At 61.1% G+C, this 230,686-nt stretch carries 205 protein-coding genes, 13 pseudogenes and 1 riboswitch (1 of these 219 cut by a window edge); of the genes and pseudogenes, 97 read left to right on the top strand and 121 right to left on the bottom strand.

All coding sequences use genetic code 11. From position 1 onward, the window contains the following. From LB558_RS06455 to LB558_RS06475, 5 genes are all read right to left on the bottom strand, one after another. On the bottom strand, positions 1 to 983 hold a 983-nt coding region (locus LB558_RS06455), incomplete at its 3' end, for a dihydrolipoyl dehydrogenase family protein (protein ID WP_224696764.1). A gap of 4 nt (positions 984 to 987) precedes the next feature. Beyond that, positions 988 to 2,319 (bottom strand): dihydrolipoamide acetyltransferase family protein, encoded by a 1,332-nt coding sequence (locus tag LB558_RS06460; RefSeq protein ID WP_224696765.1) that lies wholly within the window; start codon positions 2,317 to 2,319, stop codon positions 988 to 990. Between the two features lies 1 nt (position 2,320). After that, the gene (locus LB558_RS06465; protein ID WP_224696766.1) at positions 2,321 to 3,334 is read right to left on the bottom strand and encodes an alpha-ketoacid dehydrogenase subunit beta; all 1,014 of its coding nucleotides are present in this window, start codon (positions 3,332 to 3,334) and stop codon (positions 2,321 to 2,323) included. A 3-nt stretch (positions 3,335 to 3,337) separates the two neighbouring features. Continuing rightward, on the bottom strand, positions 3,338 to 4,573 hold the full coding sequence (locus LB558_RS06470; RefSeq protein WP_224696767.1) for a 3-methyl-2-oxobutanoate dehydrogenase (2-methylpropanoyl-transferring) subunit alpha: 1,236 nt from the start codon (positions 4,571 to 4,573) through the stop codon (positions 3,338 to 3,340). Between the two features lie 65 nt (positions 4,574 to 4,638). Then, entirely contained in the window at positions 4,639 to 4,878 is a 240-nt protein-coding gene (locus tag LB558_RS06475) for a hypothetical protein (protein WP_224696768.1), read from the bottom strand. A gap of 131 nt (positions 4,879 to 5,009) precedes the next feature. Between LB558_RS06475 and LB558_RS06480 the strand changes: the two genes are divergently transcribed. The 3 genes from LB558_RS06480 (at position 5,010) to LB558_RS06490 (ending at position 8,264) form a co-directional block, all read left to right on the top strand. Next, positions 5,010 to 5,477, top strand: coding sequence for an Lrp/AsnC family transcriptional regulator (locus LB558_RS06480; protein WP_224696769.1), 468 nt, complete (start codon positions 5,010 to 5,012; stop codon positions 5,475 to 5,477). Between the two features lie 549 nt (positions 5,478 to 6,026). Next, positions 6,027 to 6,731: an antitoxin Xre/MbcA/ParS toxin-binding domain-containing protein gene (locus tag LB558_RS06485; protein WP_224696770.1), complete on the top strand. Its 705-nt coding sequence runs from the start codon at positions 6,027 to 6,029 to the stop codon at positions 6,729 to 6,731. 417 nt (positions 6,732 to 7,148) lie between these two features. Further along, the gene (locus LB558_RS06490) at positions 7,149 to 8,264 is read left to right on the top strand and encodes a porin (protein WP_224696771.1); all 1,116 of its coding nucleotides are present in this window, start codon (positions 7,149 to 7,151) and stop codon (positions 8,262 to 8,264) included. Positions 8,265 to 8,858: 594 nt separating this feature from the next. Here the strand turns inward: LB558_RS06490 and LB558_RS06495 are convergent. Beyond that, positions 8,859 to 9,797, bottom strand: coding sequence for a LysR family transcriptional regulator (locus tag LB558_RS06495; protein WP_224696772.1), 939 nt, complete (start codon positions 9,795 to 9,797; stop codon positions 8,859 to 8,861). Positions 9,798 to 9,852: 55 nt separating this feature from the next. Between LB558_RS06495 and LB558_RS06500 the strand changes: the two genes are divergently transcribed. The 4 genes from LB558_RS06500 to LB558_RS06515 are packed head-to-tail and all read left to right on the top strand — an operon-like array spanning position 9,853 to position 13,757. Further along, positions 9,853 to 10,995: an isobutyryl-CoA dehydrogenase gene (locus LB558_RS06500; RefSeq protein WP_224696773.1), complete on the top strand. Its 1,143-nt coding sequence runs from the start codon at positions 9,853 to 9,855 to the stop codon at positions 10,993 to 10,995. 13 nt (positions 10,996 to 11,008) lie between these two features. After that, positions 11,009 to 12,079 (top strand): enoyl-CoA hydratase/isomerase family protein, encoded by a 1,071-nt coding sequence (locus LB558_RS06505; protein ID WP_224696774.1) that lies wholly within the window; start codon positions 11,009 to 11,011, stop codon positions 12,077 to 12,079. 53 nt (positions 12,080 to 12,132) lie between these two features. Further along, positions 12,133 to 12,984: a 3-hydroxyisobutyrate dehydrogenase gene (mmsB, locus tag LB558_RS06510; protein ID WP_412033447.1), complete on the top strand. Its 852-nt coding sequence runs from the start codon at positions 12,133 to 12,135 to the stop codon at positions 12,982 to 12,984. Further along, positions 12,984 to 13,757 carry an enoyl-CoA hydratase gene (locus LB558_RS06515; protein ID WP_224696776.1) on the top strand — a complete coding sequence of 258 codons (774 nt, stop codon included), beginning with the start codon at positions 12,984 to 12,986 and terminating at the stop codon, positions 13,755 to 13,757. Before mmsB ends, LB558_RS06515 begins: the two co-directional genes overlap by 1 nt. A 10-nt stretch (positions 13,758 to 13,767) precedes the next feature. On the opposite strand, the pseudogene LB558_RS06520 reads toward LB558_RS06515, so the two are convergent. The 8 genes and pseudogenes from LB558_RS06520 to LB558_RS06555 form a co-directional block, all read right to left on the bottom strand. Next, a pseudogene (locus LB558_RS06520) lies at positions 13,768 to 14,156 on the bottom strand (transposase); the annotation flags it as partial. A gap of 37 nt (positions 14,157 to 14,193) precedes the next feature. Continuing rightward, the gene (locus LB558_RS06525; RefSeq protein ID WP_224696777.1) at positions 14,194 to 15,408 is read right to left on the bottom strand and encodes an NAD(P)/FAD-dependent oxidoreductase; all 1,215 of its coding nucleotides are present in this window, start codon (positions 15,406 to 15,408) and stop codon (positions 14,194 to 14,196) included. Positions 15,409 to 15,479: 71 nt separating this feature from the next. Then, entirely contained in the window at positions 15,480 to 16,436 is a 957-nt protein-coding gene (locus tag LB558_RS06530; RefSeq protein ID WP_224696778.1) for a CobW family GTP-binding protein, read from the bottom strand. Next, positions 16,429 to 17,979: an amidohydrolase family protein gene (locus LB558_RS06535; protein WP_224696779.1), complete on the bottom strand. Its 1,551-nt coding sequence runs from the start codon at positions 17,977 to 17,979 to the stop codon at positions 16,429 to 16,431. The genes LB558_RS06530 and LB558_RS06535 overlap by 8 nt, the downstream gene beginning before the upstream one ends. 167 nt (positions 17,980 to 18,146) lie before the next feature. Further along, positions 18,147 to 19,640, bottom strand: coding sequence for an aldehyde dehydrogenase family protein (locus LB558_RS06540; protein ID WP_224696780.1), 1,494 nt, complete (start codon positions 19,638 to 19,640; stop codon positions 18,147 to 18,149). 562 nt (positions 19,641 to 20,202) lie between these two features. Continuing rightward, complete coding sequence (locus LB558_RS06545; RefSeq protein ID WP_224696781.1) at positions 20,203 to 21,003, bottom strand: HpcH/HpaI aldolase family protein; 801 nt, start codon at positions 21,001 to 21,003, stop codon at positions 20,203 to 20,205. A 416-nt stretch (positions 21,004 to 21,419) separates the two neighbouring features. Next, positions 21,420 to 22,106 carry an RraA family protein gene (locus LB558_RS06550; RefSeq protein WP_224696782.1) on the bottom strand — a complete coding sequence of 229 codons (687 nt, stop codon included), beginning with the start codon at positions 22,104 to 22,106 and terminating at the stop codon, positions 21,420 to 21,422. A 105-nt stretch (positions 22,107 to 22,211) separates the two neighbouring features. Continuing rightward, positions 22,212 to 23,519, bottom strand: coding sequence for an MFS transporter (locus LB558_RS06555; RefSeq protein ID WP_224696783.1), 1,308 nt, complete (start codon positions 23,517 to 23,519; stop codon positions 22,212 to 22,214). A 679-nt stretch (positions 23,520 to 24,198) separates the two neighbouring features. On the opposite strand from LB558_RS06555, the gene LB558_RS33030 reads away from it, so the two are divergent. Together LB558_RS33030 and LB558_RS33110 are read left to right on the top strand one after the other, a co-directional pair. Then, entirely contained in the window at positions 24,199 to 24,966 is a 768-nt protein-coding gene (locus LB558_RS33030) for a helix-turn-helix domain-containing protein (RefSeq protein ID WP_224696784.1), read from the top strand. 320 nt (positions 24,967 to 25,286) lie between these two features. Beyond that, positions 25,287 to 25,541 (top strand): annotated as a pseudogene (locus LB558_RS33110) (helix-turn-helix domain-containing protein); the annotation flags it as partial. Positions 25,542 to 25,690: 149 nt separating this feature from the next. Here LB558_RS33110 and LB558_RS06565 read toward each other — a convergent pair. The 5 genes from LB558_RS06565 to LB558_RS06585 form a co-directional block, all read right to left on the bottom strand. Continuing rightward, positions 25,691 to 26,971, bottom strand: coding sequence for an aspartate aminotransferase family protein (locus tag LB558_RS06565; protein ID WP_224696785.1), 1,281 nt, complete (start codon positions 26,969 to 26,971; stop codon positions 25,691 to 25,693). 4 nt (positions 26,972 to 26,975) lie between these two features. Next, positions 26,976 to 28,658, bottom strand: coding sequence for a N,N-dimethylformamidase beta subunit family domain-containing protein (locus LB558_RS06570; protein ID WP_224696786.1), 1,683 nt, complete (start codon positions 28,656 to 28,658; stop codon positions 26,976 to 26,978). Positions 28,659 to 28,778: 120 nt separating this feature from the next. Continuing rightward, the gene (locus LB558_RS06575) at positions 28,779 to 29,717 is read right to left on the bottom strand and encodes a LysR substrate-binding domain-containing protein (RefSeq protein ID WP_318011616.1); all 939 of its coding nucleotides are present in this window, start codon (positions 29,715 to 29,717) and stop codon (positions 28,779 to 28,781) included. 18 nt (positions 29,718 to 29,735) lie between these two features. Beyond that, a complete protein-coding gene (locus LB558_RS06580) occupies positions 29,736 to 30,110 on the bottom strand; it encodes a hypothetical protein (protein WP_224696787.1) in 375 nt (124 codons plus the stop codon). After that, complete coding sequence (locus LB558_RS06585; protein WP_318011617.1) at positions 30,107 to 30,562, bottom strand: GntR family transcriptional regulator; 456 nt, start codon at positions 30,560 to 30,562, stop codon at positions 30,107 to 30,109. The genes LB558_RS06580 and LB558_RS06585 overlap by 4 nt, the downstream gene beginning before the upstream one ends. A 193-nt stretch (positions 30,563 to 30,755) precedes the next feature. Here LB558_RS06585 and LB558_RS06590 point away from each other — a divergent pair, with 193 nt between their 5' ends. The 7 genes from LB558_RS06590 to LB558_RS06620 all read left to right on the top strand — a co-directional run bounded on the left by LB558_RS06590 (position 30,756) and on the right by LB558_RS06620 (position 38,875). Next, complete coding sequence (locus LB558_RS06590) at positions 30,756 to 31,772, top strand: ABC transporter substrate-binding protein (protein ID WP_224696789.1); 1,017 nt, start codon at positions 30,756 to 30,758, stop codon at positions 31,770 to 31,772. 395 nt (positions 31,773 to 32,167) lie between these two features. Then, positions 32,168 to 33,364 carry a M24 family metallopeptidase gene (locus tag LB558_RS06595; protein WP_224696790.1) on the top strand — a complete coding sequence of 399 codons (1,197 nt, stop codon included), beginning with the start codon at positions 32,168 to 32,170 and terminating at the stop codon, positions 33,362 to 33,364. Positions 33,365 to 33,907: 543 nt separating this feature from the next. After that, positions 33,908 to 35,041: an ABC transporter ATP-binding protein gene (locus LB558_RS06600; protein ID WP_224696791.1), complete on the top strand. Its 1,134-nt coding sequence runs from the start codon at positions 33,908 to 33,910 to the stop codon at positions 35,039 to 35,041. A gap of 139 nt (positions 35,042 to 35,180) precedes the next feature. Continuing rightward, complete coding sequence (locus LB558_RS06605) at positions 35,181 to 36,224, top strand: ABC transporter substrate-binding protein (RefSeq protein WP_224696792.1); 1,044 nt, start codon at positions 35,181 to 35,183, stop codon at positions 36,222 to 36,224. Further along, complete coding sequence (locus tag LB558_RS06610) at positions 36,224 to 37,516, top strand: ABC transporter permease (protein WP_224696793.1); 1,293 nt, start codon at positions 36,224 to 36,226, stop codon at positions 37,514 to 37,516. The genes LB558_RS06605 and LB558_RS06610 overlap by 1 nt, the downstream gene beginning before the upstream one ends. Beyond that, positions 37,513 to 38,340: an ABC transporter permease gene (locus tag LB558_RS06615; protein ID WP_224696794.1), complete on the top strand. Its 828-nt coding sequence runs from the start codon at positions 37,513 to 37,515 to the stop codon at positions 38,338 to 38,340. Before LB558_RS06610 ends, LB558_RS06615 begins: the two co-directional genes overlap by 4 nt. A 154-nt stretch (positions 38,341 to 38,494) precedes the next feature. Next, complete coding sequence (locus tag LB558_RS06620; RefSeq protein WP_224696795.1) at positions 38,495 to 38,875, top strand: gamma carbonic anhydrase family protein; 381 nt, start codon at positions 38,495 to 38,497, stop codon at positions 38,873 to 38,875. Here LB558_RS06620 and LB558_RS06625 read toward each other — a convergent pair. The 10 genes and pseudogenes from LB558_RS06625 to LB558_RS06665 all read right to left on the bottom strand — a co-directional run bounded on the left by LB558_RS06625 (position 38,872) and on the right by LB558_RS06665 (position 47,976). Next, entirely contained in the window at positions 38,872 to 39,873 is a 1,002-nt protein-coding gene (locus tag LB558_RS06625; protein ID WP_224696796.1) for a branched-chain amino acid ABC transporter permease, read from the bottom strand. The genes LB558_RS06620 and LB558_RS06625 overlap by 4 nt on opposite strands. Then, the gene (locus tag LB558_RS06630) at positions 39,873 to 40,757 is read right to left on the bottom strand and encodes a branched-chain amino acid ABC transporter permease (RefSeq protein ID WP_224696797.1); all 885 of its coding nucleotides are present in this window, start codon (positions 40,755 to 40,757) and stop codon (positions 39,873 to 39,875) included. The genes LB558_RS06625 and LB558_RS06630 overlap by 1 nt, the downstream gene beginning before the upstream one ends. Further along, complete coding sequence (locus LB558_RS06635) at positions 40,754 to 41,479, bottom strand: ABC transporter ATP-binding protein (RefSeq protein WP_224696798.1); 726 nt, start codon at positions 41,477 to 41,479, stop codon at positions 40,754 to 40,756. The genes LB558_RS06630 and LB558_RS06635 overlap by 4 nt, the downstream gene beginning before the upstream one ends. Beyond that, positions 41,476 to 42,204, bottom strand: a complete 729-nt coding sequence (locus LB558_RS06640; protein ID WP_224696799.1) for an ABC transporter ATP-binding protein — start codon at positions 42,202 to 42,204, stop codon at positions 41,476 to 41,478. The genes LB558_RS06635 and LB558_RS06640 overlap by 4 nt, the downstream gene beginning before the upstream one ends. Before the next feature lie 27 nt (positions 42,205 to 42,231). After that, on the bottom strand, positions 42,232 to 43,095 hold the full coding sequence (locus LB558_RS32860; protein WP_318011618.1) for an ABC transporter substrate-binding protein: 864 nt from the start codon (positions 43,093 to 43,095) through the stop codon (positions 42,232 to 42,234). Beyond that, positions 43,037 to 43,414 (bottom strand): annotated as a pseudogene (locus tag LB558_RS33115) (ABC transporter substrate-binding protein); the annotation flags it as partial. The gene LB558_RS32860 and the pseudogene LB558_RS33115, both read right to left, overlap by 59 nt. A 42-nt stretch (positions 43,415 to 43,456) precedes the next feature. Next, the gene (locus tag LB558_RS06650; RefSeq protein WP_224696800.1) at positions 43,457 to 45,244 is read right to left on the bottom strand and encodes a hydantoinase B/oxoprolinase family protein; all 1,788 of its coding nucleotides are present in this window, start codon (positions 45,242 to 45,244) and stop codon (positions 43,457 to 43,459) included. Further along, positions 45,244 to 45,756, bottom strand: coding sequence for a hypothetical protein (locus LB558_RS06655; RefSeq protein WP_224696801.1), 513 nt, complete (start codon positions 45,754 to 45,756; stop codon positions 45,244 to 45,246). The genes LB558_RS06650 and LB558_RS06655 overlap by 1 nt, the downstream gene beginning before the upstream one ends. Continuing rightward, positions 45,704 to 46,708, bottom strand: a complete 1,005-nt coding sequence (locus LB558_RS06660) for a hydantoinase/oxoprolinase family protein (protein ID WP_224696802.1) — start codon at positions 46,706 to 46,708, stop codon at positions 45,704 to 45,706. The genes LB558_RS06655 and LB558_RS06660 overlap by 53 nt, the downstream gene beginning before the upstream one ends. 248 nt (positions 46,709 to 46,956) lie before the next feature. After that, positions 46,957 to 47,976, bottom strand: a complete 1,020-nt coding sequence (locus LB558_RS06665) for an IS110 family transposase (RefSeq protein ID WP_224696803.1) — start codon at positions 47,974 to 47,976, stop codon at positions 46,957 to 46,959. A 150-nt stretch (positions 47,977 to 48,126) separates the two neighbouring features. Between LB558_RS06665 and LB558_RS06670 the strand changes: the two genes are divergently transcribed. Next, complete coding sequence (locus tag LB558_RS06670) at positions 48,127 to 49,044, top strand: IS481 family transposase (protein ID WP_412033448.1); 918 nt, start codon at positions 48,127 to 48,129, stop codon at positions 49,042 to 49,044. Here LB558_RS06670 and LB558_RS06675 read toward each other — a convergent pair. The 4 genes from LB558_RS06675 to LB558_RS06690 form a co-directional block, all read right to left on the bottom strand. Next, complete coding sequence (locus LB558_RS06675) at positions 49,033 to 49,716, bottom strand: hydantoinase/oxoprolinase N-terminal domain-containing protein (RefSeq protein ID WP_224696804.1); 684 nt, start codon at positions 49,714 to 49,716, stop codon at positions 49,033 to 49,035. The genes LB558_RS06670 and LB558_RS06675 overlap by 12 nt on opposite strands. A 162-nt stretch (positions 49,717 to 49,878) precedes the next feature. Next, positions 49,879 to 50,808 (bottom strand): 3-keto-5-aminohexanoate cleavage protein, encoded by a 930-nt coding sequence (locus LB558_RS06680; RefSeq protein WP_224696805.1) that lies wholly within the window; start codon positions 50,806 to 50,808, stop codon positions 49,879 to 49,881. Continuing rightward, positions 50,805 to 51,758, bottom strand: coding sequence for a 3-hydroxyacyl-CoA dehydrogenase (locus LB558_RS06685; protein ID WP_224696806.1), 954 nt, complete (start codon positions 51,756 to 51,758; stop codon positions 50,805 to 50,807). Before LB558_RS06685 ends, LB558_RS06680 begins: the two co-directional genes overlap by 4 nt. Beyond that, on the bottom strand, positions 51,759 to 52,508 hold the full coding sequence (locus LB558_RS06690; protein WP_224696807.1) for an SDR family oxidoreductase: 750 nt from the start codon (positions 52,506 to 52,508) through the stop codon (positions 51,759 to 51,761). Positions 52,509 to 52,656: 148 nt separating this feature from the next. Between LB558_RS06690 and LB558_RS06695 the strand changes: the two genes are divergently transcribed. The 3 genes from LB558_RS06695 to LB558_RS06705 all read left to right on the top strand — a co-directional run bounded on the left by LB558_RS06695 (position 52,657) and on the right by LB558_RS06705 (position 55,605). Then, positions 52,657 to 53,502, top strand: coding sequence for a GntR family transcriptional regulator (locus tag LB558_RS06695; protein WP_224696808.1), 846 nt, complete (start codon positions 52,657 to 52,659; stop codon positions 53,500 to 53,502). A 23-nt stretch (positions 53,503 to 53,525) separates the two neighbouring features. Continuing rightward, positions 53,526 to 54,296, top strand: coding sequence for an aspartate/glutamate racemase family protein (locus tag LB558_RS06700; RefSeq protein WP_224696809.1), 771 nt, complete (start codon positions 53,526 to 53,528; stop codon positions 54,294 to 54,296). A 265-nt stretch (positions 54,297 to 54,561) separates the two neighbouring features. Beyond that, positions 54,562 to 55,605, top strand: coding sequence for a Glu/Leu/Phe/Val family dehydrogenase (locus LB558_RS06705; RefSeq protein ID WP_224696810.1), 1,044 nt, complete (start codon positions 54,562 to 54,564; stop codon positions 55,603 to 55,605). Between the two features lie 53 nt (positions 55,606 to 55,658). Here the strand turns inward: LB558_RS06705 and LB558_RS06710 are convergent, their stop codons facing one another. The 9 genes and pseudogenes from LB558_RS06710 to LB558_RS33130 all read right to left on the bottom strand — a co-directional run. Further along, complete coding sequence (locus LB558_RS06710) at positions 55,659 to 56,825, bottom strand: pyridoxal phosphate-dependent aminotransferase (RefSeq protein ID WP_224696811.1); 1,167 nt, start codon at positions 56,823 to 56,825, stop codon at positions 55,659 to 55,661. Between the two features lie 431 nt (positions 56,826 to 57,256). Next, on the bottom strand, positions 57,257 to 57,658 hold the full coding sequence (locus tag LB558_RS33120; protein WP_224696812.1) for a TRAP transporter large permease subunit: 402 nt from the start codon (positions 57,656 to 57,658) through the stop codon (positions 57,257 to 57,259). Then, complete coding sequence (locus LB558_RS06720) at positions 57,588 to 58,280, bottom strand: ABC transporter ATP-binding protein (RefSeq protein WP_224696813.1); 693 nt, start codon at positions 58,278 to 58,280, stop codon at positions 57,588 to 57,590. Before LB558_RS06720 ends, LB558_RS33120 begins: the two co-directional genes overlap by 71 nt. A 2-nt stretch (positions 58,281 to 58,282) precedes the next feature. Continuing rightward, positions 58,283 to 59,056 carry an ABC transporter ATP-binding protein gene (locus tag LB558_RS06725; RefSeq protein WP_224696814.1) on the bottom strand — a complete coding sequence of 258 codons (774 nt, stop codon included), beginning with the start codon at positions 59,054 to 59,056 and terminating at the stop codon, positions 58,283 to 58,285. Then, positions 59,049 to 60,041: a branched-chain amino acid ABC transporter permease gene (locus tag LB558_RS06730; RefSeq protein ID WP_224696815.1), complete on the bottom strand. Its 993-nt coding sequence runs from the start codon at positions 60,039 to 60,041 to the stop codon at positions 59,049 to 59,051. Before LB558_RS06730 ends, LB558_RS06725 begins: the two co-directional genes overlap by 8 nt. Positions 60,042 to 60,047: 6 nt before the next feature. Further along, a complete protein-coding gene (locus LB558_RS06735; RefSeq protein ID WP_224696816.1) occupies positions 60,048 to 60,914 on the bottom strand; it encodes a branched-chain amino acid ABC transporter permease in 867 nt (288 codons plus the stop codon). A 131-nt stretch (positions 60,915 to 61,045) separates the two neighbouring features. Next, positions 61,046 to 62,233 (bottom strand): ABC transporter substrate-binding protein, encoded by a 1,188-nt coding sequence (locus LB558_RS06740; RefSeq protein ID WP_224696817.1) that lies wholly within the window; start codon positions 62,231 to 62,233, stop codon positions 61,046 to 61,048. Between the two features lie 584 nt (positions 62,234 to 62,817). After that, a complete protein-coding gene (locus LB558_RS33125; RefSeq protein WP_412033449.1) occupies positions 62,818 to 63,408 on the bottom strand; it encodes a N,N-dimethylformamidase beta subunit family domain-containing protein in 591 nt (196 codons plus the stop codon). Between the two features lie 89 nt (positions 63,409 to 63,497). Then, positions 63,498 to 64,673: pseudogene (locus LB558_RS33130) on the bottom strand (N,N-dimethylformamidase beta subunit family domain-containing protein); the annotation flags it as partial. Between the two features lie 946 nt (positions 64,674 to 65,619). Between LB558_RS33130 and LB558_RS06750 the strand changes: the two are divergent. Then, positions 65,620 to 66,561, top strand: a complete 942-nt coding sequence (locus tag LB558_RS06750) for a phosphotransferase family protein (protein WP_224696819.1) — start codon at positions 65,620 to 65,622, stop codon at positions 66,559 to 66,561. Positions 66,562 to 66,603: 42 nt separating this feature from the next. Next, positions 66,604 to 67,401 (top strand): SDR family NAD(P)-dependent oxidoreductase, encoded by a 798-nt coding sequence (locus tag LB558_RS06755; protein WP_224696820.1) that lies wholly within the window; start codon positions 66,604 to 66,606, stop codon positions 67,399 to 67,401. 68 nt (positions 67,402 to 67,469) lie between these two features. Here the strand turns inward: LB558_RS06755 and LB558_RS06760 are convergent, their stop codons facing one another. Next, complete coding sequence (locus tag LB558_RS06760) at positions 67,470 to 68,471, bottom strand: NAD(P)H-quinone oxidoreductase (RefSeq protein WP_224696821.1); 1,002 nt, start codon at positions 68,469 to 68,471, stop codon at positions 67,470 to 67,472. 80 nt (positions 68,472 to 68,551) lie between these two features. Then, positions 68,552 to 68,929, bottom strand: coding sequence for an ABC transporter permease (locus LB558_RS06765; protein WP_224696822.1), 378 nt, complete (start codon positions 68,927 to 68,929; stop codon positions 68,552 to 68,554). 246 nt (positions 68,930 to 69,175) lie between these two features. Here LB558_RS06765 and LB558_RS06770 point away from each other — a divergent pair, with 246 nt between their 5' ends. The 4 genes from LB558_RS06770 to LB558_RS06785 all read left to right on the top strand — a co-directional run bounded on the left by LB558_RS06770 (position 69,176) and on the right by LB558_RS06785 (position 73,618). Continuing rightward, entirely contained in the window at positions 69,176 to 69,880 is a 705-nt protein-coding gene (locus LB558_RS06770) for an amidohydrolase family protein (RefSeq protein WP_224696823.1), read from the top strand. A gap of 58 nt (positions 69,881 to 69,938) precedes the next feature. Then, entirely contained in the window at positions 69,939 to 71,192 is a 1,254-nt protein-coding gene (locus LB558_RS06775; protein WP_224696824.1) for an acyl-CoA dehydrogenase family protein, read from the top strand. 48 nt (positions 71,193 to 71,240) lie between these two features. Continuing rightward, a complete protein-coding gene (locus tag LB558_RS06780) occupies positions 71,241 to 72,821 on the top strand; it encodes a class I adenylate-forming enzyme family protein (protein ID WP_224696825.1) in 1,581 nt (526 codons plus the stop codon). A gap of 128 nt (positions 72,822 to 72,949) precedes the next feature. Continuing rightward, positions 72,950 to 73,618 (top strand): GntR family transcriptional regulator, encoded by a 669-nt coding sequence (locus LB558_RS06785; protein WP_224696826.1) that lies wholly within the window; start codon positions 72,950 to 72,952, stop codon positions 73,616 to 73,618. Positions 73,619 to 73,642: 24 nt separating this feature from the next. Here the strand turns inward: LB558_RS06785 and argE are convergent, their stop codons facing one another. Then, on the bottom strand, positions 73,643 to 74,794 hold the full coding sequence (gene argE / locus LB558_RS06790) for an acetylornithine deacetylase (RefSeq protein ID WP_224696827.1): 1,152 nt from the start codon (positions 74,792 to 74,794) through the stop codon (positions 73,643 to 73,645). A gap of 225 nt (positions 74,795 to 75,019) precedes the next feature. On the opposite strand from argE, the gene LB558_RS06795 reads away from it, so the two are divergent. Next, positions 75,020 to 75,871 (top strand): LuxR C-terminal-related transcriptional regulator, encoded by an 852-nt coding sequence (locus LB558_RS06795; protein WP_224696828.1) that lies wholly within the window; start codon positions 75,020 to 75,022, stop codon positions 75,869 to 75,871. Between the two features lie 138 nt (positions 75,872 to 76,009). Here LB558_RS06795 and LB558_RS06800 read toward each other — a convergent pair whose 3' ends face one another. Beyond that, complete coding sequence (locus tag LB558_RS06800; protein WP_224697202.1) at positions 76,010 to 76,786, bottom strand: transporter substrate-binding domain-containing protein; 777 nt, start codon at positions 76,784 to 76,786, stop codon at positions 76,010 to 76,012. Positions 76,787 to 77,071: 285 nt separating this feature from the next. On the opposite strand from LB558_RS06800, the gene LB558_RS06805 reads away from it, so the two are divergent. Then, positions 77,072 to 78,454 (top strand): FAD-binding oxidoreductase, encoded by a 1,383-nt coding sequence (locus LB558_RS06805; protein ID WP_224696829.1) that lies wholly within the window; start codon positions 77,072 to 77,074, stop codon positions 78,452 to 78,454. A gap of 64 nt (positions 78,455 to 78,518) precedes the next feature. Here the strand turns inward: LB558_RS06805 and LB558_RS06810 are convergent, their stop codons facing one another. The 6 genes from LB558_RS06810 to LB558_RS06835 form a co-directional block, all read right to left on the bottom strand. After that, complete coding sequence (locus tag LB558_RS06810) at positions 78,519 to 79,307, bottom strand: ABC transporter permease (protein WP_224696830.1); 789 nt, start codon at positions 79,305 to 79,307, stop codon at positions 78,519 to 78,521. Continuing rightward, positions 79,304 to 80,059, bottom strand: a complete 756-nt coding sequence (locus LB558_RS06815) for an ABC transporter permease (protein ID WP_224696831.1) — start codon at positions 80,057 to 80,059, stop codon at positions 79,304 to 79,306. The genes LB558_RS06810 and LB558_RS06815 overlap by 4 nt, the downstream gene beginning before the upstream one ends. 9 nt (positions 80,060 to 80,068) lie before the next feature. Then, a complete protein-coding gene (locus tag LB558_RS06820; RefSeq protein WP_224696832.1) occupies positions 80,069 to 80,836 on the bottom strand; it encodes a transporter substrate-binding domain-containing protein in 768 nt (255 codons plus the stop codon). Positions 80,837 to 80,864: 28 nt separating this feature from the next. Next, entirely contained in the window at positions 80,865 to 81,668 is an 804-nt protein-coding gene (locus LB558_RS06825) for an ABC transporter ATP-binding protein (RefSeq protein WP_224696833.1), read from the bottom strand. Between the two features lie 319 nt (positions 81,669 to 81,987). After that, positions 81,988 to 82,377 carry a RidA family protein gene (locus LB558_RS06830; RefSeq protein ID WP_224696834.1) on the bottom strand — a complete coding sequence of 130 codons (390 nt, stop codon included), beginning with the start codon at positions 82,375 to 82,377 and terminating at the stop codon, positions 81,988 to 81,990. 32 nt (positions 82,378 to 82,409) lie between these two features. Then, a complete protein-coding gene (locus tag LB558_RS06835) occupies positions 82,410 to 83,273 on the bottom strand; it encodes an alpha/beta hydrolase (RefSeq protein WP_224696835.1) in 864 nt (287 codons plus the stop codon). 354 nt (positions 83,274 to 83,627) lie between these two features. Here LB558_RS06835 and LB558_RS06840 point away from each other — a divergent pair, with 354 nt between their 5' ends. Continuing rightward, entirely contained in the window at positions 83,628 to 84,755 is a 1,128-nt protein-coding gene (locus tag LB558_RS06840; protein ID WP_224696836.1) for a GMC family oxidoreductase, read from the top strand. After that, entirely contained in the window at positions 84,674 to 84,922 is a 249-nt protein-coding gene (locus tag LB558_RS33135; protein ID WP_224696837.1) for an amidase family protein, read from the top strand. The genes LB558_RS06840 and LB558_RS33135 overlap by 82 nt, the downstream gene beginning before the upstream one ends. 319 nt (positions 84,923 to 85,241) lie before the next feature. On the opposite strand, the gene LB558_RS06850 is transcribed toward LB558_RS33135, so the two are convergent. Together LB558_RS06850 and LB558_RS06855 are read right to left on the bottom strand one after the other, a co-directional pair. Further along, positions 85,242 to 86,873, bottom strand: coding sequence for a GMC family oxidoreductase (locus LB558_RS06850; protein ID WP_224696838.1), 1,632 nt, complete (start codon positions 86,871 to 86,873; stop codon positions 85,242 to 85,244). Continuing rightward, positions 86,870 to 87,406 carry a gluconate 2-dehydrogenase subunit 3 family protein gene (locus LB558_RS06855; RefSeq protein WP_224696839.1) on the bottom strand — a complete coding sequence of 179 codons (537 nt, stop codon included), beginning with the start codon at positions 87,404 to 87,406 and terminating at the stop codon, positions 86,870 to 86,872. Before LB558_RS06855 ends, LB558_RS06850 begins: the two co-directional genes overlap by 4 nt. A 358-nt stretch (positions 87,407 to 87,764) precedes the next feature. Between LB558_RS06855 and LB558_RS06860 the strand changes: the two genes are divergently transcribed. Beyond that, the gene (locus tag LB558_RS06860) at positions 87,765 to 88,553 is read left to right on the top strand and encodes an HpcH/HpaI aldolase family protein (protein WP_224696840.1); all 789 of its coding nucleotides are present in this window, start codon (positions 87,765 to 87,767) and stop codon (positions 88,551 to 88,553) included. Between the two features lie 34 nt (positions 88,554 to 88,587). Then, complete coding sequence (locus LB558_RS06865) at positions 88,588 to 88,983, top strand: YybH family protein (protein ID WP_224696841.1); 396 nt, start codon at positions 88,588 to 88,590, stop codon at positions 88,981 to 88,983. 60 nt (positions 88,984 to 89,043) lie between these two features. On the opposite strand, the gene LB558_RS06870 is transcribed toward LB558_RS06865, so the two are convergent. Further along, complete coding sequence (locus LB558_RS06870; protein ID WP_224696842.1) at positions 89,044 to 89,484, bottom strand: MarR family winged helix-turn-helix transcriptional regulator; 441 nt, start codon at positions 89,482 to 89,484, stop codon at positions 89,044 to 89,046. A gap of 169 nt (positions 89,485 to 89,653) precedes the next feature. Next, positions 89,654 to 90,709, bottom strand: a complete 1,056-nt coding sequence (locus LB558_RS06875; protein ID WP_224696843.1) for an ABC transporter substrate-binding protein — start codon at positions 90,707 to 90,709, stop codon at positions 89,654 to 89,656. A gap of 294 nt (positions 90,710 to 91,003) precedes the next feature. On the opposite strand from LB558_RS06875, the gene LB558_RS06880 reads away from it, so the two are divergent. Then, entirely contained in the window at positions 91,004 to 91,681 is a 678-nt protein-coding gene (locus LB558_RS06880; RefSeq protein WP_224696844.1) for a DJ-1/PfpI family protein, read from the top strand. A 232-nt stretch (positions 91,682 to 91,913) separates the two neighbouring features. On the opposite strand, the gene LB558_RS06885 is transcribed toward LB558_RS06880, so the two are convergent. The 7 genes from LB558_RS06885 to LB558_RS06915 all read right to left on the bottom strand — a co-directional run bounded on the left by LB558_RS06885 (position 91,914) and on the right by LB558_RS06915 (position 99,463). After that, complete coding sequence (locus tag LB558_RS06885) at positions 91,914 to 92,912, bottom strand: hypothetical protein (protein ID WP_224696845.1); 999 nt, start codon at positions 92,910 to 92,912, stop codon at positions 91,914 to 91,916. Positions 92,913 to 94,042: 1,130 nt separating this feature from the next. Beyond that, entirely contained in the window at positions 94,043 to 94,426 is a 384-nt protein-coding gene (locus tag LB558_RS06890; RefSeq protein ID WP_224696846.1) for a hypothetical protein, read from the bottom strand. Positions 94,427 to 94,497: 71 nt separating this feature from the next. After that, a complete protein-coding gene (locus tag LB558_RS06895) occupies positions 94,498 to 95,847 on the bottom strand; it encodes a hypothetical protein (RefSeq protein WP_224696847.1) in 1,350 nt (449 codons plus the stop codon). A 70-nt stretch (positions 95,848 to 95,917) separates the two neighbouring features. Continuing rightward, entirely contained in the window at positions 95,918 to 97,600 is a 1,683-nt protein-coding gene (locus tag LB558_RS06900) for a M4 family metallopeptidase (protein ID WP_224696848.1), read from the bottom strand. A 60-nt stretch (positions 97,601 to 97,660) separates the two neighbouring features. Further along, positions 97,661 to 97,963, bottom strand: coding sequence for a hypothetical protein (locus tag LB558_RS06905; RefSeq protein WP_224696849.1), 303 nt, complete (start codon positions 97,961 to 97,963; stop codon positions 97,661 to 97,663). A 25-nt stretch (positions 97,964 to 97,988) separates the two neighbouring features. Further along, positions 97,989 to 98,657: an acyl-homoserine-lactone synthase gene (locus LB558_RS06910; RefSeq protein WP_224696850.1), complete on the bottom strand. Its 669-nt coding sequence runs from the start codon at positions 98,655 to 98,657 to the stop codon at positions 97,989 to 97,991. Between the two features lie 83 nt (positions 98,658 to 98,740). Continuing rightward, complete coding sequence (locus LB558_RS06915; protein WP_224696851.1) at positions 98,741 to 99,463, bottom strand: LuxR family transcriptional regulator; 723 nt, start codon at positions 99,461 to 99,463, stop codon at positions 98,741 to 98,743. 399 nt (positions 99,464 to 99,862) lie between these two features. On the opposite strand from LB558_RS06915, the gene LB558_RS06920 reads away from it, so the two are divergent. Together LB558_RS06920 and LB558_RS06925 are read left to right on the top strand one after the other, a co-directional pair. Further along, on the top strand, positions 99,863 to 100,603 hold the full coding sequence (locus LB558_RS06920) for a GntR family transcriptional regulator (RefSeq protein ID WP_224697203.1): 741 nt from the start codon (positions 99,863 to 99,865) through the stop codon (positions 100,601 to 100,603). 28 nt (positions 100,604 to 100,631) lie between these two features. Beyond that, positions 100,632 to 101,066 carry an acyl-CoA thioesterase gene (locus LB558_RS06925; RefSeq protein ID WP_224696852.1) on the top strand — a complete coding sequence of 145 codons (435 nt, stop codon included), beginning with the start codon at positions 100,632 to 100,634 and terminating at the stop codon, positions 101,064 to 101,066. 36 nt (positions 101,067 to 101,102) lie between these two features. Here LB558_RS06925 and LB558_RS06930 read toward each other — a convergent pair. Next, positions 101,103 to 101,734, bottom strand: a pseudogene (locus tag LB558_RS06930) (enoyl-CoA hydratase-related protein). Between LB558_RS06930 and LB558_RS06935 the strand changes: the two are divergent. Then, complete coding sequence (locus tag LB558_RS06935; RefSeq protein WP_224697227.1) at positions 101,636 to 102,004, top strand: hypothetical protein; 369 nt, start codon at positions 101,636 to 101,638, stop codon at positions 102,002 to 102,004. The pseudogene LB558_RS06930 and the gene LB558_RS06935 overlap by 99 nt on opposite strands. A 195-nt stretch (positions 102,005 to 102,199) precedes the next feature. Here the strand turns inward: LB558_RS06935 and LB558_RS06940 are convergent, their stop codons facing one another. Next, positions 102,200 to 103,360 carry an MFS transporter gene (locus tag LB558_RS06940; protein ID WP_224696853.1) on the bottom strand — a complete coding sequence of 387 codons (1,161 nt, stop codon included), beginning with the start codon at positions 103,358 to 103,360 and terminating at the stop codon, positions 102,200 to 102,202. Between the two features lie 247 nt (positions 103,361 to 103,607). Here LB558_RS06940 and LB558_RS06945 point away from each other — a divergent pair, with 247 nt between their 5' ends. The 12 genes and pseudogenes from LB558_RS06945 to LB558_RS07000 all read left to right on the top strand — a co-directional run bounded on the left by LB558_RS06945 (position 103,608) and on the right by LB558_RS07000 (position 112,521). Then, on the top strand, positions 103,608 to 103,769 hold the full coding sequence (locus tag LB558_RS06945) for a hypothetical protein (RefSeq protein WP_224696854.1): 162 nt from the start codon (positions 103,608 to 103,610) through the stop codon (positions 103,767 to 103,769). 25 nt (positions 103,770 to 103,794) lie between these two features. After that, on the top strand, positions 103,795 to 104,286 hold the full coding sequence (locus LB558_RS06950; protein ID WP_224696855.1) for a cupin domain-containing protein: 492 nt from the start codon (positions 103,795 to 103,797) through the stop codon (positions 104,284 to 104,286). 323 nt (positions 104,287 to 104,609) lie between these two features. Beyond that, positions 104,610 to 104,930 carry a winged helix-turn-helix transcriptional regulator gene (locus LB558_RS06955; RefSeq protein WP_224696856.1) on the top strand — a complete coding sequence of 107 codons (321 nt, stop codon included), beginning with the start codon at positions 104,610 to 104,612 and terminating at the stop codon, positions 104,928 to 104,930. A 148-nt stretch (positions 104,931 to 105,078) separates the two neighbouring features. Beyond that, entirely contained in the window at positions 105,079 to 105,177 is a 99-nt protein-coding gene (locus LB558_RS06960; protein WP_224697204.1) for a DUF2274 domain-containing protein, read from the top strand. Positions 105,178 to 105,531: 354 nt separating this feature from the next. Then, on the top strand, positions 105,532 to 105,702 hold the full coding sequence (locus LB558_RS06965) for a hypothetical protein (protein WP_224696857.1): 171 nt from the start codon (positions 105,532 to 105,534) through the stop codon (positions 105,700 to 105,702). Between the two features lie 359 nt (positions 105,703 to 106,061). Next, positions 106,062 to 106,850: a hypothetical protein gene (locus LB558_RS06970; RefSeq protein ID WP_224696858.1), complete on the top strand. Its 789-nt coding sequence runs from the start codon at positions 106,062 to 106,064 to the stop codon at positions 106,848 to 106,850. Between the two features lie 119 nt (positions 106,851 to 106,969). After that, a pseudogene (locus LB558_RS33140) lies at positions 106,970 to 107,080 on the top strand (helix-turn-helix domain-containing protein); the annotation flags it as partial. Positions 107,081 to 107,316: 236 nt separating this feature from the next. Then, complete coding sequence (locus LB558_RS06980; protein WP_224696859.1) at positions 107,317 to 108,198, top strand: GHMP kinase; 882 nt, start codon at positions 107,317 to 107,319, stop codon at positions 108,196 to 108,198. 18 nt (positions 108,199 to 108,216) lie between these two features. After that, entirely contained in the window at positions 108,217 to 109,257 is a 1,041-nt protein-coding gene (locus LB558_RS06985) for a cysteine synthase family protein (RefSeq protein WP_224696860.1), read from the top strand. Positions 109,258 to 109,351: 94 nt separating this feature from the next. Next, positions 109,352 to 110,635, top strand: coding sequence for an MFS transporter (locus tag LB558_RS06990; RefSeq protein WP_224696861.1), 1,284 nt, complete (start codon positions 109,352 to 109,354; stop codon positions 110,633 to 110,635). Then, the gene (locus tag LB558_RS06995; protein ID WP_224696862.1) at positions 110,635 to 111,114 is read left to right on the top strand and encodes a GNAT family N-acetyltransferase; all 480 of its coding nucleotides are present in this window, start codon (positions 110,635 to 110,637) and stop codon (positions 111,112 to 111,114) included. The genes LB558_RS06990 and LB558_RS06995 overlap by 1 nt, the downstream gene beginning before the upstream one ends. An 84-nt stretch (positions 111,115 to 111,198) precedes the next feature. Next, the gene (locus LB558_RS07000; protein ID WP_263494805.1) at positions 111,199 to 112,521 is read left to right on the top strand and encodes an MmgE/PrpD family protein; all 1,323 of its coding nucleotides are present in this window, start codon (positions 111,199 to 111,201) and stop codon (positions 112,519 to 112,521) included. Positions 112,522 to 112,696: 175 nt separating this feature from the next. On the opposite strand, the gene LB558_RS07005 is transcribed toward LB558_RS07000, so the two are convergent. The 6 genes from LB558_RS07005 to ehuB all read right to left on the bottom strand — a co-directional run bounded on the left by LB558_RS07005 (position 112,697) and on the right by ehuB (position 117,984). Then, positions 112,697 to 113,860, bottom strand: a complete 1,164-nt coding sequence (locus LB558_RS07005) for a pyridoxal-phosphate dependent enzyme (RefSeq protein ID WP_224696864.1) — start codon at positions 113,858 to 113,860, stop codon at positions 112,697 to 112,699. Continuing rightward, positions 113,853 to 114,767 carry a succinylglutamate desuccinylase/aspartoacylase family protein gene (locus tag LB558_RS07010; RefSeq protein ID WP_224696865.1) on the bottom strand — a complete coding sequence of 305 codons (915 nt, stop codon included), beginning with the start codon at positions 114,765 to 114,767 and terminating at the stop codon, positions 113,853 to 113,855. The genes LB558_RS07005 and LB558_RS07010 overlap by 8 nt, the downstream gene beginning before the upstream one ends. Positions 114,768 to 114,904: 137 nt before the next feature. Further along, positions 114,905 to 115,702, bottom strand: a complete 798-nt coding sequence (locus LB558_RS07015; protein WP_224696866.1) for an amino acid ABC transporter ATP-binding protein — start codon at positions 115,700 to 115,702, stop codon at positions 114,905 to 114,907. 10 nt (positions 115,703 to 115,712) lie between these two features. Continuing rightward, entirely contained in the window at positions 115,713 to 116,372 is a 660-nt protein-coding gene (locus tag LB558_RS07020) for an amino acid ABC transporter permease (protein ID WP_224696867.1), read from the bottom strand. Beyond that, a complete protein-coding gene (locus tag LB558_RS07025; RefSeq protein WP_224696868.1) occupies positions 116,362 to 117,021 on the bottom strand; it encodes an amino acid ABC transporter permease in 660 nt (219 codons plus the stop codon). The genes LB558_RS07020 and LB558_RS07025 overlap by 11 nt, the downstream gene beginning before the upstream one ends. A gap of 87 nt (positions 117,022 to 117,108) precedes the next feature. Further along, complete coding sequence (gene ehuB, locus LB558_RS07030) at positions 117,109 to 117,984, bottom strand: ectoine/hydroxyectoine ABC transporter substrate-binding protein EhuB (protein ID WP_224696869.1); 876 nt, start codon at positions 117,982 to 117,984, stop codon at positions 117,109 to 117,111. Positions 117,985 to 118,143: 159 nt separating this feature from the next. Between ehuB and LB558_RS07035 the strand changes: the two genes are divergently transcribed. From LB558_RS07035 to LB558_RS07045, 3 genes are all read left to right on the top strand, one after another. Then, the gene (locus tag LB558_RS07035; RefSeq protein WP_224696870.1) at positions 118,144 to 118,863 is read left to right on the top strand and encodes a GntR family transcriptional regulator; all 720 of its coding nucleotides are present in this window, start codon (positions 118,144 to 118,146) and stop codon (positions 118,861 to 118,863) included. Between the two features lie 56 nt (positions 118,864 to 118,919). Beyond that, positions 118,920 to 120,089 (top strand): M24 family metallopeptidase, encoded by a 1,170-nt coding sequence (locus LB558_RS07040; RefSeq protein WP_224696871.1) that lies wholly within the window; start codon positions 118,920 to 118,922, stop codon positions 120,087 to 120,089. Positions 120,090 to 120,230: 141 nt separating this feature from the next. After that, positions 120,231 to 120,959 carry a response regulator transcription factor gene (locus tag LB558_RS07045; RefSeq protein ID WP_224696872.1) on the top strand — a complete coding sequence of 243 codons (729 nt, stop codon included), beginning with the start codon at positions 120,231 to 120,233 and terminating at the stop codon, positions 120,957 to 120,959. A 98-nt stretch (positions 120,960 to 121,057) separates the two neighbouring features. Here LB558_RS07045 and LB558_RS07050 read toward each other — a convergent pair whose 3' ends face one another. Next, complete coding sequence (locus LB558_RS07050) at positions 121,058 to 123,445, bottom strand: transketolase-like TK C-terminal-containing protein (protein WP_224696873.1); 2,388 nt, start codon at positions 123,443 to 123,445, stop codon at positions 121,058 to 121,060. A gap of 132 nt (positions 123,446 to 123,577) precedes the next feature. On the opposite strand from LB558_RS07050, the gene LB558_RS07055 reads away from it, so the two are divergent. From LB558_RS07055 to repC, 4 genes are all read left to right on the top strand, one after another. Further along, positions 123,578 to 124,048, top strand: coding sequence for an Lrp/AsnC family transcriptional regulator (locus tag LB558_RS07055; RefSeq protein ID WP_224696874.1), 471 nt, complete (start codon positions 123,578 to 123,580; stop codon positions 124,046 to 124,048). 1,923 nt (positions 124,049 to 125,971) lie between these two features. Next, complete coding sequence (gene repA, locus LB558_RS07060) at positions 125,972 to 127,177, top strand: plasmid partitioning protein RepA (RefSeq protein WP_224696875.1); 1,206 nt, start codon at positions 125,972 to 125,974, stop codon at positions 127,175 to 127,177. A 2-nt stretch (positions 127,178 to 127,179) separates the two neighbouring features. After that, positions 127,180 to 128,181: a plasmid partitioning protein RepB gene (gene repB / locus LB558_RS07065; RefSeq protein ID WP_224696876.1), complete on the top strand. Its 1,002-nt coding sequence runs from the start codon at positions 127,180 to 127,182 to the stop codon at positions 128,179 to 128,181. Between the two features lie 173 nt (positions 128,182 to 128,354). Then, entirely contained in the window at positions 128,355 to 129,686 is a 1,332-nt protein-coding gene (gene repC, locus LB558_RS07070; RefSeq protein WP_224696877.1) for a plasmid replication protein RepC, read from the top strand. A 35-nt stretch (positions 129,687 to 129,721) separates the two neighbouring features. On the opposite strand, the pseudogene LB558_RS07075 reads toward repC, so the two are convergent. Together LB558_RS07075 and LB558_RS07080 are read right to left on the bottom strand one after the other, a co-directional pair. Continuing rightward, positions 129,722 to 129,823: pseudogene (locus LB558_RS07075) on the bottom strand (integrase); the annotation flags it as partial. 129 nt (positions 129,824 to 129,952) lie between these two features. After that, the gene (locus LB558_RS07080) at positions 129,953 to 131,197 is read right to left on the bottom strand and encodes a site-specific integrase (protein ID WP_224696878.1); all 1,245 of its coding nucleotides are present in this window, start codon (positions 131,195 to 131,197) and stop codon (positions 129,953 to 129,955) included. A gap of 125 nt (positions 131,198 to 131,322) precedes the next feature. Here LB558_RS07080 and LB558_RS07085 point away from each other — a divergent pair, with 125 nt between their 5' ends. The 6 genes from LB558_RS07085 (at position 131,323) to LB558_RS07105 (ending at position 134,528) form a co-directional block, all read left to right on the top strand. Continuing rightward, positions 131,323 to 132,276 (top strand): DUF1403 family protein, encoded by a 954-nt coding sequence (locus LB558_RS07085; protein ID WP_224696879.1) that lies wholly within the window; start codon positions 131,323 to 131,325, stop codon positions 132,274 to 132,276. Between the two features lie 2 nt (positions 132,277 to 132,278). Continuing rightward, a complete protein-coding gene (gene scpB, locus LB558_RS07090; protein ID WP_224696880.1) occupies positions 132,279 to 132,962 on the top strand; it encodes an SMC-Scp complex subunit ScpB in 684 nt (227 codons plus the stop codon). A 180-nt stretch (positions 132,963 to 133,142) separates the two neighbouring features. Then, the gene (locus tag LB558_RS32865) at positions 133,143 to 133,379 is read left to right on the top strand and encodes a DUF1016 N-terminal domain-containing protein (RefSeq protein ID WP_263494812.1); all 237 of its coding nucleotides are present in this window, start codon (positions 133,143 to 133,145) and stop codon (positions 133,377 to 133,379) included. Continuing rightward, the gene (locus LB558_RS32870; RefSeq protein WP_263494813.1) at positions 133,376 to 133,576 is read left to right on the top strand and encodes a DUF1016 N-terminal domain-containing protein; all 201 of its coding nucleotides are present in this window, start codon (positions 133,376 to 133,378) and stop codon (positions 133,574 to 133,576) included. The genes LB558_RS32865 and LB558_RS32870 overlap by 4 nt, the downstream gene beginning before the upstream one ends. A gap of 43 nt (positions 133,577 to 133,619) precedes the next feature. Beyond that, positions 133,620 to 134,231: a GIY-YIG nuclease family protein gene (locus LB558_RS07100; protein ID WP_224696881.1), complete on the top strand. Its 612-nt coding sequence runs from the start codon at positions 133,620 to 133,622 to the stop codon at positions 134,229 to 134,231. Positions 134,232 to 134,273: 42 nt separating this feature from the next. Then, a complete protein-coding gene (locus LB558_RS07105; RefSeq protein WP_224696882.1) occupies positions 134,274 to 134,528 on the top strand; it encodes a hypothetical protein in 255 nt (84 codons plus the stop codon). A gap of 59 nt (positions 134,529 to 134,587) precedes the next feature. Here LB558_RS07105 and LB558_RS07110 read toward each other — a convergent pair whose 3' ends face one another. Further along, the gene (locus LB558_RS07110) at positions 134,588 to 141,025 is read right to left on the bottom strand and encodes an NACHT domain-containing protein (RefSeq protein ID WP_224696883.1); all 6,438 of its coding nucleotides are present in this window, start codon (positions 141,023 to 141,025) and stop codon (positions 134,588 to 134,590) included. A gap of 267 nt (positions 141,026 to 141,292) precedes the next feature. On the opposite strand from LB558_RS07110, the gene LB558_RS07115 reads away from it, so the two are divergent. The 9 genes and pseudogenes from LB558_RS07115 to LB558_RS07155 all read left to right on the top strand — a co-directional run bounded on the left by LB558_RS07115 (position 141,293) and on the right by LB558_RS07155 (position 147,241). Next, entirely contained in the window at positions 141,293 to 142,177 is an 885-nt protein-coding gene (locus LB558_RS07115) for a hypothetical protein (RefSeq protein WP_224696884.1), read from the top strand. Positions 142,178 to 142,375: 198 nt separating this feature from the next. Then, the gene (locus LB558_RS07120; RefSeq protein ID WP_224696885.1) at positions 142,376 to 143,929 is read left to right on the top strand and encodes a hypothetical protein; all 1,554 of its coding nucleotides are present in this window, start codon (positions 142,376 to 142,378) and stop codon (positions 143,927 to 143,929) included. 405 nt (positions 143,930 to 144,334) lie between these two features. Further along, positions 144,335 to 144,610 carry a helix-turn-helix domain-containing protein gene (locus tag LB558_RS07125; protein ID WP_224696886.1) on the top strand — a complete coding sequence of 92 codons (276 nt, stop codon included), beginning with the start codon at positions 144,335 to 144,337 and terminating at the stop codon, positions 144,608 to 144,610. A gap of 3 nt (positions 144,611 to 144,613) precedes the next feature. Continuing rightward, positions 144,614 to 144,892 carry a hypothetical protein gene (locus LB558_RS07130; protein ID WP_224696887.1) on the top strand — a complete coding sequence of 93 codons (279 nt, stop codon included), beginning with the start codon at positions 144,614 to 144,616 and terminating at the stop codon, positions 144,890 to 144,892. Between the two features lie 108 nt (positions 144,893 to 145,000). Then, positions 145,001 to 145,111, top strand: a pseudogene (locus LB558_RS33145) (hypothetical protein); the annotation flags it as partial. A 175-nt stretch (positions 145,112 to 145,286) separates the two neighbouring features. Next, entirely contained in the window at positions 145,287 to 145,778 is a 492-nt protein-coding gene (locus LB558_RS07140; protein ID WP_224697228.1) for a hypothetical protein, read from the top strand. Between the two features lie 31 nt (positions 145,779 to 145,809). After that, complete coding sequence (locus LB558_RS07145) at positions 145,810 to 146,058, top strand: hypothetical protein (protein WP_224696888.1); 249 nt, start codon at positions 145,810 to 145,812, stop codon at positions 146,056 to 146,058. A gap of 14 nt (positions 146,059 to 146,072) precedes the next feature. Beyond that, positions 146,073 to 146,489, top strand: coding sequence for a hypothetical protein (locus LB558_RS07150; RefSeq protein ID WP_224696889.1), 417 nt, complete (start codon positions 146,073 to 146,075; stop codon positions 146,487 to 146,489). Positions 146,490 to 146,602: 113 nt separating this feature from the next. After that, a complete protein-coding gene (locus tag LB558_RS07155) occupies positions 146,603 to 147,241 on the top strand; it encodes a hypothetical protein (RefSeq protein WP_224696890.1) in 639 nt (212 codons plus the stop codon). 390 nt (positions 147,242 to 147,631) lie between these two features. Here the strand turns inward: LB558_RS07155 and LB558_RS07160 are convergent, their stop codons facing one another. From LB558_RS07160 to LB558_RS07190, 7 genes and pseudogenes are all read right to left on the bottom strand, one after another. Beyond that, a complete protein-coding gene (locus LB558_RS07160) occupies positions 147,632 to 149,605 on the bottom strand; it encodes a PD-(D/E)XK nuclease family protein (protein ID WP_224696891.1) in 1,974 nt (657 codons plus the stop codon). 234 nt (positions 149,606 to 149,839) lie between these two features. Continuing rightward, on the bottom strand, positions 149,840 to 151,135 hold the full coding sequence (locus LB558_RS07165; protein WP_224696892.1) for a hypothetical protein: 1,296 nt from the start codon (positions 151,133 to 151,135) through the stop codon (positions 149,840 to 149,842). Positions 151,136 to 151,248: 113 nt separating this feature from the next. Next, positions 151,249 to 152,187, bottom strand: coding sequence for a hypothetical protein (locus tag LB558_RS07170; RefSeq protein WP_224696893.1), 939 nt, complete (start codon positions 152,185 to 152,187; stop codon positions 151,249 to 151,251). A 2-nt stretch (positions 152,188 to 152,189) separates the two neighbouring features. Further along, positions 152,190 to 154,505 carry an AAA family ATPase gene (locus tag LB558_RS07175; protein ID WP_224696894.1) on the bottom strand — a complete coding sequence of 772 codons (2,316 nt, stop codon included), beginning with the start codon at positions 154,503 to 154,505 and terminating at the stop codon, positions 152,190 to 152,192. Further along, positions 154,492 to 158,247: a hypothetical protein gene (locus LB558_RS07180; RefSeq protein WP_224696895.1), complete on the bottom strand. Its 3,756-nt coding sequence runs from the start codon at positions 158,245 to 158,247 to the stop codon at positions 154,492 to 154,494. The genes LB558_RS07175 and LB558_RS07180 overlap by 14 nt, the downstream gene beginning before the upstream one ends. 572 nt (positions 158,248 to 158,819) lie before the next feature. Further along, positions 158,820 to 159,745, bottom strand: a pseudogene (locus LB558_RS07185) (nucleotidyltransferase and HEPN domain-containing protein). Positions 159,746 to 159,764: 19 nt separating this feature from the next. After that, positions 159,765 to 160,136, bottom strand: a complete 372-nt coding sequence (locus tag LB558_RS07190; protein ID WP_224696896.1) for a hypothetical protein — start codon at positions 160,134 to 160,136, stop codon at positions 159,765 to 159,767. 349 nt (positions 160,137 to 160,485) lie between these two features. Here LB558_RS07190 and LB558_RS33150 point away from each other — a divergent pair, with 349 nt between their 5' ends. After that, positions 160,486 to 160,950 (top strand): bile acid:sodium symporter, encoded by a 465-nt coding sequence (locus LB558_RS33150; RefSeq protein ID WP_224696897.1) that lies wholly within the window; start codon positions 160,486 to 160,488, stop codon positions 160,948 to 160,950. Here LB558_RS33150 and LB558_RS07200 read toward each other — a convergent pair. The 3 genes from LB558_RS07200 to LB558_RS07210 are packed head-to-tail and all read right to left on the bottom strand — an operon-like array spanning position 160,832 to position 164,165. Beyond that, positions 160,832 to 162,364: an acyl--CoA ligase gene (locus LB558_RS07200; RefSeq protein ID WP_224696898.1), complete on the bottom strand. Its 1,533-nt coding sequence runs from the start codon at positions 162,362 to 162,364 to the stop codon at positions 160,832 to 160,834. The genes LB558_RS33150 and LB558_RS07200 overlap by 119 nt on opposite strands. A gap of 11 nt (positions 162,365 to 162,375) precedes the next feature. After that, positions 162,376 to 163,380, bottom strand: a complete 1,005-nt coding sequence (locus LB558_RS07205) for a 2-dehydropantoate 2-reductase (RefSeq protein WP_224696899.1) — start codon at positions 163,378 to 163,380, stop codon at positions 162,376 to 162,378. After that, complete coding sequence (locus LB558_RS07210) at positions 163,377 to 164,165, bottom strand: fumarylacetoacetate hydrolase family protein (RefSeq protein ID WP_224696900.1); 789 nt, start codon at positions 164,163 to 164,165, stop codon at positions 163,377 to 163,379. The genes LB558_RS07205 and LB558_RS07210 overlap by 4 nt, the downstream gene beginning before the upstream one ends. Positions 164,166 to 164,653: 488 nt before the next feature. Here LB558_RS07210 and LB558_RS07220 point away from each other — a divergent pair. The 6 genes and pseudogenes from LB558_RS07220 to LB558_RS07245 all read left to right on the top strand — a co-directional run. After that, positions 164,654 to 164,902, top strand: a pseudogene (locus tag LB558_RS07220) (IS66 family transposase zinc-finger binding domain-containing protein); the annotation flags it as partial. Between the two features lie 455 nt (positions 164,903 to 165,357). After that, a pseudogene (locus tag LB558_RS07225) lies at positions 165,358 to 165,612 on the top strand (SDR family NAD(P)-dependent oxidoreductase); the annotation flags it as partial. Between the two features lie 744 nt (positions 165,613 to 166,356). After that, positions 166,357 to 166,947 (top strand): helix-turn-helix domain-containing protein, encoded by a 591-nt coding sequence (locus tag LB558_RS07230; RefSeq protein ID WP_224696901.1) that lies wholly within the window; start codon positions 166,357 to 166,359, stop codon positions 166,945 to 166,947. After that, the gene (locus LB558_RS07235; RefSeq protein ID WP_224696902.1) at positions 166,940 to 168,166 is read left to right on the top strand and encodes a type II toxin-antitoxin system HipA family toxin; all 1,227 of its coding nucleotides are present in this window, start codon (positions 166,940 to 166,942) and stop codon (positions 168,164 to 168,166) included. The genes LB558_RS07230 and LB558_RS07235 overlap by 8 nt, the downstream gene beginning before the upstream one ends. A 206-nt stretch (positions 168,167 to 168,372) precedes the next feature. Further along, the gene (locus LB558_RS07240; RefSeq protein WP_224696903.1) at positions 168,373 to 169,110 is read left to right on the top strand and encodes an XRE family transcriptional regulator; all 738 of its coding nucleotides are present in this window, start codon (positions 168,373 to 168,375) and stop codon (positions 169,108 to 169,110) included. Beyond that, positions 169,111 to 169,719, top strand: a complete 609-nt coding sequence (locus tag LB558_RS07245) for an RES family NAD+ phosphorylase (protein ID WP_224696904.1) — start codon at positions 169,111 to 169,113, stop codon at positions 169,717 to 169,719. 139 nt (positions 169,720 to 169,858) lie between these two features. Here the strand turns inward: LB558_RS07245 and LB558_RS07250 are convergent, their stop codons facing one another. The 6 genes from LB558_RS07250 to LB558_RS07275 all read right to left on the bottom strand — a co-directional run bounded on the left by LB558_RS07250 (position 169,859) and on the right by LB558_RS07275 (position 178,710). Beyond that, positions 169,859 to 170,677 carry a hypothetical protein gene (locus LB558_RS07250; protein ID WP_224696905.1) on the bottom strand — a complete coding sequence of 273 codons (819 nt, stop codon included), beginning with the start codon at positions 170,675 to 170,677 and terminating at the stop codon, positions 169,859 to 169,861. After that, entirely contained in the window at positions 170,667 to 171,059 is a 393-nt protein-coding gene (locus tag LB558_RS07255) for a hypothetical protein (protein ID WP_224696906.1), read from the bottom strand. Before LB558_RS07255 ends, LB558_RS07250 begins: the two co-directional genes overlap by 11 nt. 150 nt (positions 171,060 to 171,209) lie before the next feature. Further along, positions 171,210 to 171,503 (bottom strand): hypothetical protein, encoded by a 294-nt coding sequence (locus LB558_RS07260; RefSeq protein WP_224696907.1) that lies wholly within the window; start codon positions 171,501 to 171,503, stop codon positions 171,210 to 171,212. Then, on the bottom strand, positions 171,500 to 172,315 hold the full coding sequence (locus tag LB558_RS07265; RefSeq protein WP_224696908.1) for a hypothetical protein: 816 nt from the start codon (positions 172,313 to 172,315) through the stop codon (positions 171,500 to 171,502). The genes LB558_RS07260 and LB558_RS07265 overlap by 4 nt, the downstream gene beginning before the upstream one ends. A 438-nt stretch (positions 172,316 to 172,753) precedes the next feature. Next, positions 172,754 to 176,062: a UvrD-helicase domain-containing protein gene (locus LB558_RS07270; protein WP_224696909.1), complete on the bottom strand. Its 3,309-nt coding sequence runs from the start codon at positions 176,060 to 176,062 to the stop codon at positions 172,754 to 172,756. Beyond that, positions 176,059 to 178,710: a PD-(D/E)XK nuclease family protein gene (locus tag LB558_RS07275; protein ID WP_224696910.1), complete on the bottom strand. Its 2,652-nt coding sequence runs from the start codon at positions 178,708 to 178,710 to the stop codon at positions 176,059 to 176,061. Before LB558_RS07275 ends, LB558_RS07270 begins: the two co-directional genes overlap by 4 nt. A gap of 31 nt (positions 178,711 to 178,741) precedes the next feature. On the opposite strand from LB558_RS07275, the gene LB558_RS07280 reads away from it, so the two are divergent. Beyond that, complete coding sequence (locus LB558_RS07280) at positions 178,742 to 179,191, top strand: hypothetical protein (protein WP_224696911.1); 450 nt, start codon at positions 178,742 to 178,744, stop codon at positions 179,189 to 179,191. Between the two features lie 34 nt (positions 179,192 to 179,225). Here LB558_RS07280 and LB558_RS07285 read toward each other — a convergent pair whose 3' ends face one another. The 3 genes from LB558_RS07285 to LB558_RS07295 form a co-directional block, all read right to left on the bottom strand. Next, on the bottom strand, positions 179,226 to 179,906 hold the full coding sequence (locus tag LB558_RS07285) for a hypothetical protein (protein WP_224696912.1): 681 nt from the start codon (positions 179,904 to 179,906) through the stop codon (positions 179,226 to 179,228). Then, complete coding sequence (locus LB558_RS07290) at positions 179,903 to 180,469, bottom strand: hypothetical protein (RefSeq protein ID WP_224697205.1); 567 nt, start codon at positions 180,467 to 180,469, stop codon at positions 179,903 to 179,905. The genes LB558_RS07285 and LB558_RS07290 overlap by 4 nt, the downstream gene beginning before the upstream one ends. 498 nt (positions 180,470 to 180,967) lie before the next feature. Beyond that, on the bottom strand, positions 180,968 to 181,432 hold the full coding sequence (locus tag LB558_RS07295; RefSeq protein ID WP_224696913.1) for a MucR family transcriptional regulator: 465 nt from the start codon (positions 181,430 to 181,432) through the stop codon (positions 180,968 to 180,970). 600 nt (positions 181,433 to 182,032) lie between these two features. On the opposite strand from LB558_RS07295, the gene LB558_RS07300 reads away from it, so the two are divergent. From LB558_RS07300 to LB558_RS07340, 9 genes are all read left to right on the top strand, one after another. Continuing rightward, the gene (locus LB558_RS07300) at positions 182,033 to 182,989 is read left to right on the top strand and encodes a DUF3991 and TOPRIM domain-containing protein (RefSeq protein WP_224696914.1); all 957 of its coding nucleotides are present in this window, start codon (positions 182,033 to 182,035) and stop codon (positions 182,987 to 182,989) included. Between the two features lie 141 nt (positions 182,990 to 183,130). Further along, positions 183,131 to 183,733: a DUF1419 domain-containing protein gene (locus LB558_RS07305; protein WP_224696915.1), complete on the top strand. Its 603-nt coding sequence runs from the start codon at positions 183,131 to 183,133 to the stop codon at positions 183,731 to 183,733. Between the two features lie 10 nt (positions 183,734 to 183,743). After that, on the top strand, positions 183,744 to 184,142 hold the full coding sequence (locus LB558_RS07310) for a DUF3085 domain-containing protein (RefSeq protein ID WP_224696916.1): 399 nt from the start codon (positions 183,744 to 183,746) through the stop codon (positions 184,140 to 184,142). A gap of 90 nt (positions 184,143 to 184,232) precedes the next feature. Next, the gene (locus LB558_RS07315) at positions 184,233 to 189,338 is read left to right on the top strand and encodes an N-6 DNA methylase (RefSeq protein WP_224696917.1); all 5,106 of its coding nucleotides are present in this window, start codon (positions 184,233 to 184,235) and stop codon (positions 189,336 to 189,338) included. Between the two features lie 619 nt (positions 189,339 to 189,957). Next, the gene (locus LB558_RS07320; RefSeq protein WP_224696918.1) at positions 189,958 to 191,643 is read left to right on the top strand and encodes a ParB N-terminal domain-containing protein; all 1,686 of its coding nucleotides are present in this window, start codon (positions 189,958 to 189,960) and stop codon (positions 191,641 to 191,643) included. An 82-nt stretch (positions 191,644 to 191,725) separates the two neighbouring features. Next, the gene (locus tag LB558_RS07325; RefSeq protein ID WP_224696919.1) at positions 191,726 to 192,202 is read left to right on the top strand and encodes a hypothetical protein; all 477 of its coding nucleotides are present in this window, start codon (positions 191,726 to 191,728) and stop codon (positions 192,200 to 192,202) included. A 316-nt stretch (positions 192,203 to 192,518) separates the two neighbouring features. Further along, on the top strand, positions 192,519 to 193,079 hold the full coding sequence (locus LB558_RS33155; protein ID WP_412033441.1) for a DUF7007 domain-containing protein: 561 nt from the start codon (positions 192,519 to 192,521) through the stop codon (positions 193,077 to 193,079). Then, positions 193,076 to 193,411, top strand: a complete 336-nt coding sequence (locus tag LB558_RS07335) for a hypothetical protein (protein ID WP_224696920.1) — start codon at positions 193,076 to 193,078, stop codon at positions 193,409 to 193,411. The genes LB558_RS33155 and LB558_RS07335 overlap by 4 nt, the downstream gene beginning before the upstream one ends. Before the next feature lie 464 nt (positions 193,412 to 193,875). Further along, complete coding sequence (locus tag LB558_RS07340) at positions 193,876 to 194,463, top strand: hypothetical protein (protein ID WP_224696921.1); 588 nt, start codon at positions 193,876 to 193,878, stop codon at positions 194,461 to 194,463. Between the two features lie 81 nt (positions 194,464 to 194,544). Here the strand turns inward: LB558_RS07340 and LB558_RS07345 are convergent, their stop codons facing one another. Next, the gene (locus tag LB558_RS07345; RefSeq protein WP_224696922.1) at positions 194,545 to 195,210 is read right to left on the bottom strand and encodes a hypothetical protein; all 666 of its coding nucleotides are present in this window, start codon (positions 195,208 to 195,210) and stop codon (positions 194,545 to 194,547) included. Between the two features lie 361 nt (positions 195,211 to 195,571). On the opposite strand from LB558_RS07345, the gene LB558_RS07350 reads away from it, so the two are divergent. The 3 genes from LB558_RS07350 (at position 195,572) to LB558_RS07360 (ending at position 197,888) form a co-directional block, all read left to right on the top strand. Continuing rightward, the gene (locus LB558_RS07350) at positions 195,572 to 195,757 is read left to right on the top strand and encodes a hypothetical protein (RefSeq protein ID WP_224696923.1); all 186 of its coding nucleotides are present in this window, start codon (positions 195,572 to 195,574) and stop codon (positions 195,755 to 195,757) included. Positions 195,758 to 195,996: 239 nt separating this feature from the next. After that, positions 195,997 to 197,004 (top strand): ArdC family protein, encoded by a 1,008-nt coding sequence (locus LB558_RS07355; RefSeq protein WP_224696924.1) that lies wholly within the window; start codon positions 195,997 to 195,999, stop codon positions 197,002 to 197,004. Between the two features lie 572 nt (positions 197,005 to 197,576). Beyond that, entirely contained in the window at positions 197,577 to 197,888 is a 312-nt protein-coding gene (locus tag LB558_RS07360; protein WP_224696925.1) for a DUF736 domain-containing protein, read from the top strand. On the opposite strand, the gene LB558_RS07365 is transcribed toward LB558_RS07360, so the two are convergent. The 4 genes from LB558_RS07365 to LB558_RS07380 form a co-directional block, all read right to left on the bottom strand. Then, a complete protein-coding gene (locus LB558_RS07365) occupies positions 197,875 to 198,198 on the bottom strand; it encodes a WGR domain-containing protein (protein ID WP_318011620.1) in 324 nt (107 codons plus the stop codon). The two genes, LB558_RS07360 and LB558_RS07365, sit on opposite strands and share 14 nt — an antisense overlap. A 310-nt stretch (positions 198,199 to 198,508) precedes the next feature. Further along, positions 198,509 to 199,081: a helix-turn-helix domain-containing protein gene (locus LB558_RS07370; protein WP_224696926.1), complete on the bottom strand. Its 573-nt coding sequence runs from the start codon at positions 199,079 to 199,081 to the stop codon at positions 198,509 to 198,511. Between the two features lie 72 nt (positions 199,082 to 199,153). Beyond that, positions 199,154 to 199,486, bottom strand: coding sequence for a hypothetical protein (locus LB558_RS07375; RefSeq protein WP_224696927.1), 333 nt, complete (start codon positions 199,484 to 199,486; stop codon positions 199,154 to 199,156). Next, positions 199,483 to 200,178, bottom strand: a complete 696-nt coding sequence (locus tag LB558_RS07380; protein WP_224696928.1) for a ParA family protein — start codon at positions 200,176 to 200,178, stop codon at positions 199,483 to 199,485. The genes LB558_RS07375 and LB558_RS07380 overlap by 4 nt, the downstream gene beginning before the upstream one ends. Positions 200,179 to 200,442: 264 nt before the next feature. On the opposite strand from LB558_RS07380, the gene LB558_RS07385 reads away from it, so the two are divergent. Beyond that, positions 200,443 to 200,847 (top strand): plasmid mobilization protein, encoded by a 405-nt coding sequence (locus LB558_RS07385; RefSeq protein ID WP_224696929.1) that lies wholly within the window; start codon positions 200,443 to 200,445, stop codon positions 200,845 to 200,847. Further along, entirely contained in the window at positions 200,847 to 203,309 is a 2,463-nt protein-coding gene (locus LB558_RS07390; RefSeq protein WP_224696930.1) for a relaxase/mobilization nuclease domain-containing protein, read from the top strand. Before LB558_RS07385 ends, LB558_RS07390 begins: the two co-directional genes overlap by 1 nt. 105 nt (positions 203,310 to 203,414) lie before the next feature. On the opposite strand, the gene LB558_RS07395 is transcribed toward LB558_RS07390, so the two are convergent. Both LB558_RS07395 and LB558_RS07400 read right to left on the bottom strand, forming a co-directional pair. Further along, complete coding sequence (locus tag LB558_RS07395; RefSeq protein WP_224696931.1) at positions 203,415 to 204,101, bottom strand: hypothetical protein; 687 nt, start codon at positions 204,099 to 204,101, stop codon at positions 203,415 to 203,417. Between the two features lie 556 nt (positions 204,102 to 204,657). Further along, on the bottom strand, positions 204,658 to 205,176 hold the full coding sequence (locus LB558_RS07400; RefSeq protein ID WP_224696932.1) for a class I SAM-dependent methyltransferase: 519 nt from the start codon (positions 205,174 to 205,176) through the stop codon (positions 204,658 to 204,660). A 436-nt stretch (positions 205,177 to 205,612) separates the two neighbouring features. Here LB558_RS07400 and LB558_RS07405 point away from each other — a divergent pair. Continuing rightward, positions 205,613 to 207,016 (top strand): annotated as a pseudogene (locus tag LB558_RS07405) (ISNCY family transposase). A 61-nt stretch (positions 207,017 to 207,077) separates the two neighbouring features. Here the strand turns inward: LB558_RS07405 and LB558_RS07410 are convergent. From LB558_RS07410 to LB558_RS07450, 9 genes and pseudogenes are all read right to left on the bottom strand, one after another. Beyond that, positions 207,078 to 207,950, bottom strand: a complete 873-nt coding sequence (locus LB558_RS07410) for a methyltransferase domain-containing protein (RefSeq protein ID WP_224697207.1) — start codon at positions 207,948 to 207,950, stop codon at positions 207,078 to 207,080. Positions 207,951 to 208,480: 530 nt separating this feature from the next. After that, a complete protein-coding gene (locus tag LB558_RS07415) occupies positions 208,481 to 208,777 on the bottom strand; it encodes a hypothetical protein (protein ID WP_224696933.1) in 297 nt (98 codons plus the stop codon). Between the two features lie 216 nt (positions 208,778 to 208,993). Then, positions 208,994 to 209,239 carry a methyltransferase domain-containing protein gene (locus tag LB558_RS33160; protein WP_224696934.1) on the bottom strand — a complete coding sequence of 82 codons (246 nt, stop codon included), beginning with the start codon at positions 209,237 to 209,239 and terminating at the stop codon, positions 208,994 to 208,996. Positions 209,240 to 209,527: 288 nt separating this feature from the next. After that, a complete protein-coding gene (locus tag LB558_RS07425) occupies positions 209,528 to 210,205 on the bottom strand; it encodes an energy-coupling factor ABC transporter permease (RefSeq protein WP_224696935.1) in 678 nt (225 codons plus the stop codon). Between the two features lie 35 nt (positions 210,206 to 210,240). Next, positions 210,241 to 210,447: riboswitch (cobalamin riboswitch) on the bottom strand. A 60-nt stretch (positions 210,448 to 210,507) separates the two neighbouring features. Then, a complete protein-coding gene (locus LB558_RS07430) occupies positions 210,508 to 211,908 on the bottom strand; it encodes a PepSY-associated TM helix domain-containing protein (protein WP_224696936.1) in 1,401 nt (466 codons plus the stop codon). An 84-nt stretch (positions 211,909 to 211,992) separates the two neighbouring features. Beyond that, a complete protein-coding gene (locus tag LB558_RS07435; protein WP_224696937.1) occupies positions 211,993 to 212,184 on the bottom strand; it encodes a hypothetical protein in 192 nt (63 codons plus the stop codon). Positions 212,185 to 212,228: 44 nt separating this feature from the next. Beyond that, the gene (locus tag LB558_RS07440) at positions 212,229 to 212,849 is read right to left on the bottom strand and encodes an SCO family protein (RefSeq protein WP_224696938.1); all 621 of its coding nucleotides are present in this window, start codon (positions 212,847 to 212,849) and stop codon (positions 212,229 to 212,231) included. Continuing rightward, a complete protein-coding gene (locus tag LB558_RS07445; RefSeq protein ID WP_224696939.1) occupies positions 212,830 to 213,381 on the bottom strand; it encodes a copper chaperone PCu(A)C in 552 nt (183 codons plus the stop codon). The genes LB558_RS07440 and LB558_RS07445 overlap by 20 nt, the downstream gene beginning before the upstream one ends. Positions 213,382 to 214,334: 953 nt before the next feature. Further along, positions 214,335 to 214,465 (bottom strand): annotated as a pseudogene (locus LB558_RS07450) (elongation factor P); the annotation flags it as partial. A 164-nt stretch (positions 214,466 to 214,629) separates the two neighbouring features. Here LB558_RS07450 and LB558_RS07455 point away from each other — a divergent pair. The 3 genes from LB558_RS07455 to LB558_RS07465 are packed head-to-tail and all read left to right on the top strand — an operon-like array spanning position 214,630 to position 218,345. After that, the gene (locus tag LB558_RS07455) at positions 214,630 to 215,775 is read left to right on the top strand and encodes a sugar ABC transporter substrate-binding protein (protein WP_224696940.1); all 1,146 of its coding nucleotides are present in this window, start codon (positions 214,630 to 214,632) and stop codon (positions 215,773 to 215,775) included. 60 nt (positions 215,776 to 215,835) lie between these two features. Beyond that, on the top strand, positions 215,836 to 217,338 hold the full coding sequence (locus LB558_RS07460; RefSeq protein ID WP_224696941.1) for a sugar ABC transporter ATP-binding protein: 1,503 nt from the start codon (positions 215,836 to 215,838) through the stop codon (positions 217,336 to 217,338). Between the two features lie 20 nt (positions 217,339 to 217,358). Beyond that, complete coding sequence (locus tag LB558_RS07465) at positions 217,359 to 218,345, top strand: ABC transporter permease (RefSeq protein ID WP_224696942.1); 987 nt, start codon at positions 217,359 to 217,361, stop codon at positions 218,343 to 218,345. A 325-nt stretch (positions 218,346 to 218,670) separates the two neighbouring features. Here LB558_RS07465 and LB558_RS33165 read toward each other — a convergent pair whose 3' ends face one another. The 6 genes from LB558_RS33165 to LB558_RS07495 all read right to left on the bottom strand — a co-directional run bounded on the left by LB558_RS33165 (position 218,671) and on the right by LB558_RS07495 (position 224,617). Next, positions 218,671 to 218,826, bottom strand: a complete 156-nt coding sequence (locus LB558_RS33165) for an HPP family protein (protein WP_412033450.1) — start codon at positions 218,824 to 218,826, stop codon at positions 218,671 to 218,673. 143 nt (positions 218,827 to 218,969) lie between these two features. After that, a complete protein-coding gene (locus LB558_RS07475) occupies positions 218,970 to 219,569 on the bottom strand; it encodes a flavin reductase family protein (protein WP_224696944.1) in 600 nt (199 codons plus the stop codon). Positions 219,570 to 219,635: 66 nt separating this feature from the next. Continuing rightward, positions 219,636 to 220,523 carry an ABC transporter permease gene (locus tag LB558_RS07480; RefSeq protein WP_224696945.1) on the bottom strand — a complete coding sequence of 296 codons (888 nt, stop codon included), beginning with the start codon at positions 220,521 to 220,523 and terminating at the stop codon, positions 219,636 to 219,638. Next, positions 220,523 to 221,479 carry an ABC transporter permease gene (locus LB558_RS07485; protein WP_224696946.1) on the bottom strand — a complete coding sequence of 319 codons (957 nt, stop codon included), beginning with the start codon at positions 221,477 to 221,479 and terminating at the stop codon, positions 220,523 to 220,525. Before LB558_RS07485 ends, LB558_RS07480 begins: the two co-directional genes overlap by 1 nt. An 8-nt stretch (positions 221,480 to 221,487) precedes the next feature. Further along, a complete protein-coding gene (locus LB558_RS07490; protein WP_224696947.1) occupies positions 221,488 to 223,125 on the bottom strand; it encodes an ABC transporter substrate-binding protein in 1,638 nt (545 codons plus the stop codon). 139 nt (positions 223,126 to 223,264) lie between these two features. Beyond that, entirely contained in the window at positions 223,265 to 224,617 is a 1,353-nt protein-coding gene (locus tag LB558_RS07495) for an LLM class flavin-dependent oxidoreductase (RefSeq protein WP_224696948.1), read from the bottom strand. Positions 224,618 to 224,809: 192 nt separating this feature from the next. Between LB558_RS07495 and LB558_RS07500 the strand changes: the two genes are divergently transcribed. Then, complete coding sequence (locus LB558_RS07500) at positions 224,810 to 226,624, top strand: ABC transporter ATP-binding protein (protein WP_224696949.1); 1,815 nt, start codon at positions 224,810 to 224,812, stop codon at positions 226,622 to 226,624. Between the two features lie 115 nt (positions 226,625 to 226,739). Here LB558_RS07500 and LB558_RS07505 read toward each other — a convergent pair whose 3' ends face one another. The 5 genes from LB558_RS07505 to LB558_RS07525 all read right to left on the bottom strand — a co-directional run. Then, on the bottom strand, positions 226,740 to 227,222 hold the full coding sequence (locus LB558_RS07505; RefSeq protein WP_224696950.1) for a hypothetical protein: 483 nt from the start codon (positions 227,220 to 227,222) through the stop codon (positions 226,740 to 226,742). 223 nt (positions 227,223 to 227,445) lie between these two features. Next, the gene (locus tag LB558_RS07510; RefSeq protein ID WP_224696951.1) at positions 227,446 to 228,645 is read right to left on the bottom strand and encodes an MFS transporter; all 1,200 of its coding nucleotides are present in this window, start codon (positions 228,643 to 228,645) and stop codon (positions 227,446 to 227,448) included. Further along, positions 228,626 to 229,270 (bottom strand): maleylacetoacetate isomerase, encoded by a 645-nt coding sequence (gene maiA, locus LB558_RS07515; RefSeq protein ID WP_224696952.1) that lies wholly within the window; start codon positions 229,268 to 229,270, stop codon positions 228,626 to 228,628. Before maiA ends, LB558_RS07510 begins: the two co-directional genes overlap by 20 nt. 10 nt (positions 229,271 to 229,280) lie before the next feature. Then, a complete protein-coding gene (locus LB558_RS07520; RefSeq protein ID WP_224696953.1) occupies positions 229,281 to 230,231 on the bottom strand; it encodes an MBL fold metallo-hydrolase in 951 nt (316 codons plus the stop codon). A gap of 172 nt (positions 230,232 to 230,403) precedes the next feature. After that, positions 230,404 to 230,686, bottom strand: partial view of an ABC transporter permease gene (locus LB558_RS07525; protein WP_224696954.1) — the end only. Its footprint extends 719 nt past the window's final position; 283 of the gene's 1,002 nt are visible here — the last part of the coding sequence; the start codon falls outside the window, past its right edge — the gene reads right to left on this strand; the stop codon is at positions 230,404 to 230,406.

The following is a 230,686-nucleotide window of genomic DNA, read 5'->3' on the forward strand; positions in this document are numbered from 1 at the left end:
TCGCCCTGCGCCATCGCCCGGTGCGCCAGCATCGGCTCGCCGGTGACGTCGCCGATGGCGAAGATGCCGCGCATCGAAGTGCGGCACTGGTCGTCGATGCGGAGGAATTTGCCCGCCATATCGAGCGAAAGCTCTTCAAGTCCCCAGCCCTCGGTGAGCGGCTTGCGGCCGACCGTCACCAGCACCTTGTCGGCCGGCAGGTGCATCTCCGCACCGTCGGCAGTTTCGAATAGCAAGGCATCGGCTTTGGTATCGAGGCCCTTTGCCTTCGCGCTGGTGAAGACCTCGACGCCGAGCGCCTTGAGTTTTCTGGCGACCGGCTTCGACAATTCTTCGTCGTATAGCGGCAAGATGCGGGGCAACGCCTCTACCACCGCCACCTTGGAGCCCAGTTTGGCAAAGGCGATGCCGAGTTCCAGCCCGATATAGCCACCTCCGACGACGGCGAACTGCCGCGGCACCTGGTCGAGCGAAAGCGCCTCGGTGGAGGATATGATAGAGCCGCCAAACGGCAGAAACGGAAGCTCGACCGGCACGGAGCCGGTGGCGATAACGATCGTCTCAGCGCGAATGACCTGCGGGCCAGTTTCAGTCTCGACCTCGACGGTCTTGCCGTTGCGAAACTTGGCCCGGCCCTGAACGGTCTTGACGCCCGCCTTCTTCAGGAGGCCAGCAACGCCGCTGGTGAGCCTGTCGACGATGCTGTCCTTCCACTTCACGGTGCGTTGGAGATCGAGCTTCGGTTCCGACACGGTAATGCCGAGCGGCGCTCCGCCGGCGGCGAAATGGCTGACTTTCTCGAATTCCTCTGCGGCATGGATGAAGGCCTTGGAGGGAATGCAGCCGACGGTAAGGCAGGTGCCTCCGGGCTTGCTCGCCTCGACGATAACGGTGTCGATACCGAGCTGCCCGGCGCGGATGGCGCAGACATAGCCGCCTGGGCCGGCACCGATGATGAGCAGTTTGCAGGAGATTTCCTTCATCGCATCAAGACTCCAACAAGATCAGCGCCGGCGTTTCGAGCAGCGCCTTTATCCGCTGCACGAACACCGCCGCGTCCCAGCCGTCGATGACGCGATGGTCGAAGCCCGACGACAGGTTCATCATCTTGCGCGGGATGAACTGGGTGCCGTCCCACACCGGCCGCACCATCATCTTGTTGACGCCGATGATCGCCACTTCCGGATGGTTGATGACCGGTGTCGTCGCCACGCCGCCCATGGCGCCGAGCGAGGTGATGGTGATGGTCGAGCCGGACAGTTCGTCGCGCGTCGCCGTGCCGGACTTGGCCGCTTCGGCCAGCCTGATGATTTCGGCGCCGCACTCCCAGATGTCGCGCGCCTCGGCATGCTTGACGACAGGTACCACCAGCCCCGACGGCGTCTGCGCGGCGATGCCGATATGGATGCCGCCATGCTGGTGGATGATGCCGGCCTCGTCGTCGAACAGCGAATTGAGATTGGGCTGGTCCGCTATCGCCTTGACCATCGCTCGCATCAGGAACGGCAGCAGCGTCAGCTTCGGCCGCTCCACGCCCGGCCGCTTTTCCTTGTTGAGCGCGGCGCGCAATTCCTCCAGCGCGGTGACGTCGATCTCCTCGACATAGGTGATGTGCGGGATGCGCGATTTGGACAGCGTCATCTTCTCGGCGATCTTGCGCCGCAACCCGACCACCTTGATGTCCTCAATCGTATCGTTGCGGGCCAGGCCGGATGTCCGGGCCGCCTGCGGTCCGCGTGCCAGGAACGCCTCGATATCCTCATGGCCGATGCGGCCGGCCGGACCGGTTCCCGCAACTTGCCTCAGATCGATACCAGCCTCCTTGGCCCGCAGCCGGACCGCCGGCGAGGCCAGCGGCTTTTCACCTTCGGGGCGTGGCGCGCCGGAGACGGACGGCCGTGCCGTGCCTTTCGAAACGACGGATGTTGGCGCCGGCTTCGCCTTCGGCTCGTCAGCCTTTGGTGGCGGCTTCGGCGCCGGCGGCGCGGCGGTCTCGGGCTTTGGCGTCGGGAGCTTTGCCGGAGGCTCGGTGGCCGCCGCTTCCGTCTCGCCGCCCTGCGGCTTTGCATTGCCCTCGCCCACCACCTTCAGCCGTACGATGGGCGAACCGATCGCCACCGTGTCGCCGATCTCGGCGCCCAGCCACAGGATTTCGCCGTCGACGGGCGACGGGATTTCAACCGTCGCCTTGTCGGTCATCACGGCGGCGAGCACGGTGTCCTCGCGCACGATGTCGCCGATCTTGACGTGCCACTCGACCAGCTCGGCCTCGGCGACGCCTTCGCCGACATCGGGCAGCTTGATGACGTGTTCGCCCATCTCAGGCTCCCATTGTTTCGAGCAGGGCCTGGCCGACGCGAGCGGGGCCGGGAAAATAGTCCCACTCCTGCGCATGCGGGTAGGGCGTGTCCCATCCCGCGACGCGGGCGACCGGAGCCTCGAGATGGTAGAAGCAGTGCTGCTGAACCAGCGCTGCCAGTTCCGCGCCGAAGCCGGAGGTGAGAGTCGCCTCATGCACCACCACGCAGCGCCCGGTCTTCTTCACCGATTCCATGATGGCGTCGAGGTCGAGCGGCAATAGCGTGCGCAGATCGATCACTTCAGCGTCGACACCGGTCTCCTCGGCGGCGGCCTGCGCGACATGAACCATCGTGCCGTAGGTTAGGATCGTAACCGCGCCGCCGGACCTGCGCACAACGGCCTTGCCGAGCGGCGCCGTGTAATGGCCGTCGGCGACCTCCCCGAGTTCATGCTTCGACCACGGCGTCACCGGCCGGTCGTGATGGCCGTCGAAGGGGCCGTTATATAGGCGCTTCGGCTCAAGGAAGATCACCGGATCGGGATCCTCGATGGCAGCAATCAGCAATCCCTTGGCGTCGTGCGGATTGGAGGGAACGACGACCTTGAGGCCTGAAACGTGGGTGAACAGCGCTTCCGGGCTCTGGCTATGCGTCTGAGCACCGAAAATTCCGCCACCGGTCGGCATCCGGACGACGATCGGGCAAGTGAACTCGCCAGCGGAGCGATAGCGCAGCCGCGCGGCCTCCGAGACGATCTGGTCGAAGGCGGGGTACATATAGTCGGCGAACTGGATTTCGAGACAAGGCTTCAGCCCATAGGCGGCCATGCCGATGCCGGCGCCCACGATGCCGAGCTCGCTGATCGGCGCATCGAAGCAGCGCGCTTTGCCATATTTCGCCTGGAGCCCTTGGGTGCAGCGGAAGACGCCGCCGAAATAGCCGACGTCCTGGCCGAAGACGACAACGGTTTTGTCGCGCTCCATCATGACATCCATGGCGCTGCGGATTGCCTCGATCATCGTCATGCGCGGCATGGTCTAGACCCCTGCCTGCTGCCGCTGCCGCCGCAGGTGGGGCGGCATAACAGCATAGACGTCTTCGAATATATCCCGGACCGACGGGCGCCGGCCGGTGTGGAGAGTGCCGATGGCCTCGGCTTCCTTTTGCGCGGCGATCACTTCCTCAAGAAACTCGGCCTCAGCCTGTACGTGCCGTTCCTCGGACCACGCTCCGAGGCGCACCAGATGTGTTTTCAGCCGCATGACGGGGTCGCCGAGGGGCCAGGCGCTGCCTTCGTCGCGGGGACGGTATGCGGACGGATCATCCGAGGTGCTGTGGCCGCCCGACCTGTAGGTGACGTATTCGACGAGTGTCGGACCGAGGTTCCTTCGGGCCCGTTCCGCAGCCCAATCCGCAGCGGCGCGAACAGCCAAATAGTCGTTGCCGTCGACCCGAAGCGACGGGATGTTGAAGCCGAGGCCGCGCGCGGCGAGCGTCTGCGCGTCGCCGCGCGCTATGCCCTGGAAGGTGGAGATCGCCCACTGGTTGTTGACTATGTTGAGCACCACCGGCGCTTTATAGGTCGATGCGAACACCAGCGCCGCGTGGAAGTCGCTTTCCGCGGTCGACCCATCGCCGATCCAGGCGGCAGCAATTTGCGTATCGCCGCTGATCGCCGAGGCCATAGCCCATCCCACCGCCTGGATATACTGAGTGGCGAGGTTGCCGGAGATCGAGAAGAAACCGTGTTCCTTCGACGAGTAGAACACCGGCAATTGCCTGCCACGGGCGCTGTCGCCGTCGTTTGAGTAGACTTGGCACATCATCGACACCATCGGATAGCCGCTGGCGATGAGCAGTCCTGCCTGCCGGTAGGTCGGGAAGTTCATGTCGCCAGGCAGCAAGGCGCCGCGAAAGGCGCAGCTTATCGCCTCCTCGCCCAAATGCTGCATATAGAACGAGGTCTTGCCCTGGCGTTGCGCGATCAACATGCGGGCATCGTACACGCGCAGTTTCATCATGTGGCGTAGGCCTGCCTGCAACTCCGCGACGGACAAGTCAGGCGTCCAAGGTCCCGTCGCGTCACCGGTATCGTCGAGGACGCGAACGATGGTGAATGCGAGATCGCGCATGTTCTCCGGGCGCTCGTCGACAGGCGGCCTCCGCACCGATCCCGCCTCCGGAACCTGCATCCCCGAAAAATCAGGCATATCACCCGGCCGGACGGAAGGTTCGGGAACGGTGAGTGAAAGATGCGTCGTTTGCGCGGCCATGGACCCCTCGGAATTCCGCCAAGACTCCGCACCGCCGGCGCCTTGCCTTGGTATTGGTTTCGTCATCAGATTTGGATCTGACCCTGCTGGAAAGCATGAACGCCCCGCAACTGGGCGATCCGGTCAGCGAAGGTGTCCGGCGAGAGAAGCCCAGCTGGCTCGAAAACCACCCTGATTTCCGACAGCCCGCGATTGCTGGGTTGCACGGACATGGACTCGAGTGAAAAGCCCATCCGTTCCAACTGACCCAGCATACGCGCTACGTGATCGAACGGGTCGCTCGATTGAAATTGGGCAAAAAGCATCCCTCACCTCTCCCTTAGAAGGATATGCCCACGTCAGCGAAATGTGCTTTCTAATTTTTCTTCGTCTGGGCTGGACTGCAGACGATCCTTTCGGCATTAAGGCTTTCAACGCGACACACTTTTGGACCCGCATGAAACCCCTCGACGCCATCGATCGCAAGATCCTAAAACTGCTGCTGAAAAACGCCCGCCTGTCCAATAACCAGATTGCGGAAAGCGTCGGTCTTTCGCCCAGTCCGTGTTGGCAACGGATCAGGCGGCTCGAAAGCGACGGCTTCATTACCCAATATGTCGCGATTCTCGACCAGCGCCTTCTGGGTGCGGCGGAAACTGTCATCATAGAGGTGACCCTAGATCGCCACGACGACGAAATACTCGAAAAATTCGGCCAGGCAATGGCATCGATGCCGGAAATTCTGGAGGTCTATCTCACCACGGGCGAGTACGACTATCTGCTGAAAGTGGCCGTCGACGGGACAGCGGGCTATGAAGAGTTTCTGCGCAAGAAGCTTTACAAGGTTCCGGGCATCCGCCATTCGCGGTCGAGTTTCACGCTGCGCTGCCTGAAGCGCGTTCATTCGATCCTTCCTGGAGAATAGAATATTGATAGAGTCGTGACCTTCCGCACTGTGGTCAATGTCCTTCGACAGGATGCGCGGGTCATCGCCAGTAGTGGAGAGCTCTTCGATGGCGCGCCATCGCTGACGCGCTTCGTCGGCCACGTGTTCGCGCAACCCCCGGATATCAGATCGCCGTTCGCACCCCTGATACGGTCCACATCCGCTTTGCCAACAAAAACCTCTACAGAACAATCGCTCGACCAACGACGAGACCAAGAAAGATCCTGCTGGTTTTACACGGAAAAGGCCCAAAGATAAAAAGCCAATTTCGAAGCTCCAAGCATACCATCACAACGACGTGAAAAGGATCACTGATGGTCAGTGCTTGGCGATGGCCAGGAGGACAATCGGTGCGCCCCTAGCACCCGAAATGTGGGTCAGCGTTTGGTCGACCGCGATGTGGCGCTCGCACCGCCCATCGTTTTAGCCACCAAGCCCCGCGTCTCTCGTGTCCAGACATGGCGTGGATTGTAGTTCGATCGCACAAGGAAATCAAAACGGGCTTATGCGCGGCAGGGGGTGCCACACATGACTAAATCATTCAGTTTTGGAAATGACGCGCGCCAAGATGAGCTCTCGAATCTGGTTGCCAAGGAAGTCGGGCGCATTCTCAGCCAGTGCGATGAGATCATTAAAGCACACAGTTCAGCCCCCTCGCGCATGGCGACCTGCAATCTTGTGGCCGCTGATCTGCCCTTGGCTACGCGCCAGCAGGCGATCCATTACGACTTGTCGGAACTGGCCTCCGAATTTGTCCATCGGCTCGCAACCCGGACCCGCCAGTTCGATGCCGGCTCGTCCGCCGCGGCTCTTTCTGTGGCGCAAGCGGAGTACGAACACCGGTGCACGGTTCCAAAAGCGCAGGATCAGCAACTCGGTTCCGTGCGAATCGAGGACTGGGCGGGGCAGGTTGCGGGGCCGACATATCTGGAAAGACACTTCGGCATACCGCGATCGACCCTACATTGGTGGCAACGGCACAATGACGTGATCGCCTTGCGGAAAGGCGCACGCAAGCATGTGTTCCCGCTCGACCAGTTCATCGACGGCAGACCGGCGCCGGGAATACGTCAGGTGCTTTCTTTCATCCCCAACCCAAGATTGGCCTGGGACTGGCTGACCCGCCCTTCGGCTCTGCTCGGCGGCCGTGTTCCCGTGGAGATGCTCCGGCATGATCTGACTGAAGACGTCATCTTGGCCGCACTAGATTTCTCCTCGATCAAGCCGAACTGACAAGATCGACCGCAAATCCATGCACCCGCTTAGGGCGGGCGGCAGCACCAATTTGTCGGATACCAACAAGCTGTCTTCGCATAGCTCGGCGGGGCTATGTAGAAACGATGCCGTTTCCCTAAACGTTTGTGCAAATTGTACGGTTTGTATAGTGTGTATAATTTGCGCTGTTAGTCCAACTTATGTTTGACCTTTTGTGACATTATCGCAACTTACATTCCATATGGTGAGAAAGATCGAGAGTTTTACGCTCGATACAGAAGTCATTATCTTGAACAATTTTGAATTGCGGGTAGCAGTAAAGCTACGAGAGAGCAGCGCGACGCGCGTCTTTTTCGTATGTGGGGACTGGGGGGATGCTGTCTTTCAGCCAGGATAAACCTGACCCTCTTTTTTATCTTTTGAGTGGAGATCAAAATGAACATCAAGAGCCTTCTTGTCGGCTCCGCTGCGGCTCTCGTCGCAGTTTCCGGTGCACGCGCTGCCGACGCCGGCGTCGTCGCCGAGCCGGAACCCGCCGAATACGTCAAGATCTGCGACGTCTACGGCGCCGGCTACTTCTACATTCCCGGCACCGAAACCTGCCTGCGCATCGGGGGCTATGTCCGCTACGACATCGGCGTCGGCGACCGCGAAGGCGTCCTGAATGCTCCGGATCATCTGAACCCCGGCGACCGTAACGACACCTTTTGGAAGCGCGCCCGCTTTAACCTGAAGACTTGGACCGGCCAGGAGACCGAGCTCGGCACTCTCAAGACCTACACCGAGACTCGCTTCAACTTCGGCAACGCGAAAGGCGACTATGCCGTTGCGGCCAATCCGGACGGCTGGCAGGCTGTCAACTCGGCCGTCACGCTGAACTTCGCCTGGATCCAGCTCGGTGGCCTGCGCGTCGGAAGGGACGATTCGACGTTCTCAAGCTTCCTAGGCTATGCCGCCAACGTCATCGACGACACCATCGTGCCTTACGGCGCGCTCGACACGAACCTGATCAGCTATTATTTCGACGCCGGCAATGGTCTCTCGGCCGTCGTCTCGTTCGAAGAAGGTGCTGGCGCCAACACCATCGACAGCTACGTTCCACACGTCGCCGGTGGCCTGAAGTATGCCCAGTCCTGGGGTTCGATCAGCGGCGTCGTCGGCTACGACAGCAACTACGAAGCCTTCACCGGCAAGGCCCGTATCGACGTTAAGGCATCCGATGCCCTATCGCTGTTCCTGATGGCCGGCTATGGCAACAAGGCCGACTTCTCCGACCCGAACAAAGGCGTCAACTTTTACAAGAACTGGCAGGGCAGCTGGGCGGTCTGGGGTGGTGGCACCTACACGCTGTCGCCGAAGACATCGCTCAACGCCCAGCTGTCTTATGACGCTGGCAAGACGTTCGCTGTCGCGGCAAACGTCTCCTATGAAATCGTCAAAGGCTTCAAGGTCATTGCCGAAGCCGATTATTTCAACAAGGCGTCCAGCAATTGGCACGCGGCTGCTACCGATGGCATCGGTGGCGTGCTGCGCTTCCAGCGCTCGTTCTAAGCAACCGGCTCACAGCGCCCGTGGTTCGCTGCGGGCGCTGACATATCCCCCGGAGCCAGCATTGGCCGGCGGGATATCCGGCGATCAATCGACGGTTCCTCCGGAGTGCTTTGGTCCGTACTCCCCGGACCGGACGATGCGAAGGGCGCCCTTGAGCAAAGGGCGCCCTTCATGGCATGCGCATGGGTGCAAGTCTCCCCGCTGCGATCCTGCGGCAACGGTTCGAGGGAGGGTTGAATCAGGAGCCGGCCGCCAGCACAGGCGAGCGCCGTCCAGCGGCCCTGAGCGGCCTGCATGTAATCCCTCCCGGCGCGATCTTTCTATCGAAGCCACTATCTGCTGATATGCGTTTGACGGCATCGCGCCAACGCCAATGCATGCGCGAGCAAAAGCGTGCAGCGATTCCGGCCAAGGCAAAGCATCACCAAAAAGCCGAAGCGCGACCCATGAATCGTGTTTGACGCGACGTGCCTGGCGAGGCGAACTGCTCGAACCCCGTCCGCGCGGGGAAGATAAGAGCATTGTCGCGAAACAGGACGGAATCTCCGCATCGGCAAACTGCCTGGATTGGCGCGGCTGTATCACGGACCAGGGTTACCCAGACGGCAGGAACAGATTTCTGACGCGATGCACGCGTTCGGCGATGAATTCCATCGTCGCCCTTATCCTGGCCAGATCGCGCATGTCGGAATGCACGATCATCCAGAAGGTGCGGGTGAGCCGTACGTCGTCAGGCAGCAGACGGATGAGCCGGCTGTCCAGGTGGGCTAGGAAACAGGGCAGCACGGCAATACAGGCGCCGGCTGCCGCGGCCTCCAGTTGCGCGATCAGGCTAGAACTGCGCAGACGTGGCGCAATGGCTTTGGAGATCGACGGGATATAATCCAGTTCGGGGGCAAAGATCAGGTCGTCGATATAGCTGATGAAAGGGTGGCGAGAAAGGTCCTCGACCTTTCCGACATCCGCGCGGATGGTGCCGATATCGCGGGCGGTGTAGATGCCGAGTTCGTAATCGGTCAGCTTGCGGGCGTAGAGCCGCCCATAGGACGGCTGGGAGAGGCCGATCGCGATGTCGGCCTCTCGCTTCGACAAACTGAAGCTTCTCGGCATCGCCACCAGCTCGATATCGAGGTTCGGGTGCAGGCCCGCCAACTCGCCGATGCGGGGCGCCAGGAACGATGTACCGAAGCCGTCGGGCGAGCCGATCCGCACCACCCCGGACACCTGCGTGTTCTCAGGCGCAACATCGTTCTGGATGCCAACGACGCTGCTCTCCATCTCCTCGGTCCGGGCGAGCAGCTTCTCTCCCTGCAGGGTAAGCGTATAGCCCGAAAGCTGCCGGTTGAAGAGTTTTGTGTCGAGCGACGCCTCGAGCGCGGAAATGCGCCGGCTAAGCGTCGAGTGGTCTATCTTCAGCCTGCGCGCGGCCGCGGTCAGCTTACCGGCTCGCGCGACGGCCAGGAAAGACCGCAGCAAATCCCAGTCAAACGCGTCCTCCATGTGAATTCCTGCACAACGATCGCGGAAAACCACCCGTATCGTGGTGCGTGATTTCGTGCAACCCTGGCCCTTGCCCGTGGGAGGATTCATGGATTTCAGTCTGAGCGATGAGCAGGAAGCCATCGTTGATATGGCGCGGACCTTTGCCGCCGATGAAATTGCCCCGCTGGCGATCGAGTGGGATCGCAACAAGCACTTTCCTGTCGACGTATTGCGCAAGGCCGGCACGCTCGGCATGGGCGGCATCTATGTGCGCGACGATGTCGGCGGCACAGGCCTCGGCCGCATCGAGTCGGTGCTGACGATCGAGGCGCTGGCCACGGGCTGTCCGTCCATCGCCGCCTATGTGTCGATCCACAACATGTGCGCCTGGATGATAGACCGCTTCGGCAATGACGAGCAGCGGCAGCAATGGCTGCCAGACATGGTCTCTATGGAGACGCTTGGCAGTTATTGCCTGACCGAGCCTGGCTCTGGCTCCGACGCCGCGGTGTTGAAGATGCGCGCGGTGCGCGACGGCGACCACTATGTCGTGACCGGAGCGAAACAGTTCATTTCGGGAGCGGGCGCGGCCGGCTTTTACATCGTCATGGTGCGCACGGGCGAAGACGGCCCCAAAGGCATTTCCACGCTGGTGATCCCGGCCGACACACCCGGCATGTCGTTCGGCGCCAACGAGTACAAGATGGGCTGGAACGCGCAGCCGACGCGGGCGCTCATCCTCGATGGCGCGCGCGTACCAGTGGCGAACCGGCTGGGCGCCGAGGGTGACGGTTTCAGGATCGCCATGGCCGGGCTCGACGGTGGCCGGCTGAACATTGCGGCAGCCTCGCTCGGCGGCGCGCAGGCGGCGTTCGACAAGGCACTGTCCTACATGCGGGAGCGGCGCGCCTTCGGCCGGGCACTCACCGATTTCCAAGCGCTGCAGTTCCGGCTCGCCGACATGGCCACCGATCTGGAGGCCGCGCGCACGTTCCTGTGGCGCGCCGCCTCGGCGCTGGAGGCAAAGACCGCCGATGCAACCAAACTTTGCGCCATGGCCAAGCGGTTGGTCACCGACCGTTGCTTCGAAGTCGCCAACCAGGCGCTGCAACTGCATGGCGGCTACGGCTACCTCGCCGAATACGGCGTTGAGAAGATCGTCCGCGACCTGCGGGTTCACCAGATCCTCGAAGGCACCAACGAGGTCATGCGGTTGATCATAGCCCGTTCGGTCATCGGCAAGAATTGACGGTGGAGCAGTAATGGGTACGTCAGAAATCGCGGCGGTAGAGCCGCAATTGATCGTCGAACGCGTCGGCTCGATCGGCCGGCTGCGGCTGAACCGGCCGAAGGCGTTGAACAGCCTGACGCTGGACATGGTGCGCCGCATGCGGAAGGCGCTGGACAACTTCGCGCAAGATCCGGCCGTGGCCGCAGTGCTGGTCAGCGGCGAAGGCGACCGTGGCCTGTGCGCCGGCGGCGATATCCGCGCCATCTACGAAAGCGGCCGCGCCGGCACCGATCTTGCCGTGACGTTCTGGCGGGAGGAGTTCGTTCTCAACGCCACCATCAGCCGTTTCCCAAAACCCTACATCGCCATCATCGACGGCATCGTCATGGGTGGAGGAGTCGGCGTTTCCGCGCATGGCAGCCATCGCATCGTGACGGAGCGAACGCGCCTCGCCCTACCCGAAACCGGGATCGGATATTTTCCGGACATCGGCGCAACGTGGCTGCTGTCGCGAGGGCCGGGCGACTTCGGAACCTATCTCGGCTTGACCGGAGAGCAGATCGGAGCAGCGGACGCGATCGAGGCCGGGCTTGCGGATGTCTTCGTGCCGAGCGCCGAACTTGCCGCTCTCGTCGACGCGCTCTCGGCCTTGCCGAGCGGCAGCGGGCAGGAAGAGATCGATACGGCATTGCAACGCTTCTCGCAGCCGTCGCCGCCTGCCGCCTCGAACCGCGCTGCAATCGACCGCCTGTTCGCTCATGACAGCCTCGAAGCGATCGTTGCCGCGCTGGACGCCGAAGACAGCGCGTTTGCGCATGGAACCCGCAGCGTGCTGCTTACCAAGTCGCCGCTCAGTCTCAAGCTCACCTTGCGTTTGCTGAGGCTCGGCCGCACCAGTTCCACGCTCAAAGCCTGCCTTGAGCGCGAGTTTGCCGCCGCCGGGAAAATCCTGTCCACGAGGGATTTCTACGAAGGCATAAGAGCAGCTGTCATCGACAAGGACCGCTCCCCGAACTGGTCGCCGGACAGCCTTGCCGCTGTCACCGATGACATGGTCGACGCGTATCTGGAACCATCCTTAACGCCGCTCTTTGCCGCATAGCACTCAGGGAGGAATATGTGACGGACACTATCGCATTCATCGGTTTGGGCAATATGGGCAGCCCGATGGCAGCCAATCTTGTCAAGGCCGGATACAATGTCCAGGGCTTCGACCTCGCAGCCGCATCGCGTGACACGGCCAGCGGTAACGGCGTGGCGGTCAGGAAGACGGTGGCCGACGCCCTCACCGGCGCCAGCGCCGTGGTCACCATGCTACCGGCCGGCAAGCACGTCATATCGGTCTGGACCGAGATCACCGGCCTGGTCGAAGCCGGCACGCTGCTGATCGACTGCTCGACCATCGATGTCGAAAGCGCACGCCGGGCGCATGCACTCGCCGCCAAGGCCGGCTCGATATCGCTCGACGCGCCGGTGTCCGGTGGTACGGGCGGCGCGGCTGCCGGCACGCTGACCTTCATGGCCGGCGGCGCGAAGGAGGCTTTCGACCGCGGCGAGGCGATCCTTCAGAAGATGGGCAAGCGCATCGTCCATTGCGGCGATGGCGGCTCCGGACAGGCCGCCAAGATCTGCAACAACATGATCCTCGGCATCACCATGGCGGGCGTCGGTGAAGCCTTCGTGCTGGCCGAGAAACTCGGCCTGTCGCATCAGGCGCTGTTCGACGTCGCGTCGACCTCGTCCGGCCAGTGCTGGTCGCTCACGACATACTGCCCCGTGCCGGGACCGGTGCCGACCTCGCCGGCCAACAACGATTACAAACCGGGCTTCGCCGCCGCACTGATGCTGAAGGATTTGAGGCTCGCGCAGGAAGCCGCCCTTGCCGCAGGCGCGACCACGCCGCTCGGCGCGCAGGCAGCCCAACTCTACGGCCTATTCGACAAGCTCGGCCATGGCGACGACGATTTCTCTGCCATCATCAAGTTCTTCCGGGAGGCGCAGGGCTGATGACGTACACGACGATCCTGGTCGAGACGCGAGGCAAGGTCGGGCTGATCACCCTGAACCGTCCGCAGGTGCTCAACGCGCTGAACTCCGAGGTTCTGACCGAACTGCTTTCGGCCGTGAAGGCATTCGATGCCGACACGGCCGTCGCCGCCATAGTCCTTACCGGCTCGCAAAAGGCTTTCGCCGCCGGCGCCGACATCAAGGAGATGCAGTGCAAATCGTACATGGACGTCTATCTCGGCGATCTTTTTTCGGGCTGGGATGACTTCGCCTGCACCCGCAAGCCGATTTTGGCGGCCGTTTCGGGCTACGCATTGGGCGGCGGTTGCGAACTGGCGATGATGTGCGACTTCATCATCGCCGCCGATAGCGCCAAATTCGGACAGCCGGAGATCACGCTCGGCGTGATGCCCGGCATGGGCGGATCGCAGCGGCTGACCCGGTTTGTCGGCAAATCCAAGGCGATGGACATGATTCTGACCGGCCGGATGATGGATGCGGCGGAAGCCGAGCGCTGCGGTCTCGTCTCGCGGGTGGTGCCGGCCGCCGACCTTCTGGAGGAGGCGCTGAAGGCGGCTGCGAGGATCGCGGATTTCTCGCTGCCTGCTGTCATGATGGCCAAAGAAGCCGTCAACCGCGCCTATGAGACGACGCTCACCGAAGGATTGCGCTTCGAGCGGCGTTTGTTCCACTCCATGTTCGCGCTGGACGATCAAAAGGCAGGGATGGCTGCCTTCCTGGAAAAGAAAAAACCCGATTTCAAGAACACTTAGCATCGCGTCACTCGATCGCCTCTCGAGCACCCGCCGCCGTCTTATGAACAGGCAAAATGTCTATGACGACGACGTCGCTCGGCGACAAAGTCGGGACCAGAACTTGTTCGACATAGGTGCGAAACACGTTGCCGGTCATGGCGCCGTCGTAGACGAAGGGCGCAGTCATGCCGGTCAGTCGCAACGCGCCAGTGAAGGTGGTGGTCTTCCAGTGGCCGTGAGGCACACCGGCTCGGCAGCGTTCGCCCGTAGCGCCCTTCCACGCAGGCGAGACATCTTGGTCGACAGCCCCGTCTCATCGATGAAGACGAGCATCGCCGGGTTGAGGTCGAGTTCACCGTCGAACCGGTCGCGCCACCGCTTCAAGATATCGGAACGGTGCTGCTCCAATGCCTGTGCGGGAACGTTCGTCGGATCAGCGTCAAATCCACTAGCGTCAACGGACCCCGCGATCGAGACCTTCGACGGCAATCGTGTCACCGCTGATCGCCCGAGCCAGCCTGTCGGCAGTTACCGGGCCTAGTGTGAAGCCCTGGTGTCCGTGACCGAAGTGAAGCCATAGGCCTGGATGACGGTCGGCTTGCCGCACCAGCGGCAGCATGCAAGGTAGAAACGGCCGCGTTCCCGACCATGGCGCCGCCTCTACGGGTTCGCCCAAATGCAACAATGACCTTGCCACGGTCTCGCCCCGCGCCAACTGGGGTGGATTGGCCTGAGGCGCGCCTGCGGACAAGTCTGCCGCCGTTGCGATTCGCAGACCGGCGAGCATCGGCGACAACACCACCGAATGATCGGCCAGCAGCATCGGGCGGCTAAGGCCATGATCGCCTGTATAATGGCGATGATATCCACGTTTGCGTACCATCGGTACGTGGTAGCCGAAGGTCTTGAGCAAATCGGGCGACCACGGTCCGAGAGCGACGACAACGAGTTCAGCGCTTTCGCCAGCGACTTGCCACCCTTTCCCTGCCTGTTTGAGCGAGAATGCGTCGCCGGTCACGAACCTGCCGCCCCTCTTTTCGAACAGCTTGGCGTAGGTGGCCACAAGTTCTCCGGGAGCGAGGCACGTCCATGGCGCGGTCCAGTGTATTGCTCCCGCCAGCGTGGCTCGAAGACCGGGTTCGGCGCGCGCGAGGGCCCGGGAATCGGCGACTTCGAATTCAACTCCGTATTGTCGTTTTCGCCGTTCCGCATCGTTTATTGCAACACTCAGTCCGGCTTCGGTGGTGTGAACCTCCCAATAGCCGTCCCGGCGGATCAGGTTTCCTGCTCCTGAGGCCTCGATCAAGGCGCTGTGACGCGGCACAGCCTCCAGAACAAGTTGGTGCCAGAGGGGGGTGACTCTTCGCAGGAAAGCCGGTGATGAGGAGCGCCAGTAGGAATAAAGTTCCGGACTCTGGCTTGCCAGCGAAGTCCAGCGCAGATCGACCGCGTTTCTCCAGCCCAATGCCATGCGCAGCAATGTCAGGGGGTTCGTGGGCAGCGAATAGGGTTCGACCGCCTCGGCCTGGATGATCCCAGCATTGCCGTAGCTGGTTTCGGAGCCCGGGGGCGACCAGTCGACGACTATGCACTCGTGTCCATGCTCCTGCAGTGCCAGAGCTGTACAGACGCCAACCATGCCTGCCCCAAGGACGACAATCTGCGCCATGCGCGCTCCTAACAATCGTGCTGTGTTGATGGTCCGAATGTGACCGGCGGCTGATTGATTTCAATGCCGGGTCATCCGACTTCCGCAGAAAAATCGTCGCCGCTTTCTAGCCGAGTGAGGACGGACTTCGCTTGTTGTATGTCAAAGAGTTCCGTTGGACCAATCAGGACAAGTTGCGTGCCGATGAAAGGCTTGGCGGCTGGCACCATACTGGCACGCTGTCCGACGAGCTGGAATAAATATCCTTGCCCCTGCTTTCCTTCGACGGACAGAAAGCCTTTCGCGCGCGCCAATTGCGGCGCGAGGACCTGTATCGCAGATTGGAAGCGCGGCAGTGAAACAGGAGTTAAACAGGACCACTCCAAACGGACGAACCGCTCATCTGCGACATGCGGCGCTGATATGCGATCGAGGCTTCTCTCACGGGCGAAGCCGCCACCGAAGAAAAGATCGATTGGCAAAGCGCGATCCCCCGTCGAGTCGAAGACCAGGTTTTTGTGCAACGCCGACAGAACTGCACGAAGCGACGCCACGTCGCGCGATTCTACAGTGGCCGTCTTGGACAAGACGACGAAGTCGGCGGCGCGAAGCTGTGCTTTCCAGAGGTCGTCAGCCGGGTCGTATTCTTCGGCATCAACGACTGCCACCACCGCATCGAGCCTAACGGCTTCGCACAACACCGGATCGAAAAGCGCTTCGATGATCCCGCTGGGAAAGGAGATACCACTGGCTTCAATCACGATTCCGTCGGGCGGATTATGGAGCGAAAGTATCGATCGCAGCGTACGCAGCAAATCTCCTTGGAGAGAACAGCAGATGCAACCGTTCGTCAAACCGTAGATCGGCTGGCCGGTCGCAGACAGAATAGCGGCATCAATATCGACGGAGCCGAAATCATTGACCACCGCAGCCAGAACACGGCCGTGATCGGCTTGCAGGATACTGTTGATCAGCGTGGTTTTGCCGGCGCCCAAGACGCCGGTGACGAGCAGGACCGGGACCGGATTGTGTTGCCGTCCTTCATCCATCGAACCTTCCTCCGCATCTCAAGGCGCGGCCGGGTCTTGCCTGCATGTCGAGATTGCCGCCAAGGATGACCGGCGTGCCTGCCACGATTACTGCCTCCATCCCAATGGCATGCGCGGTCATATCGGAGAAACTTGCCCGGCTCGCCACGATGTCTGGATCGAATACCAGCACATCGGCGTCGCATCCCTCTGCGAGGCGCGCTTTGCGGGCCATCTGCGGCAGGCATTTTTCGAGTATGCGGCTGGGCAGGATCGTGGACTTCGCGATAGCCTCCATCAAACCGATTTTCTCGCGCAGTCTCTGATACTCGCCGATAAACTTTGTAAAAGTTCCAGCGGACCTCGGATGCGACGATAGTCTCCTCGGTAGAGGCCATTCCTCGCCGCGATAAATGGTTCCGTCAGGTTCGACCCACGGCATTGCATCGGAAGCGATCGAACCGCCGGGATACAAGACCGACAGGTCGAGCAGTTCCTGATGGCTCTCGTTTCCCTCAGGGTCAAGAAAGTGCCAGACTACCAAGGCTGCCGGATCGACCTGAATGGACGAAAGCAGATCTGCGCGGTTCTTCATATGATGCCGGTTATGGATCAATTCGATACTGTCGTAGGTCGAGCCGGTTCTCTCGCTGAAGTCAGGGGCCGAAAAAAAGGAAGCGGAGAGGACCGTAGAGCCGGTGCCGTAGGGATAGGCTTCGACGGTAATCGGCAGGCCAGCGGCCTGGGCATTTTGAAGGAGCTCGCGGCAGCGCCTGATGTCGTGCAACGACGTGGAATTCAGATGACAGATATGCATGTGAGCTCTGGTCGCAGCCGCATAGCCGATAATGCGGATATACGCCTCTTCAGAACTCTGCGGGTCTGTGTTCGACATGAACGGAATGTGCGTAAAGGTCGGCGTTCCGGCTCTTGCCGCCATCTCGCAGAGCCGTGTCATTTCCTTGACGCCCGCGCCCGGCGCATAACCATGCGGGATGCCAATACCTATGGCGCCTTCCTGCAACCCCTTTTCGACGATGGAAAGGATTTCAGACAGGTCATCCGGCGTTGCTATGTCGCTCGACCATCCGCCGCGATTGTCTGATCCTTCTCCCATCATCTCCATGGAGTGCTTATGCGCGTCCGGAATGATGCCGGCCATGACCTGTTTACGGGCAAATATCCACCCGGCAGAAGCGCCGAAATTCAAGACGCGCCCTGTTTTTTCCTGCAGGTCGTACCATGGTGCGACCGGCAGAATCCCGACCTCAAGTTCAAGCGAAGTTGTAACGCCGTCAAAAGCCTGCATCCGGTCCGCTGCCACGGATTGACCATGTGCGTGAATATCTATGAAACCCGGGCAGACCACTTTACCGGAGGCGTCGATCACCTTGCCTTTTGGAGGGTTGGCAAAGGCACCTATTTTCGTGATAACGCCCGAGGCGATACCGATATCGGTGACTTCGTCCCGTCCGCTCTCGGGATCCAATATCCTTCCGTTTCTAATCACCAGATCGAATCGGCCGTCCGACAATTGTCCAAGCTCCGCAAATGATTTGTACATCTGAAGCCGTACGGCCCGGGCCGGGCCCTTATCTGTTACGACCGGCTCACTGGCGAGGTCGGATAGGGTGCGGTACGCGACCGTCCGACGCCACTCGCCAATGCAAGGCCCAGGATGGAGCCGGCCAATCGAACGATCGCTATGGACTGGCCGGCTTTCTATGCGGCTCAAGCCTTGCCATAGAGGGGGACAGGGATCGAGATCGACTTGATTTCGGTCATCGCCTCAATGGCGTATTTCCCGCCGATGCGCCCCAGCCCGCTTTTGGTTCCGGAGCTTCCGCCGAAGGGCATGTGGGTTTCCCAGAACGGTGTCATCTCGTTGATGTTGATGAAACCGGCTTTCAGCTCGCCCGCCATCGCCATGGCCCGCTCGATGTCGCGCGAAAACACCGTCATGGAAAGTCCGTACTCGGTGTCGGCGGCGACCTTCATCAGTTCGTCGTCGCCGTCGAGTGCGATTACCGGAACCACGGGTCCGAACGTTTCCTCGCGGGCTATCCGCATCTGCGGCGTCACATTGGTCAGCACCGTTGGCGCATAGAACAGGTCGCTGCCCAGTTCCGGCAACGCCTGCCCGCCCGTCAGGCATTTCGCACCAGCTGCGATCGCTTCGTCTACATGTTCGCGCACTTTCTGTGCGACTCCTGCATTGTTCAGCGGGCCCATGGTCGATCCTTGATGCAGTGGGTCGCCGGGATTGTGACTCTTCGCGATCACAGCGATCCTTTCCGCCAGTTCGTCGGCAACCGCCGCATCCGCCAGCACCCGGCCGGTCGCCGCGCAGATCTGACCGCTGTTGGAGAACGCTCCGATCGCGGCCGAGAGCGCCGCCTTCTCAAGGTCGGCGTCGCGGCGTACGATGAAGGGACCGTTGCCGCCCAATTCGAGAACCATCGGCTTGCCGGCACCGCGCTCCGCGATCGACCGGCCCGTTCGCGTCGACCCCGTGAAGCCGATCGCATGCGTGCCGGGATTCGAGACGATCTCATCGCCGATTGTGGCCCCTTCGCCCAGCACCAGATTGATGACACCGTCGGGAAGACCCGCATCCGCCAAGACCCGCATCAGAGCGACCGCAACCAGTGCTGTCGAGGGGGCCGGAACCCACACGACCGTGTTGCCCGTCGCAATGCCAGGAGCCAGATATTCCGTTGGGATGTTCACCGGATAGTTCCATGGCGTGATTACCGCATACACCCCGCGCGGCACCCGCACCGATAAAATCTGGCGGCCCGGCGTCGCGCCGGTCAGAATCTCGCCTGTCATGTAGCGCACTTGCTCGCCCGCCATGTGAAAGCCGTGCGCGGCAATGCCGACTTCGAACTGTGCTTCTGCAAGAGGCTTGCCTTGTTCCATCGACAAAAGCCGCGCAAGGCTGTCCTTGTTGGCCTCGACCGCGTCGCCAAGCTTCGCACAGATTGCCGCACGCTCCCACGCCGACATGCGCGCCCAGTCGCGCTGCGCGGCCGTGGCCGCTGCTATTGCGCGCTGCGCTGTAGCGCGGCTGCTCTTAGGAAGCTCGGCCAAGACCTGACCATTGGCCGGATTCCTCGAAATGAAACTCTCGGTCTCACCGTTTTCCCAGCTACCGCCAATATAATTCCCGACACTTTGAGCAATCAGTGGAAGATCCGATATCCCATTCGCCAATACAGTCATAATTCGTTCCCTTTGTTTGCAACCAGCCTTCAATCGAAGGTCCAACGCCGACTTTGCACTCGGCTTTGGGAATGAACTGTTGAGCCGTTTCGGACGACCTTCCGGCAAGCCCGCTGCAGTCCATTATCTTCGTCGATGGATTTTTCCAGCGGCCGATAGATCCAACCGCGACAGCGATATGGCTGGCATCGAGTTGAACTAGTTAATTTGCTCGCAGGTTGTATGAGTGCGCCATCCTCCCCGAGTAGGATGCGCGCGATGTCTCCGCTGACGGGAGCGTGAGCCCGGACTACGATGGTGGCTAAACCGCAAAAACGGATAGCATAGGATTTTTGAGCATCGATGATGCAAAGCCTAAGCTAGCTGTCAGACGCCAGGCGGCCATGCGGCGTTTCACGTCGGACCGCTTTTTCGCGATGCCGATGATATCTTCGGAACAGCTGTCCTAGCTCCGTTGGTGGCGTCACCCGGCGACCGGGAGAGAATGCGACTGCGGATCAAGGGCATTCGACCCTGCCAATCAGCCAGCTCTTCGTATTCGTTTGGCGGAAGAAACTGGCTTTTAGCCAAGCGCGGCCTTTGCGATATCGATCATCCGTTGGCATCCTTGGTTGAGGAACATGACGTCCGTGCCGAGGATGATCATGTCGACGCCGGTTTTCATGAGCCTTGCTACAGCCTCGCCATCCGGAGGGACGCAGGGCGCCATGACCTTGATGCCCCGGGCATGGCACTTTTGGACGAGTTCTTCGAGCCGATTGACGATCTCTGGATTCGTCATCGGAGACGCTGTGGAAATCTGTCTGGACAAAGCATAATCGAGGGGACCGAAACTGACGATATCGATCCCTTCGACAGCCAGAATCTCATCGATATTGTCGAAGAATTCGTAGCTTTCTGCCATTGGAATGATCAGAGCTTCCGAATTGGATTTCTCAATATAGCTCGACCAATCGAAGCCAGGGCCTCCATAGCCCGCCGCACGAACCGAGCCATCGGCGCCGCGGCGGCCCAACGGCGGGAAACGGCCCGCCTGGACGATAGCCTGCATCTGACTGGCAGTGTGGACCTGGGGAATCATGACGCCGGCCGCGCCGAACTCGAGCGATTTGCGGATCTCCCACCCGATAGTCCCACGCACGCGTACGATAGGCGCGATTCCGCCGATGAGACTTGCCATGACAAGCTTTTCAACGTGCTGATCGATATTTGAGGTTGTATGTTCGGAATCTATGAAGGCAAAGTCGAGCCCCCAGTTGCCTGCTATTTCGATCGCCGCGACTGAGCCCAAATATAGGGCGATACCAAATATGGGCGTGTCGGATTGCAGCTTGTCTTTCAGCGATGTGGTTTTGTCAGTCATTTACTAGTGGTCCTTCGCAGGCTAGGTAGCATCCAGCGCCGGGTGGCGGCGAAGGCCAGCGCGTCGACGCCACGGGTATCGGGTCGAAGAATTGCCGCGACCGAACAACCGAATCGCCTCGGCGTTACGCTTGGCCAGCGAATTCGGCTGCTGGCGCGAACCTCCACACAATCTCTGCAAACATTCTGGTCCTGAAAGTGCGCCGACTCCAACGTCGAAGCAACGCTGCACCAATAGCGATGGCGGAAATTTTGCGAATGGAAGGCATACTTTCTTCCAAGAATGTAAGCCGAAGCGGTGCACAAAAAATTTGAACGTGATCTCCAGTAGGCATTTGAGATTCTGATCTGAAACTAAGACCTCCTCGAGGAAGTGAAAGCCTGTACCCAAGGCGGACGCACGTAAGCATTGGTCTTTCAGGGGCGGTTCGCCGTCGACTGGGTCGCCACGATTTCGCGCATCAACCCGCTTGTACCCTCAAAGTCCGGCAACCGAATGCCCTTAGCCAAAGCTTCGAGAAGCGGCACTTCCAGCTCCTGCATCGCGATTGCTCGCTCTGCAGAGTCTCGGACTTGAGATGGTCCAAGCACGACGATTCCATTCTCGTCGGCGAGGATGGCGTCTCCAGGAGATATCGATATGCCACCGCACACGACGGGAACGCAGAATTCTCCGTTTTGAAGCAAGCGTTTGGTGGTCAAAGATGACAGGCCTCGCCCCCAAATTGGCATCTGGTAATCGCGTATTTCTGAAATATCAGTTGCGGTTCCATCGATAATGATACCTGCGACACCCAGTTTGCGCGCAGCGAAAGCAACGCTTCCGCCTATCAATGCAGCTCGGTGGTCCCCTACACGATCAATCACCAGTACATCACCCGCCCGAATTTGGCCGAGCGCGTATCGAATGATCGTGCCGTCCAGCCCCGAGCAACGGCAAGTTACTGCTGTGCCCGCAATCCTCGGGACTTGCCAAAGAGCCCGCACTCCTGGATCCACGAACCCAAATTCAAGGAAATGTCCCAGAGTAGCCGGCTGTGCCTGAGCGAGCAATTCAATCAGATCTGGTTCGATTTGCGGCGGCAATGGGTTCAGGACGAACATCGGCATTCTCTGAAAGTTTTGATTGTCGCTCGGCGTGCAAAACCTCACAACAAGGAAAGCATAAGCGCTCCGCCAAACAAACAGGCGGAGCGCAAAGGGAAGAAATTATGACCGCGCTGTCGCAACCGACATAGGCTTAGCCAGCAGGACGCCGCCCAGTCCAAGCAGCGTGCAGAAGACAAGAACCGTACATAGCATCCAAGGACTGCCGCCATTTGCAGCCACTAGTGCGGTCGCGATCGCAGGGGTGAGACCGCCGATTATTGCGGCAGTTTCACGCCCCGCCGCAACACCGCTATAACGGAGCCGCGCTGGAAATAGCGGAGGAACGAACTTCGCCTGAGGGGCATCAATCATGCCCACGAGCGTGACGATAGCTATGACAGTCGCGATAGTGATGTAGGTTGGATTTCCAGTATTGAACATCAGGTAGTACGGAAATATCCAAGCGAGTTGGAAGAACTGCCCAATGATCATCATTGGACGACCGCCGACGATGTCGGTTAGCGCACCAACCAAGAAACCGAAGACGACCGCCAGCAAAGCGCCGAGCGTAACGGCGTTGAGGACCACGGACCGCTCGATGCCGTGGGTGACGCCGTAGGTCAACGCGAAGATGCTGACGACGTAGTAATACGTATTTTCGCTGATGCGGATCGCCATTACCGCCAGGATGTTTCGTGGCGAGCTTACGACCTCCGCCAAAGGATTGGCCGAGATATCTCCCGACTTCTTCACGGCCTCGAATTCCTCGCTTTCAGGAACGCGCATACGGATATATACGCCGATGATAATGGTCAGGAAGCTCAGCAGAAATGGGACCCGCCAGCCCCAAGACAGGAAATCGGCATCGTCGAGCAAGTAGTTCATGAATGCGAGGATCGCCGCACCGGAAACGAACGCAGCTTGGGTGGTGGCACTCAGCAAACCGCCAAACATGCCGCGACGACTGTCCGGCACGGCTTCCGCTACCATTACGAGCGCTCCGCTCCATTCGCCTCCCGATGCAAAGCCTTGGATCAACCTGAGCACGACGAGAATGATCGCACCCCAAGCGCCGATCATTGCATATGTAGGCACGAGGCCCATGAGGAATGTTGCCATGCCCATCACGACCATGGTGGCCATCAAGGTATTCTTGCGGCCAAATCGGTCACCGAAATATCCGCAGACATACCCGCCGATCGGGCGCGCGAGAAAACCACTGGCAAATGTCAACAGACTCAGAATCGTTCCAACGAACGAATCGAATTGCGGAAAAAACAGCTTATTGAAAACGAGGGCGGAAGACGCGCCGTATAGGTAAAAATCGTACCACTCGACGTATGTGCCGATCGTAGTCGCCGCAATCACACTTCTAGATTTTTTGCGCGATGAAATATCCGACATTGCGGAGTATGGTTCAGCGGTCATCGAAAGCTCCTAGACATGTTGATTACCAAGATGGATCGCAGGTCGGGAATTTGCGGTAGCGCCATCTCGTCGGCCGACAGATCTAAGGGTAAAGGCATGCTATTCTCCCAGGCGATAAGCCGAAAAGGCGTCGTCATTATTTTTGCAAGTGGTTCCCGACGACCATTAAAAGCTTTACCTGGACGCAAGACATCCCCCCCGAGGAGGAGGGCACACGGCCTTCAAGTGGCCAGGGGCCAGCCAGCTCGCATTCTGCAGGTTGGCAGGTACAGGTGCCAATTGTTCTCCAACGGCACGGCTTCACAGTCACATCGTCAGTCACACATGAGATCGGTCGCGCTGTGCGTAGCGCCTCCGCGCAATTTCTTGATGAACATCCTCAACTGATAAGCCGGATTCGCGAAGCGAGGCTGCGGGGCACTCAAGGTTCTGCTAAACTACCCGGATAGTCAGACCGCTGACTTTTTCACCGTCTGAAGCGCCTGGAGCTTCGGCCGGCCACTAGCAAGCATTCAACAGAGGATGACCATTACGTCAGCAGGGCTGCCGCTTCTGTTTGTGTAACTGGCTAAGAGGCGATAAGATAGTTTCAATTGGGAGGAAACGCATGAGTTGCACGGCAGCGTATGGAAAGGTGCCTGGACCACTGGCTCTTCCGGCGTCATGGGCCGATTCGTGTGTGAACATCATTGAGATGCTCGATGATTCCAACTTGCCTCTAAGCTTGGCAAATTCACTTTCCACCCTTATTTCGTTCGAGGAATGCCGGCAGATCGTTTACTCTGGCGATGCGCCACCGCTCGTGGTGTTCGACAGCCTACAGGAAAACACATATCAATCAGGAATGGCTAACTACCTCAGCAGCAGTTACGCAATCAATCCCACCTATCGAATGTATCGCGCGGGCAAGTTGTCGGGTGTCCACCGGCTAAGGGATATCGCACACTTCAAAGCGCCTGAAATTGATCTCAACAAATATCGGGTATCGGCGGTTGCCACGGAGGAAATTGGCTATCTTACAGAAGGCATGCCAGCTGGAAACGAAGAGCTTTGCGTCGGGCTGAATCTACCCGGCGGCGTATGCGCCATGATCTACCTAACTCGGCAGCGCAGCATGCAGGGATTCTCGTCGGACGAGGTCTGTCGGATCAGCGCGGTGGCAGCATTCCTGACCTCAGCCTTTAGGCGTTACTGGCAGAAGTCTAGGCAACGCGAGACGATATACCCATCCGAATTCGGGTTGCTTAGTCCGCGCGAACGTGAAATTGCGCAACTCCTGATCAAGGGACACTCAACGCTTTCCATCAGTCTGCGCCTGAACATTTCAGTAACCACGGTTAAAACTCATCGGAAGAATCTATATTTCAAATTAAACATCTCCACCCAATGCGAGCTCTTCAGCCTCTATGCCAATTCACTACAAAACGAATTGGTATCCTTGCGATAGGGTCCGGGCAGGACGATTCGAACGGCGGCGGGGTCGATGAGATTGGAGCGCGCGATTCCCGAAATTGTGGCGATTGCGCTCACCGGGAACCGTCCTCGGCAATTGTTCCAGGACACCAAGGGCAAGCTGTGTTTATTTGGGCGAGCGACCTCGTTCGGTTCCTTGAGGATCTCGTTTCCATGGTCTTCCGGCACTGTGTTCGGCGTGGAATAAGGACCCTGTTTCAGGGGTGATCGGCATCCAAAACGACCCTTGTAACGCAGGGGCTTCAGACTGCCTGCGGTTTCATTTGGCATTTGTTTTGGATGTTGGTTGTGGAGACGCTTGATTGCGTGGCGGAGGCTGCCGGACTGACCCGGCGAACCTTCACCAGGCGGTTCCAGAAATCCGTCGGCACTAGTTTCGGCGACTGGCTCGTCGCGCAACGCATCGAGCTAATGCAGCGACTGCTGGAACAACGGACCTCTCGCTCGAGGGGATCGCCTACCAGGCAGGCTTTGGTTCCGCCACGTCCATGCGTCAGCACTTCGCCGCATCTTCGGACGTCGCCAAGCCAGTATCGCCGACCGTTCGCGCCGCAGATCGGCGCTTCCTTGCCATCGCCCGCGTCTTCATTGCTCAGCGGAATAATGGGAGGCCCCTGCCATTGGCTGCGGTCGGCAATGTCCGGCAGGGGCCGCGTCGACGTGCTTGGGAGGGCGTCAACGCGTATCTGGGATCCTTCCTAATTCGTCTCCTCATAGCGAGGCAGGATGTCCTTGAGGGACAGTTCCATCTGCTCGCAAATCCGGGCCACGATCTCCGGTGTCATCGCGGTTGAAACCGTCATTGCTCCACGCGGAATGGCGAACAGGCCGCGATTGAGCAAAGCCAGATGATAAAGGTGCAGGATATCCACGTCGGGCCGTTGGCCGCCCAGCACCGCGCCATCCCCCGGATTATGGAAGAACCAGCTCAGCAGCGAACCGACGCGCCGGATCCACAAGCGGATGCCCAGACGCTTGGCGCTCTCACCGAAACGCGTTTCGATCTCCTCCGCCACGCTTCCGATGTGGTCGATGGCCGATTGGGTAAGATGGTTCACCGCCACGTAGCCAGCGGTCGTGGCAATCGGGTTGCCGGTAAAGGTGCCGGAAATGAAGACCTTCGGGTTTACGGGATCCGCAAGGGACAGCAGCCGCGAGTCTCCACCGACCGCCCCGATCGGGAAACCGCCTCCGATGACTTTCCCCAGCATCGTCAGATCGGGTTTGACCCGCATCGACGCCTGGGCGCCGCCCTCGGACAACCGGAAGCTGACAACCTCATCGAAAACCAACACGACGCCGTGCCGGGTGCATGCGTCCCGGACCCTCCGGAGAAAGTCGTCGGACGCCGCGGCCAGCCCGCCCGCGCCAAGCACGGGTTCGATGAAGACCGCGCACAGCGCGTCCGCATTCTCCGCAATTGTCCTCTCGAAGGACTCGGCGTCGTTGTAGACACCCACGAGATGACTGGGCCCGGCGATGCCCTTCGAGCCCAGCGACGCTTCATAGAGCGTCCCATGATAGCCGCCCGCCGCCATCATGAACTTGCTCTTGCCGGTGGCGGCCCGCGCAATGTTCCACGCAAGGGAAAACGCCTCGGTGCCGGAATTCTGGAATGCGATCTTTTCAAGCGACGGCATGCGCTGCCGAAGCAGATCGGCGAGCGTCACCAGCGACCGGTTGTTCGCGGACCACGCTGAGCCCTGGTGCAACTGCCGGATCACCGCCTCCGTGATCGGCGCATAGGCATTTCCATGCACGAACACATACATGTTGGAGGACAGGTCGACATACTCATTGCCATCGGCGTCCCACAGGAAAGCGCCCTGCGCCCGCTCCACAAGCAGGGGATAGGGCGGATGGAACGCGATGCCGCGTGAACTGACGATCGGAAGTGCCTCGCGGCCACTGCTTTCGAAGGATGCGGAGGCCTTCGTCTTCTGCTCGTATTGGGCTTCGACGGGAAGTGGCGAACCCATGGTCTCAGCCCTCGGCCTTGATTTCGCTCGACCCCAGAAAGCGATCGAGAATGTTCTGGGTGACGCGAACGGTGTAGAAATCCTCAAGAGCGAGCCCCCTCACCCACTCGCAGGAGCCGGCACATACAACCGTCCCGGCACCCATCTCGAACGAAACCATCACGCCACAACCGCGGCCGCGCCGGGCCACCGCATCCTTGGTGTCCGCCCCATCCAGCGTCGCAGCCGCGAAGCGCGCGTCGCCATCGGCCATGAAATATGAATAGGCGTGCTCGGGCAGGCCCTTCTCGATCTGCGTGGCCCAGTTCATCGCGATGATCTCGAGCCCTTCCGGAGCCCCGTCCTTGCCCGTCGGCTCCGGCAAGCCGTCGCGGAACGTGTACTCCAGGCCGTCGACCTCGAAGCCGAAGATTCCCGCTTCGTCGCCGAACGTGTCGGAGTATCCGAGGCCGGTGCCCTCGAAGGCCCAATGGTCGGGACGGAACACCTGGAAGCCACGCCCGGCACGCGGCGCCATCCCGCCGAACCCAGCATACTGGCCGCGCATCGCATTGACGCCGAACGTCCTGGCGCCGGGCAAGCCGACCTGCACGTCTTCCCACGCGCCGGTCATCAGTTCTTTCTGCCCGGCGCCGATGGGGTCGAGGTCGCGGGCGGTAAACTTGTAGCAGACCTGGGTCTGATCGTCTTCGAACCGGATCTGCCACATGTAGTTCCCGGCGAAGCGCGCCACATGGCCGCCTCCTTCCACGAATCGGTGGACGGTCTCGCGCATCGGTCGCGACCAGTATTCGTCATGCCCGACGATGACCGCGCACTGGTAGCCGTCGAGGCAGTCCGGATGCCGATGCAGGTCGTCCTGCGCGATCACATGCACTGTGTAGCCGGCGCTTTCCGCCCACTTCAGGAACGGCAGTTCGTAGCTGGGCCATCCGGCCGCAGCGTAATACCGCGTATAGCCGTTGGCGGACGCCCAATCGAGACTCGGATATTTCGCGGGCTCCGGCCGTGTCGGGCGGTCCACGGCCGTGAACCGCGGCACGCCGGGGGGAATGAAGACCTGCCCCCGTGCCCAGGGTCGGCGGATCGCCAGCCGGGGCGACGCACCCTGCGGATATTCGTCGTTCACACCCCTATAGTGGCTGGAGCCGCCCCAGTCGTTATAGGCCGTCCACGTCGACGTGGTGGCGATGAGCACGATTGCCGAGGGGTCGGCCTGGCGTGCCCTCACGAAAAAGATGTGGTGGGCGAGAGGGATCTGCTCCGCGGCGCTCACGCCGGCGCGGGTGATCTCAACGATGTAGGCACCGGGAAGGAAGGCATCGGAGAGCGGAAACGCAACCGTCTCGCTCCAGCTGCATCCCACTTCGAACACGCGTGGCGGGATCGACTGGAAGGCGACATTCAGCGCCTTCCACTGCATCACGGTCACGGGATTGGCGCCGTCACGGTAGATGCGCACATCGACCTTCGCCACAGTTGCGGAAATGCACAGGCAGACCGTCTCGCCATCGGCATAGCTGCGTTCGTCGGAATAGACCCAGGCGGCCGGCGGACCATCCGGGTCCGGGATTTCCACCCATGTGCTCTTCGCCGCGGAGAAGGCGCCTGATATCCGGGCGGGAGTCCTGGCCTCATGGACGCGCACGCCAAGCGCTTTCTTCGGCGTACCTTCTTCCTCGGCCATGTCCCTCTCCTGTTCGAAAGGAAACTACCAACCGGGGCTTTTAGCGGAAGGTCCAACTCTCGACCACGGTGGAAATTACTTGTTTCCACCGGAGCGGCTCCCGAACTGCTCTTCGTGCGGTCAGAAATCCTGCAGGGTCGACTTCAACCAGCGCTGAAATGCCCTGATGGCAGGGTCGTCGATGCGATCACGATGCACGACCATGACGTAGGGTCGAAGCCGTGGCGCTTCGGGCACGGCCGGCCGCAAATTGCCGCGCAATATGTGCTCGTCGATGAACGGTTCGGGGAACAGCCCCGGCCCTTGGTCCCGGCGCACGGCCTCCAGAACGGCTGGAAGCACACCCACGCGCGGACCGCTCAGCGTCCCAACCGGGACGCCGGCCTGTTCGAACCAGAACCGCCAGTCGTCGTGCAGCCGCTCGTGCACCAGCGGCACCTTGGCGAGATCGGCAGCGGTTTGAACCTCGGGATGGGCCGCGATCCAGTTCGCGGACGCGAGCACTTGGACGCGCGGCCGGACGATCTCGATGCTGATCAGGTTTTCGTCGGCGCGCGGACCGTAGCGGACTTCGACGTCCGCCTCGCCCTTGCCGAAGGAAGGCGTCTGTTCCGTCGGCAGCAGCGAGATCGCGACGCGCGGCATCTCTCTCTGCAACTGGCTGAGCCGGGGCAAAATCCAGAAGGTCGCGAAGCCGGGCGCCGCCCATATCCGTAGTTCGCTGGACTGCCCGGGCGGACGGATTTCTGCCGTCGCCTGCGCAATGAGTTCGAAACCCTGCTGCGTCAGGTCATGCAGGCGTCGCCCCTGCGCGTTCAGCACCGTCCCGCCAGGCGTTGTTTCGACGAGCTTGGTGCCGAACCACGACTCCAGTTCCCGCATATGACGCACCACGGCCGTATGGGTAACGTTGAGTTCGGCGGCAGCGCGCCGCATGCTGGTGCACTTTCCAACCTCGTGAAACACGCGGAGCGCGGAAAGCGGTGGAAGTCTCATTGTGGGCAAAGCATTCTCCCGATGCATCCTCACGCCGCCGCCCATAGGACCAGAGCGTTTCATGGTTAGATTGAAACAGTTCTATCTGCTCGATGGCGTGATGATCTTAGAGGGCGGCGCAGTCCTGATGTAGTTTATCGAGCAAGCCGCCCGACGCAGCGGGCGCCCGCCGGCGGAAAACCACTCGTTGGCTTGCGGAGCAAAACCAACAATTCTTCGGCAGAATCTAACCACGACGCTCTGGCCATTGGGAAGGTTGGCGACGATCCGGTTCGCGGCATTGTTCGGTTCGTTCCGGACCGCAGTTGCTGGAGCGTCCTCGTCATTGCGCTCCAGCGCATCGATATTCGCCGCGTGTTTGCGTGTCTCGGTGCTGTTGTAGTCATGCGGGTGGCAGTTGGGAACGGGGCCGATCCGTACACACAGGTTCTCGATGATCGGCCACAGCGTCTTCATCTCCGCCTCGCGATATGTCGTGAAATGAAAGCGGTAGTTTTCCGCCAGACAGTCCTGCAGGTCGTCGTGCCAATTTCATCCTTGGTGATCTCGCGATATTCGGATGCGGTCATGCCGCCCAGGGAAAAGCTGCTCTGGGGCCTGCCATCCAGGATACCGTCAGCATCGAGCCGCTTCAGCGCATCGCGGACCGGCCGGACGCTCACACGCAGCCGCAGGGCAGGCGAACGGCCAGAGAGGGCCCTGCCCGGCGCGATCAGGCCGCTCATCAGTCCGTGCCGGATGCTCCGATAGACCTGCCGCTCGACCGGTTCTGATAGACGGCTGTCGACCGCCGACAGTTTCGGCGCCAGCGACTTTGGTCTGCCCCTTTGTCGTTTTTCCGCAATGGTGTTGTCCATGCCCGTCCCGCCCTCGTCATGGCCCAAATAGCAGATTGACACCGAACCCATGATATATGATCAATATTGATATAGCACAAATAAGCCAGCGAACATGGCGTCCAGAAGGGAAATTCGAAGGTCAGGATCGAACGGCTGATTTTTAGCGCAGAGATGTCGACCGTACTACGGACCCACGGCACGACAGCAGACCAGGGTCCGCGGGGTGAGGAGAATGGATATGTATCGGAAAATAGTTCTGCCCTTGGCGGCGGCAACGCTCGTGGCATTCAGCGCGGCCGCGTCCGGAGATGAATTGCGGATCGCAAGCTGGGGCGGAGTCGTGAACGAGGCGAACCGCGCTGCCTATTGGGACCCCTACGAAAAGGCCACCGGCACGAAGATCGTCGACGACACGTTCAACGGCGAGATCGCCAAGGCGCGCGCGCAGGTGGAGTCGGGTTCCTACCAGTGGGACATCGCCGAGATGGAAGATGCCGAAACCCTCACCGGTTGCGAGGAGGGTTTGTACGAGAAGCTGGATATGTCGCGTCTTCCAGTCGCTAACCTCCTGCCCCACACCTACAATGATTGTGGCGTGGTCTCCCTGGGCGCCGGAATCGGACTCGCCTACAACAAGGCCAAGGTCGAAAACGGCCCGAAGACATGGGCTGAATTTTTCGACCTGCAGAAATTCCCGGGCAAGCGCGGAATGCGTAAGTCGGCGACTTTTACGCTTGAACTCGCTCTGCTGGGTGCCGGCGTGCCGAAGGAGGATGTCTACAAAACCCTCGCAACCAAGGAGGGACAGGAAAAGGCGTTCGCCAAGCTCGACGAGATCAAGGACCAGATCGTGTGGTGGTCATCGGGAACCGAACAGATCCAGGGCTTCCTGGCTGGTGAATATGATATCGGCGTTGCCTATAACGCACGCGTCGCGGCCGCCAACAAGACCCAGGGCCAGAAGCTTGAATTCGTGTGGGACGCCGGCTACCTGCTTGGGAACAACTTCTGGGTGATCCTCAAAGGTTCGCCAAACGCAAAGGCGGCGATGGACTTCATCGCCTGGGCGACCGCTCCGAAGCCGCAGGCCGAATTCATGCGCCATATCGACTATGCTTCGGCCAACAAGGAAGCCTTTGCTTTGCTTGAGCCCCAATATCTCACCTACATGCCCAACACGCCGGAACGCGCTGAACACGGCATTCCGACCGACGTCGCAGTCTGGCGCGACAACCTCGACACGCTCACCGAGCGCTTCAACTCCTGGGCTAGCCGGTAAGAACCGCGAGCGGACGTCACCCTCACCGGTTCGAGGGTGGCGTTTGTCTCTCCGGAGAGCGGATCTCTCCCAATCTCGGTCTTTCCAGCGGTGCAGATGTCGCCGAGAGCGCCGTTTTCCGCTATCCTCCTTCGGGGGGAGTGTGGCCAGAAGCCTCTGCTGGTAGCTGATCCCTCAACAATATCGCTGGTGATCACGGCGATGCCGGATCCCGAGGGTCTGCCTGTCCGCTCCGGCGCGACAGTCATCGGTGGGCATGACTGATTGTCACTGAACGGGATCCTCGGAAGGTTTGTTGGAACCCGGCACTGGCCGCCGACGCGTTGATGACATGTGCTGCGCTCTCGAACGGATCGAGACCCGAGCGCCAGCCTGATCCGGAGAGGAGTTCGAAGATGAAGACCATCCTGGGTGCGGGCGAGCGCTGGAATGCGCCGGACTTCAGCGACGAGGAGTACGCGACACGTCACCGCCGGGTTCGCGCGGCGATGACGAAGAGCGGGATCGACGTTTTGATCGTGATTGATCCCCGTTCGATCCACTACCTGACCGGATATCGCGGCAAGGCCTACCAGGAATTCCAGTGCGTCTTCTTCAGCCTGGACGACAAGGCCCTGCCAGCGATCTGCCGCGTGGCCGAGGTCATCGAGTACGAACAGCAGCCGCTTATTGGAGAAGTCCACGGCTTCTCCGGAAACCTCCCCGTGGAGCAGATGGAGGTATTCGCCAATGTGCTCGCCTCGCTGAAACTCGACGGCGCGCGGCTCGGCTGCGAGTATCCGGCCAGCTTCCTTACCTACCGGGACTACGGCGAACTGCAGCGCATCTTCGCCGGCCGTCATGTTGTCGACGCGACGAAGCTCATCCCCGAGATCAAGAAGGTCAAATCGCCGGCCGAGATCGCCATGATGCGCACAGCCACCAAATGGCTGGATGCCGGCATGTATGCTTGCGTGGAAGCGGCAGTCCCCGGAAATACCGAGCATCAGGTCGCGGCGGCGGTCTATCACACGATGCTGTCGCTGGGCAGCGACGTGCCGCCCAGCCCGATCAACATCGGCACCGGCGATCGCACCGCCCTCCCGCATCCGTTGCCGACGGAGCGCGTTCTGCGCGCCGGGGATTTCATGCATGTCGAATTCGCCGCGGCATACCACCGCTACACGGTCTCGATGGGGCGCAATCTCTGCCTCGGCAAGCCGACGGCCAAGATGCGGGAAATCCATGACAAGACGCTGGAGGCCTGCGACGCTGCGATCGCCGCCGTGCGGCCGGGCGTCTCCAGCGCGGTCCCCCATCAGGCAGCGCGCAAGGTGATGCTCGACTCGGGCTGGGAATATGGGCGGCTCCACGCATCAGGCTATGGGCTCGGCGTCGGATTTCCACCCAACTTCGCCGAATACGGCTTTGTCTTTGATCAGTATCCGTATGAACCGGTCGATCTCGAGGCCGGCATGCTCATCACGATCGAGCCTCCGATTTTCGCAGCCGATCTTTGCCTGGGCGCCCGCCACATCGACAACGTCTTAGTGACCGCTACCGGCGCGGAAATCCTGTCCAGCGTGCCGCGCGAGCTGCTGATCGCCGGCTAGCGGCAGCGCTCCCGAGGTTGTGCCGTAAACGCGCGGCACAACCGGCCAAAGCACAAAAGCGCCGCTTCCTCCTCTGGGAGGAGAGCGCAAGCGGAAAAAAGTGGTATTTTTGTCTGAAAAAATAAGGCCTTTCGGCTTTTGGCAAGAGTCAGGATTATTTCTGATCGCTCTCGCATCGAAGAGCGCAACGAGCTAATTGCAAATCGAAAGCCAACTATACAATGGGGTCCACAATGTATGAACAGTTTTCGCCGGCAATCGTCTTCCCGTAGTTGGAACACGGTGGCGGCATGTCGCTCCTCTATCAGCGACACCCCGACACCTGCGCGACCCTGAAGAAATGGATTCTATTTACTGATATAGCAAAAACAGGCTAGCAAGGCGCATCGGGAACGTGGACATCAAAATGCAAAAAAATGCCCATCTGTCTGCAGCCGGAAGCGTCGCCGGCGTCGCTGCCACTTCAACCACACGATCGACCCTGCCGATACGCCCGCGCCGTGCGGCTTCGACCGGCTCGAGCCTCCCTGCGGGAGGTGGATCATGATCGTGATCAGGGACGTTTCCGCCTATCAGGAAACGCAGAAGCCCAGCCCGGATCTGGTCCGCTTCGACAATGTCACCAAGACGTATGACGGACATACCGCGGTCGTCGACAAGCTCGACCTTTTCGTCCGCGAGGGCGAGTTCCTCAGCCTGCTTGGCCCATCCGGCTCAGGCAAGACCACGACCCTGATGATGCTGGCCGGCTTCGAGGAGCCGACTTCCGGTGAAATCACCCTTGCCGGCCAGTCGCTCACCCGCGTACCGCCGCATCGCCGCGACATCGGCATGGTGTTCCAGGACTACGCGCTGTTCCCGCACATGAGCGTCGCGGAAAACCTCGCCTATCCCCTCCGCCTGCGCCGCAGGAGCCGCGCCGAGATCAAGACGCAGGTGGAGCAGGCGCTCGACATGGTCAACCTGAAAGGCTTCGGCCAGCGGCGTCCGACCGCGCTGTCCGGCGGCCAGAAGCAGCGCGTGGCCGTCGCGCGCGCGCTGATCTTCCAGCCGCGCCTCATCCTGATGGATGAACCGCTGGGCGCCCTCGACCGCCAGCTTCGCGAACAGCTCCAGGTCGAGATCAAGCAGCTCCACAGGCGACTGGGCGTCACCATCATCTACGTCACGCACGATCAGGGAGAGGCGCTGACCCTCTCCGACCGGGTGGCGCTCTTCCATCAGGGACGCATCGAGCAGCTCGGCTCGCCGCGCGACCTCTATGAGCGCCCCGACACGGCGTTCGTCGCCGGCTTCCTCGGCGACAACAATCTTATCCCCGCGACCGTTCTCACGACGGATGCCGAGACGTGCCAGCTCCGGCTGGGGTCGGGGCAGGTCTTCTCCGGCCGTCCGGCCGCTGCGCTGAAGGCGGGCGATCCGGCGCATGTCGCCATACGGCCGGAGGCAATCCGCGCCTGCTCTCCAGATGAGCCTGGCGCTGCCCCGGCCGAGGTGCTCGAGGCATTCTACACGGGTGATCAGTTACGCATCCGGTGCAGCGCATTCGGCGTCGACACCGTTCTGGTGAAGGTGTCCTCCGGTTCCGACCGGCCACATTTCCACATCGGACAGAAGATCGGTTTGGCCATCGGCGTCGACGCGGTGCGCGCGTTGCCTGGCCAGGCCGGGAAATAGCGACAGCGCAAGGCCGCGGCCGCAAGCGCGTGGAAATGGAAATGACGGCGCACATGCCAGTCGACCACATGACCTTCCGCCCTCCGTGTGACGGACCATGGAAGCGGCCTGGAACCGAACGTCCGTGGAGGTGAAGAGAATGCGTATATACGGTAAAAAACTTCTGCCTGTGTTGGGCGCGTTGGTGCTCGGCACCGCCGCCGCGTCCGCGGAGGAACTCCGGGTCGCAAGCTGGGGCGGCGTGCTCAGCGAAGCCAACCGAGCCGCCTATTGGGATCCTTACGAGAAGGCGACCGGCATCAAGATCATCGACGATACCTTCAACGGCGAGATCGCGAAGATCCGCGCACAGGTCGAGGCAAAGTCCCATCAGTGGGAAATCGCCGAGGTGGAGGATGCCGAAGCGTTCGCTGGCTGCGAGGAAGGACTGTACGAGAAGCTGGACCTGACGCGCATTCCGGTCGCCGACCTGGCGCCTGGCACCTATGGCGATTGCAGCGTAGCCTCGGAGATCGGCACGATCGGGCTGACCTACAACGGCGCCAAGATGGCCAACGGTCCCAAGACGTGGGCTGAATTCTTCGACGTGAAGAAATTCCCGGGCAAGCGCGGAATGCGCAAGTCGGCGACCTTCACCCTTGAGATCGCGCTGCTCGGCGCCGGCGTGCCGAAGGAAGAGGTCTACAAGGTTCTCGCGACCAAGGAAGGCCAGGACAAGGCGTTCGCCAAGCTCGACGAGATCAAGGACCAGCTCGTCTGGTGGTCGTCGGGAACCGAGCTGGTTCAGGATCTGATCGCGGGCGAGTTCGACATCGCGGCCGCCTATAACGGCCGCGTCGCCGACGCCAACAAGACCCAGGGCCAGAAGCTCGAATTCATCTGGGATGCCGGCTATGTGCTCGGCAACACCAATTGGGTGATCCTGAAGGGGTCGCCGAAAGCCAAGCAGGCGATGGACTTCATCGCCTGGGCGACGACGCCGGAGCCGCAGGCCGAGTTCATGCGCCACGTCGACTACGCCTCGGCGAACACCAAGGCGTTCGCGCTGCTCGAGCCGAAGTACCTCACCTACATGCCGAACACGCCGGACCGCGTTGCGTATAGCCTCGCCAGCGATCCCGCGTTCTGGCGCGACAACCTCGACACGCTCACGGAACGCTTCAACGCCTGGGCCAGCAAGTAATGGCAGCTCACCTGACAATCGCCGTCGACACGAAGGATTCCGCGCGCATCGCGCGGGATCCGGACCCTCCCGGTTCGCGGCAGGATGATCTGGGGCGCCACCTGCGCCGGCAGGAGCGCATCCGGGAATTCAAGGCGTTGTGCCTCACGGCGCCGGCTCTGGTTTTCCTTTTCGTGGCCTTCATCGGGCCGCTGCTGTTCTTCATGTACCGGGCGGTCGACAATTCCGATCTCGTCGACAACATCCCGCGGACAACCCAGGCGATGAACGTCTGGAGCGGTGCCGAAGCGATGCCGCCGGACGCGGTTCAGCAGGCGCTGGTCGACGACCTGACCGCCCTGCGCGGCACGCCCGCGCTGGCGATCCTGGCGCGGACTCTCAACTATCATCAGGCGGGATACCGCTCGCTCGTCCAGAAGACCGCCAACGGTCTTGCCGCCCATCCCGAGGGCACGGCGGCGCAAAGGCTGGCGACCATCGACGAACGGTGGGCCGAGCCGGTCATCTGGCAGATTCTGCGGCAGGAATCCTCCCGCTGGACTCCGCTTTTCGTTCTTTCCGCCATCGACCTGCAGCGCAAGCCGGATGGCTCGATCGGCCGGGTGGACGAAGACACCGCGATTTACCAGCGCGTCTTCCTGAGGACATTCCTCGCCAGCATCGGCGTTACAGCCGCCTGCGTCGTTCTTGGCTACGTCACCGCCTATAGCCTTGTCCGGATCCGGCCTCGCCTTGGGCGCGCGGCCCTGTTCATCGTGCTGATTTCCCTGTGGACGTCCCTTCTGGTGCGCACGCTCGCCTGGATCCTCATCCTGCAGAAAAACGGCGTGCTCAACGCGGCGCTTACCGGCTCCGGCATCGTGGACGAACCCCTGCAGTTCATCCGCACCTGGTTCGCCGTCGGGCTGGCGATGGTGCACCTGCTCCTGCCTCTGATGATCTTGCCGATCGCCAGCGTCATGCAATCCATTCCGCCCTCATACGTGCGGGCCTCCCGCTCGCTGGGTGCGTCTCCGTGGCGTGCGTTCTGGTCGGTCTATCTGCCGCTGACATTTCCCGGCATCGGCGCCGGTATCGTCCTGGTGTCCACGTTGTCCCTCGGCTTCTTCATCACGCCGGAGCTGCTTGGCGGACCCGAGCACCAGATGGTCAGCTACTTCGTGGCATTCTTCACCAACATGAGCGTCAACTGGGGCCTCGCCTCGGCCCTGGGCGCCTGGCTCTTCATCATGACAATTGCGCTGTTCGCCGTGATCTACCGGGTGTTCGGCATTACGAGGGTTGCGGCATGACCCCACGCTTCAACGCGGCCAGGCCGACGGATTGGCTGTTCAACACCATCCTCGTGCTCATGCTGGGCTTTCTGCTCCTGCCGATCCTCTTGGTCGTGCCGCTGTCGTTCAGCAGCGGCGACTTCTTCGTCTATCCGCTGCCCGGCGTATCTATGCGCTGGTACGCGGAGTTCTTCAACAATCCGGTGTGGATGGGGTCCTTCCGCAACAGCCTCGTCGTGGCGCTGTGCACTATGGTTTTCGCCACCACCCTCGGCACGCTCGCGGCGGTCGGGCTGTGGCGCTCGAAAAGCTGGATCGGCACGACGGCGACGGCGCTCCTGATCTCGCCGCTGATCATCCCGGTCGTCATCGTAGCCATCGCGCTGTTCTTCCTCTATGCCCGGCTAGGCTTCGCCGGCAGCATGTGGGCCCTCGTGATGGGCCACACCGCCATCTCGCTGCCGCTTGTCGTGCTGACCGTCGGCGCCACGCTCCAGGGCTTCAATCCTAACATGACGCGCGCGGCGCTCAGCCTCGGCGCGACGCCGGTTCAGGCGTTCTTCGGCGTCATGCTGCCGCTGATCGCGCCGGGCGTGGCAACGGGGGCCCTATTCGCGTTTGCGACATCCTTCGACGAAGCGGTGTTGTCCCTGTTCCTCGGCAGCCCCGAGCAGCGAACCTTGCCGCGCCAGATCTTCTCGGGCCTGCGCGAAAGCATCACGCCCGTCGTCGCGGTCGCGGCGACGCTCATCATCGTGCTGGCGACGAGCCTGCTGCTTCTCGCGCAATATCTGAGAAGCCGTGCGGAGCGACTGCGCGAGGGACGAGATGCCGGTCTGTAGAACAAACCAGCAGCGCGGATGGACACATCCCGCAATGATGTCCGGGTGACAGCCACCCGCAAGGCAACGGCACTCTGCTTCTGCAGCTGCCGAGCCGTCGATTGCCCCCTCGACATTCCTCGCGCCGACGGTAGTCGGCCATGTCGAAATCTGCATGGGTTCTACCATCTGGTTCAATGCGGTCCTGCGCGGCAACTTTGGTCCGATCTCGATCGACCGAAACACCAACATCCAAGACGCGGTCATCATCCGAAGTGACGAGGGCAAATCCGTCACCATCGGCGCTACCGTGCTCGATGGCGCCGTCATTGGACCCGAAAAGATGGTCGAAGCAGGCACGATGTGGGTCGGCTCCCCGGCCAAGAAGGTTCGCCATCTCAGCCCCGGCGAGGTGCGCTCATTGCAGGGCCGGCACGGCGCACTACCGGGTCAGGGCATCCTACCGGTCGGACCACGTCGGCTCCGGAAAGACTACTTCCCCTCACGAATAACGCGGCGTCAAGGCGCGGCGTTCTTCGACAGCGCGCCTGCTTAAAATCTGATAGACCGCAGCGAGATTTCGTGTCCTCCGGTGAGGCCGCGCGGGCGGATGAGAAGAACGGCCAGCATGATCAGGGCCAGCACGATCTCGCGCAATCCCGTTGCCGCTGGCACCACGATACCGCCGACGCTGAACCCGCCAGCGAGAAAGCGCAGGATTTCCGCGGCAACCGCCAGCACGATGGTGCCGACCACCGCGCCGGACAGGCTGCGCATACCGCCCATCACCAGCATCGCGAGTGTCAGGAACGTGAACTCCAGGTAGAACTGGCTGACCGTGAGGATGCCGAGGAAATGTCCTTGCAGTATGCCGCCCAGCGCCACCAGGGCGGCCGACAGCACGAAGGCCATCAGCCGCAGCGGACGGACTGCGATGCCGGAGGCGCGCGCCGCGACCTCGTCTTCGCGTGAGGCCTGCAGCATCAGGCCATAGCGCGAAAACTTGAAGACATAGGCGACGGTCAGCGCGAGAAGCGCAGAGGCCGTGGCCGTTCCGATGCCGGTCGCCAGCGGCAATCCGACCAGCGAACTGGTTCCTTTGGTCAGGGAGTCGGCGTTGGAACAGACGGTGTTGACAATCGCCAGCCATGCGAGCGTGGCGATGCTGGCGCCAATGCCCGAAAGCTGCATGATGACCACGCCGATGACGAGCGCGGCGAGCGCCGCAAGCACGACGCCGACGGCCGCGCCCCCCGGCAGCGGGAGCTGCGTTGCCAGGACGAAGGCCGGAAGATGCGGCAGGAAGATTTTCTTGGCGGCCAGCGGCAGGGTGAACCACGCCGCGCCATAGGCGCCGATCGCCGCGAAACTCGCATGGCCAAATGACAGGATGCCCGAATTACCGATGAAGACGGAAAGGCCGATCACGACCACCAGTTTGATGAGCGTGTCGACGGCGACGCGCTCCACCACCGACGAGCCGGTCAGGCCGACGGCAGCGACCGCGATGACGACGAGAGCCAGGAGAAGCAGCGTCGAGAGGTGGGCTCGCATCAGACACGCTCCCGCGCGAGAGCGCTTCGAAAGAGCCCCTGCGGCCTGAACACCAGGACGGCGATGACCGCGGCATAGACGAACGCTTCGCGGAAGACGCGCAGGTCGGGCGGCAGCACCGCCTGCAGGATCACGGTGGCGAAGCCGACCGCCATGCCGCCAAGCACAGCGCCGACCAGGCTTCCCATTCCGCCGATGACCGTCGCCACGAAGCCGACGAGCGCCAGCTGCAGGCCCATGCCGGGCGAGACCGTTCCGGTCTGCGCAACGAACAGGATCGCCACGACCGCCGCCAGACCGCCGCTTAGCGCGAACGCGACGGCGACGACGCGGTTTGCGCGAACGCCCAGGAGTCGCGCCATACGGAAGTCCACGGCAGCGGCCCGCATCTCGATCCCGGTCCTGGTCCGGCGCAGGAAGAAGGCAACTCCCGCAAGCAGCACGGCCGTGACCACGATGGTGACGACGTTCAGCCGCGCAACGCGCACGTCGCCGATCAGGAAGGGTTGGCCGAGCTCGGGCAGGAGATCGAAGCCGATCGGACGCGCTCCGAAGACGAGGACCAGCGTGTATTGCAGCAAATAGCTGACCGCGAAGCTGGTGATCAGCAGCGTCGCCGGATCGGCGTCGCGGACGGGCCGGAACGCCAGCCTTTCGACCAGCAGGGCCAGCACGATGACCGCCAAGATCGCGGCAACCGCGGCGACGGGGAACCAGACGCCGGCGGTCATCATCAGCACATAGACGCCGATCGTGACAAACTCGCTCTGGGCGAAGTTGATCAGGCGCATGATGCCGAATAGCAGGCCGATCCCCAGGGCTGACAGGGCGTAGAGCGCACCAACGCTGATCGCGTCGATCAATGTTTGCAGGACAAAGATCATGCCCCCTTCACCCCCTTCCCCAGATAGGCGGCCCCGAGCCGCTCGTCGTGCAGGACTTCCGAGGCAGGACCGCTGAGCTGCACGATGCCGTTGGCAAGCACCATGACCCTGTCGGCGACCTGGCCGATGCGGTCGGGGTTCTGCTCGACCAGGAGCAGGGTCACCCCCTGCCGCTTCAAATCCTTCAGGGTCTCATAGACCTTATCGACCATCACCGGAGCCAGACCGAGAGACGGTTCGTCCAGGATCAGGAGCTTCGGTTGCGACAGCAGGGCTCGGGCAATCGCGAGCTGCTGCTGCTCGCCACCCGACAGGCGCGTCGCCATGCCGGAGCGCCGCTCCTTGAGGATCGGGAACATGGCGAAGACGCTCTCGAAAGCCTCCACCGGCGAGACCTTTCCAGCCTGCACGGTAAGGCCGAGAAGGAGGTTCTCCTCCACCGTGAGACCCTCGAAAATATGCCTCCCTTCGGGCACCAGGGCGATTCCCTGCCGCGCGATGGTCTCGGGGACATGGCCGGCGAGCGACCTGCCCTGGAAGGCGACGGTGCCGGCGCCCGGACGCAGCACGCCGGCGATCGTCAGCGTCAGCGTCGACTTGCCCGCGCCGTTCGCCCCGACGACGGCCAGCGTCTCGCCTTCGGCGAGCTCGAAGGCGATATCGCGCAGCGCCGGGATCGGCCCGTAGCTCACCGACAGTCCCGCGACTGACAGCATGATCATGTCGCGGCCTCCAGGCTGCCGAGGAATGCACGTCGCACCACGGGATTGGTCCTGACCTCCTGTGGGGCGCCGCGGGCGATGACCCGCCCGCCGTCGAGGACGACCAACCGCTCGCACACGGCCATCACCAGCGCCATGTTGTGCTCGACCAGGAGCAGCCCCAACCCCGTCTGGTTGCGCAGCGACACCAGCGTGGCGTCGAGGTCTGCGACCTCTTCGGGCGTCATGCCGGCCGCCGGCTCGTCCAGGAGCAGGAATTTCGGTCTGAGTGCCAGCGCACGCGCAATGGCGAGCCGGCGCTGATGCGCGTACGACAGCGACCCGGCGGGCCGGGCCGCCTGATCGAACAGCCCGAGCAGATGGAGCAGATCGCGCGCTGGCGGGGCGGCGGAGCCCAGCACGGCGGCCGATGCCACCACATTGTCGACGACGCTTAGGTTTGGAAAGAGACGCACCGACTGGAAGGTGCGCACGATTCCCGACCTGGCGATCCGGTGCGGCGCCAGCCGGTTGAGCGGCAGGTCGCCATAGGCGACCCGTCCCTCCGTCGCCCGCTGAAAGCCGGAGAGTACGTTGATCAGTGTGCTCTTGCCGGCACCGTTCGAGCCGATCAGCCCAACGATCTCCCCCTCGCCCAGGTCGAGGTCGACATCGGACAGGGCAGCCAGACCGCCGAAGCGAACGCCGATCTTCTCGGCGATGAGCCTTGGTGTCCCGCTGCCCATGTCTCAAATCCTACAAGCGTCCGAGCGTCAGAACTTCACCTCAGGGATCTTCTCCGACACGAAGCGTCCGATCGGCTCGTGCTTCCCGTTGACGATCTTCTGGAAAAGCATCGGACGATTGATGTTGATGTGCAAGTCGGGGGTAAAGGTGGTCTCGCCGATGAGGAGGATCTCCTTGTTCATCTTGTCGAGTTCGGCGCGAACCGCGTCCGCTTCGAAGGACTTTGCCCTTTCGACCGCCAGCGCCCAGGCTTCTATGACCGAATAGCCGGTCAACGCGTGCGCCGTGCCAGGAGGCTGGCCGAACTTCGCCGCATAGCGCTTGGCGAAGTCGTTGACCTTCGGGTCGGGATCGTTGCCGAACATGGAGCCGTAGGTCGCGAGGTAGAAGTTCGAGAGGTTAGGCACGGAGCCGAGCCAATAGTCGCCGTCCATGGATTCGCTGGCGACCAGCGGAAGGTCGATGCCGGCGGCACGGATCTGGCGGATCGCCGATGCGCCGTTGATAGCGCCGCAGAACATCACGAAATCGGGCTGCTTGGCGTTGGCCTTGAGCCGGGAGACCTGGCCGGCTATCGACGTATCGTTGACGCCGTGGAAGGTGTCGCGGCCGACAATCGCGTCCGTGCCTGCCAATTCGGTGAACCTCGCCTCGAACGAGCCGCAGAGCGACCGCGTGTATTCCACCATCGTATCCATGAAGAGGTAGGCGGTCCTGTAGCCTGCCTCCTTGAAGGTCCAGTCGGCGATCGTAGCGCCCTGCGAGACCGTGGCGGTCGACATCGTGTATGCGTTCGGGCCGATGCCCTTGGACGCCGAATTTGGGGTCGGCCGCGCACGACGAGAAGGCGATGACGTTCTGCGCCTGCGCCACGAGGGCGGCCGGAGCACCGAAGTCGAAGTCGCAGGTCACCATGATCAGCTTGGCGCCCTGGCTCAGCACGTCGGTCGCAGCGGTCGCGCCCTGGCCGGGATCGGACTTGATATCGGATTCGACGGTGGTGATCTTCTTGCCAAGGAGGCCACCCTTGGCGTTGATCTCGTCGATCGCCAGGAGGGCCGCCTTGCGCGGGCCGTCGTCATACGGCGCGATGAAGCCCGAGAGCGCGACCGGAAACCCGACGACGACCGTGTCGTCCTGCGCGTGCGCCGCAACCGACAGAGGAGATATAAGAGCGGTCACAGCCGCCAATCGGAAAATGCGTTTCATGATCTTCTCCCAATTTATCCCTGGATGAGCCGTTTTCGTTGTTCAGGAATTCCCATCTGCCCGCAGTGCTCGAGTAGCCTCGCGATCCGGCGAGCCGTCCGCCGCGAGTTTTGTCCGGTAGACTGCTTCCGCCCGCTCGGGCGTTATCCAGCCTTCGGCGACATCGAACGCGACCATGTCCATGTCGCGTTCGGAGGGTGACCCATAACCGCCACCGCCGCACGAAATCGAAAGCAGGCGCTCGCCGTCGCGCATCCTCACCTGCGCACAGGATTCGAGCTGTTCGCGCCGTCCGTCGGGAAGCAGGCGGAACTGGTTGGCGCCGCCGCCAACCCCGCCTCCACGCACACCCTGCGCGGCGTTCACCATGCCGTCGCTCACATAGCCGACATCGATGTCACAACCGACCGGGCCGAACTCGACGGCGATCGACGGCGCGCCGCGGAATTTTCCCGCCCCTTCCGTGTTCGGCAGCAGCTTGCGCGAATAGACGTGTATCGGCTGCCGCAACTCGTCGAGTTCGACGCTGTCGAGATTGCAGAGTCCGGCGTTGCCGACGTGCCCGATGGTCATCCACGCATCGGCGCGGGGCGAACCCGCGCCGCCTGTCATGCCGAGGAAGATCTGGTTGACGAACGGTTCGCGCGACTTCGGGTCCATGCCGGAAATGACGCCGACAGCCGGCGGAATGATCGCGCCGCATTCCGCCATGCCCGCGCCCTCGGCGATTTCGGCGATGGACGCCTGCACCGCGTTCGCCACACGGTCCGCGACGTTCGTCGTCGCGACCGAGGTCGAGGTCGGATGACGCGGAATGCCGACGACGCAATTTTCGCGCAGCTTCAGGTCGATCCGGCGCAGCGATCCCGCATTCTTCGGCACGGAGTGCTCGATCGAATTGAAGATGCCGACCATGGCCGAAGTGCGGGAGCAGGATTCCGAAAGGTTTAGCCCGCACGGCAGGCAGTCGATATTGTCGGTAAGGTCGACGCCGATGCGCGCACCGGCAGGGTCGATCTCGACCGCCACATTGACGACAATCCCCTCTTCCGGCGTGCCCGGGAAAGGATCGTGCGTGCTGGACCGCCGTGCCGTGCCGGCCGGCAATGCGCGGATCGCCTCCACCATGCGCCGCTCGGAATAGTCGAGCCAGTTGGCGGCGAAGCTGGTGAGCGTGTCCCAGCCGACTTCGCGCGCCATCGCCATGATCTCCTGTTCGCCGATGCGCGCCGCCCCTACCATGGCGAGGAAATCGCCCCACCACTGGTCGGGCACGCGAATGCGCATCCGGCACATGCGCACGAAGTCCTGGTCGGTCTCGAAATTCTCCTGAACCTTGACCGACGGAAAGATCAGGGCTCCTTCCTCGTAAACATCCTTCGCCGAGCCGTGATAGGTGGTCGGGATGGAGTTGCCGATGTCGGCCTGGTGCGCCTTGGCGAGCACGGTGAAGCGGTGGCGTCCGTCATCGTCGATCACCGGTACAAGTATGGTGTGGTCGGCGGCATGGCTGCAGCCGTGGTAGGGCGAGTTGTTGAGGAACGCGTCGCCTCGCTTCAAGACCGGGGAAAACGCGACCATCGTGCGGGCCATGATGTCCGGCCCCGACAGGACGTGGATCGGCAACCCCTCATTCGTCACCAGCAGATCGGCATCGGCGGTCAGGATGCAGCACGAGAAATCGCGGGCGATGTTGAGCACGCCAGACCGGCCGGTGCGCAGCAGCGTGTTCGCCATCTTGCGGGCGACGCCCTCGAAACGGCGGTTGAACAGCGCGAGGCTGACGCTGTCGACCTGTGGCAATCCGCTGTTCTCGCTTGCTGCGGTCATCAGGCGGATCCTATTTCTATGACAAGGCTTCCCGAGGCACGGCGCGTGGCGACCGCGCCGGGATCGACGACGACGGTGGTGAAGGAGTTTTCGACGATCGCGGGGCCCATTAGCGTCTCGCCCGTCGCGAGCGCCGCGAATTGCCGCACCGGAACCTCGGTCCAGCCGGTCCGGACGAAATAGGCCTGCCGCGACGGGCGTTCCGTCGCGGTGCGCTCGATCGCCAACCGCAGCCCTGCCGTCTTGTTGAAGCGGCACGACACTTCCGCCGACCAGCCGATGATGACGACGGGAGACGCCGGATCGGAGAAGGCGAAGAGTTCTTCATGAGCCCTGTGGAAATCGGCCACGAAAGCCGCGACGTCCGCGGCGCTGGTCAGTTCCCCATTGCGGACCGGCACCTCGATTTCCCAGACCTGGGTCGAATAGCGGGCATCCACCTTCAGGCTGATCGTGCTTTCAACAGCGCCCGCGCCCGGACCGGCGATGAAGGCGCGGCACCGGGCCTTCAACGCTTCGATCGTGCGCGCCGCGCCGGCGAAATCGAAGGCGGCGGTCGAGACGAAGAAGGCGGCGGAGTATTCGGCCTTCAAGATCGGACATCATCGCCCCCGCGGCCGACAGCGCCGCGCCTATCTCCGGCATGATCAGCGTCCCGCAGCCGAGCCGCCGTGCGATCCGCACCGAGTTGAGACCGGCCGCGCCGCCGCCGCCCACGAGTACGGCCTCGCGCGGATCGATGCCCTGATTCACGGTGATGTCCACGATCGCCTGCACCATGTTCTCGGTGGCGATCGTCACGATCGCGTCGGCCGCCGCCGCCACATCGAGGCCAAGCGGTCCCGCGATCTTCTCCCGGATCGCCGTCTCGGCGAGGCCGCGGTCGAGTTTCATCGAGCCGCCAAGGAAGTAGTCCGGGTCGAGGTGTCCGAGCGCGAGCGAGGCATCGGTGACCGTCGGCTCCACGCCTCCCCGGCCGTACGCCGCGGGACCAGGAACCGCGCCCGCGCTCTTCGGGCCGACATGCAGCAGCCCGCCGGCATCGATCCAGGCGATCGAACCGCCGCCGGCGCCGACGCTTTTCACGTCGACCCAAGGGAAGCCGATCATGGTGCCGCGATGCGGCTGTCCGATCCACGTCTCACGCGATGTCGGGATATGGCCGCGGCGCACAAGGCTGACGTCGTAAGTGGTTCCGCCCGTATCGGCCACGATGGCGCTCGGAAATTCCTGTTCGAGCCTGGCGAAGTACCGCCCTGCAAGCGGTGCCATGGACGGGCCGGAATTGACGATGTGGATGGGCGCCTCCGCCGCATCGACCGCATCGATGACGCCGGCTTGCGATGTGACGACGAGGGTGCGTCCGTTGAAGCCCGCGTCCTTCACCCGACGCTCTAGATGTTTGATCCCAGGGTTTGATGGTGCATTATTTTCCAAGCAATGGAAGGATGCGCTATGGGACATGTATGGATGGCCTCCGCGTGGCAAGGGCTTTTTCGGCGTTTCTGACGAGTTGGTCGGGTGCAGGCATGTATACGGCCTCTGATTGCGGCGCGTTGATGCCGCGGGCCCTGATGAAGTCCGCGGATCGGGTTCCTTTCAGGTTCGCGAGCTGTTGGCGCATGGCCCATAACGGATTGTCCCGACCCCGGCTCGACCGTTCGTCATCACACCATCAGCACCTCACCAATCTGTAATCGCCGGCGGTTCTTCTACTTGGCAGCAGGGTCGAATTTCTTTCCGGTTGTCATCACCGCCCAGGCGATCCTGGCCATCTTGTTTGCGAGCGCGACTGCAACGACATTGTAGGGCTTCTTCGCGAGCATGCCGGCCGCCCATTGCGTCGACGTCGCTTTTGCCTTCTGACTGTAGCGAAGAACGGCGTGCGCTCCGATGATGAGAAGCCGACGGATGTAAGGATCGCCTTGCTTGCTGATCCGCCCAAGACGCTCCTTGCCGCCTGATGAGTTCTGCCGCGGGACAAGGCCGAGCCAGGCTGCAAGCTGTCTGCCGGATTTGAACAGCGACACGTCAGTGATGGTCGTAGCGATCGCGCTCGCGGTGATCGGGCCAATTCCAGGAATGGTCTCCAGTCGCCGGCTCAGTTCGTTCGAGCGGTGCCAGCGGTGGATCTGGCGATCCAGCCCAGCTACCTTCTCGTCAACCTCTCGCAACTGTTCGATGAGAGGGAGAAGAGCTACTCGAGCAAGTGCCGGCAGGAGATCGTGATCTTCCTCAACCAGCGCAATCAGCGTGCCGACACCGGCGATACCCTGGCGCGTGACGATCCCAAACTCAGCCAGGTGGCCTCGCAAGGCGTTTACCAGCATGGTCCGCTGACGGATCAAAAGTTCGCGCACCCGGTGCAGCATCAGCAAACTCTGCTGTTGCTCGCTCTTTACCGGAACGAAACGCATCGTGGGCCGCGTCACCGCTTCGCAGATCGCCTCTGCGTCCGTCACATCGTTCTTCTGCCGCTTAACATAAGGCTTCACGTAAGAAGCGGGCATCAGTCGAACCTCATGGCCGAGCCTGACTAGGACCCGCGCCCAATGATGTCCGCTCGCGCAAGCCTCGATACCGACGAGGCACGGCGGCAATCTTTTGAAAAAGGACACGATATCGTCGCGGCGCAGCTTCCGGCGGATGACAACTGCACCTTCCGCGTCAACACCGTGCACCTGAAAGACGTGCTTGGCGATATCCAGACCGATTGTGCTAACCTTCTTCATGGACGGCTCTCCCTCATGTGGACTTTCGACAGCCACACTTTGGCACATTGCGATGCCGGGAGCGGAGGCCGTCCACCACATCAGGTTCTTCACGGCAGCGCCACAACGACAGAGGCGATCCGTCGAGCAATACAAAATAGTCAAGCGAGCCTGAGGGCGCTCTCAAAGCGCTACGGGATCAATCCCAAGACTGTGGCCAAATGGAAGAAGCGGGGCTCCGTCGCCGATCTCAAGACCGGGCCATCGGAGCCGAAGTCCACGTCCTTGTCGCCTGAGGACGAGGCAATCATCGTCGCCTTTCGCAAGCACACGCTGCTGCCCCTCGACGACTGTCTCTATGCCCTGCAGGCCACGATCCCGCATCTGACCCGCTCATCACTTCATCGCTGTCTTCAGCGCCACGGCATCTCGCGGCTGCCGGACGTGGAGGACGGCAAAGGCATCAAACGCAAATTCAAGGCCTACCCAATCGGCTACTTCCATATCGACATCGCCGAAGTCCGCACCGCGGAAGGCAAGCTCTATCTCCTCGTGGCGATCGATCGAACCTCGAAGTTCGCCTATACCGAATTGCACGTGCGCGTTCCAACCCGCGTTGCAGCCGAGTTCCTGCGGAATCTCATCAAAACTGTCCCCTACAAGATCCACACTGTTCTTACGGACAACGGCATCCACTTCACCGACCCAAGCGGTGAGAGTTGGACCGCAGCCGACATCAAGGAGAAGATCGAGCGGAAGGAACCCTTCTGGGCCCATGCCTTCGTCGCGGCCTGCGCTCGCAACAACATCGATCACCGCCTCACCAAGCCTAGGCATCCTTGGACCAATGGGCAGGTCGAGCGCATGAACCGCACCATCAAAGATGCGACCGTCAAGCGCTTCCACTACGAGAGCCACAACGAGCTGCGCAGCCATCTCACCGATTTCGTCACCGCCTACAACTTCGCTAAGCGGCTCAAAACCCTCAAAGGCCTCACACCCTACGAGTTCATCTGTAGGGCCTGGACAAAAGAGCCCGAACGATTCACCCTCAATCCGCTCCAGCAAATGCCGGGACTAAACATCTAGATTGCGCATGTAGTCGCCCATCATCGGCTTCAGCGACGCATCAATGGCGGCGGATGAGGCCCTGCGGAACTCGCGGATCGAGGGATTGAGGCGATGCGACAGGGTGAACGGGATGCCCGGCAAATGCTGGGCGAGAAGCGCGCCGACCCGCTCTTCATGCGCCGGATTGACGATCGACCATAGCAGGCACACCGCCACGGCCTCGACCAACTGCGCCTTGAGCGTCTCGATCACCGCGATCACCGCGGCTTCGTCGAGCGGTTCGAGGACGAAGCCGTCGTGGCGAATGCGCTCCGGCACCTCGAAGGTCAGCCGCCGTGGCACGTAAGGCTGCGGATAAGGCTCGGTGAAGTTGAACGGGTCGGTGCGACCACCTTCGCGCAGCACCAGCACATCGCCATGCCCGGCCGTCGTGATCAACGCCGTGCGGGCCGTACGTCCGGTGATGATCGCGTTGATCGCATGAGTCGTGCCATGAACCAGCACTTGGCCCCTGGACAGGAGTTCGGCCTGCGAAATGCCGAACCCCTCGGCGGCGGCGGCGAGCGCATCGAGCACGCCGGCAATCGGATCGGCCGGCGTCGTCCTCGCCTTGAACAGATGACATTCGCCGCCGTCGTCCTCGACGACCAGGTCGGTGAACGTGCCGCCAGTATCAATCGCAAACCGCATCGTGATCGCCAGTCCTGTACGTCATGAGGCAAGGGGCCGGGTGGGTCGAGGAAATGCGGCCCGCGCCTGAGGGATCGCGATATGGCGGCGGCGCATCGATCCGCGGCTTCAGTGTCGACGATGTGCCCGTGCGGTCTTCCATGTCGCCATTTCCTTCATCTGCTAGAACGCTACGCGGTCGCCACCTTTCAGGCCGAGGATTTGGCGTGCCTCTTCGGGCGTGGCGATTTCCTTCCCAAGTTCCTCGAGGATGCGGCGGATCTTGCTGACCTGCTCGGCGTTCGACGAGGCAAGTTTGCGGCGGCCTATGAACAGCGAATCCTCCAGGCCGACACGAACGTTGCCGCCCAGGAGCGCCGCCATGGTAAGGAAGGACATCTGCGCGCGGCCAATGCCAAACGCCGAAAGCTTGTAGTCCGACCCGAACAACTGGTCGGCTTTCTGCTTGAAGTACATCAGATTGTCGAGATCTGCGCCGATGCCGCCCGAAATCCCGAAGATGCCCTGGATGAAGAAGGGCGGCTTCACTAATCGGCGATCCACGAACTGCTTCAGATTGTAGAGATGGCCGATATCGTAGCACTCGAACTCAAAGCGCGTGTCATAGGCCTGACCGACGTCGATCATCACCCGCTCGATCATCTCGAAAGTATTGGGATAGATCGATTTCCACGAATTTTCGAGGTACGGTTTCTCCCAATCAAACTTCCAGGTCTCCTGCTTCTCGGCGAGTTGCGCGACCGAGAAATTCATCGAACCCATGTTGAGGCTGGTGACTTCCGGCTGCGCGCGATGCGCCGGAGCCAGGCGTTCCACCAGCGTCATGCCCAAACCACCCCCTGTGGTGAGATTGAGCACCGCATTGGTCGACTGCTTGATGCGCGGCAGGAACTCCATGAACAGGTCTGGATTCTGCGTCGGCTTGCCGGTCTCGGGGTCGCGTGCATGCAGATGAATGATCGCGGCGCCCGCCTCTGCTGCCTCGATCGCTGATGCGGCGATTTCGCTGGGCGTGATCGGCAGATGCGGCGACATCGTCGGCGTGTGGATGCCGCCCGTGACCGCGCAGGTGATGATGACCTTGTTGTTCACGCAGACTGTCTCCGATTGTCCGTTTCCAGGGTTGTCTTCAGTTCTAGGATTTGCATCAGCGCACGGTCGCGCCACTGTGTCCGGGCGCCGAGTTCGTCTTGCGGAACTTCGGCGCGACGCACCCGCTCAATGCGGTCCAGGATGGCGCTTTGCCATGGCTCGGCGACGGTTAGATCTTCACCCATTTGCCGGAACACCTCGCCATAGCGCGTCGCGTAGTCGAGAAAGCCGTTAGGCGCGTTGAGGTCCATGGTCTCGAATGGTCCCATAATCGCCCAGCGCATGCCGATGCTATGCTTCATGATCGCGTCGATGCCGGCAGGATCGACGACGCCGCGCTGGACCAGTGCGATCGCCTCGTTGATGACGGCGGTCTGCAGCCGGTTCATCACGAAGCCGACGATCTCCTGATGAACCACGACCGGAACCTGTCCGATCGAACTGACGAGGTCGGAAATCGCGTGGACTGTCGCGGCATCGTGCCAGGGCGAAGGGACAATCTCGACCACCCGCATGAGATGCGGCGGGTTGGCGGGGTGAACGACCATGCAGCGGGCTTTCCCCGGCACATCCGCAAGGAAATGGCTGCCCGCGATGCTGCTGGTTGAAGAACCGATCAGCGTATGCGGCTCGGCGACCGCGTCCATGGCCAGGAACATGTCGTGTTTGATGGCAACGCGTTCCGGGACATTTTCCTGAGCATAGTCGGCACCTTTGAACGCTTCCGCGAGCGTGGCGGCGACCTTTACCCTTGCAATCGCATCATCGGGCTCGCTGAGCAGGCCCGCCGCCGCGAGGTCCCTGATGGAAGCGGCTACGGCGTTTGCAGCAAGGTGCGCCGCCTTCTCGTCCTGGTCCCAGAGCGCGACTTCCCAGCCGCCCCGCGTAAAGGCCGTCGCCCAGCCGCGCCCGATCAACCCCGTTCCGACAATCGCTACTTTGCGTGCCATTTATTCTTCCCACTCGATGTTGCCGTCGACGCCGATGGATTGCCCGCTGATGCGGCTGCCGGCCGGCGACGCCAGGAAGCTGATCATCGCCGCGACATCCTCGGGGTCGACCATGGTGCGCATGGAGATGTAGCGGAGCAGCGAGCGCTCGTAGTCGGCCGGATCGATCCCCAGCGCCTCGGCCTTCGCCTTGATGACGCGGTCGACGCGCGCGCCCTTGATGGCGCCCGGCAGGATGGCGTTGACGCGAATGCCGAAGGGGCCGAGCTCGCGCGCGAGGTTCATGCTCATCGACAGGACGGCGCCTTTAGTGACGACGTAAGGCAGGCGGAGCGGCAGGCCGACCTTGGCGCTGCCCGAGGAGATGTTGACGATCAGGCCGCTGCCCTGCGCCTTCATCGCGGGAATGACGGCGCGGGCAAACAGGAAATGACTGGTCAGGTTGACCCTGAGCGACTCGTTCCACTGGTCGAGCGTCACATCCTCCGCCGCGGCGGTCGGGCCGGCAATGCCGACATTGTTCACCAGAACGTCCACGCCGCCCATATGGCCGACGGCAGCATCAAAAGCCCGTTGCACGGACGCCTCATCGCCAGCATCGGCCACAATACCGAGCAAGCCAGGGCACTCGGCCTCAAGCGAGCGAATCCCGGCGGTATCCACGTCGCACGCCAATACTTTTGCGCCGGCTGCGTGGAAGTGCGTGGCGATCCCCCGCCCTGCCCCGCCGCCACCCGCGGTGACGAGCACGCGCGATGCTGCCGATCGATTGTCTGTTCCCATTCCCTGTTCCAACTCGCGGTTATCCGCTTTTTCTGATATAGCAATAATAGCCATGACAGGGTCGGGCGTGTCAATCTGATATTGCAGAAATTCGTAGCTCTGGGATAAGGTCTGGATGAATAGTCAATCTTCCGCCAAAGGTCGCCGTGGCCGCAACCGGGCGTTCGCACCCGTGCTGGGAGCCGTCGACCTCGCGGCGCCCGACCCCGTGGAGCGGCAGGTTTACCGGCTCATGCGGCAGGGGCTGATGAGCGGTATGGTCGAACCCGGAACCACGCTGACCAGCCGGTCGCTGGCGCAGCAGTTCGGCACGAGTGTGCAGCCGGTGCGCGATGCGCTGAAGCGGCTGGAAGCCGACGGCGTCTTCGAGGGACGTCCGCAGAGCGGATTTCATCTGCGCGTGCCGACGGCATCGGAGTTTCGCGAGTTGCTGGAGATCAGGCAGCGCCTCGAAGGTCTGGCCGGTCGGCACGCCGCGACGAACGTGTCGGCGGAGACGATCCGGACCCTGAGGGCAAGCAATCGCCAGATGGGCAGGTTAGGCCGCACGCATGACTATCTGGAGGAAAACTATCACTTCCATTTCACCATCTATGCCGAGGCGGAACGGCCTGCCCTGCTAGCTATGATCGAAAACCTCTGGGTCCGGACCGGGCCGGCGCTGCACCACAATCCGACCATCCGAGACCGCGCCTCGGCTCTGGCCACGCACGATGCGGTCATCGAAGGCCTGGTCCGCCGCGACGGCAACGCAACCGAGGCCGCGATTGTCCGTGACCTCGAAATGGCGGCGGAGGCAATGATTTGTCGTGAAGGATCACATTCCGCACCGGAATCGGTTCCCATATCGGGTGCGTCGCATTGCGGGTTGGCATTGACAGCACGAACCGCCCGTCCTTATTCTGATACAACAGAATATGCGCCAGCGTGGACGGCACGCCGCGCGGATCGACGCCATTGATGTCGACAGCAGGATGAACTGACATGAAGTCGGATGGTTACCTCTATGGCTCTCATCAACTGGACGAGGATCATGGCGTGCCCAAAGGGCGCGCGATCGGCGGCTTTTCCGTCGGCGTGCTCTGCATCGATTCGCACTATCCGATGCTGCCCGGCAACGTCGTCAACGGCATGACCTATGGTTTCCCAGTCCTGCCGGAGGTGGTCGAGGGCGTGACCTTCAAGATGCTGGCGGCGGCCAATCCCGAAGTGATGCCGAGCATTGCAAAGGCAGGTCAGAAACTTGTTCGTCTCGGCGTGCGGGCCATTGTCGGCGCATGCGGCTCCTTCGCGAACTATCAGAAGGAAGCAGCCGCCGCGTTTGGCGTACCGACATTCATGTCGATCATGATGCACGTCCCCCTTCTGGCCGCCTCGATCGGACCTAACCGGAAGGTTGGAGTGATCTGTGCGGTGAGGTCTGCCATCACAGACCGGGTGCTCGATCAGGTCTCCATTGCCGATCCCGATAGGATGGTTCTGTGCGAAGCGCGGGATCTGCCCGAATTCCGGAACATCGTTGAAGGCACCGGCCACTTCAACAGCCGCAGACTGGAGCAGGAACTCGTCGGCCTGGCGCAAAACTTTGTCAGGGAGCATCCGGAGATCGGCGTGATCCTCCTGCAATGCAGTGACCTGCCTCCCTACGCGGCGTCGATCCAGCAGGCGACGGGCCGGCCGGTGTTCGATATGACGACGCTCGTGCACTGGGTCCACAAGTCCGTCGTTCGGCACCCGTTCGACGGCTACTGCTGACGCAATTATCAGGGCAGCCGCCCGGCGGTGGGATGCGCGACTGTCGCCTGGCTGATCGTTGCTACCTCTCCCGCAATCCATTTTTCAGCTTATTACAAATGGGGAACAATCATCTGTAAAATCGAACAATCACCAAAGATTCGACTGAAATCGGCAGAAAACACTCAAAAATAAAAAGCCAATTCTGGGGCTTCAAGGGCTAGATTGGAACAGTCCACCGAGCATTCGTAGCCAATTCAAGGCCCAATAGGGGAACCTCAGCTCCATGTTCCAGAATCCCGGTTTCGACGGTCACGAACGCGTCGTTAGCGTCTTCCATAAGCAGTCGGGGCTGCGTGCTTTCATCGCGATCCATTCCACTGCGCTCGGACCGGCGGCGGGCGGATGCAGGCTCTGGAGCTACGATGCGCCCGAGCGGGCGCTTTCGGATGCCCTCCGGCTCTCGAGGGGAATGTCCTACAAGAACGCGGTCGCGGGCCTGCCAATGGGCGGCGGCAAAGCCGTCATCTTGGGGCCGGTTCCCGAGAGCCGGCGCAAGGCGGTGTTTCAGGCATTCGGCGAAGCGGTCGAATCGCTTGGAGGAACCTACATCACCGCCGAGGATGTCGGCGTGAGCGAAGCCGACATGGCTGTCGTCGCCGAGAACACCAGCTACGCCTCGGGCTTCGAGATGCTGGGCGGCGTCGGCGGCGACCCCTCGCCCTTTACAGCGCACGGCGTGCGCGTCGGAATTGAAAGCGCTGCCGGGCATGGTCTCGGGCGCACGGACATCGAAAATCTGCACGTCGCGGTGCAGGGTCTCGGCGGAGTCGGCTTCAATCTTTGCCGGGAGCTCCGGGCGCTCGGCGCCAGGCTCACGGTCGCGGACATCGCCGCCGACCGTGTGGAGGCGGCATGCGATCTTTTCGGCGCGGAGCGCGCGTCGGTGGACGATATCCTGCTAGTCGACGCCGACGTGCTGGCGCCCTGCGCGCTCGGCGGCGCGATCACCGAGGACATCGCGGCGGGTATGCGCGCGCGGATCGTAGCGGGCGGAGCCAACAACCAGATCGCTAACGACGACGCCGGCCAGATTCTGTTCGAACGCGGCATCACCTATGCCCCAGACTATGTGATCAATGCCGGCGGCATCATCGTGGTCACGGCGGAATATTTCGGCGGCAGCGCTTTGGAGGACGTGGAACGCGCTATCGACCGCATCGGCGACCGCACGCGGGAAGTCCTGGAGCGGTCGCGGAAAGAGATGCGCCCGAGCCATCTCGTCGCGGATCAGATCGCTCGGGAAATTATTGAGAAAGTGCAGGCGTGAGGCCCTCTCGCACTCCCCATCTTGCCACGCTCGCGCCTGCATCGACCATCTCGTCAACGAGCGCGGGCCCAATCTGCAACCCGATTGGCTGCCTCTTCGACCTGCTTCAGATCGCGCAGGAAACAGATACGGAGATATCCGTTACCGGCCCGGCCGAACGCGGAGCCGGGAGCGACACCGACGTTGGCCTTGTCTACGAGCTCGAAGGCAGCCTCCTTCGAGTCTTTCAGGCCGTCGATCGAAAAGAACAGGTAAAACGCGCCCTGCGGCACGGAAAACCGTATCCCCTCGGCCCAGCTCAGAATCTTGCATAGCGCATCCCGTGCGGTTTTTGCGGTGGAAATCTGCTCGGCGAGAAAACCATCTCCTTCATCGAGTGCGGCAATCGCGCCGCGCTGCAGGAACTGCGGCACACCGGACGTGGAGCACTGAACGAGGTTCTCAAATATTTTTGAAAGTGACGGATGGACATTCAACCAGCCGACTCGCCACCCCGTCATCGCCCAGTTCTTCGAAAACGTGTTGACGAAGACGACTCGATCCTCCGCATCCATCACATCATAGAAGGATGGAGCGCGCCGACCTTCGAAGGAAAACAGCGAGTAGATTTCGTCGGCGATGATCCATAGTCCGTGACGCCGCGCCAATTCCAAAATCTGCCGCAAATCATCATGACTGGCGACCCAGCCCGTCGGGTTCGAAGGCGTGTTGAGGAACAGCGCCGTGGTCCGCGGCGTGACCGCGGCCTCGATCGCATCGATGTCGCAGATCCAGCCATTGCTGCCCTCGCGCAGCGGAACCGGAACCGGAATCGCGCCGGCGACCGCCGCGGCGGCAGGCAGATTCGGCCATGCGGGCGACAGGTAAAGCACCTCATCGCCCTTACCGGCCGTGGCCTGCAGGGCCAGCATGATCGCGTGCATGCCGCCGGCCGTGACGATGAATTCATCCGAAGAGAAGGTGCGGTCGAAGTTGCGCGTGTGATAGCGCGCCAGCGCCTCGCGAAGGTCAGGTATGCCGGCCTGGTACGTATAGAACGTCTCGCCGTTGGTCAGACCCTGTACGGCCGCATCGCGAATGAAGGATGGCGTCACAAGATGGCCTTCACCGGCCCAAAGCGGGATCAGGCCCGCCTTGCCCCGGCCATAGTCGATGACTGGATAGATGCCGCTAGGGGGGGCTTCGCGTGCTTCAAGCCGCAAGTTTTTCACGAGCGTCATACGCCCTCCAATTCATTCATTTCGAACAGCGAGGAAAAGACATAAGGCGCCTCCGGAAACTCCGAAGCTCCACAGCCCTAGGCTCACGTAAACAGTCCGGCAGCCAGGATGCCATCGGCAACTGCCTACAGATTAAGCACCGGCCTTACGGCAAACCATCCTCCCAGAGAGGGATAGTTCCCAAACACCAAGCAAGGCGGGAAACACCGGTGGCGCTTCAAAGCGCTGCATGGCGCAGCGTTGGCCTTCATATATCAGCGGCGCAATTCCGCACTCTTACAGGTGCATTCTCAATTGACGAGGCCGAACTGACACGGGAGGAAGAGTGTGATTTCGTGGACGTAGACGAGGATTACGAGGCAGATGACAATCGCGACTGATGTCCCGCATCGGCACGCCCGAGACACTGCCCACCACCCGAGCGGAATGCCCTAGGGCGGTGATACCATCCCGATGATCATGTTAACGGTGACGACCAGTCCGAAGTGAACCAGGTCGATGCCGAGCAGACGCGCCGCGGGCACAAGGGCAGGAACGAGAACGAGCAGCATCACAGTGGTATCGAGCGGACCGCTCGCGAACAACGCGGCAATGTGGTTGGGGATCTGCTGAACGCTAGCGTGTAGTTCACCAGATAAGCACCCATGACGAAGCGCAGTAGCTGAGGAGATTGCTGGGCCTCGGCCGCTGGCGCCAGGACAAGCGCCGGCGGGCCGATCGCCCGTGCGACCCAGCCGCGTGAAAAAGAGCGCACGTTTCGACCTACAGATACTCTTCCGCCAGGGCGGAGTCGCGGATTTCGGCAACGGTCCCGCTACGGCGAACGAGGCCATTGCGCATGATGTATGCGCGGTCGACGAGTTTCAGCGCCGGACGCGCCATTTGTTCCGTCATCAGGATCGTGGTGCCGCGACGCTGGAGTTCGCGGATGGTTTCGCTGACGCGCCCGATCCAGACTGGCGCCAGACCTAGGAAAGGCTCGTCCAGCAGAAGCAGCTTCGGCATCCTGCTCACCGCACGCGCAATCGCCACGATCTGCTGTTCGCCGCCGCTCAACTGGTTGGCGGGTTGGTTGGCGCGCTCTGCGAGAAGCGGAAAGGTTTTCTCGATCCATGCCAGGTTTTCCCGGGCCGTGGATATCGGAATTCCTTGCGTGCTGGAGAGGATGTTCTCCCTGACGGTCAGCGAACTGAACACGCGCCGGCCTTCGGGCGAGTAGCCGATGCCGAGCTGCGCGCGGGCCGAACAGGACACCGCCGAAATATCCTTTCCGTTGAGGACGATCCGGCCGGAAGCGCTCGGAACCAGGCCGATGACCGTGTTGATAAGGCTGGATTTGCCGGCTCCGTTCGAGCCGACAAGCAGCACGGTCTCGCCCTTTTTCACCTCGATCGAGACCTCCTGCAGCGCCAGGATGCCGCTGTAACGAACGGTCAGATTGTCGACGACGAGCATCCCTACTCCTCGCTGGTGCCAAGATAGGCGTCGATCACGTCGCGCCGGGAGAGAACATCGGCCGGCGGTCCCTCGGCCAGCAGGCGGCCCGACTCCAGCACGAGGCAGTGCGGACACAGCCGCCGTACCAGGTCCATGTCATGTTCGACGATGAGGATGCCGCATCCGAGAAGAGTGCGGGCATGCTCGACGAAACGGTCGACCTGGGTGCGTTCGCGGCGCTCCAGCCCGGCGGCCGGCTCGTCGAGGAGCAGGAAGCGCGGGCGTGCCATCAGCACCATGATCAGGCCCAGCATCTTCTGGAGGCCATAGGGCAGCTTGTCGCTGGCTTCCTTCAGATGACGCGCAAGGCCGAACTCCTCGACCAGTCTGTCGAGCCGAAGGGCGGAGCCCTTGTCGCCGCTGAAGCGCTGCGCCCGGAACAGGTTCTCCTCGACCGTGGCGCTGCGAAACGTGTTCGTCTGCTGGAAGCTGCGCACCACGCCCAGGCTGCTGACGGTGTGGAACGGCTGCCCGCTCAGTTCCCGGTCGCCCAGCAAGATGCGTCCGGAGGAGGCCGTTAGCATGCCGCAGATGACGTTGATCAGGGTGGTCTTTCCGGCGCCGTTCGGCCCGATGACGCCGACAATGCCGCCCGGGGGCACCTCGAAGGAAATGTCGTGGAAGACCTTCAGCCCACCGAACTGCTTGCTGACGCCGTCGATTCGCAAGCTGCCTCCACCCTGTGCCCGGCCGCCGGTGCTGCCTGCGGAATGTTCTGTCGCGAGATCAGACACCGGGCTGCACCTCCGAGACCGGAATGCGGCGGTCACGCGCCCGCCGCACGTCGTACAGCCGCACGACGGTGCCGACCAGTCCGCCCGGCGCTGCCATCATCACCGTCAGCAGAAGGGCACCGAACAGTGCGGTCGACAGGTGCGCATAGCCGCTGAAGAAGTTGGTCATCGTCACCAGCAGCAGGCTGCCGACGACGACGCCCAGCATGGTGTTGCGTCCGCCGACAAACACATAGGCAATGTAGCTGTTCACCGACCATGAGGCGAACGAGCTCGGATGCGCGGTGTAGAGCATGTTGACCAGCGCAAACCCGGCCAGGCCTGACACGCCGGCCGAGGCCACAAAGCCGATCGTGCGGTATTTCCATGCCGCGACGCCAAGGCTCTCCGCGAGCGTCTCATTCTCCTCGATCGAGCTGAATTCGGGACGGAAGCGCTGCACCACGCAAAGGGTGATCAGAGCGGCGATTAGGGAAATCGCGACGGTCACCAGCACCTGCTGCGCAGGGGATCCCAGCACTATTCCGAACAGCGTCGGCGGCGGCACGCCGACGATGCCATCAGACCCGCCGGTGAGTGTCGGCGTCTCGAAGATCACCAGTTGGAGAATCTCGTTGAAGACGAACGTCACGAAGATGAAGTAGACGCCGCGAAGGCGCAGCACCAACATGCCGAGCGGCAGCGCAGCGATGGCCGGAACCGCGAAGGCGACGATCAGCAGCGGCACAAGTTCCGTCGTCCCTGCCTTGGCGACCATCGCGGCGGCGTAGCCGCCGATCGCCATGAAGGCCGGAACTGTGAACGACAGCAGCCCCATGCGCAGCATGATGTAGACGGCTAGCGCCGCACTGGCTCCAATCGCTGACTGGTAGGTCAGAGAACTGAGCAGCGGGCTCGTCGTGACCAGCGGCACGAGCGGAAGCAGGAACAGAAGCGCGACGCCCAGGCGGTCCAGCGTGAAGTCGCGGTGACGGTTGGATGTCATCGTGGGTCAGGCCTTCCTTGCAACTGTGCCGAACAGGCCCTGGGGGCGGAACATCAGGATGAGCACGACGAGGACGAACAGGACGAGCGCCCCCCTTGAGCCGCCGAGGTAAACGCTGGAATAGGTCTCGACCATCGCAACGATGAAGGCCGCGACGGTGGCGCCAGTCACGCTACCGAGGCCGCCCAGGATGACGATGATGAACGCCTTGGTGAGAATGGCCTCGCCGCCATGCGGCTCGAGCGACAGCATTGGCGTGACCAGCGCCCCAGTCATTCCCGACAACGCGGTGGCGATCGCGAACGCCATCGGGAACATCTTGGCCGGCTGGATGCCTTGCGCCCGAGCGACGCGGCTGTCGTCGGCCATGGCGCGCAAGGCCATGCCATAGCGCGTCTTGAAGACCAGGAAGTAGACGGCAGTGATGGCGACTGTACAGACACCGAAAACGATCAGGTTGGCATAGGGTATATAGAAGTGCGGACCGCGCAGAGACCCGGACACCGGAAAGCTGAACTCGGCAGGCTCGGGCCCGAAGACGGTAATCACGCCTGCCGTCATGATCAGATAGATACCGAGCGTGATCAGCATCGTGGCCAGGTGGTCGGCCACGTATTTCTCGACGAACAATGCTTCGATGATGTAGCCGATGACCCCTGTGGCGGCCATCGCGACGACAACCGAGACGACGTAGGGCAGGCCGAGGAAATGCCCCAGCGCATAGGCCAGGTAGCCTCCCAATATGTAGAAGCCACCATGGGCGAAGTTGACGACGCCCGTGATGCCGAAGACGAGCGTGAAGCCGATGCTGATCAGCGCATATTGCGCTGCCATACTGAGACCGATCAACCCGGAGGAAATGATACTATCCAACGCTGGTCACCTTCTTCATGCGTGGGTCCGAAGTGGATTGAACGGCGGCCGACGTCGCCCGCAGCCGGCGTCGGAGACCGGGTCCCGGCGGAGGCTTCGGCCTTCTTCGGGACGTGCGGGAGCCCGCTTGCTTACTCCGCGGGAATTTCCACGGTTTTGACGGCGCCCTTCTTGCCGTCGATCACCATGCCGAGGCCGACCGGAAAGGTCAGCTCCTGGTTGATCCCGTAGAGCGTCTTGCCGCGCCACCCGGCCTTGCCCATGTAGCGGGATTCCGGGGCGAGCTTGCGCAGCGCCTCGGCGATCTTTTCAGGATCCTGATCGGTGGCGGCGTCGGAGACGCCCTTCAGCGCGACCTCGGCTGCAAGCGCGAACACCGGGAAAACTGGGCTCTCGGGAGCCGGCGTCTTCATCACGGCCGCGAAGTCCTCCTTCAACTTGATGATGCCCGGGTGGTCCACCGGGCTGGTCTCCAGCCAGTAGAAGCCCTTCAGCTTCTCGGGCCCGCCGGCGCCCTGCAGCACCGGCGTGGAACCGGCTCCGCCCAGCACGCCGAGCACGCCCTGATATCCAGCCTCCAGGAGTTGGCGCGTGAGGTTCGTCGCGTCGCCGGGAGGCATGGTGGACATTTCCACCGCATCGGGGTTGGCGATCATGATGCGTGTCGCCAGCGGGCCGAAATTCGTCGTCGCGCGCTGGTAGTATTCGGAATTGGCCTCCACGCCGGACTTGCTGTAGATGCCGGCGAGCTGCTTTCCGGCATCCGTGCCGCCCTGGTCGTTCGGGGCGATGACGATGATCGACTTGAATTTGAACTGCTCCTGGGCCGCCTTCACGAGTTCGGGACCCCAGGTCTGCGGCGCTTGCAGCGCGTGGAATTCCAGCGGATTGTCCGGCCCGATCGCGCCCACCATGTAGGACGAGTTGAAGCTCACCTGGCCGTTGCGCGTACCGCCCGGACGGAAGCCAGTCACTTCAGGCGACCCAACCGGACCCATGGTGATGCGCACGCCCTCGCTCGCGAGATAGTTGGAGCCGGCCGCGCCGCCCGGAGCAGTGTACTGGGAATCGAAGGAATAGATTTTGACCTGGCACTTGCGGTCGCCCATGGAGAGACCGCCATCCTTGTTGACCATCGCGGCCGCAAATTCGGCGCCGGCCTTGGCGGCCAGGCCCCAAGCGGCGGCGCTGCCCGACATCGGGCCGACGACGCCCAGTTTTACTTCGCATTCCTGCGCCGCGGCCACGCCGGTCATCCCAGCAGCTGACAGCAACACGGCGAGAAGATGCATTGTGGCCTTCACGCTTAGTCTCTTCATGGATTCACCTCTGGTTGCGTAATGCTGCCGGAGGAGACACCGTCGGCGCGAAATCGATGAAGCCGCTCGGGGCGTCTCATCGGGTCGGGCCGTCGTTCATCGCAGTGCGATGCCGGCGAAAAAACGGGAGCGCCCTCCACAGGGCACAGAAAGCCGACACCCCGAGCCAAAATGCCCGAGACCTGCACCTCCCACTCGACGCCGGATCCCCTTTTTCTTGTTATCCGTCGATGCCCGTTCGTCCGCCCTCCAACAGGACAAACCTCACGGGCAGGCGAACGGTAAATCTAGACGTGGAAAGGGGAATGACCTAAATTTCGACCGCTGTGGACACATGTTGTATCCACCCTTTATTTCGCGCTTTTCCCATAAGGCAAAATAAAATTCCGTGCACGATGGAATTCACATGAGAGATTGCCTCCGAGAGGAGAAAACGGCGGAAATCTCTGATCCGCCGACGCAATGCCAACACGTCGCGTGGACAACAGTTGACGGCAGGGCAGCTTTGGCGCCATCGAGAGTGGCGCGGGTTAGCAGGCTTGAGGCCGGCAGACCGCACAAGCGTTCCCGTATCTCAATCGCGGCTAGAGCACCCGGCGCATGACGTTGTCCAGCAAGCGCGAGATGTTGTTATTATAGTTGTTGTGGGGCAGGCTGCCACAGAACGTGATCGATCCGACGGAGAACACGAAACGTCCGTCAGGTTTCGGGATGAGGCAGAGGTCGGCTCTGATCTGTGACCGCTGATAGGCCTGCGTCTGCGCCTCCTGGTCGGAGATTTTCTCTGGCACGCAGATATAATGGTCGAACGGGTGATCCCCGGACGACGCCAGAACGACCGTCGTTTCCGGCGTTCCGAGTCTGACGTCGATGCAGTCCAGCTCGAAGCCGGCAGCTCCCCCTCCCGACAGGCCGAAATCCCCGAGAACGGTATCGTCGATGCCCTCGAACACCCAAGCGGCGCTCTCCGGGATGTCGGCCTTCCGCGTATAATACGAGCCGGTGAAATCGCCCTGAGCCGCCATTCCCACGCCGAAGGTCTTCTGCGGAGGCCGGCCGTTGCGAAGCCAGAGGCCGCCATAGCTGCCGTCGAGCGCGTTGTAGTATTCGCCGGTCTCCGATTCCCAGGTGCGGGTCCCCGCCTCCGCCCGCCTGATCTCATAGACGTCGGGAATGTCGTCGCTGCGGGCGACGCGCCAGTAGAACCCGTTGCCGCCGAGATAGGCGAAGCTGCCAAGGTCGGCGCAATAGGTTCGATCGAATCGAGCGTGTGCTTCGTCTGGTACTCCGGATGCGTGGTCGTCACGACCAGCCGGTAAGGCGCGAGAAGCTCGACGCCCTCCCGGTCGAGATCGTGATCCGTCAGCACATCGAACGGTATGCCCTTTTCGACAAGCCAACTCACCAGATGCATGTCCGCTGGCAGATGGCGGAGGCCGGACCCGTGGGGGTCGATATAGGCGAGATAGCCGGGACGCATGGTAATGAACGGCCGACGCGAAGAGGCGTGGACCACGCCGCTGCCATCGGGGTGGCGGTCGTATGTCGAGGGGCCGAGATGCTCGTTCTCGGCGGGATGGTTGGCATAGGCGCCCCACGCCTCGCGGCGCTGCCGGTATGCATCATCGAAGTTCGACCGCCGGAAATTGGCATAGACCTGATAGGTGATCGTCGGGAAGAGAACCGCGATCCTGTTTTCCTCCCCTCGCTGCGGCAGCACGAAGATCGGAACGATGTCCTCGCTGCCATCCACCCGAAGCCTCACGCCGTAGACACCGCTGGCGAGCGTTGGAGGAACGACGAAGTCGAAATCGATCTCCCAGAGGCAGTCGTACAGGTCGTCCTCATGGAAATGGATGGCGGCATAGTCGCGCGGCGCGTGCCGCCAGCACATCTCGTCGCCGGACCAGAACGAACCCCGGACGCCGCGGGTCGGCAGGTTGAACAGACGCCCATCCATCCCGAGAGGGCCGCGATCCCTGATGACCGTAGTGCGAATATCGAGCCCGAAATCCCACCAGGCGATCAGCCGAGGATCGGCTTCAGAGAGGTGGATGGGAGCTGTCACCACGCCTTTCAGGATGGCAGGATCTTCGAGCCGCCCGTTGAAGAAACCGCCATATGCCGTTCCGGACAGCTCCGCCGCAAGCAGGACGGTATGCAGCTCGGTCAGCGGTCCCGGGAGCGGCAACTCCACGCTGCCAATGTTCGCGCCACGCCGTCCGAGTTCCGTCGCGGACAGGGAGAGCCGGTCCGGCGTGATGGCAAGGATAAGTTCGTACCACTCATGCCTGGCAACGGAGCCCGGAAAGTTTGCGATCCGCCCGCCGAACTCCAACGCGAGGCCCCCTTCGCCCACTGTGACGGCAGCGGATTTCCCCGCTCCGAAGTCCAGCCACACGGCGACCTGCCGGCGACCGTCCAGAAGCCGAGGCTGCATGCGCAGCGAGATGGTCGCCTCGGCAGGCAGCGCAATCGGCGCGGCCGGCTGAATGATCCCGCAGGAACCGGGCCGGGAGGGCTGGAAACGCGACGGATAGGATCCGGCGAAGTCGCAGTCCACCTCGTCGAGCCGGATACCGGGGCCATCGGGATTAGGGTCCGCCGAGATGATCCGCACGAGGTCTGCCCGGTAGCTCGACCTCGCCTCGCTCGAGACCTTCAGCGCAACTACTTCACCAGGTCGAACCGAATTCCGGTCCGCATATCCGACGATGATCGCCAAAATCCACTCCGGTCTAATCGTAGAATATTGCTGGCCCGATCAGTCGGCTTTCGCCCTATTTCTGGTAGGCAATTATAGCCGTCGCGAGTTGGCTGCTGTCAATCTGATATCTCAGTAGTCTGATATCTCGGGCCGATGGCCCGCCTCCGAGTCGCCGCCGCCCCGGAGCTGCGCCGATCATCGTCAGACGGGAGCCACCCTGCGTAGCTGCGCTCGGCTCCCGCGACCTGGTGTTGAGGTCGGTTTGGATCGAACCTTCGGCAACCGTCCGCCAACCGCTTCGAGCGCAGGTCTAACACTTGCTCTGACAGTCGTTAGCACCTTGTCCGGCGTATGTAAGAGGTCGCCCGAAAAAAGGCGGCACAGGAGCTTGACTGTCCGAGCGCTCGTTTCTCCTGAAAGTTGCGCCGCAACCCCGAGCGCAAATCCATTCCACCAGGTATTCCACCGCCGCTGCTTCTCCAACCTTTTTTTGGAATGTCAGACAATAATAGAGGACATTTTTATTGACATAGGCGGGCCAACCTTGGACGTTGCCTGGCGATAGCATCCGTCGGGTACCATCGGACTCGCAATGCATGAACGTCCCGAGACAATGAGGAAGGTTCCCTCCGCTTTGGCCCGATGGCTGGCGCGGCACGTCGATGGTATGGTGGAACCAATGTCTATTGTCCGCCTGCGAGGGGGCCAGTCCAATCCAACATTTCTGGTTGAATCGGGGGCGGGGCGGCTGGTGCTGCGGAGCAGACCGCGCGGGCTATTGCTTCCGAGTGCGCACGCGGTACACCGCGAGTTTCTTGCTCAATCGGCCTTGGCTGGAACGAGTGTTCCCGTTCCAACGATGCTCGCATATTGCCACGACCCTACGGTTTTCGGCAGTGAGTTCTACGTAATGGATTTCGTGGCAGGCCGCACATTCGTCGACCCGCTTCTAAACGAGCTCAGTCGAACGGAACGCACCTCCATCTTTCATTCCATGAACACTACCATCGCAGCCATCCATTCAGTCGACGTTGATGCCATTGGGCTTGGCGAATTCGGGCGCCGTGAAGGATATATCACCCGGCAGATCGCGCGATGGTCGAAACAGTATGAGCGGTCCAAGACATCGGACAACTCGGCTTGGGAGAGGTTGGTTGCGTGGCTGTTGGAGCATGCCCCCGCTGATAGCGCGTCGCGACTCGTCCACGGCGATTTTCGGCTGGACAACGTGCTAGTTCATCCTGTGAAGCCCGAAGTCGTAAGCGTCATTGACTGGGAACTTTCGACGCTTGGTGATCCAATTGCGGACTTTGCCTACCATGTAATGATTTGGCGTTTGTCTCCCACACTCTTCCGGGGACTTGCAGGTGTTCAATTGGAACAACAAGGCGTGCCTGATGAGGCAAGGTACGTGGCGGATTACTTCGAGAAGACTCGCTTTGAGAGTCCGGCAAAATGGGAATACTACTTGGTGCTGGCGATGTTTCGATTGGCGGCAATTCTGCAAGGAATTGCAAAGCGGTGGGTGGACGGGACGGCTTCCGACCCGGAAGCCGCCGAACTGGGTGCCAAGTCTCTACCGGTGTCAGAACTTGCTTGGAGCATCGCACGTGGTCTCTAGGATGAATGGCGGTCTTGGACGAGCGCAATCAGCAGGTATCCGATGAGCGCCTCAAATGACAATGACGATCGCAACCCACTCTTTAGCCTATCTGGAAGGGTGGCTGTCATTACCGGTTCTTCTCGGGGCATAGGACGTGCGATAGCCGAACGCATGGCGCAGGCAGGCGCAAATGTGGTGATCTCATCGCGAAATGCAGAAGCATGCGAGGGAGTTGCGGCAAACCAGGAGCACGGAAAGGGCCGGGCTGTAGCGATCGCGGCCAATATCTCGGATCGCATCTCAACAAAGGCGCTGCTGTCGGCGACGGAGAGGCAGTGGGGTCGGCTCGACATACTGGTTTGCAATGCGGCGAGCAATCCATATTACGGTTCCTTGTCGGACATAACAGACGACACGTTTCTCAAGACCCTCGACAACAACATAGTCGCGAACAATCGTCTTATCTCTTTCTCCCTTTCAATGTTGCGCAGGAGCGGGACCGGATCGGTGATCATCATCTCCTCAATCGGCGGGTTTTTCGGATCAAGGGTCATTGGCGCATACAACGTATCAAAGGCAGGCGACATGCAATTAGCCAGGAACCTGGCGATGGAATTCGGGCCTGAAAACATTCGCGTCAATTGCATCGCTCCGGGCCTCATCAAGACGGATTTCTCCAAGGCTCTGTGGAGCGATCCAGAGAAATCGGCTCATTTTGAGCGGATAACCCCGCTTGGCCGGGTGGGTACCGTCGATGAAATAGCCGGTACCGCCGTGTTTCTCGCTTCGCCGGCCGCGAGCTATATCACAGGACAGACCATCGTGGTCGATGGCGGGGCGACCATCTTCGGTGCCTAGAGAGCGGATCCTGATGCGATCCCGAGACAGCGACCGCAGTGCCTGTTTGATAGATTTCTTGTATGAATTTAGCGCGGGTCCAGCATGATCTTGCCAACGTGGCCGTCATGCTCCAAAGCGCGGTGGGCATACGCAGCCTGCCGGAGTGGAAAAACCGAATCGATTATCGGCCAGCACTGGCCCGCAGCGAGGATCGGCCAAACGTTAAGTCTAAGGTCAGCGGCGATGCGCGCCTTCTCCTCGTCGGTCCTTGCCCTCAGCGTGCTCCCGGTGATGACGAGCCGCTTCGCCATGATGCTCATGAGGTCGACATTGCTGACGACCCGCCCTCCCATGAGCCCAAGCAGGATCAGCTTGCCGTCGCGCGCCAGCGCGCCGAGGTTCTCGTCGAAATAGGACGCGCCCACGATGTCGACGATGATGTCGACGCCCCGCTCCCCGGTGGGCTTCAGGACCGCCTCTCGGAACGATTGCGAGCGGTAGTTGATGGCAATCGCGCCGAGCTGCCGTAGCGCCTCGCATTTCGCGTCGCTTCCGGCGGTCGCAAAGGCCGTGATGCCGAACCTGCGGCAGAGCATCAGCGTCGTCGTGCCGATGCCGCTCGTTCCCCCGTGCACCAGCACGACCGCGCCCAGGTCTGGCTTCCGGGGCGTGAAAAGGTTGGCCCAGACCGTGAAAAAGGTCTCGGGCAGCGCTGCGGCATGCAGAAGATCCATTGTGTCTGGGACGGGCAGGACCTGTCCGGCCGGCACCACGCAGTATTCCGCATAGCCACCGCCGTTGGTCAGGCCGCAGACGGCGTCGCCGACGGTGATCCCGGAGACATCCGCCCCGGTCGCGACGACATGCCCCGCGACCTCGAGGCCGGGGATGGTGGAGGCGCCGGGCGGGATCGGATATTGCCCCAGCCGTTGCAGCACGTCGGGACGATTGACGCCGGCCGCCGCCACCTTGACCAGCACCTCTGATTTTCCAGGCTTCGGCGTCCCGGTCTCGCGGGCAACGAGCACGTCCGGCCCTCCGGATCGCTCGATCTCGATGTGGGTCATTCGGGCAGGTATGTCGGGCATTGGGCAGGTCCTGGTGAGAAGCTCGTCTCGGCTTTTCGTCTCGGGCGGGCGCGGTCCTGGGAGCGAGGAAGCGCGTTCGTTCAGGTGGCACCGCGATGCCGCGTCGCCAGGCGCCCAAGCCGGACCATCGCGTAGTTGATCACCAGCGCGAAGATCAGGACAACGACGATCCCGGCATAGACGTCCGGCGTGTCGAAGGTCGTCCGGTGGCGTGAAATCCAGTTGCCGATGCCGTAGACTGAAACGATCATTTCACCGACGATGACCGCCACGATCGACATGCCCGTGCCGATCCGCAACGCACCGATGACCCCGGGCAGCGCCAGCGGCAGCAGCACGCGCAGGTGACGAAGTGAGTGTCGTGCCGATCCATTGCTATTGTCAATCGAAATTGTCAGACGATCTCGTCTATGTAAAAAGCAATCGGTCTGAATATCCGGCGCTTCCGCGTTTCGCACGTCCGCTGCAAATCCGTTCTGCTGGCAGGTTCTTGTGCACAAAATTGTCTGGCAATAAAAACAGACACCCCTTCCCAAGCCGACTCGAAAAGGAGAGGATCGGGATATCTGGGCCGGCGACTCCGTCGCCAGTATCTCCGCTCGAGGCCACCAGGAAGGTCTGCGAAACGTGAAGTATGTCAGCCGCGTCGATCACCCATTCTCGATCTTCGACATGAAGCCGACATTGCCGGTCGTATCGCCTTCATGGACTTCTGGGGTATCGAGCATGCTTTGCTGCTGCCCGCATCCGGATACTCCCGCCAGCGGGGGATCGACGACACGAAGCGCGTCAACGACGCGCTCGCCACCTATCGCGACCGCAATCCGAGCCGCTTCGTCGCCGCCGCCGGCGTCGTCTCCCCCAAGGAAGGCGACCTTGGCGTGGACGAGACGCGGCGATGCATCGTGGACCTCGGCATGAAGGCGATGGTCTGGCACCATCGCTTCGACGGCTCCGTGATCAACCACATCGGCATGCATCCCATCCTTGAGGAGATGGCGCGCCATGAGGTGCCGGCCATGGTGCATATCATCTGCGATTCCAAGCTGGAGTCGCCGTGGAGGCTGGAAGATCTCGCGGGCCAGCATCCCGGCGTCACCTTCATCGCGCTCGATGCGTTCTGTTCCCCAGATCACTCCAGTTGGATGCAGCTCATCGCGCGGCGCAACCGGAATATCATCTTCGATACGGGCCAGCTCACCTCGGCCGGGCACAACCTGCCCGAATTCATCGAGGCGATCGGCGCGGATCGCCTGATCTTCGGCACGAACTTCTATTCGTCCGAGCCGCGCGTGTTCGACGTCCCCTACCCTCTGCAGGAGGTTCTGGCACTCGACATCCCAGATGACCAGAAAGCATCCATCCTCGGCGGTCGGTCGCGGGAGCTGTTCAAGATTTCCGCCAGCTAGCATCCTGGCTTTGAAGGCTGGCCGTGGGCTTGCTGTGGACTGAAAGTGGACGTGCCGGATGATCCCGCAGAAATCAGATATCGTGACCGAGTTGGAAGGCCGACTGCTTCGGTTCATGGATGAGCATATCTACCCGAACGAAGAGCGTTTTTATCGCGAGACCGACGAGGTCGGGCCCTTCGGCGTCCAGCCCATTGTCGAGGAGCTGAAGCCCTTCGCCAGGAAGAAAGGCCTGTGGAATCTCTTTTATCCCGATGGCGAATACCGTTTGTCGAACCTCGACTACGCGCCGCTCTGCGAGATCATGGGCCGGTCCCACCTCGCGCCCGAGGTTTTCAACTGCTCCGCGCCCGATACCGGCAACATGGAGGTGCTGCACAAATACGGCACGGAGGCGCAGAAGGAAGAATGGCTGAAGCCCCTGCTCGACGGCAAGATCCGGTCGAGCTTTGCAATGACCGAGCCGGACGTCGCTTCGAGCGACGCCACCAATATCCGCAGCTCGATCGCGGCGGACGGCGACCATTACGTCATCAACGGGCACAAGTGGTACACCACCGGCGCCACCGACCCGCGCTGCAAGATCATCATTTTCATGGGCAAGTCGCGCCCCGAGGCGACCGACCGCCACCGGCAGCAGTCAATGATCCTGGTGCCCAAGGATGCGCCCGGCGTCACGGTTGTCCGGGCAATGCCCGTCTTTGGCTACTGGGGCGTTCCCGACCGCGTGTCGGAGGTCAAGTTTCAGAACGTTCGGGTTGCGTGCGGCAACATGATCCTGGCCGAAGGGCGCGGGTTCGAGATCGCCCAGGGGCGGCTCGGCCCCGGCCGCATTCACCATTGCATGCGGCTGATCGGCCTTGCCGAGCGCACGCTGGAAAGGATGTGCAGGCGCGTCGACAGCCGGATAGCCTTCGGCAAGCGGATCTCCGAGCAATCGGTCACGCGCGAGCGGATCGCCGAGGCGCGGATCGCCATCGAACAGGCGCGTCTGCTGACGCTGCGCACGGCGAGCATCATCGATGCCGTCGGCAACAAGGCGGCGCGGCGCGAGATCGCGATGATCAAGGTCGCGGTTCCGAACATGGCCTGCAGGGTAATCGACTGGGCGATCCAGGCGTTCGGCGGCGGCGGCACCAGCAATGATTTCGGATTGGCGATGGCCTACGCATCGGCCCGGCTCCTCCGGCTTGCGGACGGCCCAGACGAGGTACACCGGGATCAAATCGCGCGGATGGAATTACAGCGTCATGTCGACACGCCGCCAAGCGCTGCGGTCGACCGGACAGGATCGGGCGGCGTAGCGGCGTGAGCACACCCACCGGCATTCCCGGATCAGCGGTCACGATCGGAGATCAGCATGCAGCAGCCCCCGACCCGGATGGAAGTTCATTTCGGCAACCGTCTTGTCCGGTGCTACGCCGGCCGTCCGGGCTCCGTCCGGGATTTCCTTGGTGCGGCGCTGCAAAACGCTGCCGACCAGCCGGCCATCACCGATGGCGATGAAACGCTGAGCTACCGGGCGCTCGACGAAGCGGCCGCCCGCGTTGCCCGAGCCTTGCGGCATCTCTCGGTCGACCGCCGCGACCGCGTCGCCATGATCGTCGCCAACCGCAAGGAATTCGCCATCGTCGCGCTGGCCTGCGCGAAGCTGGCGGCGATCTTGGTTCCGATGGGTCTGCGCCTGCGGTCGCCCGAGATCACCTACATCTGCCAGGACTCGGCCGCGAAGGTGCTCTTTCACGAAGCCTCCCTGGCGGACGTTCTGCCCGATCCCGCGTCGACGCCCGATCTGGCTCATCGTGTTTCCGTGGCTGGCGCCTCCCCCGGCTCGACCGGCTTCGACGCGCTTCTCGGGCATGAGCCGCTAACAGACGAGCCTGACCTGCACGAGGACGATCCCTACTGCATCTTCTACACCTCCGGAACCACGGGAAAGCCAAAGGGCGGGGTGATAACCCACCTCGGCACGGTCCATTCCAGCCTGCACTGGAAATTCCACCTCGACCTGCCGGAGAGGCCCAAGGCCGTTCTAGCTATTCCCGCCAGCCATATTGCGGGCTTTGCCGGCGTGTTGATGCCGATCCTGCATCTGCAGGGGCACCTCACCCTAGTGCCCGATTTCAAAGCCGCGGCCTTTCTGGATCTTGTTGAGGAGAAGCGGATCGAGCACGCGCTACTGGTGCCGGCCATGTACAATCTCTGCCTGCTCACGCCCGACATTGGCACGCGCGACCTGTCCTCCTGGCGGTGGGCCATCTACGGCGGCGCGCCGATGCCGGAAGCGACGATCCGCAAATTCCAGGATCTCCTTCCCGGCCTGATGATGGCCAATGCCTATGGCGCTACCGAGACCACCTCGCCCGCGACGATCATGATGCCCAAGCGGACGCTGGAGAAGCCGGCCAGCATCGGTGTGTCGGTGGCGTGCGGCGACATCCGCATCATGGGAGAGGACGGGAAGGAGGTGGCGGCTGGCGAAACCGGTGAACTGTTCATCTCCGGCCCGATGGTCATCCCGCACTACTGGAACAATCCCGAGGCGACCGACGCGAGTTTCATCAACGGCTACTGGCGGTCGGGCGATCTCGGCTCCATCGATGGCGAGGGGTTCGTCAACCTCTTCGACCGGAAGAAGGACATGATCATCCGCGGCGGCTACAAGGTTTTCTCGGCGGAGGTCGAAAATGCCCTGGCCGACCACGGCGATATCATCGATGCGGCCGTCATCGGGATGCCCGATGACATCCTTGGCGAACGCGTCGCGGCCTTTATCCAGTGCGCGCGCGACTCGCTGTCGGCCGACGAGGTCAGGGCGTTCTGCGCGAGCCGCATCGCGGACTACAAGGTGCCGGAAAGACTGGAAATATCGACGGACCCGCTGCCTCGAAACGCCAATGGAAAACTCCAGAAGGATGTTCTCAGGGCGCGGCTGCGATGATAGCGTCTCGTCCAGATCGACCGAACCGTCCTGCATTCTGCGTCTCGTCGCAGCGATCGGCGCAGGTTGACATGCCTCAGCTGCCCGATCATCAGCAGCCAGTCCCGATGTTTTGAGAGTTTGATCCGTTGCCGCGCAGCCGCAAGACAGAAGACGAGAGCGTCAAGGAAGACGACAGCGAATTCAGCTCCTCGGACCTGCTCGCCCGGTCGATCGTTCGCGGCATCTACGAGGTCACCTACGTGCCGGGCCAGCGCCTCGTCGAGCAGGATCTTATGGAGGAGTACAAGGTCAGCCGCAGCACGGCGCGTGAAGCCATCAAGATTCTCAAGGCGGATGGAGTCGTTACGACCAACCCGTACAAGGGCGCGCAAATCCGGAAACTGACCCGGGAGGACGCGATAAACATCCTCGCAGTGACCGAAGTCGTCATCGGGCTGGCGGCGCGCCAAGCGGCCGAGCATATCGAGAAGCCCGGCGCGAGGAAGAGCTTGCGGGCCGCGCTGGATAAACTCATCAAGCCGGACAACTCCGAGACCAATTACGACTTCGTCCGGCATCGCAACCAGTTCTACGGCACGCTGACCGCAATCAGCGGCAACCATGAGCTGGCCCGGATCATGCAGAAACTGCAGATCCACCTGATCCGCAACAGGCTCGTCGTCCGCCGCGAGGAGCGCATCAACGGCTATCGGGAGATCGCCGAACTGATCGACAAGGGCGACGCCAAAGGGGCCGAACAGCGCGCCCGCCGCTACGCCCGCCGCACTGCGGAACTGATCCTGCCGCTGTTCTGAGGCGGCGCTAAGGCTTGCAAGGCCTTAAGTAAGCGTTCCGGCGACCTTGACGAGGAAATCGACGCAGGAATCCAGGTCCGACTGCGCTATGAATTCCTCGGGCTGATGCGCCTGCGCGATATCGCCCGGACCGCAGATGATGGCCGGAACGCCGGCCGCCTGGAAGATCCCCGCCTCGGACCCGTAGGACACGGCCTTGGGAGCAGACTGTCCGAGCAGCTCCATCAGGTGACGCTCGAGATCGGCATTGGCGTTCGGGCGCAGCGCCGGCACATGCGCCTCGATGATGAACTCGATGCCGCAGGCGTTGTCGATCGCCTTCATCGCCGGTTCGAGTTCGCGCGCCGCGAAGGCCTTCACTGCCTCGACCATGGCCAGGTCGTCCTGCCCCGGAATGAAGCGTGCTTCCCATGAGAACTCGCAATGTTCCGCCACGATGTTCTGCGCCGTCCCGCCGTGCACCATATTGACCTGCGTCGTGCTGTAGGCCGGATCAAGGCCTGAAAAGACAGGTCCGGCGCGCAGCTCCCGTTGAACCGCTTCGATGTGGGCGATGAGCTGCGCGGCGACCATGACCGCGTTCACATGGCGATCGGGCTGCGAGGAATGGCCGGGTTTGCCCTTGATGCGAACCCGGTTGAGCAGACCACCCTTGTGGGCGGTGACGACCTGCATGGAGGACGGCTCACCGATGATCGCCAGGGCAGGATCGAGCCCCGATCGGCCGAGCCAGTCGGCCATCGGCTGAACGCCGTCGGAACTGACCTCCTCGTCGTAGGAGAGAGCCAGGTGCAACGGGCGCTTCAATGACAGCCGCGAGACGTGCGGGACCACCGCCAGGCAGCAGGCAATGAAGCCTTTCATGTCAGTCGCGCCGCGGCCGATGAGCCGGCCGTGGTCACGGCGCATCGTGAAAGGATCGGCGTGCCAAGCCTGCCCCTCCGTCGGCACCACGTCGGTGTGGGCCGACAGTACGATGCCCCCCAGCGCGTCAGGCCCCAGACTGACAAAGAGGCAGGTCTTGTCGCCGGCATTATTGGGGAAGCGGCGGACGCGCGCTGAGTACTGCCGGCAAAATACCTCGATCCAGTCGATCAGCGCGGTATTCGAGCGGGAGCTGACCGTGTTAAACGCAATCAGCCGGTCCAGATGGTCGACGGCGCTCAGCTTGTGCATGTCTTGGTCGTCTCCGTTGACACCCCAGCGTGACGGATGCCCTTCTTTGGCGAGTTTGCCCGGGCGGTCGCTATCCTCCTGAAGGAGGGTGCCCTACGATCGCCAAAATGGCGGCCGGACATACGGCGATCAAGCAAGGTCGAGGACCAAGGTCTGCAAGGCTTTGATTTTTATTTGTGCGTCCGGCTAACAAGAGATACTCTGTGCCAGCTCGGGAGAGAGCCAATGAGTTTTGTGAGCACGCGCAACTTGACATCATTGCCGGCCGCGCTGCCGGTGCAGCTTCCCGTGGCATGGGCGGAAGCATCTGCGGCCATCATCGAGACGCTCGACGATCCGGAATTGCCGTGCAGCGTGGCGAAATCCCTGTCCACCCTTCTGACATTCGACGAATGCCGGCAGATTCTCTATGCCGGTGAGTCACGCCCTACGGTCGTGTTCGACAGCCTTCAGGAACATACGCATCGCTCGGGAATAGCAAACTATGTGAGCAACAGCTACATCATCAATCCCACCTACCGCATGTACAGGTCGGGGAAGCTCACCGGTCCATACCGGATGCGCGATATCGCCTGCTTCAACGAAAACGATGTCGATCTGGAAAAGTACCGGATCATCGTGCTGCCGACCGAGGAAATCGGTTTTGTCACCGAGGGCATGCCGGCGGGAAACGAAGAGCTATGCGTAGGACTGGCGATGCCCGATGGCACCTGCGCCATGATCTCCCTGTCGCGGAAGCGCAGTTCCAAGGGCTACATGCCGGAGGAAGTCGGCCGGATAGGCAGCGTCGTGCCGTTCCTGACCGCGGCCTTTCGGCGGTACTGGCAAAAGACCCGGGTCGCATCTTCTCCCGAACCTAAGGGATTCAAGCTGCTTAGCCCGCGTGAACGGGAAATCGTCGATCTGTTGATGAAGGGGCATTCGACCCTTTCCATCAGCCTGCGCCTGAACATCTCGACCACCACGGTCAAGACGCACCGCAAGAACCTCTATGCGAAGCTGAGCATTTCCACGCAGTACGAGCTGTTCAGCCTCTGCACCAACGCGCTGCATCACCGACCCGCGTTTCAGGCGTAGAGAAATTTCAATTTAAGGTGCGCAGCTGCTTGCTGCTGCCATGAGGCATGGCGCCCGCATTTCCTGACCTGCTCAAAAAACATCCGCCGGGGAAACCCCGGCGGATGCCTGCGCCGCATCTCCTGGGAGGATTAGACGTCACTCATAGATATCGAAGTCAAAATACTTATTGCTGATCTCGCCGTATTTCCCGTTTTCTCGGATATTCTTGATCGCCTTGTTGACCATTTCCTTGAGGTCCGGATCGGTCTTGCGCACACCAACGCCGGAGCCCGGGCCGAATATCTCGAGATCGTCAGACCGCGAAATCCTGCCCTTGACCTCGCAGCACTCGGCGCCCGCTCCCTTCAGGAAGTTCAGCAGGAACACTTCGTCGGATTGCGTCACGTCGATGCGGCCGGCGATCAGATCCTGATTGGCTTCATCCTGCGCGGGGTAGGATTTTACGGTCGCCTTGGGGAAATACTTCTTTACATAGCGCTCGTCGGTCGAGGCTTGCAGAACGCCAATGGTCTTTCCGGCAAGCCCTTCCGGTGTGACTTCCACGGCGACGCCTTTCTGGCCCACGACCGACCGCTTCGTCGCGGCGTACTTGTCCGAGAAATCGATGACTTCCAGGCGCTTGTCGGTGATTGACATGGCCGACATGATCAGGTCGATCTTGCCGCCGGTCAGCTCCGGGATCAGCGCGCTGAACGTCGTCGGAACTAGCTCGCACTCGAGCTTTTGATCCTGGCAGATCGCTTCGAGAATTTCGATTTCCCAGCCGGTGAACTTACCGGAAGCATCCGGCGCCTGGTACGGCGGAATCGGCGTGGCGGCGATGCCCACCTTGACGGATCTGGCCATCGCGCTCGACCCAATGCCCAATGCGGCAACCGCGGCGGCGGCAAACATCAACAATTTGAATTTCATACGATTTCCCCCTGGATTCAGAATTGCTTCGCGAGGCCCGTTCGTGAAATGCCTCAGGACGTCTGCAAAAGCCCCTGACAGACAGTAAGGCACGACGTGGTTCTATGCCCCCATAGTTCATGCCTGCCGGAAGGTTTAACATCCACGACGTTGGGTCGCCCTCCTCCTGCAGGAGGATGTCGGTCGTTAGAAATGCTGCAAGGAATAAGCTCGCACCTGCACTGCGTGGGCATGATATTTCCAAGTCCATTCAAATTTCTTCCCGATATTGGAAAAAGCTAAACGATGACTGCTGACGTTATTTCCGCTCTCGCTGCCGAACTGGGCAATGAAATCCTCTTCGGCGACGATATCCCCGCGCGCAACAAACGCGACTGGAACAGCCCCGACCCGGTCTGCCCGATTGCTGTCGCAAGGCCCGCGATGCCCGAAGGCGTGGCCGCCGTGCAGCGCATCTGCGCTACGCACGGCGTTGCCGTCGTCCCACAGGGCGGCCTGACCGGACTGTGCGGCGGCGCGCAGCCGGTGGCCGGCTGCGTCGCACTCTCGCTTGAGCGGCTGGTTGGAATCGAGGAGATCGATCCCGTCTCCAGTACCATGACGGTGCGAGCCGGAACCACGCTGGAGGCGGTACAGAAGGCCGCCGCGGAAGCTGGATTGTTCTGCGCTCTCGATCTCGGCGCGCGCGGCTCGTGCAGCGTTGGCGGCAACCTGTCGACCAATGCCGGCGGCAACCGGGTCATCCGCTATGGCATGGCGCGGGAAATGGTGCTCGGCATCGAGGTGGCGCTGCCGGACGGGACGCTGATGACCTCGCTCAACAAGATGCTGAAAAATAACGCCGGCTATGACCTGAAGCAGCTTTTCATAGGCAGCGAGGGCACGCTGGGCGTCATCACCCGCATCGTGCTGCGCCTGTTTCCGCAGCCGGCGGCGACAATGACCGCCGTCTGCGGCTTGGCCGATTACGACGCGGTGCTGCGCATGCTGGCGGGAGCGCGCCAGACGCTTGGCCCCCTGCTCTCGGCGTTCGAGGTCATGTGGCCGGACTATTTCGACACGGCGACCCGACGGCTGCCCAGCATCCGCCGCCCACTCGCGGGCGATCACGGCATCTATGTGCTGCTTGAAGCCCAGGGCAACGATCCGGTTTCGGACCCGCGGCATTTCGAGGCCTGGCTCGGCGGATTGCTGGAGGCAGGGGTGGTCGAGGACGCGGCCATTGCACAATCCGTCGCCGATGCGACGTCGTTCTGGGATGTCCGGGACGCCGGCGCAGAGTTCAAGGCGCTGATTGGCGCGTTCGGGTCGTTCGATATCGGTTTGCCGGTCGACCGGATGAACGACTTCGTGCGCATCTGCCAGTCGACGCTCAGCGCCGAGCTTCCCGGCTGCGCCAGCTTCTTCTTCGGCCATATCGCCGACGGCAATATGCATATCATGGTGGGCATGCCGGGTGTCGCGACACCGCCGCTGAAAGCGATCGATGAAGTCGTCTACCGACTCGTGCGCCAGCATGGCGGCACGATCTCGTCTGAGCATGGCATCGGCGTGAAGAAGAAGGCCTACCTGCCCTATTCTCGCACGCCCGAAGAGATCGCGCTGATGAAGACGCTCAAGGCCGCGCTCGACCCGAAGGGTATCCTCAATCCCGGTAAGGTCGTGTGACCGGCTCTGAGGGAAACGGTCTGGAGGAGGGGCTGGAGCCTCTTGGCGAAGGCTCCGCGGATATCTACGCGACCCTGTTCGGCACGAGCCTCTCAATGTAGCGGAAGAGCAGCACGAGGATGCCCGTCAGCACCATATAGGCGGCCGCGAGCAGCAGCAACGGCTCGTAGATGATGAAGGTGTCGGATCGGACCTGGTCCGCGACCGCGAAAATATCGATCACGGTCACGGTGGCGACGAGCGCGGTGCCCTTCATCAGCAGCACCGATTCATTACCCACCGTCGGCAGGGCTCGCTGGAACGCCTGGGGGAACCAGATGCGCCGGAGCGCGGTGAGGCGCGGCATTCCGAAGGCACGGGCTGCTTCGAGCTGCCCCTTCGGGACGCCGAGGAAAGCGCCGCGCATGACCTCGCCCTCATAACCGGCGAAGGACAGGGTCAGCGCCAGCACGGCGAACGGCCAAGCCTCCCGCAGGTAGGGCCACAGGAACGAACTGCGCAGCCAGGGAAACTGGGGGAAGAACGATCCCAGCCCGTAATAGAGCGCCCAGAGCTGGAGCAGCAGCGGCGTGCCGCGGATGACCGAGCAGTACGCTTTGGCCGGCACGGCGAGATACCAGGGTCCAGCCGCCTGGGCGAGACCCAGCCAGATGGCGAGGAAGAGCCCGACGCTCCACGCGACGGCCCAGATCCACAGCGTGTTCTTCAGGCCCTCGAGGATCATGCCCGAATCCCAGTATTCCTGGATCCAGTCCCATCGCAGGCTGACGACGCACCAGTAAATAAGCGCCACGCCGAGGATGATCATCAAAACCCGATGCGGCCGCGCCAGCGCGCGGAGGGAGAGCATCATATTCCCGATCCCCTGATCGGAGCCAGGCCGCGTCGGGCCCAGCGTTCCATGCGGGCGAAGACGCGGCCCGATAAGATCGAGATGATCAGGTACAGCACGCCCGCCGCCGCGAAGAAGGTGAAGTGCGCCTTGGTGGCGCCGGCCGCCTGTTTGGTCGACAGCGTCAGTTCGCCAAAGCCTATGACGGCGAGAAGCGCGGTGTCCTTGGTCGCGATCAGCCAGAGATTGGCCATGCCCGGGATCGCATTCGCCATCATCTGCGGAAACGTGATGCGCCAGGCGGTCTGGATCGGCGACATGCCGAATGCCTTGGCCGCGTCGAGCTGGCCGAACGGAACCGACTGGATCGCGCCGCGCAGGATCTCGGTCATGTAGGCGCCGATCACCATTCCGAGCACGATGGTGCCGACCAAAAGCGGCGGCAGCACCATCCGCTCGTAGCCCGAGGCCACAAGCACTTTGTTCACCGCCTGCGGCACCGCGTAGTAGAGGATCAGGATCAGCACCAGTTCGGGCACGGCGCGCACCACGGTGGTGTACACCTGCAGGAAATCGCGCGGCAGCGCGCCCCCGTAGAGCTTGCCGTAAGCGCCAAGGAAGCCGATCACCAGCGCCACCAGATAGGCGCCGGCGGCCACCTCGAGCGACCGCGCCAGGCCCATCAGCAGGTTCCCCCCCCAGCCCGGAGGGGAAAGTGCCAGAAGCTCAAGCGATCCTCCAGGAGCGAACAGGTTCATGAAAGGCTCGAGCATCGGCAGTCCTCAGTCTCCGTAGATCGACGACTTGAAGTACTTGGTGCTGATCTTGTCGTAGGTGCCGTTGGCACGGATATTCTTGATGCCCTGGTTGACCTTGTCCTTGAGTGCCGTCTCGCCCTTGCGGAACCCGGCGCCCACGCCGGGGCCGAAGATCTCGACGTCCGGCTTGACCGCGCCCTTGACGTCGCAGCAGGCGGCGCCCGCCTCTTCGACGAACTTCTCGATATAGGGCGATTCCGCCATCGTCGCGTCGATGCGGCCGGCCACCAGATCCTGAAGGACCTCGTCGAACGATTTGTAGGACTTCACCGTCGAATGGGTGAAGTACTTCTTGGCGTAGGCTTCCTGGATGGTGGCGGTCTGCAAGCCAATGGTCTTCCCGGCCAGTCCCTCGGGCGTCGCATCGAACTTGGCATCCTTGGCGCCCACGACGAAGATCGGCGAATTGTAATACTTGTCGGAGAAGTCGATGACTTCCTGCCGCTTGGGTGTGATGGACATAGACGACATGATCATGTCGATCTGGCCAGACGTCAGCGCCGGGATCAGGCCGTCCCAGGACACTCCCATAATTGTGCAGTCGAGTTGCTGGTCGGCACAGATGGCGGCGAGGATCTCTGGTTCCCAGCCCGTAAACTTGCCCGCCGCGTCGGGCGCGAAAAACGGCGGCGCGGGAAACGCGCCCATGCCCACCTTTACCTGTTCCGCCATGGCGCCCGACCCGAAGGCGAGCACCGAGGCAAACGCGAGTGCAACCAGCTTGATTTTCATAGTTCCCTCCCTGTGGAATTCGGAATTGTCAGAGGACCGATTTCAAGAACTGCTTCAGCCGCTCCGACTTCGGTGTACCGAACAGTTGCTCGGGTGGACCTTCCTCCTCGATCAGCCCGTTGTGCAGGTAGACGACGTGGTCGGCGACCTCGCGCGCGAATTTCATCTCGTGCGTCACCAGCACCATCGTGCGTCCTTCGGCCGCAAGGCCACGGATGACGCTCAGCACCTCGCCGACGAGTTCGGGGTCGAGCGCCGAGGTCGGTTCGTCGAACAGCATGGCGCGCGGCTCGATCGCCAGCGCCCGCGCGATTGCCGCGCGCTGCTGCTGACCGCCAGACAGGAAAGCCGGATACGTCCCCGCCTTCTCTGGCAGGCCGACGCGCGCCAGCAGCTTCTCAGCGCGCGCGATCACATTCGCTTTCGGCATGCCGAGGACATGGATCGGAACCTCGATCAGGTTCTCCATCACCGTCTTGTGGCTCCACAGGTTGAACGACTGAAACACCATGCCGAGCCGCTGCCGGACCTGTTCGATCTGCCGGCGGTTGACGGGCGTGCCATCAGGACCGAGGAGGATTTCCTCCTCGCCGATCACGATCTTGCCACTCGTCGGCGTCTCAAGGAAATTGATGCAGCGCAGGAGCGTCGACTTGCCCGAACCCGAGCCGCCGATGATCGCCACCACGTCGCCTTCGCGCGCCGTCAGCGAGACGCCTTTCAGCACCTCCAGGGCGCCGAATGATTTGCGAAGGTTCTGGACACGGATGGCATAGGGCTTCTGCTCCGAAGCAAAACCCTCCGCCTCATTCTTCGCGGCGATCGCCAGCATAAATTGATATACCCCTCGCAGACTGCCCGAACGGATTAGAGTGTCTCTGGCCGATGGGTTGCGAAATCGATCGCGCGCCGACGGGCAGGTTCATCGGTCGACTTCCGGGGTTCCCTGCATTTGCCGCACACATGTGCCAGCAATCAGGCATTCGGGAAAATATTGGCTCCCGATGTTGCCGGCCCGAAAGAAGATGTTGCTGGTGGATAACATTCCGTGCCCTGGGCCACCCTCCTCCCAGAGGAGGATGATGGAGCCGTTCGTCATTTATTGTTCCTGCGGCATCGCCTTTCACGTAGGCGCGCCGACGAGAGCGCCGCTATTGGGCGAAGGCGACAGCATCCACCTCGATGAGCCATTCCGGCTTCAGCAGCGCCTTGACCACGATCAGCGTCGAGGCGGGCCGCGTATCGCCCAAATACTTTACCCGCACGGGATTGAGTTCGCCCACTTGGGACGCGTCCGTGACATAGGTGACGACCTTGATGAGGTTGGACGCGCTCATCCCGACCTCCTCGAGAATCGCGCAGATGTTGCGCCAGATCGCATCGGCCTGTGAGGCGAAGTCCCGTGGGGTGCTGCCGTCCAGACGCATCCCGATCTGGCCAGCGATGTGGAGGAAGCGGCCCGCGCCCGATGTGAGAACGGCCTGGCTGTGCAGGCCGAGCGGCGGGGGCACGGTCGCGGGGTTGATGTTTCGTGTTGGCAAGGTCTTTCTCCGAACTAACGGCAGGCGCCGCCTCACGATCCGACGAGTTTCAGGGCCTTTTCGAACAGGACAGTGGATTCATCCGCCAGTTCGTCGGCAACGGTGAGATGGTCGCGGCCTGGAACCGTGTAGCGTTCCATCCGGCGCGCCGGCGTTGTAAAGATATGGGCGTAGCGGTCGGACTGACGATGGAATTCCGCGCTCTCGTCCGCGCCGCAGACTACGAGCTGCGGCGCGTCGGTTGCGGGCGGAACGTTGATCGGGCTTTGCGACGCAGCTTCGGAGGCGTCCATACCGAGACCCTTGTTGATGGAGGTATGGCGCAGCGGTTCGAGTTCGAACAGGCCGGAGATCGGGATGCCGCCCTTGACCAGGTCTGCAGGCAGGCCGCCGCCGGCCTCTTCCCTCCAGTGGGTGGCCATGACCATGGCCGTGATGTGCCCGCCCGCCGAATTTCCGGAGACGAACACGCGCTCGCGCGAGAACCCGAGTTCGGCCGCGTTACGCCAGATCCAGCCCACGGCGCGCCGCGTCTGCGGCGGAATATCCGACATGCGGACGGACGGACAGAGATCATAGTTGACGACGGCGACGGAGACGCCGTTCTGTACGAATGGCGCAGCGATGAAGCTGAAGACCGATTTGTCGAAACGCTGCCAGTACCCGCCGTGAAAGAAGACAAGCACGGGGTCGTTGTCGCCGGCCGGAAAGAAGTCTAGCCGCTCCCGCGGCCGCTCGCCATACGCCAGGTCGATACTCCCCTTGGCACGAGCGCGAAACTCGGCGCTGCGACGCGTCCAGTCGGGGATAACGGCGCTGTCGAGGTCCGGCCTTGCGAGGCGGATATTGTACTGCTTTTCCAGTTCATCCGCGCTGTAGCCGGGAAGCACCATCATTCTAATGTCGTCCGTTCTTAGGGCGACAGCGCCACAGTTCGCAGCCGCTTGCTGAAATCTGATATTTCAGAAATAGAGCGTAGAGCCGCGATGCCGATTGTCAATCAAAATGTCAGGCGATCGGGGCTCCGCCTTGACCTGAAAGCGACGCGACCACGATCGGGCCGGAACGATCCATAGCTCATCCCGAGGGCGCTGTCGGCAGTCACCACCAAACGCCTCGTGCAGAATGGCGATTTCTGCGTTCCGGTCGCCTGCGGCGGCGGGGTCTCCATATCGCGGCACAGGTTTTGACATCCGGTAGGACCACTGTATTCTGATATCTCAGAATTGCATAGGTGTGGCGGGAAGACCATGGCTGACTACATCATCATCGGTGCCGGCGCTGCCGGCGCTGTTCTCGCCAATCGTTTAACCGTGGACCCGCGCATTCGCGTGACTCTCATCGAGGCGGGCGGGTGGGACAACAGTCCGTTTATTCATATGCCCGCAGGCTACTACCGCCTGATGCAGACATTGCAGTTGGATTGGGGCTACCACACAGTTCCGCAGCCGCATGTGAATGGGCGGGTAATGTTCATCCCCCGCGCGAAAAGCGTCGGAGGATCCACCACCGTGAACGGCATGATCTATGTCCGAGGCAATCGAGCCGATTATGACGGGTGGGCGAAGCTCGGCAACCGAGGCTGGAATTACGACAGCGTCCTCCCTCATTTCAGAAAGGCCGAAAGCTGGGGCGGCGGAGGCGTCCCGTCGACTACGCGAGCAGGAATTTCCAGTCCCATATCCAAAGCATGGATGGAGGCAGCCCAGCAGGCCGGCTATTCCTATAACGACGACCTGAACGCGGGCAATCAGGAAGGTGTCGGCCCATGCGATGCCACGATTGCGGACGGTGTCCGATCGAGCGTGTCCCGCTGTTACCTTAAGCCGATCAGGCATCGCAGCAATCTGACCGTTATCACCAAGGCGGTGGCGTCGAAAATTTTGCTGAGGAACGGTTGCGCTGTCGGAGTGGAATATCTGCAAGGTCGAAGCGCCAGGACCATCCATGCCGATGTCGAAGTGATCGTGTCGGGCGGCGCGTTCAATTCGCCGCATCTCCTTCTTCAGATCTCGGGCATCGGAGACTCCGAACATTTGCGCAGGATCGGCGTCAAGGTCGAACATGAGTTGCCAGGCGTGGGGCGGAACCTGCAAGACCATGTCGGCTGCGGGCTGAAGGTGCGCATCTCCAAGCCGCTGTCGGCATTGAAGTACCTGAAGCTCCATCGGCAGCTCCTCAGCATCGGGCAGTATTTCCTCACCCGGCCGTTCACGCCGAGACATTTCCGGCCATGGCCGATGAATATGGCTATCGGATTACAAAGGGTCTTCAGTCCGGCCGCAGCCTGGACCCGGTGGCGTATGCGCGCACCTCGATCGAGCGCAATCGGTTCGCTGGATCGCTGCGGCTCGTCTTCCAGCATGTCGATGCGCTGATTGTGCCGGTTTACAATTTTCAGTCGCCGACATGGTCTGAGCTGGAGCAGATCCTTGATACGGATGTCCTGCGGCTGTGCCGCTTCACAATGCCTTTCAATGCCAGCGGCAGTCCCTCCGTCACGTTTCCGGTAGGCTTCAGTGAGGTCGATCGTCCAGTAGCGTAAACATCCGCCGGTTCATCGACATGGACAGTCTCCCATTTTCAATAAGCTCCGAAGTCATTGTGATCCCCTGTTCTGCTTTTCTGTGGAAGTTAATTTTCTCGACTTTCGAGAGTTCTATTGTACGATTCTAGTCTAATACCTCCGGTATTGTTATTTATCGATACCCCAGTACCAGGAATTATATCGCCGATCTGGCAGAAGGTTTTTTCGTACGAGCGGTGAGGTGACAGATGATCTTTCTGCTAAGCACCTCTCTGACCAAACATAATCCGAGTTTTCTCCGCCGAGTCCGGCTCCTCCGGACGAAGTGCAATCCCGGCTAGGTCACGGCACTCCGCGTCGTACGGCTTAGTTCGAGATAGTTGTCCCGCACATATTCCGCTGCGCGCAGCGCCAGCGCCGATACCGTCGGCGTCGGATTGACGACGCCGCCGGTTGCCAGAGTCGAACCGTCCACGATGAACAGGTTGGGGACGTCCCACGCCTGGTTCCATCGATTGACCACCGACATCTCCGGGTCATCTCCCATCCGGCACGTTCCGAGAAGATGCCATGCAGGCGTCCGGTAGACCCCTTGCGTATCCCGGTAATCGTTGAGTTCGATGGTGATGGCGTTAGCCGCCCGGCCAATGTCCACAAGCCGGTCCAGCCCGAAATTCATCATCCGGCGGTCGTTCTCGCCAGGCGCATAGTTGACGCGCGTGACCGGAATGCCGTCCGCATCGGTAACCGCATCATCGAGATAGACGCGGTTTTCGGGGTTCGGCAGATCGTCGCCCATGGCGAGCAGCGTGATGCTGTGGCCGAAGTTCTTCTCGAACCATTGGTGGTGGCCCTTGCCCCAGGGAGCGGCCGAGCCGCCCAGCCAGCCATTGCTCAGTTCCGCGGCAGACGGGCTCGATGTCAGGCAGTTGAAGTTGAAGCCGTTGACGAATCCACGTGACAGATCGGTCTCGGCAAACTCCCTCGAGATCAGCGACGCAATGTGGCCGACATGACCGTCCACTTGTTCCTCGACCTGGATCTGCGCCGAGACGAGGGTGTGGTGGAGCAGGTTCCGACCAACCATTCCCGAACTGTTCGCGAGATTGTCGGAGGTCAGCAGCAGGCGGGGCGTGCCTACGCCGTTCGCGCCAAGGAGAATGACGTTCGCCCGCGTCCGCTCTTCGCGGCCGCTGATGCGATCCTTCCAGACCACGCCCGTGGCCCGGCCGTCCCGGCCGATCTCGATCCGGAGGACGCGCGCATTGGTCTGCAGCCGGGCGCCCGCCCTAAGGGCTTTCGGCCAAACCGATTGCGAAAACAGCGACATCGAACCGCGTGAGCAGCCGAAGCACAAGCCGCAACTGTTGCAGCCGGGCCGGCCGTCATAGTCCTCCGAGATCACCGCGGCTTCGGCCGGCCACCAATGCCAGCCGAGCCTGTCGAAAGCCTTCGACAGTTTTTGCGCCGACCTGGAGAATGGTAGCGGCTTGGTGGGGAACTGTTCGCGCGGGGGCATCGCCGGATCGCCTGCAAGTCCGCTGACGCCCAGGAGCCGATCCACCCGCTCGTAGAACGGGGCGAGGTCCTCGTAAGAGATCGGCCAGTTGGGCTGCAGCCCATGCTCATCGCCCTTGCGAAAGTCGGAGGGACGATAGCGCGGCCAGATGGCGCCGTAGACATTCGTGGAGCCGCCGACGCCGTTCCACATCAGGACATGGCTGGCGTTCGTATCGACCCGATAGTCGTCCGTGTTGCTACGGCTGTTGACGTCTGGATTCCAGGTGTCCTGGCGTTGCCACGCCCAGTCGGGCCGCTCGTGGGCGCGTTCCTTCGTGTCGACCCAATTTCCCTGCTCGAGACACAGGACGTCAAGGCCGGCCTGCGCCAATACCAGTGCCGACAGCGAACCCGAGGCGCCAGAACCGATGATCAGCACATCGCAGGCACTGTCCATCGTCGCGCTCATCGCCGTAATCCCCAACGCTCGGTGGTTTTCTGTTCTAGCTCAAGGTGCGACGCATCCACGGGCGTAATGTCGTCCGTCGTGAGAAAGCGTCCCCGGTGATGTTTTGGCGTCTGCGACGCCTCGAAGGCCGGAATAAAGTAGCCGTCGCGGTGCGGCGTCAGCCGGTAGGGAATGCCGCGCGCGTCGATGGCCGCGACCACGGCCGGGCTCTCGTAGTAGGCATAGTTCGTCATGCCCTTCAGCAATGCGAAAACCGCCGGCTGATCGGCCTCCAACGCCGCGACGGCGTTGATCCGTTGATCGGCGGACAACCCTTCATATGGAGCCTTATGGGCCATCAGGATTTCGGCGATGGAAACCAGCATTGCTTCGCCCTGCTTGCTGAACAAGCGCATCAGGACGGCGTGCTGTGCACCCACCTGGCTGGCCGACGGCCACCTGTCGCCGCCGGGCAGGAGAACGTCGACAAAGGCCGCGAGCAACGTCGCCAGTTGCTCGATCCTCAGAGAGTTCGATGTGTTCTGCAGTGCCATCGGACTCCTCCCCGATCGGTCCGCCTGTATCGACCGTATTCACACAGTGAAAATGGAACCGTATATAATGTCAAATGAAAATATTGCATATGATACTATTTGGACGCTGAGAGTTGCGTTGCTGGCGCGCTTCGCTCTTGAGAAGACAGCGAGGCCGGCTCCAATCGTCCGCGCCAAAGCCCACGAGTGCGAACTTCGGCCGGCTGTGTTCCCGGCTATATTGGCAATCGTCGCCGGGTTGGAGGTATCCTCCCGAGGGGGGATACCAAGCGCCGGCGACATGACTGCTTAGTCCGGCAAAGGGTGCGATAGCCTCACCCAAAGACGATCCGAGCAACTTAGGAAGGAACTCGCGCCGATGGCCGACGACACCCCATTCGTTCAGAAAATCAAATCCCGTCAGGCGGTGTTCGGTAGCTGGCTTCAAATTCCGCATCCCATCGTCGCGGAAACCATGGCGCAGTCTGGAATGGATTTCCTGCTCGTCGATGGGGAGCATGCGCCGATCCCGACCAGCGCGCTGATCGATATCCTTCCCGGCGTCGACAGGCATGGCACGGCCGTCGTCTACCGGGTGCCGTGGAATCGGCCGGAATATATCAAAGCGGCACTGGATGCCGGCGTGAAAGGCATCATGGTGCCGATGGTCAATTCCGCGGAAGAAGCAGCCGCCGCAGCGTCAACGGCAAAATATCCCCCTGACGGGACACGTGGCGCCGGCGCCTGGCGTGCGTCAAACTACTATCAGGATGACGCCGCCTATCGGGCCAAGGCGAACGAGAGCACCGTCGTGATCGTCCAGATCGAGACCAAGGAAGCGGTCGACGCGGTCGACGCGATCGCCGCCACCTCCGGCGTCGATGTAGTCTTCATCGGACCCGGCGATCTCGCCCTGTCACTGGGTATCGAGCCCGGCGTGCCGCATCCCAAGCTTCGGGCGGCATGTGAGGCGGTCGTTGCGGCGGCAAAGAAAAATGGGATCGTCGCGGGCATCGCCCTGACCTCCCTCGATACCATTCCAGAGTTTGCGCGCATGGGATTCGGCTTTTTCACCTACGGCATCGATATCCTCTATCTTCTAAACAACGGACGCCAGACGGCTCGGGACGTTCGCGCGAAATTCGGCTCCGCCGTGCCGGCGACTTGATCGAAACAGGTCCACTCAGCGACGAAGAGAAAACATGACCGCTCAAACGGCGTTTGATGAAGCTGCCATCCGAGCCTTGCGGGCAAAGTCGAACGAGGCGATCGCTCGCCACGACTTCGACACCGTTGCCTCCGTGTTTCGCGGGGATGCCAGAATTCTCGCAAGCTCGGGGGAACTGATGGATGGCGGTGACGCCATCCACAGTTACTTCAAACGCACCTTCTCGGATCCGGCCTTCGTGACCGCCGCCCGAAACCCCCAGACGATCCATGTCGGCGGAACGACGGCGGCGGAGGAAGGCTCATGGGAAGCGACCTGGAAGCCCAACGTGATCCGCGGCAAGTACCTGGCACGGTGGGAGCGAGGTTCTGAAGGCTGGAGTACCGTGGCTGAATTCTACGTTCCGCTCATATCGCAGCCGGCCGAGTAAGCGTCGACATGTAGCAACCGACAATCGGCGGCAGCGGCAAAACTTTCGCCCGCAAGTCCGCTAGCCAGCGTCTTTCTGGCCTGGCTGCCGCTGGCAAAGCTGCTCGAGGATCGTCATCAGCGTGTTTGCGTCGCCGGTCTCCTGCGTGCGCTCGAGGATCTGCTGCAGCTCCGCTTCCTGCCGCTCACGGAACGGCCGCAACTGTTCGAAGACGGCAAACCCCTTCGGCGTCAGCAGCACCCTCACCCGCCGCCGGTCGTTCGGATCGGCGGCGCGCTGGACCAATCCCTCGGAAATCATGCGGTCCACAACCTTGGTGAGGGTGGAGGGGTCGACGACGGATAGCCGCGCCAAAGCCGACATTTCCAAGCCTTTGTTGTAGGACGGCGCCGCCAGGGCTTCGACGACGCGAATCTGCTCCCCCGGTATTCTCGTCGGGCGCAGCTGCTCTTCCATCTCCTTCTGAAGCTGTTTGTTCAGGCTGGCGATCAGAAGTGCCACCTTCGAAGGTATGGAAGTGCCGGGCATGCATGTGTCCTTCAAGTTTCTGCAAATGCGTCGTCGGACCCGGCTAAACTATCTACTGAAATCATGTCATCTGCAACAAAGGGCTACCGCCGCCATCGCTTTTTGCAAATGTTCCGCGTGGATGCCGCCGATGTTCATCCCGCTAATAGCGTGCAACGATGTCGAAGGACAGGCCGTTGGCCTCGGCGACATAGACGGGAGGGAGGCGGGTCAGATTTGTCAGGCTGGTTTCAAATCTGGCCGACCGGAATTCGATCGAGCTGGCCGGGGTGGCCAGCGTCGCCTTTCCCTGCGTCGACCCCGCCGCCCTCATGAGAGCAACGGAATAGCTGACGCCTTCGTAGAACGACTGACCATAGGTGTTCGGCACCGCTGCCGTATCGCCGAAGGCGTTCCAGTAATGCTCCTTGAAGCGCGAATTGGAATCGGAGCTCAGTGACGCGAAGTAGTGCGCGCCGGCGAAAAGGCCTTCGGTCTGGTCTGCGCCCAGGCCGAGCAATATGGTCTCATCCGTGGCGATGGCGAAACGCGGAATCTTCGCGGCTAGCCCCGCGTGTGAGAACGCGCGGTAGAACGGGATGCTTTGATCTCCCACCAGAAAAACCAGCAGGATGTCGGGTTTCAATCTTTTCAACTCTTCGGCCATCTGGTTGTCCCAGGCGTCAGGCGCATCGATCGGCCGCGCGCGGATGCCGAGAACGCTGTTGCCCCACTCGGAAATCATCCGCGCATAACGCGGCATGGTTTCGCGCGGCCACCGATAGTCGCTGCCTATCAGGAAGAAGCGTCGCGCCTGGAACCGCTCCTCGATCCAGCCGAGGAGCGGACGCATCAGCACGTCGTCGGTAGCGCTCAGCGAAATTACGTTGCTCCGTCTGGAGTTCCGTTCATAGGTGGGCGTATAGACGAACGGGACCTTGTTGCCGATCGCTGCCGAGACCTGGTCTCGCGAATTCGATCCGATGAGCCCGACGATGACGGAAGCGCCGTCGACCTCAACCATATCGAGTGCGGCGTCCACGGTCGTCGACGCATCCCAGCCGGCGTCGCGCACGACGAGGTCGATCTCCGCCCCGAGCACGCCGCCGGCGACATTCGCTTCCGCCGCGCCGATGATCGCGGCATTGACGCAGGATGGCGCCCAGATGGCGAGCGGTCCTGTCTTGCCGATCAGTAGCCCGATCTTCGCACTTGCCATAAGGACCCGATTACCCTTCCAGCGAAAGAACAGGAGAGGCAGCCCGGCAGCAGATGTGTCTTTGAAGGCGTTCTGATTGAGATGGCTTCAGGCTGGTCTCATCCTTCGGGAGTATGGGCGCAAGACGCAAAATCATGCAAGTAGACAAATCAAGGTTGCAAAGCTCGACCATCGGCCGGGCATGCGATGGCACGCCTGCCACTATTGGCGGGGGCTGAAAAGGTAGGCTTTACGTCGTTGTGGAGGCGTGAGGTGCCGTGCGGATTGTTTGCTGGCTTTATTGGAGACTATATTATGTCATTGCCGCTTCAGGTTGGTTTTCTCTGCTATCCGGCGCTCACTCAACTTGATTTGATGGGACCGGCCCACACATTCGCCAGCATCTCCGACGTCCATTTGGTCTGGAAGAAAATCGAACCGATTGTCAGCGACACGAAGCTCATCCTCACGCCGACGACGACCTTTGCGGATTGCCCGCAACTCGACGTGATTTGCATTCCTGGCGGTTATGGCTCGGACAAGATGGTGCTCGACGACGAAGTTCTGGACTTCGTGCGCAAACAGGCAAGTGGCGCGAAATACGTCACCTCCGTCTGCACAGGCTCGCTCATTCTCGGCGCGGCAGGCCTTCTAAGGGGCTACCGCGCGACCAGCCATTGGGTCGCACGGGACATCCTAGAAATGTTCGGCGCCATACCGTCGAAGGAGCGCGTGTGTGTCGACCGCAATCGCGTGACCGGCGGCGGCGTGACCGCTGGCATCGATTTTGGCCTGACGCTGGCGTCAATGCTATTCGACCGTGCTACGGCGGAGGGCATCCAGTTGCGCATGGAGTACGATCCCGCCCCACCCTTCGACGCCGGCTCGCCGGAGAAGGCGTCGGCGGCCGTGCTGGCCGCGGCGCGGGAGCGGTTCGCTCCGTCCCAAGCCACGCGCATCGAATCCGCGAAGCTGGCGGCGGCCCGGCTGTAATCAACGCCTTCGAGGCTTACCGCACCTCCGATGGAAAACTCCCACGACGACGCCGCATGCGAGGCCGGAAGTCCGGAAAGCTTCCAGGAAGCCCAGCCCACCCGGATACCGTTCGACACCTCGCGTCCTCGAGAGGATTTGTGCGGGGCGACGTTTATTCGGACGGTCGCCGGTAGGAAAACACCGCCTCCGCGCCGCGCGATTTTGAGCCTTTTAACGACTGCCAACGTAGCTAGGAACGCATGCCGGCCGGCTGTTCGCCTGTTGCTGTATTTCCGGGTGAAGCGCCTTCTTCTTGATCCTCGTCTTGCGACTCGCCGAACTTCCGAGCGTCCTTGCTATCGACCTCGGACTCGGTCGGCCGGCGCGTACTAAGCAGTTCGATGCCCGCGGAACTCAATCTTTCCATGGCGCCGTCGGCGAGCAAGCCGGACAAGACACCCAAGAGGCCTAGGGCAAATACATTTAGCTCACTAGGGCTGCCGGCGCCCGGGCCGACGCCCGACCCAACTGACAATTGGCCCGCCTTCACAAGCAGAAATATAGCAAGCGCGGCTGCCATTCCCTGCAGGGGCCGGAACAAATGCCACGATACGGAGCTTTCGTACGGGCTCACGCTTCCGCGGGGAGAAAGGTGGAGTTGCAGCATGAACAGTAAACTTCCGAGCGCTCCCATCGACACCGTCACTATGAGAACAAGCATCGGATGAGGAAGCGACGCTAGCGGAAGCGCCTCAGGCATCCAAGGGAAAACAAGTTTCCCGAAGCTAATATAACTATCAAGATCTTTCGATGCGCTATATGATGGTGACGATTCGTATTTATCAACAGCCAACTGGTAGGCACCTATACTCTTTAATATCTCGTCACGCTTGGTATTCATTGGCACAACGCCAGAAGCTTCTCGGTATATTTTTACAAACTCGGTACACGTATCCTTAGAAGCCGATTGCGCACTCATTGCGTCGCAGCGTTTTTCTATCTCCTCAGCGATTTGCGGAGCGGCAGGAGGAGGGTCTACCTTGGAGAATAAAACAGGGGTCAACAAGGCCGACAGATCCCTCAGCCTAGCAAAATCAACTGGCCCCTTACCCCCGTCCGAACCGACATCCTCGTCCTGGGAGCTCTTCAATTTCTCCAGGATGGCAACGTTATTGGCATAGTGGCGGCCCTCGAGTTGTATCGTGGCGATCGACACTGTCTTGCTGGCGGTGCTAAGCGCCCCGATCACCTGCTCCTGAAATTGAATTGCGCTAAAAGAATTGAATTGCGCTAAAAGATATCAGAATCATACCCAAAGAAAGGTAGAGCCAAAGCGCGATCCAAACGAAGATGAATATGGATTTGGCGTTATTTTTAGTCATTGCACCGGCCACCCACCGCGCTTGTCGCTCACCGTGTTCAGGCTGCATATCCGCTACGAGTTATCGTCACTGGACCTGATCGTATGAGCACGTTGCCGCTTTCGCCACTTCGCATGCCGCTCTCTTTGCAGTAGCAGAGGCTCTGCACGCTTCGTATGCCTCAGTGTCGTTCTGTTGGGCCGCCTGACACTTTGCACGTTCCACGGAGTATAGCTGGTTCTGCACAGCCCTTTGTGCCTCGCACACGGGATCGTTTCCACGTTGCATGCATTGGCCGAAAGCCATTAGTAGACAAACATTGCAATCGCGGGTGTCACGGTTTTCGAGGCATTCTTTTTGTGGAGCTTTCAACGATTCGCAGTCGTCTATGGTCGGGCAACTCGGAGCGGCAGAGTAACAGGAGTCCGGCGAGGCATCTGCCGTCGCGATGGGTTGAGACTTAGTCCCCGAAGTCTTGCGCTGTCCAAGTTCGTAAAATGTTTCCCCCCCCGCCTACTGCCGTGAGCATAAGAAGAATCCCGATCGCGACTCCTCGAAGCATTTTCAGATTTCCCGTACGCGCACACCGCGCGGAGCCTTGCCAGGCTAGTTATAACGCTAATATTAGTTGACACTAATACTAAATTCGTAGCGGGTCAAAGCACTTGTGAAGAAATCATTTGGCAACTGAGAACTCACGGCCGGCCCCTCCCCTTCACCCGCACGCTTCTACCAGCGGCAGGCAATTGACTTGAGTCGATAAGGGAATGAGCATGTGCAAGCCGCAGCGGGCATGCTGTGTACTTGGTGAGCAGTCCCCGTTCGGCTCTGACTATACAATATTAGACACAGCGGTCCTGCAACTTGCACCAGGAGCGCGCATCCAGTGAACTCCCCCTGACCGTGCCTAGCGACGCTTCGCGCGTACCACAGCAAAGTTGGTCCTACTGCTGTTGCCAACTCTGTACATTCCGACGCATCCGCGCCGTGACAAAACCTCCCTTGCTTCGGCTGTAAGCTAGCTCAACTTATCCTCCGACCGCTCGGGAGCCTTTGCTGCCAACCACTCATGAATATCACGCAGAATTTGTGTGCCGGTGACCAGCGAACCGTCGCTCAGTTTGATTGAGTACCCGGGTTGCGTCACCTTCCGCCCAAAAGCCGGCATCTGGGGCTTGTCACAAAATCCATCGGCGCTTTCAAGGATCGTCAGAAAAGCCGATGCTTCGAAATCCGCAGTGTTGACGATTGGGATCTGAGCCCCTTCACAATCAACTCCGGGAACGTTGCCCGAGACGAAGTCTTGATAACTTCCGTTCCAGAACTTCCCATGGGGGGCGTTGCCCGCGGTGGGGCCAATTTTGTTCAGATATTCCTGTAGCCTGGTAAACGAGATTGGCACCGACTTGCCCTTTCTTTCAACCTTTTCAGTTCATTGGGCGGCAACCACCGCCCTGACGCTTCCTCTCTTTTTCACCAGATGCACCGGCCGGGTGGCGATGACGCCTCGGCCTGAGCCCGTTGCGGGATCGAATAGAGAAAGTCGCTCGGCAGGTATGCGAGATTATTTGACTTGTCGTAATACCACTCCGGCAGCGGTGCGCCGCGCTCTGTGACGAGCTCATCTTTGTTTGGAACGAAATATCTATCGCCAATCAATTTGCGACATGCTTTGTAGTCGAGCCCAACATCGGGACTATCTGGGGTCAATAAACATATCGCCTTTTGCTGCCCATTTTCTATTGACCCTGCCGTTGCAGAAATGGTGGCCGTCGCATGGCACGTTATGCAGGACGAACGGACGAATCCCTTCTCCACAACCGCGTCTGAGAGTTGCGTCGGCACGCCGAGAGAGGTTTCGAATTCGATCTGCGTGCCACCAAGGACGTAGTTCTGCCAGACGGTGCCATCCAGTATTTTCGGCCGACCAAACGTATCTTCGGTCTCAGCGCCAGGCTTAATCGGATCGTCGGCGGACCCAATTGACAGCTGATCTTTGTGGTGAAAGCTAGCCCAGAACCAATTCGGAATATCTTTTGTAAGTACGTGCAACGTCTCAAGTCCGAACTTTCGACCATTGTATTCGGCGACATAGTACGTGTCCCACCTGTCTTTCGGAACATTTTGCGCTTCGAAATCTATCCAAGCCGCTTTTACCTCGATCGAGTCTGGAGGAAACTCAATCTTTAGTTTCTTTCCTTCGAGAAAGGCCTTGGCATAGCGCTGGAGTCCGTTGGCGCTCCACAGGCAATTCTTCCTTATGAATTCATACGTGGCTCGATTCATGCGAGTCTCCCCGAATGCACCGTGTCCCTCGAAGACCCCGTCTCCTGGCGAGAATTGGGGATGCTTCCTGTCAATGATTGCTAGGTCATGGAACGACACACCCGCCGCACTTGAGGCGAATGCCTCCATGTTTCCCAGTACACTTATCGCGTCCACTGCCGCCGCTGGCACAGAGCCGGGTTTTTCGTCTTTTAACGAATTGTCATTCCAATCGGGCGGCTCAACGCCATCCTTCAAGAACACTTCGCCAGGAACACCATTCTTGCCTGCGTTGCGCCAACTTTCCCAAACAGCAGTGCTGCCGGGCAGGCCAATGGGCTTTGTGCAGTCGGGCTGCCCTCTTGCAATTGCTCGGTCGAGGGCCGGATGGTTAAGCATGAGGAAGAGATCCCAGGCGTGCTTACTCGGAAAATCCACGGCGTCAGAACGCAACGGAGAGGATTGGCAATAGTTGTGCGCCGGCGCAGCCACCGCCGCGCCGTGAAGCAGGGCCGACGATAGCAACAGAGGCGCCGCTAGATGAAAGACTTTTAGCATTCCCTCCTCCCAAGAATGATGTCGACGTTCGTTCCAATCGGCCGCGGTTTTGCCTGCCTGCCTTGGGCAGTCACGGGATCCCAACAGCGTCGAACGCAGCCTCGATTGCGGATACGCGGCGCGCCAATTGGTCAGCAGGCAGATTCCTGAATAATGTGCGTGCTGCGCTAAGCACACTCCTTCGACTGTCGGTAAATTGTGAGGTACGTGAGAGCTGTTGGGTAACGGCGATGTAGAAAATACCGGCGACTTGGTTCACCTCGAAGACGAAACCGGCATCGTCTGCTGCAGTCATTATACGATGCGCCGCCTTGTTATGTATTCCACTGTTTGTGTGAACACCGCCCCAGTCGCCCTTTTGCGTATTCGGCGATACTCTAAAGTCATTCATATGCGCCGGCTGACCAAGAGAAGCTGGATCTGACATGTCGCGGAATGCTCTTCCTCCGCTGGCAAAACCTTGACCGAGCTTCCAGTCCCATTGGCGTCGGTCCGGCTGGCCTCGGTTGGCAATGAGAATGCCGAATATGTCGGAATATGATTCGTTCAGCGCCCCTGACTGCCCTGCGTATTCGAGACGCGAGGTGTTGTCCGTTACGCCATGAAACATCTCATGGCCCACAATGTCCAAAGCGGCGGCCAAGGTGAGGAGGTGGCCGCCGGTCATAACCTGACCGTAGACCATTTGCTGGCCGTTCCAATAGGCGTTGAACCATTGCCTTCCGTCACGGCTCTCGCTCGCAACCACGCAATTCACGCTTGCGTTCATAGGGCCGCCTTGATTGTCGATGTTGTTTCGCATCAATACCGTGCGAAGAAAGTCCGCTACTGCCTCGGCGTTTGCATGGGCACTCACCGCACCAGGAGGCCAAACCGGCGACACCTCCTGACCAGGCAGAGCTGCTTCATGCAAGGTTGGATCGTCAAACCGGAAGTCAAAGGTCTCGATGTTATTCGTCGTGTCTTTGAGCACGCTTCGATTGCCGATTGTTTCGACCCGGATGCTGCGCTGAATTTGTCGGGCATCGATCGCATTCTGGACCTCCGACGCCATACTGGGCGTGCGCGGAAGCTCAGCAATCACCCGGCCCGTTTTCGCATCGACGACGTAGTCGAAGTAGCGCGGGGCGATCCGTTCCGTCTTCTTAGGACCTCGCTCCGATAGGGCGACTGGCACGTCTTCAAAGATGAATGCGAGGTGCCACTTGGCCCGTGAAGCGACGTAATAGTAATTAAGTCGCGGAGCAATGCCTGTAAGGTCTTTCTTGAAGGGCGGCTTATTCACGACCGCCTTAGCCGCCTCCGCAGGTGAAATTTTCGCTAATGCCTGCACACCTGTTGGCTCGCCCAACGCAGAGTTAATGCTGACCAATCGATTGCTTTCATCGAGTTCGACTGTGACCAGCGACCCGTAAACCGGGATATCGTGGAAGGCTTGTCGGAACTTTACCGTTCGCGTGCCGGTGAGGGGCACGGTATCGGTTCCGATCGTTTTGAATTGGCTTTCCGCGTCCTCCGTTGTCGGGGCAACAAAGGTGGGCGTCAGCTTGCTCTCTAGTGCCTGGTTCAGATAGCGCCTCGCTGCTGTTTCAGGGTCAACAGATTCTGTAGCTGCAGCCGGGAAGGCAAAGGTTGGATGCGCTGCTTGCTCCTTTTCGAGCGCAGTGAATGTAGCGTGGGATTGCTCGTCCTGCGCGTGGATGGAGAATGACTTGAGACCGTTTCCACTACGGTCGTCACCTGCGGGCGCCATGGATAACTCTTTCGATTCACCACTCTGTTTTGGGTACCGATATCCCGCTCGTGCGTAGCCCTATTGGCTATCGCATTTCTTCTCGGGGTCGGGCTTCCATTCCGCGGCTTTGAGCAAGGTCCCCTGCTGGCAGGTATCCGCATCACCGCTGACAGTGCCCGTCACGGTGCCATAGGTGCCAGGAACTGGCTTCGGGCTGGCATGTGTAATGTTGTAGAGTTTGTCCTTATCTTTCAGCACGACACAGCCGCTTTCAACGCCCTTCTCTGCGCATCCTGAGACATTCACCTGCTGCGCTGCAGAGCCAAATGTAAGCGCCGCCAACGCCGTGGTTGTGAAGATAGCTAGAGCAAGCTTTTTCATCTCATCCTCCTAAGGTCAGTTTTTGCTAGGCACATGCGCGCCGTCTGCCTTCAAGTGCCGGCATTCCTTCGATGAACGGTAGCTGCGTTCCGCGCCGAACCAGTAGCGAATAATCGATACCAAGGATCTTGCGGACGCTGGCTAGCGCGGCCTCGTTCACCTCGATGTAGGCAACGATGTACCATTCGCCGTTTTGTTCCCTGGCCATGCCCAGGGGCTCGGCTCGCCACTTCAGCGCGCCGTGGTGAGGCATGAAGTAGGTTTCCTGGACGCCACCGACGGCGCTCAGGCCCTCGTCGAGCGCGTAGTCCATCACCGCGCAGCACAGCTGGGTCAGCGTCCCCCTCAAGCCGGTCGAGCGCTTCTCAGGGACGACGAAGGTGCGCGTCCACTCGGCCCAATCTGGACGTCGGGGAACACCCGACCTTTCACACATGTGAGGAAAGACCTCCGAGACCATATGCGGCTCGCTCGTTGGGATCAATCGAGCCGAGGTCACCACACGACCATCTTCGAGACCCAGCAGGTACGTCGCCGCGTCCGTGTCGAACTGGTCCAGCTCGCGACCGTCTGGGCTTGGAGGGCGCCAGCGCTTCTGATGCACGAAGAAGTCGTGCCGGCGGCGCAAAAACTCGTCAAACTCGTTTTCGTAGAGGTGTTTATTCAGCGCATTGACGACATGAACAGCTATCATCACGCGACCCCCTATCCTTCGTCAGAAGAATAGTTGCAGCCACGCTAAAATACGTCACCTGTCCGTTCGGACAGTTGACAGGGCTAGGGGTGGATTAGCCGCCTGCGCACCGCCTCAACGACCGCTTGCGTGGTCGTGCCGACGCCAAAGGCCTCACGTGCTTGCATTGCATGCCATTTAACCGTGCGCTCGGTCATGCCGAGGATTTGGGACGTCTCCGACATGGTCTTGCCGGCCGCTGCCCACAGGAGCACTTCCTTCTCCCGCTCTGTCAGCACGCTATCAAACTCGCTATCGACGTGCGCCAAGGCCTGGATTGACATGCCGGCGTAGACCGCCATCGTTACCAGTTGCACCTGTTGGCGGGGCGACAGACTGCACGCCTTTTGCGAAGAGGCGAAGGACAGCACTGATTGCCAATGATGGACGCTAAGCATCGGCACAGCGAAGCCGCTCAAGATGCCGAACTCCGTCGCCTCGCCTGCAACTCGCCGGGAAGCCTCTGTGTCAGACCATTTTGCCGGCACTTCGGCCCAGAGGAATGGCTTCAAAGTTTTTGCCGAATAGATGCAGACGCCGTCGACAGCGGCATGCTCGGCCTCGACATAACGCTCGAACCAGCCTGCGGGCCAGCCGTTCAGTTCAACCATTGGGGCCAACTTTTGACCGCCGAGGGGAACACCGCTCAGGATCAGGTGCTCGAACCCCAGGTTTCTCACCGTATCGAGAAGATCGCTCAATAGCGGCCCGGTTGCGATGTGCTTCCGGCAGCGTTCGACAAAGTCGAATACATCTGAATCGATCATCGGATAGACGCCCCAACTCGTACGCCCGATGCAATTATGCGCCAAATTTGGCCGCTTGAAGTATCTTATTAAAAACGCCGTCTTTTCGCCAGTGGTTACCGGCGTTCGAAATCGTTTTTCTGATTTCGCGATCTTACCAATAAAAAGACGTGATGAAGCATCCTTGCTGTCTTCCTAAACCCTCGGCTACGATCTCCGTGGCCGATGGGTAATGCTGGAGGCGATAACATGGCCGACGCCGCCACCATTGGACCGAAATTTCGACGGCTTTCGAGTGCCTGCAGACGCTACGATGGCGCACCCTGAGATCTGCTATGGCAATTAACGGCTATGGCTGTGCGCCTCTCAATCTGATATCTCACAATTCATGGAATCGGCGAAAGAATAATGCAGATCGAAATGAACACCCGCAGGCGAGGCAGGCCTCAGTCACTCGCACCAAACCTCGCCCCGGCTGACACCAGTCTGAGCGAACCAATAGAACGCCAAGTCTACCGCAGCATCAGGCGCGGTTTAATGAGCGGGCTGATTGCACCGGGCACGGTGCTGACCGGCCGTTCATTGGCGACACAACTCGCGGTCAGCGTCCAACCCGTGCGCGATGCGCTAAAGCGGCTGGAGGCCGACGGGGTTCTCGTCAGCCGGCCGCAGAGTGGCTTCTTCCTCCGCGACCTGACGGTCGCAGAGTACCGCGAGATCACCGAGATCAGGCAGCGGCTGGAGGGGATGGCGGCCCGGCACGCGGCAATAGACGTCGCCCCGAAGACGATCGCGCGCCTGCGCAAGCTAAACTCCGCGATGGCGAAGCTGCCCAAGCCTCATCCGAAACTTGAGCAGAACGTCGACTACCTGGCGCAGAACTTCCTGTTCCACTTCACTATCTACGAGGAGGCGCGGTTGCCAGCGCTGCTGGCGATGATCGAAAATCTCTGGATGCGAATCGGGCCGGCGCTGCACCACCACCCGCATGCCTTCAACCGCACCGACACGATGCGCAAGCATGAAGCGATCATCGAGGCCTTGGAGCGCCACGACCCAGAAGGCGCGGAGGCGGCAGTCGCCTACGATCTAAGCAGTGCTGCCGACTTCATCGTTCAGCACCTTCCAGACGAACGCGGCGTCATGGGGACTGCGGCTTAGGCCCCGAACGGATCCTCTGGAGACATAGATGACACTGCTGTTGAGATCGATCGTGCATCCATGGCTGTGCGACATAATGGGCCACCTCACGACGCGGCACTACATGGGGATGTTCGATGATGCGAACCTTTTGCTCTTGCACGAAGCAACCGGGTGGCAAGCCGGCGGTGAGGGATGGGCCGACATGGGTTGGGCCGATGTACGCAACGAGCTCGAATACAAGGATGAACTCCCTGCCGGTACCTTCATCGAGATCACGGGCGGTTTGAAACGCATCGGCACATCGTCGCTAGAAATCTTCCTTGAGATGCGCAGGATGGACCGTAAGTCGCTGGCCGCGACCATGCTTGCGAAAATCGTCTTCTTCGACCTGTCGCGAAGGAAGTCTCGGCCGCTCTCCGAGGAGATGCGCGATCGAGCCGCCAAATTCCTGCTCGCGGCCGATGAGACGAGCGGGGGGTAAGCCGCGCGGGCGGCGGGAACCGCCGAAGCTTTTGTCTCAGCGGCCCTTCCATTGCGGCTTGCGTTTTTTCCGCGAAGGCCTTCGGCCCCTCGATGTGATCCTGGACACCAGCATTCTGGCATCGACCGGGAACCGCCGTTCGTGGATCGCGTCGAAGGCTTCGCTCATGGTCATGCCGTCCATTCCCGGCAGGCATCCCTTGATGGCGCGCACCGAAGGCGGCGCGCCGTCTGCAATCGTCTGGGCAAGGGCGCGCGCCTTCTCCATGACTTCGCCGGGCTGGACGACGGCGTTGACGAGGCCCAAGCGCGCGGCCTCCGCCATGCCGGTGGGCAGCATCTCGGCGGCGATGTTGACCGGTATCTTGCGCGGCAGGCGTTGCAGGCCGCTGGCGTCGGCGGCCACGCGGACATGCGTTTCGGGCAGCGAAAAGGTGGCGCTCTCGACGGCTACAACGAGGTCGCAGGCAAGTGTGAGCTCGGCCCTCCCGCCGACGGTGAGCCATTAAGGGCGGCGATGACGGGCTTGTCGAGGTCCCACATTTCGCTCAATCCGGCACCCCCCGGGCCGTGATCGGCGTCTTCGGCCTCACCCCCTGCGGCGGCCTTAAGGTTCCAGCCGGCAGAGAAAATCTTGTCGCCGCCGCCGGTGACGATGGCGCACCGCAGAGCGGCGTGCGGATCGAGCCGGTGGTGGAAGTCGCCGGCCTCTCCACCGGAACCTCCCATCCCGCCGTGACATTCGTGAAAGCCCTCGTTCAGCGTAACGACCATGCGCGGGTGGATTACTGTACGGAGGCCGGCCTTTTCAGCACGCGCGGCGGAATCGTCTCCGTGGTCTGCGGGCCAAGATCGATGCAGCAGGGCCACAAGCCGGACGAATTCTTATCGCTGCCGCAGATCGAAAAAATGCTGGCAAATGGTCGACAGCCTCACTGACGAACTGGAAGTCTCAAGCTTGCCCTGGTGAGAACGCATCACAGACTTGGAGTGACCTTACGCGAGATTCAAGCAAGAGGCCAACGCCCATACCTCCCGACGCCGCGGTAGGACGACAGGATGTTGACGCGATTTCCACGCGGTACAAGCAGTCGCCATCGAAGGTGCGGTTCCAACCTCGCGGGCTAATCCAGGCTACCGGTTCCCCGACCGCACTGACACAACCATCGCGAAAATCGAGAGCAGCGATCCAACCACCCCTAACCCCATCCATGCGGCGTGGGAGACGGCAAACGATCCCGCAGCGGCTCCCACCGCACCCCCCAGGAAATATGAGGCCATGAAGACGGTATTGACCCGTGCTCGCGCCTCACCCGCCGTGTCTTGCGAACGAGCCTGGTTGGCAACCAATGAAACCCGATTGGCGAGATCGAGGCATCCCAGACAGGCAATAAGCGGGAACAGGCTCGTTCCAAACATTGCCAATCCACAAACTGCGAAGAGAGAAACTGCCGAGGCGGAGATCAACAGATGCCTGCTGCCGGCCTTGTCAACCCAAGAGCCGGTGACTGGCGCAGACACGATGCTGACTATCCCGATTAAGCCGAACAGCCCGATGATCGAGACTGGAAAATTGTAGGGAGGCCGAGCGAGAAGCGATGCGAGACTGGCCCAGACCGCGCTGAACACTCCGAACATGGTGGCTCCGCAGAAGCACGCCTCCCGAAGCGGTCTGCTCTGCCGCAGCAGTTGGACCAACGACCGCATCAGTGCAGACCAACTCAGATCGCTGGTCGAGGTTGTGGTGGGGAGCGCCCACAGAATGCAAGTCAACAGCAGGGTGTCCAACGTCGCCGCCAGAAAAAAAACTTCGCGCCAGCTCGTTGATGAAGCGACCAAGCCGCTCACGATCCGGGCGAGAAGTGGTCCTGCGGCCATCCCGCTCAGGAGCGCTCCGATAACCCTTCCACGTCGCGGCGCTGGTGTCAGACCCGAAACCGTTGGAATGATGATCTGCGCGGTGACCGCCGAAGCACCCAGAAAGAAGCTCGCGGCGAGTAGGACAAGGAAAGAACTCGCGACTGCGCACGCAAGCGCGCTCAGCAGGTTGAAGAAAACCAGGAACTTGATCAGTTTGCGCCGCGCGATACGATCTGCCAAGGGCACCAGGAAAAGCAAACCGGTGGCATATCCGACTTGGGTTAGAGTGATAATCAGCCCGACCGCCGAAGCATCCTGGCCGAACGAGATCCCGATTAACGGCAGGACCGGTTGGCTAACATAGGTGACCGAGACAGCGAGGGCACAACTCGATGCAAGCGGAAATATCCGAAGCTTTTCAGCACCACCATTCATGCCAGCTAACCACTGCGGCCGCTACGTGGGGTCTGCGGGGTATGCGGCCTTGAACGCCGGGAGCGCATCGCAGGCCGCCGTGACTGAGTGGACCCTAGACAGGTCGGATGTCTTCACGCCCCACCGATCGGCGTTATACATCTGAGGCACCAGGCAGATGTCAGCCATCGTGGGTGTAGGCCCGTAACAGAACGTGCCCACCGGAAGTCGGTTCAGCATTTCCTCGACCGCTACCAAGCCGTCCCGAATGAACCGCCGCATCCAGGCAATCTTCACGTTGGCGTCAACGCCCATAGACCAGTCTGGCATTATCCGGTTCGCCGATATCAGGCCCGACTGGCTTGCACGAACCGAACCGGCCGATATCGTCGCGGCCGTTCGCGAAATCACCAGCCGCGCCGCAGCATGACTGACAGAAAGCACGAGACAAAATCTTGACACATGATCACAGCCACGATGACAACCACAGCCACGTACCGGTCGACTGGCGCGAGAATGGCGTAAAGGTCATTCCCGGAGATTCGCTCGACCCAAACACGGCGCAGACGCCTGGCATGAACCGGGCAGCCGCCATCAGCAAGGCACGTGCAGGCGCTGAAAAGATCTGGGCCGGCACGGTGACGATCCACGCCAATGCCAAGACTGGCGCGCATCATCACGGCGACCTGGAAAGCATCATCTATGTGGTGAAGGGCAAGGCGCGCATGCGATGGGGCGAGAGCCTGGAATTTGTGGCGGAGGCCGGCCCTGGCGACTTCATCTACGTGCCGCCGTACGTCCCGCATCAGGAGATCAACGCCAGCCGCGACGAGACGCTGGAATGCGTCCTGGTGCGGTCGGGTCAGGAGCCGGTGGTGGTCAATCTCGATATCGAACCCGTGGAAGCGCCAGAGGAGGTGCTCTGGAAGGATCCCATTCACCGGTAAGATGTCGCGCTTCGTCGAACGTTGGGGCAGGCTCCTATTGCGAACGGCCGTTGGTCGCCGATAGTGCGCAGGCTGTTGTCCAATAAAAGTTCTGGCCGGCTCGCAGAAGTCCAGATTGCCCTTATGCGACTATTTCAGCACGAAACGCGCACGCACGATGAAGCGTCGAACGGCTGACATTGGGGCCGTTTCCGGACCGTCAGGTCTTAGCTCCAGCTGTGCAGATAGCTCGACCTTGCCGCCGGTGGAAATGTCATCCCCCCACCCAAACCTGCACCCCGACGCTTCACGGCTTCACTTGCGGTCTCGACGCGACGCTGCGGGTGATCGCCGGCAAGTGGAAGCCGTTGATCCTGTACTTCGTCGCCCAAGACGGCCCGACGCGCTACGGGCAGTTGCGGCGAGCCGTGCGCGACGTCAGCGACAAGATGCTGATCCAGCAACTGAAGGAGTTGGAGGCTGACGGCCTTGTGAAGCGGACTGACTACAAGGAGATCCCGCCGCGGGTGGACTACAGCCTTACTCCGTTAGGCCGCAGCCTGGCCGAGGCTCTCGTGCCGCTCTGCTCCTGGGGCACGGAAAACATGGCCGAGGTCACCCGCGTCTTCGCCCTGCGCGGGGCTTTGAACAGCAAAGGATTGTAGGCGCACGACCTGTGCTTTCAAATCTGGTGAAAGGACCGCAGGCGCAGCACCCTGGTTCGTCGCTACCAATCCAGTAAATGTCACCGTTTCGAGGTGGCTGCGGCGCCCCACCGCCGCTCTCGCTTTTGCGCCAATTCGTTCGGCCGCGATTAAGCCAGTGAGACTGATTGTACCGATGCTTGATCGCTTCGTTGCCATCGATCGAAGCTTCGCGACGGTACGCCGCTCGCCCCTAAAAATTGAATGACGTTAAACGGTGGTCGACGGTCCCGCATCCAGCGCTACGATCGGCCGCCGAGCCCGGCAAGTAGGTGACGCGGGGATGATGCGCTCAACGATGAATTCGCCACCAGCGCGCCGCCCTGCTTCCGTCGCGCCGCCCGCCGCAGTGACTTCGCAGCGCGACCGATCCATCCACGCCGCTCCACATTCCGGTCGATGCGGACGCCGCGGCGCCGCACGAGATCTCAAAACGGTCTGACTTAGGACATCAGCAGATGACTCAGTACGATCCTGCCAATTCCAGGACGCCCGGTCATGCTGCATGAGCTAGTTCGTACGGTCGACAATCGGGTCGTGAACCGCTTCCAGCCAACCGCCCATGGGAATGATCGCCATCCACCCGCATCTCACCCGTGCGTCGAAACTGGTCGATCGTGGCGCGATATTCCGGATCGACACTGCGCAGACTGTTCAGCGTCTGCGCTGCCGCGACCGTGATCTCAATCGTGATATCGCCCCGCTCGCCAGGACGAACGCCAACCCTGAATGACGGTGGCCATTAACGGATGCCTTGAACTGCACCCTCGGACAGTTCGATACCGCCCACGTAGCGCTCGACAAACGAGACATTCAGGCCTGCCGGCAGCCCGGACCGCGCCGCCGCCTCCCTCATCAATGCGCACGCTCAGCGCATGGAACTGCTGCTGTCGTTTCGGTGATCTCCAACAAGTTCGCGCAGAATCGTCTTTGCTCTTGGGCAGGCCCTTTTCCCATGCCAGCCGGACGCCCGACTGTTCCGGCATAAACGGCCTGCCAACAGGCATCCGATCAGCACACAGGAGAATCGTCACACATCCGAGTGACACGGGCGAGAAACTTGTTACGCTGAGATTAGTGGAGGAGACACTAATGCCGATCGATGACTACTTCGGGCTTGAGCCGGAGCGTGAGCCCGACCTACTAACTTCCCTTGGGCCAATGCTATCTGTCATCGCTCTGGTGTCCTTGTTGGCAGGATTTAGTTTCGGACAGCTTATTCAATCTCAGTTCGCAGACATTGGCACTCGAAACTACATGCTCGCGCGGGCGGTCGATCAGTTCGATGAGGCCGTTACCTCGGCCGATGACCTGGCTGCTAGCGCCCAGCAAAATATTAGAGCCGTGTTTGGCGCCAATGGTGTTTCGCCTGAGGTGCCGAAGCCGCCAGAGAAGAAAGCCGAAGGTGACATCGACAAGGCAAAGGGTACGACAGACACACCTCAGCCTGCTCCTACTACACCTCCGTTCCCGCCAAAGCTGGAGATCAAAGGCCTCGACCAATTACGCGCAGCAAATGATGATGTAACCAGGATACGGGACAGACTGAATTTTGAAGTTACGGTTCCAGACGACACAGTCACAAACTTCAGCTTCTTCGGCGAGGCAAACGCTAGGCGAAATACTCATAAAGTTCCTGTTTCATCGCCTAAGCCGGCCGCCCGCATATCGCTCAGCACCACCATTCTGGTGGGGCTTGTACTATTTCTGGCCTGGCTGACAGTCTATTCCCTGCGCATGTACGCTCGTGCGCCAACCGCGGCATCCCGAAAGCTTTATGAGCGCTTATCGATCTTGCTGGTGACTTTTTTTGTTCTTGCCACCGTTGGGATGTTTGGAACGTACCTTGGGGTGAAGATTGTTTTGCCCAGCACTGGCTGATGCGCCACCACGTGTGAGGCGCTTCGGGCGATACTCACCTGACCCGATGTCGATATCTCATGTCGCGCGTTAGAAGCGAAATCCCCCCTGTGAAGCATCCAGTCGCCTTCTACTCGCAGGTTGACGTTCACATCAGTCAACTTCGCAAACTCCTGAAACGCCACTCTCGCAAAACCACAATTCGCACCGTCAGGCTTGCCGGATACGCGCTGCGTCAGAGGGCCCGTTGATTGAGCGCCTGACCTGGGACGGAACCGCTATTTACGAAAGCGCTGTTTAAGCAGATCCTTATTGTTAAAGCATCGATTCGCTTGTTAAGTGGTATATGTATGATAATACAATCATCACTAATGTGCAATAAATACTTCAATATTATAGTATAAAATTCACGAAACTTTTCTTGCCGTAAGTAGCGTTGGCTGACAACTTCGCCGCATCGAAATGATACGCTGCGAAGGGAGAGGCAATGTTTACAGCCACGGGGCGTGCTGAGGCCATGGGCCATCATGGCGAACTGGTCCAGGGCCTGTTTGAAGACACGGGCGGGTCCCTCAAACGCGCTTTGGTGTCGCTGCCTTGTCCCGATTTGAGGGCCAGGGCGTCGTTCCAGCCTGACGAAGGCAACCGCATTATCTCTTTTCCACCAGATCGGCAAAAAGCGCTTCGTGCGGCCGAGCTCACCGCAGCGGCCTTCGGCCCGAAGGGGATGGGTGGCGCCCTGTCCCTCGAAAGCAACATCCCGATCGGCCGTGGCATGGGATCTTCCACCGCTGATGTGCTCGCCAGCATTTTGGCCGTCGCCGACTGCTTGCAGATCAAGGTTTCTGCCGAGCAGGTGATGCATATTGCGGTATGCGCCGAGACGGCCTGCGACTCCACTTTGTTTCAACACCAGGCGGTTCTTTTCGCGCACCGCGAAGGCCTCGTGGTGGAATCCTTCCGAAAAGCCCTGCCGCCGATCGAAGTCATCAGCATCGATACGATGCCGGGTTCGACTGTCGACACGCTTGAATTCGAACCTGCCCGTTACGATCCGGTCGAGATCGAGGCGTTCCGGCCCATTCGCAGTCTGCTGCGCGCGGCCATCAACGCGGCCGATGCAAGATTGCTCGGCAAGGCCGCGACGGCCAGCGCGCACATCAACGAGCGCTTTCTTCCCAAGCCACGCTTGGACGAAATCGAAGCTATCGGCGCCCGCTTCGGAGCTGTCGGCGTGCAGGTCGCCCATAGTGGCACCGTGGTTGGACTGATGTTCGACAAGCGCGATGTCGATGTTTCGCGCAACATCGGGCGAGCCTTCGACATACTGAAGCGATCGGCATTCGAACCGACCATCTTTCACAACTGACCACCGGATCAGAGTGCCATGCCCAAGAGCGAGCAGATGCGTAAACTCGAGGATTTCGAGAATCCCCGGATCGTGCCGCTGGGCGGTACCTTGTTTGCCGCGAGTTTCTTTCTGATGAAGCTCCTGCCGGCGCGCTTCATGTTGGAGCGCGCAACCGAGCGGGGCGACCTGAAACCGGGCGCCACCATCTGCGAGTCCTCATCCGGGACCTTCGGCCTTGCCTTGGCCATGCTTGCGCTCCAGTACCGCCATCCGCTCGTCCTTGTGAGCGACTGGGCGCTTGATCGTCATCTCCATCGCCGGCTGATCGAGCTCGGCGCCAAGATCGCGATCGTCGAGGAACCGGCCGCCTCGGGTGGCCTTCAACGCGCCAGACTTCAACGCCTGGCCGCTTACCTTGACGAATTGCCAGGCAGCTATTGGCCCTGCCAGTACGACAATCCCGACAATCCGCTCTCTTACGGAAAAGTCGCCGCGCTGCTGATCGACCGTGTGGGCCCGGTTGACTGTCTGGTCGGCCCGGTTGGATCGGGCGGTTCGATGTGTGGGATCGCCAGAACTCTACGCTCCCTTTTCCCTGAATTACACACGGTGGGCGTGGACACGCCAAACAGCGTTCTGTTCGGCCAGCCCAGCGGCAGGATCAATCTCAGCGGCCTTGGAGGCAATATCCTGCCGGCCAATGTCGACCATACTCAATTCGATGAAATTCATTGGCTCACGCCCGCCGAAGCTTACGCCGCCACACACGATCTACATCGCACGCATGGCCTCTTCATGGGGCCGACGAGTGGCGCCGCCTACAGGGTCGCGCGATGGTGGGCGGACCGCAATCCGGGAAAAACGGTGATAACGTTGATGCCGGACGAGGGACATCGATATGTCGAGACCGTTTATGACCCGCAATGGCTGGCATCGGTCCCGGGTTGGCCAAGCTCGGTACGGAACGCACCGGTAACCGTCTCTACGCCGGCTGGACCGATGCCCGGCTGGTCACGCCTTGAGTGGAACCGCAGAACGCTCGAGGCTGTCGTGGGGCCGGGCGATGCCTCAATCTGATCAGAACCACTCAGCGAAACGATCAGCCGTGCGCCTCCGCTCGCCTGCAAGCGAGCCGCTCGCTTCTGATGAACCTCATTGAGTGGGGATCGCCGTGGCAACTGAAAGCAGTTCCAAGAGTCTGACCGTGGGTCGGCCCGGCCGCCCTGTGCTTTACGCAATGCTGCTCTTCATGCAGTGCGCACGCAGCATGTTCATTGTCCTGATCTCCTGGTTCACGCTCCAGATCACCGGAAAAACCACGGCGGTGGGCGGGGTTCTGATCTGCTGGCAGGTGCTGGCTCTCACCATTGGTCCGTTGGTCGGACCACATCTCGACCGCTTCCAACGTCGCCTCTTGTTCGGACTCGGCGAAACCACGCACGCCGCAGCCGTCCTGCTTCTGGCGGTCGCTGCGCGGACCATGGTGCCAGAGAGTGTTCCGCTGCTCATTCTTTACGGCTGCGCCTGCCTGGCCTCGTTCGGATCCCTGCTTTCCTATCCAAGCAGCCAGGCATTGCTCCAGCGTGTCGGGGCAAACCGTTTGACCAGGACCGTGGCCTTCAGCATCTTCTACGCGCAGGTGGGAAACATAGCTGGTGCCGCTCTCGCGGGACTGTGTCTGCCGATCGTGGGCATCGCGGGCGGGTTTTCGCTTTGCGCGATGTCATCCTTGATCGCTATCCTGTTCACCTTGATCTTGGCGGTCGATGAGGAGGGCATCAGACGGACGCGCCAGGGGCGCCACGCGAAGGCCGTTATCGTTGGCCTTGCACGGATAGTCAGAGACCCCCGGCTCAGGATTGCGGCTTGCGCGCTGATGCTTGCCTACGCATCGGCCCATGCCTCCAACGCGCTCCTTGCCGGTTTCGCGCGTTACGATCTGAAGCTGCCGGCCAACCTCTATGGCTGGCTTGCCGCCATGTACTCGGGCGGCGGCCTGCTTGGAAGTTTCGCTTTTGCGGGCTGGTTCAGCAAAATCGAAGCGAGGATCGTCATTTCGGTTGGCCTCGTCGCGATATCGCTGGCAACGGCAATGCTATCCACCGCCCAATCGCTGCTCAGTGCCGTGGTTTGGCAAGGTCTTATCGGACTGTCATTCATGATGGTGCGGGCGGCCGGCGACGTCATGGTACTGCGCGGCCTCTCCAACCGTATGGTGGGGCGGGTGCGCAGCAATATCGAGGCGGGCATCGGCCTGGTCGCGATCATCGTCTACCTGATCGCAAGTCTTAGCGAGGCGGCTCCGAGACAGACTTTCCTCGCCATCGGCTGTCTGTTCGGCTTGGCGACTTGCGGAATCTTGTGGATGCAGCGCAGGCAGACTTACTCCGCGGGCCGATGCACGATCATGCCTCGCAAGCTTGCGGGAAAAGAAGGTCCCGGAGGGCTGCGTTAGTGCCGAGCCTGCGTCGCGTCCTGCTTTCCGACAGAGCGGCGATCAAGAGCCTTTCGCTGGATCCCGACCAGGAGCAGTTTGCTGGCACGATCGACACCGTATTCGATGACCTGCAAAAGAGCGCATTTCCGGGCGACGAACACCCGTTCGCAATCGTTGCAAAAGATAACCTCACCGTCGGCTTCTTCGTGCTTCGCGAGAGGGCACGCCTTCCCGAGTGGGCGCCGGCCGGGGTCATCACACTCCACAGTTTGCGAATTTCAAGGATGCACCAAGGCTTCGGATACGGCCGCTCGTCCGTGGAACTGGCAACCGCCTGGATCCGCGAAAACCGTCATCAGATAGATCGCTTGATGCTGGCCGTGAACGCGCGCAACCGGCAGGCCATAGCCGCATATCTTCGCTGTGGATTTGTCGACACCGGGATCAGGGTTGACGGGCCGATCGGCGAACAGCTGGTCCTGGAGATCGCCGTCTGAGTTCTGGAGGCTTTCCTTTTCTTACTGCATGGGTATACTAGGTATATCAGGAGGGAAATTGCCATGACTTTTGTGATAGAACGCTTGGCCGCCTTCGTTGGGGCGACCCGGAAAGAGCATCTGAGCGCCGACGTAATAGCGAAAGCCGAACGCGCCGTTCTCGACACACTCGCGTCCCTCGTGGCGGGCGTTTCGACGGAAAACGCAAGACTCTCGAGCCGTTCGGCCCTCGCATGCTTCGGAGCCGGTTCTGAACCCGTCTGGTTCACCGGTGCACGCCTTCATCCTCTGGGAGCCTTGTTTGCCAATTGCGCCGCCGCCAGCTCTCTCGACATCGACGACGGCCATTGTCGCGCCGCCGGTCATCCCGGAGCGGCCATTGTGCCTGCGGCGCTGGCCGAAGCGGGCCGGCTTGGCCGCTGTGGAAGCGATGCCCTGACTGCGATAGCCATTGGCTATGACGTTGCGCTGCGGATAGCCGCGGCACGGCGCTTCACCGACACGATGAGCTTTGCAAGCGGTCAATGGACAGGTTTCGGTGTAGCCGCGGCCGTCAGCTGGCTTCGAAGACTATCCGAGGACCGGATCGCGCACGCAATGGCAATCGCCGCAGCTGAAGCACCGCAGAACCTGCCTCAGGGCGACTGCCAGGCGAGTTCCGTAAAGGGCAGCAGCCCCTGGTCGACCGTGGCGGCGATGGTTGCGACCGAAAGGGCCGAGCATGGCATGACCGGATCGCTCGACATGCTCGATCGCAAACACGTCTACAATGTTGAGGCAATCCTCGAAGAGCTTGGCAGCCGATGGCTGATTGCGGAGACCTACCTGAAGCCTTATGCGGCCTGCCGATATACGCATCCGGTCATCGACGCCGTTCTTCAGCTTGTCGACAGCCAGGTTGAAGACGAACCGATCGAAGGAATTTCAATCGACATCTTCCCCGAAGCGCGCAAGCTTCCCAACGAGACGGCCCCGACGTCGCTCGAGGGAGCACAGTTCTCGATACCGTTCGCCGCAGCGCTCGCCGCGCTCAAGGGCGCGGAAGCATTCCGACCGCTGCGGCCGCAGTCCCTTTCCGATCAGGCTGTGATTGCGCTCGCCGACAAGGTCGATATCCGCTACCCGGAAGATCTCGCCGGCTATTTCCCCAACAGTACGCCAGCTCGTGTGAGGATGGTTTGGGGCGGGCGCGAGCTCACAGCCAGTGTTCCCCGCCCGCTTGGCGATGCAAACAACCCGATGAGCCAATCCGCTGTCGAGGACAAGCTCCATGATCTTGCACGTGGCATCCTCTCGGCGGATCAGTGCGGGGCCCTCATTGCTTCAATCATCATGCTCAAGCAAGGAAAGCTCGCGCCGCTGCTTGCCTGCCTGCAATCCGAGCGCGTCTTCTCGACCAGGACGTAGCCGTCGCCGGATGGCTGCTGGAATCAAAAACGATGGTGGCAACGATATTCAGGGTTTGGCAAGGGTCCGCGCCTCGCCCTTGTCCATAGCGCAACGACGCGCGGTGAGCTGGCTTCGATGGTGCCATCCAGGTTGGTGAACTTCCATGCCGACTTGATCGGGATCCGACGAACGCTCAGGTCGCCAGCGGTATGGGTTGCGTATATGACTGATGTTCCGACAGTCCGGTCGACGTGCCTATGAGGACGGCGCACGCATCCCGCGGCACCACACCTATCGAAACCAGCTTGCGTAAGCCGGTCAGAGCCGCGGCGCTCGAAAGCTCCAGATAGAGCCCACAATTCGCCAACCGGCACTGGTCGGCGCGCGCACCGGCCTCATCGGCCACGACTGCCGTGCCACCGCATGACGCAAGCGCCTCGAGCGCCTGGTATGCGACGGTGGATCCGCCGATCGAAGTCAAGGCCGTATCGCCTGGGAAGGTCCCACGATAATCCTCTCCGCACAGTACCTTGGATAACCTGGCAAAGGGCTCGACCGCGTGGACACGTGGCAGCTTTTCGAGAAAGCCGGCGCGCTGCAAATCCTTGTATCCGCGCGCGATCCCCCACAGAAGGTCGCCTCTTGAGGTCGGCACCAACACATCAGTGCAGTCTGTTCCCAGATCGCGCAGCATTTCGAGGGCGACGGACCTGTAGCCATCCACACCGAAGGGATTGCTGCCGACAGCCGGCAAGCTGAAGTTGGTCGCAGGGTACCATTCGCGGCTCTGCACGCGGCTGGCCACGACCTGCCATCTTTGCAGGGGCGTTTGTGCGGCCAGCAGCGTCGCCCCATGCATCTCAATCGCACGACGCCAGTTCGGATTCATGTCAGGCGTGGTGACGATCACGCAGCCCAAGCCGACACGAGCCGCGTAGGCTGCAAGCGAAACGCCGGCGTTGCCGCTCGAAGCCGCCACCACGATGGTGGCGTTTGCCGCCAACGCCCTTTGTACCACGAACCGGCTCATCCGATCTTTGTGGGATCCGGTTGGGTTGGCCCCTTCGTTCTTTACGACGAGCCGACGAATACCAATTTCATCCGCCAGCGGCTCCATAGCGACAAGCGGCGTGTCGCCCTCCCCCAGGGTGGGATGGGCCGGGTACACCTGCCAGTCGGCGATGCGCTCAAGCGTTCTCGGCAGTTCGCGGTATTCGACAGCGACGCTGGCAGGCATGCCCTCGGCGTGACACGATGGGCAGCCCTGATGGTAATCGGCGATAGCAAGCTTGGCCTTGCAACGCAGGCAACGCAAGCCGATCGCGCGCGGATTGAGGTCCTTGTCTGGTCTAGGCATGCCCGGCTCGGCTGGGGGCAAGGTCCAGGTCCCTCATCAACTTGAAGAGACAGTCGCCTCGCCGCGTAAAGGAGGGTACCCTGCGACAGGCTACGAGCCCGGACGATCCAAACAACAGCGTCTCGGGTTCGCGCGTGGGCAGGTCTGGAAAGTGGATTCTGCCAGCGATTTGGCCTTTCGCCACTTCCTCGCCGACTTCGGCGGCGGGTTCGAACACGCCTCTTTCATGGGCGTAGACGAAGGCGTCGTGACCGCTGACCGTCATCAAGCGGGTCGGCGATGCTGCCTCTACGTCGATGTCGCTCACTATCCGAAGATCCATCAAGAGGCGGCGCAGGCCAGACGCCGCTAGCGAGAGACCGCTGAGCGACAGCGTCGCCCCTCCCCCAAGCTCGGTCGTCAGCACAAGCGCTCCTTTCGCCTCCGCGGCTGCGGCAAGGGTTGTTATTCCGCCGCCACCCGTCCCGTCACTGATGAAGCTGATCGGAGCGCCGAAGACCCGCAACAGACGGACCAGCTTTTCATGTTCTTCGGCGTCTCGCCCTGGCCGCACCAGAGCGCTGGCGACATAGTCCAGGGACCGACCGCCCGAATGCAGGTCCACCACGAGATCGGCCATCGGGATGAGCTCCTGGCAGACATAGTCAGCGATCATCTCCGTTGGCGAGCCCAGGGGGTCGCCCGGAAACATTCGGTTGAGGTTGCCGTCATCCAGCGGCGACACTCTTTGGCCGGCCTGCACGGCAGGGTAGTTCAGCGCCGGGAGAATGATCAGCCGGCCCGATATCTGATCGGCCCGTATTTCTCGAGCCAGATTGGAAAGCGCTATCTGGCCTTCATATTCGTCACCGTGGTTGCCCGCGATGAGCAACGCCGTCGGTCCCGGACCGTTTTTGATGCAGACCAAGGGGATGGGGATCCAGCCATATGCCGAAAGGTCGGTTGAATGCGGAAGCCTCAAGCAGTCCGACTGTTTTCCGTCGGCCGCGAAGTCGACGGGGGTCCAGATACGCGTCTTAACCCGCGTGGCGGCTTGCTCCCCGTTCATTGCAGCACCTTTGCCAGAAACTGGCGAGTGCGTTCCTGCTTCGGCGCCGCAAAGAAGATATGAGGTGGCGAGACCTCAATGATTCTGCCCTCGTCCATGAGCACGACTTCATCGGCCATCGCCCGTGCAAAGCCGGTTTCGTGTGTGACGCATATCATCGTCATTCCTCCCTTCGCGAGATCGGTCATCACGTCCAGAACCTCCTTCACCAACTCGGGATCGAGAGCAGATGTCGGTTCGTCGAACAGCATGATGCGGGGCTCAAGGCACAATGCGCGGGCGATTGCCACCCGCTGCTGCTGGCCCCCGGAGAGTTGCGCTGGATATTTGTGCGCGTGCTCGTGGACTTTCACCTTCTCCAGGTAATGCATCGCGATTTCGCGCGCTGGCGCCGTCGGTTGCCGCAGGACCCGCTTGAGGGCCAGGGTGCAGTTGCCGAGGACGGTGAGATGCGGGAACAAATTGAACTGCTGGAAGACCATCCCGGCAAAGGGCCGCCCACGCGACCCATCTTGTCGCACGCCATCAAGCCCCTTTCCGAAGACTCGAACCGTCCCGCCCTGAAAAGTCTCAAGCTGGCCCACGCATCGCACGAGCGTTGATTTGCCAGAACCCGACGGGCCACAGAGCACGATCCGCTTGCCCATGGCCACGCTAAGATCGATATTCTTCAACGCGTGGTACTTGCCGTACCATTTGTCGAGGCCCGCGATCTCGATGGCGTTGGATTGCCCATCGGCGAAGGTCCTTTCACCCTCGCCGGATGCGATTTCGCTGGTTGTTGCTTTTGACATCGTTCTTGCCTCAGCGACGGGAGGGATGAGCGAGCTTGCGCTCCAACAGGCGCACCAGTTGACCAGCTGCCAAGGCGAGCAGCAGGAGCAGGACGCCGGCCACGACAAGCGGTTCGGCGTAGCGATAGGTGTCCGAAGCGATGTCGAAGGCGCGGCCGAGCATTTCAGGCACGGCGATGGTGGCGAGATAGGGAGTGGCCTTCAGGATGGAGATGAAGTAGTTGCCGATTGGCGCGGCCACGTTGCGCAGCATTTGCGGGAAAAGCACGAACGCCATCGTATCGATGCGGCTCAGCCCCAGCGCCTTTGCCGCCTCCGATTGACCATGCGGGATCGCGTCGATCCCGGCCTTGAAGACCTCTGCCAGGTAGCCGCTGAAATAGATGCTGAGGCCAAGCACGCCTACGACTATGGGCGCCAGCACGACGTTGAAGTGAGGCAGGACGAAGTAAAGGAAGTAAAGCCAGGCAAGCGCCGGCGTGGAGCGGATGAAATCGATGATGAAGCGGGCCGCATAGCCGGTCGATGCCCCTGATCGGCGGGTGATTTCCAAACCGAATCCCAGGACGCATGCCCCAAGACAGCTTAACAAGGTGACTTCCACCGTCGTTCCGAGGACGCCAAGTATCGCGGGGACTGCCGACAGGGCGATGACAGGGTCAAAGTTCATCGGCCAGGCTCCTTGCGCCGCCCATGTGATGCTCCAGCCATCGGCCAAAAATCGTAATCGGGTAGCAGACCACGAAATAGGCGAGCAGAAGCGCGGTGTAGACGCCGACCGGATTGTATTCGATCTCGGCTAACTGCTTTGCCTGGAACGTCATATCCGACAGGGTCACGAGCGACACGAGGGCCGTGCCCTTGATCAGTTGAATGAGCTCGTTCACGAAGGTGGGAGCCATGAGCCGCAGTGCCTGTGGCAGCTCGACCAGTAGCATGCTGTGGCGTCGCCGCAGCCCGAGCGCGAACGCGGCCTCGAGCTGGCCCTTGTCTAGCGACTGCAGCCCGGCGCGGATGGCCTGGCTGCCATAGCCTCCGGTATTGAGTCCCAGAACCAGGGAACTCACCGCTGTCGCGGACAGCTCAATCCCGAAGACAGGCAGTGCATAGTAGAAGACGAAAAGCAGGATAATCACGGCGGAGCTCCGCCAGAATTCAATGATCGACGTGATCATGATGCGTGCCACGCCCGAGGTGAGATATTGCGCGACGCCGAAGACAAGGGCGAAGGGTATCGCAAACAGCAGCCCGTATGCAGTGACGGTCACCGTTACCTGCAAGCCGAGAAGAACGCCAAGGAAGAGTTGCCCAAAACTCACCGTATAAGGTCCTAGCCCTGGTCCGTGGCGACGGTTTCAGGCCGGCGCGACGTGCCAAATTGATTTAGATACTGCTAAGGTAAATAATCAGCCGCGTCCGCCGCAGACCTGATCACTGGTGAGTTCGGGTACTTTCTCATCGTCACTGAAGCCGTACTTTGCCATGATTTTCGCCAAAGTGCCGTCCGACTTCAACTCCCGAAGCTTTGTATTGTAGAGGTCGCGAAGATCGCTGTCTTCCTTGCGGAACGCAATCGCGGAATAGCTGAGACGTTCTGCGCCACCCTCTTGCGACGCACCCTGGAAGGGAATCACCCGCTCCAGCCCGCTGATGTTCGTGTCCGAAAGGATGCGGGCAACTGTTGGCGCTGAGAATGCAGCTACATCTATTCTGCCCGTCAAAAGCGCGGAGACATTCGACTGGATATCGGGAAAGAGTTGCATGCGGCCCTCGGGCACACCGGCAGCCGAGGCGTTCTTGGCCGTCGTGCTGCCGCGTCCGACGCCGAACCTCACACCAGGCTCGGACGCTATGTCGGAATAACTGTGCACTTTTTTGGGATTGCCTTTCACGACGAGTGCGGCATCGGCAAGCCTGAGGTCCGGATCACTGAAGGCCACGAGCTGACAACGCTCGGGCGAGATATAAAGCCCTGCGGCAATGGCGTCGAAACGGCTTGCCGTCAGCGCCGGGATCAGTGCACCGAACTCGGTGACAACCATGTCCACCTTGTTGACGCCAAGGCGGGCAAAGGCCGCCCGGACGAGATCCGGATGGAAGCCTACAGGCTCACCGCTGGCATCGCGATAGCCCCAGGGGGCGCCGTTCGAGATCCCGATCACGACCGTTCCCTCGCGCAGGATGCGTTCTCGCGTTGTTTCCGCGTGACCAGCAAGTGTTGCGGCAATGAGAGCAGATGTCGCGAAAAAGGCGATCTTGACGTTGGCGAGCTTGATGGTCATCTCGGGCTCCTGTGGTGGCAGGGAAAAGGTAGACCAAGTATAACAGGTATGTCAAACTTTTGTTAAGGAAACGTTCGGTTTTTGTGAAGGACGCCGCGCTATGGACATTCCCTCATCGATCCGGTAGGTATTCCTAGTATACCTTTATGGATGGATTCGATGGCTGGACAGAATGCGAGCGTGCTGCACCAGAACGTCAGGCAGGAAATCATGCGTCGGGTGAACGCCGGTGAATATGCCGCCGGCCAGGTCCTCCCGTCCGCCGCTGTCCTCGCGGAGGAATTTGGCGTCAGCTCCATAACCGTAAAGCGCGCACTTCGTGATCTACAGCCGGCGGGCGTGCTGCGTTCCGTCCCCGGGCTCGGCACGTTCGTGCGTGAGCAGCGGCGGTTCATTCGAGATCTGGACTACTCGCTGACCTCCCACGCCGATGCGCTGCGGCTCGGCTTGAACCCTTCGATCAGCCTGCAGTCGCTCACCAATGAGAAGATAGTGGACCCGGCCTTCGACGTGCTCGAAGCTCCAGCCGGCTTGATGTTGTGCGTGCGCAAGGTGATATCGGCGGACGGCATGCCGGTCATGTACGACACCACCTACCTGCCTCGTTCCATCGATGAGGCCATCATCGACGAATTCGCAGACAAGTTCGTCGGCGACGCGCTGCGTGAACACGGGACCGAATTCACCGCAACCAAGCTTCTCATAGACGCCGCGCCCGCCTCCGAGCATGCGCAACAGACATTCTCGATTCCAAACGGCTATCCGGTGCTGCGCCGTCTTTATCGTCTCAACACGACAGACAAGGCCTTTTCGGTGTTTGGCGTGACCGAGTCCCCGTTCGATCGCTTGGCATGCACGGTCGAGCTGGCGGCGAGATAGCCCTTTTCAGTCGTGGATTTGGATCGCGACTTCCCTTCATGTCCAGGAGAAGACCCATGTTGCCAGCCCCGCCCCCGCCGGATCTGCCGCCGCACGAACAAGCAAGACGTATAAGGGCCGTGCGGGACGAGATGAGCGCGAGAAATGTTGAGTTTCTCGTCCTGACGGACCAGAAGAATGTCGAGTACTTTTCCGGGTACCGGACGCTCTCATGGGGATACCACTCGCGTCCGATGTTTCTGGTCATCGACCATCACGATGTCACCGCTGTCGCCAACAGGATCGAGTCGCGCAATCTCGAATCGCGGCCGCGCGATTTCTCCATCTTCTACTATGATGGCTATCTGGCCGAGGGTGCGCAGGCGATCGTCGCGCGTCTCACTCTCTCGGACCCCGCCGCCAGGGCGATTGCAGCCATCGATTACTGTCAGGACATGTACGGCCGTGGGTCCCTCGAGATCGTCGACAGCATCCGGGATAGAGGCACCCGGGACATGTTGTGCTCGGCGACTGAAGTTCTGTGGCGGACCCGAACCATCAAGTCGCCGTTCGAGGCGGAACAGAAACGTATCTCGTTTGCCATCGTCAACGCTGCGTTTGATGAGGCGGTCGCCGGCGCGCGGCTTGGCATCACCGAGGTGGACCTGTGCCGGCAGATTCAATCCCGCATCGTGCAATACGGCGCCGACCGTGCGGATCCTATCGCGATGACCTTCTGCCGGGGCGAATTCAACTACGCCCGACCGCCCGAGATGCGACCGCTGGAGACAGGCCAGTACGCCTGGACGGATTTTCGCTCTACCTATGGCGGATATCCCGCCGATCGCAATCGTATCGCGCGCGGCGGCGAACCCGAGCCATGGGAGATCGAGGCCTATGGCAAGACGCGTGCCGTCACGATTGCGCTGGCGACGGGCGCGAAAGCAGGCATGACTTGTGGCGACCTGTTCAGCGACTTCGAGCGACTGTGGCGGGATGCCGGCTTGCCGCCGGCCTATGGACTTGTCTCGCGCATCGGCCATGGGGGAGGCCTGGATGTGACGGAGCCGCCCTCGATATCCAGAGACAATCCCGAGCCGATCCGACCGGGAATGATCCTTCACCTGGAGCCCAAGCTGGAAAAGGATGGCGCAGTCTTTCAGTTCGAGGAAGTCATCTATATCCGCGACGAGGGAAGCGAGTTTCTCAGCGATTTATCCCCCGAACAAATCCCCGTCATAAACTAGCGAAGAGCGCAAGAATCGGAACTTCTGAGGGGCGGATGACGCACTCTCTGAAACGCCATCCTGGCATGCATCCGCTTGGAGCTGCCGGGAACGCTTCCGGGACGAGGTGGTAGCAGAACGGACCCGATGATGAACTGTGTCATGTTGCCTGACGAGACCACGACCACACCGTCCAAGCCCCTCGTTGCAATATGTTCGCAGGACGCTGAAGTCTACCTCTTCCTACATCACATACTCGCCGTCGATGGTTTCACGAGCACTTTGGCGAGCACCGAAGAAGAGATGCTCGATCTCGCTGGCACGACCACCGTGCAGGCCTGGATTCTGGACTGCCACTCCGGCAACGGAATGGCGGCGAACTGTGTCCGCTTAAGGCAGGATCCGCGGACCGGGCATCTGCCAATTGTCGCCCTGATAGCTCCGGACGCCCAGGATCAGCATATCGCGCTGCTGAAAGCAGGCATCGATGAGTGCTTCGTGCGGCCGATGGTGCCGGCAAAGCTTCTCGCCTACCTTCGCTCCAGGCTAGGCGGTCCTGCTCGATCCGATGCGGGTCTTTCCCTGAGCTACGGGGTCATCGAGATGGAGCTCGATACACATCACGTCCGGTGCAGTGGCGAAGAGGTCGTCCTCGGCCCGATCGAGTTCAAGCTGCTGCGCCATATGCTGGAGAACCCCGAGCGGGTCCTTAGCCGCGATGAACTGATCAAGACGGCCTGGCCGCGCAATGTCTTTGTCGGGCCAAGGACAGTGGACGTCCATATCAGCAGGTTACGGCGGTGCTTCAGACAGTACTCGCGCGCTGAAATGATCCGTACGGTCAGGTTGGGGGGCTACGCCTTGGAGGATCTGTCGTCCGCCAGGGGTTAGACGGCAGGCCGGCCGCGGGTGTCAATCTTGCCATGGTTCGACAGCGCACGATCCGGCCGATCGGACCTCGCCGGCTGGCGCGGCCCGCAAGGCCAGGCCTAGCGCAGCCTGAGATGTCGGATTGGCTTCCCTGCGGCCATCGTCTGGACCGCCGCCAGGATCCCTTGCGCATCGACGCCGTAATGCCGGTATAGATCTGAGATGCTCCCGCTTTGTCCGAAGCGCTCGACCCCAAGGGCTCGGGTTCGATGGCCATGCACGGCGCCGAGCCAGGACAATGTCGCGGGATGGCCGTCGATCACCGTCACCAGCTGACAGGTCGCGGGTGCACTCGCCAGCAACCGTTCGATATGGCTAAGGGCGGTGTTGATGCCCTGCTCGCGCGCCCGTTGCGCCGCGCTCCACCCTGCGTGAAGCCGATCGGCCGACGTGACGGCAAGCAGGCCGACGTCGCGGCGATCCTCTGCCATGAGACCGACGGCTTCGATCGCCTCGGGCGCGAGCGCGCCCGTATAGGCAACGATCACTTCCGCGTTAGGCCCGCAAGGACGAAGCCAGTAGGCCCCATTGACGATGTCGGAGGCTAATGCCTCGTCAATCTCGCGTCCGGGCTGCTCGATCGTGCGCGTCGACAGCCTGAGATAGACGGCACCGCCAGCCGCATCGCTCAACCAGTTAGCAGGGTCGGGATCCCTGTGCCCGCCGCGCTGCATGTAATCGAACGCGAAGCGCATGATTGTCGCCAGTTCATCGACAAAGGCGGGCTCAAAGCTTGCAAGGCCATCTTGAGCCATGCCGATCAGCGGGGTGGCGATCGACTGATGCGCGCCGCCCTCGGGTGCAAGCGTTATTCCCGAAGGGGTCGCAGCCAGGATAAAGCGTGCATCCTGGTAGCAGGCGTAATTCAAGGCATCCAGACCGCGCTCGATAAAGGGGTCGTAGAGTGTACCTACCGGCAGCAACCTTTCCCCGAAGATCGAATGGGATAGGCCAAGTGCCGAGAGCATGATGAAGAGGTTCATCTCCGCGATGCCAAGCTCGATGTGTTGTCCCTTCGGAGAGAAGTCCCAGTTGAAAGTCGAGGGTATGCGCTGCGCCCTGAAATAGTCCGCGGCCTCCTTTCGGGCAAAGAGTCCGCGCCGGTTGACCCAGCCCCCGAGGTTGGTCGAAACGGTCACGTCAGGCGACGTGGTGGCGACGCGACGCGCGAAATCGCTGTCGAGCTTGCCGATGCCGTGCATGATGAGGCCAAAACCCTGTTGCGTCGACATCGAGCTCTGTGGGGTGAACTCGAGGCGTCCGGGCACTGGAACGGTCGGTGCGTGGTGGCGGCGCTCGCCCTTCGATATGAAGGGAACTGTGTTGAGGAACGCCTTGATCTCCCCTCCCCTTAACGCCACTCCCTCCAATGGGTCCCACTCGTATCCCACCCGCACCCCCATTTTTTCGCGCAGGGTGTCGACCTGGGCAGGTGTTATCAGCCCGGCATGATTGTCTTTGTGGCCTGCAAGCGGCAGCCCAGACCCCTTGATGGTGTATGCTATGAAGCAGACCGGCCTATCGTGCCGGCGGGCAGCCTCGAACGCCTCAAGAAGGCTCGGCAGGTCGTGGCCGCCCAGATTGGCCATTAGCTGTGTCAATTCCTCGTCGGACCGCTTGTCGATAAGCCGTGAGAAGGCCCCTTGATCGCCAAGGTCATCCAGCAGGCGCTTGCGCCAGGCGGCGCCTCCCTGGAATGTCAGCGCCGAATAGAGTTGGTTCGGGCACTGATCGATCCATTCGCGCAGCTTGTCACCAGCCGGCTCGGCGAAGGCTTGCCGCAGGAGCGTGCCGTATTTCAGGACGACCACTTCCCATCCGAAGTTGCGGAACATCGTCGCGAAGCGCTCCCACAACCCCTCCCGGACGACGGCATCGAGACTCTGGCGATTGTAGTCAACCACCCACCAGGTGTTGCGCAAGCCATGCTTCCAACCCTCCAGAAGAGCCTCGAAGATGTTGCCTTCGTCGAGCTCGGCATCGCCCATGAGCGCAACCATGCGACCCTCCGGGTGGTCCTTTGCCAGCTCCTTGGCCCGCAGGTAGTCCTGCACAAGCGAGGAAAAGAGCGTCTGCGCAACGCCAAGCCCGACGGATCCGGTGGAAAAATCCACGTCGTCGACGTCCTTGGTGCGAGAGGGATAGGACTGCGCGCCGCCGTAAGCCCGAAACGCTTCGATCTGTTCTCGTGTCTGATTGCCGAGGATGTACTGGATGGCGTGGAAGATCGGGCTGGCGTGAGGCTTGACCGCGACGCGATCTTCCGGTCGCAGGACCGCGAAGTAGAGCGCGGTCATGACGGTGGCCAGAGAGGCCGAGGACGCCTGGTGGCCACCAACCTTGAGGCCGTCCTCGCTTGAGCGCAGATGATTGGCGTTATGGATCATCCAGGTTGAAAGCCACAGCACCTTTTTTTCGATCTCCCGCAGGTGCAGTAGCCTGTTCATCGTGACCTCCGTTTCCAACTTTGCGATGGACAAAGGGTAGAGGTGTAGAGAGGGCGAATGCGACTATTTTTACGCAAGATTTGGTAGTAAAGTAGCTCATCGAGCTAATATCGCGGAGTCAAGTGAGGATCTATGCCAAAAGACAGCCTTGACGAAATTGATCGCAGATTGCTCGTCGCGCTCCAAGAGGATGCGCGGTTGACGTCGGACGAACTCGGTCGCCGGGCCGGGCTGTCCCCTTCCCCGTGTGCGCGCCGCGTCCGCAACCTTGAGGCTGCAGGCATCATCAAAGGGTATGTCGCGGTTGTCGATCAGGCCAAGGTCGGCTTGCCGATCAGCGTTTTCGTGTCGATCAAACTGGAACGTCAGCGCGAGGAGGAACTCGACCGGTTCGCCTTAGCGGTGGCGCGTTGGTCTGAGGTTGTCGACTGCTACCTTATGACCGGACAGCGAGACTATCTGCTTCGCGTCGTCGTGAAGGACCTTCCGGCCTACGAGACATTTCTCAAGCAGAAACTGACGAGGCTGGAGGGGGTCGCGTCGATAGAATCCAGTTTTGCTCTTGGTCAAGTGAAACAATCGACAGTCTTGCCAGTGGTGTAGATGCCCCAGGGAGCCGGCCTTACCACCTCCCCTGCCCATCTGTCTCAATGACAGCCGTATCGGGGCGATCTGCGTTAATATCCGTTAACGTTATCACTGCGTTAATACCTGAATCTCTTGGCTTCTGTGTGGGCGGGCGTGGCTTTGCCGCTCTGAGGATATGGCAGGCCGATGTCCGCCGTTGCGAGAAAACGCGAGCGTGCGCAACTGCGACCGCCTCTCCCCCACTGCCCGGATAGTCCGGAGCGTTGCGACAGACGCATGAAGACGGCACGATGCTGGCGCCGTCGGTCGCGGTACTGACAGGAGAAGGATGGCTGTGCCTCTCAGGACCGCGGCGACACCCGTGTCAGGTGGCGTTGTCGTAATTATATGGCCGTGCTGTCAGCGCACTTGTCGATGCTTCTTAACGAACGTCACTGGCCGGGTCTTCGAGATCCCTGAACCCCGGCTGGACATCGGCGAGAGCGGACTTGGCTTTGCGAACACTCGGTTTCGCCAAGCGCCGTGGCTATGCCGACTCCAGGACGCGAGCCCTTCCCGAAAGACCCTTTCGCTCCAAGGTGACCCGCAGCGAAGTTGCACGTGTACAACCGCGGCGCCAGAGCGGTTCACCGATCATTTGAATTGGGAGGATTTCCTGGAGATACAGATTTGTGATTCAAGAGGCTGACTGGGCGAACGCCGGCGTCGAATGGCTCGACCACTCTCAGCCGATATGCTGAGCGTGTTGTAGCGGCATCCGAGGCCGGCGACAGGTTCCGTCCGAGGCGGATCCGTTGAGAATTGGTGGGTCATTGGCGGTGCTGGTGAGCGATCGATTCTGTTGCGACGGGTGAGGCCGGTTGACACCGCAAGCCGGTGCTTCCCATCGGGGAAATCATCCTCGAGCGGAGTCATCAGATAGGCCAGCTGACGCGGCAGGGGCTGAGCAGGAACAGGGAGCGCGGAGGAATGAAGCGATTCGGCTGTTTATGCGGCGCAAAGGATCTGACTCCCAAAAACGCTACTCTCGCACCATGGCGCTCTTGCGTGATTACCGCGCAAAGGACAAGCCCTCCGCGACTTCGCCCCGCATAGCTGCCGGCGCGCATTGAACTTTCTCGGCTTGCTCTGCGACCGGCGCGCCGCGCGCCTTCGACGGGCCGATCAATGGCGAACTGTTTCCGCGCTATGTCGAGCAGCAGCCGGGTGCAGCCTTTTGGACCGGCGACGTTGTCATCATGGACAGTCTCGGCTTGCACAAATCGGCCGTACTTCGCCAGATTCTCCGGGCGGCCGGCGACAGGCTTTAGTTCCTGCCGCCGTATCCACCCGACTAAACCCCATCGAGCAGGCCTCGCCGTCGAGATCAAGCACTGGATGCGCCTCGCTCATACGCACACAACCGCGGCTGCCATTCGGAGGCCCTTCCAATCAGGCGGCCTGTCGCCCACCGCCGAAAGGCGCGACCGCCGCTCTGAACGCGGGATCCCACTGCGGGTCGGCCGCGAGGAAAGCCGGATAGGTGCTAGGCGATCTACCGCCGCGGACTACAGATAGGCGCGTGTTCGGGCAGGGGAGGGATCCGGCGCGCCGCTCGACATGCAGCCGGCCCGAGCTGGATAAGAGTTGTACACGTGCAACCTTGTGCGATGCCAGGCACTCCAATGGCATCGCTGCCGGGTGCGGCTACACGGGGTAGCGGGCATCGAGCAGGTCGCGGAGGCGGGTGAGAGCCTTGCTGAATTCGTGCGAGGGTAAGCAGAGCCGAGTTGTATGTCGCGTCCGGTCCTTGATTGCAAAAGAGAGAAGACTCACGGCAGCTTGGCTCGTTAACCTTTTGGTAACCAAAAAGCATTTGTCCGGCCCTCAGAATCAGTCCATCTTGATCAGCGCATTTAACCCACCGTTCGGCTAAAATGCGCAGATCGGAGAGGGCGGATGTTGGAAAAAGTCAGCCAGAGCAGTCGAACGGGTGAGAGTCTGCGCGAGTTGATCGCCGCGGACGCTTCCGAACTGTCGCGGCAACTGCAGGCGCATCAGGCAAGGATATTCCCACCGACCGCGCAGAAGGGCATGCGCCTGTTCACGCCGGGCGAGGCCGCCGACTTCATCGGGATTCACGAAGGATACCTGCGCCAGATCGTTTCGGAAGGACACGGTCCCCAACCCCAGGCGAATGGGCGGCGGCTTTATTCCGTCGAGGACATCGACCGGCTTCGGCACGTTCTGGACGAACAGAACTCCAAGGCGCCCGGCAAATACATCCGCCATCGCAAGGCGGCAGAGAAGCTTCAGATCCTCTCGGTCATGAATTTCAAGGGAGGTAGCGCCAAGACGACGACGGCTGCCCACCTTGCCCAGTATCTGTCCTTGCGCGGCTACAGGGTGCTGGCCATCGATCTCGATCCGCAAGCGAGTCTATCAGCGATGTTCGGTCACCAACCTGAACTGGATGTCGGTGCCAACGAAACCGTTTACGGTGCGATCCGCTACGATGAGGAATGCCGCAGCATCCTGGAGGTCGTGCGCTCGACCTATACGCCCAACCTCCACCTTATTCCCGGCAATCTCGAGCTGATGGAATTCGAGCACGAGACGCCGAAGGTGCTGGCGAGCCGGCTACCCGGCACGATGTTCTTTGCCCGGCTTGGCGAATGCCTTGCTGAGATTGAGAGCGCCTACGACGTCGTGGTCATCGACTGCCCACCGCAATTGGGCTTCCTGACGCTCTCTGCCCTGTGTGCCGCCACCGCAGTGCTAATCACCGTGCATCCACAGATGCTTGACGTCATGTCGATGTCCCAGTTCCTGCTCATGACCTCGGACCTGCTTACGGTGGTGGAGAACGCCGGCGGCAACACTGACTATGACTGGATGCGCTATCTCGTCACCCGGTTCGAGCCGAATGATGGTCCGCAAAGCCAAATGTCGGGGTTCATGCGTTCGCTCTTTGGCAATCGGGTTCTAGAAAACTCCATGCTCAAGTCGACGGCGATCTCCGACGCCGGGCTGACCAAGCAGACGCTTTACGAAGTTGACCGCGGACAATTCACACGCGGGACTTATGACCGCGCCCTGGAGAGCCTGACCCTTGTCAACGGAGAGATTGAGGAGCTGCTCCGCAAAACCTGGGGACGGAAATAGCCATGGCTCGCAAGAATCTCTTCGAAGTGTCGGAGGCCGCCAATGAGCATTCCGCGCCGGAGGCCCCTAGAACGGCGTTGGTGAGGCCGCTGATGGGTATGGAAAGGCCCCTCAAGCCCGGTCGGCCGGTTGGTGCCATTTCGCAATCCCTCGAAAACATCAACTCGCGCGCACAAAGAGCCGAGGAAATCGAGCGCAAACTGGCGGAAGGGCAGGCGATCGTCGAACTCGATCCAGACCTTATCGACCAGTCGATCGTGATCGACCGCCTTGGAGTGAGTGATGAAGTGCAAGCGGGTCTGGTCGCGCAGATCAGGGAACACGGGCAACAGGTGCCTATCCTGGTCCGTCCGCACCCTGTCGATGGCGGCCGCTATCAGGTTGCCTACGGCCATCGAAGACTGCGTGCCGTCACACAGCTTGGCCGTACAGTCCGAGCCGTCGTCAGGAATCTGACGGACGAGCAACTCGTTGTCAGCCAAGGTCAGGAGAACAACAGCCGTAGCGACCTTTCCTATATCGAGCGCTGCTATTTCGCGACCAAGCTGGAAGCCAAGGGTTTCTCGCGCGACATCATCATGGCCTCACTCGGCGTCGACAAGGCTGCGCTCTCAAAGATGATTGCGCTGGTTGCTCGCCTGCCGCCAGAGATCATTGAAGCGATAGGCACGGCTGAATCGTTTGGGCGCCAGAGATGGTCGGAACTCGCCGATCTGCTTGAGGAGCGGGGCAAACTTGCACGCGCTATGAAGGCTATCGAGGCGCCGGATTTTGCCGCCCGTACCAGCGACGGACGGTTCCAGGCGATTTACGAGCTTATCAAAACCAAAGCCAAGAAAACCGACGCCGTCGCGTGGATCGCCGCGAATGGATCCCGCTTGGTCAGGATCAGCGACAGCGAAACGAAGACGACCTTCGCTTTTGACAAGCGCGTTGAGCCGGAATTCGCGGCCTTCGTACGAGAGCGCCTGCAAGCGCTCTATGACGAGTTCCAGAAAAGATAGAGGACCAAGGAGCATTTAACCGCAAAAGAAAAAGGCCCCCGAACGTCTCCGCGCGGAAGCCCTTCTCAATGCCGTGACAAGCTGAGAATCGCAAATCTGCGAATCACTGTCAAGAGTCCAGGAGCCAGTTTTGGCGCGCCGTGTTCTTTTGCCTAGCGATAGGTAGAAAGAAAATGAGGACGCATATTGCAACGACGCCCTTCGGGCGGCGGCCGATGACGCTTGGGCAGATCTCAACCCAAGCGTCGGCCAAACACGTCGGACAAGATGCCAAAGTATCGAAATGGCAGGTGTTCCGGGACATCAGGGAAGCCAAGGAAGCGCTTGGCGCGACGGATCGCGCGCTGGCGATCCTCAACGCTTTGCTGACTTTCCATCGCGAGGAGGAACTGACTGGTGACGGGACGCTGATCGTCTTTCCGTCGAATGAGCAGTTGGTGCGACGCGCCAACGGCATGCCGCCGTCCACCCTGAGGCGACATATCGCGGTCCTGGTTGAGACAGGCCTGGTGATCCGTCGCGACAGTCCCAACGGAAAGAGATTTGCCCGAAAAGGGCAGGGCGGCGAGATCGAGCAGGCCTACGGCTTCGATCTCTCGCCAATCCTGGCGCGCGCTGAAGAGTTCCGGCAGCTCGCCGACGCCGTTCAGGTCGAACGCAAGGCATTTCGCCTGGTCAAGGAGCGGCTGACGATTTGCAGGCGCGATGTCGTCAAGATGATCGCCGCCGGCGTCAACGAGAGCGTGCCGGCAAATTGGGGCGGGTTTCAGGGCCGCTACGATGCGATCGTCGGCCGGCTGCCTCGAACGGCGCCACGTCAGGTGTTGGAGGGGATCGCCGGCGAACTCGAAGACCTCTGGGTCGACGTGCATCAAACGTTGGAATCGTTTGTTGAATCGCAGAATCCGGACGCCAATGAGTCTCATTTTGAGCGCCACATACAAAATTCAAACACAGACTCTAATCCTACCGGTGAAACCAGACAGGGCTTTCGAGAAAAACATGAAGCGGGCGGCACCGCCGAGCGCTTCGCCAATGTGCGCGACCTGCCGAAACGAGAGTTGCCATTGGGCATGGTGCTGAGCGCATGCCCGGAAATCGTGCCATATGCCGGGGGTGGCCAAATCCGCACCTGGCGCGACCTTGCCGCAGCCGCCGACCGGGCGCGGCCAAGCATGGGGGTGAGCCCGACGGCCTGGCAGGAGGCGTCGGAAGCGATGGGCAGCCAGACGGCAGCGATCGTGCTGGCGGCAATCCTGCAGCGGGCCGATCATATTCGAAGCAGCGGCGGCTATCTGCGGGATCTGACGGAGCGGGCGCGAGCGCAGAAGTTCTCCGTCTGGCCGATGATCACCGCGTTGCTCAACGGCCGTATGGACGCGCTGGAAAAGGCGGCCAAGAATCCCCCTGCGGCAGAACCGCAACCAGGCAAGGGGGGCGAGGCGAGCGACGCGCTGCCGATCAGCAATGCGTTGCGCGACAGCATGAAGAAAAAGGGATGGTAACGATGAGCCGCGGCTCTATCGCCGCATCAGGATGCTCACACAATCAGCCGCGCCGCGCGCCCCAGCTGCCGTTCGGCGTCGTTGTAGTAGCGGGAGGCCTGCTGCACGGATTTGTGCTGCGATTGCTGCATGGCGTCGAAGGCATCATGGGGCCGGTTGGGCAGGCGAATGTGGGTTTTACTTCCCGATTTGAATCGCTAAGGAGAAAATCCTGTGCCCCCAATCGCGCTATTCGGCGGCCGAAAACGGGGGAGGGGAGGGCTTTTCTACAACCCGGACGCCTTGGTGAGATTGACGCGGAAGCGATCGCGTCTGCGCTGATAGTTGCGGGTCATTTCGGCCGAGGCATGGCCAAGCTGCTTTTGCACATAGCGTTCGTCGACCTCGGCCGAGGAGGCGAGGCCGGCGCGGAGCGAGTGGCCGGCAAACATCATGCCCCGTTCGCCCTCGGGCAGATCGCCACGCACGCCGGCGGCCAGCGCGGTGCGCTTGACCAGGCGGGCCACCTCCTGGTCGTTGAGCCGGTCGGCTCCGACTTTTTTGCCTTGCCCTGTCACCCGACGAAAAAGCGGACCGTGGGCGATGCGCGCGAGCTTGAGCCAGGTCTCCAGCGCCACCACCGGGCAGCTCGCATCGGACGAGCCGCGCCCAACTTCGACCTCGCGCCAGCCGGTCTTGCCGCGCAGCCGCACCAGCATGCCCTTGTCGAGGATTTCGATCCAGCCGGAAGAATCCTCGGTCTGGTCGCGGCCGCAGTCGAGGCCGACGACCTCCGAGCGACGCAGGCCGCCGGCGAACCCGAGCAGCAACATTGCCCGGTCCCGCAGGCCGCGCAGGGTGCCACGGTCGAGCGTTTCCAGCATGGCGATCAAATCCTCGGGCAACACCGCCTCCTTCTGGCGGGGCGGGGCGGCGTGGGTGTTGCGGATGCCGGCCATGACGGTGGCGATGTGGCGGTCCTTCCTGTCGAGCGGCTGGCCGCGTTGCGCATAGTTCCAGGTCAGCGAGGAGAGGCGGCGCTCGATCGTCGATACGGATTTTTTGTCTCTAGAGGCCGTGCCTAAGGCACTGCCGGAGGCGAGCGCGGTGATGTAAAGCCCCACGGTTTGTGGATCGGGCGGCAAGAGCGAAAAACCCTGGCGTCGGCACCAGCTGGCAAACTGCTTCCAGTCGGACGTGTAGGCGCGGCGCGTATTGGCCGAGCTCGCCGCCTCGACGTAATCGCGCGCGCGATCGGCCAGTGCGTCGAGATGCGCCGGCAAGCGAGGATTGGCGACGGCCGGAACAGGGGAGGGGGCTTCCGCCGCCGGCTCTTGCGGCGCGCAGCCCATCTCCAGGACGACGTCGATGATGTCGGGCATGTCGTCGGCGAACGTGGCGTCTGGCTCGGCCGAGCCTGCAGCCACGTTCTGGTTGACACGTTCCCGATCGACAGGCGGCGCCGTTTCCTGTGGTCGAGCGGAGCCGCGCCGAGTACGATTTTCGCGGGTTTGAGCGACGTGGGAGGCCATTTCTCATATAAAGACGAAAACGACTGATAATGCAACATTATCATTCATTTGTTGCTGCCGACAAGCTGTGCGTTTTGATGCGAAATTGATGGCATAAAGCGCACGGCCGCTTTACCCTCCAAACCATGATTCGCCTCGATCCCGCGACCGCCAGTTCCGCCGCGCCCCCCACCGTCCCGGCTTGGGCGCTCGCAAGCGCTGGCACGCAGAGCGACGGTGACGCCGCTTTCCAGGCCGGCGCCGCCTTGGCCGCGCTCGACACACTTGCCCGGGCAGAGCATTCCTGGGCTGGTGCCTGGCGCCAGCGGCTGGCGCTTCGCAGTGCCGCCGCCAGCATGCGGCTCGCCGGCAGACCAGAGGACGAGGCCGCCCTGCGCGATGCCTGGCATCTGCGCCCGGCCGGCGCTGATCCCGGCCCCGCCGGCACCATTTTCGGGGCCTGGCGGCAGCTGGCCGCGCAGCCATCCGCCGCCAGCGCCGACCGGCTCGAAAAGATCGTCGGCCAGCTTGGCCTTCATTGGGACGAGGCCGCGGTCGCCGACCTATGCGCGGAGATCGGAAGACTCACGATATCCCAGCGGCATGCACCATTCGCCGCTGCGGCGATCGCCGCCCGCGTCGTCGCCACGCGGCCCGACTCCGAGCTTTTGGCCTGGTGGCTTGCCGACGTCGTGCTGGCGCAGGGCCTGCGCTGGCCGCGGCCGCTTCCGCTGCTCATGAACCAGGTTTTTTCGCCAGCCTTCCGCGCTGAAGTTGGCGGCAAAAGAATCCGGCCGAGCGAAAAGAATTTTGAGCGGGCGGTCTGCGTTGCGCTGGTCCAAGCGGCGGCGGAGGCCTGCCGGCTGGCCGCTGAGTTGTCGCGCCGCGCCGAAAAACTACTGGCGGTGGCGCCGAAACTGCGCGCCAAGGGCGCCGGAGACGTGATTTTTTTGCTGCTGAATGAAGATGCCGTTTCCGGCTCGCTTGTGACAAAGAACCTGTCGCGTTTTGCGGCGCGGCGCCTGTTCGAGCGGCTGCAACAGCTCGAGGCCGTGCGCGAGCTGTCGGGGCGCGCCAGCTTTCGGCTGTTTGGCCTCTAGCCATGAGCGAAGCGTCCGCCCGCCGCAAGCCGAACGAACAACCGGTGCTGCTCGACACGGAACTGGAGCACCTGCCGGCGGAGCTGCGCTGGCGCGAATGGATGGGCCGCGTCGAAGCGGTGATCTTTGCCGCCAGCGAACCGGTGACACGCGAGGTGCTGGCGCGGGTGGTGGGGAAGAACTGCAATCTCGAGCTGATCATCGACGACATCCGCGCCGAGCTCGGCGGCCGCCCCTATGAGCTGGTCGCGGTCGCCGGCGGCTGGCAGCACCGGACCAAGAAAATTTTTGGCGACGCCATCCGCTCCGCCTTCGGCACGGCGGCGGGCGAGGGGGCAAAAGAACTGTCGCAGTCGGAGGCGCTCGTGCTGATGTGTATCGCCTATTTCCAGCCGATCACCCGGGGTGAGCTCTCTTCCTTCTTCGGCAAGGAGGTGTCCCGCGATCTGATCGGCGTGCTGCGCGGCCAGGAGCTGATCGCCTCGGGTCCACGCTCGCCGCAGCCCGGCGCGCCCTACACCTATGTGACGACCAAGAATTTCCTGTCGCAGTTCGGGCTCGACACGCTGCGCCAGCTGCCGGATTTCGAGGCGCTGGAAGACGCAGGACTGCTGTCGAAGGAGAAGCTGCTGGCCGGCGACATCATGCCCGCGTTTTCCGATCGGGATGAGGATCGGGTTGGGTAAAGATGGGCGCGAAGCGCCTTCGCGGTGGGTGGCTCGACGATTCCACCGGAGATCGCCTCGAGCATCCAGCGCGACGGAGGGCTAAAAGCTTGCGGTCCACGACACGCTGCCGTGCGCGTTGTCGCGGAGAGCAGCATTGCTTCCTATGCTTTCCCGCGCGCATCCTGCTAAATTCGACTCATGATCGAAATCTTTCCCGCGTCAGGCAAAGACGGCTACGCCCCATTGCTCTCCGAGTTGAAGCAGCGCATCCGCACAGCTCGCCTCAGGGCCGCTCTCTCCGTCAACGAAGAGCTGATCCTCCTCTATTGGAGCATCGGCCGCGACATCTTGAACAGACAAAGCGATCCTGGCTGGGGTGTGCTCGCATCATTGATCGGCTGGCTGCTGACCTGCGCCGCGACTTCCCGGAGATGACGGGTCTCTCCTCTCGGAACCTGAAATACATGAGGGCGTTCGCCGAGGCCTTTCCCGAGCGTGAAATTGTGCAACAGGTTGTTGCACGATTGCCTTGGGGAATGCCATCAAACTCGTCGAGCGCACAAAGAGCAGCGAGCAACGGCTTGGTATGCCTGACAAAAGCTTCCGCCAACGCCCTCCGTGCAAGCAGTTGACATCGATGCTGATCTCGCAGCTTCTTCGCCAATGAAGCGTGGAATGACTGTCGTTGTCGCAGGGCTGGAGACCAAGAGCGAGAAGATCCGCGCACTGTTGCACGAAGGTTACATGCGGACGGAGGTCGCGGACTTCCTCAACATCCGGTACCAACACGTCCGCAAGGTGGCCGTCGACGCTGGTATCGAAGGAGGCCTCCAGCGCGACCTCATCGTTGTTCCCAAGTCAAAGCCGATTCCGAAGGTTCGCGCCGATGTCGCGATCGACGTGCTCACGGACGCCGGATTCGAGCGTCTGGGTACGTGGGTGGCCGACGGCGCAGGCGGCATCGGGCTCGACACCTCCGCACCGCGCGACGCCGGCGTCTACGTGTTCGTGGTCGACGGTCTCATCAAGTACATCGGCGTGAGTCGGGCTGGCATCCGCAGCCGCATGTCAAACTACCGGCTCGGCCAGGCCGGACAAAAAACCAGCGCCCGCGTGAACCAGATCATCAACGAACACGTAACAGCAGGCACAGTCGTCGAGATCTACATCGCGATGCCCCCTGCGCTCGAGTGGAACGGCTTGCCGGTGATCACGGCCGCTGGGCTAGAAGCTGCGCTAATCAAGATGATTCAGCCACCCTGGAACAAGATGGGTGTGGAGAGTTAAATGGCTAGGCGGTGGCGACGCGTCGCTATGGATGCGGACATTATGGATTTCGGCGGCGCGGCCATCATCAGGATCTCACGCGGGACGAAGGGCGATCCCATGGCGAGCGTCGAACGCATGGAATGGTTCGAACCTGACGGCCATGAACACACAGGTTACGCGGATGCGGTGACGGACCGGCGACGACCTGCAGCGGAGGTGCTCGCCGAATATCGAAAAACGACCGCTGTGGTTGCGGTCGAGAGCGAGGACTTGTGGGACGCGGCCTGGGGAGAATTGCGCAGCGAGCATCGCTAGAGGACGTTCAAGCTTCGGCGAATGAAGGAATCAGCATGCCTTGGTTTGCGAGATCGGGCTCAGTTCTCTTGGCGTGAGGCTTTCTTGGCGTACCAGATGCGAGGTTCGGCTGCGTCGGTCCTGAGGCCGACGAACACCGCCGTGACACCTGTTGTTTCATCATACTCCTGCGTCGATCCGTATTTTGAAATCTTGATTGAGTAAACGAGCCGCTTGCCGAGCAGGGAAAGCGTGCGGTCGAGCCACGCGGGCGCGGCCCACAGAATCTCACCGTCATTGTGATGGTCGACCTGCCGTTGCCCTGGAGCCGGCTCCCAATTGCCCCACACCTGACTTCTGAGCGCGAGGTACCCATCCCTATCGTACCATTCTCGGGCATCGGAATTGAGCTTTAACCCAAGCTGTTCGGAGAGTTCGATGCCAAGCCGTGGCCTTCCGGCAGGGCCTTGCGCGGCGATTTCGTCTCCGACGTCGATGCCAAGGCCATAGGCGTCCGGTGCCCAGACAAATGGCAAAAAGGGATTTGTATGGCTACGCCGGCGCTCGTACCGGCCCTGGTCCCAGAACATTGGCAGCCAGAGTTCATGGTCGCTCAGTTTGGAAAACGCCGCGCATCTGCCGATGGATCCGCGGCGCGGCGATAGTCCAGATACGATGCGCACGTACACGCCGTCTAGTGAGACCCAGCGCCCATAGATGGGAACGAGACCTTCAACGCTTTCGCTAACGAGCCCCAGAGCCTGCTGCAGGGTGCCCTGGTCTTTAAGCGTTTCCTGCTGGCCAATCCTGCGGTCGAGCAGCTTCGTTTTCGCAGCGGTTGGCACTGTATCCTTTCGATCCGAAAGCCAGGATCCGTCCGCAAAGGTGATGTCGTAGCGATGTAGCCAGTCTGCCCAAGGTGAGCCATCATCTGCGTCATCGCAACTATGCTTCACAATCGGCAAAGTCGCGACAAGGGTGGTAGCCGCACTGAATAAGGCATGTCTTTGGATATGCTCCCGGTAGAACTCATACCGCTCGTCATCGTCCCGGCCATATCGATCGCGACCTGGGAAATAGTTCAGGCTCGTCGCCTTCGGCCATCGCTTCATTATCTCTGCCGCGATAGCGTCGGTGACCGCCTCCTTTGCCAACCCGAAAAGCCTGGCCAGACGGGAAACCTCCGACTTGGCAAAGTCATAGTCGAATGAAAATCCCGACTTAGACTTCACGGCGGCGGGCCAATCATCCCTCTCGATGTAGCCGTGTGAGGGTTCGTCTACCGCCTTCCGCAGCGCATCGAGTTCCAGATTCTGTGCCCCTTTGTCACGAAGGTGCTCCAGACATCTGGCGATATGGAGTTTATGCACCACATGGATGTCGGGCCGCTTGGCAAGCGCCGCTAACTTGGGTCGAAGGTGGCGGAGCTTCGCTGCATGGAAGAGAGTCGCTCGCGCCAAACCCATCAGGAACCATTGCTGGGAATTCTGAAAGGAAAGTCTGGTTTCCGGGGAAACCAGTGCGGCAACCTCGGTTTGATCAAAGCTGTCGAGAAGAACGTTGAACTCCTCGAATAGGCCCAGATCGGCCAACGTTCCCAGGCGTCTCGCCACTGCCCACCTGATATAGGCGTCGTCATCCCCCAGCAGATGCCAGATGATCCCGCCAATGAATTTTGCCTGGTTGTTTCCTGACTCTAGCTCCTCTCGCCGAGCTCCCTCGCCGATCTCATCCGCCATCCGCGCTGACGATCCGGACAAGAGGGTCTCCAGTGCGTCCAGACTTGCCTTGGCGGAGGCCTCCCGGCATAGGCTGGTTGCCAGTTGAAGCCATTCGTCGCCGTCAAGTTCGAGCTGCTCCCGGGCTACGGTGCGCAGGACCTGGCCCAAGACGAACCCAGAGTCCTTGCAGAAGTCCGAAAGGGTGCTGATGTGGCGAGTGACATTCGAGAATCTGAGATCGAAAAGCTCCGATCCTTTGTACTCAAATAGCTTCTCGACGACGTGCTTTGCACTTGTGCGCAGATGAGCAACGGCTTCGTCCCATAAGGCGACGGACGCCACGATCAAATCGGTCGTGCGGTCGAACTCGAGTTCAGAGCACTCGCAAAGGGCGAGCACAAAGCTCAAACGGTCGTCAAACGGGCACTGCTCAACAAGGCCATCTAGAAAGCGCTTCCTCGCATAGTAGGGCAGCGACTTGTCGTCCGCGACTTTTCTTAAGGCTTCATCGATCGCGAGCGCGGAAGTCGGATCGCAGGCATCGACAAGCTGGGCGATCCAGCTATCGACTTCAGCGTCCGGGCTCTTGCCCTTCGCAACTGCCAAGACCGATCTCTCGCCAGAGCTGTTCCGGTTATTGAATTCGTCCTGCTTGCGTGCGTCGTCGGCCTTGAGAAGCAACAGCGCCGCCCGATCTACTTCATCGAGGCTGTCGGGGAACCGGTCCCCAGCCTTTAGAATACTCTCCCAGAGTGATGGCCAGGCACCAAAGGGCCGTTCTGCCTTGAGTTTGTTGAGAATGGTCACCAGAATTGGTCGCCGATCGCCTGGCTCGGCGACACCGAGGAGGTCACCAAGACCGTCGCCAATCTGCCAATCTTGCCACCCATGATCTTTGCAGATCGAGACAAGGACTGCGCCCCGGCGTGCGTCGAGAGCGCCATTCTTGGCAAGGAAGCAGGCCAGTTGCGGCAGGCCGTACGAGAAGTCGGCAACGTCCTGATCGTCCCATCGCAAAAGTTTGTGGGCCGCCGCAGGCCCAATCGACTTCGCTGCCGCGCGCGCAAATAGTGGCCACGCAAATTTACCAGAGTCTTGGTGCACCACGGTCTGGCACAGGTTCATCATGCGCTGCGCCAGGTCCGGTCGAACGAACCCTCCCCGTTGAACGGAGGCGTAGTGCAGCAGCGAGTAGATTCTGTCGTGATCTTCGCCACCCATCTGGTCGAGCTGCGCGAGACCCTGTCGGTAGTAATGCCGCGCTTCCCCCACGCTCATTGGAACCAGCGATAAGGCGAGCTCGGCGTAGGATTCCCCTCGCTGCTCCACACTGTCATCTTTGCCAATGTGCTCGGCTATGTGGCGCGCGAACCGGCCGGCTATATCGTGTAGATTGGGACGCTCAGCGAGGAGGCTCAGCACTCCCGTCTTTTGACCAATGGAAAAGCGGTCATTGGAAATCAGCTCGATCAGTGTCTGGGCATCGTCAGCCAGCACGTCGTCGGCATGCCTAAGCAAGAGTCGGGCGCATCCAATCCCAATAGTACGGGACAAGAAGTCCGTCGATCGCTCGGCCATGCGATGCACATCGGTGCGGAGCCGTTCCTTCCAGATCGCGATGAAGCTACTGACCCTTTTGGTCGAGACACCCGTCCCCGCTAGTACCGCATCCTCGATCGGCCCTATCAGCGCGAGCACGAGCCCGACGCCGCCGCCGATCCCGTCACGCTCCCGCTCAGTGAAACGCAACTTCGGACGCTGTTTGGCCGGACCGCGCCGGGCGTCTGGGGGCTGCGCCGCACGAAACTGACCAAGGAAGGCAACCAGATCCTTTTGGCTGTCAATGGCCTTGGCCTGGCGCGTTACCTTTACCTCGGAGGGCAGGAGGTGGTGGTAACGAACGCGCTTGCCGCCTGACCACGCCCGCACACAGGCTCGCAGGATAGGCCCCCATGCTTTCGAGGGTCCGTAGCGTTCCCTGTAGTCGTAACTTGTCGGGCGCGCCACGATCGACGAACCGAGGATACGTCCCGCGGCTGCGCGAGAACCAAATATTAGTGCGGTCAAGGCGGCCTGGACTGCGTCGTTCTCCACCGCTCGCTCGGGTTCGCCCTCCGCCTCGCTGATTTTCACCTCCAGTTGTTTGGGGGTGGGCGCAGCAGCTCGCGTGAGCGACTTCGCCTGTGCTGCGCTCAGCCGATTCTGTCTAGCCAATAGCGAGACTCTGAGCGCAAACGAGTTGCACTTCTTGCTCGATGCGAACCCTATGAAGTTGTCCAATATAACATCGCCGCCGCGGCGCTCGTAAAGGTTCAGCAACTGTACCATCTCGCGGGATACCGACAGGGAGAAGCTGCTGTTCCACCGTGACAGGTTGCGGTCGACGAGACCGTATTCTCCAGCGAGCACGCATTGAAAAAAGACCGCAGCGAGATCAGCGGCGGAAGGGGCCTGACGATCCCTGTCCCCCTCTTCTTGGGCCTGTTCCCAGTGCCATCTAATCCATCGGATCGTGCTCTCACGTTGAATGAGCGCCTCTGCCTCTTCGCCGGCGAAACCGTGCGCGACCGTCAGCCGTGCATTTCTGGCACCACGCCAGCCCGATCGGTCATTGAACAGCCGGCGATAGGCGTCAGGGTCGCCCAACATCGTCGCGAGCGCCGGCGAACGGCGAATGAACTGGTCACCCCGGACATTGGCCGCGGCAACTTGCGACAACCGCATAGTCAGTCCCAATACGCGATCGATGTCGTTCGCGTTCACCGCAAGTCGAAAGGCAGCATTGAGTCGTGCGAGCGTCAGCCGCCGACGGCCAAAATCGGATTGTATTGCGGTCGGGAATTGGTTGGAATCCGCTAGCGCAAAGGCCCGATCGCCATCGTCAATGACGAGGAGGAAGTGCGGAAGCGCCTCCGCGGCGTAGGCTGATGTGCTCTGCGCTCCTAGCAGCCGCTCGGCGATTGCCTGTTGTGCGGCCGTTTCACGAGAGTATTGCTCTCGCACATAGGATTCGGTCGGCTCGTCGCGAAATATGGCACCGTGCGAGACGAGTTCCAGCATCGGCACCAAATCGCCTGCCGCCGTACTCACCTGAGACTTCGACCACCCAAGCGCGGTCGCGAGCTCTTCCAATGGGATAGGTGGGGGCAGAAGCGAGAGTGCGGCGAAGAACTCGACCACCTCGGCGTCCCGCCAACCAGTGATCCTCAGGTCGGCAAAGATCTTGTCGCACCGCTGTGCGATAATTTCTCGTACGGTAATTGGAGTTTTCGGCGCATTGCCGCGCACATTGCTCTCCCAGGTTTGCACAAGGTAGTCGAGGACCCGTGCGTTGCGGCCCGATCGTGCCACGGCCGCTATGAATTCAACATTGGAGACGGTCTCAAGTCGGTCCTTGAGAAACTGGCGCGCCTCAGCCTCGGAGAACGGCCCCAACTCAAACGGCTCGACCTTTGTCCGACCTACGACATCGGGCATACGGTGCGTCCGTGCCGTGAGAAGCAATTTCACGCCGTCAAGTGGCTCGTTGTCGAGCGACGACAGCAGTAGTTTCGGAAAAGCGTCCTGCTTTCGGTTGCCTGCCTCGAGCTCCGCGTTGTCGGCGGCGTCGACAATAAGCAGTATCCCGCTCTTCTTCGATTGCTCCCTCACTGCTTTCGCTGCCTGAGCAAAGCGCTTGCGCGCGGCCTTGATGAGGCCGATCCGGTCTCTGTCGCCGGGCAACAACGGATCACACAGCCCCCGCGAAGCCAGTTCATTAGCAATCTGCACCAGGCCGACACTGGGCAGATGCCGCGACTGATCTTCGGACCGGTAGGCGCCGCCGCCGAAGCAGTCGAATACGACGACTTCGAATTGACCCGTCAGCTTTGCCGCCAGGCCTTGGATGAACACGGTCTTTCCAACACCACCCTCGGCGTGGACAAAGATCGGCAGCGTCGAATTTCGGACCAACTCCCCCACGACACCAAGCTCCGCCCGCTCCACCACGGCACCCACATCGATGAAGCGCGTATGGGCGGGGAACAGATCCTCCGGTTCGCAGTCCAGGGCATCGAGAACGTCCTCGCGTCGGACAAGGTTGTTGTTCTGCCCCGCCGGGCCGGCTTTTTTCAGGATAAGTTCTTGCAGGCCAAACAAACGCAATCTTGCAGGCCCATCGGCTCCGCCGGACCAATCGGTCAGGGTCCGGCGGAGCGCGTTGCTCTGTCCTGGCAGGCTCTTCTCGGCCGCGCGGAACTCGATCTTCGAGAACAGCCGTCGCGGATCGCCCACCTTGTGAGCCTTGCATAGCGACGTCAGGTACCGGATCGGCTCAGCATCGGTGCCATCTGCCGACATCCGACCGACCTTCAGAACCTCGATCGCTTCCCACAGGCCTTCGGAGAATTCAGCCGTAGTGACGAAGGAAAACGAAAGCTTCGCGTCGACCTCTTTGCCTGAGAATTCGCTCTCGTAGCCAACTAGGGTGTCGCAGAACTTTTCGATGGTCTTTTTTAGGTAAGACGCCGTTACAGGGGATCCCCTCTCCTTGTACTTGAACTGGACGGTCTCAAGTCTGTCGCACGAGGCGAAATCGTTTCCCTCGCCGTAATAGAGGACCAGGTCCGCCACATCTTCGGCCTCGGCACCCGGGTTCGCTGTTTCGGTTGACGAAATGCCTTCAACGGCAATTGCGAAGAGCCGGTCCTTAGGAAAAATTAGTTGCAGGGCACGCCTTGCCGCCCAACGTTCGTGGAACGTATGGCCGCCCCGCGAGGCGCGAACATTGCTGATACTGTCGTCTATGCTCGGCATTCTGCCCCAGCGGAAAATCGTGACGAAAGGTGTTGCAGTAGCGCGGACTCACCGGGACCGTAGGTCCTGCCCATATGCGCTGCAACCAAGGTGGTCGGCAAGCGCAGTTCCCCGCGATATCCGCTGCCTGGACCGCCACACTGGGGAGGCGTCGAAGAATGGCCCTCCGCACGGACGTCTTCCTTGATGTAGCCCCAAGAGCGGAGGAGACCACGACGCTTCTCGTCCGCTGTCAGTTGCAAGACCGGCCGTGTCGGAGGATGTTCTGTGCTCGAAGCGAAACAATGGACTAACAACGAGAAGCTCTTGAGCAAGCTGTGGCAACGAACGCTGATCGAGTGGAAGCGACCGGCCTCATATGTGTCGCCGCTCTCGACTTGGTTGCGTCCCAGATTAAACATGAAGGGCATCGGCCATCTGCAGAAGCTCGACGAAAAGGATCTGGCGTGGGATGATTCCGATTGGCTGAAGCTCACCCAGCGGGTGCTCGATGACGACGTCTATGACGTTATCGCAACCCTCTCAGACGCATTGTCGTTTGCGCGAGTGAGGGCTTTCCATGGCTGCCGCACTGCAGATCCCGGGTCGTACCATCAAAACGGCCTTCGACTTAACGATCCGAGTGTGCTCGCGGCAAATCTACGGGCCTTGGTCTTCGCCGAGGAAGGGCTGGCGTTTTATCGGGCGAATATCGGCCGGATGATTGCCCAGTTCGAAAATCGCGACCGCGACCGCGGCCAGATCCATCTCGCGCTCGACGACCGGGCGCAGACAAATGGTGCGGGGCACTACCTGCTCTATGGCAGCGAATGGATGCAATGCATCCTGGGCTTCGGCGCCCACAATGCGCTGCTGAAGTGGGGCTACCCGACCATTGTCCTGGTGGATCTCCCCCTCAACATGGTGACCTCCGGTACCCGGGACGAACTCGCCCGAGCGGTCCTGCAAGAATGGACTCGGATCAAGGTCAATCGCCCGGATTGGGTGCCTGAGCGCGATTTCACATTCACCCTCGCCAAGGCAATTCCTCCTGATCTCGTCGTCGGTCACGAACATCCCGCTTGGATCCGCGATCCCTACTACAGCGGGACCAGGAGGCAGAACGACAAGTTGGTCTGCCCATCCTGTAGCACCCGGGTCACTGCGGAATAGCCTTCTAGACGACCTTCCCCTCGGCCTCATCCATCCGGCAATGGGCAACTGTCCCATTGTCACCTAGAATGGTCAGAGCTCCTGTGCCGGCCCCACCTTCACTGTGAAAACGAAGCCGAAGTTGCCGAACAGGGCTGACTCAGCGCTCGGATCCACCGCGGTTCGAGGATCGGAGATGCAGTCCAGTGAGACCACTAAATGAGCGATGAATATCCCGGCGCGAACCGCACCGTTGTAGAGGATGAGGCGCGTCAACTAATCATGGCTCAGATCGAGGCACATAATGGTGGCCTTTTGAGAGTGCTGCGCAAATATGAGCCCGGCAACGCCACACGCGTCTGGCACGGCGCGATTCGTGCTCTCGAGGAATTCATCAACGTCCCGTTGTTTGCGATCGACGACAACGATGTCGTTCGATGGCTGCTGTCGGTGAGGCTCGACGAGTCGCTTCTTCGAAACCCCGCCCGGGTCTGGGCGCAAGTGAAGGCAGCCCTTTCTATCCATGTCGATGGCGGAACGGTGGACCGCATATGTCGACTGATGGTTCAGCTGGCCGCCATCCGGTCCGGCTTCCTCATGCACGGTCAACGCAGTTTTGGGCCCGGCATCACGCTCGATACAGTCGGGAATGCGGTCGAATACCTGCAGTCCCGACGTCGCCATTTCGTGGCCCTGCTTTACCTTATGCCCAGCGCCTGCCAGGGAACAGAAAAGCTGGTGGCCCTCGACACGCTCAACGTCCTCCTCCCCCACGTCGAGCACAGCTGCACCACGATCACCGGCCTCTATCTGCAGCTCGCCCTTATCGATGCACTTCCCGAATTCACCCTTGAGGTCGGTGACGCGGGCGCGCTCGGAAGCCATTGGCTGCAGACGCTCGATGCGGGATATCTGGATCCCGAACGTGCCTCGATCATGACCATGAATGAGCTTCGCCGCGATCAGATCACTCCGGCCGAGCTCGAGGTCATCGATCCGAGGAAGGTGTTCTCCGCTGCGGAACTGCGGAACAGCGTCAAGCTGCTCAGCGCGACCTATGAGGCATTCGGATTGAACGACTCGGACTTCGCGGCGATGGCCGCAGTGGTCACCAGCCTCTCGCGCCGATGCCAGGACGATTACGTCATTGCCATCGGCAAGGGCAGGCTACAGGCGCTCCTTACGTCACAAGGCGCTCCCGGCGAATTCGAGCGACTGCTGGTAAACCGTTCGGCCAGCGACTACGCGCCCAATACTAATGCCTTCGAGCCTTTCATCGATGTGGGCAACGCCGTCGTTTCAAACGTCAACCTGCTATCCCGCTTTCTCTACGCCTTCAAGAATATCCATCTGGGGAGCCGCCGGCGTTTTCAGATCCATGCCGGTTTCATCTTCGAGGACATGGTGAAGCGAGACGTTGAGAGGCTCGGCTTCACCATTACCGAAATCAAGCGGATCAATCGCAAGGAGTTCGACGTCGTGGCGACCCGTCACGACGTCATCTACAACCTCCAGTGCAAGAATAATTGGATCGACCTAAGCAAGGTTGAGTCAGACCGTGCCCTCTATGTCCGGTACAATCGCAAGCTTACGAGCTATTACATTAGAGCCTTGGCCAAGGAGGAGCGGCGAGAACAGCTTCTGAAAGACAGGCTCGGGCTCGACAGAATCGAGCATCGCGTCATCAGCAGGTTCCCCGTGATCACGACCGATGGCCGGATCGTCAATTACAACCGCATCAGCGATCTGGCCGCACTCCTTGGCAGCGCTTAGTGCAGGCGAGGTGCGGGAAGACCCTGGTCGACCCATGGAGCCCATGACGCTACGGTCGTAAGGGCGAATTGGACGGCCGGTACGGCGAACACTCGGAACACATCGCGCTCCATACGGCAAGGGCTATAAAGCTCATCATGTGTCTACGGCCCCGGCCGATCGGGGCCGCGACGACACGTCTTGCCGGCCTACGCGCACGAAATCTGTCGCCGCTTGAGGTCGGGTGGACCCGGCCTAGATCCACGCGCGTGACGAAGAGACTAAGGCCCCGCGATCTCTCGACCCGACATTGACGGTGGCGCCTACAAAGGTAGATGCACGCAATTTAAAATAGCTTGCCTTCATATAAATTATCGTGTATTTGATAAAAGTAGATTTACACTAAGTTGGCGGAAGAGACAAGCGATGCCGCTTAGCCTGACGATCGCCGAAGCCCGCGGCCGGACCTATGCCGCAGCCCGTATGTTGGCCGGGCTAGACCAAGCCGCGCTTGCCGCAGAGGCTGGCGTGTCCGCCGCGACGGTCTCCAATGTGGAACGAGGGCGGGAAGGCCGGCCCGCAACACTTAAGGCTATCAGGAAGGCCCTGACACGCCAGGGCGTGCTTGTCGGCTTCAGTCCAAGCAACGGACTAGCGTCCGTTTACATCTCGTTCGCCGCTGATGACGAAGAGGAAGAGTGAGAGATGAGGTACTTCGGAGAATTCAACCGGGTCATCCGCGACAACATTGGCGTCGCGGCGAAAATGTTGCGCAGGCTGGGCCTCACTGCGCATGTCCTGCCGCACAAGACCTCGCTCGTGATCGGGCGTCCGCGTGGCATGTCATGGTCCGATTTTACGGCGGCTATCGCGGCGGTCCTTCAGCCCTGGCGCGGCTCGGTCATGCTCTCGAGCCAAACTACCGGCAACACCTACATCTGCAACAACCGTGGCAATCGCCCGGGTCGCTTCATCCGCCAGTAGACGCTGACGTCGACGGGGCGCTAATCGACCACGCTGACCGAACGGGAGGACACATTGGCCATCACCGCCAAAGACGTCGAAGAACTGCATACCTATGCCGAGGGTGTGATGGGCCGCGCTGTCCACCATGCTGGCGAGGTGAAGGGCATCGCGCTCGCCATCCTGGGCGGCATCATCTGGCGCGGCGAACCCGATTCCATTCGAATCCGCAGTTTTGCCGGTACCCCCGCCAACATGCTCTGGGCCAAGATTGGCGGAAACACCTATGTGTTCGCCACCACGAGACCGAGAAGATCGAGATCAGAGATCGCACCCAGACCGGCGCCGTCCTCCATAGTTTCGACAACAGCACGCCGGTCGCCGACATCGAATCCGCTTTCAGGGCTTTGTGACCATGTTGGTGGCGCGCGCACAACTCGACTTCATCAAGACCCTCGTCGCGCAGTTCGAGCGATCGAGCAATATCATGCAGCCCATCATCGTGTTCCAGTCGCAGTACATCGCAATCATCACCCTTCTGAGGTCGGTCGGGCATGTCTTCGAAAAGGTCGACTGCAACACCCCGGATCGCAAAACATGGGCCGACGCCAAGTGGAAAGAGTGGAAAAGGGCTCCGATCTTCGAAAGTTTCATTGAACCCAAGCGTAACGACCTTCTCAAGCAGTTCAAAGGCGGCATTGAGCTGCGCAATGACGCCTTCGAGTCCCCGGCCGTTGTGGCTGACCCTTCGATGCCCGATATGGTTTCGATTGTGACGACTATGGATGCCCAGATGCTCAGGAACGCCGAGGGCCGTCTCGTGATGCCGGACATTCACGACGCGATCGCATTCTGGAACCTCCGCCTACGCGATGCCGAGGCGGTTTTCCAAGAGCCGCTCAACTAGCCATTGCCTGAATCGCCTTGAGGAAATGCACATGTCGGGCGAAGAACGTACGCAATCGCCGATGACGCTGACGCAACAGCTCAACGCCATCGAGAAGCTGGAGACAGTGCTCGTCGAGAGGGCGCATGCCATCCTTCCGAAGGGTGCAGTCAACATCGTGGATTTCTTCATCCTCGGTGCCACGCAGCGCACGCTTTCGCAGTCGACCGCCTTCCGGGCGCAACTTCCCTTCGGCAACGGTCCTCCTGCGCACGCAAATCGATGCCGCCATGCGGATTAACGGCCTTTAGGGTGATGAGCAACGTCGACGAGGATGTTCAGCGCATCTTCAAGGGCGAACGCACCTTCGACCGCCTGATGTCACGCCCCACCGCCCCTGGCGACAAGGCCGAGCGCCTCACCGATGCCTTCCTCAAGAAGAAACTCGCCGAGGATCATCCCTGGATCGAACCGATCTACGAGCAGACGTCCGACTTCGTTCATCTCAGCTTTCGCCACCTGTTCACAGCGATCACCGAGGCCGATGCGGCAACACAGATGGCGACTATGGCGATCAGCGGCACCGATCCCAAGCAGGATGAGAGCGTGTACTACGAAGTGTGCGATGCATTCTTACGCGTCTCTAGACTGACCTCCATGACCATTCTCACCGTGCTGAAGGCCAGGCATCGGAGGGAAAGGGTGATGGCCGTCGGCGCCGCGCGGGAATGAGTGACGCTCGATGCCATACGATCGAGCTCGATCGGCCCGAGGCGTGGCCCTCCGATCTCCTTGACGTGCTGACCTCCAATCGAGATGCGCTCCGCTCGCGTGAGAGAGGTCCGTTGAGTGACCGATACGATGCTGCTGTCTACGCGGTGGTCGATGCGTTGGAGCCTTACAGCGTCGTCGGTTGGCATTGCACGCGTCTCGCCGATCACGAGATCGAAGACATCAGAGCCAACGGCATGGCACTGCTCGACGTCGATCTCGTGTCCCGCCGGATCGATGCGGCAATCCGGCACGAACTGATCTCGTCGAACCACGGCGAGCGCCTAAAGGCAGTCAACCAGGCCGCCGAGCGATACCGCGCTGGCATGCTGTGGTTCTGTTTCTTCACCCCAGCTCGTGCGGGCGAGGGCGGTATCGGGGATCTTCTCCGCTATTGGGGTGGGGAGGCGGTCTACAATTCGCATGACCGGCACCCGGAAATGGGCAAGGTCATCGCGGGGATCGGGCGGCCCGCTATCGTTGAAGCAGAAATCCCCATCGCGTGGTGTGGTCGCGATCGCGGCCTACGGCTGGCGATGAACATTGGGCAAAGATACGTCATCGCCCAGGGAACGCGCAGCCCGAACTCGACCGATGTCGAAGACAACATCAAGCGGCCGCTCCCTGCAGAGTTGGTCCGGGCGGTACATGTCTTCCCAGCCCCCGAATTCCTGCGGCTGTCGGGCTGCTTGGATTGGCTTCATCCCCTCTGATCTGACGGGCTATAGTCTGAGCCGGGGCGGACCCATTTTGACCCGGCGTCGCTCGTCGGAAAGGCATTCGATACGCTTTTTCGTGAACTGTGCGGTGCGCGGGCGCTGCACACACCAAAGGGCTGGCAGACCTTAACGCCCTTTGCGTTCGCGTCGAACTTGGCGGGCGCCCTGGCAGCGGTCGAGCTGTTCAGGCAGGAACTGAGTCAGGAGTCAGGCGCCTACCAACTACTGGCAGGTGGACCCGTGGCGGTCTCCTCTCGCACGGCGTCGTCAGCGCCGGCCGCGTGCGACGGATTGCCAGTTCTGTTCGCGTCCCGATGCTGCCGCTGCGGTTCGCGATCTGTGGGGCAAGGGCTAGCCCAAAAGTTGCACCGCTGTCACGGGCCTTTAGCGCGAGTGACCGCTATAACCTGGAGCCCGGTCATATAGAGGATGAAGCCTTGATCGACGCCGGTTGCGTTCAGGTCGATCGGCTCGATCTTCGCGCTGATCAGCACATGGTGATTCTATCGGATTACAAGACCGGTGCGGGAGTTCCCCGACAACAGCAGGTTCAAGTTCGAGCGGGCGCGTAGCCCAGCGCGGCCGATGTAAGTCGAGGCCATATTTCCATACGAACGCGAGGGGATCGCGCAATAGGCGGCGCAATGAAGTCGATGAGTGCGGTCGCGACAACGTTCGGGCGATAACCGGATGGTGTAGCCTCAGGCGCCCATCATGGGCCGTGATCTCGCGCCGGCTCCAGTTCGTCCATGCGCGCTGCGCCGCAGCGATGCGCAGATCGCTGCGCGCCTCCGCAGGACGCGCCAGCAGGCGATCAGCCTCGTTGGCGGCATGCATCGGAATCCGGATCCGGGGCAGCTGTATGGCTTCTGGTATATTGGCGGGCCATAGCGGGCTCGGCGAGAGCAGCGTCCCTTCGGCAGAACGCGAAGAGCGAGAAATAACGCAAGCGCCGCTCGCAGCAGACACGAGAATCTCGAAATGCTGCCGGTCAAGCGACGTGACTGATTGCCGGCCGGGTCGCGATGGAGCGATGCGTGTCGGCAAAATGCGATCGTCCGCTTCTGCGCGGGGCCAACTGCCGGCACTAATACCCATCAGTCTCGTATATTTTCGGGGCGCGCTGGCGAGTTCCACCGCCGGCCCCCAGACAACGCTATTGCCCGGCTCGAAATCATCGGCGACCCTGAGAGTCTTCAAAGTCATCATCAGCGCGGCAGCCGGCGCCTGACGCAGGGCGTCCCGCCAGAGCGCCAGACTTTTGCGGGCGAGGAGACGCTCCCCAGCCTCAGCCGCTTTGCCGACGCCTCCCTCAAGCAGGTCGAGGATCGGTCCAAGCACGTCCATGGCTCTCTTCGACGACTCGTCGCCCGCCGCTCCTAGCGCGCGGCGCCAATGTGCCGCGGAAAAAAGCCCCGCGTCTTGGTTGAGGCCGCGTAACAAACGCAGCGGCAGTTCCTTGCGCAGGTATGGCGAGAGCCGTTGGAGACGCCGCACACGATCCTGACTCAGGCCGTGCAACAAAACATCGGCGAGGGCCGCGCAAGCCTGCCCGGGCGCGGTGCCGAGGGCAGGCCGCCCATGGCAGAAGTGAATGTTGAGGGTTTCGGCGGAGAAAACCTGCAGATACTCGTCCCAGGCCGATGGTGAGGCGGCCACCAGCGCCACGTCAGATGCCTGTACGTCGCCCGAACTCAGCAGCGAGCGCACCCAGCGCAATGCTTCAATCGCTTCGGAACGGGGGTCAGCGCAGATTTCGGCGGCGCTAATCTCTCCGCTTCCTGAAGCGATCTCCAGCTGCCCGCCTTGGAACCAACGGCGAGCAGCCGTGCCGATGGCTAGCCAACTGATCGGCAGGCGCTCGCTGATAGCGGTAAGTAGAGGGCGCCACACCGGATCAATGTCGAGCACGCGCCTGAGCACGGCGCTATCGAAGAGCCTTGCACTGAGATCCGCGTTGGCGATCGCTGCGGCCGCTAGGTCTGGTGGCGCGAGCATTCCGCTTGGCAAATTTGCGCGCACAGCTCTGTCCAAACGGTGAAGATCCCCCGCACGGTTCGAGGAATTCGCTAGATCGGCAAGCGGCATCGCTTCACGCCACGCGGTCGCGAGCGATCTCACGACCGCTCGTGCCATTCCGGGCAGGCGGCGCACCGAATCCAGCTCTATAAGCTCAGCGTCGACAAGCCCGACATTGACCGCGCCATAGATACTTGCCCGATCGGCTGGCCGCACGAAGCCTCCCGCCAGCCTGGCAGCCAACAGCGACAGGGTCAGAATTTCGACGCCATGCTGTCCCGCTTTCGCCGTCTCGAGGCGCGCCATCCGCATGGCGAGCGGTGTGTCAACGATGACCAATCGGCGGCGCAGCAAATCCTCGGTTACCTTCAGTTAAGCCAGTCCCGGACCCCCAGTGGCAAGCACTCCCAGTTTGCCCCTCGTATCAATGAATGCAAGACGACTGGACGCCCCATTTCATAGTACCGGCGGCTTTAAGAGGAACAGTTTGCCAGTCAGTAGTGATGGGCGGATCAGCGGCAGTCGCCGCTCCGAGAACATGGTCCTGCGAGGCATAGTAGACTTCTTATTTGCTCATCCTCTCGGTTTAACAGGGCGCCTGGCCGCCGCCATTGCATCGCGAAACGCAAGCGTCACGGAATCCGGTCCTCGATCGCTCCTCTGTCCCCTCTCCGTTAACACAGCTCTCATCTCATTTGTCGTCGTCAAGATGGTGGACATCGAATTGGCGTGCGCGATTGCTGGTTCGCTTCCCATGAACTCCATGCGCTTTTGCAACAAGTAGACTTGGAAACGATACACTTGCGCCACGATATCACCAGCGCGGCCGTTGTTGACAGCATCCACGCCCTCGAACTCAATAGGCTTGTCGAGATTGCGGATGGGAAGAACTCTATCAGCGAGCTGCCGGAAGAGGATTCCGGCCCCACGTGACGGGTCGGACATATGACTGAGGTGATAGCTTTCGTTCTGCCGAAGCGGCCCAAAGAACTGACCATCCTCGCCGCGCTGAGCAATGGGCTGGATGACGCGAACCGCCGCCTTTAGGAGGGGGTAGTCCACGATAGGATGCGCGATTTTGCGCGTCATCGCAAAACCCCGAAATCCGACACGCCCGGCGAGTTCTCCATCCACGTACCGGTCGATGTGCTCTGGATGCCAAAAGCCGCAGCCGTCAGAAAAGGCATAGTCGCTCGACGCGTTGAACAAAATAATGTCGTTGACCCTGAGTGCAAAGCAGCTCGGGTGGTGCTGGAAAATCAGGCTCTCTATGCCGAACGCATTCAGCCCCTTCGCTCGCCCATCAAGAGTGTAGAGGTAGAGCAGGCGATCCTTCGTGCCGATCCGGTTGCCAACATGCAGGTGAGGATCGATGGTCTCCATCGCTTTTTGCAAAATTAGCTGGTTCAGCCACAGGCAGACACGAACCTTGTCGAGCCAATCGAGAAGCAAGAAGTATTGGCGCGATGTGACGGCCCGCCTCTCCAGCAGCGCCATCAAGATTGGCTTAACCGCGCTTTCCAGCGTGCTGTATTGCGTATTGCAAGCCTCGCAGGCAGGCATGACCAGCGCGGACCAGGCGAACTTAATTGGTTCACCCGATTGCGGTTCGAAAGCCATGGTCACGACCCGGCTTGGGTCGCCCGTCAGTTCGAGTAGCCATTTGGGGAGGATATGCTCCCGATTTTTGTTCTCTGCCGGTTGGCCGCAGAAAACACAATGTCGCCTTTTCACCCTCAATTCCCACCTCGCGACTTTCTCGTCCTGGCCGCCTCGGCTGACGCCGGCCGAAAGCTGACATAGCGCAAGACGGCGTGCTTGCGCCGTATCACTGCCAAAGAGCTCAATTTCGCGGTTGCCTGAAACCATACATTTCGGACTCAATGACCCGGCGACGGCAGCAAGACCTCAGCGGCACCATGGCTTGAAAGCCCTACCCGAACGCTGAGCCGTCGTTGCACACTGTGGGTGCAGCAGATCCATCATTCGGCGTCTCGAAACCGCGCTTTGAACTGTTCCAGCCAAGCGGTAGCCATCGACGAATAGGCCTCGCCATCGCCTGTCGCAGCTTTTAATTCGGCCAGCGTCCTGTCTCGCAGCAACCTCAGCTTCGACGCGACGCCTTCAGCCGGAGTCCCTGCAATGGCGGCGACAACTTTAGGCGCCTCCAAATCCTCAATCGAGGCTGCGAGTTCAAGTACGAAATCGCCAAGGAACTCAAGCCGTCTCAAAAGGCGGGTCCGATCTTGAACCAACTTCAGTCGATTAAGGCCGTAGATCTGAATCGATGTTGCGCCGCGCACTTTCTGAATGGGATCACCTTTAGGCACGATTAGCCCTGCAGGGTGCGCCGGATCGAAACTGTACATGAGGCTGGCCTTGGGTTCGTCGCGGCAAGGGTCGATCAACAGAGCGTGCTCGCCGGCAAAGTCGGTTGCCTGATAGACGGCGCGCACGCCAGTCACTGCCAACGGAAAACTGTCCTTTTTCCCGGCTTGGCCAGCAACCGGTTTGGCGTTTGCAGCTGACGCAGCAAGGCTTTCCGAGACGACGAATAGCTTTTGTCCCCTTCGTCGGTTGCAATCGATGCAGCTTGGAAGAAGGTTCTCCCAGTCCATTGCTATCCACCAATAGCCGCCATGCGCGTCATCTTCGGCAACGGCGCCCTTGGGTCGATAGTGCTCGACATCGACAGGCGCGGATGCAGAGTATGAGGTTTCGCAATACGCACATTTGCCGTGAAACAGTGCCTCGAGTGCCGCTTGGACATCGGCTCTCTTGTAGACCCGATACTTGAAGGCTTTTTTTTGGGGATCAGGATTATCCCGATGCGTTCTAGCGGCCTCCAATTCCTCCGCTCCCGCCGCACCCGGGAGCAGCGATTTCGGAGTGTCGACCGCTGATCTGTTGACGCGTCGCACGATCAGAGCGCCTCGAGCGCCGCCAGGATTTCGCTCTTGGCTTTGTCGCGTAATCGTTTGAGCGTCGAACTACTTGCATCGCGCCGACGTCGGAGATATTCGGCGACCGCTTCCTGCACAATCCGGTGAACTTCGCTTGAGCCAACCGGGAGCGCTGTAGCTATGTCGGTTTCGAACTGCCGAAGGATCTGCTGGTCACTATCTGAAAGCCGTTCACCTTCAGCTTTCGCCCTGATGAGATCTCCGATTTGCGCGAGCCGACGGTCCGATGCGGCATCGTCGCTGGACAGAAGTTGGAAGAAATCGGACGTCAACAGCTGCTCGATCCTTAGATCTGCGACGGACGGCAGCCCCTCTATCCTTTCCACAACAATTGGCATCTCGGTTTCGCGAGTGCTGTCAGTGGCAGCCACGCGTTGCAGCACGACCACCTCTCCTTCGCCCATGCCTCGCAGGCAGAGCGGATCATGGGTGGTGACTACGAACGACATCCCGGGGAGTGCTGCACGCAGGCTGGTCATGACCTGAACCTTCCAACGCGGATGAAGATGTGCCTCGATTTCGTCGATAAGCACAACGCCCTGAGCTGTCTGGAAACTCTCAAAGCCCTCGTATACTTGTGGGTCGAGCAAGCCGCGCATGATGTCGCACAGCATCGCCAGCATCGACCGATAGCCTGACGAAACGGACTGCAGCGGCGCGCGGCTATAGCGGACCTGGCCGTTCGGTTCGGTGATTGAAGTGACCATGCGCAGTTGGCGCGTGCCGCGCTCGCGCTGCATGATGTCGAAATCGCCCTCGATCGACAAAAGATCGCGCAGCGTTCGAATGACCATGTTGAAGCGATCTTGCGGCAGCGATTTCAACCAGGGCTCGGGGTTGGACAGTGTGCTGCCGTCGAACAGATTTCGGATATGCTTATGTGGAGCCTGCCGCTTGGTGGCAGTGAGGAAGCGTCGAAACGCGCCATAGGCGAACACCGGCACCTGCTGGTTGCCGAGCTCACTGCGCACGACCGCGGTCCCCTGTTCTATGGCCAGACTAACGGATTGCCCCGTCGCGAGGGCGACCTGGACATTGGCGCGCCTTTGGTCGCGAGTGCGCTCCAGACCAAGTTGTGAGGGATCGAGCACCAGACGCGGCCATAGTACGTCGAGGGCTGCGCGCGCAGCCGGTGTGGCGACCGCAAGCGCGATCGCCTCGAGGATCGAGCTTTTGCCGGTCGCATTTTCGCCGAGGATGATAAGCGACGGGGCCCGTCGATAGGACAAACCCTCAGGCGTCTCGACTGATTTTGCGAAGGTCAGTTCGAGCTGCTCTATCGCCTTGAAATTGGTGATCTGGACAGAAGCGATCGGCGCCCGAACCGAATAAACTGATCCAACCGTCCAGCGACCGGCACGCAGGCCATTGTCTTCCCGCGCGATCGCTTCGAGCGAGGATTCGAGACGCTGCTCGGCATCGGGCTCACTGATCATCCTGAGAAAGAACGCGCGGATTTGTGTTCGCGAGCTGCGCACACGAACGCCGCTTGAACCGCCAATCCAGCGCGCGAGCCGGCGCAGCAAAAGGAACCAGGTGCCGCCGAATTCCATTGCTGGAAAGTCGAACAGCTGCTGCCAGTCCGGATGGTCGCTTTGCACGCTGGGCGAAGCAATAAGCCGGATCAACCGTTCGATCAGCATTTGGTAGGCGTGGTAACGCTGGTTGCGGCGATCAGAGCGGTTCAGATTGAAGACAAGGACTGTGGTCTCGCCCTTTTTCGATTCGCCGATCAATTCGCCGTCGAGCTTAGGCAAAAGATGCTTTTCGAACTCGCGATCGCGACACGGATCGAGCAACAGTATGCCTTCCTTGGGTGGAAAGGATGGCCACAATCCGTTGGCATTCTTGACATAGGTATCGATCTGGCGAAGCCCCGGTAGAGGCGCCCGGGAGGCAACCACCGGAAATTGCGGCTCCGGCGGGATGCAGCCGAGGCAGATCGGATAGAGATTCTGCCAAGCATCGACGAGCCAGAGATAGTATAGATGTGCGTTGCTGGTCGACGCCAGCGGCAGCGCATTTCCGACAGGGCGGAAGCGATGGACCAGCAGCTTGTCGCTTGCTTCGCAAAAGGCGCAGCGGCCGCCGGTCAACGCGCTCACCGCCTCGACGAGCTGTTCGTCATTCGCCTGTATGCTTGGCGCCGGAACGCTCGTCTGGGCGCGGCGCGGTCGTTCGAGAGCCCAAAACTCGCGCATCCGTCGACGCGCGTCGTCAGCTACCTGAGAGAGCAGGACCAAAGGAGCTTGCTCGGGGCGGTCAATTCTCTGCATTTGCCGCCCCACCAATTGATCGGTCCGAAGAACGCATCGCGTCGAACTGTCGGACCCGAGCGACCACTTGCGAGAGTGTCCAGGAATCCAGATCGCCATCAGTGACTGCGTGTTGAAAGGCGCGAGCCCGTATGTAATCACAATAGCGCGGCTCGGGATGAAGCTCCGCAATCTCGAGAATCGCCCGGTAAGTCAACTCGCCGGGAATTTCCGTCAGCATCGTGAATAGACGCTCGCGTGCATCTTGCGCGTCGTCACGAAGTGTCGGCGAATAGACCCCCTTACCGGCCCGATCGATGTCATCGGCGACCGGGACGACGCGGTGCATAACCAGATACAGGTCCTTTAGGTAGGTCGGCGCGCGAAAATTCCCGAAGATGGGGCTATTTTCACGGTGGCCGCCGAGCAGCCCGACGATGAATTCAAGCGCAAAGCGCGTCGGGTCTGCAAGGGTGCTAGATGCCAAAAGCTCGGCGAGCGCAGCAATCGCCGGCCCCGGTTCGCAGTCCGCCCACACCGCGTACCAGGTTGGTCGCTGGTTCTCTGGAACCGTGATATCGCCGATCTTTCGGCGAGCGAGCGCCGCCAACTCAGAAGGCGTGGCCCCACCGCCGACGATGATGGTACGGCAGTAGCGAAGGCAGTCCTGGTTCGGCGGATGGTGGTTCTCGAGCCAGCTATAGAGCAGCGGCCCGACTTCGGTGTGAAGCCATGAGCCATAGTACACCAGGTCGCTCAGGACATAATGATGGGGCTCGTCGGCGGGGCTGTTCGCAAGCTCCCATTCGACCTCCTTCCAGATGAAAGCGCGGCCGATCTCGGGCCATGCACGGTAGAGTGCTTCGAACCAGCGTGGGAAACCGTTCAGCTCCCACATGGCATAGCGAAATGCACGGCGAGCGTCGCGCAGCTCGAGTTTCGGCTTCGACTCGTCGCCAAGTTCGATGTCGAGGCCAGCCATGGCAAATATGAGAGCATAGGGGATCGAATTGGTGTGGGTGCCTTCTGATCGCAGGCCGGGCTTATATACGCGCCACTGGGCAACAGCTGCATCGCGATAGGCCTCGGCCACCTCGGGGCCAAGCTCTGGGATCAGAGACTGCCAATCTGCTCCGCGGGCCCGGCTTCCGCGCATGCCGTCGCCCTCGATCATCCGCAGCAGATTATATTGACCATTGCTCAGCTTCCCGGGCCCGACGCCGGGCGGAGCACGAATAATGTCGGGATTGGCGATGACCTCGGCCACGAAACGAGCCCTGTTACTCGCTAGCGTCCGTTCGCGGTTCTCGCGCTCGATGCGATATTTAAGCTCTTCCTCCTGGTGGCTGCGTGATTTTTCCGAAATCGGTGGGTTGAGCCTTGCCAAGAGCGCTGCCTCAAGCACTGCTTCGCCGGCCACAGCGTCTCGAAGTTGATCTAGGCAGACAGGCGGGCGACCATTCTGTTCATAGGTCCGGAATGTGCGTGATAGTGCCACAAGACGGTCATCGGCGAGATCGCGTTGCCTGATCCACGCTAGTGTTCGCGCAAAACTCGAAGCATCGAAACTCCAGAAATGTCCTACCCAGCTGATCGGCCAGTCATCGTCAAGCACCCCGCCGGTAGCCCTTTCGGCGGCGCGATACTCGGCGACGGTCCACCAAAACAGGCTATCATTCAGTTCCGTCCAGGCCGGAATGAGCTCACCAACCGAGGATTTTCGATCCTGGTAGTCGTCAGCGTGCCAGAACCGTAGCGCAGGCGCCGCGGCGAGTATGGAAAGCGATTGTTGCGCCAGCGCGACTGGCGACCTTGCAACAGTGAGTCGCTCAATGCCATGCAAGGCCGGGCTCATCAGCCACCGATATTCCTTGGACACCCGGCATTCGCCGCGTTCGATATGCGGTTCGCGCGAGAGGAACAGCTGAAGGCCGGCGACGAGTGACCCAAGTGGCCCATCGTCCGGTTCGTGAGCATCGAGAGGAAGGCGGCCAACGAAGCTATTGAGCCCTTGGGTAAGCCCGGTCACCTCGAATTCTGTCCGAGCTTCGAGCCGTTCGATTGATGCGAGCAGAAGTCGAACCGTGACGGCATCCGCCGGCGCGTGAATAGCGAATTCCGCAAGTAGCCGGCGCGGCAACGTCTGCTCATTCGCGTTGACCTCGCGCCACAACCGATACAGCTGCTCGGGTGTCCCGACCCTTGCCACTGCGCGGATCGAAACGAGGCGGGAATAGATGCCACGAGCCGGATCAGACGCGATGTTGGCCAAGGCATCGACGCATCCAGTCATCTCGCCCTGCCATGCAAGACGGCCCAGTACGAAGAGCGCATCATCATTGGTTCTGTGTCGAGCGATCAGGACGAGCACCTGATCTTCGAGGTCGCGCTGGGCAATTCGCGCTATTGCGCTGTTGTCCAATCCTCGCAGGCTGGAAGTCGGCGCGATCACATGATCGATCAACGTCGCAAGCAACTTCTGGCGGACCGCAAGCGGCAGCAGGGCAGCATCACCTCCTTCGACCGCGATTTCAGGGTTCGGCGCCAAGACGCGGTCGCGTGTTACGTTGTCGAACAGAATTAGCCAAGGAAGAAGCGGTCGTAGTCTCGGCGGCAAGATTTCCTCGCCATACTGAGTGCGATAAAGAAGAACATCAAACTGCCCCCGACCGCCCACTCTGCCAAACAGGTAAGCCGCCCATTCGGCGGCTAACAACTCGCGGACCTCACGATGTCGGAAGCGGACTTCGCCGTAGATTGGGTCACCGAATACGCCGGTCGTCAGCAGCGCTTCGATTTCCGGCTTTTCCCAGGTCGGCAACAGGGCTTCGGCGTCGAGCGCCTTTGTAGCGCTCGATCCCGGCAGCCGGATACTGGGAATGCCCGTCAGGATTGCGGCGATCGCGAGAAGACGGATAGCGCATGAGGCCCGTTCGAAGTGGAGAACCGGCGCACCGACTGCGCCCCTGTCACGCGATATCTGTCGACGGACACCGCCTTGCAGTATCGCTAGCCGACTAGCGAACGCACCGGTTTCGAGCCATGTCGCGATCAGATCCTGAAGGTCGAAGGGTAAGCGCGCCAAAGGCAGCAAGCCACCGCGTTCTAGCGCCTCAAGGAAGGCATCGACATCCTTTACGCCTCGATACGCAGCAAACTGGCGAATGTCGGCCTCGTCGAGCGCCGCGAGGATGTAGAGGTGGAAGGCGGGCGGATCTTGTGTGTCACCGGACTTGCTTTGGGTCTCGACCTTCAGCGCTTTTTCGTCAGTTTGACTAGCCTCGCCGGTGTCCTCTTGGCGCTGTGCCTCAAACGGCAGAACTTCATCGATGAGCGCACGATCAACGACGGGTCGCCAGGCATAGGGTCGGCTCGATATGTAAATGTGCGCGCGATGGCGCGCGTTACGGATTCGCGCAGCGAAGGCGCGTATGGCGACCTCGAACGCGCGCTGCTCCGACAATCTGATCTCGTCGACGGAATCGAGGAAAAACCAGGCCTCGCCGGGCCCGACAAGCCAGGAATTGAATGCTTCCTCGGTTCCAACCTCGAAGGCTTTTCCAAAAGTCTCATCAATATCCTCGATGCGAATGAAGAACGCGGGTTTGCCGTCGGCAGCAAGCCGCTCGGCCGACGCCCTAAGTTCATGGGTTTTGCCAGCGCCGGCTTCGGCAAGGATGACAACTCGGTATTGACCGACAAGACTATCCCAGCCGCTACGATCACCTTGTCCAAGGCTTGGCAATACCTCGTCGAGTGGCACGCCCTCGCGTTGGTAAGGCTCTGGGATAGTCGTGAATTGGCGCGTTAACGGGACGGACCGCATTATCGGGCGATCCCCGCGCCTATTGTCGGTTGCTCGTCGTCAATGTGGATGCGCGCTTTGAACCAAGCAGGAGACAACTCGAATCGCATGTAACCCCCAGATCGAGCTATTTATGGCGTCTTCGGGTGACAGGTCGACAAAAATCTGATGTTTGGAACCCGCGTTCAAAGGGAGTAACTATTCCACTAAAGTCAAAGTGTTGCCTTGAGCAACTCTTACCTGCATCGCTGTGGTTGGCCGGCGAAAAATAAACATCTGAATGGCCCGACGTGGTCGCAGTCCTTTGCACTCAGTTTCCGTTTAACTGGCACTTCCGAGTAGACCGCCATGACCATGGCGGCTTCCACAATTGCGCTTCCAAAAGTTTGGTCCGCTACCTGCCCCATCTTCGCCATCAATAGACACTCGCCGGAGCTGCGGAACGGAGCCTGGGACAGTAGCTTCGAAAACGCGAATGTTCGCCATTTGTGCCTCGAAAGTCGCATAATTGGAAGTCTGGAATTGCTTTCTCACCCGGCTCTCTGCACTGCGGTCCCCGCCTCGATTCTTAACTGTTGAATTCGGGAGCGACAGGTTGATTCAATCCGATCTATGAGATCCGAGACGCGTTCTGCAAGCCATTGAAGTGCTTCATCCGTGATTGCGAAGTGCCGCGAATAGCGCGCCTTGACATAGGCCTCGTTGAGGATGTTGAACCACGCAACGAAGCGCTGTTGCTCACGAGGCCATGCTTCGGCCAGTTCCTGCACCTGATCCTCAGCGAGGCTGCGCAGGAATTTTATGTTGTGAGAGGCGGGGCTATAGTTGGTCAGCACCAGCAGCAGCCCGGCGTAGGCTTGCTCGATTGATTGATGAAGGAGAAACGCCGCCTCTTTGTAGTCCTTTTCGCTACGATAGAAAGTGGCACCCTTGGCGAACTTCCTTGCCTGAGACAAACGGTCCTCCACATATATTCGGCCGCGACACGAAGGGCGTCGATGGTTTTAACAGGGATCGGATTTGTCAGCGGTTCCTCATCAAGCTCGTAGAGGACAACGCCGTCCCTGCGGATGTCGACAAAGAAATACTGCCCTTCGCGTAGCGCCGTGTTCACCTCGCGGCGTGAGTGCACGATGAAGCTCACCGGGGTATCAATCTCACGCATCAACCGGTCGGCCGCAGCCTGCCAGTAGCCGGCGAAATCGGTCAGCTTTCGATTGTTCACGACGATCAGGAGATCGAAATCGGAGCGATACCCCTTTTTCGTATGCGGCTCGTCGACCCAGTCACCGCGGGCATAGGACCCGAAGAGGATGATCTTCAGGATGCGGCCGCGCTTCTTGAAATCGGCGGTTCCGCCTTTTAGCGCGTCCTCGAGCTCCTCAAGAAGGACCTCGACAATCCTGGTCAGCTCACGCTGCTTTGGCGGTGGGAGATGATCGATGCTGGTTTTCATAAACAAAGGCCGACGCTCACTACATTTGGCATAGCCGGGAAAAGCTACGAAGTCTCATAATGATCCGCCGGATCAGACGAAGCAACGCAAATGTCAATATTGTATTGTGATGATTTTTTGCCGTTATGTGAAGAGCATTGCAAAGCGCAAATTCTTTGCAATGGACGCTCTCGTCCTTCCCGGCGCGGGCGACTTTCATCTGCGCGCTCCCGTCCTCGAGGTCCCGGACGAAGGCCAGAACTGCTTCGACCTGAACGGGTGCCAGATTGGTCAATTTTACGCCCAGCGCCTGCGATAGGCCCTTCGCGGAGATATAGGGCCGGCGCGGTCCCTGCAAGCTACCGGGAAAACCTGAGAGCTCTATCCATGGCGCGAGCCGTGCGTGGGTCACGACAAATCTCCGAATGTTCTCCTAGGCACGCATATCCATATTTCAGTGCATAGCAAATGGACAGCGCTCACACCTCAGAGAGCCTCAACGCCTGCCCATTGTCGAATTGATGGTATCGGCCGCAAGCCTGCCTGCCGCTGCCTCCCATCGGGTCTCTTGATGTGGCTCCCGGCAGCCGGACTTGACCAACTGCCCGTTGAAATATAGGCCATGTTGCACGCCTCGCCGGGGGCTTCTGCCCCGCGTCCCGCCTGCGGCGGCGCTATGCTGACGCTCCTTAGGCGGGTGCCTTCGCAGCCGGTCAACTGGCACGCCCCTTTATCAGCGCTTGGTTGGAACGCAACAGCGGGTGACGACCGTCGGCGATCGTGGATCGATACTACTGATCGTTTATTCGGCCCTTTCAGCGGGCATGGTTGCCGGCGCCTGGAGCAAGATCGATATGCAGAACCTGCTCTACCTTGTGCTTCTTGCGACAGCGATGCTGGCGCTCGCGTCGGGCGCTGTCAGGCTCATTTCGAAATTGCTCGGTTTCAACCACGCTGACACGACGACGCTTCTGTTCGCAAATATCCAGAAAAGCGTTGCCAACGGCGTACCCATGGCCAACATCCTTTTCGTTGGGCAGGCGGTGAGCATCATTCTCCTGCCCCACGATCCGCTAAGCTTTCTCGTAGCCTTCAGTATCTGGTTGCTTAGGAACAGCGATCGGGCGACAATTCGGAGATCACCTTCTCGAGACCTATCCTCTGCAGCTTGCCCGTCGGACCCTTGGGTATTTCTGCCAGGAATACGATTTTGCGGGGCACCTTGAAGGGTGCGAGGCGGTTGGCAGCAAAATCCCTTAGTTCCCGGTCCGTGACCTTGGCGCCTTCCCTCAGGACAATTGCCGCAGCCACATCCTCTCCCAGCTTGTCGTGCGCCACCGCATAGGTGACAGCCTGCGCAACATCCGGATGATCCATCAACGCCTCATCGACCTCGCGCGGTGAAATCTTCTCGCCGCCACGATTGATGATCTCCTTCAGGCGACCGTCGATGCGAAGATCGCCGTCTTCATCGAGCGTGCCCTGATCGCCAGTGCGGAACCAGCCATTGCAGAAAGCTGCCGCATTGGCGGTCGGATTGTTTTCGTAACCGGCGGTGACATTCGGCCCACGGATGACGATCTCGCCCAGTTGGCCTGTGCCAAGGAGGTTGCCGTCGTCTCCCATGATCGCGACTTCGGGCCCGGCAGCCCGGCCGACCGAGCCTGGCTTTCGAGCAACGTCACCCAGCTGATTGCTGGCCATCTGGTGCGCAGCTTCGGTCATGCCGTAAGCTTCCAGCACGGGGCAACCGAACACGGCTTCGAGCTCGACAGTAACCTGCGGCGGCAGGGCCGACGACGACGACCGGATGAAGCGCAGCGGATGCCGCTCGATGATCGCCCGGTTCGAAGCGGAGCGCGCAAGAATGGCCTGATGCATGGTCGGCACCGCCGTATACCAGGTGGGCGCCGCCTCATTCATCCACGAAAAGAACTTGAGCGCGTTGAATCCGGACGAGCACCAAACCGACCCACCAACCGAGAGCGGCGCAAGCAAGGCCGCGATCAGGCCGTGAATGTGGAACAACGGCATGATGTTCAGGCACCGGTCGTTACTGGCGAGTTCGAGTGTGCTGGCGATGTTGCCGGCGGACTTTGTGACGTTGCGCTGGGAGAGCGGGACAATTTTCGGCTTTGACGTCGTGCCTGACGTGTGCAGGACCAATGCAACGTCGTCGGCTTCGGCGAAAATCGGCGCGGCATTGTCCCCATTATCCAGGCCGATAAACGTGAATTGTCCCGGAACTCCGGAGCCGTCCGGTTTGATCTCCAGGATCGGAACACCCAACTTTGCCGCCGCTTCGCGGGCCGGGGTGGCATTGTTTTCCTGGCAAATGAGCAAGGAGGCGCCGAGGTCGGCGATATAGAACTCGAATTCCTGCAGCCGGTAGGATGGATTGAGCGGCGCGGCGGTTGACACGGCCGCTACGGTCAGGAAGGCCGTGGCCATTTCAGGGCCATTCGGCAGCACGATGGCGACCCGGCTGTTGCGCCCGATGCCACGCCGGTTCAATTCGGCGCCACGGTTGCGCACGAGTTCGCGCAAAGCAGAAAACGTCAGCAGAGAAGCTTCAGGTGCACCGATAGCGTTCGCATCATCAGCGCCGGACGACAGCAGATTCCAGATCGTATCAGGCATAGTGCCGTCCCTTAGTTTGGCTCGATGCGCAGGCGTCCGCCCGCATTGCCGAGGCTCTGTTGAAGAAGTTTTGTGCAGGCAAAAATCGCGTCGAGGCGCGGTGTCGGCGTCTCGGTCAACCGGGCAAGCTCGACCACGGAGCCGAGCAACGCATCGATTTCCAGGAACCGCCCAGCTTCGACGTCCTGCAGCATGGAAGTCTTGTGCGCCCCTACCGCCTCGGCCCCGGCAATGCGGCGCTCGAGAGATACTTTGAAACGGACGCCCAACTTTTCGGCGACGGCCTGCGCCTCGGCCATCATGTCGGCAGCAAGCGCCCGCGTTTGCGGATGCTGGCAGATATCAACCAGTGTCGCATGCGTCAGCGCGCTAATCGGATTGAATGTCAGATTGCCCCACAGTTTCGTCCATATCTCGGAGCGGATGTCGGTAAGGACCGGTGCCTTGAAGCCGGCCTCCCGCAACGCCTCGGAAATAGCGGCTATGCGCGGCGTGTCGCTGCCGTCGATCTCGCCAAGCGAAAAGCGGTTGCCCTCGAGATGTTTGACCCGGCCTGGAGCGGTGATTTCGGCGGCTGGATAGACCACCGAGCCGATGACGTGCTCGATAGGCAGAAACGTCCGTATCTTATCCTTAGGATCGACGCTCTGCAGCGTTCGGCCGGCATATGGGCTTCCGATGCCGTCGAAATACCACCATGGAATGCCGTTCTGCGCCGTCATCACGACGGTATTGTCGTGGAACGCCGAGGGCAGGTTTTCGACGGTAGCGGCTACCTGATGCGCCTTGACGGCGAGAATGATCAGGTCCTGCTTGGCGATATCGAGGATGTTGTCGGTCGCTGCGACTTTGGCGGTTATCGTTTCGCCCCCGTCGCGATCCAGCTGCAGGCCGCTTTCCTTTATCGCCTCTAGATGCGCACCACGTGCGATTACGGTGACATCTTGCTCCGATGCGGCCAACTTAGCGGCTAGCAGACCGCCGATCGCGCCAGCACCCACGACACAAATTTTCATTCTGACACCGCATGATCGACCGACCGGAGATGGGTTTGCAAAATTCCGATCCCGTCGATCTCGATTTCAACTGTCCCCGTCTTCGGAACCGGTCCGACGCCAACGGACGTCCCGCAGGCGATGACGTCGCCCGGGTATAGTGTCATTCCACGCGAGACGAGGCTGACGATAGAAGCAGGGGCAAGGATCAGATCGCTGGTGGTGTAAACCTGACGCTCGCGGCCGTTCACCCGTGCCCGGATGGTTAGTTCGGCAGGATCGAGCCCGGTCGCGATCACCGGTCCAAACGGCCCAAAACCGTCAAGGCCCTTTGCTCGGCTCCAGTGGGTGAACCCGGCCTCTGCCTGAAGCAGGGCAAGCGCCGTCAGGTCATTCACGCAGGTGTAGCCGAAAATCACCGATCCAGCGTCTTCGACGGAGACGTCCTTGCATTGCTTGCCAATGACGATTCCAAGTTCGGCCTCATAGATGATCCGCCCGACGCCTGGGATCGGCAACACGATCTCGTCGCCATCCGCCGCGTATGAATTGGCGGGCTTGATGAAGAACAGCGGCTCGGTGGGAGTATCAAGGCTCTGAACGGCAGCGACCGAATGCGAATTGTTCCACAGCGCGATCATCTTGCTCGGCAGGCAGGGCACCTCAATTTTGACTGATCGAAGATCGACCGTCCGCTGCGATTTGATCGGGTTGGCGAACATGTCGCCGCCATAGATCTCAACAATGCCATCCACGAGGACTCCGAACCCATGTTCGGTTTTCGTGGAATACCTGACCCACTTCATTTGCTTCTCTTACTGCTCCGGCCGGCCTAGGTGACTGCCGAGATGTAGAACGCAGCTTACGAGTATCAGGGGGGGCGTTTATTGTGAATGCAGCATTCCGCGATTACAGTTATCGAGAAATGTGATAATAACAGAGTGCGCCCATGTTCGAGCTGACACTGCTACGGACTTTCGTGACGGCCGCTTCCGCGAAAAGCTTGAATGGCCGGCGGCTGTTCGGCGCGATACCCACTCTGTTCTAACTCACCGCCGACGGGGAAGCGATGCTGGGTTTGCCTATCTCAGCGGGCCGACACTCAGCGGCAAACTTCGCTTTGGAACGTCCGAAGACTTTGCGGTCAACCGGCACGAATTGACGCCGGAGGCGCTGAATGTGGTGGAGGCTGTCGAACAGGCCGATGCATTGATCGTTACGACGCCGGTCTACAACGGTTCTTATGCTGGTCTGTTCAAGCATCTGTTCGACCTCATCGATCCACTGGCGCTACACCGAGACGCTGGAGGTGATCCCGCGCCAATGGAAGGTAATCCAGACGGTGCACGAGAAGTTCTCCTGCCGGCAGTGCGAGGCGATCACCCAGCCGCCGGCGCCGTTCTACGTCACGTCACGCGGCTTTGCCGGGCCGAACTTGCTTGCGATGGTGCTGTTCGAGAAGTTCGGCCAACACCAGCCTCTCAACCGGCACCACCGCGAAGGCGTCGAGTTGAGCCTGTCGACGCTGGCCGATCAAGTCGGGACACCGAACATTTCTTCGCGCCGGTCTCCTCCAACTGGGAAGAAGGGGTGCGGGTTGTCGAACAAGGTGTGTCTAAGGGGGCATGATTTTACCTGGAACCGTCGCCGATCAAAGGGACCGTGACTTTGGTCTGCGATGGCGATGCCGCCGGACTGCAGTAGCGCCAGCGCACAGAATCTGTCCGCGATTGCAGACATGATATCGCCGACCTGCTTGAAGGCTTCGGTAGCGGCTCCTGCACATTAGAAAGTCGACATTTATGCGGCTTCGTCGTCTTCGGTCAGCTACGGATACAGGTATAGAATCGGGCCTCAAGCCCTCCGGTACTCACGCTAGAGCCACCATGACCGACACAAGCGCGCTGCCCTGATCTTCGCCGGCGAATGGCCAGACCAAGGCATTGGCGGGCAGGCGTAGACCTGCCCGCCGGAACTGCACTTTAGGCGAGCGGAAAAGCATCGTCGCCGCAGTTGGGCTCCTCGGCGCGCGCCGTTCGGGGCTCGGTAACCGATCTGTCCGACCTCGACCGGCTGTACGAGACGGTGAAAGCCCAACGCAGCAGGATCGACATCCTGTTCGCCAACGCCGGGACCGGTGCGTTCGCACCGCTCGGCGAGATTACGCCGGAGCACTACGACCAGATCTTCGACATCAATGTGAAGGGGACGATCTTCACGGTGCAGAAGGCCCTGCCACTGATGTCCGACGGGCTTCGATAATCCTGACCTGCAAGCTACAGATGAAACCTGAGAGCTCTTTCGATTGCGCGAGCCGTGCGTGGGTCACGACAAATCTCCGAATGTTCTCCTAGGCACGACATATCCATATTTCAGTTCATAGCAAGCGGACAGCGCTAACACCTTGTAGGGCGTTCAACGCCTACCCATTATTGAATTGATGGTACCGGGCGCAACGCGCCGCATGTCGTTCGTAGAAGTCTGCCTGCCGCTAGCCTCCTATCGTCTCGTGATGTTCGACTGCCGGCGGCCAGACGTGACAGGCTGCCCATTGAAGTCATGTGGCACGCCTTGCCGGGGGCGGTCTGCCCCGCATCCCGCCTGCGGCGGCGCTATGCTGACGCTCCTTAGGCCGCCCTGTTGAACCGGTCTCGGCGTCACGAACCGGCTCGACGATGAAATGACAATGTCCGTGCGGCGGACATTTCATCGTCTGCGCTTTGTACGCCCTCATTTGCTTTGGCTGCTGCGCGGCGCGGCTGACGCCGGGATGGAGACTTCCCCGGGAGGAAAGGGACGCGTCGAGGTCTCAAAGCTGCTGAAGGCGACTGGAATTTGTTGCCGGGTCCAAGATAGCCGGCTGCATAAATTCATACAGAATTATATATCATGACCCAATATGATCACTATGCTATATCACCCTGTTGACAGAGAGTGGGCATCGCGCTAGATATAATATCCTGATCAATTTGGCATTTTTGATCCGGATTCTACATCATGGCCTACCAGAGCGAAAACCTGATCGCGCAAGCGCGCGAAATACGCGAGGCCTCCGGCGTTAGCCAGCGCGCGCTCAGCGAGCGGGCTGGGCTGACGCAGAGCCACATCTCCCAAATTGAGAGCGGCAAGATGGAGCCGGGACTGTCGAGCTTCATAGACTTGACCCGCGCGCTTGATCTCGAGGTCATGCTTGTCCCGAAGAAGCTCGTGCCTGCCGTGTTGGGCTTGGTGAAGGCCCAGGCAACGCCCGACATGCATATCCATGCAGGCCAGCCAAACGACAAGCGTTTTGCCCGTGCCGAGCGCTTGGTCAAGAAAATGAAGCACCTTTACGGAAGCTCGGCCGATCTGGATCGCATCGAGGATACGCTGCGCTTTCTACGCCGGGTGAACCTCAGTGACCAGGAGACGCAGCTGGTGCGCGAACTTATCGCGCGGCTCGAGCGCTACCAGGCGAGCGCGCAGGCAGCGCCTATCGTCCGTGATATCGCGCAGAACCTGCAGCGACTGCGCAACTCGATCGCCCATCCCGCTCCGTCGGAGCCGCGGCCCGCCTATTCGCTGGACGATGGGGACGTCGATGCCTGACGTCTCGGTTCTCGATGTGCGGCTCTACGACGAGCCTATCGGCACTCTGACCCATTTGCAGGGTGATCGGACGATCTTTGCGTTCAACGAAGCCTACGTCGAGAATCCGCATCGACCGACCCTTAGCCTGTCATTCAAGGACGACCTGGGCGGCCTCATTACCAAGATCCGCCCGACACAAAGGGTCGTGCCGCCATTCTTCTCGAACCTGTTGCCGGAGGGCGGCTTGCGTCGCTATCTCGCCGAGCGGGCCGGGGTCAATCAGCAGCGCGAATTCTTCCTCCTCTGGGTGCTGGGGCTCGACCTGCCCGGAGCACTCTCGATCCATCCCGCGGCCGGTGATGGCCTTCCACCTGGTGATGACGAGGATCTTCCGAAGAACGCCAAACCCAATGCGCTGCGGTTTTCGCTCGCTGGTGTGCAGCTCAAGTTCTCCGCGTTTCAGAACGCAGGGAAGGGCGGCGGCCTGACCATTCCCGCCGAGGGCGTCGGCGGATCGTGGATCGTTAAGCTCCCGTCCCAGCAGTTCACCGGCGTTCCGGAAAACGAATTTTCGATGATGACGATCGCCGGGATGATCGGCATGGAGGTGCCCATTATCAACCTGGTCGATCTCGATGCAATCGCCGGCATTCCCGAAGGAGTGGGTGAATTGAGAGGGCAGGCGCTTGCTGTCAGCCGCTTCGACCGCACCGCCGACGGTCCCGTTCACATTGAGGATTTCGCGCAGGTCTTCGGGGTCTTCCCCGACGACAAATACAAGCGCGCGAGCTACGCCAACATCGCGCGCGTCATTGGCACTGAGGCAGGGGATGTCGGCGCCGCCGAGTTCATCCGCCGCCTCGTGTTCAGCGCGCTGATCGGCAATGGCGACATGCACCTCAAGAACTGGTCGCTGATCTATCCCGATCGGCGCACTGCCGCGCTCGCGCCGGCCTACGATCTGGTGTCGACCATCGCCTATATGGAGGGGGAGGACACGGCGGCCCTAAATTTCTCCCGGACGAAGAAGATGGCCGAGTTCGATGCGGATGAGCTCCGGCATCTAGCGGCCAAGGCGCTCCTGCCGGAGAAGCTTGTCGTCGACACCGCCGCCGAAACCGTGCAGCGATTTCGGCAGGTGTGGGAGGCCGAGAAGGGGCATCTTCCTCTCGCCGCCAGCGTCGTGAAGGTGATCGACGTCCACGCCCCGACCGTGCCGATTTACGAACTTGCATGAGGGAGGACCCCGTCAACAAATTCGGGCCGCCGACGATTTTCGGATCAATAAAGAGGGCATGGATGTCGCCTCGGGCACGGAAGCCTCTCAAAGGCTCCGGGCCGAACCGGACGTATCCGAGCGCCGGGCACGAAAACGAATTGGACGACTTTTACAAACTTGACGAGCTTGACGAATAGAGCCATATTGGGGCCAAGAGGTGCGACATGGCCAACATCAAGACCCAACCAAGCCGGCGCGACTCCAAGCGGTCGCCCCGAAATTCTTCACCAGCGATGCTCACAACCGCATTCATGACGAATGCGGAAGGAGTGGCGTTGCCCAAGGGCGTCGCCGGAGTCACTTTCCGCGCGCCGCGCAACATTGTCGAGGTAATTTCGGCAAGGCCAAGCAAAGTGAAAGCACTACTCGCCGGTTATGGCAAGGCGATGGCCGAAAGCCAGGCGGCGGGTCGAGCGGTGAGTTTCCGAGTCAAGGTTGACCCAACGGGCGACACTACCGTCATTCCGATGGAAGAGCCGATGGCAGATACCGCCAACGATTTGGCCGCAGCGCTCGATGAGGCACGTGGCCGCGGGAGAGTGCAGGCAGCATCTATCCTTGCTCGAGAGGACATGCTGAGCGCGGATAAGTTCGCCACGCTGCTAGGCATCAGTCGAATGACGGTCAACACTAAACGGCAAAACCACCAGGTGCTGGGTCTCGATGGCGCGAAGCGCGGCTTTCGCTTTCCGGCCTGGCAGGTAGGGGAAGACGGAAAGCCGTTTGCGGCACTTCCGCGTCTCTTCGAGCGGCTAGGCGGCGGCCCTTGGTCCGTGTATCGATTTCTCGTCCAGTCCCATCCAGAACTCGACGGCCTGACTGGTCGCGAGGCTTTGCGGTGTGGCAAAGCGGATGAGGCGCTAGCAGTTGCCGACAGCATTGCCGACGGCAGCTTCGCCTGAGTGCCCGGGCTAGATCCTCCGTCGAAGTTCGCGGCTGTCGCGCTGGATACTGCTACAGTCGATGCGGGCGCGCAATTCGGGCGCATCTTCTTCACGCACTTCAAGGACCCGCTCGGATTCGGCAAGACCCCAAGCCGGTTCAGCGATCCTCGCCGCCGTGCGGCTGCCAATCGCTTCGGCGTTCTATATCTCGGCAGCAGCTTGAAGGTCTGCTTTGTCGAGGCAGTGCTGCGTGACCAAGGCGATGCGCGTGTCGATCATCTCTTACTCGACGAAAACGATCTCGCCGTGCGCAGCTATGGTGCTATCGAGGTAATGAGGGCCTTGTCGCTCGTCGACTTACGCGGCGACGGTCCTCTGAGAATGGGAATTCCGAGCGATGTCGCCCGTGGGTCGTTGCAAAGTCTGGCGCGACGTTGGTCAATCGCGATTCATGACCACCCGACGCAGCCCGATGGAATCATTTACCCTTCGAGGCTCAACGGTGAGACAAACTTGGCGATATATGATCGAGCCATTCTCAAACTCAACGCGGTGACGCACAAACCACTTCTCAAGGAATTCGGGCTTGCGCCAGTGTTGCGCGACTTGAAGGTCGGGCTGCAATGATACGACCACCGCATCGTCGACGATGCCGAACGAAAGCAGCTGGCTTCCAACCAGACGAATGGGATATGTGCAAAACAGCATTGCCGATCATATAAGCCCTGTCTTGATGATGCGGTTTTCGCGTATTCGACAGCTGGCCCTAGGATCCGACAAGTTGCACCAAAGAGGCTGGGACTGTCAGCTCGAGACCACTGCACTTGCCCGGCTCCGCCAGTCGAACAGTAACCCATCCTTCAAAGCTCTTTTTGGGAAGCATGACTCCGCTCAGCGGGTTGCCTCCGCAGGCATTCGAAAGGGATGCGGCGGCGTCAGCCCAGTTATTTCCAGGCCGGAAAACAGCTTTCGGCGCAAAATCTGCCTCGAGGCTCGACTTGCTGCCAGCAAGCAGTGCGTAGCCCCCAAGCGCTCCAATGATGACGATCGTGAGGAAAAACAAGAGGGGCTGACGCTCTTCAAACTTCTGGCGAAGGAAAAGAAACTGCCCCAGGTTCGTAACGCGAGCGATCAGATCGTCGGCGGCGGTCCATTTCTTGAAAGCAGCCGCGTACAATGGGTCTCCAGGCGCCGCCGCTTGCATGTCCCTTATCGCATCCTGCCGGTACTGCACCAAGGCTGCGATGGTTGGTGTCTGCGGGGAGAGAATGTCCTGGGCATGTTGATCGATGGCTGCGGCGACCGCGTTGCCGGCTGTCGTGAGGTCCGAGAAATAAAAGACGTTGGACGTCAACAGGCTTAACATAACCCCGATTGCAACCAGGATCCCGAGAAGACCAACTGCGCCGAGCCCGACCGCCCAATAGAGAGCCTCACCTTTTAGCGCCGCCAATCCGTTGATAGATGCTCCGGCAATGACTGCCGCGCCGACCGCGGCCAGGCTCGTCGCGAGCCACTTGATCGTATCACGCAGGTTGGCTTTGGCCGTGGCATAAGGATCGGGAGCAGGCGCCTCACTCATCATGGGGGCCGGTCAGCTTGATCTGCGTTCCCATCCACTCGGGATTCCCCAGATCCGAAAGCGCCTTGTTGATCTCCTCGACACTTAGTGTCCCGGAGCCGTTCACATGGAACTGAAAAACGGTCGGTTCCGACGCCTCAACATACAGCGTGTATTGTTCCTTGATCGCTTTCACGAGGTCGTTGCCGGACGGAACGGGGACCGTTCTTATCTTCGCGTTCCCTTTAGCGATGATCGAAGCCGTCGCCCCTCCGTTTGGCCAAAGGACTGGAATATCGGCCGATGTCCTCGGCTTCGGCGCAATTGGCGGAGCGATCGTAAGGGAATCGGTTCCGCAAGTGACAGTTATCGTGCCGTCGGGATTCGGCGACATGGACAGGCTCATTGTCGTGCTCCGCCATCTGTTGCTCGACCAAGATCGCAGTCTTGATTGGGCGTTGAACTTTACCGGGATGCCATACGCGGTGCCGCAACGGGGCGAACTGATTGCCTCCTTGCGTGGAGGGAGTGCGGTTCGTGGTCTACGCCGCCAAGCCTATTGGTTTTCCAAATGGTTCAGTAGCATTTTGCCCAGTACGTGTCCCATCGGGTCGTCAAAGTGCAGGTAGTTCACGCATTGACCGGTGTGCGGATCAATTTTGATACACCCGACAATCGTACCGGACGTTTTCCCCGGCATCAACGTGATCTGGGTGTGCAAACCCTTCGGGCCGAGCGCCTTGGCGGCTTTTTGAACGTGCTTCGACACGTCATCGCCATTGTCGATGCGCTTCTGTAAATCGTCACGGTCGATATCGATCTTGGTCGGCTTGTCCTTTCGGTTTGTCATTGCGTCGATCTCCTCACAGCAGCAGCTAGATCCGAAGAAAGGCTGGAATTGGTGCCAATCGGACCAAGTTGGTCGGGATGGGCCTTGTCAGGGGGCGCCAGTGTAACGATGAGCTCCTGAGCCCGATCGCGGCTGGCACTCGCGAAGGGCGAGCTCGTCGTTGCGAAGCGCACAAGCTTCCAGGTTGGTGTTACATTCCCGCTCGTTACGATCTGAAATTTAATGTCATGCGAGAGGGCGTCAGCGCGGCCGGCGAATTTGGCAGTTGCACCGACGTTGCTCTCGGGTCCTTCGGCCACCGCGACACTGATTGCACCGCGTAGCCAGTCATAGAGGTGCAGATCGCTTTGAATGAACAGGCTGGCTCTGTTCGGCTCGGGCTGGCAGTCGTAATCATGCTTCTTCAAGTTGATGAAGTCGTTCACTTTGTAGGTAACGTAGATCTTGTCGGCCCGGGTCGCGGTATTGGCCCAGCTTCCTCCAACGCCCAACGAGAATGTCTGCGTCGGACCGGGATCAATCAGCATGGCGCCTGGGCTGAGGGCGCTCTTCTCTTCAACCGTCAAGAGCAACTCGACCTGTGCAAGCCAGTCCTTGAGGAATGAATAGCGAGCCGGATTGTCGTGATAGAGTTTATAGACAGCCTGTCTCAACTCACATGACACCTGGCCGACAAGCTTTTGTTCGATGAACCCGGCATCCTGGTAGGTACCCCAGAACTCCTGGATCTTCGGCGTCGTTGTTCCGCAGCCGGCGATCCAGGCGCACACAAAAAGCGCGACCAAAGCGCGGACGATAGCCCCCCGATTCATATGCGCCCCTCCGACCGGATCTACCGGGAAGAGTTAAGCGTGTTCTTTATCAGTTGTCACGCAATAAGCATCGGCGTCAGAATGAATTGCACTCCTAAATTTGCTGACCGCTCTGTGCTTGTTCTTTGGCTGTTGTCTTCGAGCTTGTTTGGCCGAGCGCGCTCGCTGGATGACCAAGCGGGTAAGCCGACTGATCAAAAAGGGTACGAGCGCGGCGATCGTCGGGCAGGCGCGCTATTCCGGCGGAACCGGGGCGGCTGCTCCGCCTGGAATTTGGCGCAGCCCGCAACTTAACCAGCTACGATAATGCGCCCAGTCGAAGGACAACCGGCGATCCCGGACCCAAGCGAGCGCGGCTGCGAAGCCCAAATGGGCCATTCGTCGTCAACCGCATGCAATGCGATGTGTCGGCAGCACGGCCGCTATGGGGAGACTACTCTAGTCACCGCCAAGGTTTGCCGCCTCAGTCCTATGGATCCAGCCGATCTCGCCGCTCGTGAGATAGACGACCGCTCCGCGTTTGGCGTTCGTCGTGGCCAGATAGTCATTCAACTGCTGCATATGGGCTTCGCGCACTCCAGGCGCAGGGTTCACATCGGATTTCCAGTCAATCGCAGCGTCAACGCGGCCCTCGACGATCGCCAAGGCGTCGACCCGACCGGCGACAAGGCCACTCTCGTCGTGGCCCCAGATTGCGATCTCGGGGACGAGGTGGGGCCGTAATTCGGTAATCTGCGGCAAGGCGAGGCCGCGCAGCGCCACGGTTCCCATCTCGGTTGGATCGGGCCGAGAGGCATTGTCATCGTCCTTTGGGATCAGTTGCGCGAGCAGTTCATGAGCGCGCGACACGGTTGCCTCGAGTTCTCCAGCAAGCTCGCCGGTGAGAAGCTCCTCCATCAGCTTGTGAAGGATGACACCGCGCCGGGCGCCGGCGCCGACGACGTCAAAATGTTCAACGAAGCTTTCCGACGTCGCGACGCCATCGAGAGCGTCGCCGAGCCGATCGGCGTCATGCTCGCTGGGCCGGCGCCAGACAATCGGCGGCGCGCTCTCATCGACCGATCGCTGCTCGGCGGCAAAGGTGTCGCAAGACTGTTCGTTCGACCGATTGGCCGCACGTTGCATATCTTGCTGCGCAAACGACAAAAGGTCTAGCTCGGGGATGTCGTGTTGATGCAGGTCTATGGAGCTGAACCAGGATCCTTTCGAGGCTTGGGGGATGTGGGGGAGGATCAGGAGATCCCGCGCGCGCGTGCAGGCGACATACCAGATCCGCTCGCGTTGATTGGCGTCTTCCAGGCTTTCCGCGGCACGTGCTGCAGCCAACTCCGGTGGCGCGACGCCACCGATCATCCAGTGCAGGCTGTTGTCGGATTGTCGGTGTACGAACTGATCCGGCCGATAGAGTTCGGTCGTGGAATTGACCGGAATGACGACCGGCCACTCCAACCCCTTGGCACTGTGGATGGTGAGGATCTCGATCGCATTCTCGGCGGCGTCGATCCGGCCTTCCTGCGCACGGGCCTTTCGCTCCCAATCCGACTGGAGATCGCGAATGAATGCGCGCAAACCGGCGACCGAGTAGCCGCGCGCTCTCTCGATCAACGCGTCGAGATTGGCGAGCGCGCGGGCATTTCGGTTGCCATGCCGGGCCGCCATGATGACGCGAACGTTCAGGCGCTCGATGGCTTCGGTCAGTATCAGGCTGGGAGCCATGATCGATGCCCGCCGGCGAAGCCGTTTCAGTTCGACAAGAACGTTCTTGGCAACCGCATGCCGGACCAGTTCGGGGTCCGCTCGGACGGTGAAAAAACTCTCGCCTGCTTCCGAAGCAGCGAGGGTCGTGGTGATGTCGAGCAGCTCCTGGTCGCTCAAGCCCACCAGCGGTCCTCGCATCAGCGCGCCGAAGGCCAACGTATCGGAGGAGTCGGCCAGGACCCGCAGCAGCGCCAGAATGTCCTGCGTTTCCTGTCGTCGCATCAGCGTCTGGCCGGCTTGCGAGGATACAGCGAGCCCGCGCTGCTCGAGCGCTCGTTCGTATCGCCACAGTTCGGTGTGTCCCGGCGAAAGCAGCGCGATGTCGCCAGCCCGCAGGGGCGTGCAGGTCTTGTCGGCGCGTTGAATGGGCACATTGCCGATCAAAGTGGCGCAGATGTCGGCAACCCGCTCGGCCTCGGCTTCCCGAAACATTTCCGCGTAGATGCGCCCCTCTTGTGCGATCTCCACGGTGAAGCGTGCCACGCAAGGAAGCGCGTGGGATGCCTCGAACAGTGTCGGTGCGAGCGCGACATAGCGGGGCTGTGAGGGCTTGGCAAAGACCGGTTCGAAGCAGGCATTCACATGCTCGATGATCGGGCTTAACGAGCGGAAGTTGGCTGTGATCTGAAGCACGGCACCATGATCCTGGCTGTCGATCAGCCGGCGGCAGAGTTCGTAGGCCTCGATGTCGGCGCCGCGAAAACGATAGATCGCCTGTTTCGGATCACCGACAAGAAAGAGTGCTCCTGGCCGCAGGTCCGCAGCCTGCCATTGTTCTGGCCGCCTTTCGGTCGCGGCGATCAAGAACAATATCTCGTTTTGGATACCGTCTGTGTCCTGGAACTCATCGACCAGAATATAGCGATAGCGCCGGCCCACTGCTTGACGCACCTCCTCGTGGTTGCGCACCAGCGACCGGACGTGGATCAGCAGGTCGTCGAAATCGAGGACAGCGGCAGCTCGCTTGCGCGCCTGATAGCTTTCGAGCAACTGGTCGAGCGAGGCCGACAGCGAGCAGACCAGCGTGCTGGCGATATGGCCGACCAGTTCGCTCCATGCGATGAGCGCCGTTTCATAGAGCGTTTGGCCGCCACCAAAGCCGGTGTCGTTGCGGTGAGCACCGAAGCCGCGCGCTGCATCTTCGTAGGTCTTGAGTTGCAGTCCCTTGCGCTCGAAAAGCCGACCCGTTCCTGCATCGCACAGGCGCCACAAGGTTGCGAAGTCTTGGCCTTGGGCGAGACAATCCTGGTAGCGCTCCGCAAGCCGGCGCAATTCCAACGCGATCTCGGAGAGCCATTTGTCAGGGTCGGCGCTTGCCTGCCACCGGTCGAAATCGGCCACCGCTTGGATGAAATCGATGTCGGGCCGAGCGTCGGGTGAGGGAGGGATGGGTTGGGCATCGGGATGCTTACGCCGAAGGCTTGCAAGTTCCCGGATAAGATCCACGACCTGGAGGGGGATTTGCTCGGCCAAAACAACGACCGGGTCGCCTTCCGCCGCGTCCGCCGCAAGCCGCCTCGAAAACCAAGCCGACAGCTCGGCCATGAACAGGGTGTCAGCTACCGTCGCATCGACCACACGAGCGCCGGGGTCGAGGCCAGCCTGGACGCCATGGCTGCCGATGATTGCCTGGCAAAATCCATGAATGGTCGTCGCCGTCAGCTCATCGAGACGGTTAGAGGCAGCGACAAGCGCATCGCGTTGTTCTTGCGAAAGGCCCTGTGGAAGGACAGGTCTGAGGAAAGCGGGGACATCGCCCGCCAGCAACGTGTCGATCGTATCCCTGATCCGGCGCGCAAGCTCGCTCGCCGCAAGTTCCGTGAACGTGATTGCCGCGATGTCACCTGGTTGATGCCCGCCAGCGAGCATCATTGCCACGCGCCCCGCCATCAGCGACGTCTTGCCGGTTCCCGCGGCCGCTTCGACCAGCAGGATCGAAAGGAAATCGGTCATGGCCCGGTAACGAGCCTCCCGGTCGACGAGCATCATGTCGAGGCGCTCCATAGCCGGTTGAGAGGCTGGTTGGCCGCCCGGAATTCGGACCCCTTGCGGCGCAGATAACTTTCGCGATCGGCCGGCAGCGCCAAACGCATGTCGTCGTACAGCGTGTCCTGTTCCCAACGCGGCGCAATGCGGCCGCTGCGCAGGATCACCATGGCCGCCGATAGATAGTCCGCCGCTTCCCTCACCACGCTGTCGAGCTCATCACCCTTGAGTTCGAATGTGGCCGGATCGTCGGCGAGGTAGATCAGGCGCGCCACGACCGTCCTGACTTCCGGCAGCAACGTGCGGGCGGCGATCGCGTAAAGCACGCGCTGCAGCTCCCGTCCCTGCCCCAACGCGATGCGTTGATGTTTCGGAGGCGGCTTCGCGCTCTTATAGTCGGTGATGCGCGCGCCTTCGCCTGTGGCGCGGATATCGAGGCGATCCATCCGGCCGCCGAATACCAGACCTGTTTGTCCGATCAGCACGGTGATCGTCGTGTCCCACGGGGCTTGTTCCTGCTCTGCTTCGTTTTGACCGAACGGCACTTCCGTCCAACTGCGCGTATCGGATCTGACCTGATCGTCGTCGGCGAGGCCCTTGGCCGTGCGACGTGCTGCCTCGCTTACCGTATGGCGCCACAGGACCGGCGGGGGAACGGAACGCCGCAGAGGCCAAGTGTTCAGGACTACTGTCGAAGCATGAGTGATCGCCGCTTCGATCTCGCTGGGACTGGCGCGCGCAAATCCCGGCGTGGGCTCAAGAACCGTGATCGCCTCGCTGATCAATTCATGCACTAGCTCGCCGAACGAGGCTGCGTCGAGTTGCAGCTGATCGGCCTGAAATCGAACCGAGCGCCAGCCCAATGCGTAGCGCCAGACGAACCCGAGAGGGTCGCGTAGCAGCCGTTGCAGTGACGTCGTCGACTGAACCCTCGACAGGGCTCCCTCGATCGCCGGATGATTGGCGTCCGACAGGCCATCATGCGGCGTCAACTCGAAAGGACGTTGCCAATTGCGCCAGCACAGCTGGGCTTGGCGGATGTGGGCAAGTTGGCCGGCATCGCGTGGTCTCGCCAAAAGCCTGTCCGCTTCGCTGAAAGCGTGCTCCGGGATGCGGTCGCGCTTGTGCACGGTCTCGTGCGAAGGCCACAACGAACTGGGGGACAGAACACCTCCCTTGGCGTTACGCAACGAGCGCGACAAAACAAGTTGTCCGCGGGTCTGCGCCTGGATGATTTCGAAATGGCGCCGGTCGCGCTCGGCGACCCCCACGGGATGTAAGCGGCGGCGGTCAAGCAAATGGTGCGGCAGCAGCGGGTCGTCGTTTTCAGAGCGCGGCCAGGACCGGCTGGTGAGGCCAAGCAAGCGCGTAAACGGGCGTGGGCATGCCGCCAGTTGCGATGCCGGACACCAAACGACGTTGTTGGCCGGATCAAGTTGATCCGCGACGCGCAGCGCCTGCAGCGACAGACCGATGGCTTGTGCCGGCGCGCTTCGCAGTGCCTCCTGCCACATTGCCAGGCTGGCGCCACTCAGCAATCGCGCGCCGGCCTCTTCTGCGGCATCCGCTCCACGCGCGAGAAGCTGGAGAATGGGGAACAGCACGTGCTCGGCCAGTTCACCATCGACGCGCTGCGACCTGGCTGCCGCCAGGACCTCTCGCCACTGGTCGAAGGTTCGCAGGCCCGCGCTTCGTGGGATCGCGACGAACCAATCGGAAGGAAGCAAGCCGACGAAGGGGCGCGCTGGCAGGCGCCGGATCAAGCGCCAGATGCGTTCCTGATTGAGACCGTTTCCAAGAACGTCCGCAAGCGCTGCACAGGCCTGGCCTTCCGGCGTGCTCAGGGCTGGCACGCCGTGGGAAAAATGGAACGGCAACCCGGCGCTTCGCGCGTAGGCCAGAAAATGATCGTCCCAATCCGGCGTCAAAGTCGCGGAGATAGCGATGTCTTGTGCCAGCACCTTGCCGGTGGCGAGCAACTGCCGGGTCCAACGCAGCGCCTCGATGACCTCCGACTTTGGGTCCGCGCTCGCCTCGGCGACCAGTATCGCCGGAGGAGCCGCCGGCTTTCTTTGGATCGACCCTTTGAACCATGGGTGCTCGACGGGCACCGGCAACTCCCAGGTGAGCTCGGTGACGTCAACGAGTTCATTGAGAAGCGGCCGCCAGAGCGGGTCGACATCCACCAATCCCGACAGCGTCACTGGCCCAAGCAGGCTCTGCGCCATTCCGATCCGCCGGCTGGCGGCGTCGCGCAGATCGCGCGGCAGCATGTGCGCGGGTGGAATGTGATTACGGATATAGGTCTCGAGCCTGTAGAGATCGTGAAACCGCGGCCTCTCGCCTGCCAGTGACGACAGATCGAGATCGGCCCGCCAGGCACAGTCGAGCGCATTCAGGACCGCGCGCGGCATGCCTGGCAGTCCCGCGACGGTTTCGAAGTCCCCAAAGCTCTCGCAAGCCAGCGCGGCCTGAATCGCGGGATAGAGAACATCGGTGCCGGCAGGCTTGGCAAAGCCACCAACCAACCGTGCTGCGAGCAGAGGCATGGTCACGATCTCGCGTCCGACCGCTCCGCCCCGCGCCGCGGCGGCGCGGGTGGTTCGAAGCGCCAGCATGCCATGGACGACGTGAGTGGAGCGAATGAGCATCGGGTTTTCGTCCTATTGTTAAGGGGGCACTGTGATCGCCCAAAACCACCCGCTTTTTAAGATCGGGCAGAGAAAAAAGCCTGCGCCTGGGGGTGGAAATGCGTCTAAGCAAGTTGAGCGTCCTGAATTTCAGGAACTTCCAATCTATCCACCTCGCGTCGGCCGGCAACGTCGTGCTGCTTGGCGAGAACAGGGTCGGCAAGAGCAACCTGCTGTTCGCGAGGTTCGTCGCAACCAGCAATGGTCGATCGTCGAGTTCGAACGAATTCAGATCGGGCGCAATAAAGCGCTTCGAGCGGAAGCTGCGCGTCAGTCTGTGACGCGCAGGGTCCTTCGCGAGACTCTCGCGCGCAAAATCACCGCCGGCCGAACCCGATGTCGATCCATCAAGAACGATGGCCAAGACGGCATAACCGCAGATGCCGATGCCGGCATCGTCTCGATTGTCGGCCGTAAGCGTCCTTACCGCAATGCCATCTGATTTGCAGGCTCATGTCAGAGCGTTGCTAGCGTGCTTATCGCGACCAGCCGGTCGTAAACGATGTCGGCGCGGCCGGGCGACCCGCGAATGTTTCCTCTAGGAAATGGTCGAAGTTTGGATCATCGAGCAGCGCCGCAATCTGTTCGGCGATGTAGGCCCGGATCTCCGGCTCGCCGGTTGCGATTTCCTCGAGGATCTCCTCTCGCCCATCGACTAGAAGGAGAATGTCCTCGGCATCGCGGCTGGCGATGAGATCGCCTTCACCGCGGCCGCGATATGCCTCCAACTTAGTCGCAACAAATAGCGGCGGCGTGAGGCACCGGATCTCAAACCCCTCCTCCAGCTGTTCCAGAACCGCCGTCTCGATTCCTTTTGCGTACCAGCGATTAGTGAACCCGAGGATCGCCTCGTCCCCCGGCATGAAGTCGACCTTGAGCTCGCCGAGCTTCATACGGCAGATGACGGCGTCGTCAGCCGCTTCGGTAAAGCCGCGTGCGCGCAAGCGCTCCACCAGATCGACCCATTCGGCGAATCCAGCGAGATCGACAATCAGGTCGACATCGTCGGTCGCCCTCACCCCTTCCAGAACGATGGGGTCCGTGATGTAGAGCGCCGTCGTGCAGCCGCCTACAAAGACTAGGCTCGCGCGCAGCTCGTCGCCGAGCGCCTCCGCCACGGCCTTCAGCATGGCTTTCAACTGAGACTGGACTGTCATCCCAGCCTCTGTAGGAGCAGGCCGGCGGCGAGCTTGCTCTCGCGCTGATTGCCGATGCGGATCGCGTCGATGAGGGCCAGATAGTCGTAGAGCCCCCTATCTTTTTCGCAGGCTTCTGGCACGCTTTTGAACAGCGGGACGACCGATTGACCCATTTCTTTTGCGCGCGCGTAGGGCCAGACGCAGATGAGATTTCCGGCGCTGTGCAGGGTGCCACGCAGCGCGGGGGCGGCGAACGCCGTCGGCAGCCCACGCTGCATGGCACCTGGTTTCGCCGGAAAAACAAATTTCAGACCGTGGACGATGAACTCGCGCAGATGGCGCCGGCTCGGTTTGGGCCGATCGGACTTCCTGTCCTTGATCGCGAGGCCCGCCGCGATGCTGCGCTTGAGCGAAGCGCTGATCTCGGTCTTGCTGATTCCGAGTGCTGCCTCGAGGCCGCGCACGGAATAGGGATCCTCGCCCGCGCCCAGCCCGGGCGGCGGAGGTTCGTGACCGATATCTTTTGCGTCGTCCTCCAAGCTCGCCAGCTTGAGCAAGACGACCACATCCTGGCTCTTCATCATAGTTCTGTCCTGTGTCCTCGGACAGCGGACACCTAATCATGATCAGATCCGGAGTGTCAAGAATTCACGGCTGGAAAGCTGATCGGTCGGTACCGGCGGCAAGTTGCGTCGCCGGTTTCGACAACATCGGCTCTATACTGCCGTCCGCAATTGCGGTTTCGCGAACCATGTCCTCAGTCCCGGGACAGGGGACAAGCAGGAGTTTGGTGGCGCACGGCAACACCGGTATCATGTTCCGACCCGACACTGCGCCGATTACCAGGGCCATTGGCGACCGTCGCGGCAAGTGACAGCCGGGCTACCTGCCCTTTCTCGTCCCGCATCGCGGGTCGATACCTCCCGCCGACGGCGTTCAAAATTGCCCGATATCACCTCGATATGGGGTCCAGGCATCTCGCGGTAGCCCTATCATTCATCCTCCTGTCAAACCGGCGGCCCAGTCCGACCCCAGCTACCTGCCTTTAGTCGTCGCCAGGCAGCGCCCCGCAGGAAAGGCTAGACGCCCGCTTTCTTGCGAACGCTCTTGTTTCGGCTCTTCATTACCGGCTGTTTTGCCTTTCGGCCCAATCCTATTGCCTTCGCCATTGCCGATCGGGCCGCAGCGTAACTTGGAGCCACCATAGGATAGTCGGCAGGGAGGGACCATTTGGTCCGGTACTCGGCAGGCGTCATACCGTAATGAGTCGCGAGATGACGCTTCAAAGACTTGAACTGGCGTCCATCCTCCAGGCTCACGATGTAGTCCGGCGTCACCGACTTGCGGATTGGCACGGCGGGCTTGAGAGTTTCGGGCTCGCTCTTTACCGACTCTGTTGTCCTGGCTTGCAGGGCCGCATGCACTTGATGGATGAGGTTGGGCAGTTCTGCGACAGGAACGGGGTTGTTCGAGACGTAAGCGGACACGACGTCAACGGCGAGGCCGATCAGCGTGTCGGCCTTCTCCTGGGTATCGTCGTCCATGCAAAACCCTCCTGATGCGATATAAACCGGCGAGAAAGTTACTTACATGACGACGCGGCATGAAAACAGTCCCAAGTGTCGCCGCCCCGGGGAACCTTAGTTCGCCAAGGTGCTCGCGTAGCTGGCGCGGCGCTGATGCTGGCGTCGCCCTGCGGGCCTGGCTGTCGGCAAACCCGAAGCCCCGTGGTCGGGTCTTCGCCCGGGGGCAGCCATCCCTGACGCAAGATGGGCGTCGACATAGAGAAGGGCAAGCCTGCTTGCCCGATCCGGCAACGGGGCGAACACTGGAGCATGATCCGCCGTTGGACAGCGGCTTGATGCGGCCTCGCCGCGGCTCGGGCAGGTCGCGTGGAACATCCAATCTTGGCGGGCTGTCGTCTCCGAGGAACGGCGCGGTACAGAGCGAGACTTACCTGCCGCTTGCGCGCCGCGGCCGGCAAGGGAGGCTTCGCCGCGGCCGGTCGATCTCGAACTGAACATCTGCCAGTTGGCGCCCTTGCCCTTGCCTGCCTTGCTCTTCGCGGCGTCCGGTTCCTGCCCGGATAGATCGGAGCGGTAATCGGACAGAAAAGGAGCGCGCGACGGTGCGCGCAGGCGAATATGGAAAAGACAGATCTGGAGAAACTAAAGGACGAGGTGTCCTGCGCCGCAGTGCTCGAACACGAGGGCTACGCCCTCGATGTCAAGGAAAGCACGCGCAAGGCGATGAAATATCGCCGCGACGCGGCGATCGTCATCGTCACTCATGGAGGCAAGGGGTGGTTCGACCCGCTGTCGGAGGCCAAGGGCGATGCTTTCAAACTGGTCGAGCATCTTAAGAGCTGTTCCTTCGTCGAGGCCATGAACGAGGTGGCGGAGCTGGTCGGCTTCGTTGCCTCCGCACCGGTATGGCAGCGCACGTCCCGCGACCGGGTGTCCCACCGTTCCATTGTCGAACGCTGGCAGGCACGACGCCGGCCCTGGCGCGGATCGGCAGCCTGGCGCTATCTCAGCGGCGTTCGCCATCTTCCCGAGGCCCTACTTTGCGCCGCGATCGCGGCCAACCTGCTGCGCGAGGGGCCGCATGGCAGCATGTGGGCGGCGCACAGCGATGCTGACGGCGCGCTCACTGGCTGGGAAGAGCGGGGGCCGGACTGGCGTGGCTTTGCCACGGGTGGCGCCAAGTTGCTCTTCCGACTCGGCCCACGTGATGCGCCACGGACTTGCGTGACCGAGGCGGCGATCGACGCCATGAGCCTTGCCGCGCTCGAGGGATTTCGCCCCGATACGCTTTATCTCAGCACCGGCGGCGGCTGGTCGCCGGCCACGGCCGCGGCACTTCTGGCAGTGGCGGCAAGGTCGGGCGTACATCTTGTCGCCGCCACCGACAACAATACCCAGGGCGACACCTATGCCGGCCGGCTGTTCGCCCTGGCCGCCGAGTGTGGATGCGACGCCGAGCGGCTGCGTCCCCTGACGGACGACTGGAACGCCGATCTTAAGGCGAAAGACGAAAGGGTTGGAGGGCAGGATGAGAGGGGCCGAGTGCCGCATGCCCGTCGGTCGCGTCAAGGGTGAAGCTTTGCCCGGCTGACGCCGTCCCTTGACCCGCCCGGACGGAGAGGCGGCCACGGGGGAGGGGTCCGAAGGGCTGAAGAAGATGGTGATCCAAAAGGGATGAACCGCGCTCCTGCCCGGACAGGGCCAAGGAGCCTCTCGATGACCCTTCAATCCTCCATCCGCAAGGTTTATTTCGGCGTCGCCGACCGGCGGCAGATGTTTCGCCTGTTCGACCGCCATGCTGAGCGGCCAAACCGCTGGGAGGGCGACGACAGCGCACTCTATGCCGGCGAGTGGTTCGAATTGGGCAAGGCCGAGCACGACTACATGCTCGACCTCCTGCCGCCGCTATGGATGCGCGGCGAGATGTTCGCGCTCGGCGAATTTCTCATCGGCAGCGTCACCAGCGTCTTCTACACGCTGCGGATCGACGGCGGGACGCGCTGTTTCCACGCCTATTGCGACCTCGCCGTGACCGGTTCTCCGCGCGCGGCGCGCGACGCCATCGTCGAACGCGAATCCCGCCCTGCGAAGGCGATGACGCATGAGGAGCGGCTTGAGCACATCTGGAGCGCCACCCATGACCAATATCGCGGCTATGCCGGCGACAGTTTCCTGGCGCGGCATCGCGGCAAGCGCACCATCCAAGTCTTTCGCGCGGGGCGCCCCGAGCTCAAGCTGCTCGATGAGCTGACCGACGCCGAGATCGCGGCCAAGCTGCCGGTGCATCTGAGGCACCTGCCTCTGCCGACAGCGGCATGAGGGGGCGGCGATGTTCACCTTCCCCATCCTTGCCGTGCGAAAGGTCGTCGAATGCGGCATAGCCGATGCCCGCGCCAATTGGGGCTTCCGCAATCCCTATTACGGCGCCCGTCCCGGCAAGGGCGAGAAGCCCGGCCTGTGGCTGGTCGGCGACGAGGGCATCTACATCATGTCCAACGGCAAGCTCGCCGAAGGCGCCCGTGCCCTCATCGCTTATGCGGAGCAATGCCACCCAGTCGGCAATCCAGACTGGTGGGACTACAAGCGCCGCCATTTCGGCGGCGATGACGGCATCGAGTTCATCGAGGCCGAAAGACTGCTCCCGCTCTTCGACCGCCACATGCGGGCAACGCATCTCAATATCGAGCTTACCGAGACCGAGATCGGGCTCTCGCTGATCACCCGCTGACCCCCCCAAACAGGCGGCGCCGCTTGCCCTGCCGACCTCGTCGGCAAGCGGCCGGCGGCGCGCGCCTTTTCCCTCAAGGAGACCACACCCATGTCCAACGACGATCCCTTCACGCTCGACCTGTTCAACGACACCGCGCTGTCCTCCGGGCTCGGCCTCGGCGTCACCGCCTTCGGCAGCGACCTTGGCGCCGGCGACCCGGAGCTTGGCGAAACGCCTGCGTCCGGAGGACCGCGATCGCCAATCAGTTCGCAGGGGGCGCTTCCATCCGGCGGAGGCGGGCCTGCCGTCGCGACCGGCGAGAACTTCCATCTCGGAGGCGTCCGGGAGCTGGCCAACGGCTGGAAGCAGCGGGCTCTCGACAATCTTGCTGCCATCCGAATTACCGCCGCCATCAAGGCTGAGGACCGCCCGGCGACGTCCGAGGAACAGGCCCGGCTCATTCGTTTCACCGGCTTCGGCGCGTCGGATCTCGCCAATGCCGTGTTCCGCCGTCCGGGTGACGACCAGTTCCGCGCCGGCTGGGACGAGATCGGCGCCGCACTCGAAGCGGCAGTTTCGAGCCAGGACTACGCCTCGCTGGCGCGCTGCACCCAGTATGCCCATTTCACCCCCGAGTTCATCATCCGGGCGATCTGGGCCGGGCTGCGGCGTCTCGGCTGGCGTGGGGGCAGGGTGCTGGAACCGGGGATCGGCACCGGCCTGTTCCCCGCGCTGATACCGGCAGAGCTGCGCGACCAAGTACATTTTACCGGCGTCGAGCTCGACCCGGTGACGGCCCGCATTGCTCGGCTGCTGCAGCCGCGGGCGCGTATCGTCAATGCAGATTTCGCCCGCGCCGACCTCAAACCGAGTTTCGATCTCGCTATCGGCAATCCACCATTCTCCGATCGCATAGTCCGCTCGGACCGCGCCTATCGGTCGATGGGCCTGCGACTGCATGACTACTTCATCGCCCGCGCGATCGATCTCCTGAAGCCTGGCGGCCTCGCCGCCTTCGTGACCAGCGCCGGCACTCTTGACAAGGCGGATTGTTCGGCGCGCGAGCACATCGCAAAGTCGGCCAGTCTCGTCGCCGCCATTCGTCTGCCCGAAGGCAGTTTCCGGCAGGATGCCGGCACCGACGTGGTGATCGACATCCTGTTCTTGCGCAAGCGCAAGCCCGGCGAAGCGGAGGGCGACGTCGCCTGGCTCTACCTTGACGAGGTTCGCGCGGCCAATGGCGATGAGACCGCGATCTGTGTCAACCGGTGGTTCGCCAGCCATCCGGCTTTCGTGCTCGGCTCGCATGCCACGACGTCGGGACCGTTCGGCGAGACCTACACCTGCCTCCCGCACCCGGGGGTGGATCTCGTGGACGCGCTGTCGGACGCCATCTCCCTGCTTCCGGAAGCCATATACGACGGCGAGCCGGAGATCATCGATCCCGACGCCGGCGTCGACGAGGAAGCGGAAACGCTTTCCGACGCGCCGGCTATTCGCGAGGGCAGCTATTTCATCGCCAGGAACACCGCGCTGATGCAGATGGTCGACGGCGTGCCCGTAACGATTCCCCTGCGCAAGGGGCGCAGCTCGGACGGCGTGCCCGACAAGCACGCGCGTATCATCCGCAAGCTGATCCCCATCCGCGACGCCGTGCGCGAGGTCCTCAAGGCCCAGGAATTCGGCCGACCCTGGAAGCCGGCGCAGGTCAAGCTGCGCATCGCCTGGTCGAACTTCGTGCGCGCCTTCGGCCCGATCAACACAACCGTCGTTTCCACCAGCGAGGACCCGGAAACCGGCGAGGTACGCGAGGCGCATCGCCGCCCGAACCTGCTGCCTTTCCTCGACGATCCGGATTGCTGGCTGGTCGCGTCGATCGAGGATTACGACCTGGAGACCGACACGGCGCGGCCGGGGCCGATCTTCACCGAGCGGGTCATCGCGCCGCCCGCGGCACCCATCATCAATTCACCGGCCGATGCGCTCGCCGTCGTGCTCAACGAACGCGGCCGTGTCGACGTCGACCACGTCGCCGAATTGCTGCATGTCGATGCAGAAACCGTCATCGCAGATTTGGGTGGTTCCATCTTCCGCGACCCTGAGAGCGGGGCGTGGCAGACCGACGACGCCTATCTTTCCGGCCAGGTCCGCGACAAGCTTGAAGCCGCTGAAGTCGCCGCCGCGCTCGACCCGGCCTTCGAACGCAATGTCCGCGCGCTCGTCACCGTCCAGCCGGCCGATCTCGGCCCATCCGATATCACGGCGCGCCTCGGCGCCCCGTGGATCCCGGCCGCCGACGTGGTTGCTTTCGTGAGGGAGACGATGGGCGCCGATATCCACATCCATCACATGCCGGCGCTCGCCTCATGGACCGTCGAGGCGCGTCAACTGGGCTGGATGGCCGCCGGAACCTCCGAATGGGGCACCGGACGCCGCCATGCCGGCGAGCTCGTCGCCGATGCGCTCAACAGCCGCATTCCCCAGATCTTCGACACCATCAAGGAGGGCGACGGCGAACGGCGGGTCCTCAATGTCGTCGACACCGAGGCGGCCAAGGAGAAACTGGCGAAGATCAGGTCGGCATTCCTGACCTGGATCTGGTCCGATTCCGATCGCACGGACCGGCTGACGCGGATCTACAACGACCGCTTCAACAACATCGCCCCGCGGAAGTTCAACGGGGACCACCTTCGGCTTTCGGGCGCCTCTGGCGCCTTTTCTCTTTATGGGCACCAGAAGCGCGGCATCTGGCGCATTATTTCTGCCGGCGCAACCTATCTCGCCCACGCCGTCGGCGCCGGCAAGACCATGACGCTTGCAGCCGCCATTATGGAGCAAAAGCGCCTCGGCCTGATTGCCAAGGCGATGCTTGTCGTCCCCGGCCATTGCCTCGGACAGGCCGCGCGCGAGTTCCTGGCGCTCTATCCGACCGCCCGAATCCTGGTCGCCGACGACACCAATTTTACGAAGGACAAGCGCCACCGTTTCCTGTCGCGGGCGGCAACCGCGACCTGGGACGCCATCATCATCACCCATTCCGCCTTCCGCTTCATCGGCGTACCCTCGGGCTTCGAGCAGCGGATGATCGAGGACGAGCTCGAGCTCTACGAGGTGCTGCTCACCAAGGTCGAGAGCGGCGACCGCGTGTCACGCAAGCGCCTCGAGCGATTGAAGGAAGGTCTGAAGGAACGGCTGGAGTCGCTCGCCACGCGCAAGGACGACCTGCTCACCATCTCCGAGATCGGCGTTGACCAGATCATCGTCGACGAGGCGCAGGAGTTCAGAAAACTCTCCTTCGCCACCAACATGTCGACGCTGAAAGGTATCGATCCGAACGGCTCGCAGCGCGCCTGGGACCTCTATGTGAAGTCGCGGTTGGTGGAGACGAAGAACCCGGGCCGGGCGCTCGTGCTCGCCTCCGGCACGCCAATCACCAACACGCTGGGCGAGATGTTCTCGGTCCAGCGCTATCTCGGCTATGCCGCACTCGCCGAGCGCGGCCTACACGAGTTCGACGCCTGGGCCTCGACCTTCGGCGACGTCACCACCGAACTCGAGCTGCAGCCCAACGGCAAATACAAGCCGGTCACCCGCTTCGCCACTTTCGTCAACGTGCCCGAGCTTATCGCCATGTTCCGTTCCTTCGCGGATGTGGTGATGCCGGAGGACCTGCGCGCATACGTCAAAGTGCCGGCGCTCTCGACTGGCGCACGCCAGATCAGGACGTCAAAGCCTTCGGCCGCCTTCAAGCGCTACCAGGTCCTCCTTGACCAGCGGATCAAGGCGATCGAACAGCGCGACCGTCCGCCCGAGCCCGGCGACGACATCCTGCTTTCCGTCATCACCGACGGCCGGCATGCGGCGATCGACCTGCGCCTCGTCGATGTCGGCAACGACAATGAGCCAGACAACAAGCTCAACGATCTCGTCGGCAATGCCTTCCGCATCTGGCAGGAGACGGCTGGCAGTGAGTATGTCCGGCCGGACGGCAAGCCGTTCGAGCTCAGGGGCGCCGCGCAGATGATCTTCTCCGATCTCGGCACGGTCAGCGTCGAGAGGACGAGGGGCTTTTCCGCCTACCGCTGGATCCGTGAGGAGCTTGTTCGTCTCGGCGTTCCGGCCTCGCAGATCGCCTTCATGCAGGATTTCAAGAAGTCGGAAGCCAAGCAACGTCTGTTCGGCGACCTGCGGGCCGGCAAGATCCGCTTCCTCATCGGCTCGTCCGATACAATGGGCACCGGCGTCAACGCGCAGCTTCGCTTGAAGGCCCTGCACCATCTCGACGTGCCCTGGCTGCCCTCGCAGATCGAGCAGCGCGAGGGGCGCATCCTTCGGCAGGGCAACCAGCACGAGGTCGTCGACATCTTCGCCTACGCGACCGAAGGCTCGATGGACGCCCAGCTGTGGCAGAACAACGAGCGTAAGGCCCGCTTCATCGCCGCAGCGCTGTCGGGCGACACCTCGGTGCGCAGGCTCGAGGACCTCGGCGATGGGCAGGCCAACCAGTTCGCCATGGCCAAGGCCATCGCCTCGGGCGATCCGCGCCTCATGCAGAAGGCGGGGCTCGAAGCCGATATCGCCCGGCTTGAACGTCTGCGCGCCGCGCACCAGGATGATCAGTTCGCCATTCGCCGGCAGATTAGGGACGCCAAACGCGACATCGAATACGTGACGCGCCGTGTTCGCGAGATCGGGCAGGACCTCACACGTCTGGTTGCGACCGCGGGCCAGGCGTTCCGCATGGCCGTGAGAGAGGAGGCGTTCGCCGAACGCAAGCCGGCCGGGCGCGCGCTGATGAAGGAGATCCTGACCCTGGTACAGCTCCAGCACGCCGGCAAGAGCGTCGTCGCCACAGTCGGTGGATTCGACCTGGAATACTCGGGCGAGCGCTTCGGCCAGGACGGCTATCGTTACGCCACCATGCTGGTGCGCACCGGGGCCGAGACCGAGATCGAATTGCCGGTCACCACCACGCCGCTCGGTGCGATCGCCCGGCTTGAGCATGTGCTTAGCACCTTCGAGGAAGAACGGGAACGCGAGCAGCATCGCCTCTCCGACACCGAACGTCGCCTTGCATCCTACCGTTCGTGCGAGGGCGGCGCGTTTGCGTTTTCGGGCGAGCTGGCTGACAAGCGCAGGAAACTCGGCGAGATCGAGAAGTCTCTGGCGCAGGACGTCGAAGGCGCAAGACCGGACGAAACGCGGGCTGCATGAACCGCCGTCTCAGTCGAGCGGGCCGGTCGTTGTCGCCGATCAGTTGGAATCGGATAAGGCAGTCCGACTGGCGGCCAAGGCGTGTGAGCGCGATCGACCCAGCTGCTGCGCCGCTTCGCCAGGTCAGGAACGCCGCGTTCCAGCGGATGCGCTGTCCCAGTCCAACACGCCTGTCCGCAGCCCGCATTCGTGGTTCTGGGGTCATCGCCATGATCCTCTTTCGCTCCGCTCCTGAAGATACTTCGGCACCGGACGAAGTGCATGCGGCGACGCCTGCCAACCTGCGCGGGAGCTCTCAACGTCCTGCGCCCCGGCGCGCCCGGCAGGCAACCCTAACCAGCCATTTTCTCGGGTGAGGCAAACCCGGAAGAAAAGCAGGAATAAAGGACCGCTCGCGGAGCGAGCGTTCCGCCGACGCTGGCGCTCAATCGCTCCCGTCGCGATCCCGGCCCGTCATCCTGCGCAGGGCTGAAGAGGCCCCGCTCGGCTAGCCGGGCAGGGATGCTCGGACGCAATTGCCCCGGCCCGCCCGCTCCGCGGATCCGGGAGGTGTCTTCAGCAAGAAGACGAAAAAAGGACCGGTGAAAGGCCGTGTCCGCAATCCCAAAGGAGCATCTCTATGGAACTGAAATTTATCGATCCGCGCTCGCTCAAGGACAATCCCGACAAGGCGCGCCGTTCAAAGTCCAGCCCGCAGGCCGACGCCCTGCTCTTGGCCACCATCAAGGCTGTCGGCATCGTGCAGCCGCCTGTCGTCGCCGCCGAGGCCGATGGCGGCAACGGCTTCGTCATCGACGAGGGCCACCGCCGCGTCACGCAGGCGATCGCCGCGGGCCTCGAGGAAATCGCGGTTCTAGTGGTTTCCCGTGCCGAAGATGGCGGTGCCATGCGTTCCCTGGTCACGACGATCGCGCACGAGCAGCTCAATCCCGTCGATCAGTGGCGGGCCATCGAGCGTCTCGTAGCGCTCGGCTGGACGGAGGACGCGATCGGCATCGCGCTCGCCCAGCCGGTGCGCCAGATCAAGAAGCTGAGGCTGCTCGCCAACGTGCTGCCGGCGATGCTCGATCACATGGCCAAGGGCGACATGCCCGACGAGCGCCAGCTTCGAACGATCGCGGCCGCCTCGCTTGACGAACAGAAGGAGGTCTGGAAGGCGCATAAGCCCGCCAAGGGCGACCGCCAGGCCTCGTGGTGGGCCATCGCCAACGGCCTCGCCAAGACCCGCATGTTTGCGCGCGACGCCAGCTTCGGCGACGACCTCGCGCAGGCCTATGGCATCTCCTGGGTCGAGGACCTGTTCGCGCCGGCCGACCAGGACGGCCGCTACACCACCGACGTCGAGGCTTTTCTCGGCGCGCAGCAGGAGTGGATGACGCAGCACCTGCCCAAGAAGGGGGTCATCACCGAGACCAACACTTGGGGCGAGGCGAAGCTGCCGCCGAAGGCGGAGCGGGTCTACGGCACGCCGAAGAAGTCGGATCACACGGCGATGTATCTCGATCGCGACGGAAAGGTGAAATCGGTCCAATTCCGCATGCCGGACGCGAAGAATGCCAGGGGGAAGGCGGCGGAAGACGCCGGCGGGGACGAGGCGGTCGTCGTCTCCAGGCCCCGCCCCGACGTCACGCGCAAGGGCATCGAGATGATCGGTGATCTGCGCACCGATGCGCTGCACGAGGCGCTCTCGCGCGCGCCCGTCGAGGACGACACGCTGCTCGCGCTGCTGGTTCTCGCCTTCGCCGGCCAGAATGTGCGCGTCGATTCCGGAGCCGGCGGGGACTTCCGCCATGGGGGCCGCTTCGGGCGCCATGCCGCAGCGCTGTTCGATGCCGAGGGCAAGTTCGCCTTCGACACCGACACGCTGCGCATCGCCGCGCGCGGCGTACTGATCGACGTGCTCTCGTGCCGGGAGAACATCAGCAAGTCGGGCATCGTGGCGGTCGTTGCCGGCGGCGCGATCGGCGCCGACGGCTTCCTCGCCAATATGGGCACGGAGGACTTCCTCTCCTGCCTGTCGCGACCGGCGCTCGAGGCCTCGTGCGCCGACACGCCGGTGTTGCCGCGGGCGCGGGTGAAGGACACGAGAGCCGCCCTCGTCGAGCACTTCAAGGAGGGCCATTTCGTCCATTCCGCCGCGCTGTTCGCACCAGATGCGATGAGCCTCAGCCAATTGACCAAGAGCGCCGTCGCCGAAGTTGAGGACGATGATCCTGGGGCCGAAGGTACGGCCGGCCAGGACCGCCTCGTCGACGGCGAGACGGCCGATGAGGTCGAGGAGGGCTATCGCGAAGCCGCTGAGTAACGCCTCGCTTGCCTTTTCGATCGCACCGCCGCCGGGTCACCCGGCGGCGGTTTCGTTTCACCTTCCCGAACAGGAGGACATCATGCCCGCACTTACGATGTTCAAGCATGCGCCGATCGGCGCCATCGTCGCCTGGTCCGACGAAAAACCGCGTCCGCCGGAGCGGCATTCCAGAAAGCTCGCCGCCTGGAAGAACAATAACAGCCAGGGCCGGCTCATCCGCAAGCAGGATGGCCGCGACGGCGGCACGCTCGGCGCCAGCGGCACCTTCACCCTGCACGAGGCCGACTTCAGCGCCGGCGGCGTCATCGCCATTCGTGTCCACCGCACGTTCTCGCTCGCCTCCAGCTTGCGCTTTACCATCGTCGAGTGCCCGCCGGTCGGTTCGGTGCGCGTCTTTGACCGTGCTGGCGACCATGCCGAACTCGTCCATCTGGCGCCGCATCGCGCGGCTGCGCAGGACTGGTTGTCTCAGACCGGCTATCCTCATGCGGTGCTGGATGACGTCACAGACGGCGAGGCCGCTGCCGATCCCGTCGAGGGGAGGACCCCGGCATGAGCCAGATGCCTTCCTCCTCGCTCTCGTCGCCTGCGGCCCCCGAACCGTCTGGGGCTTCCTTTGGGCGCAGCGCCGACGGTATGCCGGTCGCCTTGTTCGGCGACCACGCCTACGCCATGGCCCCCTGGGCGCGACGGCCGCCATTTTCTCGTAAGCGGTTGGCGCATCGCCCGGCCGATGGCGGAATGGACGCGCGCGGATTTCTATGGCGATGCCGGCGAGCTGGCCGACGAGGCGGCTTTCCGCGCGAGTGTCGCCGAGCAGGCCGAGCATGCCCGGGAAGAGCTGAGGCTCGGCCGGCGCGAGATCGGTGGCGGTGCCAGCACGCCTTGTCGCCAGGTGCGTCCGTCGATGCGGAGGGGTCACCGCCCATTCGACGGCCGGGCATGGCGGTTTCAAGCTTTCGGCCGAGCGAAACCGCAAGGTCCACCCGATGCTGCGTTCGGCCGGCGGGTGGTATGAAGAGGACGAGTGCTGGGCGATCGTCGCCATCACCTTCCCGAATCTGTTCACGGGTTTTGAGCGCCGTTGCGCCGAGAGCACCATCAAGGATAGCTGGCCCGATGCCTGGGAAGCGATTTTCGGCGGCATCCTCGCCCCCGGCGAATCCCGCGAGAACGACCGCCGTGCCTTCGAAGTGGAGCATGCCGCCGACTGGATCGTGGTCTCGGCGATCACCTCGGATGAGGTGAAGGACTTCGTCGAATGCGTCGCCACCCCGGGCGGCAAACGCGGCGCAGGCACCGAGGAACGGCGCTTCCTCGTGCCTGCCGACGAATATGAGGTCGGCCGCTTCGGCTTCGTCATCGATCCCGACCGTCATGCCGTCTATGCCGGCCCGTCGAGTTTCGCCGGCCGGCAGGGGAGGGTGCGATGACACTCCCGCCCGAGCTGCGCCAGCACCTCTCCCGCATGGAAGAGGTGCTCCGGCAGACACAGCGTCAGCTCGACAGGAACGACCGGCAGATCACGCGGCGCATGTCGGCGCTGATCCCCGGCCTGTTGCAGCGCCGGACGCCTTATCGCCGGGACAGGGCGCCCGACCCCGGCGCCTTTCTCGAGCCCTACCGCGCGCAACTCGCGGCCCTGACCGCGGAGCACCAGCCCGAAATCGACGCCCTGTCACGCAAGCTGGTGCGGCAGGAACAGGCGATCGCCGGATTCCTCGATCGGCACGGCGCCGTCGCCGACATGGGCGAGTGGGTGTAGCGGTGCCGCTGTTCGGTGTGAATGCCTGGCGCTACCGATGATGTCGCGTGCGATAGGCACGCGAGCGACCATCATGGTGATAGTGGTCGCGGCAACGATACGCTCGAAGTTGGAGGGAGGAATTGGGGCAGATGGTCATGGCCGCATGTCCTGGCGTTTCCGTGTCGGAATCGAGGCCGTGCCGGTCCTCCCTCGGGCTTCATGCGGTCCTGAACCGGCGGCCGTGCGCTTCAAGGCCGCGTTGCGCGCCGCGGGCGGCCGGAGCGCACCGCGCTCGGCATGGCAGGGCCCGCGTCCCGCGCGAGGGCTGAAGAAGCCCTGCTTGGCCGCAAACCTGCCATGCTCGCCTCGGTTCGCCCGGACCCTGAAGCGCCCGTCAATCCGCCGGTTCTTTTGGGCCGCGCCCGAGGGAGGGCCGGCCCGGAGCCGGTCCGAGCTTCGGAAACCCGAAGAAAGGACATGCCATGACCAGGAAAACCGCCAATCCCCGCACAAACGCCCGTATCGTTCCGCTCCGCAAGGGTACCACAATCGAAATGGTCCGCCTCGTCTGCCCCGATGCCGCACAGTGCTCCCTCATTGCCGAGAGTTTCGGCCTGCCGGTCCTCGACAGCGACGGCATACGAGACCTGCACGAAAAGCTCCTCGTCGACACCGCCGCGGCGCTCGATGAAGGACTTGGCGAACGCGCCATGCAGATCCACCTGCAGCGCATCGTCGGGGCGTTTGTCGGTTCGGCCTACGGCGCCGGCCAGTTCTACAGCCGCGCGGTGACCGAGGCTCGGGACGCCACGGCCAAGGCCGCCTGCGACGACCGCGACGAAGACGTCGATGGGCCCGTTGGCTTCGACAGCGCCGCACAGCGCAAGCGCGAGTTCGCCGCCGACATGGCCCTCCAGTCGCACGCGCTCCGCATGGCCGCGCAGGGCGCCGTCACCGCCTACGAGCAGATCGTCGGCGAGGCCTGGAAGCCCTTCGAGCGCGCCATCGAGAATCCCGGCCGGACCGTCGACCGCAAGGCGGCCGACCTGCAGATGGCGGCGCTTGGATGAGTCGCCGAGGGCGGGGTTTCGGCTCCGCCCTCCGTTCATCATCATCGCGACCGCAGCCATCAGGCGCAACGATCGTGGTGGCTATCCCATCTTCATGGGGCCGAACATGCCGCTTTCCACCATCGCCATGTAGACCTTCTTCATGGCCAGCGCCGTGTCCTGACTGACGAACAGGGATGACCTGCTTCCATGCGGCGCTCCGAGCAGATAGGGCCGCATCGTCTCCCAGTTCTCTGCCCGTGACGACCACCTCCAGACTGGAAGTTCCTGCTCCAGCATCAAGGGGACAGCGAGCGACTTCGGCACCATCTTCCCCGGCTCCAGGGAAGAGGACCATTCGCAGCGGACCAGTACCGGCTGGGTCCCCGTATTGTAGAAGGGCGCATCGATCAGTTCGGCCGTGATCGAGGCGCGCGGATGATACGGTAACCCGTGCGCGGAATCGATAACCTCCTGTCCGTTCACATAAGGACAGGTGAGAAATCCGTGCGCGAAATAGATCGTGTGGTCGAGACCACGATAGCCGCAGCGATCGCTAGGGTATGTCTCAGGGTTCCGGTCGTCGTGGTTCGATACCAGCGGATGCCAGGTTGGATAGCCTTCGACCACCGGCCCGCATTCGTCGACGATTTCGAGCAACGCCTTCTCGCTCCGCTCTCGCTCGGCGGGCGTGAAGTTCCTCGACACGAGATAACTTCTTGCTCGCTCATATCCGTTCGCCGCCGCCTCGTCCGCCCTGAAAGCCATGCCCAACTCCTAAATCTGGTCCGTTACGCATGATATATAGGTATCGAGCATGAAATGTCAATTTTATGCGTAGAGTGTGGAATTCATGTCAAGCTGCGAGACCGTTCTCGGCACAAGTGCCGGCGATAGTCAACTCGGCCCGGCTCTCGCCAATAGCGACACGGGCTCTCCCGCTGTCCAATCCCCGCTCTCTTGTGATGGCTTTCCTGGTGCGGCGGCGGATCTTCCACGATCAACCCACAAGGGGTCCGCTAGCAAGCTGCGGCCGCTTGGCTGAAGCCCGCGCGGTGATCGCGCCCGCCGCCGCACACTGACGGAGCCATCGAGCGGGAATTGGCCCGCTCCAAAATGGAGCCCTCAGATGTCCAACGATCTTATCCTCGCCCAAAAGGCCGCCTGGAACCTCGCCCGCACCCTCATGGCCCCGGTCATCCTCTTCCAGGTCGACGATGAATTCGGCGTTCTCCCCGCCGACGAACTCGACGGCGCCGATGTCGAAATCCTCTTCGAATACGACCCCTATAGCGGCGGCAGGTCGGTTCATTGAACCGACTTTCCTCCGACGCACCTGGGCGGCGCCTCGGCGCCGCCTCTCTTCTTTCCGGTCCCTCGCGGCCCCGTCCTGCCCGCAGTCCTGGCGGAGCCAGGCCGGCCGCGCAACGGCGTTGCCGTCCTTCGCTGCCGCTACGGCCTACACGGTGCGCCGCCTGCCTTCCTGCTCCGCCCAGGCGGACCTCGTGACGGGGCCGCGATTGGCGCGGCCTCCAGAACCGGAGGTTCAGGAAAATGAGCAGGAAAGAAAAATCACCGCGCGTAGACATCTACGCACGCATCACGGACCGTATCGTTGCCGAGTTGGAGAAGGGTGTCCGCCCCTGGACGCAGCCTTGGCATTCGAACAACGCTGTCGGCCGAGTGACCCGGCCGTTGCGGCACAACGGCCTGCCTTACAGCGGCATGAACGTGCTGCTTTTGTGGTCCGAGGCGATCGCGCGCGGCTTCACCAGCCCCATTTGGATGACTTTCAAGCAGGCGCTCGAACTCGGCGGCGCGGTGCGCAAGGGCGAGACCGGCTCGATGGTCGTCTTCGCGAGCCGCTTCACAAGGACGGAAGCCGACGCCGCCGGCCAGGAAGTCGACCGGGAAATTCCGTTCCTTAAAGCCTACTTTGTGTTCAACATCGCGCAGATCGACGGTCTGCCGGACTATTACTGCGAACATAACGCGGAACCCATGCGCGATCCGGTCCCACGCATCGAGCGTGCCGATCGCTTCTTCGCCAATACCGGTGCGGTGATCCGGCATGGTGGCGACAGCGCCTACTTCTCACCCGCGACCGATCACATCCAGATGCCGCCGCTCCAGACGTTTAGGGACGCGGAGGCCTATGTCGCGACGCTGAGTCACGAAGCGACGCATTGGACGTCGGCGCCGCGTCGCGTCAATCGCGATCTCAGCCGCTACGGTAAAGATCGCAGCGAGCGGGCGCGGGAAGAACTCATCGCCGAGCTCGGAAGCTGTTTCCTGTGCGCCGATCTCGGCATCGCGCCGGAACTCGAGCCGCGGCCGGACCATGCGAGCTATCTCGACTCCTGGCTCAGGGTGCTGGCCGACGACAAGCGGGCGATCTTCTCGGCCGCAGCCCATGCGCAGCGCGCAGTTGCGTTCCTCCACAGTCTTCAACCGGCCGCTTCCGATGAGCGCGAGGCCGCGCCTGATTGTTCCAAACACCGATTGTTGGCGGGGAGAGGCTCTCTTGCCCTCCCCGATCCGTCCGCTTCAACCCCGGCATGATACGGAACGGCAGGCCAGCGCTGTCTCATTCACGAGGCGGGCCGGCGCTGCCTTTCCCGCCTTCGCGGCGAGCTCGTCCCTGATCCATGGCCGAGTCCGTGCGAAGGCCGAGCATCGCCTCGCGGCGGAACATCGGCCGAGTGGCGATTGAGCATACCGGCGGCAGTGCCACGATCGAGCGCGAGGCGATGCCGCGGTTGTCGAAATCCTTGCTGACCAGCTTCCTTCCCTTCCGAACGCGGCTGGCCAGCCCCTCGGCGGCTCGATGAGGCATGTCTGACCGGAAACGGCTTCGCCTCGATCGTTCTCCTGCAACGGCCATCCGCAACTTTCTTCCCCTGCCGGACCCCACCCCACCCGACTTATCGCGTGGGGACCCCGGGGCGCCGTCATTCCTCGCGAGCCAAGAAAGCCGCTTCCGGCCGCCCTCCATTTCATTTCGGCCCTGAAGAACCACCCCATTGCGCAGGCGCAACGGGGACCCCGGCGGGTGCGGTCCGATCGTCTCCGGTTCGTCGACTGCCATCGAGGCCGCGATGGGCGCGGCCCGACACAAGGAAAGGAGCATCAACATGGCCACCATCGGCACCTTCACCACCACCGCCAACGGCTTCAGCGGCACGATCAAGACCCTCAACCTCAACGTCAAGGCTCGCATCGAGCGGGTCGAGACGCCGTCCGACAAGGGTCCCCAGTTCCGCATCTTCTCCGGCGCGGTCGAACTCGGCGCCGCCTGGCAGAAGACGGCCAAGGACACCGAACGCGACTACCTCTCGGTGAAGCTGGACGATCCATCGTTTCCCAACCCGATTTACGCAACGCTGGTCGAAGTAGATGGGCAGGAAGGGCTTCAGCTCATCTGGTCGCGCTCTAACCGGGATTGATTACTCGAAGCGGTCTCGTCCCACCGGGACGGGGCCGCTTTTGCGTGTCGAGTGGACGCCTCGGCCCGTAGCCGCGCAGGCGCTTGGCGCGCAGCAACTCGAGAAAGAGGCCTACTGCCTCATGATCGTTATCGAAGGAGTGTTGGACCGTGCGGCCCCGAGTGCCGATGCGTCCCCAACGGCGGATGAGACAAGTTTGGCCGAACAGCGTCTCCTCGATCGAAAGTGCGTAGAATCGAGACATGTTCCGTCCCGGGTCAAGCCGTTCGATATAGAGCTGGTAGTGCAATGCGTTCATGGCGAACAGCATTGCGCGGCACGGCAATGGCGTCCAATGAAAGGTATGAATCGGTTCGGCCGGACCGATTCATCGATGTGATGGATTGTTGGATTGCTGGTGTAGTTCGACCGCCTGAGGCCGCGCTCCAGGTGCCCGGTTCATGTTCATAATCTTCAATTTCACCGCCGGATGTGACGCAGAACCGTCGCAATCGTCCATGGAGGGCGTTTGTCGCCCACGACGACCCAGCATTCCAGACCACGGTTGACCTTCCGATCGTCGACTGTGACTGCATTGTGCGTGCGATCGCTTGGACCGGTACACCAATTGTCCCGTGAGTTCACCGCCCTGGGGCAGCAGCGGCCTGTCTGTCGTCTCCTACCAAACCTTCGATCATGCTCAGCAGGCTTGAGGCGGTGGACGGCGGCATATTTAAGATCAGCAACATCAACTTCAGCTTGTCATCAGCCTCCCTGCGGCTTTCGCCAAAAAGGTGCGGGGCGGCCGCATGGATCATTTCAATAGGGGAACAATCGAGGATTTCGCAAAGGTGAATGAGCCGCGTCGCCTGCAGTTTCGAAAACGCTCGCTCATACCTTGCGAAGATCGTCTCGTGCAGGCCGACCATCATGCCGACCTGCGCGCGATTGAGCCGCTTTGCGTCACGATGCTCGCGAATAAACTGGCTGAATATCTGCTCCATCTCTCCAAAGCTGCGAATCCCTTCGAAACCCGGCCTACGATAAATCGGCTTCTCTGACTCTTCTTCGCTGGTTTCGACGAGGCCGTGGTCGTCGATATATTTCTGAATGTCCTTGATCGCCATGACGACGGCTTTGGCCTGCTCCTCGTTGCTCCAGAAAGCGCATCGCTGTGACGGCGCGCTTTGCGCCAATTGGTCAATACGTCCCAAAATCAGGACCGATTTGACATCAGCCTAGCAGATATTGTTGATCCAACCAACTCGAAGCTAGGAATCCGAAGGTCAAGCATCAATGTCGTCGAGATATTTCACGATGGCCATTTCCATGATCGACTGCATCGACGTCTCTGCGTTGAAAGATGCCAGCTTGAGGCGACGTTTGGTCCGTCGGTCAAGGCTCACATTCACGAAGAAGCTCTCTCCCTTCAGCCGCTCCCGCTTTGCCCGCCTTAGTGCCTTTCTTGCCTCCTGAGCGATGGCTTTGGTCTCCAGGGCGGGCTCTCCGGGCAGCCGCATTCCTGTATCAGCTGCGGACGTACCGATGACCGCGGCGGAGGCCTTCTTCTTTGCTGCAGTCACGAACTCATCGAGCGATAGTTGCTGTTTCGCAGTCATCGGACGGCTCCCCGTTCTTTCTCAGCGGCCAGCAGCTCATCGATCTCTCCTACAAGGTGTTGGGTCTCCCGGCGCGCCTTTACGATCGGCTCCGTCAGATCCTGCATCTGCAGCGTGCCAATGCCATTTTGGATATCTTTGTAGACATTGCGTTCTATAACTTCGGTCCGAAACAGATAGGTTCCCACCGCATCTTCGATGATCGGACGGATTTTCCGATAAAGTTCCGTATGCCGGACAGTGAGCGAGATTCGCGTCCGCAGCACGCCGTGGCGGCAGCCGCGGCCGAGCGCATCGTTCACCCGCAGGACGGACTCGAAGCAGTCGATGGCCCCGAGCACTTCGCGCTTCGATGCCTGGATTGGGGAAATCACCAAATCCGACCAACCGATCACCGGATCGACGATCGCAGTGTCCTCGCCTGGCGTATCGATCAGGATGTAGTCAAATTCTGCCCGAGCCAGGTACGCACTGACTGACCTGGCTGTCTTATGCCCGACGACTTCAATTCCCTCGGCATGGGCATCCTTTTCCCGGCAGTCGCTCCACCACTTAGCCAAGTTTGAGCGTGCGTCCATGTCGATCATCGCCACGGTCCGACCCCGAAGAGCATATTCGCCAGCGATATTGATCAAAGCCGTGGTCTTGCCTGCGCCGCCCTTCGCGTTGATGGCGGAGATCACGATCGGCATCCTTCAACTCCTTCAAATATGTGTTTCTACTCACACACGACCCATGAAATGCGCGATCGAGCATTCGTAGGGCTCCAGATATCTACAAACATAGAAAAAGGTAGTCACATTAACAATGAAAAAATCAAGATGATGGCGATAGTGGGATATAAAGATGTCAAATTGGCTTGGCAGGATACGGAAAAATGTGATACATTTTCCTGACGATCGAGGGACACGCCCTCGATCAACGGCGTATTGCCGCAAAGACAGGAAAGATCGCCGATGAAAGCGCCGAACGCATCGCGTCCAAGACGGGCCGCCAGGCGGGAAAAGATAGCCCACATCCGCTTTGCGGAGCATGAAATTTCGGCCGTAGAGATTGCAGCGGAACAAGCGGGTCTTTCTGTTTCGGCCTTTGTCCGATCGCTCTCGCTCGAAGGCGCCGGTGTCCGGCCGTTCATGAACAGGGAAGATCGAGCGATCCTCGAGATGCTCATCCGGGATATGCGCGCCGTTGGCGGCAACCTCAATCAGATTGCCCGCGCCCTCAACGGTAATCAACCTGTAGCGGAGTCGGATCTCAGAGGGGCGATCGACGATGCCCGCGCGATCGCGACCACAGTCGCGGCCGAAGTGGCTGCGATGACGAAGCGCGCCGGCGCCGCCCGGCGCGGCCAAGCGATCTGATGGAGTTCTTTCTCGGCGCCTTCGAGCGCGATTGGGAGCGCCGGCGCGCGGCTCTTCTCCACGAATTGCACATGGGCGAGCACGAAGAACTCGACTGGGACCGGCTGCGAAGAGGAGGTGTTGCCCACCTACCAGCGGCCGGTGGAGGTTGGAGCGGCAGCGCGCGACGGCAGAGCCACGCCGTTGCATTACGTGGAATTGGGGGCGGGCGGCCCATGCGTGCGCGGTTTGCGGCGCTCGCCCGGGGGAGCCAGCCGGCGGTGGTCAAGCTTGCCTCCTATGGAGGCGGCATCCGAGCAGCCGCCATGATGAGTTACGCTTCGCGTTCGGCTGAATTGCCGGTGGAAAATGAAAGAGGCGAGCGCATAGTCGGCAAGTCGGCTCTGACTGAATTGCGCGCGGAATGGCAACACCTCTTCGACAACCGAGCAGCCAGCCGCGACGTCGGTTTGTTTGAGGTCACGATTCCCGTGTCGTTAATCGCGAGCGTAGACGGCCGCTACGAATTTGCTCGAGAGATCCTGAGGGCTGGATTTGGTGAGCGGCGCTTTGTCCACGCTGTCCAGGAGAAGGACGCCGGCGAGTTAGAGATTCGGGGCATCGTCGTACTGCGCGATCCAAACGGCGAGCGCCTGACCGCTGACGCCAAGGCGACGGCGATCGTCCAGGAAAGGATCGACAATTTCGATTTCGGTCGCGAAGCGGAAGTCCGTTTCCGGTTCAGCGGCTACGGCAACGGCGTGGAATTCGCGACGGCGCGGGTACGAGAGCTGGTCGAGCGCGTACAGCAGGGTGGCGTTCGTGACGAGACGGCCCGCATCATCGGAGACTTCGAAGAAGCCCGTGATCTGGTTCAAAAAGAGTGGCGGCGGGAACTGCACAGCCGCAAGGGTAGGGACGTCATGCATCTTGTCGTCTCGGCACGCTCCGGCACGGATGCAACGGCATTCCAGGCTGCAGTGCGCGATTTCCTGGGAGAGCAGTTCGGCGGACATCGCTATGTGTTCGCACTGCATGATCCGGCCGATGATCCGAAGGAAATTGGGCAGGGCGGACGGCGGCCGCATGTCCATGCCCATGCCATCGTCACCATGCGATCCGAGACAGGCGACCGGGTCGTGACCAGCCCGCAAGTCTTTCGGCAATGGCGCGCGTTGATAGCTGAGAAGGCGAGGGAGCATGGCATAGACATGGAGATGACGGACCGCCGCGAATTTGGCAATCCGCCGGCATATGCGCGATACCAGGTGCGACCGGTGAGTTATGCTGGCCGCACCGAACATAAAGGCACGAGCAGGGCTGCACAGGTTCGCTACGACGGCAAGCGCGCCAACCGGCACGCTGCGCCCCGATCAGAGCGCAGCGTCGGATATGCCCTCGCGGCAGTCCAGGTCTGGGGCGAAATCAAGCATGCCGATCCGAACGAAGCCGTCTCGGACTTCGCGAGGGCGCAGATAGATGGTCTTCAAGCGGCATTTAGAGAAAGTCAAATAGACATCGGGAAATTTGACATGTCGCTCAATGCTAAAAATCTGAGAGTCAATATGATAGAGTTGGAGAAATTAGTTGGAGCTGGAGGCCCTCCCATGCGCGCGATGACGCGAACGGAATTCGAGACCTATGAACAGCGCGTCGAAGCAGTGCTCGCAACGTTCGGAGCCGCGATCGCGCTGGTCGAGAAAAAGGATTTCGACAAGATCGCCGCGACTGCGCGCGAGGTTGTGGAGATACGTCGCGAGTATCTCGAATTGACGGAACGTGAGCCCGATGCCGGCACCGGCACGCGGCAACAGGAGTCTGCCGTGCGCAATGATGAATGGGACCGGGCCGTCGCCAGGCATGGTCCCGAGATCGTCGAGCGCGGCAATGACGTGATGCTTGAGGTGGAGATCGCGCGGGAAGCCCGTGATCGCGCGATCGCGGACGGTCGTGATCCATTAATCGCCAGAGGCGATATCGAGCGTGAATTGCAACGCGCAGCGAGGCTTGCCATTGCCGGAAACAGCTGGTTGCGAGAAATTGCCGAAACCGATCAGGATCTCCAAAAAGCGATCGACGTGCTAGAGCGACCCGACACGAAGGCCGAGAGAGACCAAATTGTTGCGAGCGGGCCGGGTGTAGAAGACGAGTGGGTTCCCAGCACGGACGCGGACAAGCCGCTCTCGCCCGGCCTCGTCGACGGCACATCGACAGCAGTCAGCACGGAGTCCGAGCCCCTTCGCTTTAACGCTCCTGCAGAGCAGATGTCGCAGGTCGATGATCAGCTTGAAGTGAATCCTGACATCGCGCGAGACGCGAGGCGACAGACGCGCGACCGAGAACGTACTCACGAAATGCCTGACACACGACGTCCGGCGGATGGCCGTTCTGATCCGCCGCAGCAGCAGGTGCCGCGCTTGCGGGAACTGGAGCGTGAAGTCGCGGAGCGTCACGATCGCGAGCGCGATGAAAAGGAGCGTTAGGTCAGGGGCGCCAAAGAGCTGCGGAGCCTCGATCGCGTCCTGGGGAGAGGGCAGCGTCCCTTGCCCCTCTATGTCCGGGACCAGTGACGCGTGGTAGGTGCCGTGTCAGGCAGCCGCGGCCTGGGCGGTCAGGGCCTTTTTGCAGTCGATTGTAGCCAGTGCCTGCTCGAAGTCCTGCGCATAGCTCCAGACAAGCTGGCGCTGTTTGGCGACGAACAGCCCGTACGATCGCTGGAACTGGCAAAACGCGCCGTCGAATTCCGCGTGCCAGGTTGCCGGCTTGCAACTGCCCGTATTGAGGCAAGAGCCGGCGGCGTCGAACTCGTTCACAAGTTCAAACGCGGCGGTCTTGTAGTCAATATTGGACATCAGCTTCGTATTGACATGCGCCTGGCGCAAGTCAATCAGCTCCGATTGACGTGTGGGGTCGGACGCAGCTGCGACAATGGTGCGGATCGAGGGGGCTACGCCGGCGACGGCCGAATTCAGGGTGTTTGCATAAAGAGCGTCGACCTTCGCGTTGAAGGCGCTCTCGGCCGAAGCCGTCTGGTCTTGTCCCTTAACGAAATCGACCGCCTTGCTGACCAGGCCGACGCCCTTGCTCGCGTCATCCAAATTCTTGCCGTACCACGCTGCTGTCGCCAGCAGCGTGGTCAGGCCAGCGGCAACAAGCCGGCCGCGCGTTTTGTGCGGCGCGGCCTTTGCCGGGGTCGGTGCGACGCTCATGTCCGGCGGAAAGTGCGCCTTGGCACTGGTCGGAATGAGGTTGTCTTCGAGAGCAGCGGTAGTCATCTCAACTCCTCCATAGAAATAACAAGTGTTCATCGGGAGGCGGCAACCTCGAAAGTTAGAGATGCCCCCGGTCATTTTCGACTATATCGAAATGGCCCCGGCTCCTCCTGTTCTACAAGGGGATGTCTCCGAATATGACGCCATCTTTTTGCTAACCATAGGGGATGACTGTGGAAAATATTTTGCCGTCATACTTGAATCCAGGCGACTAACGGCGCGCGAAATCATAACGCCATATGCGGCATGTCATGGAAAATACGTCAGCCAGGGAAAGCGGACGTCTTCGTGTACACACGGGCGGCCTTAGGATTTTCTCCATCAGGGCGGGCGAGGTACGTCCGCTCGCGCAAGCTGGGATCCGCCGTGCGGTGCCGAGATCTGCCTTTGCCACATTGATATCGCGACATAACTCAGTTCCATAATGTATGTTATGCAACTTAGAGTTGTAGCAGCGATTTAGTAATGCGACAGCCGCTGAGTGATCGCGTCGCAATCCAACTGTGCTCGAACCGGCAGTTATGACAGCAATGGGTTCGATTGTTGCCGTCGTTGGGCTTCATCTTCGCACGCCCGTGGCAACGAGCCACGCGGTTTCAGCAGTAGGTCTGCGCACCTCTACGTCGTTGAACCCGGCCCCTTGCAAGGCAGCAATGACCTCGTTGGGCTCGCGCGGGGTAAAGATATCGACCGGCATGTTCATCCGATCCATATGGGCTTTAGGAAGGAAGCCCAGCACGACCTGCCCGCCCGGCGCGAGAACACGGGCAAGTTCCCTGGACCCGGCTTCAAGACTTTGCCAGAAATACAATGTGTGGACGCTGAGAGCCTTATGGAATGTGGCGTCTGGCAACGGCAGGTTCTCGATCGTTCCGACTCGAAACTCCGCGCGTCCGGAGCGCACCGCTTCGGCAAACCGGCGAGAGGCAGCGTCGACGACATCCTGTGAGCGATCGACACCGCAGACAAATGCTGCGTCCCGGAGAAGCTGCGGCACTACAACGGCGCCGCCAAATCCGATCTCCACGACACGATCTTCCGCCACCAGCTGTAACTGATTGAAGGCGTAGCTGTTCAATCGTGCATTACCACGGTTCATACCAGCTCGGACTAACCAGCCGGCAATTCCGGTTGGCCGAGAAAGCTGTCTCGCTATGAACCTTGGTGCCATTCGTGCGCCCTCTGTCCTGAATCATACGGCGCTTAGCCGGTCGCCGGCAACTCTTTGACATGAGAAAGCTGAAGCCTGGGAGTTCACTGAAACGCGCCTGATCGGGCTGAGCAACCCAGACCAGCCAACGCCCGATCAGGCGCTAAGGTCGTGCCAAGAAGCGCATCACTGTCGCATTTCTAACTGGCTGGCGGTGTCGCGCCTCTAAATCGCTTTGACAAGAGTTGTAGCAGCTAAGTTAAAATGTCCGGGTTTGGCAAAGTAGGAATGTCGCTCCTGCTTGTGCGCTGCCAATCTCTCCGCCTTTGACGGTGCGGGAGATTGCAACTTGGGACTTGTTCTGATGAGCGAACGCGAGCTGAAGCGTATCGAGGTTTTGTCGAAGGTCATGAACGACGCATCTCCACTGCGTCGGCCGCGAAGATCCTGGGGCTCACGGTCCGCCAGACCCAACGATTATTGAGGACATTCCAAGACGACGGTGCCGCGGCTCTCCGGCACAAGGCGCGCGGCAGATGTTCGAACAATCGCATCGTCGATAACGTTCGCGACTTTGTCCTGGAGCTCATCCGCGAACACTATGTCGACTTCGGCCCGACGCTTGCCAGCGAGAAACTGCTTGAGTGGCACCAGATCGCCGTCAGCACAGAGACGCTACGCAAGTGGATGACGGAAGCTGGCATTTGGACATCGCGCCGGGAGCGCAAGAAGCAGCTTCACCAGCCACGGGTTCGGCGCGACTGCCTCGGCGAGTTGGTTCAGATCGACGGCTCGCACCATTGGTGGTTCGAGAACCGCGGCCCTAAATGCGCCCTGCTGGTTTACATCGACGACGCGACGGGCAAGCTGCTGCATCTGCGCTTTGCGGGTTCCGAGAACACGTTCGACTACCTGATCGCCACCAAGGCGTATTTGCAGGAATGGGGCAAGCCGATCTCCTTCTATAGCGACAAGCATGGCGTGTTTCGCACGACGCATGGTTCGGAGAAGGATCGAACGACTGGCCTGACGCAGTTTGGTCGCGCGCTCGACGAGCTGAACATCGACATCATCTGCGCCAACACTCCGCAGGCCAAGGGCCGCGTCGAGCGCGCCAATCAGACGCTGCAGGACCGGCTTGTGAAGGAACTGCGTCTGCGCGGCATCAGCACGGTCGAGGCGGCCAATGCCTATGCGGCCGAGTTCGCCGCCGATTTCAATGCCCGTTTCGGCAAGGAACCACGCAATCCGAAGGATATGCATCGCCCCCTCGCCGATCATGACAACCTGGACAGCGCCATGTGTCGCAAGGAATTCCGCACGCTGTCGCAGGCCTTGACGCTGCGCTATGACAAGGTGCTGTTCATCCTCGATCCGAGCGCCTTTGCGCCTAGCGGGCAAGAAGGTGATCGTCTGCGACTATCCCGACGGCCGCCTCGAGATCATGGAGGGCAGCACGTCCCTGCCCTACAGGACATTTGACAAACTGCGCTCGGTGCACAGATCCGAAGTCGTCGAGAACAAGCGTCTGGATGAAGCGCTCGCGACGGTTGCCGAGATGCAGGAAGGCCGGGAGTTGAGCCGAAGCCAGCACGGTCCGCGTCCCACCGGGCAGACGAACCACCTGTTTGGCATCCCCGATGGCAGCCAGAGCAATAGCTATGTAAAGCATGGCCGCAAGCCTGGTCGACGGACGGATTTCATAAACGATCCCGCCGTGATCGCCCGGCGAGAGCAGGCGCTGGCGAGGCTGGAAGCTGCGGAATGATGATCTCGGCTACTTAAATACTGCTGGGTAGCAAGCGCCTTTCCAGCTTTGACCGGACAGCTCAGCTTTCCCTAGGATTTTCCAATACCGTCTTCAGCGAGACCTTGGCTGAACCAGGTTTCAGCGGCTTTTGCTGCGATGCATCGGGCGCCCAACCGGACATCCAGACCAACGAAAAGCTTGCCCGGATCCGGCCGTCGGGGTCGGAAAAACGCTCCGCGTAGATTTCCGCGGCCCGGGCAAACAGCCTGCGTGAGCCCGGTCGCCGGCTGCGATCGGCCAGCGCGCTGGTTTCGCCCATGGCGCGCAGATCGGCCATCAGGGCAAACAAATTGGCATAGCGCACCGTCACGGTCTCGACATCGGCCACCGGCAAGGCGAGACCGGCGCGCTGTAAAAGCGCACCGGCATCGCGTACGTCGGTGAAGGGGATGACACGCGGGCTGGCGCCGCCGTAGAGCTCGATCTCGGCCGCAAGCAGGCTTTCGCGCAGCTCACCGAGCGTGCCGGCGCCGGCGAAGGCGCCGAGGAAAAGTCCGTCCGGCCGCAGCGCGCGGCGGATCTGGATCAACATGCCGGGGATGTCGTTCATCGCCTGCAGCGACAGAAGCGACACCGCCAAGTCAAGGCTTTGCGGCTCGAACGGCACGGTTTCCAGCGGCGCGACCAAGCCGGGGGCACCATCCAGGAAAGCCGCGTCCGTCTCGACGCGGACGATGTCCTGCACCTTGCCGCTCGCGGCGAGCACGCCGGCCGCGGCCGGCTTCTGGCAAAACAGCACCGCCGCCTTGCCGAACCTGCGCTCGACGGCGCCCAGCCGGTCGGCGAGATCCTCGGCGACGCGGTTCATAAGGAAATCGGCGCCATCGGCAGCAAGGGTGAGCGCGCGCCGCTTGTGCGCCAGCCAGAGAGAGATATCCATGATAGGCTGCAGCGGACAGATTCCTGGTTGTCCGCTATGTGATGTAACCGGTGGTGGCTGGCGCGGACGACCAACCACGTGCCCGATCCGATGCTCAAGATCAAGTCCATCGAGGTCAGGAGCTTGGCCCAGTCGGTTCTCAAGCTGGCCGTCGCGCATCCCGTTTCCTCGGGTCTGTGCGTCGACAGGCTCTCAAAGCTAAAGCCGAAGAAGCCAAGATTGATCGCCCCCGATCGGGCTGTGCAATCCCGACCAGCTGACGCCCGATCGGGCGCTTAGGTCGTGCCAGGTAGGCGCATCACTGTCGCATTTCTAACTTGCTGGCGGTATCGCGTCTCTAAATCGCTTTGACAAGAGTTGAAAACAGCGAGCCGACTGAACTCACAGGCGTTAGTTCCCTGGCAGCCAATCCGCCAGCTGGGTGGCCTTATTCGTGCCGTGGTTCCAAAACCGTTGCGTTCGCAAATATGATGTCGACAACACTGTCAGCGGCGCTGAATCGAGAATGCCTAGCCCGGATCGGCAATCGGTGCGGGTGTCACCTAACTTTTACGGATGGCCTGATTGGACGTGCTGAATATCGCTATACCGATTTTGGGACCGAGCGTGCCGATAGAAGCATATTTACTCCCTTCGGCGCCGATCTGTCGATAAACGAAGTGCGGATTGGCCTCACCTATAAGTACGGCGATCGTGGTCAGGATGTTGGGTAGCCGAGGCGGAGAACCGCCACTCATGCCATCGAAAAAAACGCGGCCGATGATCTTCCTCGGCAAGCCGCCATGGATCGCTCGAATTTTGCTCCGCGTGGTCAGCTCATCTTCGCACACCTGTCGCAACGAGCCATTCCGTTTCCGAGTTCGGCCTTCGTACCTCGGTGTCGCTGAACCCGGCATCTTGCAAGGCTGCAATGACCTCGTCCGGCTCGCGCGAGGTAAAGATATCTTCTGGCATGTTCATCCGGTCCATATACGCCTTGGAAGGAAGCCCAACACGAATCGCCCACCCGGCGCGAGAACTCGTGCGAGCTCCGCGGATCCAGCTCTAAGGCTCTGTCAGAAGTATACTGTGTGGACGCTGAGGGCTTTGTCGAATGTGGCATCCGGCAAGGGCAGTTTTTCGACCGTCCCGACGCGGAACTCGGCTCGTCCGGCGCGCACTGCATCACCGAACTGGCGGGCGGCAGCGCTCACCACATCCTGTGAGCGATCAACACCGCAGACGAATGCCGCGTCCTGGAGAAGTCGCGGCAACGCCCATAGACGTGAACTTTGCCTTCCAGAATCGTGTGCTGTTCCCACATCATCACATCCACTTCCCCTGCAGGCTGGCGCAATACTGGGTCAGCAGTGTCAGGCAAATGACGAGACTGTCCAGCGCGACCATCATCGGTGCCGTGGATCTACTAACCCGCCCCCGCGAAGGCATCGACATAGTTCTCACTCAGTCCATGCGCAGGGTTGCGGCGGGAGCTAAAGAAAAATTTCGACATTGTGGGGGGATCACCAGACCAATCGATTGACGCGAAATGGCGGCAGGAATGCCTGCCGCCATTTCAATCCGGAGACGATCCCCTTTAGTAAAATCGATCAAGCCGGATTGTAGAGCCGACGTTCGATGAAAGCGCTGCCGCGCAGAGCGACAACAGTTCTGGCGCATGCCAGAACGGCGAGGTCGGCGAGCGGTTCGACGATTATCACCAGCATGTATGCTCCGCCGAACGCTGCAATGGAATGGACGTTGTCAGCACCGAAACCCTGTCCATAGAGCGCCCAGAATGCGACCCATGCGACGATACCGGCTTGGTAGCTGGTCGAGAGCGCCAGGGCTTGTCTGTACTTCAGGTCGATATAGGGCGTCGCCGGCGCGATGATCCTGCCCGCCAAGGCTGTCAGTCCAAAGAGCGGTACGAGCAGCGTCGTTATGTTCATCCCGTACTGAGGGAGATCGAACGAGGCAAAGAACAGGCCCTGGGCCAGCAGGCCTAGGGCCAATCCGATCGCTGCAGGCGCGGCGCCAAAGATCAGAAACAACGTCGAACCGAGGATCAGATGCACCTCCGAAACGCCGACGGAATAGTGCGGCAACACCTCGAAAAAGCAGAATACAAGAGCCGTCGTCATGAAGCTGCGCAGGAGGAGTGGCAAGGGGCCGCTCTCCGTCACGCTGCGCCAGGCAAGCTTGATCGAGTAGGCGCCAGCGCCAGCGGCGGTGAGGTAGCTCAACCAGATCTTTGAATCGCTCACAAGTCCAGGTTCGATATGCATATCGTTCTCCTTTGCCGCCGCACCCGACGACGTTTGGGTTGATCGATGCGCACGGCCAGTCTCCTGACTCGAGCGTCTCCGAGACCTTTCGTCTTCCCAGCTCCCCGACCGGGTCGCCAGTGACTTTCTCGAAAGGCTGCTCTTCGCATAACGTCGCGGGGCGGTCGGGTTTCGGCCGGTTCGGCCTGCCCATTCCCACTTCCGAACGGGTGCGTTCGGAAACCATGCGCACCAAGTGAGAGACGAGGAGGCTGGCATTCTACCAGCTCACATTCGTCAATGAGAGTGTCAGTCGACGGTCCTCAAGCCCTCGCTGCCTGGAAACCTGCCTCCTTCAGACGCTTGGGCAACAGGAAATCAATAATGGCAAAGGCCAGGATGCCCAGTCCGGTCAGCGGGAAGATGATGGAAACCGCAATAGCGATCGCCAGGACGGCTACCGGGATCCTGTAGTTGCGGGGGTAGAGAGGCGCGCCCAGCCGCCCCGCCGGCCTGCGCTTCCACCACATAAGGACGCCCGAGAGCGCCATGGCGATGACGGAGAGGCAAAAGAGTAGGTTGAGCGCAGTATTCCACCACCCGAGATTGGCTTGGTGTAAGGCAATGCCGACTGCCATCGCCTTGCCGGCCAACCCATAGTCGGCGAAGCGCACGTCGGCCAGAATCTTGCCGCTGTAGCGATCGATATGGATGGTACGGTCGCCAAAAGGATTATGGGTGTCGGCATTCATGGAGTCGGCCGAAACCGTGTAGACGCCACCCGCGTCCTGCGGCGCGTTGATGCGGAACTGCTCGGTAAAGCCGTTGGCATGGGCGTAGGCGGCAACCGTATCGAGATTGACAGTCCCCGTTTCCAATCCGGCGGTGCCCGCCTGTGAGCCGGACTTCGGCATTGGAGTCTGCTCCAGTGTCCAGGGGACTTCCTTCATCGCGCCATGGTTCATGCCGGCATGGGTCTTATCGGAAAGCGGGACATTGTCCCATTTGGCCGCAGGGAACGTGCTCCAGGCCTGAACTATCTTGGCGCCCCAAATGCCGGTCCATGACAGGCCGGAGAGCAGAAAGAAAAGCAGAACGACCGAGACGTAGAATCCGAGCGACACGTGCAGGTTTTTCCAAAAGCTGCGTCCGCCCTGCGTCAGGTTCGGCAACAATGCTCGCGCGAGCGAGGTGCTATTGCGCGGCCACCACATGTAGAGACCGGTCAGGATCAGCACGATACCGAGACCGGCCGCGACTTCGATTAGCCGGTCACCAACATCACCCATCAGCAAGGTGCCATGTATGTTGTCGGCCCAGTAGAACCAGGTGTCGTCCTTGGCGATCGTGTCCAACACCTTGGGCCCGTGCGGATCGACGGCGACGACATTGTCCTTGCCGTTGCCTTGAACAATGAAAACGGTGGCTCGGTCGTCCTCCTGTGGCACGACCATGAGCTTCAGCGTGCCTGCGGGGATCGCGGCGACGGCGGCCGCCGACTGTGCTTCATAAGAGGCACGCTCGCCACCTGGCCCTACGTAGTGCTTGGCACCGAGGAAGGTTTCGATTGAGTTGCCGTAGACCATGATCAGCCCGGTACAGGCGAGCACAGTCAGGAACGGGATGACATAGAGGCCGGCATAGAAGTGCCAGCGCCAGATGGCGCGATAGAGCCGGGTGCTGACAGCGGTTTCCAGCTGCGCCGCAAGCGTTGCGGTGGACATCGATGATTCTCCGGTAGGACGGACTTGTGACCGCCATTGCTAACGTGATGGAAGAGGCGGCCACGCGGACGCGGCCGCCCCTATTCAATCGCGGCCCATGCCGGGCAGCACATGATGAAAGAGGATGGCGGCCTGGCCGAACGGCCACGCGGCCACAAAGGCGTCGAAGACACCCGGACCGTCGTTGTCGAGATAGAAAGGCGACCATCCGGGGGATTGCGTCACGATCCACACAAAGACGGCCAGGCCCGCCCCCGCGCCGATGAGGAAGGTCAAGCCCACCTCCAGCCATGGCCTGCAAATCTGGGTGTGGCCCGACTTCATGTTGCTGCTCCGACGAGCTTGCGTAGCTTCTGGAGTCGCATCGCCATCTCCTCACCGTAGGAGATCGTGCCCACGAACTGCCCATCGGCGTCCATCAGAAACATTGTCGCCGTGTGGTCCATTGTGTAGTCGCCGTCGTCTGTCGGCACCCTCTTGTAGTAGATGCGGTACTCCTTCCCGACGGCAGCGATTTCGGCTTCTGTTCCCGTCAGGCCGGTGATGTGCTTGTCGAACGATTGCAGGTAGCGCGCCATGAATTTCGGCGTGTCTCGGATGGGATCGATGGAGACGAACAGCACCCGAAGCTTGTCGGCTTCAGGCCCTAAGCCCTTTAGCGCTTCCGTCGTTTCCCATAGCGTCGTCGGACACACTTCGGGGCAGCGGGTAAAGCCGAAGAAGATGACGAACGGCTTGCCCCGAAGATCCGCGTCGGACAGCATTTCGCCTGTCTGGGTCCTCAGCGTGAACGGGCCCCCGATCGGCGACACGGTTTTCTCAACCAGCCTTGGCCATACAACCATTGCCACGATGCCGAGCAGCACCACGGCAAGACAGGCCAGCGCCACGATCGAGCCGATACGCCTCGCAGGGCGGGGCTCAGCCTCCATGCTCGTCATCGCCACCTCCTATCGCATCGACCGAATATTCGATCTCGACAGTGCCTGCCTTCTCGAAGGTTAAGGTCCCCTTGAACGGTTGGCCTTCCTTCACGGGCTTCTTCAGGTCCATGAACATGATGTGGAAGGAGCCGGGTTTGAGCGTGACTTCGCCGCCGACCGGGATCTCCAGCCCCTCGCCAAGCCGCTTCATGGTCATCACGCCATTGGCGTCGACGGACATTTCGTGGATCTGCGTCATGCCAGCTATCTCGCCAGTGGCTGCGACCAGCCGATCGGCCGAGTTGCCAAGGTTCTTTAGCGTCAGGTATCCCGCAGCGACCTCGGATCCTTCCGGCGTTGCTCGTGACCAAGGGTGGATGATCTCGATATCGTCGGTCCTGAATTCCTGCGCCCACAGTGGATGAACCGTGGCGAAGAGCAGCGCCAGGGCAAAGGCGACGATGCCTAGCCGTTCCTCGAAGGAACGGAAACGGGTTGTCGCGTGAACAAAAGAACGCGTTCGCGCGAACGCGCGTTGAGTTGCTTGCATTGGAAAGACTCCCAGTAGCGGCAATGCCATTGCCAGGCGGGGCCGCTTGTATGAGGTTGGACGGGAACGCCGCCTCACATGCATGAGACGACTTTTTCTGTGTCAGACCGTCAGAGGCGGAGCTCGGGGATTGCCGGGCCTATAGCCCTGCGCGTGCAGGTCAATGGCCTTCGAACCGGCAAAGGACATTCGCATCGATGCTCGAAGGCCAGGCGCGACCCGGCCAATATCGGCGGGCGTCGCTATTCCGGGCCAGAACATCGAACAGGCGAAGGTGCAGCAGGAGGGTATCTTGGAGTGGCTCGGAATTTCCGAGTCGCTGGATCCGCCATGATCAGGACCGTTCAGGCAGAGTGGATTGCCGAACGCATCAAACTGCGGGCCAGCGCCAGCCGCGCCGAGCGCGAAGGCGCCGACGACCGATTGGGTGACCAGCACTAGCGCTAGAACGAGTGCAGCCACCAGACGCGATGAGGCAGCACGCTTGGCCACGATCTCCTCCGGTTGTGCCTTGCTAACACTCAACATTGGGAACGAGAAGACGGTTTTGCCACTTGCGGCGATTTGCACCTGCCGCGCGGGCAGCTGGCCGCCGGTGGCAGATCTTACACGCTGCTGCCCGGGGTGTAGCACGACGCAGCGCTCGACCTATTGGGGTAGTACCCCAAAACAGACCTGGGCCGTAGCCGCCTTCCGTGCAGAGACCCGTAGTGGCCGCTGCCAAATTAATAAGAATGGCTTGCCCCCTAACCTCACCCGACATTGTTCCGATGTAGATCGCCATGCGAGAGCGCGACCATATGAGGAATGGAAGGCAACGTACCTAGCATTCGGGCAACCGCTTCGGTCGGCCCGATCTTTGCTCCCTCCTTCGTGGCGCCCGATACCCTTCAGCTCGCCGGTTTGTTGTAAAGAGCGCCGTCCCCCATGGATCTCGCTGGCGGAGCGCTTGAGTCGGCGCGGCGCAGGTAGGTGGTTTCGTCGATGTCAACGACGATGCGTTCGCCGGCCGAGATGAAGGCGGCACCAGCACGCCGATGCCGTTCTTCAGCACCCCGGCTTTGTAGGATTGGCCGGCCGCCTGCCACAGCCTACAGCCGAACCCTGGCACAGCCCTCCGGCGAACCGCTTTCACGGCAGCGAGCCGTCCTGCTTGACATTGGGTCAAAGGTCTACATAAGATACCAATCGTGCGGGTCAGGTGTCGTGCAGCAAGCCGCATATTCTGTCCCTTTGGCGGAGGGCAGAATGGTCAATAAAGAACAAGGTGCACGAAATGGGCAGCTCAACACCTATGTCCGGCTGAAACTCGTGCTCAGATTCCATCCGGAAACTGCAGAGGTCCCGGCGATTTATCAGAAAGGTAGCGCAATGAATCGACCCGCGTTTCTAATGATGGCTTGCATGGTTGCTGCGGCCGCGTTCCTTCCCCGCTCCGCAATGGCGGACGAAAAAGTTGTACCCAACGTTCCGTTGCAGGAAATTCGCGAGGCGGCGCAGAAAGCTTGCGTGGGCGGAAAGCAATATAAGATTGCGTACAGTCATTCGGTGTCGGAGGCCGATTTCGTCAGGCAGCTTAGACGAATTATCGACGATAGAGCCAAGGAGCTTGGTTGTGTCACTGTGCTCCACGACAACACACAGCACAACAATCTCGAACAACAGATCAATGCTGTACAAAGCTGGATCACGCTCAAAGTCGATGCGATCGTCGTGCTTCCGATCGACGAGAATGCTCTCAAGCCCTTGCAGAAGCAGGCTCAGGATCAGGGCATCAAGTGGCTCACCTACCTGGGTAAGATGAAAGACAGCAACGGCTATGTCGGATTCGACCACGCTCAGTCTGGGCAGATAGTGGCAAATGCGGCGGTCGCATGGGTTAAGAAGAACGGCATCAAAGATCCTAAAGCCCTGGTAACGACACTGTCATCGCTCCCCTCCGTTTCGGCCCGCTGGACCGAAGTGGAGAGAATATTCGGTGAGAACGGCATTCAAATTGTCGCCAAACAGGATGCCGCGGAGCAGTCGGTTGGGCTCTCTGTTACAGAAACCGTCCTTAAGCAGCATCCCGATATCAATGTAATCGTGTGCCTGAATGACGACGCCGCCGTCGGAGCCTATCGCGCCGTCAAGATAGCTGGCGTCGATGAGAGCAAGATATTCATCGCCGGCCAGGACGGCGCATTTGAGGGGCTGAAGGCGGTGAACGAAGGCGGCGCCTATCGTGCGAGCGCAGCGATCGTGATGAGCGAGCTGGGCAAGAACGTGGTCGATCTCGCGCTGAATTCAATCACCGGATTGAGCACCAGTTTCGCTGTGACGCCCACGGTTCTGGCCTCAAAAGATGATCAGAAGACGCTGGACGGGCTGCTAGGCGCCTTCAAGGAACAATAAAGGTCGCAAGCAGGACGGCCGACACTCAGATCCGGCGTCCTGCTACTCGGGGTATCCTTCATGATGAGTGCGCTGTCTATCAAGGATCTGCGGAAGTCGTACGGATCCATTGAAGTGCTTAGGGGCATCGATCTCGACTTCTTTGCCGGCCAGGTGCACGCGTTCCTTGGCGCCAATGGAGCTGGAAAATCCACCATGCTTGGCTGCCTGTCAGGGGCAGTTCGCCCGAGTTCCGGCGAAATTGTAATCAAGGGCCAGCACTGCAAGGAACTCACCCCTCGCCAATCACGACAGCTTGGCATCGGGATCATATACCAGCATTTTCAGGTGATTGAGGGGCTCACCGTCGCCGACAATATTTTCCTGGGCAGCGAGCTGTTGCGGTTAGGCATCGTCAATAGCCGAGAACAACACAAGATCGCGAAATCGCTTCTGGATCGGCTGGGCGCGTCGATGGACCCGCGCTCCAAACTGCAGGAACTCAGCGTCGGACAGCGTCAACTTGTTGAAATCGCACGCGCGCTGCACCTGAAGCCAGACATCCTGATCCTGGACGAGCCCACATCTGCGCTTTCGACGCGCGAAATGAAAACCCTCCACCAGACGGTGCGACAGCTTGCCAAGGAGGAGAACCTGGCAATCGTCTACGTGACCCATCTTATCGACGAGGTGGAGATGATCGCCGATACCGTAACTGTCTTGCGTGATGGAAATGTGGTGTGGACACGCCCGGTTGCGCAAGCCACCCACGACGACATTGCGCGCGCCATCGCGCCGAACATGGCCGATCGGGGCGCGCGCGCCCGCTTTGCCCGCGGGGACGACGAAATTCTTGCGCTTAATGCCTACTGCACCGAGTTTACCGGTCCAATCGATCTGAGCCTGCATGCGGGTGAGATCGTAGGGGTTTACGGCCTCCTCGGATCGGGGCGTACGGATCTCCTCGAAAGCCTTGTAGGAGCTCGCAGACGGGTAAAGGGCAGCGTTCGCCTGGGAGGCAGACCGGTAGGTCCCAAAAGCCCGGGCAATGCGCGGGCTCTGGGTTTGGCGCTTGTTGCGTCCGACCGGGCAGAGCAAAGCCTCTTCCTCGACCTTTCTGCATTGGAAAATCTTTTGATGCCGCACTTCGGATCCTATGCAGGCGGGAGGAAACGACAGGATCGCCTGTTCAAGGACGCAGCCGATCGTTTGCAGCTCCGGCCAAAGAACCCGTCCCTGGCGGCCTCGCGATTTAGCGGTGGCAACGCTCAGAAGCTGGTCATGGGACGTTGGCTGTTTCCGGAGCTTGGAATCCGCCTGCTTCTGCTCGATGAACCGACTCAAGGCGTCGATATCGGCGCGCGAGAAGAACTGTATCATTTGCTCAGGCAGTTCACGCTAAACGGGGGCACGGTCCTGTTCGCGTCGTCTGATCCCGAAGAGGTCGTCGCGCTGGCTGATCGCGTGCTGGTTCTCGCGCAGGGCAGACAAGTGTCGTTGCTGGACGGCGAGATCACTGAAGAGAAGCTGGTTCAATCAGCTTACAAATCAGCGCTGTCGCCAGCGCTTGTGTCGCAAAATTGATAGGACCTACGAGGAATACAGTGACCGACACATCAATCAAATCGCCCGGTACAGGCCGCTTGGGCAACCGACCGTCGCGCTTGTCTGTTGACCATTTGACCGCCGTGGCTTTGCCGCTCACTATTGTTGGCTTGGCGCTGGTTTTCTATTGGTCGTCACCCGTATTTCTGACATCAGCGAATATCGTTGATATCTCGGTGCAGGTCGCTACCTTAATGACCATCTCCATCCCGTTCGCCATTCTCCTGATGGCCGGAAAGGTGGATTTAGGCGTCGGGTCATTGCTGGCACTGTCTGGCATTGTGGCGGGTCTCAGTTTTCCGGACTTCGGTATCGCAGGCGCAATCATTATTACGCTCCTGCTGGGCACAGGGGTCGGATTGATCAACGGCATCCTGGTCGGATGGCTTTCCATGTCCCCGATCATTGTCACTCTTGGTGGTTTGACCCTGATGCGAGGTGTCGCGCAGTGGCTTTCGCCCAATCCCTTGTTTGGCTTTCCCGAAGCTTTTTCCTACATGGGTTACGGCAGGGTGTTGGGACTGCCAATATTGACCTGGATCCTGATCTTGGTCCTGCTTACGGGGCTGGCGGTAGCGCGTTTCACCACAATCGGGCGTCATGCAGTCGCGATCGGGGTGAATGAACGCGCATCTTACCTTGTCGGTATTCGAGTAAAGCTCACGATAACGCTTCTCTATGCGGCAGTCGGCTTTTCATCGGCGCTAGCCGGCCTGATGACCATCGCGCGAATAAATTCGGCTCCGTCGGGCACGCTCGGCGTAGGAATGGAGCTCTCGGTTCTAACCGCGGTACTGCTGGGTGGTGTGCCATTCAGAGGTGGCAAGGGTTCGCTGGTCAGGGTGGCCCTGGGCGTTTGGCTCCTGGGCATGCTTTCCAACGGCCTCATCCTTCTGAACGTCCAGACGGAAGCAAGTTTGATGATTACAGGATTGGTACTGATCCTTGCCGCAGGGCTTGATCTTCTACGCAGCCGTAGAGCATGACGCCTTAGAGTCCGTCTGCGCGGCAATGGAATGCTCTGTTAAAGGGCGGATCGTCACGGCTTGGTCTCAGCAGGTTCGGAGGCCCTTGAGGCCTGGGCCCTCTCATATCCGAATGTCCGCTGCGCCAGATGGCAACCGCTCGCCAATGCACGGCGGGGTCCCTGCCCCAGCAAAATTGTGTGCACGCGCTTGCAATGCAGCGGCGGCAACTAACCCGTTGCTTTGAAAAGTGTCTTCGCGCTGTCTTTCGGCTTTGAAGGATAAGGCTGCTTCGAGACGTACCGAAGGTAGAGAAATGCTGCAACGACCAGTACGACGGCACCACTCAAAATAGGATAAGGAGAAAACTCCATGTAGGTGCTGCTAAAAGCACCACCAAAGGGTCGCTACCCGCTGGCAGGTGCAAGGTTCGGGTCATTTGCATCACAACTATCGCGAATCCGACGTCCATCCCATGGTCAAAGGTTGGGACCCGAGGCAGGTAAGCACGAAGAGCCCCAGGAAGTGAAGATCAAGTGACCGCTGACGACGTGCCGTCAGCATGTAGAGGAACATAAGTTGGGTTTTCGCCGCGATTGTGCGGCACGTTTGGAATACAGGCTCGATCGTTGAGCCGATCGTCATTCATCCAGAAGAACCGTAAGTGCCCTGATGATAGAGCAGCGCCGGGCCGGGCTGCCCGATAACCGCCTGTTCTACACGGCCCAGGATGAGCGCGTGGCTGTGTCGAACAACTATGTCCTCGACCTTGCAGTCAACGGCCGCGAGAACGCCGTCGAGCGCCAGCGCACCGGTTACCAGGCTGAACCAGCGCGCTCCCTCGTAACGGGACGATCCCTTCAGGCCATTACGTCCGGTGAACCTCTCGGCAACCGCGATCTGGTCAGCTCGTAGCACGTTGACGCAGAAATGCCGGTGATGGCTGATCGCAGTCCAGGTGGAGGAGGCCAGATTGATACTAACGGCCATCATCTCTGGCTCGACCGAAAATGAATGAGCCGTGGTAATGGTTGCGCCTGTCCGCTCGGCGCCAACACCCGCAGTCACGATGCAGACGGCACCGGCCAGATGTCGCATCGCGACTTTCAGCGGGACCCGGCCTTCATCTGTCGGGTCGCGTTGTGTAAGTGTCATCTGGACAGCCTCATCGTGTTTGCAGGTTACGACCTCGATCAGCGCCACGCTGCGTTTGGCAGCCGTCCTGATGTCGTTGCGGGCTGCCACCAGGACGTGGTCCGCCCCGCCGGTGCTCCCGCCGCGGGGCGGAGCGTGCCATGATTGGGATCCGACCTATCCGTCACGATTTTCAAACGCCCCCATGCCTTGCGCGATCAGGTTTGTTGCCAGAACCAGTGATACGATCGCGGCCGAGTTGAAGACCACCACCCACCATTTGCCACCAGTGAGAAATCCGTAGCCCTCCGCAATCGCCAGGCCCCAGTCCGCCGAGGGAGGCTGAATGCCGAGACCAAGGAAGCTCAGCGTCGCGATTGAAAAGAATGCGTAGCCGAGCCTTGTGACCAGTTCGATGAGGATCGTTTCCCGTACGTTAGGCAGGATCTCCAGGAGTATGATCGCCACAGCCCTTTCGCCGCCGAGACGGGCGGCGCTTATGTATTCACGCTCGCACTGCTCGCGCACCGCGGCGCGTACTGTCTTCGCCACCAGCGGCGTATAAGCGATGGCTATCACCAGGATGACGGTCAGATTGGAAGGCCCGAGCGCCACCAGCGCCATGGTGACGAGCACAATGAAGGGAAAGGCCATCATCGTGTCGAGCAGTCTCGCGCCTATGCCATCGACCAGGCCGCCAAAATAGCCAAACAGTAGCCCCAGCAGGCTGCCGGCCGCAACGCCGCCAAGGGTTGCAAGCGGTGCAACCAGAAGAATATCCCGCGACCCGACCAGGATGCGGGAAAACACGTCACGTCCAAGCTGATCGGTACCAAACCAATGGGCGGTATCTGGGGGCGCCAGCATGGCCAGGAAGTCCTCCGCATAGGGGTCATAGGGGACCACCCAATCGCCAACCAGCGCGCAGGCGATCCAAAACAGGAGGATGAATGCCCCTATGAAGACAGCAGGGGGGAGGTTGCAAAAAGCACGGCCCGCACCGGCCGCGAGGCGCCGAAGCGAAGACAAGTCTGAAGGGGCCGAAAACACCAGCAGATCCATCATCAGATTGTCCGCCGGCGCTGGCGTGGATCGAGCAGCGCCTGTGCCAGATCCCCGATTGCCGCAGACAAGACGAATATTGTCGCCATGACGAGAACGCCTGCTTCCAGCATCGGGAAATCTCGCGTCTTGGCAGCGCTAAGCACCAGATTGCCGAGACCCTGGATCCCAAAGAGGGCCTCAATCACGACCAGCCCACCGAGCAGAAAGCCGCTCTGAGTGGCGATCACAGCCACTGTGGGCACCAACGCATTGCGCAGAACATATTTGAAGAGCACTTGCGCGGGGCCAAGGCCTTTGAGGATCGCGGTGCGCGTGTAGTCGGCGCCGCGGGCTTCGATCACCCCCGCCCGGGTCATGCGCGCGACATAGCCGGCCAGGTTCAGCACCAAAGGCAGCGCGGGCAAGATCAGATAGTAGCCCGCTGTCCAGAAACCTGCGCCGTCGGGCGCGGCGCCGGTGATTGGAAACCAGTTGAGCCATAAGCCGAAGACGATCAGCAAAAGAAGCGCTGAGACGAAGTCGGGCACGATGCTGAAGCAAACACCTCCCAGGACAATCAGCCTGTCGACGAGGCTCCCGGCCCGCAAGCCCGCAACGATGCCGGCACCGATGCCAACGGGAATCAGAAGAGCCAGGACCACACCGGCAAGTGCTGCTGAATTGCCAACGCTTTTCAAAACGAAAGGCGCGACCGGCGCTCGCATCGACAGCGAGTCCCCGAAGTCGCCTTTGATCGCGCCGCTGAACCAATGCCAGTATTGCTCGAGAATCGGCAGATCGGTGCCGAGCTTGCGATTGAGTTCGGCTACCACCTGCGCATCGGCGAACGGGCCGAGCATGACGCGGCCCACATTGCCCGGCAACACCTGCCCTGCGAGGAAGATCAGCAGGCTGACCAGCCAAAGCGTCAGTATGAGCGAACCGACGCGCATGGCGAGCGCGCGTCCGACCGGCACGAAGCGCCTCACACGAAGGAAACCTTGTCGAGCAGGAGATGCGAGTTTGCGGTGAAGCGAACCCCATGCACCTTGGAGGCCACAATGCTGCTGTATTGCGAGAAGTAGCTGATGATCAGCGGCGTTTCGTCAAGCAGCAGGTTCTGGATCTTGCCGGCGGCGATCCGTTGAGCCTGAAGGTCACGGGCCTTGCCATAGTCTAGCAGCAACGCATCGTAATCCGCATTCTTGAAATGCGCAGCGTTCCAGCTCCCCGAGCTTTTCAGCGTGGCGTTGAGGAAGATGTCGGGCGTTCCGCGGTGGCCGTAGTCGGTGATGCCGAGATTGGAATCGAGCCAGGGCGAACTGCCGAAGGCGGCTGAGCCATAGTAGGCGTCCTGCGGCAAGACATTAAGTTTGATGTCGATGCCGGCCTTCTTGGCGAAGTTCTGGATGATCACCGCATAGTCGGGAATCCAATAGGCGCGCTCCGTGGTCAAGGTCACCTCGAAGCCATTCGGCACACCTGCCTCGCCCAGCAGACGCTTGGCCTTGGCGATATCCTGCTTGCGCTGCGGCACCGAGGGATCGTTTGAGGCGAAGATCGGGGCGAAGGGTGTGTCGTTGCCGATATCCGCGCGGCCCTTGAGCAGCCCCTTGACCACCGCTTCGCGATCGACGGTGAGCGCTAGAGCGCGGCGGATGCGCTTGTCGGTGAATGGCGCCTGGTCCGTGCGCAGATGGACCGGGTCATGCGAGCTGGACGGGACGCTCAGGATCTTGAAATTGGGATTGCCCTCGGTCGACAGTTCCAGCCGGGGAGAGCTCGGAATGATGTCGAGCTGGCCGGCCTGCAGGGCCAAAACCTGCGCCTGCTCGTCGTCGTAAAACTTGATCTCGACACGATCGGGCAGCGCCTTGTCACCCCAGTAATCGGGATTGCGGACAAACGTTGCGCCCTGTTTGGGACGGAAGGATTCAAGCTTGAAGGGTCCGGTGCCAATGAATGTCCTTTCGAAATCGCCGGCATAGTCCGCCGGCACAATGATGGCATTGTAGACATCGGAAGAAACGTAGAATGGAAAATTGCTGTTAGGCTGATCCAGCTCGAAGGCGACGGTCTCATCATCAACTTGGCGGACGCCACCCTTGGACAGGATGCCATCATAAGCCGACAGGGCCGCGGAACCGCTGGAAGGATCGACCAGCCGCTCGAGGCTCGCCACCACGTCCTTCGCGGTCACGATGCGGCCATCGTGAAATTTCACGTTCGGCCTAAGCTTGAAAGTCCAGCGCTTTGCCGTTTCGTCGGCCTGCCACGACAAAGCGAGTTTCGGCTGCAGCCCATCCTTGGGATCGTCGAAGATCAGGTATTCGCCCACCTGACTGATGACGCCAATGCTGGCTGAATCAGTGAGCGTGACCGGGTCAAGCGCCTTGGTCGGCTGGCCCAGGCCCACGCGAACCGTGCCGCCGGCGGCAGCTGCGCGCGCCGTCCCGGGAAAGCCCACGCCCTGCGATGCGGCAAAGCCAGTCAGGCCGATCAGCGCGGCATATTTCAACAGGTCGCGGCGATTGAGGAAGCCTTTGGCATATTCGTCCACCGCGACATTCCAGATGTCGCCGGACAGATTGCGCAACATATCTGCATCGGAAGGTTTCGTCATTCGCGTGCCTTTCGTGGTTCCTGAAAAACAAAATGGGAGGATGAATGGAGGCTCAGGCAAGTGAGCTGAAAGGGGTCGCGGTGGTCTGAGCATCGCTCCGCGAACCGCAAAGCTTGGCGTGTCCTCCGCCGGCCGCCCCTCAGGACGCGGCGCGCTCGTCACCACGCGCTGCGGCAAACCGATTGGCGGGGCGGGCAAGACCGAGCCGATCACGCAGCGTACCCGCGCCATATTCAGTCGGGAACACGCCGCGGCGCTGCAACTCCGGCACTACCTGGCCCGTGAAATTCAACCAGTCTTCCGGCATCAGCGGGAACATCAGATTGAAACCGTCGGCGGCACCTGCCTCGAACCAGTCCTGCAACTGGTCGGCGATCTGCCTGGGAGTGCCAGCGACAATCGGCGCAGAGCCGCTGATGGTCAGCTTGCGAGCAATCTCGCGCAGGCTGAGGTTCTGCTTGGCCCAATACTCAACCTTGTTCAGCAGCGTGCGCGCACCGTTGAAGGTGTTTTCATCCGGCAGCTGAGGTAGCGGGCCGTCCGGAGGATAAGCAGAGAGGTCCATCTCGATCCAGCTGCCCAAGAGATCGATTGCAAGCCGGTCCGGAAGCAGGCTCTGGAGGTAATCCTGTCTCTCCCTGCCCTTCGCCTCGGATGCCGCAACGATCGGCAGAATGCCGGGCAGAATCTTGAAGCTTTGTGGCCGCCTGCCGAAGCGGGCGAGCCGTTCGTTGATATCCCCGCGATACCTGATCCCGTCTTCCTTCGTGGCGAAAAGAGCAAAATGCATGTCCGCCTGGGCGGCGGCAAAATTCTTGCCGTCCTCGGACGAACCAGCCTGGACGATCAGCGGATGGCCCTGCGGGGGGCGCGGCACATTGAGTGGCCCCCGGACCTTGAAATGCTTGCCTGCGTGATCGATAGGGTGGACCTTATCGGGATCGGCGAAGTAGCCTGATTCCTTGTCGATCAGTAGCGCCTCGTCCTCCCAGCTGTCCCAAAGCGCCTTGACAATATCGAGGAATTCGCGCGCACGTTCGTAGCGGAATGCATGTTCGATATTGCTGTCGCGGCCAAAATTGCGCGCTTCCTCCTCCATCGCCGAAGTCACGACGTTCCATGACGCTCTACCCTTGCTGATATGATCGAGTGAGGCGAAGTGGCGCGCAACATTGTAGGGCTCGCTGTAGGAACTCGAGGCGGTGGTAATCAGACCGATGTGCTTGGTCACGCCGGCGAGCGCCGCAAGCAGCGTCAGCGGCTCCAGGCGCGTGTTGGCGTAGTGGGCCACGCCGCTCTTGAGCGAATCCCAGATCGACACGTGGTCGGCGATGAAAATCGCGTCGATCCTGGCCTTTTCGGCTGCGTGCACGAGCTCGCGATAGTAGTCGAAATCATAGACCTCCCGTCCCGGCGCCCGAGGGTGGCGCCACGACATGCGGTGGTCGCCCTGCGGATTGAAGAAGAACGCGCTGAGAATCATGTGCGCCATTCGATTACCTCCACGGCTTCACGCAAACTGCGCCGGAAGCCGGTCCGGGGGCGCACTGCGAAAATTCTTTCTGTTTCGCAACATATATTGCACTATCTGCTAATTCGAGTCATTTCTGCGGAGTTTTTTCCAACGAGCTAGACCGCTTTGCCCCCAACTGCCGTCCCCGCAGAAGCCGTTTCGGCTTCCTCGATGCCCCCTGTCCTGAGCGTGAAGGACCTCTGCGTGCACTATGAAGTCCGTGGCGGATCGATGATGGCCGTGAACAATGTGTCCTTCCATATCGCCCAAGGCGAAGCGCTGGGCCTGGTCGGAGAATCAGGATCGGGTAAGAGTTCAGTGGCTCTGGCCGTGCTGCGTTATCTGCCAAAGCACGCCAGGGTTGAGGCCTCGCAACTGGCTTTTGAAAATCGCGAGCTCCGCGACCTTTCGGCTCCTGAACTCCGAAAGCTGCTCGGTGATCGCATAGCAACGGTCTATCAGCATCCGGGCTCGGCGCTGAACCCCAGCATGACCATTGGCAGTCAGATCAGCGAGACCATCCTGCGCCATCGCGGCGTCCACCGTGACGAAGCACATTTTCGTGCCGCGCACCTCTTGGACCGCGTCCGCGTCGCCGACCCACAGCGCGTGCTGAGGCTTTACCCGCATGAGCTTTCCGGGGGAATGCAGCAGCGCGCGACCATCGCCATGGCCATTGCCCTTAATCCGTCATTGCTGGTGCTGGATGAACCGACCACCGCGCTCGACGCCAGTGTGCAGTCGGAGATCGTGGCCATCCTTCAGGATCTGCGCCGCGACCAGAAAACGAGCATTCTTCTGATTAGCCACGACATCAATCTGATCCGGCGATCCTGCGACCGAGTCGCCGTCATGCAATCCGGATCGGTGGTGGAAACGGGTTTGGCCAAAGTGGTCTTTGAGAGCCCGACGCACATCTACACGAAGCGGCTGGTTGCCGCCATTCCGAGCCTTCACCGAACCAAGCATGACGGCAGGCTGGCGGAAGATTCCACCCTGGTGCACCTGACCTCGCGACGACCTGAAGATAGCCGGGGTCAGGTTCAACGCTCACGCGAAATCGCGCTGGCTTGCAAGGGTGTGACACACTCGTTTGGAGCTCAGGCCATTTTGCATGGCATCGATCTCGAGCTGGCCAGCGGCGAGACGTTTGGCCTGATCGGCGAGTCCGGTTCCGGCAAGTCGACGCTAGCCAGGATTATTACCGGCTTACAGCCGCCTACGACCGGCTCTGTCGAACTCTTCGGCAAGATCGTGGCGCCCCGGGTCGAGAAGCGCGATCCAGACGAACGTGGCGACATGCAGATGGTGTTTCAGTCGCCGGACCGCACGCTCAATCCGCGGCAGCGCGTCGGGAGGATTCTTGGCCGCCCGCTGCGCCGGCTGGCTCGCGTACCACGCTCCGCCCTTGCGCAGCGGCTTGGCGATCTGCTGGCGGGCGTCCGTCTGGCCCAAAACACGGCACTGCAAAAGCCGCGCAGCCTGTCGGGTGGTCAGCGGCAGCGTGTGGCTATCGCGCGGGCCTTCGCCGGACAGCCGAGGGTCGTGGTGCTCGATGAACCGACGTCGGCGCTTGACGTATCGGTACAGGCGACAGTGCTCAATCTGTTGAACGACCTGCAGCGCGACAAACAGACCGCCTATCTTTTCATCAGCCATGATCTGAGGGTAGTCCGCTACATGGCCGACAGGATCGGGGTGCTCTATCGCGGCCGCCTGATTGAGACCGGCTCAGCCGATCAGATCTTTCGAGGACCCAACCATCCCTATACCGAGCTGCTTCTGGCCGCCGCATCTTCCGAGCACGCGCACCCAGCGGTGTCAGCTCCAGTCAAGGTCGAGGCGACGGCTAACACCAACAATGGGTGTTCCTTCGCTGACCGCTGCGCTTCGGCATTGCCTGAGTGCAGAATAACAGAACCCAAAGCACGCCACCTCGGCGACGGCCACATGATCGCTTGCTGGCGCCATGGCGCCGAGCCATAGGTCAAGCGCCATTCCCAACATCCGGTAGCCGACGGCTATTCTGAACCGTTCAAGCCCAGGCGTGAATTGGCGTCCGCAACGCGCGAGGATTTTGCCTGAAGGACATCCACCCCGATCAAACGAGCAGGTAAGTAAGCGGCGGACCGACGCTAGCGTGGGCCTGGCTCGCATCCCCATGCGAATGCCGCGCGAGAGCGTTCGCCATGCCCGGACGAACCTCTGCATCGTGATCTATCGAATTGCGCATCAACATGATGGAGCCCATGAATTCCAGGCCGCTTGCCATCGACTCCATGATGACCTTCGCGGTTTCATTGCTGCTGAGGGAGTTCCCGGACAGAGGCAATTCAGAAGGCAGCTCGATGATACCGAGGGTGGTCATCGTCTTGTAGATTTTGCTGAGATGATTGCAGGACCATTTCATGGACATCGTGAGCCGACATTTCATGTAGAGCGTCGGCTGCGTGTGCCAGATTTTTAGGCCATTCTCCTGCTCAAGGGACGGGTGAAGGTCGACCTGATCGTTCAGCCGGAACTCAGCATGAAAGATCGCTTGGCCCACGGCTTCGCATCGGGCAAGAAGGCCTTTGACGTCCAACGTCGCAAGGGCCTGCGTATCTCGCTTGATGGATGGCGCCCCCTAAGCTCACCACCAATTCGCGTTTCCGGTCCAGAGCACCATTTACCTCGGTGCTGAGGATGGTCAGGCTATAGGCGCAATCGATCGCAGACATCGACGTCTCCGGGATCGTCTCACAATTGAGATTTAACGAGTGATCTCCGAGTTTCAAGTTTCCTGGCAAATTCGCCGCGGCAGTCGGCTAGCGTGGCCTTGCGCACGCCGAGACCAGCAACGCCAAGGTGGCCATCAGTGATCCGCAGACGCTCAAACCCGCCCAGCCTGCCACGGTGGTCGCAAACGACCCTGTCGCGGCTCCAATCGCCCCGCCTGTGAAATAGGCGGTCATGAAGACGGTATTCGCTCGTGCCTCAGCGTGCTGAGCAGCGTTTTGCGCGCGGGCCTGATTTGCGACCAGCGACACCCGGTTGGCGAGGTCCAGGCCGCCAAGGCATAGAACAAGCACGAGAAGGTTTTTCCCGGACAAGCCCAGCCCAACAACTGCGAGAAGCGACACGGCTGACGCGATGACCAACAGGCGTCTACTCCCGGCCCTGTTCAGCCAGGCACCAGTTACCGGTGCCGCGACGATGCTGATCGCCCCGACCAGGCCGAACAGGCCGATTATGGCGGGCGCGAATTGGTAAGGGGGTTGCGCGAGAAGCGATGCCAGACTGGCCCACACGGCGCTGAACACGCCAAATGAGATGGCGCCGGAGAGGCTTGCCTCTTGGAGCGGTTTGCTCTGCCGCAGCAGTTGGACCAGCGAACGCATCAATGAGGGCCAGCTCAGATTGCCTGCCGACGGCGCCGCGGGAAGCGTCCAGAAAACGCAAATCAGCAGCAAAGCGTCCAGTCCGGCCGCCAGAAAAAAGACGTCGCGCCAGCTTGCCGAGGAAGCGACAAAGCCGCTGAGCGTGCGGGCAAGAAGTGGCCCCGCAGCCATCCCACCCACGAGCGCGCCGAGCACCTTTCCCCGGCGTGAGGCCGGCATGGAACCCGAGACCACCGGTATGATGATCTGCGCGCTGACAGCTGTGGCGCCAAGTGCGTAGCTGGCGGCAAGCAACATCACAAACGAAGACGCCCCGGCACATGCCGAGGCGCTTAGAAGGTTGCACAGAACCAGCATGATGATCAGCTTCTGCCCTGCGATGCGATCCGCCAAAGGCACGAGGAAAAGAAGGCCTGTGGCATAACCCGCCTGCGTCAGGGTCACGATAAGACCTGCCGCGGCGGCATCCAGAGAAAACGAAGCCCCGATTAGCGGCAGAACCGGTTGGCTGAGATAGGGCACCGACACGGCCAGGGCACAAGCGAAGGCAAGAGGCAGAAGTGGCAGTTCCTTGGCTCCGCCATCGGCCGCTGAACCACTTGCGGTGCTACCCGGGTTGTGAAGCATCGTGCGGGTATGCAGCCTTGAAGGCGGGAAGCTCCTGACAGGCCGCGGTGATGGACCGAATCCTTGTCAGGTCAGATGTTTCGGCTCCCCATCGATCGGCGTTGTAGATTTGCGGGATCAGGCAGATGTCGGCGATGGTGGGCGCCGGCCCGAGACAAAACGGGCTCACGGGAAGCCGCTTGAGCATTGCTTCGACCGCGACCAATCCATCGCGGATGAACTTGCACATCCAGGCGCTTCGAACCACCTCGCCGCCACCAGTGATCGTCTGGACGTGGGCCGCTACGGAAAGGTTGCAAATCGGATGGATCTCCATCGCAACAGCATAGGCCAGCGCGCGGACTTGCGACCGCGACGAAGGGTCGTTGGGTAGCAGCGTGCTTCCGGGAGTGATTTCATGAAGATACTCGATAATGGCAAGCGACTGGGTGAAATCATGGCCATCGATGCGCAGCGTCGGCACCAGCCCTTGCGGGTTCCGCGCAAGATTTGGCGGCGCCCACTGCTCGCCTTTCAGAAGGTTCACGGGAACGGTGGTGTGCGACAAACCAAGCAGATTGAGGGCGATCCGCACCCGATAGCTGGAGGAGGACCGCCAATAGTCGAACAGGACCATGTCGCTCATCGGAGCGCCCTCACCCCTGAAGCTGAGCCCACATGTCCCGGTCGCGCTCTGCCGTCCATATCCTCGGCGTGTCGAGGCCAAGCGCCTCATCGTAAGCTCGCGACACGTTGAATGGCAGGCAATGCTCATAGATCGCGTAAGATGCGAATTTCGGGTCGCACTCGGCGCGACACGCTTGCCATGCCTCCTTCAGGGAGCCGCCACCGCGCGCAATACGAGCAACGGGACGAAAGGTGGCATTGACGAAGTCGGCGGTGTTGTCGAGCGCGGCGTTGACCTCCTTGGCGCCCACCAAGGCATTGCCTCGACCGGGGGCGATCGCGGTCGGCTCAATTGCGCGAATAGCTGCTAGTGTCTGTGGCCAGTCCTCGAAATGCGCATCGCCACAGTAGCAAGCGGAGTGGTATTCGACGATGTCGCCGGTGAATAGCACGTTTTCGTCCGGGACGTGGGCGACGATGTCACCTGCGGTGTGTGCCCGCCCGAGAAAGCGAAGGTCGACGCGCCGCTTGCCGAGGTAGAGCGTCATGCGATCATTGAAGGTGAGCGTCGGCCAGGTGAGACCTGGAATCGACTCGTGGCCCTGGAAAAGTCGTGGGAAACGGCCGAACTCGGAATCCCAATCTTCCTGGCCGCGTTCCACGATCATGGACCGTGCTCTTTCCGAGGCTATCACCTCAGATGCGCCGAAGGCTGAAGCGCCGAGAACCCGAACCGCATGATAGTGGCTCAAGACGACATATTTGATCGGCTTGTCTGTGACCGTGCGGATTTTCTCGACAACAAGGTTGGCGAGCCGGGGGGTGGCTTGGGCATCGACGATCATCACACAGTCGTCACCGATGATAACGCCGGTATTGGGGTCACCTTCTGCGGTGAAGGCCCATAGGTCACGCCCGATCTCGGTGAAGGAGGGGTTTTTCTCCGACAGATCTCCCTGGGATGCGAAAGCCTTGGCCATGATGTCTCCTTCTCGTTGCGAGCGATTGTCGATGCTTCCAATGGTTTGGTTTCGTGCGACGACCAGCGCAGAACCGGCCCCGGTCAGCTGGGCGGGCCATCACGCTATGTTTGTTTCAAGAGTGCGCCCTTGCTGGCGCTCAGGTGTCCCGGGGCCATCATTGGTGAAGGCTTCAGCGCAGCCTCCGAGGCAATGCAGGCACATGGCGGATGGTCGTCGCCAGAACGATGACGCCGGCCTGGACGAGCAATTGGACGGCTGTGCCGGCTCCCAGCGCCAGCACCATGATGCCCAGCTGCGTCATGAAGATGGCCGCGACCCCGGATGCAATGACGCTTCCGCGACCACCCGTGAAGGGGGTTCCTCCGACGACGACCGCAGCGATGCCTGGCAGCAGATAGTCGTTGCCTGCCGCTTGCGAAGCAGAGCCGATGAACCCCGCATAGAGCATCCCG

It is taken from the genome of Mesorhizobium sp. CO1-1-8 (assembly GCF_020164875.1).
Taxonomy (GTDB): Bacteria; Pseudomonadota; Alphaproteobacteria; order Rhizobiales; family Rhizobiaceae; genus Mesorhizobium.

Excerpts from the sequence above, each read along its gene's own strand:
- LB558_RS06685 (WP_224696806.1), bottom strand. The coding sequence starts at position 51,758 with ATGGCACGCAAAGTAGCGATTGTCGGAACGGGGTTGATCGGGCGCGGC.
- LB558_RS06980 (WP_224696859.1), top strand. The coding sequence starts at position 107,317 with ATGTTTACAGCCACGGGGCGTGCTGAGGCCATGGGCCATCATGGCGAA.
- LB558_RS06825 (WP_224696833.1), bottom strand. The coding sequence starts at position 81,668 with ATGCTGGCGATCGCCGCGAAGAATGAGGCGGAGGGTTTTGCTTCGGAG.
- LB558_RS06905 (WP_224696849.1), bottom strand. The coding sequence starts at position 97,963 with ATGAAAAAGCTTGCTCTAGCTATCTTCACAACCACGGCGTTGGCGGCG.
- LB558_RS07210 (WP_224696900.1), bottom strand. The coding sequence starts at position 164,165 with ATGAAGTGGGTCAGGTATTCCACGAAAACCGAACATGGGTTCGGAGTC.
- LB558_RS06500 (WP_224696773.1), top strand. The coding sequence starts at position 9,853 with ATGGATTTCAGTCTGAGCGATGAGCAGGAAGCCATCGTTGATATGGCG.
- LB558_RS06570 (WP_224696786.1), bottom strand. The coding sequence starts at position 28,658 with ATGGCCGAGGAAGAAGGTACGCCGAAGAAAGCGCTTGGCGTGCGCGTC.
- LB558_RS07345 (WP_224696922.1), bottom strand. The coding sequence starts at position 195,210 with ATGGCTTTCAGGGCGGACGAGGCGGCGGCGAACGGATATGAGCGAGCA.
- LB558_RS06770 (WP_224696823.1), top strand. The coding sequence starts at position 69,176 with ATGGACTTCTGGGGTATCGAGCATGCTTTGCTGCTGCCCGCATCCGGA.
- LB558_RS06475 (WP_224696768.1), bottom strand. The coding sequence starts at position 4,878 with ATGCTTTTTGCCCAATTTCAATCGAGCGACCCGTTCGATCACGTAGCG.
- LB558_RS06705 (WP_224696810.1), top strand. The coding sequence starts at position 54,562 with ATGTTCCAGAATCCCGGTTTCGACGGTCACGAACGCGTCGTTAGCGTC.
- LB558_RS06545 (WP_224696781.1), bottom strand. The coding sequence starts at position 21,003 with ATGACTGACAAAACCACATCGCTGAAAGACAAGCTGCAATCCGACACG.
- LB558_RS06820 (WP_224696832.1), bottom strand. The coding sequence starts at position 80,836 with ATGAAAATCAAGCTGGTTGCACTCGCGTTTGCCTCGGTGCTCGCCTTC.
- LB558_RS07275 (WP_224696910.1), bottom strand. The coding sequence starts at position 178,710 with ATGCTCATTCGCTCCACTCACGTCGTCCATGGCATGCTGGCGCTTCGA.
- LB558_RS07110 (WP_224696883.1), bottom strand. The coding sequence starts at position 141,025 with ATGCCGAGCATAGACGACAGTATCAGCAATGTTCGCGCCTCGCGGGGC.
- LB558_RS07310 (WP_224696916.1), top strand. The coding sequence starts at position 183,744 with ATGTTCACCTTCCCCATCCTTGCCGTGCGAAAGGTCGTCGAATGCGGC.
- LB558_RS06855 (WP_224696839.1), bottom strand. The coding sequence starts at position 87,406 with ATGGCACTGCAGAACACATCGAACTCTCTGAGGATCGAGCAACTGGCG.
- repA (WP_224696875.1), top strand. The coding sequence starts at position 125,972 with ATGTTGGAAAAAGTCAGCCAGAGCAGTCGAACGGGTGAGAGTCTGCGC.
- LB558_RS06575 (WP_318011616.1), bottom strand. The coding sequence starts at position 29,717 with ATGAAACGCTCTGGTCCTATGGGCGGCGGCGTGAGGATGCATCGGGAG.
- maiA (WP_224696952.1), bottom strand. The coding sequence starts at position 229,270 with ATGAGCGACATGGTCCTGTTCGACTATTGGCGGTCCTCCTCCAGCTAT.
- LB558_RS07175 (WP_224696894.1), bottom strand. The coding sequence starts at position 154,505 with ATGCAGAGAATTGACCGCCCCGAGCAAGCTCCTTTGGTCCTGCTCTCT.
- LB558_RS07150 (WP_224696889.1), top strand. The coding sequence starts at position 146,073 with ATGAGCAACGTCGACGAGGATGTTCAGCGCATCTTCAAGGGCGAACGC.
- LB558_RS06580 (WP_224696787.1), bottom strand. The coding sequence starts at position 30,110 with ATGAAGACGCTGTGGCCGATCATCGAGAACCTGTGTGTACGGATCGGC.
- LB558_RS07480 (WP_224696945.1), bottom strand. The coding sequence starts at position 220,523 with ATGATGGATCTGCTGGTGTTTTCGGCCCCTTCAGACTTGTCTTCGCTT.
- LB558_RS06750 (WP_224696819.1), top strand. The coding sequence starts at position 65,620 with ATGTCTATTGTCCGCCTGCGAGGGGGCCAGTCCAATCCAACATTTCTG.
- LB558_RS06615 (WP_224696794.1), top strand. The coding sequence starts at position 37,513 with ATGACCCCACGCTTCAACGCGGCCAGGCCGACGGATTGGCTGTTCAAC.
- LB558_RS07440 (WP_224696938.1), bottom strand. The coding sequence starts at position 212,849 with ATGACGAGCATGGAGGCTGAGCCCCGCCCTGCGAGGCGTATCGGCTCG.
- LB558_RS07390 (WP_224696930.1), top strand. The coding sequence starts at position 200,847 with ATGGAGTTCTTTCTCGGCGCCTTCGAGCGCGATTGGGAGCGCCGGCGC.
- LB558_RS06535 (WP_224696779.1), bottom strand. The coding sequence starts at position 17,979 with ATGTACAAATCATTTGCGGAGCTTGGACAATTGTCGGACGGCCGATTC.
- LB558_RS07055 (WP_224696874.1), top strand. The coding sequence starts at position 123,578 with ATGCCAAAAGACAGCCTTGACGAAATTGATCGCAGATTGCTCGTCGCG.
- LB558_RS07375 (WP_224696927.1), bottom strand. The coding sequence starts at position 199,486 with ATGACTGCGAAACAGCAACTATCGCTCGATGAGTTCGTGACTGCAGCA.
- LB558_RS07320 (WP_224696918.1), top strand. The coding sequence starts at position 189,958 with ATGGAACTGAAATTTATCGATCCGCGCTCGCTCAAGGACAATCCCGAC.
- LB558_RS06515 (WP_224696776.1), top strand. The coding sequence starts at position 12,984 with ATGACGTACACGACGATCCTGGTCGAGACGCGAGGCAAGGTCGGGCTG.
- LB558_RS06850 (WP_224696838.1), bottom strand. The coding sequence starts at position 86,873 with ATGAGCGCGACGATGGACAGTGCCTGCGATGTGCTGATCATCGGTTCT.
- LB558_RS06635 (WP_224696798.1), bottom strand. The coding sequence starts at position 41,479 with ATGATCATGCTGTCAGTCGCGGGACTGTCGGTGAGCTACGGGCCGATC.
- LB558_RS07250 (WP_224696905.1), bottom strand. The coding sequence starts at position 170,677 with ATGATGAGTGAGGCGCCTGCTCCCGATCCTTATGCCACGGCCAAAGCC.
- LB558_RS07265 (WP_224696908.1), bottom strand. The coding sequence starts at position 172,315 with ATGAATCGGGGGGCTATCGTCCGCGCTTTGGTCGCGCTTTTTGTGTGC.
- LB558_RS07105 (WP_224696882.1), top strand. The coding sequence starts at position 134,274 with ATGGATTTCGGCGGCGCGGCCATCATCAGGATCTCACGCGGGACGAAG.
- LB558_RS06540 (WP_224696780.1), bottom strand. The coding sequence starts at position 19,640 with ATGACTGTATTGGCGAATGGGATATCGGATCTTCCACTGATTGCTCAA.
- LB558_RS07315 (WP_224696917.1), top strand. The coding sequence starts at position 184,233 with ATGTCCAACGACGATCCCTTCACGCTCGACCTGTTCAACGACACCGCG.
- LB558_RS06730 (WP_224696815.1), bottom strand. The coding sequence starts at position 60,041 with ATGACATCCAACCGTCACCGCGACTTCACGCTGGACCGCCTGGGCGTC.
- LB558_RS07335 (WP_224696920.1), top strand. The coding sequence starts at position 193,076 with ATGACACTCCCGCCCGAGCTGCGCCAGCACCTCTCCCGCATGGAAGAG.
- LB558_RS06525 (WP_224696777.1), bottom strand. The coding sequence starts at position 15,408 with ATGGCGCAGATTGTCGTCCTTGGGGCAGGCATGGTTGGCGTCTGTACA.
- LB558_RS06675 (WP_224696804.1), bottom strand. The coding sequence starts at position 49,716 with ATGCGGTTTGCGATTGATACTGGCGGCACGTTCACCGACCTGGTCGTC.
- LB558_RS07510 (WP_224696951.1), bottom strand. The coding sequence starts at position 228,645 with ATGCTTCACAACCCGGGTAGCACCGCAAGTGGTTCAGCGGCCGATGGC.
- LB558_RS07295 (WP_224696913.1), bottom strand. The coding sequence starts at position 181,432 with ATGGACGACGATACCCAGGAGAAGGCCGACACGCTGATCGGCCTCGCC.
- LB558_RS06620 (WP_224696795.1), top strand. The coding sequence starts at position 38,495 with ATGGGTTCTACCATCTGGTTCAATGCGGTCCTGCGCGGCAACTTTGGT.
- LB558_RS07015 (WP_224696866.1), bottom strand. The coding sequence starts at position 115,702 with ATGTCAAAAGCAACAACCAGCGAAATCGCATCCGGCGAGGGTGAAAGG.
- LB558_RS07005 (WP_224696864.1), bottom strand. The coding sequence starts at position 113,860 with ATGCCTAGACCAGACAAGGACCTCAATCCGCGCGCGATCGGCTTGCGT.
- LB558_RS07430 (WP_224696936.1), bottom strand. The coding sequence starts at position 211,908 with ATGTCCACCGCAACGCTTGCGGCGCAGCTGGAAACCGCTGTCAGCACC.
- LB558_RS32870 (WP_263494813.1), top strand. The coding sequence starts at position 133,376 with ATGACGGGTCTCTCCTCTCGGAACCTGAAATACATGAGGGCGTTCGCC.
- LB558_RS06925 (WP_224696852.1), top strand. The coding sequence starts at position 100,632 with ATGACACTGCTGTTGAGATCGATCGTGCATCCATGGCTGTGCGACATA.
- ehuB (WP_224696869.1), bottom strand. The coding sequence starts at position 117,984 with ATGACCATCAAGCTCGCCAACGTCAAGATCGCCTTTTTCGCGACATCT.
- LB558_RS06920 (WP_224697203.1), top strand. The coding sequence starts at position 99,863 with ATGAACACCCGCAGGCGAGGCAGGCCTCAGTCACTCGCACCAAACCTC.
- LB558_RS07445 (WP_224696939.1), bottom strand. The coding sequence starts at position 213,381 with ATGCAAGCAACTCAACGCGCGTTCGCGCGAACGCGTTCTTTTGTTCAC.
- LB558_RS06940 (WP_224696853.1), bottom strand. The coding sequence starts at position 103,360 with ATGAATGGTGGTGCTGAAAAGCTTCGGATATTTCCGCTTGCATCGAGT.
- LB558_RS07230 (WP_224696901.1), top strand. The coding sequence starts at position 166,357 with ATGGCCTACCAGAGCGAAAACCTGATCGCGCAAGCGCGCGAAATACGC.
- LB558_RS06740 (WP_224696817.1), bottom strand. The coding sequence starts at position 62,233 with ATGAAGAGACTAAGCGTGAAGGCCACAATGCATCTTCTCGCCGTGTTG.
- LB558_RS06600 (WP_224696791.1), top strand. The coding sequence starts at position 33,908 with ATGATCGTGATCAGGGACGTTTCCGCCTATCAGGAAACGCAGAAGCCC.
- LB558_RS07325 (WP_224696919.1), top strand. The coding sequence starts at position 191,726 with ATGCCCGCACTTACGATGTTCAAGCATGCGCCGATCGGCGCCATCGTC.
- repC (WP_224696877.1), top strand. The coding sequence starts at position 128,355 with ATGAGGACGCATATTGCAACGACGCCCTTCGGGCGGCGGCCGATGACG.
- LB558_RS06965 (WP_224696857.1), top strand. The coding sequence starts at position 105,532 with ATGGGAATGATCGCCATCCACCCGCATCTCACCCGTGCGTCGAAACTG.
- LB558_RS07200 (WP_224696898.1), bottom strand. The coding sequence starts at position 162,364 with ATGCCTGATACGATCTGGAATCTGCTGTCGTCCGGCGCTGATGATGCG.
- LB558_RS07395 (WP_224696931.1), bottom strand. The coding sequence starts at position 204,101 with ATGACTACCGCTGCTCTCGAAGACAACCTCATTCCGACCAGTGCCAAG.
- LB558_RS06555 (WP_224696783.1), bottom strand. The coding sequence starts at position 23,519 with ATGACCGCTGAACCATACTCCGCAATGTCGGATATTTCATCGCGCAAA.
- LB558_RS06970 (WP_224696858.1), top strand. The coding sequence starts at position 106,062 with ATGCCGATCGATGACTACTTCGGGCTTGAGCCGGAGCGTGAGCCCGAC.
- LB558_RS07145 (WP_224696888.1), top strand. The coding sequence starts at position 145,810 with ATGTCGGGCGAAGAACGTACGCAATCGCCGATGACGCTGACGCAACAG.
- LB558_RS07305 (WP_224696915.1), top strand. The coding sequence starts at position 183,131 with ATGACCCTTCAATCCTCCATCCGCAAGGTTTATTTCGGCGTCGCCGAC.
- mmsB (WP_412033447.1), top strand. The coding sequence starts at position 12,133 with ATGGGCAGCCCGATGGCAGCCAATCTTGTCAAGGCCGGATACAATGTC.
- LB558_RS07455 (WP_224696940.1), top strand. The coding sequence starts at position 214,630 with ATGGTCAATAAAGAACAAGGTGCACGAAATGGGCAGCTCAACACCTAT.
- LB558_RS07495 (WP_224696948.1), bottom strand. The coding sequence starts at position 224,617 with ATGGCGCACATGATTCTCAGCGCGTTCTTCTTCAATCCGCAGGGCGAC.
- LB558_RS07270 (WP_224696909.1), bottom strand. The coding sequence starts at position 176,062 with ATGATGCTCGTCGACCGGGAGGCTCGTTACCGGGCCATGACCGATTTC.
- LB558_RS07285 (WP_224696912.1), bottom strand. The coding sequence starts at position 179,906 with ATGACAGTCCAGTCTCAGTTGAAAGCCATGCTGAAGGCCGTGGCGGAG.
- LB558_RS06470 (WP_224696767.1), bottom strand. The coding sequence starts at position 4,573 with ATGGCCGCGCAAACGACGCATCTTTCACTCACCGTTCCCGAACCTTCC.
- LB558_RS06505 (WP_224696774.1), top strand. The coding sequence starts at position 11,009 with ATGGGTACGTCAGAAATCGCGGCGGTAGAGCCGCAATTGATCGTCGAA.
- LB558_RS06625 (WP_224696796.1), bottom strand. The coding sequence starts at position 39,873 with ATGCGAGCCCACCTCTCGACGCTGCTTCTCCTGGCTCTCGTCGTCATC.
- repB (WP_224696876.1), top strand. The coding sequence starts at position 127,180 with ATGGCTCGCAAGAATCTCTTCGAAGTGTCGGAGGCCGCCAATGAGCAT.
- scpB (WP_224696880.1), top strand. The coding sequence starts at position 132,279 with ATGAGCGAAGCGTCCGCCCGCCGCAAGCCGAACGAACAACCGGTGCTG.
- LB558_RS07360 (WP_224696925.1), top strand. The coding sequence starts at position 197,577 with ATGGCCACCATCGGCACCTTCACCACCACCGCCAACGGCTTCAGCGGC.
- LB558_RS07205 (WP_224696899.1), bottom strand. The coding sequence starts at position 163,380 with ATGAAAATTTGTGTCGTGGGTGCTGGCGCGATCGGCGGTCTGCTAGCC.
- LB558_RS06840 (WP_224696836.1), top strand. The coding sequence starts at position 83,628 with ATGGCTGACTACATCATCATCGGTGCCGGCGCTGCCGGCGCTGTTCTC.
- LB558_RS07500 (WP_224696949.1), top strand. The coding sequence starts at position 224,810 with ATGCCCCCTGTCCTGAGCGTGAAGGACCTCTGCGTGCACTATGAAGTC.
- LB558_RS06865 (WP_224696841.1), top strand. The coding sequence starts at position 88,588 with ATGACCGCTCAAACGGCGTTTGATGAAGCTGCCATCCGAGCCTTGCGG.
- LB558_RS06945 (WP_224696854.1), top strand. The coding sequence starts at position 103,608 with ATGAACCGCCGCATCCAGGCAATCTTCACGTTGGCGTCAACGCCCATA.
- LB558_RS07300 (WP_224696914.1), top strand. The coding sequence starts at position 182,033 with ATGGAAAAGACAGATCTGGAGAAACTAAAGGACGAGGTGTCCTGCGCC.
- argE (WP_224696827.1), bottom strand. The coding sequence starts at position 74,794 with ATGCACAAGCTGAGCGCCGTCGACCATCTGGACCGGCTGATTGCGTTT.
- LB558_RS06795 (WP_224696828.1), top strand. The coding sequence starts at position 75,020 with ATGAGTTTTGTGAGCACGCGCAACTTGACATCATTGCCGGCCGCGCTG.
- LB558_RS06800 (WP_224697202.1), bottom strand. The coding sequence starts at position 76,786 with ATGAAATTCAAATTGTTGATGTTTGCCGCCGCCGCGGTTGCCGCATTG.
- LB558_RS06480 (WP_224696769.1), top strand. The coding sequence starts at position 5,010 with ATGAAACCCCTCGACGCCATCGATCGCAAGATCCTAAAACTGCTGCTG.
- LB558_RS07120 (WP_224696885.1), top strand. The coding sequence starts at position 142,376 with ATGAGCGATGAATATCCCGGCGCGAACCGCACCGTTGTAGAGGATGAG.
- LB558_RS07385 (WP_224696929.1), top strand. The coding sequence starts at position 200,443 with ATGAAAGCGCCGAACGCATCGCGTCCAAGACGGGCCGCCAGGCGGGAA.
- LB558_RS07350 (WP_224696923.1), top strand. The coding sequence starts at position 195,572 with ATGTCCAACGATCTTATCCTCGCCCAAAAGGCCGCCTGGAACCTCGCC.
- LB558_RS07035 (WP_224696870.1), top strand. The coding sequence starts at position 118,144 with ATGGCTGGACAGAATGCGAGCGTGCTGCACCAGAACGTCAGGCAGGAA.
- LB558_RS06565 (WP_224696785.1), bottom strand. The coding sequence starts at position 26,971 with ATGGGTTCGCCACTTCCCGTCGAAGCCCAATACGAGCAGAAGACGAAG.
- LB558_RS07125 (WP_224696886.1), top strand. The coding sequence starts at position 144,335 with ATGCCGCTTAGCCTGACGATCGCCGAAGCCCGCGGCCGGACCTATGCC.
- LB558_RS06775 (WP_224696824.1), top strand. The coding sequence starts at position 69,939 with ATGATCCCGCAGAAATCAGATATCGTGACCGAGTTGGAAGGCCGACTG.
- LB558_RS07050 (WP_224696873.1), bottom strand. The coding sequence starts at position 123,445 with ATGAACAGGCTACTGCACCTGCGGGAGATCGAAAAAAAGGTGCTGTGG.
- LB558_RS07130 (WP_224696887.1), top strand. The coding sequence starts at position 144,614 with ATGAGGTACTTCGGAGAATTCAACCGGGTCATCCGCGACAACATTGGC.
- LB558_RS07460 (WP_224696941.1), top strand. The coding sequence starts at position 215,836 with ATGATGAGTGCGCTGTCTATCAAGGATCTGCGGAAGTCGTACGGATCC.
- LB558_RS06630 (WP_224696797.1), bottom strand. The coding sequence starts at position 40,757 with ATGATCTTTGTCCTGCAAACATTGATCGACGCGATCAGCGTTGGTGCG.
- LB558_RS06780 (WP_224696825.1), top strand. The coding sequence starts at position 71,241 with ATGCAGCAGCCCCCGACCCGGATGGAAGTTCATTTCGGCAACCGTCTT.
- LB558_RS07045 (WP_224696872.1), top strand. The coding sequence starts at position 120,231 with ATGTTGCCTGACGAGACCACGACCACACCGTCCAAGCCCCTCGTTGCA.
- LB558_RS07490 (WP_224696947.1), bottom strand. The coding sequence starts at position 223,125 with ATGACGAAACCTTCCGATGCAGATATGTTGCGCAATCTGTCCGGCGAC.
- LB558_RS07425 (WP_224696935.1), bottom strand. The coding sequence starts at position 210,205 with ATGCATATCGAACCTGGACTTGTGAGCGATTCAAAGATCTGGTTGAGC.
- LB558_RS06760 (WP_224696821.1), bottom strand. The coding sequence starts at position 68,471 with ATGCCCGACATACCTGCCCGAATGACCCACATCGAGATCGAGCGATCC.
- LB558_RS07260 (WP_224696907.1), bottom strand. The coding sequence starts at position 171,503 with ATGACAAACCGAAAGGACAAGCCGACCAAGATCGATATCGACCGTGAC.
- LB558_RS06460 (WP_224696765.1), bottom strand. The coding sequence starts at position 2,319 with ATGGGCGAACACGTCATCAAGCTGCCCGATGTCGGCGAAGGCGTCGCC.
- LB558_RS06465 (WP_224696766.1), bottom strand. The coding sequence starts at position 3,334 with ATGCCGCGCATGACGATGATCGAGGCAATCCGCAGCGCCATGGATGTC.
- LB558_RS06900 (WP_224696848.1), bottom strand. The coding sequence starts at position 97,600 with ATGGCGCCCGCAGGTGACGACCGTAGTGGAAACGGTCTCAAGTCATTC.
- LB558_RS07255 (WP_224696906.1), bottom strand. The coding sequence starts at position 171,059 with ATGAGCCTGTCCATGTCGCCGAATCCCGACGGCACGATAACTGTCACT.
- LB558_RS07355 (WP_224696924.1), top strand. The coding sequence starts at position 195,997 with ATGAGCAGGAAAGAAAAATCACCGCGCGTAGACATCTACGCACGCATC.
- LB558_RS07235 (WP_224696902.1), top strand. The coding sequence starts at position 166,940 with ATGCCTGACGTCTCGGTTCTCGATGTGCGGCTCTACGACGAGCCTATC.
- LB558_RS06490 (WP_224696771.1), top strand. The coding sequence starts at position 7,149 with ATGAACATCAAGAGCCTTCTTGTCGGCTCCGCTGCGGCTCTCGTCGCA.
- LB558_RS07020 (WP_224696867.1), bottom strand. The coding sequence starts at position 116,372 with ATGAACTTTGACCCTGTCATCGCCCTGTCGGCAGTCCCCGCGATACTT.
- LB558_RS06895 (WP_224696847.1), bottom strand. The coding sequence starts at position 95,847 with ATGCTAAAAGTCTTTCATCTAGCGGCGCCTCTGTTGCTATCGTCGGCC.
- LB558_RS06755 (WP_224696820.1), top strand. The coding sequence starts at position 66,604 with ATGAGCGCCTCAAATGACAATGACGATCGCAACCCACTCTTTAGCCTA.
- LB558_RS07365 (WP_318011620.1), bottom strand. The coding sequence starts at position 198,198 with ATGCTGTTCGCCATGAACGCATTGCACTACCAGCTCTATATCGAACGG.
- LB558_RS07340 (WP_224696921.1), top strand. The coding sequence starts at position 193,876 with ATGACCAGGAAAACCGCCAATCCCCGCACAAACGCCCGTATCGTTCCG.
- LB558_RS06915 (WP_224696851.1), bottom strand. The coding sequence starts at position 99,463 with ATGATCGATTCAGATGTATTCGACTTTGTCGAACGCTGCCGGAAGCAC.
- LB558_RS07380 (WP_224696928.1), bottom strand. The coding sequence starts at position 200,178 with ATGCCGATCGTGATCTCCGCCATCAACGCGAAGGGCGGCGCAGGCAAG.
- LB558_RS07080 (WP_224696878.1), bottom strand. The coding sequence starts at position 131,197 with ATGGCCTCCCACGTCGCTCAAACCCGCGAAAATCGTACTCGGCGCGGC.
- LB558_RS07140 (WP_224697228.1), top strand. The coding sequence starts at position 145,287 with ATGTTGGTGGCGCGCGCACAACTCGACTTCATCAAGACCCTCGTCGCG.
- LB558_RS32865 (WP_263494812.1), top strand. The coding sequence starts at position 133,143 with ATGATCGAAATCTTTCCCGCGTCAGGCAAAGACGGCTACGCCCCATTG.
- LB558_RS06610 (WP_224696793.1), top strand. The coding sequence starts at position 36,224 with ATGGCAGCTCACCTGACAATCGCCGTCGACACGAAGGATTCCGCGCGC.
- LB558_RS07165 (WP_224696892.1), bottom strand. The coding sequence starts at position 151,135 with ATGGTTTCAGGCAACCGCGAAATTGAGCTCTTTGGCAGTGATACGGCG.
- LB558_RS06665 (WP_224696803.1), bottom strand. The coding sequence starts at position 47,976 with ATGAAGAAGGTTAGCACAATCGGTCTGGATATCGCCAAGCACGTCTTT.
- LB558_RS06985 (WP_224696860.1), top strand. The coding sequence starts at position 108,217 with ATGCCCAAGAGCGAGCAGATGCGTAAACTCGAGGATTTCGAGAATCCC.
- LB558_RS06695 (WP_224696808.1), top strand. The coding sequence starts at position 52,657 with ATGAATAGTCAATCTTCCGCCAAAGGTCGCCGTGGCCGCAACCGGGCG.
- LB558_RS06650 (WP_224696800.1), bottom strand. The coding sequence starts at position 45,244 with ATGACCGCAGCAAGCGAGAACAGCGGATTGCCACAGGTCGACAGCGTC.
- LB558_RS07040 (WP_224696871.1), top strand. The coding sequence starts at position 118,920 with ATGTTGCCAGCCCCGCCCCCGCCGGATCTGCCGCCGCACGAACAAGCA.
- LB558_RS33120 (WP_224696812.1), bottom strand. The coding sequence starts at position 57,658 with ATGGCCTCGTTCGCCGTAGCGGGACCGTTGCCGAAATCCGCGACTCCG.
- LB558_RS06595 (WP_224696790.1), top strand. The coding sequence starts at position 32,168 with ATGAAGACCATCCTGGGTGCGGGCGAGCGCTGGAATGCGCCGGACTTC.
- LB558_RS07520 (WP_224696953.1), bottom strand. The coding sequence starts at position 230,231 with ATGGCCAAGGCTTTCGCATCCCAGGGAGATCTGTCGGAGAAAAACCCC.
- LB558_RS06605 (WP_224696792.1), top strand. The coding sequence starts at position 35,181 with ATGCGTATATACGGTAAAAAACTTCTGCCTGTGTTGGGCGCGTTGGTG.
- LB558_RS06550 (WP_224696782.1), bottom strand. The coding sequence starts at position 22,106 with ATGTTCGTCCTGAACCCATTGCCGCCGCAAATCGAACCAGATCTGATT.
- LB558_RS07290 (WP_224697205.1), bottom strand. The coding sequence starts at position 180,469 with ATGAAGAGCCAGGATGTGGTCGTCTTGCTCAAGCTGGCGAGCTTGGAG.
- LB558_RS06815 (WP_224696831.1), bottom strand. The coding sequence starts at position 80,059 with ATGCTCGAGCCTTTCATGAACCTGTTCGCTCCTGGAGGATCGCTTGAG.
- LB558_RS06720 (WP_224696813.1), bottom strand. The coding sequence starts at position 58,280 with ATGCTCGTCGTCGACAATCTGACCGTTCGTTACAGCGGCATCCTGGCG.
- LB558_RS07100 (WP_224696881.1), top strand. The coding sequence starts at position 133,620 with ATGACTGTCGTTGTCGCAGGGCTGGAGACCAAGAGCGAGAAGATCCGC.
- LB558_RS07240 (WP_224696903.1), top strand. The coding sequence starts at position 168,373 with ATGGCCAACATCAAGACCCAACCAAGCCGGCGCGACTCCAAGCGGTCG.
- LB558_RS07085 (WP_224696879.1), top strand. The coding sequence starts at position 131,323 with ATGATTCGCCTCGATCCCGCGACCGCCAGTTCCGCCGCGCCCCCCACC.
- LB558_RS06835 (WP_224696835.1), bottom strand. The coding sequence starts at position 83,273 with ATGATGGTGCTTCCCGGCTACAGCGCGGATGAACTGGAAAAGCAGTAC.
- LB558_RS06860 (WP_224696840.1), top strand. The coding sequence starts at position 87,765 with ATGGCCGACGACACCCCATTCGTTCAGAAAATCAAATCCCGTCAGGCG.
- LB558_RS06530 (WP_224696778.1), bottom strand. The coding sequence starts at position 16,436 with ATGGATGAAGGACGGCAACACAATCCGGTCCCGGTCCTGCTCGTCACC.
- LB558_RS06485 (WP_224696770.1), top strand. The coding sequence starts at position 6,027 with ATGACTAAATCATTCAGTTTTGGAAATGACGCGCGCCAAGATGAGCTC.
- LB558_RS06910 (WP_224696850.1), bottom strand. The coding sequence starts at position 98,657 with ATGATAGCTGTTCATGTCGTCAATGCGCTGAATAAACACCTCTACGAA.
- LB558_RS06875 (WP_224696843.1), bottom strand. The coding sequence starts at position 90,709 with ATGGCAAGTGCGAAGATCGGGCTACTGATCGGCAAGACAGGACCGCTC.
- LB558_RS06660 (WP_224696802.1), bottom strand. The coding sequence starts at position 46,708 with ATGTCCCATAGCGCATCCTTCCATTGCTTGGAAAATAATGCACCATCA.
- LB558_RS06585 (WP_318011617.1), bottom strand. The coding sequence starts at position 30,562 with ATGGGTTCGGTGTCAATCTGCTATTTGGGCCATGACGAGGGCGGGACG.
- LB558_RS06710 (WP_224696811.1), bottom strand. The coding sequence starts at position 56,825 with ATGACGCTCGTGAAAAACTTGCGGCTTGAAGCACGCGAAGCCCCCCCT.
- LB558_RS06810 (WP_224696830.1), bottom strand. The coding sequence starts at position 79,307 with ATGATGCTCTCCCTCCGCGCGCTGGCGCGGCCGCATCGGGTTTTGATG.
- LB558_RS06640 (WP_224696799.1), bottom strand. The coding sequence starts at position 42,204 with ATGGGCAGCGGGACACCAAGGCTCATCGCCGAGAAGATCGGCGTTCGC.
- LB558_RS06700 (WP_224696809.1), top strand. The coding sequence starts at position 53,526 with ATGAAGTCGGATGGTTACCTCTATGGCTCTCATCAACTGGACGAGGAT.
- LB558_RS06880 (WP_224696844.1), top strand. The coding sequence starts at position 91,004 with ATGTCATTGCCGCTTCAGGTTGGTTTTCTCTGCTATCCGGCGCTCACT.
- LB558_RS06805 (WP_224696829.1), top strand. The coding sequence starts at position 77,072 with ATGACTGCTGACGTTATTTCCGCTCTCGCTGCCGAACTGGGCAATGAA.